General features: G+C 41.9%; 212 protein-coding genes, 1 tRNA gene and 2 pseudogenes (2 of these 215 only partly in view). 73 read left to right on the forward strand and 142 right to left on the reverse strand.

Annotated features, from left to right (window positions below):
• The 47 genes from SNE25_RS21035 to SNE25_RS21265 form a co-directional block, all read right to left on the reverse strand.
• Positions 1–713: the 5' portion of a hypothetical protein gene (locus tag SNE25_RS21035; protein ID WP_321560972.1), read on the reverse strand. Its footprint begins 316 nt before the window's first position; the window shows 713 of its 1,029 coding nt (coding positions 1–713); its start codon is at positions 711–713; the stop codon falls past the left edge of the window.
• A 6-nt stretch (positions 714–719) separates the two neighbouring features.
• Complete coding sequence (locus tag SNE25_RS21040; protein WP_321560973.1) at positions 720–1,382, reverse strand: hypothetical protein; 663 nt, start codon at positions 1,380–1,382, stop codon at positions 720–722.
• Positions 1,383–1,391: 9 nt separating this feature from the next.
• Positions 1,392–1,760 carry a nucleoside triphosphate pyrophosphohydrolase family protein gene (locus SNE25_RS21045; RefSeq protein ID WP_321560974.1) on the reverse strand — a complete coding sequence of 123 codons (369 nt, stop codon included), beginning with the start codon at positions 1,758–1,760 and terminating at the stop codon, positions 1,392–1,394.
• 208 nt (positions 1,761–1,968) lie between these two features.
• A complete protein-coding gene (locus SNE25_RS21050) occupies positions 1,969–2,142 on the reverse strand; it encodes a hypothetical protein (protein ID WP_321560975.1) in 174 nt (57 codons plus the stop codon).
• Positions 2,143–2,144: 2 nt separating this feature from the next.
• Complete coding sequence (locus SNE25_RS21055) at positions 2,145–2,309, reverse strand: hypothetical protein (RefSeq protein ID WP_321560976.1); 165 nt, start codon at positions 2,307–2,309, stop codon at positions 2,145–2,147.
• Between the two features lie 219 nt (positions 2,310–2,528).
• Positions 2,529–2,957 carry a YopX family protein gene (locus SNE25_RS21060; protein ID WP_321560977.1) on the reverse strand — a complete coding sequence of 143 codons (429 nt, stop codon included), beginning with the start codon at positions 2,955–2,957 and terminating at the stop codon, positions 2,529–2,531.
• Positions 2,958–2,979: 22 nt separating this feature from the next.
• On the reverse strand, positions 2,980–3,225 hold the full coding sequence (locus SNE25_RS21065) for a hypothetical protein (protein ID WP_321560978.1): 246 nt from the start codon (positions 3,223–3,225) through the stop codon (positions 2,980–2,982).
• 154 nt (positions 3,226–3,379) lie between these two features.
• Positions 3,380–3,709, reverse strand: a complete 330-nt coding sequence (locus SNE25_RS21070; RefSeq protein WP_321560979.1) for a hypothetical protein — start codon at positions 3,707–3,709, stop codon at positions 3,380–3,382.
• Positions 3,710–3,955: 246 nt separating this feature from the next.
• Positions 3,956–4,029, reverse strand: a tRNA-Met gene (locus SNE25_RS21075).
• A gap of 350 nt (positions 4,030–4,379) precedes the next feature.
• Complete coding sequence (locus SNE25_RS21080; protein WP_321560980.1) at positions 4,380–4,601, reverse strand: hypothetical protein; 222 nt, start codon at positions 4,599–4,601, stop codon at positions 4,380–4,382.
• Positions 4,602–4,826: 225 nt separating this feature from the next.
• Entirely contained in the window at positions 4,827–5,051 is a 225-nt protein-coding gene (locus SNE25_RS21085; protein WP_321560981.1) for a hypothetical protein, read from the reverse strand.
• Positions 5,044–6,498, reverse strand: a complete 1,455-nt coding sequence (locus tag SNE25_RS21090; RefSeq protein ID WP_321560982.1) for a phage portal protein — start codon at positions 6,496–6,498, stop codon at positions 5,044–5,046. The genes SNE25_RS21085 and SNE25_RS21090 overlap by 8 nt, the downstream gene beginning before the upstream one ends.
• 701 nt (positions 6,499–7,199) lie before the next feature.
• Positions 7,200–7,550, reverse strand: a complete 351-nt coding sequence (locus SNE25_RS21095; protein WP_321560983.1) for a hypothetical protein — start codon at positions 7,548–7,550, stop codon at positions 7,200–7,202.
• A 202-nt stretch (positions 7,551–7,752) separates the two neighbouring features.
• Positions 7,753–7,944, reverse strand: coding sequence for a hypothetical protein (locus SNE25_RS21100; protein ID WP_321560984.1), 192 nt, complete (start codon positions 7,942–7,944; stop codon positions 7,753–7,755).
• Complete coding sequence (locus SNE25_RS21105; protein WP_321560985.1) at positions 7,941–8,357, reverse strand: hypothetical protein; 417 nt, start codon at positions 8,355–8,357, stop codon at positions 7,941–7,943. Before SNE25_RS21105 ends, SNE25_RS21100 begins: the two co-directional genes overlap by 4 nt.
• A gap of 20 nt (positions 8,358–8,377) precedes the next feature.
• Complete coding sequence (locus tag SNE25_RS21110) at positions 8,378–8,536, reverse strand: hypothetical protein (protein WP_321560986.1); 159 nt, start codon at positions 8,534–8,536, stop codon at positions 8,378–8,380.
• A gap of 2 nt (positions 8,537–8,538) precedes the next feature.
• Entirely contained in the window at positions 8,539–8,871 is a 333-nt protein-coding gene (locus SNE25_RS21115; RefSeq protein WP_321560987.1) for a hypothetical protein, read from the reverse strand.
• Positions 8,872–8,873: 2 nt separating this feature from the next.
• A complete protein-coding gene (locus tag SNE25_RS21120; protein WP_321560988.1) occupies positions 8,874–9,359 on the reverse strand; it encodes a YopX family protein in 486 nt (161 codons plus the stop codon).
• Positions 9,360–9,583: 224 nt separating this feature from the next.
• Positions 9,584–10,258, reverse strand: coding sequence for a hypothetical protein (locus tag SNE25_RS21125; protein WP_321560989.1), 675 nt, complete (start codon positions 10,256–10,258; stop codon positions 9,584–9,586).
• 188 nt (positions 10,259–10,446) lie between these two features.
• A complete protein-coding gene (locus SNE25_RS21130; RefSeq protein ID WP_321560990.1) occupies positions 10,447–11,928 on the reverse strand; it encodes a PBSX family phage terminase large subunit in 1,482 nt (493 codons plus the stop codon).
• Positions 11,903–12,376, reverse strand: a complete 474-nt coding sequence (locus SNE25_RS21135; RefSeq protein ID WP_321560991.1) for a DNA-packaging protein — start codon at positions 12,374–12,376, stop codon at positions 11,903–11,905. Before SNE25_RS21135 ends, SNE25_RS21130 begins: the two co-directional genes overlap by 26 nt.
• 435 nt (positions 12,377–12,811) lie before the next feature.
• Entirely contained in the window at positions 12,812–13,234 is a 423-nt protein-coding gene (locus SNE25_RS21140) for a hypothetical protein (RefSeq protein WP_321560992.1), read from the reverse strand.
• Positions 13,235–13,488: 254 nt separating this feature from the next.
• Positions 13,489–13,962, reverse strand: coding sequence for a hypothetical protein (locus SNE25_RS21145; protein WP_321560993.1), 474 nt, complete (start codon positions 13,960–13,962; stop codon positions 13,489–13,491).
• A gap of 907 nt (positions 13,963–14,869) precedes the next feature.
• A complete protein-coding gene (locus SNE25_RS21150; RefSeq protein ID WP_321560994.1) occupies positions 14,870–14,995 on the reverse strand; it encodes a hypothetical protein in 126 nt (41 codons plus the stop codon).
• A 332-nt stretch (positions 14,996–15,327) separates the two neighbouring features.
• Positions 15,328–16,062: a hypothetical protein gene (locus SNE25_RS21155; RefSeq protein WP_321560995.1), complete on the reverse strand. Its 735-nt coding sequence runs from the start codon at positions 16,060–16,062 to the stop codon at positions 15,328–15,330.
• Positions 16,010–17,842 (reverse strand): bifunctional DNA primase/polymerase, encoded by a 1,833-nt coding sequence (locus tag SNE25_RS21160; RefSeq protein ID WP_321560996.1) that lies wholly within the window; start codon positions 17,840–17,842, stop codon positions 16,010–16,012. Before SNE25_RS21160 ends, SNE25_RS21155 begins: the two co-directional genes overlap by 53 nt.
• Before the next feature lie 6 nt (positions 17,843–17,848).
• A complete protein-coding gene (locus tag SNE25_RS21165) occupies positions 17,849–19,318 on the reverse strand; it encodes a DEAD/DEAH box helicase (RefSeq protein WP_321560997.1) in 1,470 nt (489 codons plus the stop codon).
• A 4-nt stretch (positions 19,319–19,322) separates the two neighbouring features.
• Complete coding sequence (locus SNE25_RS21170) at positions 19,323–20,498, reverse strand: ATP-dependent DNA helicase (RefSeq protein WP_321560998.1); 1,176 nt, start codon at positions 20,496–20,498, stop codon at positions 19,323–19,325.
• 197 nt (positions 20,499–20,695) lie between these two features.
• Positions 20,696–20,956, reverse strand: coding sequence for a hypothetical protein (locus SNE25_RS21175; RefSeq protein ID WP_321560999.1), 261 nt, complete (start codon positions 20,954–20,956; stop codon positions 20,696–20,698).
• A gap of 226 nt (positions 20,957–21,182) precedes the next feature.
• Positions 21,183–22,484, reverse strand: a complete 1,302-nt coding sequence (locus SNE25_RS21180; RefSeq protein WP_321561000.1) for a PcfJ domain-containing protein — start codon at positions 22,482–22,484, stop codon at positions 21,183–21,185.
• 2 nt (positions 22,485–22,486) lie between these two features.
• Positions 22,487–22,858: a PcfK-like family protein gene (locus tag SNE25_RS21185; RefSeq protein ID WP_321561001.1), complete on the reverse strand. Its 372-nt coding sequence runs from the start codon at positions 22,856–22,858 to the stop codon at positions 22,487–22,489.
• An 11-nt stretch (positions 22,859–22,869) separates the two neighbouring features.
• Entirely contained in the window at positions 22,870–23,094 is a 225-nt protein-coding gene (locus SNE25_RS21190; RefSeq protein WP_321561002.1) for a hypothetical protein, read from the reverse strand.
• Positions 23,081–23,899, reverse strand: a complete 819-nt coding sequence (locus SNE25_RS21195; protein WP_321561003.1) for an HNH endonuclease signature motif containing protein — start codon at positions 23,897–23,899, stop codon at positions 23,081–23,083. Before SNE25_RS21195 ends, SNE25_RS21190 begins: the two co-directional genes overlap by 14 nt.
• Positions 23,900–24,152: 253 nt before the next feature.
• Positions 24,153–24,785, reverse strand: coding sequence for a hypothetical protein (locus tag SNE25_RS21200; protein WP_321561004.1), 633 nt, complete (start codon positions 24,783–24,785; stop codon positions 24,153–24,155).
• Positions 24,786–24,821: 36 nt separating this feature from the next.
• Positions 24,822–25,361 carry a hypothetical protein gene (locus tag SNE25_RS21205; RefSeq protein WP_321561005.1) on the reverse strand — a complete coding sequence of 180 codons (540 nt, stop codon included), beginning with the start codon at positions 25,359–25,361 and terminating at the stop codon, positions 24,822–24,824.
• A gap of 76 nt (positions 25,362–25,437) precedes the next feature.
• The gene (locus SNE25_RS21210; protein WP_321561006.1) at positions 25,438–25,827 is read right to left on the reverse strand and encodes a hypothetical protein; all 390 of its coding nucleotides are present in this window, start codon (positions 25,825–25,827) and stop codon (positions 25,438–25,440) included.
• Between the two features lie 120 nt (positions 25,828–25,947).
• A complete protein-coding gene (locus tag SNE25_RS21215; protein WP_321561007.1) occupies positions 25,948–26,847 on the reverse strand; it encodes a pentapeptide repeat-containing protein in 900 nt (299 codons plus the stop codon).
• A complete protein-coding gene (locus SNE25_RS21220; RefSeq protein WP_321561008.1) occupies positions 26,844–27,035 on the reverse strand; it encodes a putative quorum-sensing-regulated virulence factor in 192 nt (63 codons plus the stop codon). The genes SNE25_RS21215 and SNE25_RS21220 overlap by 4 nt, the downstream gene beginning before the upstream one ends.
• Complete coding sequence (locus SNE25_RS21225) at positions 27,035–27,937, reverse strand: hypothetical protein (RefSeq protein WP_321561009.1); 903 nt, start codon at positions 27,935–27,937, stop codon at positions 27,035–27,037. Before SNE25_RS21225 ends, SNE25_RS21220 begins: the two co-directional genes overlap by 1 nt.
• Positions 27,912–28,070 (reverse strand): hypothetical protein, encoded by a 159-nt coding sequence (locus SNE25_RS21230; RefSeq protein WP_321561010.1) that lies wholly within the window; start codon positions 28,068–28,070, stop codon positions 27,912–27,914. The genes SNE25_RS21225 and SNE25_RS21230 overlap by 26 nt, the downstream gene beginning before the upstream one ends.
• A complete protein-coding gene (locus tag SNE25_RS21235) occupies positions 28,070–28,912 on the reverse strand; it encodes an AAA family ATPase (RefSeq protein ID WP_321561011.1) in 843 nt (280 codons plus the stop codon). The genes SNE25_RS21230 and SNE25_RS21235 overlap by 1 nt, the downstream gene beginning before the upstream one ends.
• An 11-nt stretch (positions 28,913–28,923) precedes the next feature.
• Positions 28,924–29,367, reverse strand: coding sequence for a hypothetical protein (locus SNE25_RS21240; RefSeq protein ID WP_321561012.1), 444 nt, complete (start codon positions 29,365–29,367; stop codon positions 28,924–28,926).
• A complete protein-coding gene (locus SNE25_RS21245; protein ID WP_321561013.1) occupies positions 29,364–29,651 on the reverse strand; it encodes a helix-turn-helix domain-containing protein in 288 nt (95 codons plus the stop codon). Before SNE25_RS21245 ends, SNE25_RS21240 begins: the two co-directional genes overlap by 4 nt.
• Positions 29,651–29,785: a hypothetical protein gene (locus SNE25_RS21250; RefSeq protein ID WP_321561014.1), complete on the reverse strand. Its 135-nt coding sequence runs from the start codon at positions 29,783–29,785 to the stop codon at positions 29,651–29,653. The genes SNE25_RS21245 and SNE25_RS21250 overlap by 1 nt, the downstream gene beginning before the upstream one ends.
• Positions 29,782–30,165, reverse strand: a complete 384-nt coding sequence (locus tag SNE25_RS21255) for a hypothetical protein (RefSeq protein WP_321561015.1) — start codon at positions 30,163–30,165, stop codon at positions 29,782–29,784. The genes SNE25_RS21250 and SNE25_RS21255 overlap by 4 nt, the downstream gene beginning before the upstream one ends.
• Positions 30,166–30,173: 8 nt before the next feature.
• Positions 30,174–30,395: a hypothetical protein gene (locus tag SNE25_RS21260; RefSeq protein WP_321561016.1), complete on the reverse strand. Its 222-nt coding sequence runs from the start codon at positions 30,393–30,395 to the stop codon at positions 30,174–30,176.
• Positions 30,396–30,405: 10 nt separating this feature from the next.
• Entirely contained in the window at positions 30,406–30,645 is a 240-nt protein-coding gene (locus SNE25_RS21265) for a response regulator transcription factor (RefSeq protein ID WP_321561017.1), read from the reverse strand.
• Positions 30,646–30,768: 123 nt separating this feature from the next.
• On the opposite strand from SNE25_RS21265, the gene SNE25_RS21270 reads away from it, so the two are divergent.
• From SNE25_RS21270 to SNE25_RS21315, 10 genes and pseudogenes are all read left to right on the forward strand, one after another.
• Entirely contained in the window at positions 30,769–31,437 is a 669-nt protein-coding gene (locus SNE25_RS21270) for a LexA family transcriptional regulator (protein WP_321561018.1), read from the forward strand.
• Between the two features lie 19 nt (positions 31,438–31,456).
• Positions 31,457–31,993: a DUF4468 domain-containing protein gene (locus SNE25_RS21275; RefSeq protein ID WP_321561019.1), complete on the forward strand. Its 537-nt coding sequence runs from the start codon at positions 31,457–31,459 to the stop codon at positions 31,991–31,993.
• Positions 31,994–31,995: 2 nt separating this feature from the next.
• A complete protein-coding gene (locus tag SNE25_RS21280; RefSeq protein ID WP_321561020.1) occupies positions 31,996–32,415 on the forward strand; it encodes a hypothetical protein in 420 nt (139 codons plus the stop codon).
• Positions 32,408–32,857 (forward strand): hypothetical protein, encoded by a 450-nt coding sequence (locus SNE25_RS21285; RefSeq protein ID WP_321561021.1) that lies wholly within the window; start codon positions 32,408–32,410, stop codon positions 32,855–32,857. The genes SNE25_RS21280 and SNE25_RS21285 overlap by 8 nt, the downstream gene beginning before the upstream one ends.
• Before the next feature lie 333 nt (positions 32,858–33,190).
• Positions 33,191–33,607, forward strand: a complete 417-nt coding sequence (locus tag SNE25_RS21290) for an Arm DNA-binding domain-containing protein (protein ID WP_321561022.1) — start codon at positions 33,191–33,193, stop codon at positions 33,605–33,607.
• Positions 33,553–34,200 (forward strand): site-specific integrase, encoded by a 648-nt coding sequence (locus SNE25_RS21295; protein ID WP_321561023.1) that lies wholly within the window; start codon positions 33,553–33,555, stop codon positions 34,198–34,200. The genes SNE25_RS21290 and SNE25_RS21295 overlap by 55 nt, the downstream gene beginning before the upstream one ends.
• 700 nt (positions 34,201–34,900) lie before the next feature.
• Positions 34,901–35,203: pseudogene (locus tag SNE25_RS21300) on the forward strand (tyrosine-type recombinase/integrase); the annotation flags it as partial.
• 85 nt (positions 35,204–35,288) lie between these two features.
• Positions 35,289–35,519 (forward strand): annotated as a pseudogene (locus SNE25_RS21305) (type II toxin-antitoxin system HigB family toxin); the annotation flags it as partial.
• Complete coding sequence (locus SNE25_RS21310) at positions 35,503–35,862, forward strand: helix-turn-helix domain-containing protein (protein WP_321561024.1); 360 nt, start codon at positions 35,503–35,505, stop codon at positions 35,860–35,862. The pseudogene SNE25_RS21305 and the gene SNE25_RS21310, both read left to right, overlap by 17 nt.
• A gap of 238 nt (positions 35,863–36,100) precedes the next feature.
• Entirely contained in the window at positions 36,101–36,538 is a 438-nt protein-coding gene (locus tag SNE25_RS21315) for a helix-turn-helix transcriptional regulator (protein WP_321561025.1), read from the forward strand.
• 57 nt (positions 36,539–36,595) lie between these two features.
• Here the strand turns inward: SNE25_RS21315 and SNE25_RS21320 are convergent, their stop codons facing one another.
• A complete protein-coding gene (locus SNE25_RS21320; protein ID WP_321561026.1) occupies positions 36,596–36,955 on the reverse strand; it encodes a hypothetical protein in 360 nt (119 codons plus the stop codon).
• On the opposite strand from SNE25_RS21320, the gene SNE25_RS21325 reads away from it, so the two are divergent.
• A complete protein-coding gene (locus SNE25_RS21325; RefSeq protein WP_321561027.1) occupies positions 36,929–37,858 on the forward strand; it encodes a DUF4209 domain-containing protein in 930 nt (309 codons plus the stop codon). The two genes, SNE25_RS21320 and SNE25_RS21325, sit on opposite strands and share 27 nt — an antisense overlap.
• A gap of 550 nt (positions 37,859–38,408) precedes the next feature.
• Here SNE25_RS21325 and SNE25_RS21330 read toward each other — a convergent pair.
• The 4 genes from SNE25_RS21330 to SNE25_RS21345 all read right to left on the reverse strand — a co-directional run bounded on the left by SNE25_RS21330 (position 38,409) and on the right by SNE25_RS21345 (position 42,279).
• The gene (locus SNE25_RS21330) at positions 38,409–39,959 is read right to left on the reverse strand and encodes a DUF4209 domain-containing protein (protein WP_321561028.1); all 1,551 of its coding nucleotides are present in this window, start codon (positions 39,957–39,959) and stop codon (positions 38,409–38,411) included.
• Positions 39,960–40,122: 163 nt separating this feature from the next.
• Positions 40,123–41,724 carry a hypothetical protein gene (locus SNE25_RS21335; protein WP_321561029.1) on the reverse strand — a complete coding sequence of 534 codons (1,602 nt, stop codon included), beginning with the start codon at positions 41,722–41,724 and terminating at the stop codon, positions 40,123–40,125.
• Positions 41,690–41,983, reverse strand: coding sequence for a hypothetical protein (locus tag SNE25_RS21340; protein WP_321561030.1), 294 nt, complete (start codon positions 41,981–41,983; stop codon positions 41,690–41,692). Before SNE25_RS21340 ends, SNE25_RS21335 begins: the two co-directional genes overlap by 35 nt.
• The gene (locus SNE25_RS21345; RefSeq protein ID WP_321561031.1) at positions 41,983–42,279 is read right to left on the reverse strand and encodes a hypothetical protein; all 297 of its coding nucleotides are present in this window, start codon (positions 42,277–42,279) and stop codon (positions 41,983–41,985) included. Before SNE25_RS21345 ends, SNE25_RS21340 begins: the two co-directional genes overlap by 1 nt.
• 733 nt (positions 42,280–43,012) lie before the next feature.
• On the opposite strand from SNE25_RS21345, the gene SNE25_RS21350 reads away from it, so the two are divergent.
• The 4 genes from SNE25_RS21350 to SNE25_RS21365 are packed head-to-tail and all read left to right on the forward strand — an operon-like array spanning position 43,013 to position 56,248.
• Positions 43,013–44,044: a hypothetical protein gene (locus tag SNE25_RS21350; RefSeq protein WP_321561032.1), complete on the forward strand. Its 1,032-nt coding sequence runs from the start codon at positions 43,013–43,015 to the stop codon at positions 44,042–44,044.
• Between the two features lie 51 nt (positions 44,045–44,095).
• A complete protein-coding gene (locus SNE25_RS21355) occupies positions 44,096–50,764 on the forward strand; it encodes a hypothetical protein (RefSeq protein WP_321561033.1) in 6,669 nt (2,222 codons plus the stop codon).
• Between the two features lie 6 nt (positions 50,765–50,770).
• Positions 50,771–55,822 (forward strand): hypothetical protein, encoded by a 5,052-nt coding sequence (locus SNE25_RS21360; protein ID WP_321561034.1) that lies wholly within the window; start codon positions 50,771–50,773, stop codon positions 55,820–55,822.
• Positions 55,823–55,825: 3 nt separating this feature from the next.
• Positions 55,826–56,248: a hypothetical protein gene (locus SNE25_RS21365; protein WP_321561035.1), complete on the forward strand. Its 423-nt coding sequence runs from the start codon at positions 55,826–55,828 to the stop codon at positions 56,246–56,248.
• Positions 56,249–56,273: 25 nt separating this feature from the next.
• Here SNE25_RS21365 and SNE25_RS21370 read toward each other — a convergent pair whose 3' ends face one another.
• From SNE25_RS21370 to SNE25_RS21390, 5 genes are all read right to left on the reverse strand, one after another.
• Positions 56,274–57,182, reverse strand: a complete 909-nt coding sequence (locus tag SNE25_RS21370) for a type 2 periplasmic-binding domain-containing protein (protein ID WP_321561036.1) — start codon at positions 57,180–57,182, stop codon at positions 56,274–56,276.
• An 18-nt stretch (positions 57,183–57,200) separates the two neighbouring features.
• The gene (locus tag SNE25_RS21375; protein WP_321561037.1) at positions 57,201–57,371 is read right to left on the reverse strand and encodes a hypothetical protein; all 171 of its coding nucleotides are present in this window, start codon (positions 57,369–57,371) and stop codon (positions 57,201–57,203) included.
• Complete coding sequence (locus SNE25_RS21380) at positions 57,352–58,041, reverse strand: hypothetical protein (protein WP_321561038.1); 690 nt, start codon at positions 58,039–58,041, stop codon at positions 57,352–57,354. Before SNE25_RS21380 ends, SNE25_RS21375 begins: the two co-directional genes overlap by 20 nt.
• Positions 58,042–58,060: 19 nt before the next feature.
• Entirely contained in the window at positions 58,061–58,510 is a 450-nt protein-coding gene (locus SNE25_RS21385) for a hypothetical protein (protein WP_321561039.1), read from the reverse strand.
• Positions 58,511–58,822: 312 nt separating this feature from the next.
• Positions 58,823–59,602: a hypothetical protein gene (locus tag SNE25_RS21390; protein WP_321561040.1), complete on the reverse strand. Its 780-nt coding sequence runs from the start codon at positions 59,600–59,602 to the stop codon at positions 58,823–58,825.
• 129 nt (positions 59,603–59,731) lie between these two features.
• On the opposite strand from SNE25_RS21390, the gene SNE25_RS21395 reads away from it, so the two are divergent.
• From SNE25_RS21395 to SNE25_RS21415, 5 genes are all read left to right on the forward strand, one after another.
• Positions 59,732–60,541, forward strand: a complete 810-nt coding sequence (locus tag SNE25_RS21395; protein WP_321561041.1) for a response regulator transcription factor — start codon at positions 59,732–59,734, stop codon at positions 60,539–60,541.
• A gap of 25 nt (positions 60,542–60,566) precedes the next feature.
• Positions 60,567–61,409: an alpha/beta fold hydrolase gene (locus tag SNE25_RS21400; protein WP_321561042.1), complete on the forward strand. Its 843-nt coding sequence runs from the start codon at positions 60,567–60,569 to the stop codon at positions 61,407–61,409.
• A gap of 778 nt (positions 61,410–62,187) precedes the next feature.
• A complete protein-coding gene (locus SNE25_RS21405; RefSeq protein WP_321561043.1) occupies positions 62,188–64,134 on the forward strand; it encodes a tellurite resistance TerB C-terminal domain-containing protein in 1,947 nt (648 codons plus the stop codon).
• The gene (locus SNE25_RS21410; protein ID WP_321561044.1) at positions 64,131–65,444 is read left to right on the forward strand and encodes an ATP-binding protein; all 1,314 of its coding nucleotides are present in this window, start codon (positions 64,131–64,133) and stop codon (positions 65,442–65,444) included. Before SNE25_RS21405 ends, SNE25_RS21410 begins: the two co-directional genes overlap by 4 nt.
• Before the next feature lies 1 nt (position 65,445).
• Complete coding sequence (locus SNE25_RS21415; protein WP_321561045.1) at positions 65,446–67,578, forward strand: DEAD/DEAH box helicase; 2,133 nt, start codon at positions 65,446–65,448, stop codon at positions 67,576–67,578.
• Between the two features lie 683 nt (positions 67,579–68,261).
• On the opposite strand, the gene SNE25_RS21420 is transcribed toward SNE25_RS21415, so the two are convergent.
• Together SNE25_RS21420 and SNE25_RS21425 are read right to left on the reverse strand one after the other, a co-directional pair.
• Positions 68,262–70,922, reverse strand: coding sequence for a TonB-dependent receptor (locus SNE25_RS21420; RefSeq protein WP_321561046.1), 2,661 nt, complete (start codon positions 70,920–70,922; stop codon positions 68,262–68,264).
• Positions 70,919–71,830, reverse strand: coding sequence for a GLPGLI family protein (locus SNE25_RS21425; protein ID WP_321561047.1), 912 nt, complete (start codon positions 71,828–71,830; stop codon positions 70,919–70,921). Before SNE25_RS21425 ends, SNE25_RS21420 begins: the two co-directional genes overlap by 4 nt.
• Positions 71,831–72,003: 173 nt before the next feature.
• Between SNE25_RS21425 and SNE25_RS21430 the strand changes: the two genes are divergently transcribed.
• From SNE25_RS21430 to SNE25_RS21440, 3 genes are all read left to right on the forward strand, one after another.
• On the forward strand, positions 72,004–73,215 hold the full coding sequence (locus tag SNE25_RS21430; RefSeq protein WP_321561048.1) for a sensor histidine kinase: 1,212 nt from the start codon (positions 72,004–72,006) through the stop codon (positions 73,213–73,215).
• Positions 73,212–73,901: a LytR/AlgR family response regulator transcription factor gene (locus SNE25_RS21435; protein ID WP_321561049.1), complete on the forward strand. Its 690-nt coding sequence runs from the start codon at positions 73,212–73,214 to the stop codon at positions 73,899–73,901. The genes SNE25_RS21430 and SNE25_RS21435 overlap by 4 nt, the downstream gene beginning before the upstream one ends.
• A gap of 205 nt (positions 73,902–74,106) precedes the next feature.
• Positions 74,107–74,433 carry an Imm32 family immunity protein gene (locus tag SNE25_RS21440; RefSeq protein WP_321561050.1) on the forward strand — a complete coding sequence of 109 codons (327 nt, stop codon included), beginning with the start codon at positions 74,107–74,109 and terminating at the stop codon, positions 74,431–74,433.
• A gap of 70 nt (positions 74,434–74,503) precedes the next feature.
• On the opposite strand, the gene SNE25_RS21445 is transcribed toward SNE25_RS21440, so the two are convergent.
• From SNE25_RS21445 to SNE25_RS21465, 5 genes are all read right to left on the reverse strand, one after another.
• On the reverse strand, positions 74,504–75,820 hold the full coding sequence (locus tag SNE25_RS21445; protein WP_321561051.1) for a bile acid:sodium symporter family protein: 1,317 nt from the start codon (positions 75,818–75,820) through the stop codon (positions 74,504–74,506).
• Entirely contained in the window at positions 75,820–76,482 is a 663-nt protein-coding gene (locus tag SNE25_RS21450; protein WP_321561052.1) for an aspartate/glutamate racemase family protein, read from the reverse strand. The genes SNE25_RS21445 and SNE25_RS21450 overlap by 1 nt, the downstream gene beginning before the upstream one ends.
• Positions 76,479–77,882: a four-carbon acid sugar kinase family protein gene (locus tag SNE25_RS21455; RefSeq protein WP_321561053.1), complete on the reverse strand. Its 1,404-nt coding sequence runs from the start codon at positions 77,880–77,882 to the stop codon at positions 76,479–76,481. The genes SNE25_RS21450 and SNE25_RS21455 overlap by 4 nt, the downstream gene beginning before the upstream one ends.
• Complete coding sequence (locus SNE25_RS21460; RefSeq protein WP_321561054.1) at positions 77,879–79,126, reverse strand: ribulose-bisphosphate carboxylase large subunit family protein; 1,248 nt, start codon at positions 79,124–79,126, stop codon at positions 77,879–77,881. The genes SNE25_RS21455 and SNE25_RS21460 overlap by 4 nt, the downstream gene beginning before the upstream one ends.
• A 195-nt stretch (positions 79,127–79,321) precedes the next feature.
• Positions 79,322–80,362, reverse strand: coding sequence for a right-handed parallel beta-helix repeat-containing protein (locus tag SNE25_RS21465; protein ID WP_321561055.1), 1,041 nt, complete (start codon positions 80,360–80,362; stop codon positions 79,322–79,324).
• A gap of 193 nt (positions 80,363–80,555) precedes the next feature.
• On the opposite strand from SNE25_RS21465, the gene SNE25_RS21470 reads away from it, so the two are divergent.
• Both SNE25_RS21470 and SNE25_RS21475 read left to right on the forward strand, forming a co-directional pair.
• Positions 80,556–81,056: a class I SAM-dependent methyltransferase gene (locus SNE25_RS21470; protein WP_321561056.1), complete on the forward strand. Its 501-nt coding sequence runs from the start codon at positions 80,556–80,558 to the stop codon at positions 81,054–81,056.
• Positions 81,057–81,273: 217 nt separating this feature from the next.
• Positions 81,274–83,154 carry a glycoside hydrolase family 127 protein gene (locus SNE25_RS21475; RefSeq protein WP_321561057.1) on the forward strand — a complete coding sequence of 627 codons (1,881 nt, stop codon included), beginning with the start codon at positions 81,274–81,276 and terminating at the stop codon, positions 83,152–83,154.
• 115 nt (positions 83,155–83,269) lie between these two features.
• On the opposite strand, the gene SNE25_RS21480 is transcribed toward SNE25_RS21475, so the two are convergent.
• Positions 83,270–83,878 (reverse strand): 3-keto-disaccharide hydrolase, encoded by a 609-nt coding sequence (locus SNE25_RS21480; RefSeq protein ID WP_321561058.1) that lies wholly within the window; start codon positions 83,876–83,878, stop codon positions 83,270–83,272.
• A 64-nt stretch (positions 83,879–83,942) separates the two neighbouring features.
• Complete coding sequence (locus tag SNE25_RS21485) at positions 83,943–84,998, reverse strand: DUF2652 domain-containing protein (RefSeq protein WP_321561059.1); 1,056 nt, start codon at positions 84,996–84,998, stop codon at positions 83,943–83,945.
• Positions 84,999–85,157: 159 nt separating this feature from the next.
• Here SNE25_RS21485 and SNE25_RS21490 point away from each other — a divergent pair, with 159 nt between their 5' ends.
• The 7 genes from SNE25_RS21490 to SNE25_RS21520 all read left to right on the forward strand — a co-directional run bounded on the left by SNE25_RS21490 (position 85,158) and on the right by SNE25_RS21520 (position 97,418).
• Positions 85,158–85,340, forward strand: coding sequence for a hypothetical protein (locus SNE25_RS21490; RefSeq protein ID WP_321561060.1), 183 nt, complete (start codon positions 85,158–85,160; stop codon positions 85,338–85,340).
• Positions 85,341–85,353: 13 nt separating this feature from the next.
• Positions 85,354–85,638, forward strand: coding sequence for a hypothetical protein (locus SNE25_RS21495; RefSeq protein WP_321561061.1), 285 nt, complete (start codon positions 85,354–85,356; stop codon positions 85,636–85,638).
• A 268-nt stretch (positions 85,639–85,906) separates the two neighbouring features.
• The gene (locus tag SNE25_RS21500; protein WP_321561062.1) at positions 85,907–91,081 is read left to right on the forward strand and encodes a hypothetical protein; all 5,175 of its coding nucleotides are present in this window, start codon (positions 85,907–85,909) and stop codon (positions 91,079–91,081) included.
• Between the two features lie 3 nt (positions 91,082–91,084).
• Positions 91,085–95,077, forward strand: a complete 3,993-nt coding sequence (locus tag SNE25_RS21505) for a hypothetical protein (protein WP_321561063.1) — start codon at positions 91,085–91,087, stop codon at positions 95,075–95,077.
• A 133-nt stretch (positions 95,078–95,210) separates the two neighbouring features.
• Positions 95,211–96,035, forward strand: a complete 825-nt coding sequence (locus SNE25_RS21510) for a hypothetical protein (protein WP_321561064.1) — start codon at positions 95,211–95,213, stop codon at positions 96,033–96,035.
• Positions 96,032–96,997, forward strand: coding sequence for a hypothetical protein (locus SNE25_RS21515; RefSeq protein ID WP_321561065.1), 966 nt, complete (start codon positions 96,032–96,034; stop codon positions 96,995–96,997). The genes SNE25_RS21510 and SNE25_RS21515 overlap by 4 nt, the downstream gene beginning before the upstream one ends.
• 22 nt (positions 96,998–97,019) lie before the next feature.
• Positions 97,020–97,418: a hypothetical protein gene (locus tag SNE25_RS21520; protein ID WP_321561066.1), complete on the forward strand. Its 399-nt coding sequence runs from the start codon at positions 97,020–97,022 to the stop codon at positions 97,416–97,418.
• A gap of 94 nt (positions 97,419–97,512) precedes the next feature.
• Here the strand turns inward: SNE25_RS21520 and SNE25_RS21525 are convergent, their stop codons facing one another.
• Positions 97,513–99,354, reverse strand: a complete 1,842-nt coding sequence (locus tag SNE25_RS21525; protein ID WP_321561067.1) for an alkaline phosphatase — start codon at positions 99,352–99,354, stop codon at positions 97,513–97,515.
• Between the two features lie 209 nt (positions 99,355–99,563).
• On the opposite strand from SNE25_RS21525, the gene SNE25_RS21530 reads away from it, so the two are divergent.
• From SNE25_RS21530 to SNE25_RS21540, 3 genes are all read left to right on the forward strand, one after another.
• The gene (locus SNE25_RS21530; RefSeq protein WP_321561068.1) at positions 99,564–100,088 is read left to right on the forward strand and encodes a hypothetical protein; all 525 of its coding nucleotides are present in this window, start codon (positions 99,564–99,566) and stop codon (positions 100,086–100,088) included.
• Positions 100,089–100,099: 11 nt separating this feature from the next.
• The gene (locus SNE25_RS21535) at positions 100,100–100,669 is read left to right on the forward strand and encodes a Crp/Fnr family transcriptional regulator (RefSeq protein WP_321561069.1); all 570 of its coding nucleotides are present in this window, start codon (positions 100,100–100,102) and stop codon (positions 100,667–100,669) included.
• A gap of 79 nt (positions 100,670–100,748) precedes the next feature.
• The gene (locus tag SNE25_RS21540) at positions 100,749–101,189 is read left to right on the forward strand and encodes a DoxX family protein (protein WP_321561070.1); all 441 of its coding nucleotides are present in this window, start codon (positions 100,749–100,751) and stop codon (positions 101,187–101,189) included.
• A gap of 51 nt (positions 101,190–101,240) precedes the next feature.
• On the opposite strand, the gene SNE25_RS21545 is transcribed toward SNE25_RS21540, so the two are convergent.
• Positions 101,241–102,932 (reverse strand): arylsulfatase, encoded by a 1,692-nt coding sequence (locus tag SNE25_RS21545; protein WP_321561071.1) that lies wholly within the window; start codon positions 102,930–102,932, stop codon positions 101,241–101,243.
• Positions 102,933–103,056: 124 nt separating this feature from the next.
• On the opposite strand from SNE25_RS21545, the gene SNE25_RS21550 reads away from it, so the two are divergent.
• Both SNE25_RS21550 and SNE25_RS21555 read left to right on the forward strand, forming a co-directional pair.
• Positions 103,057–103,653: a DUF2238 domain-containing protein gene (locus tag SNE25_RS21550; RefSeq protein WP_321561072.1), complete on the forward strand. Its 597-nt coding sequence runs from the start codon at positions 103,057–103,059 to the stop codon at positions 103,651–103,653.
• Positions 103,654–103,792: 139 nt separating this feature from the next.
• The gene (locus SNE25_RS21555; RefSeq protein ID WP_321561073.1) at positions 103,793–105,091 is read left to right on the forward strand and encodes an NAD(P)/FAD-dependent oxidoreductase; all 1,299 of its coding nucleotides are present in this window, start codon (positions 103,793–103,795) and stop codon (positions 105,089–105,091) included.
• A gap of 16 nt (positions 105,092–105,107) precedes the next feature.
• Here the strand turns inward: SNE25_RS21555 and SNE25_RS21560 are convergent, their stop codons facing one another.
• From SNE25_RS21560 to SNE25_RS21570, 3 genes are all read right to left on the reverse strand, one after another.
• On the reverse strand, positions 105,108–106,370 hold the full coding sequence (locus SNE25_RS21560) for a hypothetical protein (protein ID WP_321561074.1): 1,263 nt from the start codon (positions 106,368–106,370) through the stop codon (positions 105,108–105,110).
• A gap of 136 nt (positions 106,371–106,506) precedes the next feature.
• The gene (locus SNE25_RS21565) at positions 106,507–107,157 is read right to left on the reverse strand and encodes an HD domain-containing protein (RefSeq protein WP_321561075.1); all 651 of its coding nucleotides are present in this window, start codon (positions 107,155–107,157) and stop codon (positions 106,507–106,509) included.
• Between the two features lie 67 nt (positions 107,158–107,224).
• A complete protein-coding gene (locus SNE25_RS21570) occupies positions 107,225–108,136 on the reverse strand; it encodes a helix-turn-helix domain-containing protein (RefSeq protein ID WP_321561076.1) in 912 nt (303 codons plus the stop codon).
• A 117-nt stretch (positions 108,137–108,253) separates the two neighbouring features.
• Here SNE25_RS21570 and SNE25_RS21575 point away from each other — a divergent pair, with 117 nt between their 5' ends.
• From SNE25_RS21575 to SNE25_RS21590, 4 genes are all read left to right on the forward strand, one after another.
• A complete protein-coding gene (locus tag SNE25_RS21575) occupies positions 108,254–109,519 on the forward strand; it encodes an FAD-dependent monooxygenase (protein WP_321561077.1) in 1,266 nt (421 codons plus the stop codon).
• 45 nt (positions 109,520–109,564) lie between these two features.
• Positions 109,565–110,485: an AraC family transcriptional regulator gene (locus SNE25_RS21580; protein WP_321561078.1), complete on the forward strand. Its 921-nt coding sequence runs from the start codon at positions 109,565–109,567 to the stop codon at positions 110,483–110,485.
• A 131-nt stretch (positions 110,486–110,616) separates the two neighbouring features.
• Positions 110,617–111,474, forward strand: a complete 858-nt coding sequence (locus tag SNE25_RS21585; protein ID WP_321561079.1) for an oxidoreductase — start codon at positions 110,617–110,619, stop codon at positions 111,472–111,474.
• 126 nt (positions 111,475–111,600) lie between these two features.
• Positions 111,601–111,972, forward strand: a complete 372-nt coding sequence (locus tag SNE25_RS21590) for a DMT family protein (protein ID WP_321561080.1) — start codon at positions 111,601–111,603, stop codon at positions 111,970–111,972.
• Between the two features lie 13 nt (positions 111,973–111,985).
• Here SNE25_RS21590 and SNE25_RS21595 read toward each other — a convergent pair whose 3' ends face one another.
• The gene (locus SNE25_RS21595; protein WP_321561081.1) at positions 111,986–112,351 is read right to left on the reverse strand and encodes a response regulator transcription factor; all 366 of its coding nucleotides are present in this window, start codon (positions 112,349–112,351) and stop codon (positions 111,986–111,988) included.
• A gap of 215 nt (positions 112,352–112,566) precedes the next feature.
• On the opposite strand from SNE25_RS21595, the gene glgX reads away from it, so the two are divergent.
• From glgX to treY, 3 genes are read left to right on the forward strand one after another with little or no spacing between them, the layout of a single operon-like run.
• Entirely contained in the window at positions 112,567–114,717 is a 2,151-nt protein-coding gene (glgX, locus tag SNE25_RS21600; RefSeq protein ID WP_321561082.1) for a glycogen debranching protein GlgX, read from the forward strand.
• Positions 114,695–116,530 carry a malto-oligosyltrehalose trehalohydrolase gene (treZ, locus tag SNE25_RS21605; RefSeq protein ID WP_321561083.1) on the forward strand — a complete coding sequence of 612 codons (1,836 nt, stop codon included), beginning with the start codon at positions 114,695–114,697 and terminating at the stop codon, positions 116,528–116,530. The genes glgX and treZ overlap by 23 nt, the downstream gene beginning before the upstream one ends.
• A complete protein-coding gene (gene treY, locus SNE25_RS21610; RefSeq protein ID WP_321561084.1) occupies positions 116,523–119,210 on the forward strand; it encodes a malto-oligosyltrehalose synthase in 2,688 nt (895 codons plus the stop codon). The genes treZ and treY overlap by 8 nt, the downstream gene beginning before the upstream one ends.
• A 210-nt stretch (positions 119,211–119,420) precedes the next feature.
• On the opposite strand, the gene SNE25_RS21615 is transcribed toward treY, so the two are convergent.
• Positions 119,421–120,041: a TetR/AcrR family transcriptional regulator gene (locus SNE25_RS21615; RefSeq protein WP_321561085.1), complete on the reverse strand. Its 621-nt coding sequence runs from the start codon at positions 120,039–120,041 to the stop codon at positions 119,421–119,423.
• A gap of 174 nt (positions 120,042–120,215) precedes the next feature.
• Here SNE25_RS21615 and SNE25_RS21620 point away from each other — a divergent pair, with 174 nt between their 5' ends.
• The gene (locus tag SNE25_RS21620) at positions 120,216–121,325 is read left to right on the forward strand and encodes a mechanosensitive ion channel family protein (protein ID WP_321561086.1); all 1,110 of its coding nucleotides are present in this window, start codon (positions 120,216–120,218) and stop codon (positions 121,323–121,325) included.
• Here SNE25_RS21620 and SNE25_RS21625 read toward each other — a convergent pair.
• Entirely contained in the window at positions 121,322–121,807 is a 486-nt protein-coding gene (locus SNE25_RS21625) for a DUF4126 family protein (RefSeq protein WP_321561087.1), read from the reverse strand. The two genes, SNE25_RS21620 and SNE25_RS21625, sit on opposite strands and share 4 nt — an antisense overlap.
• Before the next feature lie 126 nt (positions 121,808–121,933).
• On the opposite strand from SNE25_RS21625, the gene SNE25_RS21630 reads away from it, so the two are divergent.
• Positions 121,934–122,479 (forward strand): hypothetical protein, encoded by a 546-nt coding sequence (locus SNE25_RS21630; RefSeq protein WP_321561088.1) that lies wholly within the window; start codon positions 121,934–121,936, stop codon positions 122,477–122,479.
• Positions 122,480–122,548: 69 nt separating this feature from the next.
• On the opposite strand, the gene SNE25_RS21635 is transcribed toward SNE25_RS21630, so the two are convergent.
• The 4 genes from SNE25_RS21635 to SNE25_RS21650 are packed head-to-tail and all read right to left on the reverse strand — an operon-like array spanning position 122,549 to position 129,174.
• On the reverse strand, positions 122,549–125,965 hold the full coding sequence (locus tag SNE25_RS21635; RefSeq protein ID WP_321561089.1) for an efflux RND transporter permease subunit: 3,417 nt from the start codon (positions 125,963–125,965) through the stop codon (positions 122,549–122,551).
• 24 nt (positions 125,966–125,989) lie between these two features.
• Positions 125,990–127,096 carry an efflux RND transporter periplasmic adaptor subunit gene (locus SNE25_RS21640; RefSeq protein ID WP_321561090.1) on the reverse strand — a complete coding sequence of 369 codons (1,107 nt, stop codon included), beginning with the start codon at positions 127,094–127,096 and terminating at the stop codon, positions 125,990–125,992.
• Between the two features lie 33 nt (positions 127,097–127,129).
• Positions 127,130–128,527, reverse strand: coding sequence for a TolC family protein (locus SNE25_RS21645; RefSeq protein WP_321561091.1), 1,398 nt, complete (start codon positions 128,525–128,527; stop codon positions 127,130–127,132).
• A gap of 35 nt (positions 128,528–128,562) precedes the next feature.
• On the reverse strand, positions 128,563–129,174 hold the full coding sequence (locus SNE25_RS21650; protein WP_321561092.1) for a TetR/AcrR family transcriptional regulator: 612 nt from the start codon (positions 129,172–129,174) through the stop codon (positions 128,563–128,565).
• Between the two features lie 237 nt (positions 129,175–129,411).
• Between SNE25_RS21650 and purB the strand changes: the two genes are divergently transcribed.
• Together purB and SNE25_RS21660 are read left to right on the forward strand one after the other, a co-directional pair.
• Positions 129,412–130,755, forward strand: coding sequence for an adenylosuccinate lyase (gene purB, locus SNE25_RS21655; protein ID WP_321561093.1), 1,344 nt, complete (start codon positions 129,412–129,414; stop codon positions 130,753–130,755).
• Between the two features lie 111 nt (positions 130,756–130,866).
• Entirely contained in the window at positions 130,867–131,418 is a 552-nt protein-coding gene (locus SNE25_RS21660; protein ID WP_321561094.1) for a NifU family protein, read from the forward strand.
• 137 nt (positions 131,419–131,555) lie between these two features.
• Here SNE25_RS21660 and SNE25_RS21665 read toward each other — a convergent pair whose 3' ends face one another.
• The 7 genes from SNE25_RS21665 to ppk1 all read right to left on the reverse strand — a co-directional run bounded on the left by SNE25_RS21665 (position 131,556) and on the right by ppk1 (position 139,259).
• Positions 131,556–132,347, reverse strand: coding sequence for an inositol monophosphatase family protein (locus tag SNE25_RS21665; RefSeq protein ID WP_321561095.1), 792 nt, complete (start codon positions 132,345–132,347; stop codon positions 131,556–131,558).
• Positions 132,313–132,801: a GtrA family protein gene (locus SNE25_RS21670; RefSeq protein ID WP_321561096.1), complete on the reverse strand. Its 489-nt coding sequence runs from the start codon at positions 132,799–132,801 to the stop codon at positions 132,313–132,315. The genes SNE25_RS21665 and SNE25_RS21670 overlap by 35 nt, the downstream gene beginning before the upstream one ends.
• Complete coding sequence (locus tag SNE25_RS21675; protein WP_321561097.1) at positions 132,794–133,963, reverse strand: prolipoprotein diacylglyceryl transferase; 1,170 nt, start codon at positions 133,961–133,963, stop codon at positions 132,794–132,796. Before SNE25_RS21675 ends, SNE25_RS21670 begins: the two co-directional genes overlap by 8 nt.
• Positions 133,964–133,992: 29 nt before the next feature.
• The gene (gene mtaB / locus SNE25_RS21680) at positions 133,993–135,312 is read right to left on the reverse strand and encodes a tRNA (N(6)-L-threonylcarbamoyladenosine(37)-C(2))-methylthiotransferase MtaB (RefSeq protein ID WP_321561098.1); all 1,320 of its coding nucleotides are present in this window, start codon (positions 135,310–135,312) and stop codon (positions 133,993–133,995) included.
• 283 nt (positions 135,313–135,595) lie between these two features.
• A complete protein-coding gene (locus SNE25_RS21685; RefSeq protein ID WP_321561099.1) occupies positions 135,596–136,159 on the reverse strand; it encodes a UbiX family flavin prenyltransferase in 564 nt (187 codons plus the stop codon).
• 174 nt (positions 136,160–136,333) lie between these two features.
• Entirely contained in the window at positions 136,334–137,212 is an 879-nt protein-coding gene (locus SNE25_RS21690; protein ID WP_321561100.1) for a Ppx/GppA phosphatase family protein, read from the reverse strand.
• A 1-nt stretch (position 137,213) separates the two neighbouring features.
• Positions 137,214–139,259, reverse strand: coding sequence for a polyphosphate kinase 1 (gene ppk1, locus SNE25_RS21695; protein ID WP_321561101.1), 2,046 nt, complete (start codon positions 139,257–139,259; stop codon positions 137,214–137,216).
• A gap of 291 nt (positions 139,260–139,550) precedes the next feature.
• Between ppk1 and SNE25_RS21700 the strand changes: the two genes are divergently transcribed.
• The gene (locus tag SNE25_RS21700) at positions 139,551–140,042 is read left to right on the forward strand and encodes a YajQ family cyclic di-GMP-binding protein (RefSeq protein WP_321561102.1); all 492 of its coding nucleotides are present in this window, start codon (positions 139,551–139,553) and stop codon (positions 140,040–140,042) included.
• A gap of 98 nt (positions 140,043–140,140) precedes the next feature.
• Here SNE25_RS21700 and SNE25_RS21705 read toward each other — a convergent pair whose 3' ends face one another.
• The 6 genes from SNE25_RS21705 to ribD all read right to left on the reverse strand — a co-directional run bounded on the left by SNE25_RS21705 (position 140,141) and on the right by ribD (position 147,020).
• Positions 140,141–141,439, reverse strand: coding sequence for an IS110 family RNA-guided transposase (locus tag SNE25_RS21705; protein WP_321561103.1), 1,299 nt, complete (start codon positions 141,437–141,439; stop codon positions 140,141–140,143).
• A 291-nt stretch (positions 141,440–141,730) separates the two neighbouring features.
• Entirely contained in the window at positions 141,731–142,732 is a 1,002-nt protein-coding gene (gene bioB / locus SNE25_RS21710) for a biotin synthase BioB (protein ID WP_321561104.1), read from the reverse strand.
• 304 nt (positions 142,733–143,036) lie between these two features.
• The gene (mgtE, locus tag SNE25_RS21715; protein WP_321561105.1) at positions 143,037–144,392 is read right to left on the reverse strand and encodes a magnesium transporter; all 1,356 of its coding nucleotides are present in this window, start codon (positions 144,390–144,392) and stop codon (positions 143,037–143,039) included.
• A gap of 70 nt (positions 144,393–144,462) precedes the next feature.
• Positions 144,463–145,077 (reverse strand): IMPACT family protein, encoded by a 615-nt coding sequence (locus tag SNE25_RS21720; RefSeq protein ID WP_321561106.1) that lies wholly within the window; start codon positions 145,075–145,077, stop codon positions 144,463–144,465.
• Positions 145,078–145,086: 9 nt separating this feature from the next.
• Positions 145,087–145,965: an EamA family transporter gene (locus SNE25_RS21725; RefSeq protein WP_321561107.1), complete on the reverse strand. Its 879-nt coding sequence runs from the start codon at positions 145,963–145,965 to the stop codon at positions 145,087–145,089.
• Positions 145,965–147,020: a bifunctional diaminohydroxyphosphoribosylaminopyrimidine deaminase/5-amino-6-(5-phosphoribosylamino)uracil reductase RibD gene (gene ribD, locus SNE25_RS21730; protein WP_321561108.1), complete on the reverse strand. Its 1,056-nt coding sequence runs from the start codon at positions 147,018–147,020 to the stop codon at positions 145,965–145,967. The genes SNE25_RS21725 and ribD overlap by 1 nt, the downstream gene beginning before the upstream one ends.
• Positions 147,021–147,053: 33 nt before the next feature.
• On the opposite strand from ribD, the gene prmC reads away from it, so the two are divergent.
• Positions 147,054–147,968, forward strand: coding sequence for a peptide chain release factor N(5)-glutamine methyltransferase (gene prmC / locus SNE25_RS21735; protein WP_321561109.1), 915 nt, complete (start codon positions 147,054–147,056; stop codon positions 147,966–147,968).
• A 28-nt stretch (positions 147,969–147,996) separates the two neighbouring features.
• On the opposite strand, the gene SNE25_RS21740 is transcribed toward prmC, so the two are convergent.
• Entirely contained in the window at positions 147,997–148,335 is a 339-nt protein-coding gene (locus tag SNE25_RS21740; protein WP_321561110.1) for a hypothetical protein, read from the reverse strand.
• A gap of 150 nt (positions 148,336–148,485) precedes the next feature.
• The gene (gene xerD, locus SNE25_RS21745) at positions 148,486–149,385 is read right to left on the reverse strand and encodes a site-specific tyrosine recombinase XerD (RefSeq protein WP_321561111.1); all 900 of its coding nucleotides are present in this window, start codon (positions 149,383–149,385) and stop codon (positions 148,486–148,488) included.
• Positions 149,386–149,425: 40 nt separating this feature from the next.
• On the opposite strand from xerD, the gene aroQ reads away from it, so the two are divergent.
• Both aroQ and SNE25_RS21755 read left to right on the forward strand, forming a co-directional pair.
• On the forward strand, positions 149,426–149,845 hold the full coding sequence (gene aroQ, locus SNE25_RS21750; RefSeq protein ID WP_321561112.1) for a type II 3-dehydroquinate dehydratase: 420 nt from the start codon (positions 149,426–149,428) through the stop codon (positions 149,843–149,845).
• An 81-nt stretch (positions 149,846–149,926) separates the two neighbouring features.
• Positions 149,927–152,479: a mechanosensitive ion channel family protein gene (locus SNE25_RS21755; protein WP_321561113.1), complete on the forward strand. Its 2,553-nt coding sequence runs from the start codon at positions 149,927–149,929 to the stop codon at positions 152,477–152,479.
• On the opposite strand, the gene SNE25_RS21760 is transcribed toward SNE25_RS21755, so the two are convergent.
• Positions 152,448–153,533 (reverse strand): glycosyltransferase family 2 protein, encoded by a 1,086-nt coding sequence (locus tag SNE25_RS21760; protein ID WP_321561114.1) that lies wholly within the window; start codon positions 153,531–153,533, stop codon positions 152,448–152,450. The genes SNE25_RS21755 and SNE25_RS21760 overlap by 32 nt on opposite strands.
• The gene (locus SNE25_RS21765) at positions 153,530–154,414 is read right to left on the reverse strand and encodes a lysophospholipid acyltransferase family protein (RefSeq protein ID WP_321561115.1); all 885 of its coding nucleotides are present in this window, start codon (positions 154,412–154,414) and stop codon (positions 153,530–153,532) included. The genes SNE25_RS21760 and SNE25_RS21765 overlap by 4 nt, the downstream gene beginning before the upstream one ends.
• A 35-nt stretch (positions 154,415–154,449) precedes the next feature.
• On the opposite strand from SNE25_RS21765, the gene SNE25_RS21770 reads away from it, so the two are divergent.
• Complete coding sequence (locus tag SNE25_RS21770; RefSeq protein ID WP_321561116.1) at positions 154,450–155,067, forward strand: WbqC family protein; 618 nt, start codon at positions 154,450–154,452, stop codon at positions 155,065–155,067.
• Positions 155,068–156,201 carry a magnesium/cobalt transporter CorA gene (corA, locus tag SNE25_RS21775; protein ID WP_321561117.1) on the forward strand — a complete coding sequence of 378 codons (1,134 nt, stop codon included), beginning with the start codon at positions 155,068–155,070 and terminating at the stop codon, positions 156,199–156,201.
• Positions 156,202–156,374: 173 nt separating this feature from the next.
• On the opposite strand, the gene msrA is transcribed toward corA, so the two are convergent.
• The 3 genes from msrA to SNE25_RS21790 form a co-directional block, all read right to left on the reverse strand.
• Positions 156,375–157,022 (reverse strand): peptide-methionine (S)-S-oxide reductase MsrA, encoded by a 648-nt coding sequence (gene msrA / locus SNE25_RS21780; protein ID WP_321561118.1) that lies wholly within the window; start codon positions 157,020–157,022, stop codon positions 156,375–156,377.
• Positions 157,023–157,122: 100 nt separating this feature from the next.
• A complete protein-coding gene (locus tag SNE25_RS21785; protein WP_321561119.1) occupies positions 157,123–157,362 on the reverse strand; it encodes a DUF3820 family protein in 240 nt (79 codons plus the stop codon).
• A 48-nt stretch (positions 157,363–157,410) separates the two neighbouring features.
• A complete protein-coding gene (locus SNE25_RS21790) occupies positions 157,411–158,367 on the reverse strand; it encodes an MBL fold metallo-hydrolase (protein WP_321561120.1) in 957 nt (318 codons plus the stop codon).
• Positions 158,368–158,530: 163 nt separating this feature from the next.
• On the opposite strand from SNE25_RS21790, the gene SNE25_RS21795 reads away from it, so the two are divergent.
• Positions 158,531–158,764: a hypothetical protein gene (locus tag SNE25_RS21795; protein ID WP_321561121.1), complete on the forward strand. Its 234-nt coding sequence runs from the start codon at positions 158,531–158,533 to the stop codon at positions 158,762–158,764.
• Positions 158,765–158,851: 87 nt separating this feature from the next.
• Here SNE25_RS21795 and SNE25_RS21800 read toward each other — a convergent pair whose 3' ends face one another.
• The 5 genes from SNE25_RS21800 to uxuA form a co-directional block, all read right to left on the reverse strand.
• The gene (locus tag SNE25_RS21800; RefSeq protein ID WP_321561122.1) at positions 158,852–160,141 is read right to left on the reverse strand and encodes an MFS transporter; all 1,290 of its coding nucleotides are present in this window, start codon (positions 160,139–160,141) and stop codon (positions 158,852–158,854) included.
• Positions 160,142–160,163: 22 nt separating this feature from the next.
• Positions 160,164–160,823 (reverse strand): bifunctional 4-hydroxy-2-oxoglutarate aldolase/2-dehydro-3-deoxy-phosphogluconate aldolase, encoded by a 660-nt coding sequence (locus SNE25_RS21805; RefSeq protein WP_321561123.1) that lies wholly within the window; start codon positions 160,821–160,823, stop codon positions 160,164–160,166.
• Entirely contained in the window at positions 160,820–161,860 is a 1,041-nt protein-coding gene (locus tag SNE25_RS21810; protein WP_321561124.1) for a sugar kinase, read from the reverse strand. Before SNE25_RS21810 ends, SNE25_RS21805 begins: the two co-directional genes overlap by 4 nt.
• The gene (gene uxaC, locus SNE25_RS21815) at positions 161,860–163,269 is read right to left on the reverse strand and encodes a glucuronate isomerase (protein ID WP_321561125.1); all 1,410 of its coding nucleotides are present in this window, start codon (positions 163,267–163,269) and stop codon (positions 161,860–161,862) included. The genes SNE25_RS21810 and uxaC overlap by 1 nt, the downstream gene beginning before the upstream one ends.
• A 125-nt stretch (positions 163,270–163,394) precedes the next feature.
• A complete protein-coding gene (gene uxuA, locus SNE25_RS21820; RefSeq protein WP_321561126.1) occupies positions 163,395–164,591 on the reverse strand; it encodes a mannonate dehydratase in 1,197 nt (398 codons plus the stop codon).
• Positions 164,592–164,648: 57 nt separating this feature from the next.
• On the opposite strand from uxuA, the gene SNE25_RS21825 reads away from it, so the two are divergent.
• On the forward strand, positions 164,649–164,888 hold the full coding sequence (locus SNE25_RS21825; RefSeq protein ID WP_321561127.1) for a hypothetical protein: 240 nt from the start codon (positions 164,649–164,651) through the stop codon (positions 164,886–164,888).
• Here SNE25_RS21825 and SNE25_RS21830 read toward each other — a convergent pair.
• From SNE25_RS21830 to SNE25_RS21840, 3 genes are all read right to left on the reverse strand, one after another.
• Positions 164,874–166,580 carry a sodium/sugar symporter gene (locus tag SNE25_RS21830; RefSeq protein WP_321561128.1) on the reverse strand — a complete coding sequence of 569 codons (1,707 nt, stop codon included), beginning with the start codon at positions 166,578–166,580 and terminating at the stop codon, positions 164,874–164,876. The genes SNE25_RS21825 and SNE25_RS21830 overlap by 15 nt on opposite strands.
• Before the next feature lie 45 nt (positions 166,581–166,625).
• Entirely contained in the window at positions 166,626–167,954 is a 1,329-nt protein-coding gene (xylA, locus tag SNE25_RS21835) for a xylose isomerase (RefSeq protein WP_321561129.1), read from the reverse strand.
• A 75-nt stretch (positions 167,955–168,029) separates the two neighbouring features.
• Complete coding sequence (locus SNE25_RS21840; protein ID WP_321561130.1) at positions 168,030–169,517, reverse strand: xylulokinase; 1,488 nt, start codon at positions 169,515–169,517, stop codon at positions 168,030–168,032.
• 130 nt (positions 169,518–169,647) lie between these two features.
• On the opposite strand from SNE25_RS21840, the gene SNE25_RS21845 reads away from it, so the two are divergent.
• The 3 genes from SNE25_RS21845 (at position 169,648) to SNE25_RS21855 (ending at position 173,235) form a co-directional block, all read left to right on the forward strand.
• A complete protein-coding gene (locus SNE25_RS21845) occupies positions 169,648–170,679 on the forward strand; it encodes a LacI family DNA-binding transcriptional regulator (protein ID WP_321561131.1) in 1,032 nt (343 codons plus the stop codon).
• 205 nt (positions 170,680–170,884) lie between these two features.
• A complete protein-coding gene (locus SNE25_RS21850) occupies positions 170,885–172,192 on the forward strand; it encodes a cytochrome ubiquinol oxidase subunit I (RefSeq protein ID WP_321561132.1) in 1,308 nt (435 codons plus the stop codon).
• A gap of 11 nt (positions 172,193–172,203) precedes the next feature.
• Positions 172,204–173,235 carry a cytochrome d ubiquinol oxidase subunit II gene (locus tag SNE25_RS21855; protein ID WP_321561133.1) on the forward strand — a complete coding sequence of 344 codons (1,032 nt, stop codon included), beginning with the start codon at positions 172,204–172,206 and terminating at the stop codon, positions 173,233–173,235.
• Positions 173,236–173,460: 225 nt separating this feature from the next.
• Here the strand turns inward: SNE25_RS21855 and SNE25_RS21860 are convergent, their stop codons facing one another.
• A complete protein-coding gene (locus SNE25_RS21860; RefSeq protein WP_321561134.1) occupies positions 173,461–175,119 on the reverse strand; it encodes an alpha-L-rhamnosidase-related protein in 1,659 nt (552 codons plus the stop codon).
• Positions 175,120–175,286: 167 nt separating this feature from the next.
• Between SNE25_RS21860 and SNE25_RS21865 the strand changes: the two genes are divergently transcribed.
• Entirely contained in the window at positions 175,287–176,315 is a 1,029-nt protein-coding gene (locus SNE25_RS21865; RefSeq protein WP_321561135.1) for a GntR family transcriptional regulator, read from the forward strand.
• Between the two features lie 113 nt (positions 176,316–176,428).
• On the opposite strand, the gene SNE25_RS21870 is transcribed toward SNE25_RS21865, so the two are convergent.
• From SNE25_RS21870 to SNE25_RS21885, 4 genes are all read right to left on the reverse strand, one after another.
• Entirely contained in the window at positions 176,429–177,796 is a 1,368-nt protein-coding gene (locus SNE25_RS21870; protein ID WP_321561136.1) for a 3-keto-disaccharide hydrolase, read from the reverse strand.
• A gap of 142 nt (positions 177,797–177,938) precedes the next feature.
• Positions 177,939–179,267 carry a Gfo/Idh/MocA family protein gene (locus SNE25_RS21875; RefSeq protein WP_321561137.1) on the reverse strand — a complete coding sequence of 443 codons (1,329 nt, stop codon included), beginning with the start codon at positions 179,265–179,267 and terminating at the stop codon, positions 177,939–177,941.
• A gap of 122 nt (positions 179,268–179,389) precedes the next feature.
• On the reverse strand, positions 179,390–179,743 hold the full coding sequence (locus tag SNE25_RS21880) for an MmcQ/YjbR family DNA-binding protein (RefSeq protein ID WP_321561138.1): 354 nt from the start codon (positions 179,741–179,743) through the stop codon (positions 179,390–179,392).
• Between the two features lie 105 nt (positions 179,744–179,848).
• On the reverse strand, positions 179,849–180,880 hold the full coding sequence (locus SNE25_RS21885; protein ID WP_321561139.1) for an aldo/keto reductase: 1,032 nt from the start codon (positions 180,878–180,880) through the stop codon (positions 179,849–179,851).
• A 163-nt stretch (positions 180,881–181,043) separates the two neighbouring features.
• Here SNE25_RS21885 and SNE25_RS21890 point away from each other — a divergent pair, with 163 nt between their 5' ends.
• Positions 181,044–181,271 (forward strand): hypothetical protein, encoded by a 228-nt coding sequence (locus SNE25_RS21890; protein ID WP_321561140.1) that lies wholly within the window; start codon positions 181,044–181,046, stop codon positions 181,269–181,271.
• Here SNE25_RS21890 and SNE25_RS21895 read toward each other — a convergent pair.
• Positions 181,264–183,249 carry a glycoside hydrolase family 97 protein gene (locus SNE25_RS21895; RefSeq protein WP_321561141.1) on the reverse strand — a complete coding sequence of 662 codons (1,986 nt, stop codon included), beginning with the start codon at positions 183,247–183,249 and terminating at the stop codon, positions 181,264–181,266. The two genes, SNE25_RS21890 and SNE25_RS21895, sit on opposite strands and share 8 nt — an antisense overlap.
• Before the next feature lie 143 nt (positions 183,250–183,392).
• On the opposite strand from SNE25_RS21895, the gene SNE25_RS21900 reads away from it, so the two are divergent.
• From SNE25_RS21900 to SNE25_RS21910, 3 genes are all read left to right on the forward strand, one after another.
• Positions 183,393–183,617, forward strand: coding sequence for a CDGSH iron-sulfur domain-containing protein (locus tag SNE25_RS21900; protein ID WP_321561142.1), 225 nt, complete (start codon positions 183,393–183,395; stop codon positions 183,615–183,617).
• A 106-nt stretch (positions 183,618–183,723) separates the two neighbouring features.
• Complete coding sequence (locus tag SNE25_RS21905) at positions 183,724–184,533, forward strand: tRNA pseudouridine synthase A (RefSeq protein WP_321561143.1); 810 nt, start codon at positions 183,724–183,726, stop codon at positions 184,531–184,533.
• An 80-nt stretch (positions 184,534–184,613) separates the two neighbouring features.
• The gene (locus SNE25_RS21910; protein WP_321561144.1) at positions 184,614–185,912 is read left to right on the forward strand and encodes a DEAD/DEAH box helicase; all 1,299 of its coding nucleotides are present in this window, start codon (positions 184,614–184,616) and stop codon (positions 185,910–185,912) included.
• On the opposite strand, the gene SNE25_RS21915 is transcribed toward SNE25_RS21910, so the two are convergent.
• Positions 185,913–186,134, reverse strand: coding sequence for a VF530 family protein (locus tag SNE25_RS21915; RefSeq protein ID WP_456085485.1), 222 nt, complete (start codon positions 186,132–186,134; stop codon positions 185,913–185,915).
• A 251-nt stretch (positions 186,135–186,385) separates the two neighbouring features.
• Here SNE25_RS21915 and SNE25_RS21920 point away from each other — a divergent pair, with 251 nt between their 5' ends.
• The gene (locus SNE25_RS21920) at positions 186,386–190,663 is read left to right on the forward strand and encodes a hybrid sensor histidine kinase/response regulator (protein ID WP_321561145.1); all 4,278 of its coding nucleotides are present in this window, start codon (positions 186,386–186,388) and stop codon (positions 190,661–190,663) included.
• A gap of 6 nt (positions 190,664–190,669) precedes the next feature.
• On the opposite strand, the gene SNE25_RS21925 is transcribed toward SNE25_RS21920, so the two are convergent.
• Complete coding sequence (locus tag SNE25_RS21925; RefSeq protein WP_321561146.1) at positions 190,670–191,323, reverse strand: YceH family protein; 654 nt, start codon at positions 191,321–191,323, stop codon at positions 190,670–190,672.
• 108 nt (positions 191,324–191,431) lie between these two features.
• Here SNE25_RS21925 and SNE25_RS21930 point away from each other — a divergent pair, with 108 nt between their 5' ends.
• Positions 191,432–192,250 carry an MBL fold metallo-hydrolase gene (locus SNE25_RS21930; RefSeq protein WP_321561147.1) on the forward strand — a complete coding sequence of 273 codons (819 nt, stop codon included), beginning with the start codon at positions 191,432–191,434 and terminating at the stop codon, positions 192,248–192,250.
• Between the two features lie 86 nt (positions 192,251–192,336).
• Here the strand turns inward: SNE25_RS21930 and SNE25_RS21935 are convergent, their stop codons facing one another.
• Together SNE25_RS21935 and SNE25_RS21940 are read right to left on the reverse strand one after the other, a co-directional pair.
• Entirely contained in the window at positions 192,337–193,113 is a 777-nt protein-coding gene (locus SNE25_RS21935) for a M90 family metallopeptidase (protein WP_321561148.1), read from the reverse strand.
• Positions 193,114–193,132: 19 nt separating this feature from the next.
• Entirely contained in the window at positions 193,133–193,843 is a 711-nt protein-coding gene (locus SNE25_RS21940; protein WP_321561149.1) for a DUF92 domain-containing protein, read from the reverse strand.
• A 70-nt stretch (positions 193,844–193,913) separates the two neighbouring features.
• Between SNE25_RS21940 and SNE25_RS21945 the strand changes: the two genes are divergently transcribed.
• Together SNE25_RS21945 and SNE25_RS21950 are read left to right on the forward strand one after the other, a co-directional pair.
• Entirely contained in the window at positions 193,914–194,603 is a 690-nt protein-coding gene (locus SNE25_RS21945; RefSeq protein ID WP_321561150.1) for a class I SAM-dependent methyltransferase, read from the forward strand.
• A gap of 6 nt (positions 194,604–194,609) precedes the next feature.
• Complete coding sequence (locus tag SNE25_RS21950; protein WP_321561151.1) at positions 194,610–195,464, forward strand: pirin family protein; 855 nt, start codon at positions 194,610–194,612, stop codon at positions 195,462–195,464.
• Between the two features lie 12 nt (positions 195,465–195,476).
• Here SNE25_RS21950 and SNE25_RS21955 read toward each other — a convergent pair whose 3' ends face one another.
• The 7 genes from SNE25_RS21955 to SNE25_RS21985 form a co-directional block, all read right to left on the reverse strand.
• Positions 195,477–196,313, reverse strand: coding sequence for a DUF4097 family beta strand repeat-containing protein (locus SNE25_RS21955; RefSeq protein WP_321561152.1), 837 nt, complete (start codon positions 196,311–196,313; stop codon positions 195,477–195,479).
• 13 nt (positions 196,314–196,326) lie between these two features.
• Entirely contained in the window at positions 196,327–197,175 is an 849-nt protein-coding gene (locus SNE25_RS21960) for a DUF4097 family beta strand repeat-containing protein (RefSeq protein WP_321561153.1), read from the reverse strand.
• Between the two features lie 10 nt (positions 197,176–197,185).
• Positions 197,186–198,004, reverse strand: coding sequence for a zf-HC2 domain-containing protein (locus SNE25_RS21965; RefSeq protein WP_321561154.1), 819 nt, complete (start codon positions 198,002–198,004; stop codon positions 197,186–197,188).
• Positions 198,005–198,012: 8 nt separating this feature from the next.
• Positions 198,013–198,564, reverse strand: coding sequence for an RNA polymerase sigma factor (locus tag SNE25_RS21970; protein ID WP_321561155.1), 552 nt, complete (start codon positions 198,562–198,564; stop codon positions 198,013–198,015).
• 241 nt (positions 198,565–198,805) lie between these two features.
• Positions 198,806–199,498, reverse strand: coding sequence for a TapB family protein (locus tag SNE25_RS21975; RefSeq protein WP_321561156.1), 693 nt, complete (start codon positions 199,496–199,498; stop codon positions 198,806–198,808).
• A gap of 127 nt (positions 199,499–199,625) precedes the next feature.
• Positions 199,626–200,720 (reverse strand): alginate lyase family protein, encoded by a 1,095-nt coding sequence (locus SNE25_RS21980; RefSeq protein WP_321561157.1) that lies wholly within the window; start codon positions 200,718–200,720, stop codon positions 199,626–199,628.
• 8 nt (positions 200,721–200,728) lie between these two features.
• Positions 200,729–201,943 carry a glycoside hydrolase family 88 protein gene (locus SNE25_RS21985; protein ID WP_321561158.1) on the reverse strand — a complete coding sequence of 405 codons (1,215 nt, stop codon included), beginning with the start codon at positions 201,941–201,943 and terminating at the stop codon, positions 200,729–200,731.
• A 308-nt stretch (positions 201,944–202,251) separates the two neighbouring features.
• On the opposite strand from SNE25_RS21985, the gene SNE25_RS21990 reads away from it, so the two are divergent.
• From SNE25_RS21990 to SNE25_RS22000, 3 genes are all read left to right on the forward strand, one after another.
• Positions 202,252–203,292: a LacI family DNA-binding transcriptional regulator gene (locus tag SNE25_RS21990; protein ID WP_321561159.1), complete on the forward strand. Its 1,041-nt coding sequence runs from the start codon at positions 202,252–202,254 to the stop codon at positions 203,290–203,292.
• 165 nt (positions 203,293–203,457) lie between these two features.
• Positions 203,458–205,917: a glycoside hydrolase family 2 TIM barrel-domain containing protein gene (locus SNE25_RS21995; RefSeq protein WP_321561160.1), complete on the forward strand. Its 2,460-nt coding sequence runs from the start codon at positions 203,458–203,460 to the stop codon at positions 205,915–205,917.
• A 2-nt stretch (positions 205,918–205,919) separates the two neighbouring features.
• Positions 205,920–207,095 (forward strand): alginate lyase family protein, encoded by a 1,176-nt coding sequence (locus tag SNE25_RS22000; RefSeq protein WP_321561161.1) that lies wholly within the window; start codon positions 205,920–205,922, stop codon positions 207,093–207,095.
• A 214-nt stretch (positions 207,096–207,309) separates the two neighbouring features.
• Here the strand turns inward: SNE25_RS22000 and SNE25_RS22005 are convergent, their stop codons facing one another.
• The 14 genes from SNE25_RS22005 to SNE25_RS22070 form a co-directional block, all read right to left on the reverse strand.
• Positions 207,310–208,761 (reverse strand): IS1182 family transposase, encoded by a 1,452-nt coding sequence (locus SNE25_RS22005; RefSeq protein ID WP_321561162.1) that lies wholly within the window; start codon positions 208,759–208,761, stop codon positions 207,310–207,312.
• Between the two features lie 155 nt (positions 208,762–208,916).
• A complete protein-coding gene (locus tag SNE25_RS22010; RefSeq protein WP_321561163.1) occupies positions 208,917–209,387 on the reverse strand; it encodes a hypothetical protein in 471 nt (156 codons plus the stop codon).
• A gap of 69 nt (positions 209,388–209,456) precedes the next feature.
• Positions 209,457–210,266, reverse strand: a complete 810-nt coding sequence (locus SNE25_RS22015) for an MBL fold metallo-hydrolase (RefSeq protein WP_321561164.1) — start codon at positions 210,264–210,266, stop codon at positions 209,457–209,459.
• A gap of 155 nt (positions 210,267–210,421) precedes the next feature.
• On the reverse strand, positions 210,422–211,540 hold the full coding sequence (locus tag SNE25_RS22020; protein ID WP_321561165.1) for an ABC transporter permease: 1,119 nt from the start codon (positions 211,538–211,540) through the stop codon (positions 210,422–210,424).
• Positions 211,537–212,643, reverse strand: a complete 1,107-nt coding sequence (locus SNE25_RS22025; protein WP_321561166.1) for an ABC transporter permease — start codon at positions 212,641–212,643, stop codon at positions 211,537–211,539. The genes SNE25_RS22020 and SNE25_RS22025 overlap by 4 nt, the downstream gene beginning before the upstream one ends.
• A 10-nt stretch (positions 212,644–212,653) precedes the next feature.
• A complete protein-coding gene (locus tag SNE25_RS22030; protein WP_321561167.1) occupies positions 212,654–213,394 on the reverse strand; it encodes an ABC transporter ATP-binding protein in 741 nt (246 codons plus the stop codon).
• Between the two features lie 2 nt (positions 213,395–213,396).
• The gene (locus SNE25_RS22035) at positions 213,397–214,308 is read right to left on the reverse strand and encodes an ABC transporter ATP-binding protein (RefSeq protein ID WP_321561168.1); all 912 of its coding nucleotides are present in this window, start codon (positions 214,306–214,308) and stop codon (positions 213,397–213,399) included.
• Between the two features lie 2 nt (positions 214,309–214,310).
• The gene (locus SNE25_RS22040; protein WP_321561169.1) at positions 214,311–215,201 is read right to left on the reverse strand and encodes an HlyD family secretion protein; all 891 of its coding nucleotides are present in this window, start codon (positions 215,199–215,201) and stop codon (positions 214,311–214,313) included.
• 14 nt (positions 215,202–215,215) lie between these two features.
• The gene (locus tag SNE25_RS22045; RefSeq protein WP_321561170.1) at positions 215,216–216,481 is read right to left on the reverse strand and encodes a TolC family protein; all 1,266 of its coding nucleotides are present in this window, start codon (positions 216,479–216,481) and stop codon (positions 215,216–215,218) included.
• Between the two features lie 64 nt (positions 216,482–216,545).
• The gene (locus tag SNE25_RS22050; protein ID WP_321561171.1) at positions 216,546–217,163 is read right to left on the reverse strand and encodes a TetR/AcrR family transcriptional regulator; all 618 of its coding nucleotides are present in this window, start codon (positions 217,161–217,163) and stop codon (positions 216,546–216,548) included.
• A 111-nt stretch (positions 217,164–217,274) separates the two neighbouring features.
• The gene (locus SNE25_RS22055) at positions 217,275–218,489 is read right to left on the reverse strand and encodes a DUF2264 domain-containing protein (RefSeq protein ID WP_321561172.1); all 1,215 of its coding nucleotides are present in this window, start codon (positions 218,487–218,489) and stop codon (positions 217,275–217,277) included.
• 53 nt (positions 218,490–218,542) lie between these two features.
• Positions 218,543–219,922, reverse strand: coding sequence for a sulfatase-like hydrolase/transferase (locus SNE25_RS22060; RefSeq protein ID WP_321561173.1), 1,380 nt, complete (start codon positions 219,920–219,922; stop codon positions 218,543–218,545).
• 157 nt (positions 219,923–220,079) lie between these two features.
• A complete protein-coding gene (locus tag SNE25_RS22065) occupies positions 220,080–220,409 on the reverse strand; it encodes a hypothetical protein (RefSeq protein WP_321561174.1) in 330 nt (109 codons plus the stop codon).
• An 8-nt stretch (positions 220,410–220,417) separates the two neighbouring features.
• Positions 220,418–220,861 (reverse strand): hypothetical protein, encoded by a 444-nt coding sequence (locus SNE25_RS22070; RefSeq protein WP_321561175.1) that lies wholly within the window; start codon positions 220,859–220,861, stop codon positions 220,418–220,420.
• Positions 220,862–221,014: 153 nt separating this feature from the next.
• Between SNE25_RS22070 and SNE25_RS22075 the strand changes: the two genes are divergently transcribed.
• A complete protein-coding gene (locus SNE25_RS22075; protein ID WP_321561176.1) occupies positions 221,015–221,617 on the forward strand; it encodes a class I SAM-dependent methyltransferase in 603 nt (200 codons plus the stop codon).
• Positions 221,618–221,750: 133 nt separating this feature from the next.
• Positions 221,751–222,524, forward strand: coding sequence for an HAD-IIA family hydrolase (locus tag SNE25_RS22080; protein ID WP_321561177.1), 774 nt, complete (start codon positions 221,751–221,753; stop codon positions 222,522–222,524).
• Positions 222,525–222,590: 66 nt separating this feature from the next.
• Here the strand turns inward: SNE25_RS22080 and SNE25_RS22085 are convergent, their stop codons facing one another.
• The 5 genes from SNE25_RS22085 to SNE25_RS22105 form a co-directional block, all read right to left on the reverse strand.
• Entirely contained in the window at positions 222,591–224,144 is a 1,554-nt protein-coding gene (locus SNE25_RS22085) for a DUF5689 domain-containing protein (RefSeq protein ID WP_321561178.1), read from the reverse strand.
• Positions 224,145–224,167: 23 nt separating this feature from the next.
• On the reverse strand, positions 224,168–225,616 hold the full coding sequence (locus SNE25_RS22090) for a SusD/RagB family nutrient-binding outer membrane lipoprotein (RefSeq protein ID WP_321561179.1): 1,449 nt from the start codon (positions 225,614–225,616) through the stop codon (positions 224,168–224,170).
• A 16-nt stretch (positions 225,617–225,632) separates the two neighbouring features.
• A complete protein-coding gene (locus SNE25_RS22095; RefSeq protein ID WP_321561180.1) occupies positions 225,633–229,064 on the reverse strand; it encodes a SusC/RagA family TonB-linked outer membrane protein in 3,432 nt (1,143 codons plus the stop codon).
• 7 nt (positions 229,065–229,071) lie between these two features.
• Positions 229,072–230,040 (reverse strand): FecR family protein, encoded by a 969-nt coding sequence (locus SNE25_RS22100; protein WP_321561181.1) that lies wholly within the window; start codon positions 230,038–230,040, stop codon positions 229,072–229,074.
• Between the two features lie 149 nt (positions 230,041–230,189).
• On the reverse strand, positions 230,190–230,686 hold the 3' portion of the coding sequence (locus SNE25_RS22105; RefSeq protein WP_321561182.1) for a sigma-70 family RNA polymerase sigma factor. The gene runs 82 nt beyond the window's last position; only the last 497 of its 579 coding nucleotides appear in the window; its start codon lies beyond the right edge, outside the window — the gene reads right to left on this strand; its stop codon occupies positions 230,190–230,192.

The raw sequence follows: 230,686 nt of genomic DNA on the forward strand, positions 1-230,686 counted from the left end.
AAGTTTTCATTTACAACCTCCTTTGAGTGGACTTTAATAATTGCAGATATTTGCATTTGATGCTTTCTACCATCTGAATCTTTAACAACGCATTCATGCTCGTTTATCCACTGTATAGTACCATTGCCTGTTACAACATCTGATTCGGTGTAATATTCGAAATGAACTGTATCACCTTCTTTTATTTCATTTACAGTAGGTTCTCTTTCCTTCTCAAGTTTATTAGTCCACAGCATGGAATAAAATGAAGCAACGTCATCCAATAGGGCAACCTTAATAGCATCCTTTTCATATTCCATCAATTCAAGGCAATCAATTTGATACCAGTCAGCATACCCATGTTTAAACGCAACTAAATCTTTAGCCTTAGATAACAGGTCTTTATCTTCATTTACAGTTGGTTTGAATTGATTGGCGTAGGCTTCCATAGCTTTCAGAATTTCTTCTTCATCCAATGGCATTATTCTTATAACGCCTTTATGATCAGGTAACCTTAATCTATTGGCATCAAGGATTTGCGCCGCCGTTTTTATACCGGCATTTTGGGTTGGTTTTAAACGATTACAGTTATTTAAAAACTCACAAACCTTTAGCGCTAAATCTTTATCATAGATTCTGCCTATTTCGGTTTCGCCGTTTACGGTTAGTATAACAGTGCCTAATTTTCTACCTACTCTGTATAGGTCGGCATTTTGGGTTGGTTGATCTTTCATGGTTAATTACTCTACAAGTTTTAATATTAAATCCAATTGGCTAACCTCTGTAATCACGCCGTTATAAACGGTTCGTGTATCTGCATCTTCACGTATGCAGCAGAATACTAAATTATCTTGCGGCACATAGGTACAATTGAAGTAAATAAACCTTTTACCATCACCTAAAAGCTGTGCAAAAGTCCTTCCGGCCCTATGCATTGCTTTTAATTTCCACGAAGATTGATATTTTAAATATCCGTTTTCATCTGAAATTAATTCATAACCTAAAGTTGCCAAGTGAGCAGGTTCAACCCAAAATGGTCGATATAACTTATCTGTCTTAATTGCTTCCCTTTCGTCAAGGGGGTTGTAGTGCATGAATTGGCGTAAATAATAACCACACCTTTTAGCTAATTCAATATCGCAATCGGGTGTATATTTCCATTCTTGGTTTGGCGTTTCCCTTGACTGCCAAACAGGTTCATCAAACAAACTGGCATCATAAATACCGTTCGGGGCATAGGTGGCTGGGTGGTTGGCGGGATTATTACGCCAAAGTTCCATATCTTCAAAATGAAAATTGAATCCGGTTTCGTAGGTGTTAAGGTGTTTTATATCTTCATACGGATTTTTCGCCACCATAACCCCTGCGGTTACTACCCAGGTTTTAACGTCTTGAATTTTCATAATAATTGACTAAAATTTTTTACCGTTTTCTTTTAATCTATTCTCTGGCTTATGATCATCCCGATGTTTGTTATATTCCATTTTCTCAGCCATAGCACCGGTTATATCATAACCCCACCTGCCAGCATAATCGAAAATTCTAATAACTGCATCTGCGAGCTCAACTTCTGCCATTGGCCTGTGTGGTAACTTATCGTCCATAAGGCTTTTTCGTTCTCCCTCCATGGCCTCGCTGATTTCTGAATGAATAAGGCAAAGCATTTCAGCCTTGTTTCTATCGAGAAGATCACCAGTTACAGGATCTGTGTGCCATCCTGCATTAAATGAATTTTGATAGCACAGTTGCACTACTTCAACTATAGGTGTATTTGAGTTCATAATAATTGACTTATGTTGATGTAAAAAATGATCATAACGATTATAAAAGCCATAAACCCACATATAAACATGCGTTTGGTATAAAACAGGGCATCATCAAACTGACCGAGTAATATCATTTGCCTTTCTTGCCTGTAATAGGATATAGCCTGGCAAAACGATAGAGTTAGTAAGAGGATAAGGAATAAATTTATCATGGTGAATATGGTTAATTGCAGTAAACTACAAGCTGCTGTTTTATCTCTTGAATGGTATCATCTGGTAAAATGAAAGTGCCGGACAACAATTCGCCTCGGCGCCGTTCCTCTGCCAGTTCGAGATCAAAAAGCAGATCGATGATAGGATAACGGCCTTGAAGTTTAGGATTTAGTGATGGTACCATGCCTATTCCTCCCCGATTATCTTTTCCTTCAAATCTTCCAGTACTCCCATAGCATAGGCATGCATCAATGATGATCCTTTACGGTTCTCATTATCAGCCTGGGCTTTTTCATCAGACTGAAAGTTGTATTCCTCGTTTATGAGGGTTAAAATTTGTTCTTTGTTCATTTCATCTTGTTTTTAATGTCCCGTAAATGATCTGCTATTACCCATAGTGGAATAGCAAGCAAACAAATGGATACGGATATCATGGCTCAACTATTGAATCGTGATCGTTATTACTTTCTGAAGGTGAAGGAGCATTGAACTCCTTGTATAATCGCCAAAACATGTATAGGAATACCCCAATGATGGCTATAAAGGTTATTAGTGCGATTGTTTTCATGATTATTTATCATTTAATAGTTCAGGATTTTGGTATATGTTACCGATGACTTCAAGCCACGAGGCATCACCATCATTAAATCCGTGATTTTGTACTGCCAAAGGCATACCTGATTCTGTGTTCTTACCGCCATACCAACAGCCGTTTTTGAAATAAACCAGGTATGGCCTTCCCTGTGCTGGCTCTGTTGTATATATATCCCCCTCATAAATATCAACCCCATGTATGTCTGTAAGGCCTGTACAGATGATCGGTATACAGTCGTGATATTTATAAGTTCCATCTTCAAAATTTTCCTTTATAGATATGCTTAACTTTGCGTTAACATCAAAACCTATAATAAGCTGAAATGGATGATTCATGATTGCACCAGACGATAGGTCAACCATACATTTGGCATCAGGCTGCCAAGCTTTAAGTTTTATATTCATGATTAATTGGTTTATTTATTAATTATTGTTCACCAGGGAGACGCTCATACGAGTATTCTATTGGATTGAAGTGGCCGCCTGTCATGGTTGCTAAATGAGAATTAATCTTTTCTCCGTTGTAAAGCCCTACCTCCTTCTCGCAATCTTTCAGCAATTGCACTGTCGCCTCTCGCTCCTGATCTATTCCGGCAACCGCTTTCAGTGCCGCCGTGACGCTGATAACCCCGTTAACAGCTGTGTTTTTTAGTATTTGTTGTATGGTTGTCATTGTTATAAATCTTCGTTAATGATTCTTTCAGCCTTTGAGTAAGTTATGCAGGGCTGAAACTGCATATTCGTCCAAAAGCAGAATAAGTATCTCTTTTGTGGCATGTAACCCCTGATTAATCCATTTTTATAAATGGTTTCAATGCGATACCGGTTCACGCTGATTTCCTCCTTTTAACCTTAGCATTATGTGAATACCTCAACCTGTTTGATCGTTTAGTACCACCACTGCCGTAACGCATGCCGTATTCTTTAGGAGTTAGGCCGAAGTCACGTACAGGCATTGACATATCAAGCCCACCAGTAACATCATTTACAGTAATATTTTGCTTAGCTTCTTTACGACGTGTTGTAGCTTTATATTCAACCGTACTGCTGTTCGTGACAGCTAATGATTTGTTAGCCTGAGCGATCTGTCCAGTGATTGCAAGGCCAGATATAGCTGCGGCTCCCATAATCAGGCCTTTTGTGAAATTTCTACGCATAAAATGAATGGTTTTATACCAACAAAAGCCGGTGTTACCCAGCTCATTTGTTATCCCGAATAGTTAGTCACGGGAATATGGATCATGCAACTTTAAAGCCTTTCCACGGTTCTTATTTATACACCTCACGTAGATTTTGGTGTTAGACTTTAATCGAGGGCCAGCCTTTACACCGGCCCAATTGTTTTGTCACTACCGATCGTGTAGCCGCGCAATCATCATATTGGTAATGCTTCCTTGATGTTGTTGCGGGAATCAGATTCGAACTGATGACCTTTAGGTTATGAGCCTAACGAGCTGACCAACTGCTCTACCCCACAATGTTGCCGGTCTTTCCCGGCTGTCATTACTCGATTTTCATTTCGGGTGTAACTCCCTGCACATGTATTCCACCCATGGGATGGTAGCTTTGCTGCCCTTTAGGGTTTTACGTTTCCATTGGCTACTAATGGCCTTGCCTTTCCAAGGTGTCATCGGTTACTCCTTTTTAGCCACCGAAAACTTGCTAAGTTGCTGGAGCTGCATCCCTATGATATCCGTCATCTCATAAGGCGTGATTGTTTCTCTTCAACCCCAAACCCAATAACTCGTAAAGGGTAATCCGTATCAGCTTCTACGGCGGAAACCAGCTTCTTTCAAACCGACTTACAAGGATTGCCCTACGCGGTTGTTATTGTTTAACACCTTCACGTCCATTACTCCACATGATGTAATCCGAAACGTGATCTTTTAATATATCAATAGCTGAAACATCAGATGAAAAGGTTTTAGTTTTCCAACCACCTCCCCAAGGTGTTCCTGGTTCATCACTCGAATAAAATATATTACAGTGAGTTAATTTATCCTCAATTATAAATTCCAATCGTTCAATTGTAGTGTGTGCTGTTGCCATATATATGATATTGTTGTTGTCAAATTAAGGTAGCCGGATGGTGTATCGCATGCTACCTTTCCATGTAAAAAATTAGTTTTAACTAAGTAAGATCAGTGCCCCTAAACACTGATCTTTACCAATTCCCTATTCACTAAATCAATTACAATACGAATATAAAACAAATATTCTTATTATTCTAATTTTAGAACAAAATAATTGAAATTAATTTTTCCCCACGTTTTCTTACTTAGTGAACTGATTGTTTTCAATTCCCATTTTAAGATTAAGATCTGGGCTCGGTGAAATTTCAATAGAATAATGATCGCTGCCGGATGCTGCCTGTGAAAGTTCATAAAGTATTCCAGTTGGCCTAATGGTAATAGCAACAACCATCCGCTGTAACTGATCAGGATCAGTTTTAAGGTAAACTATGTCACCCAGGTTATATTCTGTAAAGTGGTTATGCATTGCCTCCTCCTTTCGTCACTGGCACCGGCGCCAACTTAGCAGCCTCCGCAGCTTCTGCCTTGATGCGATCATACTCGGCCACCGGATCTGACGTGAACGCCAGCATGTTCACAGCCGTCTCCTTACTCATTAACCCTGCCCCCACCAGGCTAACGATATTTGCATACTCCTCGGTTAAGTTACGCGGGAGTTCTATTTTAAATTTAGGTTTAACAGGCATACTGACGGATGATTTTACACCTACATTAATCACTGCCATAGCGGCTTTCAATAAGTTTAAATGCCGCTGCCATTCCATGCCCAAATCGCCATCCTGATTAGATTTTGCTTTATTGGTTGCTGGCAGGAACATCAATTCAATTGCAACACCTGGTATATTTGAGCTCCCCTCAAGTTGCTCCATAGAAATTTGAGGCGTGGAAGTTTCGTCGTAAATATCTCTTCTTAGATTTTTCCGTTCATCGGTAGCAGATTGCTGGGCCCCTTTGGCCTCCACATACTTCAAGTCGCCGCCATCAGCCATCTCAAATACTTTGCGAGTATTCTGCTTGTCGCCGCCTGATTTTGCAGTAATTTGACCTGTTGCGGCCAATATTGGGAAGGAACTAATCTGATTTTCGTCAGCCGTATCACTATCGCCCTCTTCAACGCGTTCTATCTTTGGCAACACATCGGCATACTCTGGCCTTTTTTGACCATGGTAAATATAATTAGCCTTACCGTATGGGATTAGGGTTTCTTTCTCAACTTCCCAACCTGATGTGCCAGTAACGTAGGTGATATATTTATCGGATAAGAACAGATCCATCTTGTTGATGTCCTTTTCATCAATACGAACAGTATACTGCCTCGCGCAACTGATCATTTCCTTATACTGGTTGTAAATGGGGATGATAATATCACCATCCTCAGGAGAAAACACCGAGCATCTCATTTTAAACTTGCTGGTCGATGGCGCTATACCCTCCCAGAATCCATCTTCTGCCGGTACTGAATACCACACCACTAAACACTGAGTGTAGTTTTTCTTCAAACGATCGATCTTTTGGGCGGTATAGTTAAGTTTATTGTCCTCCCAGGTGCGCTTCAACATCGCTACCATTGTTTCATCGGTTGCTTTAAATCCTTCGCGAATAGTGGCATCAATCTCAATACCGCCACTCAGGTTCATTCTAACTGCCCAGTCAAGGATCTGCTTTTGGGTAGATGATGGTATCCGGTGAACATCCCTGTGCTCTGTTCTGTAAGTTGGCTTCCCCTCATTGTCGAGTACCCCAGTGGCAATGTCAATTTCTTTCCACGGCCTGTATGCCAGATCTTTCACGACCTTGTGATCTTCCGGCTCGATATCGTAAGCGTATTCAGGTATGACAGGTGCCAACGCCTGGATAGTAGATACAAGTTTTACAGGTTCAGATAAAAGTGAGGTGATTTCGGATAATTCCATTAAACAAAAATACCCTACGGTGTGCAGGGTATTTTTGGGATGGGCTTTCTATGTGGAATTGGTAAGTTGCAGCCTATATGCGTGGTACGTGTCAGTAAGCTGCCAACCTATCAAATAGAAATCCCAACTCTCGTAATAGCTTGATCTGTTGCCGTACATCCCCGTGGGTATCCTGGCTATCAAGCAATGTGTTTTCAATCTGGTAAACTAAATCTCTGGATTTTTCTGGTGCATAAAGAGAGATAACATTATCAATCTCTTCAAATGGTATGTGTATCAAAGCAGGGTAATTTAAAATAAAAGTAATGACGTGACATTTAATCTAAGCAGCTCCGAGGGGTACGAAACCCTGATGCCACGCAAAGACATAGCCACGCCATAGCTGGCGTACTTGTATTGCGTTGCGTGGCATCTTAATTTTCGTACTTTCGGAAAGCAGCAACGTGTTAAGTACAATATTTTAACTGTACAAAGTTATGGGTTTATCCTGATCTATTCATATCGTGTTATTTAAATTAATTGGTAGTTATTACTACGATATATAATTTAAGATGTTACGATAAAAATTAAATCATTTGTAAGTATTTGTTTAACAAATAATTAATTTTATGCCTTGGGATTACTTGGAAGGATTGGAGATATAAGAAAAGCCAGGCTATTGAAGCTGGCTTTCTGGGTGTTGATGTAGGGGTATATTAATGTTATATCATCGGCCACGGAATGATGTTAGACACTCGTTCGCCATTCCTTCGGATGTAGGTGCCAATTCCGGATTGGGTGAAAACATCGTATCCCGCCTTTGCAAACTTTGCCTTCGTAGGCTTGCCTTTGATAATACCATTTGAAATTGCATCGTCGTACACAATTTTAAATTGAGCCTCTAAGGCTTCATTAAATTGGCGTAATATTACCTCAGATTCCTCATACATCGATTCCATGAGCATTTTTACTTTTGCATCCAGTTCCGGATTTGGCTTAAGCATTTCATCTATTTGCTTCAACTCTTCATCGGTAAGTCGCTTCATTCTTGGTATATCTCCGAATTTTGTCATGGTTTGATTTATTTTGATATCTTCCAACAATCATAGAAGTGTAGCCCTGATTCCCAAAGGTCATTGAATCGCTTCATCCTGGATTTGTTGAATATTGGCCAGATGATGGTAAGGAACAGGGTATGTTTGATTCGGCATTGGATGAACATGTGATCATGCCTGCTTATCTCGTATAACACCTTGCGTCTCTCTTCTATCGTTTTCATAAGTCATAACCATTAAGAATATCCGATACCTTTTCATAAAGTAACACAGAATAATCATTTGGATTGTTTTCCTTTATTTCGCCAATATTGTTTACATGCCCGTCTCCCCACTCGCCTTCAATACGGCATGCAGCATCATTGATGTACTCTAATATTTCTTTCAATAATTCTTCTGAAATCTGTTTCATGCTATTAAAGTTAATTCTTCACCAGTCAAGGCAAAGTAAAGGTTTTGAAGTTGGTGGACGTATTCCAAGCCAATGCCATATGCTATATGCTGAATATTGTCATACTTTCTGACGGGGTAATACTTACCATCTTGAAAAGATAGGCTTAAGCGCCCAAATTTAATGCAATTTACGGGGCCCATATCAGCATACCTTTCGGGTAGTGAGTCGTCTTCAAAACCAAACTTAATTAACCAATCATCTGTTAATTCAATTGGTTGAATACCTTTACCCATGGTCCAAGTGCACCCAATAGCAGATCCTGATGATTGATATAGCCCTCTAATATCTTCATTAGATATTTCGATTATCTTAGCATACTCAGTAGTTATACCTTTAACATAATTTCCAATCCTTAATTCCCTTGCTTCCATCATTCAAATATAAAAATACATCACCCAAAAATAACTTCCAAAGTAATATTAAAAATAGCAGACCAGATGATGACCAATATGGTGAGTGCAATGAACTGGCGAGGTGACATATCATCCTCAATAACTGATTTAGTATGCTGTTTGATCTGTGTGCTGATCTTTCGTAATAGTGTTGCCATGGTTAGTTTATTATTGCTTTGTTAATTGCGTTACGTGCTTGTATTACTTCTTTTTCTTCTTCTGGATCCCAGTTGCCACAGTCACCAGAGTTGACTAATTCGGTGTATCTTGTGAGTAAGTCTTGCAGTACTGTTAATAATTCAGGGGCGGCGGCTATTAGTCTGGCGTTGGCTGCTGTCTGTGATATTGATACACCCAAAACTTTATTTGGTATGATTGTTCCAAATCTTTGGGCCATTCCACCGGTGTTTACTACCAACTCGAATGATTCCGGATATCCAGGTCCACATGATTGCACTTTCCACGGGCCCGGAGTTCCTTTGAATTGTTTCATGGTTATTTATTGGTTAATAATTCAGGTTGTTCGTAGATGTTGCCTATTACTTCAAATGATTTATCTGAGTGAAAAGAGAGATAGAAGTAACGCTTAGAAATGTCTTTTGCATTTTCATAGCCTTTTTTTAAACATTTAATGCTGAATGCACCTCTGTCAGTATATTCAACGTTACCTAAATCGGTGTATGTTTTCTCCCAAGAATATCCCTCGGTATGAACACACTTGACTATATCCCCCTCATAAATATCAACACCATTTCTGTCTTTTAATCCTGTGAACTGCATGATTTCAATTTGCTCGTCGGTTATGCAGTAATGTTCCGGACCTCCATCATCAACACCAATTTCATTTCGGTCATCAATCAATTCACCATAACCAAAATTAAAATTAACATCAAGCACAAGTATACTTGGTTGATATGGTACTATTTCGTCAAGCATGACATTGAACCTTTTATCAAAGGCTCTGAATTTGATTTCTCTCATATAATTGCTTTTTACCACCAAATCCCCGACTTTATCTCAGGCCGGGGTGATTTTTCTTAATAATCTTGCTAATACAACATGCTTAACACCGTCTTCAAACTCAACTAACATGGTTGATAATGGCGATCGCCTACACTTGCCATCAGGGCGCCGTACTGCTTTGCATGGCTGCCTTGTCAATAACGGGCAGGTTAGTTTATCGCCGAGGTAGATGTAATCCATAATCATATCCCGACAGACGCATCCCACGATATCAATAGCTCAGTTTTGCCATTAAATTGAGTTCTATCAGCATCAACTTCATTAACTGTTTTTATCTCAACACGGACACCATCGAGCAATATGCTTACGAACGACTCTCCGTTACCGGTATAATGATGTGTTCTTGTTTTCAGACCAGCTTCATTAAGAGCATTCAATAATGGCACTGCAGCTTTATTGGCCACAAATTCGCCATCACCGAAGTTCACTACTTCGTAATCAGGTGTCAGCTCATGGTGGTGATTGCAATATTTGTAGGTATCCACAACAGGCAGGGCTACACTCGCTAACCTTGCCGCCTTATCACTGGCAATATTTTTATCAACATGGTCAATAAACAACATAGGCCGCTTTATCATTTTACGCATATCTCTATGGCCTAATTTGTAGCTGTATTGGTAGATGAAAGTTTCTAAACTGTTGCCTATGCCTCCTATACTTATCGAATGGTGCATAATGTAACGCTGTACAGCTTTTTTAATACCAGCATTAGTCAAGAATCTTGAATGAACCTGCTCATCTTGTATAGCCTGCGTAGCCTTCCATTTTGAAACAGGGAATTGAAAGTAATCGGTACCATCAGGGCGTAATACCTGGTATTCGCCACGTGATACTTTTATAATTTTGTAGTCTGACATTTTATTTACAACAAACCCTCAACTATCCTTTCACGCCTTCGAACTCGCTACTCAGATAATTAAGGGTGTAAATGTTTTTGATATTAGGCTATAATTCGAAGGCTGCCTAAAGTGAATTAAAGGTAAGTATAATATTCTATTTATTCTAATTTTAGAATAAAATAATTTTACACTGCGGGGCGGGCATCCTACACCCCACTCAACGCCCTCACCCCCAGCCCCTTTTTCTTGTTGATGAAGGCTAGGTATTCCGTAGCAAAGTTGTGCGTGATCAGGTACCTTTTCGTGTCGCTCGCATGGCCAAACTCCTGGTAAGGTATTTTAGTTACCGGATGCTTAACCACCTTTTTAAAGATCGTACCATCTGAAGCCTCCTGGGTATACTGGTAATCGTAAATTGACTTCTTACATATATCCGAGATTCCAATGGTGATACCACTGGCCCCGGTCCGGGCATATATCTCATTGATAAAATTCCCAGATTGTACAACACTCGGGTTAACAGATTGGATGCGCAACACAGGGCGGTATTCCTTCAAGTTACTCATGATATCGGTAAAGTAATTCTCACCTTTTTCCTTTTTAGTATCCTCTTTAATCGACGTCCGGTCACCACCAACAAATAAACCGGCAACCTGATCGGCTGGGTATCGCTTCTTAAACTCAGCTGCAGCATGAATAACCCGGTTCTTAGGGTCCTCTAAAAATATTTCATCGATCTGCTGCGCATGTTTTTCTTTTAACTGCCATACAGTCCAGGGGATATATGGATTAACGTTTTCGTCACATGATAACCATATCGGCAATGATTTATCCCACCCGATTTTATTGACGTGCTCAGCAGCTTTAAATTGCTTCCAGAACTCTCCACCGGTACGAAGCTTACCCCAATCACCTAAACCATAAATCCGGTAATATTCATAATCGGAAAGTTTATCCTTTTCAAAATCATCAATGGTGTGCTGGTCTACGAACCCTCCAATCTGAACCAGCTCACCGGCCTCATTTACTCCCCACTTACCTACAATGAAAATATTGTCCAGGTAATTGGTTTTCATGATCACCAGGTTACCTTTTTCGTTAACCCACATACCGGCGATATCTGTTTCAACCTCGGTTAATATCTCCTGATCGAAAACTTTTGTTTTAATCCAATGCTCTTCTGATACCGGGTTAAATATGCCTATGATCTGTTGCCCGGCTCTACCACGCAAACGTTTTCTGATCTGCTTTAAATCGGTTTCATCAAACTGGCTGATCTCTTCCAATACTACCCTTTTAAAGTTGGCAAGTCCCTTGATCTTTTCGCTATCATCCAACCCACGGAATCGAACGTATGAGCCGGTAATTTTGCACTGGATGTAGTTTTGTTGGCAGATGAAATAATCATCCAATCCCCATGATTTAATTATGCCGGTAAAATCGCTGTAAATGGAGTCTTTGATGTCAACTGCATACTTACGCAGCACCATCGTGTTTTCATCAGTAGCCTCCAACATCCGAATGATGATCAGCTGAACAACACTGTAGGTTTTGCTTGCAGATGATCCGCCGTAAATCCAAATAAACCTGATGGCCAGGTTAAGAAAGGCAGCCTTCAGGTGCCAAAAGACATTATTGAAAATGTCGGGATTGAAATCGAATTTAAGCTCCCTGGTTGTTTTCGCCATATCCCACTTTGATCACAGTGTTTACGTTTGCGGTGACATCAACCTCTGTATTGTCTTTAATACCATTTATTCTTGCAACCAAGTTGGGATTAAAAGCTCCTACCATAGCCCCCTCAATTTGCTGAGTTAAAATAATTTCTTCCGCCCGCGTTATGACATCCGAAAAATCATCACTGCAAGTCTTTTTAAAATCATTAAAGTAATGCTTATTGCATCCTAAATACAAGCAGAGACCTGTCATTGTGTATGGCTTTGCTGTAGGTATTGAAATTATTTGCCCGGCAAATTCGCCGCCCTTAATAGCCTCTTTATTCATCCAGGGGCTATCATCACAATAAGCAAGATATTCCTCTACGGCCTGCATGAGTAACTCAGGAGAGGCAAACAACTTATCTCTCCCATGCTTACTTCTTTTCTTCCAGAATTGATTACCAGACGGTGCTGCCATTTTATAATTTATTTATTTCAAGATAGCCAGAGGCATATCCATTATATTTTTTTGTGTAAGTTTTTAGACTGCTACAGTTTCCATAGCCTGAGCAAATAATTTTCCCTTTTTTGTAAGCTATCCAATGGGCTGCAACTGATCTACGTAAACCACTGTCAATTGGCGGCCCATACCATCCAACTGCTATTAAACATAAATCTGGCAGTTTAGTATCGGCCGTAATCAACTGCATTCTTTGATCCGAGTGATACCCTAACTTTTTTAAAGCAGCTGCCACATCCTTTGTGCCTGTACCTGTCTTACGTTTGTTACCCCCCGGCTTTCCAAAAGCTATGATACTTTCCTCTGGTGAAATGCCTAATAGGTTTGCTATAGCGTACTGGCCGCATAATCCGGTATTTTCAGGTTGAATATGAACGGTGCGCCCGGGCATGGTCAGAATAATTCTATCTGTTGACTTTTAATGGAAAACTTCTCAAACCCCAGCAACACAGCGCTTATTTTTTCCTGATAACTTTTACCCTTTGAGTATGCCCTGGCTGCGTCTTGATAAAAATTACAAACTGTTTCGTTATTCCATCCCATTATCTGACACATAACCTTACGAATTCCGTTAGGGGCCCTATCCACGCCTTGCCCCAACAAAGTGGCGGGTGCGTACGCTTTGTAGGCAACAGCCATGAATAAAATTGATTCATCCGTACGATCTATATCTGGATAAATATCTTTTATGGCTTTATGGATTTCAGGTAGGAACTTACTGGGATTGTTAAGCATCGGCTCACAAACCTTAACCGCATTCCGATAAGCCTCCGGATCGTTCTTGGCAATTACTTTTGCCAGGGTTGAATATTTCATTGCCATACGCTGCTGATTGATATTTGGTTTTTAACAATTATTTCCATGGCTGCAATTTTTTTATTTCTGTGTAATCGTTATTAAATTCAAGTTGACCATTTGACAGCTCTGTGTGCTGCTCTATATACTCCCTTGCCGCCCAGATCAGATGTAACGGATATCTTGCCTTCCAAACATCTATGACCTCCCCTGCCTTCATTTTGTCGAAGTATTGGGTGTGGGTTGGGGTTAGGAATGTATAAACCGGTTCCATTTTAGGCGGCCCTCTTCTGCAACCTTTTAATTTTTAAAGCCTCCAACTCCTTACGGTACATCTCTACATTTTCAGCTATTGAGTAAGGCGATATAAATCGTTTAAAGCCATCCAATGATTTACCTTGAATAATGTACCTTACAAAATATATTATCTGCTCAGATGTACGGAAAATGTAGGTATCAAGTCCGTGAACCTTATGCTGGGCATGAATAACTTTTTGTTCAGCCGATACATAACCTTCATGTTCTTTAACTTCGATTAGGTATAGTTTTCCGAACCAAATAAAGTGAAGGTCTTGAATGCCTGGTACAACGCCCTGCCCTTTAAGAATTGAAGCTGTTTTTTTATCCCGGTAACCTCCGTTAGGCACGTGATAAAAGCATCCGTAAGTTTCAGGAAACTCGTTCCTGATCTCTGTTACAGCTATCTGTTGAATTTTAGCTTCCGAAAAATTAATTTCTAAACCTGGCATTGGCTTAATTGACTATAAACCAAAGATAAGAAATATTCTTCTTATTCTCAAAATAGAATTTTTCGTTCCAGAAAAACAAAGTTCGTTCCAGAAAAAAGTGGGGTTAAATATATAAAAAGGGCATTTTTGGTTTTTTGGAACGATGGAACGACAAATTTCCCTATTGTACCTTATATAAATGTAAATGTGATTACGTAAAATAAATTTTACAAAACACTATAAATTTTATTTTATAAAATATTTCTTACACATATATAAATAGAAAAAGTTCGTTCCATCGTTCCAGATATAAAAAAACAACGTTTAAACACAGTTAAAAGGTGTTTTTAGTGGAACGAATTTGTTAAAATTGTTCGTTCCAGGTTCGTTCCGTGGTGGCAGTTTCCGTTCCAGAAAAAAGTGGATTAAAAAAAGTTTGTATTTAATGTTATGATAAAAAATCGCATTTATATACATTTTAAGAAGGTTAAGATCAATACATTAAATACAAACACTTATCAATTTTCTAACATATGTTGGATAGTATGATGTAAGGAAGTACCTTTGCAAATTTTTTTGCAATTTTTTTCGTAAAATAGATATAACAATTTGTATGTTTGCTTCGTACAACGACAAACTAACCCTTAATCAAGTATTATGAAGACATACACCCATATAGCTAGGTTATACGGATTCAAGTGTTTTTTCAATGAAAACACCGGCGAGGTTGAAGGTACAAGTTGGGTGAACAATATGCTTATCGAATTATTTGTTTGGATAGACGTCACTTTTACTTCCAATGAAAATTTTGAAATTAAAATAATTCAAAAACTTTAGCGTTCTTAATCTGTAGTTAAAAAAAAAGCGGCTCCGAGCTAGACCAAATGCTCAGAAACCGCTCATAAACTGAAAAAAACCTCCGACGAAGTTAGTTTTTAATCAGTATTTTGAAGGGCTTACCATTTGGTCTCCTGATGACTGTTCCGTTTTTAAGCGTTATTGTCATCCTGAAGATGTAGGTCCCTTCTTCTTTTGGTTTATCCGATTTTTTCACGTTAACATTTTTACATGCATCCTTTAGTACATGATACCTAGTTTTTGCTTCTCCCTACTAGGAGGGATTACTTGACTTTCTTAGTCTTAAACCGCCATTCGCTATATCAAGAAGCCAGGCAATAATTTAGCAATAGGAGTCGTAATTGTGTGTTTAGGTAAAGGAGTTAACGCTGGACGGATACCCATTATAACTATTTCAAAGATAGGATTTTGTATCTATTTCAAAAATGTTTTCACAAAATATTTCACACTTTTTTCACACATTGCTAAAATTTCTGGCAAACTTGTTTAAAAGTTAAATTATATAAAGTATATGTTTAGGTATTTTAATTAAAACGGATCCCCATTACCACCTCTGATATCATCAATATCCACATCTCCAAATAGTCTACATTTAAACTCTCCATTCACGAACCTGATCTTCTTATCATATATATAACTCACATTATGGTGTTCGCAGTAAGCCTTAATAGCCTGGTTTAGTTTAGCCGATGACGGCCAGTAAGTTTTCTGAACATGGTTTTCATTATAAAACGATTCCATGGTCTTTTTAAATTCTTCATTGGTAATAAATCCAGTTGTAGTCCAGGACTCCCAGCTATTCAAAATAAAGGATGTAGCGTGACCGTAGGTCTGCTCCCACTGTTTCATCCACCCAGTTTCAGTTAATTCGGTAGCGGTCAGCTTTCGGCCAGCCTTTAACCATTCCTGTATGCTGGTAGCAATTAATGAATCAAAGCCTGCATAGTCCATATCATCCCAGCCTTTAGGAAAATGAGCATTGAAGTAAACATCAAGACCCCCGCAGGCAGTAAAGAAGTTGGTAAACTCTAATGGGATGATACGACGCATCAAACCACCGTCCGAATTTTCATAGCTGAAGTTTGTTTGAACCATAAACTTAGGTGCATATTTATTATCAACCTCTACCTCATCTTTAAACAATTTCTTCCAGATGAATGAACCGGTGGCCGGCTCTTTAAGGAAAGCGAAGTCAAAGTTTTTAGGAACATCACTTATACCGAAAATTCGCTGACCGTTCCAACTCTGGAAAAAGCTTTTCATCAAATTTAGCCTGAGCGCCTGGCTTACTGGTGTAGGTAGTGGTAAGCTTTAGTAAATTACAAAATACGTTCTTACCGCTACCACCGCCCTGTTTAGGATCCGGACATTGCTCCGTCAAAACGATGATAAAGCCAGTTGTTTCATCCTTATACTCATGCGAAAGGTAACCCAAAACTTTTTTAGCCTGCGGAAAATCGGTAACAGCCAGTTTTAGATATTCAATATACTTGCCACCATCACCATAAGCATAATTACGCTTCTGAATGCTATGATCCCAGACGAGTTTATCCATCAACTCATATCCGTTAAAAGTGATATCATTTGCAGTGATGACAAGGTAACCATTATTATAGCACTTGTATGCGGTATGCATATCATCACAAAGTACAGTAGTATCATCAAGCTCAGGAAGCCGCTCAATAGTGAACTTCCCTGATTTCTGTATAAAGCTTTCATACGAGTTACAGATATCTTCGTAAATATCTGCTTCCTCTTCTTTAATGTAAGATTTCAGGGTGTCATAATAATAACGTTCGGTTCTATGATAGACCACATTATCAATTATTTGAACCACTTTACCGTCAAATGTTTTAAATCCAAGCCCATTGGATACCTGATAAACACCCTCTCGGCTAATTGATATCTTTTCATCATCAGAATGTTCCCAAAAAATACCATAAGGATGATCCTGCTGAATAACTGATTTTAATTCCTCAAACTGCTCTTTAGCAGCTGGGCTAAAATTAACCGGTATAGGATCACCGGATAAGGAACGCTTTTTAATGATTGCTTTTTCAATGGATGGCTTAACTATGCCATATCCATTACTAACCAAGTGCTGGTATGTTTTACGTTTATCACCGGCAAACTTTAATTCAGATAATACAGTGGCAGGATGGTATCCTTTATTAGCATCCAGTTCAGTGGATGAGGTAAATATAAAAAATACACGTTTAGATATGTTCCATGATGCTGATACACCTTTATTTTTACCCGGACGCGTGAACCAAATGAAATGAGGGTTACTCTTAAATTCTTCCCATCCAAACTCTTTTAAAAACTCAACCGGATTACAATTGACGTTAAAGTGATCCCAGGGATTTTCAGTATAGTATTCACTTTCGGTTTTAGTAGGTTTGTAAGTGGGAGCCACTTTTATTACCTCATTATATGTTTCGCAAAGGGTTATAAGGCTGCATCGTTCCTCCCAGGTAAGTACAGGGATATCAGCATCCTTTTGAATCGAATAACCTAATGAAGGAGGGGCCAATATATAACCGCCCTCTCCACGCGTTTCAATGAAGTTATAGGTTTTATTTTTTGGGCTTGATATTAATTCTTCATTGGTAGCCTCACGGCCGGCAAGTTTAATATTGCCAGGTATTTCACCATCTGCAACACGGTATAGAATATGCCATCCACCTGATGGTGTTTTGTGAATACGTAGTTTGACAAATAATTCCGGATAGATGGCTTTTATATCCTTAAAAAGGATAGCATCGATACCGGTTTTATACTTAACATCGACATCAATAGCTTCCAGATTGCCGCTAATCTTGCCGCATACTATACCCACAGCTTCGGTGTTATGAAACTCCATAAGTGCCCATAGCTCGCTCTTATCAACGCGCTGTGACTGGTATTTTTTCCATGATCCGAACGGAGTTTTAGCAAGACGGACTGATGCTTCATCGTCCTTATCACGTACGGGGATTACAGAAATTCCATCTAATATAAGTTTCTCAACTTGGCTCCAAACTGCGGATAACGTAGCACCCATGTATAACTATCTTAAAATAATATCTGAAAATTCAATTCTCTCTTGTGGGATTGGCTGATGATCAAGCCATCCACTTTTATATCCCATCGATGCGGCGAAATCAATTAAAAAACCGGGGTTAAGCTGCTCCTGAGCTTTGGCTACGCGTATGGCGAACATCTTTTTATTACGCAGGTTAGCAAAAAGGGATAGTTCTTTTGGAGTAAGTTCACTTACACGTTTACCTGCCAATGCATCAAAACGCTTAGTAACATCCTCGGCAATACCGGGTTCAACCGGCCTCGGCTTCTCTGGCATGACAAAACCGCAAAACTTACATTTCTTAGCTGATGCAGCAATCATACTTTCACAGTGAGGGCAAGTGGTCATGGCGGCAGCATCTTCTTTGGAACGATTCTTTTCCTTTTTGTTCCACATTTCTTTCCAGTCATGATCAGCGAAGTAAGCACCGTGCCTGTCAAAATTTGAACCGTAGTCAAGGCACCTGAAAAACATTCCCTCTTTTTTACGATCGCCACGGAAAAGCATTTGAAGGTATATGATCAATGATGTTGTGGCCCGGTAAAGAACAATCAAATCCACTTCCGGATAATCATAACCGGTAGTCATACCGCCAACACTGATAATGATATTTGTTTCGTGAAGCTTATCAAACTTGGCAACCTGGTAAACAGAATCATCCCGCTTACTGTGATTGATAGAGCACGAAAATCCAGCGGACACCATCACCTCAAATACTTCCTCTGCATGCTCAATACTTGCGCAAAACAGCATGCACTTATTAAATGGATATTCGCGGAGATCATTAAACAATTCCTGATAATGAGTATCAGTACCAAAGAATTTTCGTTGACTGGTGGCTGTAAAATCACCGGCTTTCTTTTCCAGTTTATCCGTGCCTTTACCTGACTTTCGCTGAATGTGCTGATAGTCGCATAGGATATTCTTGTCAATGAACCACTGCACCGGATGCGTAGTAACACAATCATTATAAAATTCCGGTAGATGCTTAGCATACCTAAAATCAGGTGTAGCGGTGAAACCGAGGCGCTTGCCGGTGGTCAATCGTCGCAACACGTTGCTATACCGGCCTGAATGACATTCATCAATAATAATGTAAAAATTGCAGGTTAGTCGATTGAATTGCTCAATGATAAGGTTTCGACGCTCTAATGTCTGGGTCATGGCCACATAAAAACCACCTTCAGCTATATGAACAAACTTAGGCGATTCATCATTGATGCCAACTGCACCGGCCTCATTCAAGTTTTGATTAAAAACGTTTTTTCGTTCGGTAAGAATCAGAGTAACACCGCCCCTATTGCAAACCTGAGTGCCGATGTAAACAAAAGTTTTAGTTTTACCGGTACCGCCAGGTGATTGACCTATAACATGGGTATGCTGCTTCGACGCCACTGCTAAATCTTTAACAAGTGCCTGTTGGTAGTCATAAAGGGTATAGCTTAAATGTCTCATAAGCTTAACGATTTATGATCACAAGACCGGCAGGAGATTTACAACGGCTTAATGCAGTATATAACTGGCCTTTGCTAAAACAATCCCGCGATAAATCTATAGTAACCTCTTCAAACGTAAGGCCCTGACTTTTATGAATGGTTAGCGCGTACGCAAGCCTAATAGGAATTTGCGTAATGCTACCGATCTCCTTTAATTCAAGAGCATCCTCGGCATCATTGAGCACATATTCCTTTTTCGATAATTGAATAGGTTCAAGTGGATACTTAACGCCTTTAACATCAATGAAGAAATTATCATCAATGACCCGGAAAATGCCGATCTTACCATTTACCAAATTGTTATTTTTTGAGTTGATTAGGTACATTACGGTAGCGCCGTCTTTGACAGTTACTTTAGGCTCAAGGTTGAAATCAGCGAGCTTTACCTTGCCAGAAATCTGGGCATCAAAAACATACTCCTTACTGTCGATTTTGTTAAGGCCATCAATATTATATTTTGTAACGGTTGCTTTATGTGGTGCCAACACAACACCTCGGCTTTCAGTACCTATGAATTTTTTGAAATAATCACTTTTACCGCCTTCCCTTATTATATTTAGGTGAGATATAAACTCCTCATCAGTTTGGCGCAGAACTTCATCCAGTTCAATACTTTCAACGCCTAACTGTTTGTATACTTTTGCATCAAAGAACTCTGAACCATCATATTTAGTAAACAACATGCTGCGCATATTATCATCAATAACTGCAGGCAATTGTTTTAGATCGCCAACGAAAATAATTTGTATAGATTTAAGGCTTTTACAGCCGTTTTTCAATAATGTCCAGTTAATGGCATCAAGTATATCAGGGCGAAGCATTGAAACCTCATCGATAAAAATAACATCTATTTTTTCCATAACCCTTCGCTTTTCAGATTTAAAATATCTGCAGGTTTCATAAGTAAGCACACCAAACGGATCAAGTCCAAACATCGAGTGAATGGTTTGTCCGCCGATGTTATTCGCAGCGATACCGGTCGGCGCCAATGCGACAACGTTTTTACGAAGTTTTTTTAACTGCTCAATAGCCTGGCTAACCACAAATGATTTACCGGTACCTGCTTTACCAGTTAAAAACACATTTTTACCCGACAATACTGCCTTCAGAAATAAATCCTGATTTTTAGATAATTTCATGGTTATGAGCGGTTAATTTTAAATATCACCACCCCCGCAGCCTTACAAGGATTAGCGGTCATTGAACCAGCATTGAGATGCATGGCGGCTTGCGGAGGGGGTGATGGAATGTCTTTTGGTTGCTAATCCTATTAATTTCTTTCGCGGTTTAAAGATAATAAATATATTCTTATTATTCTAAAATTAGAATTAAAATGTTATGTTTTTAATTGATGAGTATTCAATATACGAATCCTTTCTTTGGCAGCCTCTACTGCCCAACCTTCCCCACGAACTGATATCAGGTTGATGAGGGCGTGAATTTCGTCTGTGGTAGAGATTGGTACCGATACCACATCAGCAGCAGTCAATGAAAGCCTTCTGCATTTAACAAATGTTTCGCTTACTCCAATCTCCTCCGCTAACTTTGCCGCAGGCCTACCAGGATGGTTGAAAATGTATTTGTCTATAACTGTCATATCGAAATTGTTAATTGTAAAGCGTAACCCATTTTAGACGGTGTCACTATGTCACCCATGTCATTGCTATAATCATACTGGAAGTAGTTATTAATAAACTTTTTCATGTAGCACTCCTTATTTATTTCTACTAGTCCTGAATTACACTCCCTACAATGGGTTTCAGATTTCATGCAGTTATGGGCAACTGAATCGCAATTCGGGTCTATACAAACTTTTAGAACGGTCATGCGGCCTGTCTCCTACTCTCATTATACACCTTTCTTATCTTTGGTAAATTCTTACGCACCAGGCTAATTATCTCGTCGTGATGAGGTGTCGGTAAATTTTGGAGGCCGCGTGATTGCTTAACTTTCATTTCATCCAATGATACTTCAATTGTCTCCACCGGCTTTCCATCTATACGCGCGGATAAGATGAGTGAATCCTGTTTTTTGAAATATTCATTAGTAAAAACGCAGTGGTGAAGCTTTAACCCTTCCTCTGCAAATTCTGGTACGCTTTCGAGGACTTTCACGGTGATTTTCCCATTGGTAAATAGCATACCGAAGAAAGCCTTTTTAGCGGCTTCATATTCTACCTGATTTTCGATAGCCACTCTTCTTTTACGCTCGGATTCCCTAGTCTTTTCTACCCTCTGTTTTTTAATAACCAATTCATCATGAGCTGCCTTCAAGTCTGCCGGGAAAAGATATTTGGGGCTGTTTAAGTCTTTATTGAAGAAAGCAAGGAGTTTGAGGTAATCCAACCATGTTATTGTATCATCAGGCTTAATAATTTGGTTGTTCCTGATAGCAATCTTAATACTATTCCAGTATCTGTAAATATCATTATCCCTGCTACCGACATAGGCTTCTAATAAACCTACCTGCCGCGATTTGATTAATGTTTCAGCTTTACTATTACAAAGTATCGCTCTCATTACCTTGTATTGAGAAACTTCTTTAATAGCATAGGTGTATCCATTGCGGGCATAGGCAGGCAATACTTTTATTTTAGGATAAGTGGCGTCTGCCCACAAATCGTATTTGTTGCCGTAATACCCTGCTGTATCCCTGCATTCCAGATCACCATTGAAACTATCAATGTTAAATGATGTAGTTCGGCAGCGGGCAATAACTTGCATTTCTTTTTCCGGGTTGAAAAATTGCCGTACAACCTCCATCATGTATCTCCGCGCTGGTTTGCCTACTTCCTGAATTTTAATTAACTCGAATAATCTAACCACCTGGTATTCGCCCCTTACATCTAACATAGAAAAGTACTTTTTCCCTGGATTGTGTTGTTTTTTGCGAGTGTCAACAACTGAAAGTTTGACATTGCAGGCGGGGCATTTGACAGAGGTATCCTTTTCTTCCATCTGCCATATATGGCCACATTCTAAACACCCCGTACCCTTTGTTTTGCTTCGGTAGGCTAACCGTTGAAAACAGTGCTGGTATGCGTATGCGCTCTGTATTTTGGTAATTTCAGGGAGAGTATCGCTCACATCTACTAGCGCCCTTTGTGCTTTTGTACGTGCTTTCATAATCAGAACATTGATACTTGATTTTCGATAACTGGTTTCTTAATAGCGGACTTTTTGACGATTGGTGCGGCAGATGTAGGTTGTGAGGTAGCTTTTGCCGGCCCCTCTACATGGTGGTTGACAACCACACGAGCATTAACAGCCTTGCCAACGTCAATCACATCTTCATCATAGTAATGAACGGCCATGCCGTATATTTCGGCATCTGCAAATCCCGACTGACCGGATTTTTGAACCTGATTAAGGATATAAGTCGTGCAATCATCAATGTTTTTGGTAGGCAGGTTAAGCCGTTCAGCGAACACTTGATCATTGATAGCCAGGTTAAGCAGATGATCACTGATAATGTTTTTAAATGAATCTGAAGCTTTCATGATTTATCCTCCTATTTGTTTAACTGCTTTGTGTTTTCAATAAAATCAGAGGTAGGGCTCAGCTTACCCATAACTTTCGCATAATCTACTTCTACCTTGGCTGACTGGACAATTACGCTTCCCACCTGTGCTACGGCGTTCGCGCGCTGGATATCCATAGGCGCCTCTTCATCCAATAGGCCTTCAAGTGTTGCGAAAAGATGATTTCTGAGGTCTGTTAATTTATTTTGTGCCATGATTCTTGATTGTTTTTTTAAGTTTCGATAATATTTTAATTGTTGAAATTAGTTCCGGAGGAAAGCGTTGTATAGTATTTCTTGCCATGTTCTCCTGTCTGGTTATAAGTTCCAAATTGGAAAGATCACAGTTCATTGAATCCAGATCCCTGAACCAAAGGCAATGGCCTTCGGGCAGAGGCCCGTTTACCTGCTCCCAAGTATGAGTGTGCAGCGGCTTCCAAACGCCAAGGCTCAAACGGACGTATTTGTAAGCGCGGCCACCGTTAGCGCGATCTGGATGATCATGCCTGATGGTAATAATGCCATCCTTATCAAAAGCTGTTGCCGGGATATCTCCTTTTTTGAATCTCGTTAAGGCCGTACGCTCAATAGCTTCGGCACTCATGTAATCTATTTGCTTTTTACCTTTGTTTGGAGGCGAAGCGCCTGGCTGAATCCTACTCGCTTGCTTGCGGGCTTCAATAAGTTCACGTGGGATGGTAAGGCCCAATCGCCTTAATGCATATTGCACACCGGTATGACTTCGGTTTAAAGCTGATGCCATTGTTTTAACCGGCATAGTTAAGTAGTTAGCTTTAATGAACCTATCTTCCTTTTTTGTGAAACTGGTTTTGCCACGCTGTTTAGCTGATCGGAACTTTTGACTTACCTCAGCAGGAACTATCAATCCATTTTCTTTTAAGAAACGCCTTATAACCTGCCCTGTACATCCACAAGCTTTACCCATATCATTGCTACTGATCAATAAGTAATTTCTCCTTATATACCTTTCCTGTATGCTTAAAAATCGATGTGGTTTCATATTAATTTATTTTACTTACCCACCGGGGCAACCCTTATCACCATCCTATCCCAAATCCAACATCCTTCATCCATATGCAGCAGCCAATCATCATGACGCCGAACGGTGGCGAAGGTGAAATCCCTGCGGGTGACAGTGTAAACTTGTCCACCTGGGACATATTGGTATGATTCGCCCTCCCTTAATGTGTTGAATGCCACACGGACCGCGGTATCGGGTAATTGTGTTTCTTCTATGAGATGGTTGTGGAACATTATTTAATTGTGTGAACGGATTCCTTTTCAAGTACCGGCATGATTAGCAGGGATATATCATCTTTTGAGAATAATGAGGGTGAATCCTCTGATCGTTGGCTAATCAAGTCAATTTCGGCCAAGTCAAAAAATTGGCACAATTGATATAGCTTCTTAATGTATTTAGGCGCGAAGCTTGCCATACCTATAGTAATACATTTATCCGGATCAGGGATCATTTTGCCATCTTCATCAGGGAATGACCCTTCACCATCGGATAATGGGCACTCGAAATCCTCTCTGTATCGCTCCCCATCGTGAATGAACTCCCACTCAACCTCTCCATCACCTTTGCAGGCTTTGCACTCTTGGTCTTCCCTGATAGTGGGTACCGACTTTAAGGCAGTTAGAATGTCTTTGGCAGTGATGGTTTTGATTACTGGCCCTAGTTCTGGAATGACTTTCAAGACGTTTTCAGGTTTATAATCCTTCAAATCTTCTACCTCAGGCGCAAGTTCCGCCGGGATAATAACCAACACATGCCTATCAGTAGCATATACTTTATCAATAATACGGAATGGTGTTTTGCTCCAATCCTGCCAAGCATCCGGGTCACTCACGAATAATTGCAATAGTTCTTTTATATCTTTCATAAAACTTATTTATTTTATTCTAATACGAGAATATTATTATGCCGCCTTTACATTTTGAGCTTGTTTCAACTCTTCAAAATATGCCAGGTGCATTTCTTTTGTAGCAAGCAACTCCATCGTGTCAGACCTGCGATACATAAAGTAATCATGATCATAGATTATGTGTCTGTGAAGGAAAGCGTGATCCGCAATTGACAACTCAATGATATCTTTTGCATACTGGAAGCTATAGCACCAATGGTGGCGTTCATTGCCTTTGGCGCATGTAACGTGTTGACACAGATTTTTTGCAGCTATTTTTTCAGGGAATGATTCAGCGTACCTTTGCATTGCGGCCTTTTTATCCTCAGGTGATGGCTTATGGATATCTTTGTATCCAAGTCTGTGATATTTATCTCTATGGCGCTCTTTTTCTCTTTCTCGCCATTCAGGATCATCATTTAATCCGTATGCGCGCTCAGCTACATCTTTTTTAGCGCAATCCTTGCACTTGTTTAAATGCCCATCGCCCATCTGTTTGTGCTTGTAGTATTCCGACAACGGTTTTTCTACATTACATTTAAAACATCTTTTCATAAAACATTGATTTTTTGCACCTCAAAACCCCACATGTTTCCATGTAGGGCGAGATAAATAACACCTTTAGATAAGGTCAGAAGGGTAAATCCAAGTCGTCATCTGCATTCACCACACCAGTCGCAGCGGCACCAGCAGTATCATTCGCAGTGGCACCGCTCCAATCCTTAATATTTCCCAGAATAGGAGATAAATCCTGGGCGGATTTTTTCCCTGCTTCGTCAAGGCCTTTCCAGATTTTGCTATCAGTGGTTTTGCTGATAAATCCGTTTTGTCCGTATTGATCCTGCTCCGGTTTGAAGTTTACATTTACAGACATGTAAACGGCGCCGTCCTTTTCGGTTAACAGGTTGGCATCAATAGGGATGAATAATCCTTTGATCATACCTGACTTACCTTTTTTCTCCATGATAACATGCTGCAGCTTTGTAAGCGCGATGCTACCAGATAGCTTTCTTTCACTCATTGTAGTTTGAATTTGATTTGATTATTTGCCCATATGGGCGGGTTTATATTAATTCGATTGTTGTTACTACCACGGGCCAATCACCGGCAGTAGTTATTTCGTAGGTGGTGATTAGCGTCACTATGCGGCGGTTAGGATCAGGAATTCATCAACCCACTCTAATGTGAGTTTAGAAACTTCATTATTATCTGGCGTATCACCGCTTCTTATTCCAGTAAACCATCTTTCTGCTGGTCGATCAGCATCAGGTTTAATACCAGGTATTTGCTCATAGCTGCAATTCCTAACATTTGCCAGTGTACCGACCAAACAAGCGCATTCGCCGGTATAGGTTGAACCATCAACTTTGCCATCAATAAGCGCTTGCCTAAGGCCCTGAACTTCATTTCGTGCATAGAGTAGGATCATAAAAAAGTCGGCCTTTATTGGGTTATTAACGGCACCACTCAGGTTGGCACCACTCAGGTTGGCTATGCTCAGGTTGGCACCACTCAGGTTGGCACCACTCAGGTTGGCTATGCTCAGGTTGGCACCACTCAGGTTGGCACCACTCAGGTTGGCTATGCTCAGGTTGGCACCACTCAGGTCGGCACCACTCAGGTCGGCACCACTCAGGTTGGCACCACTCAGGTTGGCACCACTCAGGTCGGCTATGCTCAGGTTGGCACCACTCAGGTTGGCTATGCTCAGGTTGGCTATGCTCAGGTTGGCACTTCTCAGGTTGGCACTTCTCAGGTTGGCACCACTCAGGTTGGCACCACTCAGGTCGGCACTTCTCAGGTCGGCACCACTCAGGTTGGCACCACTCAGGTTGGCACCACTCAGGTCGGCACCACTCAGGTTGGCTAAGCTCAGGTTGGCACCACTCAGGTTGGCACCACTCAGGTTGGCTAAGCTCTCTTTTTCTCTCGCCTGCCTGATGCACTCAGCCACTGTTTTAGCTATGGTATTGCCTTCTGTCTCAAATTCAAACAGAACTTTGCCTGTCCACCAGTTTTTAATTTCTAATTTAATTTTCATATTGATTTACGTTGTAATTGTTTACTGATATTGGTATTGATTGCTGCAAGGTTACCCTCAATGTATCTTTTCAGATCACCATGAGCCTTACCTTCTGCGTATAGCCACTTCAAATAATCATCGGGCACATTTGCCAATGCTACCCCTTTATGTTTGCCCCAGGGCATTAGGGTGTTGTCGGTGTACATTATGCGGCAGCTAATAAGTATTTCCTGTTTTCTATTAATTGAGAAATGTATGCCCGGCACATTTGAACCCTTACCTTTAATTCCTCAATAACCGAAGGCTCACGCTTAACATTGAAGGTTTTTAAACGAAGTTCCGGGCCCAGATCAGAATAAGTCATTTCACGGTGAACCTTTTGACGTATCTCATCAGTAATAAATCCGCGCTGGCCTTCCTCCCACGATAGTGACCTCATCTCTTTTTCCATAACATTTAGGGGAGCATCCATAAGGGCGTATGTTAAAATGGCATCGTTAAACTCTATGCCATATGCCTCACTTACCAAATGCATGTAAACTTGAAGCTGGGTTTTGTAACCGTCCGTGGGAATAACCTCATCAAATAAAGGAAGGGTGAAACAATCCCAAACGTTTTTCATGTCGATAACGGTTGGTATAAATGTTTCAATCATATCATCCTCAGCATTGCTAAGTAACTCACAAATAATATCCGGAGTTCCCTCCATCCACTCATCACTAAACCACTCTTCATTTTTAGCTACATCACCCCAGCCCAATGACTCAGCCGCGAATTTTATACTTTCATCCTCGCAAGAAATACCCTTTTCCAAATACTTATTGGCGAAGTTTTTACGGCGGTCGTAAAGCTTCTCCTTTAACCATTTTTCGCAATAAGTTTTTGCACCGGTAGGTAACTCTGGATTTTCAAACTTGTAGTTGAGGGCCGCCAATTCAGCTTCCATATTAGGAGTTAAAGGTTTTACACCCTTCTCACCAGCTTCAAATGCTTTTTTTCGCTCAGAAAGCTCAGTACGTTTGGCAGTTTGTGCATCTGATAACCCTATTGTGCCGGCCAATATTTCGCTTGCGGCACTGGCCCTAATTTTGAACTTTGGTATTTCCATTTCCTTTAGGTTTAGCTACCTGCTGCTTGATTGGTGCAGCAGGCATGGTTAAGTGTTTCTTAAGTTGATATACTTCACTGGCGTAGTAATCGGCTTCCTGGAAGTCGGTAAACATTTCTTTTGATGAAAGCATTAGGCGGCAACTGGATCAGATACAGGAGGTGAAAGTTTTGCCTTTAGTTCATCTTTTAACTTCATGCATGCTTTTTGTTCTGCTACCGGTAATGATTTGTAAACATTTGCCAATTCGGTAATTGAAGTAGCTTCTTTCAATTTTTCAGAAGCAGACTTTTGAACTGCACCATCCTCGCACCAGTTTTTAATAGCCTCACCAGTTTCCTCAGTAATCAGGAAAGGATTTTGACCCTCAAATAAGTTGGTACGATCTTTTGACGGAATAGCCAGGTGAGTATCGCGATCAATGTTCAGGGAAACGGTTAATTCATATTCCCAACCTTCGCGCTGCTGGTCTTTCATACCAACCTTTTTCACTTTTTTATCATCGCCCATAACGGTCTCCATTTTTGAGCGGGTGCAGGTAATGATATGAGCAGTTGATTGCAAGACCTTATTTACAAACCTATCATGCCGCGGTGTAGTAACAGACCATGCCGACCATGTGTTACCGCGAAACTTAGCTTGTGCAAGCAGTTCGTTTTCTTCAAGGATACAGGACCATTCGTGAGAGGTGCTATCTAATATGATTACTTCAATGCCGGCCTTTTCACAAATCTCAATGGCCTCAATGTATTTCTCAGGTGTGTAAGGGGCAGTTAATCCTATGGTGTTAAAATCACCAAGATTAGAGTAAAGGCTGGCTGATTCATTCTCAGTGTCGACAACAGCTATCTTTTCCCAGCTTCCACATAACCCTTTTGCCATACGTAAAGCTGAATATGTCTTACCCGCACCGCTTGGAGCTGATATGTTTAAGCGAAGCTTAACCTTACTTCTGGTTGCTTTTTTTAATTCCATGATATAGTGTGTTATTGGTTTAAAATTTCTAATGCTGATTTATATGTTTGCTCCATGGCCAATTCGTCTTCAATCCTCTGGATCCGTCCGAAACGATCATCGAAGATGTTTTCTGCCCATGGAACGCCTTCAAGGCAATCGAACAGGTTGATCATCCGGATGTGATCTGTGGTACGTTTTAACTCCTTTCGAACATCTGATATCCATTCGGCAAGTATGTATGGCGTAACTACTCCGTTTTTATTATAGGACAGTGGGTATACGGTGCTCGAAACCCGGGCACCAGACAAACATGATCTGTTCTTAACTCTCTTAACGCGTCTAACTATGCGCCCAATAGTCAGGTAAGCAGCTTTAAACGTGCTCCTTACTGCCCTCCTGAACTCGGAGAAGTCTGGGTTAGTTGCCAGCCAGGCTTCGTATTCCTCAATGGTGGTTTCGTGAGTAATGATCATTTGTATGTCCTCCTTGGTGATTTGGTTTTGAAATAGTTGGCTTCCATGTAGGCAATCAGGTCAGATCTCTTGAATCTTACTATTTTACCTATTGATGTGTAACCTATGTCCTGCTTTATTTTGCACATCCATGCCTCTGAAACTCCGATTACCTTTGCAGCTTCCTGACTATTTAAGTACCTATCAGTTTCAGTGTTAGATTTTGCTACTGAATCCTTTAAAGACTTTATTTCTAAAATCAGGTCCTGTAATGTTTTGGTTTCTACTAGTGATATGCCTTCCATTATTTGTCCTCCAATAAGAAAAAGAATAATTGGATCGGTATTAATGCTACATAGGTTATGACAGCTGCAGCCATGAACACGGCGCCTACTGTGATGGCCAGCGCATGTTCTGCGATGAATATTAGTGCTCTCATGGCTTTATTAATAATGAGTTTTTAACTACTTCAATGGCCTGTTTTAGTTCATCCGGTGTTGCGTCATGTTTGAACCATTTGATAGGTTCGTTTATCACAACCATGCCATCATATGTCCGTCCGCTTTCACTGTAAAGCGTTCCTTCATAGCAATTCAACTCGTTGGATGTGATGATCTGGGCAAATCGAGATACCGGTAGTTTGAATAGTACACACTCTGAAAGGTCTGTCACCGGTTGTTTAATATCTTCCAGAAATAATGTCAGGAAGTTTTCGCTAAGCTCCCAGTCCGCAACGGAAATCCGATTCTTATCAAAATTTGCTGAGCAGAATAATGATAACAGGTCGATGTTAGTTTTTTGAAGTGTTAATGTGGCCATGGTGGTGATTAGTTAATGCATTTGATGATTAGATGGTCAGGGTCAGATTTGCTGTCAGTCTCGAATTTCCTATCAGGATCTTTTAGCCTCACATCCTTGCTGATTATTGGTGTGACCGTTTTCGAATACTTTTTTTTGATCACCACCTCTTCTCCTTTTTTAATAGCCAATATTTCGTTTGACCATACAAACTTTTCCTGTGGTGGATCTATTAAGCGCCTTTCTGCCATAGTTTTATTTTTAATTAATTAGTCCCTTTTTCATGCTGCAGCATACGATCTGCCTGATATCCATTAGCCTGGTCTTATTTCTGATGTTCACCATGTGTGAGTTAAGGGTATTCTCACTGATGTTTAAATCATAGGCGATCTCTTTGCCAGGAAGGATAACCCTACGCATAACTTCAATCTCTCTTTGTGTAAGAATATTCAGATCGAAGTCCGGTATCTGTATGCCATAAGAATTGATTAGATAATTCATTGTAGTAGATATTTGCTATGTGCGTGATTGTTGTTTATGTTTATCTTTGTTTTATTGTACAATACAAATGTAAATAGATTTTTCTATTAAACAATAGAATTATAGATTTTTCTTTAAATATTTATGAAATTAACTGAAAATCAGAGACTTAAAATTTTAAGGCAACATTTAAACATGACCCAAAGTCAGTTTGGAATGATAGTTAATCTTAAGCAGGGTAGCTATGCAGATGTAGAGCGAGGCAAAGTAAATGTGTCTGGCGACATAAAAAATGCACTTTTTAAAGAATTTTCTATAAACGTTAATTGGTTAGAAACTGGAGATGGAAATATGTTTTTAGAAGATGCGGTTAGGGAAAAGATAAAAATTGATGGGATTCCAATGTTTAATTTTCCTGGTTCCGCGTCTAACGTAGAAATGTACGGTGACCCTACAGATGTTAAAATAATTGGTTATTTAAATATACCAGGGGCGACAAAATCAAGCTTTGCGTTACCAGTACATGGCAACTCTATGTATCCTACTTTAGAAAATGGGTCATGGTGTGTGCTCAGGCCTATTGAAGACCGGCAAGACATACAATGGGGCGAGATATATTACATAGAATACGGTGACTACAGAGTCTTCAAACGACTTTTGGCATCAGACAACGAAGACAGTGTAATACTATGGAGCGACAATCAAAGCGAAACAATTGGATCAAGGCCGAAGTATGCCCCAAAAACAATTAAGACAGAGAGGATAAAAAAACTTTGTTTGCTGACAGATATATTAAAGAAGCCAAACTATTAATTTATAACCTAATTACGATATGAAAATCACTCTTGCTTTCTTATTACTATTAATACCCTTTATTTCGAAAAGCCAGGCATCGTTGGACAGCGCATTAAATCGATTCAAATACAACGAATCTAACAAAGTATTCTTTGAAAAAATTTTGGTAACTCAAAATTCAAAGAATGAAATGTTTAAAAACGCTCAAAAATGGATAGCTATTAATTATAGAGATTATAAAAGCGTAACCAAAATAGCGGATGAAGTGCAGGGGGTTATTATTTACAAAGGTATATCCGGTATTAAGGATGAAATATCGGTACAAAAATTCGAATATACTGTTGAATTGACATTCAAAGACAATAAGGCCAGACTCAGGCTATATGATATTGGCAATTTGTATTATGCAGGGCCTGGAACCAATACCCCCATAGAGGAAACACTGGCAATACAGAAAAACAGGAATGATAATGATAGGGATCAAGCGGCACCTAACATAAATCAGCAATATCACCTATTTAATGATTTATTAGTGGATATTTCAAAAGCTATTGTTCGTAAAGACGATTTTTAACCATGCCCAAACGACTCCCCATCCCAGAAACCGAACGCCAGGCAAAGCAAAACATATCAATTGAAGTGTGCGATGCTGCTATGCATGTTTTACATAATAGCTACTTAAATGGAAGTGACCTCTGGCCAACAGGCGGCTTCAAGCCATCTGGGCGCGGGATGGACTATAGCGAACCAGACACGATATGGTACGGAGTTAATCCTTACGGCTGGGAGTTGACCCCAATTATTGGAAGGTTTGCATTCGATATTTACAATACTCCACAGCGCATAGAAATCGCGCAAGTGGAGCATCTTAGAACTATATTCGATAACACAATTTTTAATGGTATATTTTTCGAAGATGAATTTAAAAACACAAGTCCCATAGATAGGATCTGGTTCACTTTCACCCTCACCCCAACAAATAACAACAATGCCTAAAATACAAAAAAGCACAGACGAAATTCACCCAGTAAAATTTGATTTAACACTTGCTAACAGGTTAACATTTTTTAGGGAGAAACACATAAACAAGGTACGGAATACTGCAGCCGAAATGCTAGAGTTGGCAGCCAGCAATCTACTTTATATGGAAAAAGGGAAAGCGCCGATCAAATTTGAATTTGTAGCGAAGTTGGTAAAGGAGTACAATTTGAATCAAGTGTGGTTTAACACAGGCAAGGGTAGAGAGATAAGTACTAAGCCAGAGAAGACTAATTTAATAACCGACCTTAACACCATTAATTCAGAGTTAGGCATTCTAAAAAAGTTCCTTAAGATGATGGAGGCTAACCAAAATTATCTAATGAAACAGGTAGAAAGACAGGCAAAGGAAATGGATAAATTACAGGCAGAATTAGAAAATATTAAACAAAAAAGCTAACCCTGTTTACACCAAAACGCCACAACACACACAATTAACTGATAATAAATAACTTACAAAAGATCGATTAGTCCCTCCGGCTCCACGAAAACGGTATCAAACACCACTAAAACCCTTCAAACGCTACATTTGAGGGGTTTTTTGTTCCATTTTGGTGCCATTTACTCACCAATGAACGGCCATTTTGGTGAGCATTCTGGTGAGCATCTAATCTTTGAAGCAGTGCTCACCAGCATACTTATAACCAATTGACAAACAAGGTGTTCAACGATTAAACATCTTGTGGAAATTATGCTGTAAAGGTAATTTTGTTTAACTTTTTAACAGCTTTTTATGATCAAAAATGTAGCTGTTCTCTTTTATCTAAAAAAGAGGGCAAATTCAAAAGAAGAAAAAGTCCCGGTTTATGTCCGGATCACCTGTGATGGACAGCGTGCCGAATTGGCAACCGGGAAAAAAATTCAGTCGAAGCTCTGGAATCCAAACGAAGGAAGAGCCAAAGGCAAAGCTGAGGCGGTTTATAAATTAAACTTGGCTCTTAATGATGTCGCACTAAGGATTAATGATACGATTCGCTATTTAAAGGACTGTGGAGAAGAACAGTCGAAAAAATCAAAAATCGGTTCTTGGGTAAAACTGAAAAACCAATTATGTTGGTTGACGTGTTTAAGGAACATAATCGTAAAGTTGCAGCCTTGGCAAATCAGGAGTTTGCTCCCGCTACAGTTACCCGTTATGAAACGACGTTAAAGCACACGCAAGATTTTATGCAATGGAAATACAAGATCAATGACATCCGTGTCAAGCAAATTGATCACCAGTTCATCAGTGAATTTGAATTCTATCTCCGTACAGTTCGTAAATGCAACAACAATTCAGCTTTAAAGTATATCAAGAACTTTGGGAAGATTGTTCGCATCTGCCTGGCAAGCGGCTGGATAATTGTTAATCCGTTTCTTAACTACAAAATCAAAATCAAGAAAATCGACCGGCCCTTTCTTTCCAAAGAAGAATTGGAAACGATGGCGTCAAAAACCTTTGTCAGTGCTCGTCTTGAGCAGGTCAGGGATATATTTTTATTCAGCTGTTATACAGGCCTGGCTTACATTGATGTCCAAAAGCTTAAACGCTCTGAAATTGTAAAGGGCTTCGACGGTGAGCAATGGGTTTTTACCAACCGTCAAAAAACAGATACTCCATCTCGCATTCCGCTGTTACCTTATGCACTAGGTGTAATCGAAAAATATAGAAATCACCCACAATGTGAAGTCGAGGATAAGTTACTACCAATATTAAGCAATCAAAAAATGAACAGCTATTGTGCGCCCGTAAAGGTTGCGTAATGAATGTCTCTTTGGCAAGAGACTAGACTAGGTTCTAAGTCTACTCCTAACCGACTTATCCGGAGGGGAAACCCAATGGGGAGTGTCGCATGTCGGTTGCAGCATGGCCGCTTTAATTGCCAAAGGCGAGTGCATCGCTGGGGAGAAAGACAGACACGAGGATGAAGCCTATACTGGTTGAATGATAGTTCAGTGGGGCATGTTGGACCTGTGACGAAAGGCAGTTGTATTGTCACACCGTAGCACTCTGATTTGTCAGGTAGCCTTTGAGAGCATAGAACACCGCTACGGCACAACCGCAATAAGCGGAGAAAAGAACGAAAGTCGCATCCGACAGTCTGTCGCGCTAACAGTCATTACGAAACTAAACGGGGATTTCCTAAGTCGGGATGCCCATGGAAACAAGGGCTATGTATAAAGATACTGAATACCCGATATGGAAACGGAGCTTCCGTAGTAGTCCGAGCAGGATAACACCCTGTACATGGCGAAGGGAAGCAGTTGTCAACTTAATACAAACTAAGGAAAACGTGTGAGACGTATGAGAAATCCACAGCAAGTATTAAACGCTTTATGCATGAGAAGTAAAGTTATGTTGACAATGGAGAGCCGTATACATGGAGACATGTACGTACGGTTCGGGGGCGGGTTAACGGAAACTTACCACTGCAAAGTGGCAAAGCGCTGTTGGCCTAGCCTACTGAAAGAGATTGCTGATTTGTGCGGCATAGACAAGGATTTGACCTTTCACATTGCCAGGCACACATTTGCGACTACGATAACTTTATTAAATGGTGTGCCTATTGAAAGTGTTTCGAAAATGCTCGGCCATACTAATATCAAAACAACCCAACACTACGCGAGAATCTTAGATTTAAAAGTCGGTGAAGACATGGGGGCTTTAAGAAAAAAGCTAGAATTTCACAAGTGTTCAGCGCACGACCTGGACATAAAAATCGTAGCAGATAATAATTTTGATTTCATGATTGATTGGATAATTTAAATTTCAATAACAAATGTTACCAATTTGGTAACATTTGTTATATTTGTATAAACGATGCGAGTAATAGCAGTAAAAAAGTTGGTATGAAGAAGCCTCAACGGCATCTTGGAATAATCCTAATGAATTAAAGGCGCAGTATCGGAATGCGTCCATACTTACGAACAAACGAGTCGTTTTCAATATTCACGGTAATAGCTACCGCTTAATTGTAGATATTGAATATAAACTAAAAATCGTGTTTATAGTATGGTTCGGGACACACAAACAATACGATCAAATAGATGCAAAAACGGTAAGTTATGTTAAAGCCAATTAAAACAGAGGAACAATATAGTGATGCTTTAGCTCGTGTTTATGAGCTGATGCAAACTGATATAAAGGAAGGATCAGCTACATCCGACGAATTAGAAGTGCTCAGTATTCTTATTAAAGAATATGAGTTGGTGCATCATCCAATCCCATCTCCAAATCCATTGGAGGCTATCAAATTCAGACTTGATCAAATAGGAATTTCCGAAAAAGAGTTAGGCATTATTTTGGGCTATCGCTCCCGGAAGTCGGAGATTCTGTCCGGAAAGAGGAAATTGAGTTTGGCAATGATTCGCAAGCTTAATGAAATTTTACATATTCCCGCCGAGGTATTGATTCAGGCTTATTGACATATTAAATATTTATTGTTTCAACACATACGACACCATCATGTCGTTGCGATTTTTCTCAACAAGACATCAACATTGACCGGCAGAACAAATTCGGTACGTCAAAAAATTCTAAACTATTCTGTGATTTTCTATCCGATACTTCAAAAAGCATATTCTACTGGGTAATATTTCTATATTAGATGGAGCCAAGCTTTTTATTATTTTTATTAATTTTGAGACAACTATAATACTACCTATGAGCACTACTACCGATAAACCCAATCAAATACACCACGGGCACAACCTGAAACGCTTCAGAGAAATGCTTTCTTGGAAACAAGAAGCTCTTGCGCTAGCTTTGGGAGAAGATTGGAATCAAAAGAAAGTGTCACTGCTAGAACAAAAAGAGATCATAGAAGAGGATATACTTCAGCAAGTAGCTAAAGTACTCGGTGTTCCGGTTGAAGCCATTAAAAACTTTGACGAAGAAAAGGCAATCTATAATATTCAAAACAATTATGAGGGCTCAAATTCAGGGGCTACCAACGTGGGTCCTGCCAACTATATGAACTATCAGTGTACATTTAATCCGATTGAGAAAATAGTTGAACTCTATGATGAAAAAGTTGCATTACTTGAGCGTCTTTTACAGGCTGAGAAAGAAAAAAACGAACTACTTAAAAATAGCAAATAGGGTGAAATCGCCAGCTTCAATGTTACTCCCGTTTTCTGATCTTTTTTAAGTAATACCTTATTTGCCTGACTTCACCTTTTCCAAGTTATCCTTTGCCGCTTTTTGTTCTTTATCCGCCTGCTCTGCCTCGGCTTGAGCTGCGATAATCGCGTCCTGCTTTTCCATTTCTTTTTCTGCCTGTTGGTTTAAGCTCTTTGGATCGTCCGCTAACTTTTTTTCAATGGTTTTGGATACTTCAGGATACAGCGCTTTAACCAGCCAGAAATTATAGGCGTCCTCGTTTAGCCAGTCATTTTGGTGATTCAGGTATAAAGCCGTACCAACGGATAAGGATGTAACCACAAAGCATACTACTACACCGATAATCAGGCTTTTTGACCAGGCCCCGAAATGGTGGCTGGTTTTTACCCCTATCACTTTAGGCACGGTTGCTACCAGTCTTTTTACCTCGTCAATCTGCTAAATGAGGAAACCGGCAAATTACTTTATCAATATATAGATAGCAGGATCAAAAGTTATCTGTCCATTCCTTTCGACGATCTCTTGTATGTACTCGCCACCGATCTTACTTTATTGCCATGGGATGAGGGGCCGAACGAACAGGGACTTTATGATCAAATTGCCGGACAAATGAAATTGGTAAATTTCGACATCAATCAAAACCCGAAAACTTTGTCGGAATCGGGGGCCAACAGGCTTAGCAAAGCCTGGAATTATAAAATAAAGTACCAACTGTTTACACAACAATATATTAGCGGCATTATGCATGAACTAATTGAAAAAGGCGAATTATCGATAGCGGTTATGGACACATTCTTTGAAAAGACGTGGATACGGAAAACCGTACTCAGCACTAACAGTGAAAATAGTGACGACAATGTTAACCTATATGATGCCTTGCGCCCGGCATTTATTTATTATTTCGAACAAGCTGGACGGAGCCTCCGTGGGGAAGAAGCAGACTTTATGCTCTGCATTGACACACTGGTATTGAAGTATGAAATGCTGATGCGGTATTTCCTGCAAAACTGCGGTATTTCCACTACCGTTATCGATGGTGTCAGCCGGGATCCGCGGGAGAATTATTTGCCGGAACTGCTCGAAAAGATTCCTGCGAACATGTTTGACGAAAAAGATATAGCGCTGATGCGGCGCGTTTATACCAAACCAGGCTTTGATCTGCGCAATAATGTTGCCCACGGGTTTCTTGCGCCCAAGAGTTATACATTAGAACTGGCAGATACAGTCGTTTGGTCAATTATCCGGCTTGGCCAATACTCAGCGACTGTGCTACCTAGAAATGATTCTGAAAACGAATAAGCAGGCTTTCCTTTGTATTATTTTATGCGAATTTTTCATCGGGTTAAAAAAACTTGGCTTATCAGTCGTTCTTATTTGCAACTCTTTTAGAAGAAGAGATCATGGTAGTAAGCATATATACTATGGCCACTAATACTCTCACGCCCATCAACTGCCCGAGACACAAGACTGGGCGTATACCGGTTTAGCATTTTATGCCTAGAGCCTTTAATTTTTCATTAACATCTCCGCAAAGGAACAAACCCTAATCAATTAACAGCTCAAGCGGCGGGCAATATACCTGCCACTCCCGCTGTTCATATTTATAATAAAGGACCATCACTACTCACTTACTTCATGCAACCGGGCAAGGATCGCAATTTTAGTAGCCATATAAGATTAGATTCTGTTCCAAACTTAAACCTTTGAGGAAAGTTTCCCCCGATAATTCGGCCTTATAAATAAAATCCATCTAAGTCTTAGAAAACTTTTTAATTCCTAACCCTACTATCATCCCCTCCCATCCCCAATTTAGATTTTTGACACTAATTGGCCTTTAGAGAACTCAGGATTATTCCAGGTCAAAATGACTTTTTGTCTCAAATACGAGTTTCAGCATCAGCCACCAGAAGTATTTTGAATAATGCTGCACCAAGACAGTATTCATCAGACCATGTAGGAGTTCATTCCGAAAGTTAACACTGCTGGTATCGATCAAGAAATTTTTCAATTCCCCGAGTACATCGGGTTTGGCGAGACCTTCGATTTTCTCAAGGATGCCTCCCAGCATATTTTCATGCTGATCTTTCTTTTCATAGGTAGTGGTGTTAATTCCAGCCTTAACGGCGAGGTTCCTTAAACTATTCTCCAGTTGCGGCAGCAATAAATGCGCCGCCACAATGAAATTATTATTGAAGCCCTCATAAATGCCCATGGAGAATATGTATGTTCTGTCTTCAGGGATAAATGGACTTTGGACAGTCTCGACCATACCAAAGACAAATTGCTTATCAAGGGTTTCGTAAATATCCATCTGGTTTTTCAGTAGTTGGATAAAGATGATCATACGTTCCCGGTAGAATTCCCGCGCGAGGTTGAGCGAGGCGTCTTCCACTCCTGCATGCCCGATCTGCGCACCTTTTTCATTGACTTTCACCTGGGCAGGAAAGAACCGGGCCAAAGGCCCATCCGCTTTCCGATATCCCTCCGCAGTTTTATTAATCGTATCAAGGGGAACGACCGGCAATGAAACAAAGATCCGCCAGGCCGATTCGAAGCTGTCGATCCCGAACACCGCGATTTTCTTATGGCAATCCCGAATTTCCGTTTTAGGCAATATTACAGCACCGGCAGCCCGGACCATTTTATAATCATCGCGCTGCGCCTCCCGTAACTTCATTTCCAATCTTGATTTCAATACTTTAGCCTCCTGTACGCTGGCGATTTCCTTCAACCCATCAAGGTAATTCCGGGAAATGCTCGGGTAAAAAGTATTAAGCTTCCTGTTCGCGACTATATCATCGCTTTCAGCTTCAAAACTCTCCGCTGTTTTGATATGCCATTCGTTGACGGTCAAACTTTCAATCTCCAGTAGCGCTTTCAAGCAAATCCTGACGGCATTGAACTCAGCCTTGCCCTGATAGACCTCAACCTGTTTGTGAAGAAATCCCTCAAATTCATCGCGACATTTTTGAGCCCCGTATAAAAACTTCAATTCGGCCAACAAAGGTGTTTGCCAAAACGGGTGTGGCAAGGAAAGTATGACCTCCTTAGACTCCAGGAATATCGTATCCATTCTATTCGCAAAAAACTGGCGTGCAAGTTTAATTACGGCTATGCGCCTGACCAGGAACTTGTGACTGCCAGTTTCCAAATAAACATGGTAGTAGTCATCACTGACCTTAACTAGTTTATCTCGCAACTGCTTCTTGCTGAACAGGAACGAAGCATCATACCATAACGCCAGCAACTCCCTGTTATAGGTAACGTCTTCGATAATGGTGTTGGTAAAGAGGGCTATGTCCTGCTCGCTGAATACTTTATCTTCTTTTTGTGCTTTCTCATGAATACTGCCGGGATCGATATTCAATAACTTTAGCAGCAGCGAAACTAGCTCTGCCATTTCGGGCTTTTCAAACTGCAGGTCCCATATGGTTGCATGAAGCTTATTTCCGTAGATACCATCCAGTATAAATAATTTCGGGGAGTTCATTAGTTATTAAATTTGGATAAGTCAAGGTTTAAATGGAGTACCATATTGGCTTGGTTGATAACTTCGCGATTGTCTATTTGCCTTTTCTTAACCAGTTATCAAAAAACTTCACCATTTCTTTATCAATACGATGCGGATAAACCATTAGGAAAACAGGAATAAACAGTGGATTCTTTTTCATAAAATTCGGAAGGCTGCCATCGTCGACGACCTGTGCACCTTTGCTGATGACACTCCAGCTTTGCGGCGTGGGTTGCACAGTGGACACCTCATGTCCACGGGAAGTCCGCCACTGATATCGGTCACCCGGCCTGTCATACCGAAAGGACTTGATTAATATCCGCGAATAAGGTTTCCACAATTGCTGCAGGTGCCATTTCTGGTCTTCCCTGATCAGGAGCTCTATTAAAGATTCCGCGTAATGGCTCTCGAATTTTGAATTCTCAATCTTGCGGTGCTCGCTGAAGCGGTTGATAAGGCATTCTTCAACACCTTGGTAGGGGTCGGGCAAAAAAACGGAACTATCCGCGTTCTCGTCCCTCATCGGCGCGATAGCTGTATTAAACAATATTTTTAGCGATTCCAGTGGTTTTGGCCCTTTATCATTTTTCCGGCAAAACCAGTAATAACTGAGCATGGGGGCGAACGCGGCTTCTCCATAAATATGAATGACTTGCTCAAACTGCCGAAGAAATGAGGCAAGTCCAGATACGCGTCCTTCGTTACCAGAAATCGAATAATGGGTACCAAGAAAAGCCAGGAACCCGAGGATCCAAGTCATTTTTGAACTGTAAATCAAATTTTCCGCGGGCCCAGAAGGTTGGAGCAAATGCGGATCATCGAGTACCTCATCCGTCAGATCTTCGAGTTCATTGAGGATCGTATCGAAAGCGATCTGGATTTCTTGTTCATAAAACTTCGCCGCAATATCATTTGCCTCAATAAACTCATACGTATAACTAAGAAACATCGTCCAAGCCTCGACTAATGCCAGGTGGTTTGCTTCATTGGTGTGGTTCGCTGTGATCAAAGCGATGATGATAGCGACACTGGAAATAAGTTCCCTTTTTTCTTTCGCTTTAAATTCGTCCTTATGATAAAGGGATTCCAGCAGAGTGGCAATTTTGTGCTTATTGATCATGCCGGTCCCATCCTCCAGATACAATTCCAGAAGCACGTTAAAATCCCTTAAGTCGGATGGTAAAAATTCCAGTTTGATCTTGGCAGCCTTCGCCAACATTTCGCCGCGCAGAATAGTTTCGACAACCATATGGGGCAAGCCATTCCTAACATGGCCAGCATTCGCGGTCGCAATAGCAATGCCTACCTCCTCTTCCAAATACCCATTCGTCACGAAATATGATTTGTGATATTTTCCGTCATTTTGGATTGATGGGTGGGTTACGGGAATACTGGTCAAAGTCATTAATTGGGGCAATATTTCTGAACGATATTTCTCGTAGCCAATCCGTCCTCCTGGTGCTCCCTTGAGTTGAAAAGCACATATGTTGCCATCAGGATCACGGGGTATGATGTCTTTCCCAAATTCGGTCAGGGTGTGCCTAGTCAGATGAATAATCGTATGACCTTCCTGGATCAGCATATAGCAAAAAGGAACCTGGAATGACTTCTCGGAGGCTTTATCCAACCAGTTTTCTATTACTCTCTCTAACATTCCACTGTTTGCGTTTAAGGTCTATGATTTCGGCAAATTCTTTTTTCAATTCCGGCTCGGCGGCTATGCGTTCCATGATACGATGATATGCTTCCGTCATTTGCGGACCGGAAAACATCGCGAGCTCGTGAGGTTGTCCATCATGGTAAAAGTCGAGGGTAATCCTCCGGTACAGATCAAAAACATGTTGTGATGTCAGCTCGCCTTTAAAAGAAAGGCTGTTTCCTGCGTCCTCGGCGCCGCCGCCTACTTTATCCATCAATAGTTTTTGCTGCTGTCCCCAATCTGAATAGCTAAGTCTTCCAACATCTTATAAACTTGCTGGGGATCCGGATCAACAAAGTTTTCCAGGGTCCTGGTGGCAGACGCCTCCATTTTCCTCAGTTCTACGTCGGCCTCCTTTCCGTCCTGCAAAACCGTCAATACAAATTCGCCTTCAGAGACAACTCTTTCCGGCATTTTAGGAAGCGCAGCGTAATGCCGAATTGCGCCATTCAAGTAGTCTGACACATGCTTATTCACAACCTTCAAAACTGCATTGAACCTTAAAACCATTACGCAAGATAATCATTCTGCCGATCGTAAAAAATAGTTACCAACGCTTATCAGATCGGTATTTCTTCTACTCCCAGGCAAGTAATCCAATCATTTACAGGCACAGTATTCATTTAGGATTAAGTTATGACTAATATTCGAAATCATTTATATCTTTGTTAAGTAAGCATAAGCGATTTGATTATTTAAAGGTGATCTATTAGGTGACCTCTAATTGAATAAAAATACAAAGCATTGATTTACAGCGGAAGTTAAATACATTATTGTTCCCTAACTCTCCGCTAATAGTATAAAGCCCTGTAAGTAAATTATTTACAGGGCTTTATTAATAAGTGTGAATCTCCCGAACCTAGCTTTCTAAAAATGAAAAACCCTCTAATTTCGCTAATTAGAGGGTTTTTCATTTAAGAGTTTATCGAAAAATAACAAAACTCGTATTAAATCGCAATATTCATCAGCGTCTTTATATAACTGCCGATCAAATGTTTCACTTGGCAACCCCGGTCTGGTAGATGGCTGCAGGAATCCGATAGCTATGGATAAAATGGCAGCTGCAAGAATAATAGTACTTACTAAGCGGTTGGAATTAACAGGTATAGCTCCAGACGCCATGTACATACAGCAACTGTATACCAGTCCATTACATGAAATACACTACAATAAATGACAAGAAATTGCTATTTATTAAGCTGCTGAAATAATATACTTTCATAAATATAATACGTCTTTAAAAATGGATGGTCTGGAGGAGTTTGTACTTATATCCGGATTTCCCTCAGGCCAGTTTTTTATACTAAAACTCATCGATATGCACATCACTAATTTAAAGTGTTTCCGACAGGACAACAAGCCTTTTTTCGGACTATCTCGATTAGCAACTGTTCTTTGCCTCCTGTTGCTGTTCGCGGCTTCCCCCATGATGAACCAGGCCAGGGCACAAGCCAACGACACGACGAAACTAACAAAAGCGCAACAGGAGAAATTGGCGAAAGAAGAAAAAGACAAGAAAGATAAAGCCGCGCAAGCCGCGTTAACCAGAACAGCGAACGAAGCCAAAGCGCAGCTGGATGCCGCGATCTCCAAAGGCGTACAAGCCAAAGTGGATTCCATTTTAAAAGCAGTTAGCCCCTGTGCTAATGGACAATGCACCATAACGATCGTTGCCGTCATTGTCATCGCGCTGGTCAGTTTGGGCGTAAGCGCTTTTTTGATCCTGAGTGCCATCAATGGACCAAAAGATAACCAATTTGCGCTCGGGCTACCGGACGGTTCGATCAGGGCAATCATCGCCTTGCTCGTTATTGTCTTTTATATCCTGGTTTCCGTGACACTCTCCATGTTCAGTCCATCTGCCTCGCCGATCGCGACAGATCTGACCAAAACATTAGGTACCCTCGTGGTAGCCGTATCCGCGTTCTATTTTGGGTCGAAAACCGCTGAGCAAAGCGCCAAAACAGCTACAGAAAACGTGACCAAGGCAGTCAACAGTGCCACTAATAATAATACCGACCCCACAGTTGTACCGAAAGCCATCATTAACGCTGCTATCGAGACGAATAAGACTGCCTGGCTCGCCTTATACCATGCCAATGATATCATCGCCGGAAAGAAGCAGTCTGCCGGCGTAGTCAACAATCTGGACTGCATTGTATTTATCGTAGCCGACAAAGTCGATGTTCCGGGTGGCGCTAAAGTAATCCCGCCTTTCATTGTTTACAACGATCAAGGAAAAACTTACAATATTCCAACTGATGTAAGGACATAGAAATGATGAACTATCATAATTCGAAAGGAATAGCCAGCAAATCTTTTTCTCATGAGTAATATTACAGACCTTCTCAGGATAAATCAGACCTTTAAAGATTTAAAACTGCTTGCGACAATTGCTGGTAACGACAAGATAATTAACTGGGGGATATTTTTTTCTAAAAATCGTGGGGTGGAAAGATTGTGGTTGCTCCCGGTTTCCGAAACAGCGAACACCCAGGCCGCAAAATGTGCTTCAGGAAATCAGGTGCTCCTGGATTTAACTTGTTCCGGGATCGTGATCAGGAACGATACGGGACGAAAATTCTGGTATGATGAGGAGGAGCAATGGGAAAAAGACCTGGCATTGGTTTTAGAAAAAGACACGAAACTGAGACGCCTTGACCATGGAAAATGGAATAATGTCAATTTGTCGGACGGTTCGATCTGGAACTATTGGCTCACGGAACCACCTCTTGCAACCAGTGATGCCATCTTGGTTTTTCCGGCGCCCAAATGTTACATTATCAACGAAAACGGGGCGTATGACGATTACGAAATATGGTTTGGCGTAAGAGACCGGCAAATACCATTTATCGCGATAGACAAGCAATACAATTATCAAGGAAAAGATTGCCCGATCACCTGGCTCGCTAACAATGGTATCGGGAAAAGAAATGAAGACCTGCTTGTTCATAAAACAGGCGAGGCGTTCGGCGCAGCAAACTTCATTGACGACCCGCTCGAACAATACAGGGACGGCGATAATGCCAATGGGCCGCGGTGTGCTGAATTTCTGAAAGTCTTCAAAAATTCGACCACCGATGTCAATGCGTGGATGATCATTGATGGCAAAAACGGTATAAATTTTTCAGTTTGTTATGCGCGTCAGATCTCATTTCAGAGATTCAGTAAATTATTTGCCATCATCTTTCAAAATTGTTCGGATCAACAAACACAATTATTCACCAAACTTTATCACCTCGCCTCACTTTTTGAGCAGTCTTATGAGTTACTAAAGCGTACAAAAGTCGGAATCAACAATGTCCTGGATGCAAATCCGATAGGTATAGTGCCGCAGGTAGGAATTCAACCGGATTTCGATGTTCCGGATACGATCACCTGCGTTAACGAATGGAGTATCGATAACGCTGCCAAATGCAATGTTGAAAACTCCTTTTCCCTGGTAAACTCTCTGTTTTTTAAAGGCAGGGCAATTTTGAAAGATGAAAATATCAGCCAGCCATCCGTTACGATAAACATAAGCAACGCGAGTACTTCCGGGTCTCAGATCACTATAAAAAAGGCCGGCCTCCAATCAAACATAAATAATGTAGAAGTCAATGATAACGGGACTATTTTGAGGTTCCTGCTCGCCAGCTATGAGATTGACCCGCAAAAAATTATCGATGGCGCTTTTGAATTTGATATAGGCTTTAACACCATTAAACCATCAAACCTTCCTGTCCGAAAATATGGGGAAATTAAATTTACGCTGCAGGATAAAAAAACGCAGCAGCCTTTTTTCCTTTGGCAATACCCGGGAAGGAACAAAGCGGAAAATATTGTGCTGCAATACGCGATAACGGATTTCTCATTGCCTGTCAAAAGTGTCAGCGCTGCGGGTCAGGATCTGCTGAACAGCGAACGCTATATAGCTCCGGGTAGCCTTGGCGCTATTGTAGAAGGCGCCGGTGAAAGAGAAGAAGCGCCCCTGGTTATTCCCATTCCCACGCAAGGGGATCCCAAGGAACAAAAGTACTTTCTTACCTTTTCAGAGAGTGTGAACCTGGGACAAAATTACAGGCTTGACATCAAATTGCAGGAAACAGACCCGGGATCAGGAACGGATAACAGCTCATCGATAAAAGCGATTGTCATTGATACTTTTCCTCAGTTCATCGGCTTGGTGGACGCGCGCTTTTTGCAGCAGCCTGCCTATGACGACGGTGCCTGGATTTTAGCAAGGCGCTCCCAGCTTTCACTTGAAAGCGGCGCATGGGAAATCCTGGACGATGGCGCTAATACCGAAGGTTTCCGGTTAATTCTGCCGGCGCAGGCTATCGGCGAAGCCTATACAAAAAAAGACCTTGGCGATCCGGATTCAGCGGGTGAACCTAAAGAACATGAGCCGGTCGCCTATAAATTCGGCGCACCCGGAATTTTCAAACTGGCTAATGAGCGCCTGGAAAGAAGATATGTATCCCCGCCCTGGAACCTAAGGCATATATGGGGACAAGCCGGAAATGAATTGCCCGGTGTACCTTTTCTGGAGGGTCAGTTCGAACTGCTTTATGGATTAACCGGCTATCTTAAACCAGAGGCTACATCCATCGCAGAATTAGGTTCCAGGCTTGGTGAGGTTCCCGTTCCGCCCAGTAATACTGTCTTTTGGGAACCAACACCGGTTCAGTCAGAAGTATTTGCCAGGGCCTGGCAAAATTACCTTCGGTTCTACCGAGTCTGGAAATCAAGACTGGCAATTTTAGAAACCGCTAAAGATAATCCGGCTGGCAATAACAAATTTACCGAAAACCTGAAATACACACCCAGGATCGGTTTTAAAGCTGAACCACCTGCAGTTCCAGACAATCAACCGTCAGGGATCTTTAAAAGGATCGGGGCAAGTTTAAAATATCCGGTCACCGCTCCTCCCGACGCAATTCCGGTTGACGGAAAAATCTCTGCGCAAGACATGGAGAAGCTGGAAAAGAAAATATATGCTGCGCACGATTTAAGCGGGCTTGCCGGCGGGTTCCACTACGGTTTTGAATCCCAGGCTATCTACAGCGAATTCTGGCGGGAAGCATTTAAGGAAGGTTCATCCTCCGCGGAACTTATTGCCCCCTCCTTCTCTGCTATGGGCGGCTGGGGAAAGCAAACGGCGAGATTCGCCGGCGATAAAACGGTCATAAGATCAAGCACCTCGATGGGGCGCGCGAATTTCTACGCGGTCGAACGGATCGGAAGAATTGCCGTATTGTGGCACAAAGCAAAACATGTTATTGAATACGAAAGAACCGTAGTGCCTCCTGTGTATTTCAAGGATCAGCCGCCACTGTTAGGGAGACCTATTGTAAGAAAAGTTAGAGAATACATTGAAATATTAGAACCCAATAAAAAATATCCGGATTTTGAAGGGCATAGCGATGACGCGCCGGGAAGTATCAAGGCCTGTCATTTTAAATCTATAATAATACCCGTTAGAAGTTCCTGGGGGAAAGACGTATCTTTTAACATCAATAACGACATTCAAAATTTCGGCTGGGAAATCCCGCTTTGGAATCCGGACGCGGATCCTGATTTGTTCCCCAAACCTCAGGTTGTTTTTGAACTTATTGCGCCGGCAGATGCCAACCTGGAATCCGTAGTGGTTAACCTGTCGGAACCGCAGAATTTACGGTTCTATACAGATACGAGGGAAAAAGTGGATTTGAGTGAGACCGCACCCGGCGTACCATTAACAGCGGACACCACCCAATGGCCTTCTGTAAAATATGTAGACTATACGGATCTACCACTGCCTATTGAAAACGCTTTGGCCCCGGCATTAGACCCCGGTTCAGGCGAAGGCATGCAGCAAATGATGCCTGAGATTCTGGACGTCTCGCCAGGTTTCGCACGTTTTACATTCAGGGTAGACAAAAGCGAGTTACCTTCGGGTGTTGCCAACCGGTACAATCCCAAAAGCGGCATTTCCGGCAAGCTGAAAACAGTAACGATGATGCGGAAGCCCGTTAACAGCAAGCTTTCCGATAACCAGGCATTTGCATTACTGGCAGGAAATCCCGGCTCCCTGATCAACCAGATCTATAATGGCGATTTGTTAAAAGTTAGCAGTGTAGAAACGATTTCAGAAAAAATAGCAAAAGCATTTGAACCGAACGGCCAACTGGCTGCATCGGTGAAACCATTATTAAATGCGGATATAGGCAATTTAAGGCATTTCCAAAAAGTGTATAAAGCCGATGGGACAGTTTTAATGACCCCGCTAAATTACATATGGAAAGAATCCGTCATTTCAGCTGAGGGCCTGCTCAACAGGACCATTTCAGGTTATCAGGAACAATCTCGTGTTTTCAATAAGGAAATCGACGCGCTGGTCAACCAGGGCGGAGAAGCCAAACAGACAGCCCTTGAGTCTCTGCGCAGGTTCAAGGACCGAATCGCAATGTTTCATCTTCAAGCGGATTATGGTATTGAATTTATTGCATCAATACGGGGTCTGCTCCAAAACGGCTTGCAAACAGCTGTGACCAAACTTGAAAAAGAGCAACAGAACATCACGGATTTCATAGTGCAGGAAACCGCAAATCTACAGGAATTAATAAACTCGGTCCTGACCGACCTCCAGCAATATAAAGATCAGGCCACCGGAATTCTTGACTCGATTAGCCAACAGTTGGAGACCTTAATTAAAGCGATCCAAAGTATTAAATTGCCCCGCATATACTTAACTGAACAGAAGGCAGCAATAAAATACCTGGAAGACCTGAAAGCCCAAGCAGAAACCGTAAAAAATGAAATCCAGGGTTATACCGAAATAGAGCAATTAAAGCGTGGCCTTGATGGGTTAAAAACCAACGCCGTAACTTTTATTGACGATTGCAAAACACAGCTGGTCACTTTAATTAAAGCCGCCCGGGACTTTGTCGATCAGCAATTTCAGACGATCCAAGCTACATTAGATGCTTTCAAAACGGAAGTTGCAGGCCTTGAGAAGACAATTACCAGTCAAATAGATCAGAAAATAAAGGACATTGACGATAATTGGGAAGCAGGAAAGCAAGTCCTCATATCAGATGTCGTTGAACTGACCGATGAAGTCGAAAAACTAATCGATGGGGACCCCGATTCATTTAAGTCATTCTTAGCTCGAATCTTGTATAAAGATCCGATCGCCATGGATTCGATTTTTGGGATCTTAAAAAATGTAGAGTCGTTTTTAAAGAGCCTGTTTCCGGAATTCAAAAATAGCCTGTTCGACAACATATCAGATTTCGATAACATTGATGATAACGTAAAAGAGTGGCTCAAAGGTCTGGAGGCTTACAAGGAATTGCAGGAGGTCCTTGGCAATGACCCTACGCCGGAGAAGATCGCGGAAAAGGCCATGGCCTTCACCAATGTACTCAGCGCTGAATTTGGCGGCCTTACCGAGCAGCTGGCCGAAAAAATAAAAGAGGTGGATCAGGCAGGGGCCTCTTTTAAAGATTTGCAAAACAGCGGAAAGCAGGTTTTAGATAACTACAGGAGCGTATGGAACGAATTTACGGCTCCCGGCATGGGGCTCAATCGTAAAACGATCGCCATGATTGTCAACAAAGATTGGGACGGTGATATACAAAAACGTTTATCCATTACACCATGCATTGCCCGGGTCAAACAGTTTGAAAACGATCTGGAGGGGCTGGGAATGCGGCTCCCCGTTACCAATGTGTTCGAAGGCTTGTTGCCACCGAAGCCAGAATGGGTAAAAGATGCAGGTGAATATGGCCAATCACTTCTTAATAAATTCAATTTTTCGGATGTACTTTCGGACATCGGGGCCATGCGCCTGGATAAACTCTTCCCCGATTTCAAAATGCCGGACAATTTGCGCGATAATATCAAACTGACCCAGGGCTTTGATAAGCAAAATTTATTTGCATGGGCTAACGCCGAAATTGACTTTAATCTTAACGCGCCACAATCCATCCTTGCCATTGGCCCTATCGACGTCAAGCTCAACAGCGGACGGTTTGTGGCCAAGGTGCGGATGGAAATGGATATCGAAGGCAAAACGAGAAAACAAAATACCGGCATGTTGGCCGGCAACTGGGAGATCAATATCAGCAGTGTGCCGATCATGACCTTCCGGGATGCCAAAGCGATCTTTGAAAACGAGAAACTCACCTTTGATCTGGATCCGGCCCGGATGGAAATGCCCGGTTTGTTGAAACTGTTGACAGATGCCAGCAAAAACATCCCCGTGAGTGGCACCGCCAGCCCCGAAGGGACCAGCCAGTCTCCTTTCAGTATCGGCCTGCTGGAAGTTAGCAGCGAAGAGATCAGCCCAGTGCTTGCGGGCCGGAAATTACCCATTGGTGTAAAAGCCAGCCTTGATCTGCCGCCCGTAAGCGTCGGCGGAGGCCCCACTTCCATGACAAACCTATCTTTTGGGGGACACTTCATCCTACAGTTTTGGGATATTGAAAGGAAAACTTTCGATTTCATGACCGGTTTAGGCTTTTATCTGGGTAAGCAGGAAGCCCCATTCAATTTCACAGCGTTTATCCTGGGTGGTGGCGGCTTTGTCAATTGTAATATTATTTTCAAGCCTCAGCAGGGCCTTGCGGTTTCGTTTGTGCTGAGCGTACATGCCAGCGTTGGTTTTGCATTGACCGTTGGCTGGATGAACGGCAGTATCCTGATCGCTTTAGGATTAGAGGGAGAATACTTGAAAAAGCCAGGCGCCGGAGCGAGTGTTTTTGTATCCATTTTCGTGCAAATAGTCGGTACCGTAGACATTCTCGGGTTAGTAAGCGTGTATTTAGGTCTGCGTCTCGCGGCTACTTACACAGGTACGCAATTGATTGGTAAGGGCCAGGTTGTATTGAGGATCAAGATATGCTGGTGCCTGACGATCTCTGTTGATAAGGAATACGAAAAAACTTTCGTCGGTGGAGGAAACACTGCCAATGCAAATAGGGAATCAAATGATTCAAAAGCATCAAAAATTTCAAACACCTTAAGTTAAAAGCTTATGTTACAAATACTCATAGATCCGTCCATGTTGACTGGCGTCATCCAACAATCCCCGCAGGAAACTAACGAAACTGGGGTTGAAAAACCCTGGAATTGTGAAGTTTCAATCACCATTGCAGGATGTGCCTGGTTTAATAAAGAAGACCCTACGACAATCAGGGATTTTGCAAGCGCGGAGGAGTTTCAGGATTTCTTTTATCCATGGCGCTGGGCCGGAGAAAAACCAACCCATATCCGTGTCAATTGGCTGAATAATGAAAATGATCCCTTCTTGCCCGTAACAGACCTGGAATTGATAGACAATTCATTTGATAGTTTTAATGCTGATGCTGCCACAGTTTCCAAATCTTATGAGGATTGTTTGACGACCAAAATTATACAAGGCACAGGTCAGGGTACGATAGCAGTAAGTAAAGATGATGTCATTCTGAATTATGAGGAAGTTACCCGTTTTGACCCTGGCGCCCCCAGTAAAGAGCATATCAACAGCGAGATAGTGATCACCGGGCAAGGATCCGAACTCCACCAGAGCCATATGCAAACGGGCTATTCCGGTTTCTTGTCCAGCAGGATGGCTCAGTTTGCCCAAAAAAACTGCCCAATAAATGCGGCCCTCAACTTAGTCTTCTTCGCTAAAGGGGAAAACCTCTCTAAATTGGAAACCCTGCCCACCGGCTTTATTGCCTATCCGGTGAATTTAGGTAACGTTCACAGACGCTGGAAAAACCCCTCAGCGCAAAAAATAGACGATATAAAATACAGGATCACCTATGATGCCGGCCCCAATATGCAATTGGTTTGCCCTATAACACCATTGCCGCAAAAAAGCGCCGCGGATACGCCGATCCGGCTTAGGGACGATAACGGTGATTATCTCGGTTATACGGATGTCAGCGTTTATGACGCAGAGGATTTGCTTAACAAACTGGTTTTTAAAGAAAAACTTATCAGAAAGGCGATCTCCATTTTTGATTCTCCTTCGTTATTTTACGATTATTTAAGTCATAACGCCCCGGCTGTAAGCAACATCGGTAATATCGCTGATTTACAAGTATTTTATGAAAACGTGAATAAAATATTGCTGGGTTTGATGCGTGACCGGTACAACTTGGAAAACCCGCTTAATCAGAACAATACCGGTCTGATTTTAGATGGACTTACACCCGGGCAGGCATCCGGGAATCTAAAAGATACGGACTTTTCGAAGGGCCTCATCAAGTTGTATAACGAGAAGGCCCGGGAATTAAATTTGAATCTCATCGCTCCCGGCAGCATCGATGCGGTTATGGTAAATTCAGCCGGCCTGATCAGATCTGAGGGGTGGGAAGCTATTTTGAAAGGCTATGAGGCTGTAGAAAAGGCGCCGCCCAAGTTTACCGATGGCGCAGTAGAACCAGATTCAGTTCAGAAATGGTTGAGTTGCTGGAAAACATTGGTAGTAATGCGGGATTTGGAAGCGAACAAGCAAACCATGACGGCGCAATTCAGGTCGCGGATTTTAAATGTTTTCAACAGCCTCTTCACAGGTGAAACTCAGCAGGCCGCCAGGAGCTTATTTGAAGGAATAACCCTTGAATTTTTCAAATATTACAGCGCCGGGAACCTGTTAATCGAATCCATATTGCTTGATAGCAATAAAAATGATGCCGAAAGCCAGTTTAACAGCGATGATACCGCCGATATCAAAAATACACTCATTAATACCTGTTTGACAGCTTACCTGTTGAACAGGAAAGACAAAAGTATTTTCTCTTCGATCAACGATGAATTACAGCTGATAGACCCATTGAATATAGTACCATGGAATGGGCTGAAGGGCTTCCTGTTTACTTACGATTTTAATAGTGCCACAAGCGCTGTCCGCTTAGACTTAGATGAATTGACCGGCAGCCTGCTCAAGCATCCAGCCGACCTTCCGCCCAATGTTTTGATCAAGGTAGATTCACTCGATACAGTTCCGTCCGGCGGTGCCATCCAGGATGACCTGAGCAATGAGATCGCGGGACATCTGCTCTTGATGCGGAGGTCAAAAAACCTTCATGTCAACGTGGATGAACTCGAGGAATGGAGAGCACTCAACTGGAGCAGGATCAATTTAAATGATATGGTCAACAAGAAAACTTTGCCACTAATCAACGACTACCTGGTACCCAGCTTTTTACCGGAGGCGGACAATCTTAAGACTACACACTTGACGCTCTCGAATGAACGGCTTTCATTAATCGCCGGACATGATACTTTTGATGAAAACGGCGCTAACGCCGACCACACGGCAAATTTTACATTTTCCTACTTATTCGAAAACAAGATCGGAAATAACGGGAGTACCCATACGGCAACTATTCCCCCGGCTTATGCCTTGTGGTACGGTTACAACTATAACTTCGCGGGTTTTGTGGCGCTTAACAGCGGAGTGATCCCCAAGGTGCTGAGGGGGCCAAATGCTGGCAACTGGGTCATGCCCTCCATCGGCAAAAACGAGGTAACCAGCTTTAAAACATACAAGCACCTGCGGAGAGTGGCGGTGACCCAGCCTTCAACCATTGTCCAGGCTGCAAATGATAACAAGCTGGCGCCCCTACCTCTGGGCCTGTTACCGCTGGCCTGTGAGTTACCGGAATGGTTTGCCGGTAACGATGATAAGGGGGCCGGGACAGAAAAAAACCTCCCGATTTACCTGCTATACGATAACAATAAAGGCGGAACACAGAGATTTCTGGAAATTAAAGTGGGCAAGCCAATGACCAACTTCTGGAACTGGTATGCCTGGAACGGCTGCAACTTGATATCTGACCAGGGGAAAACCCAATTAAAGACGGTTTTAAGCCGGGAGATCACCGTCCGCGGAAGCAACAACTTAGTAAATGAATACTTGCACGATCCTGCCCTGTCAAACGACCTGGTAATTGTTGTAGAGCAACTTTTTCCATTCAAAGCCGACAAAAAACCAGAGTATTTTAAGCTCACATTAGATCAGGGCATTCCCCCTGCGCCGCCAGGAGAAATAAATATCACACCGATACCACCTGGGCTGATCAGAATAGAAATGGTAGCCAATATTCAAGATTCAACCGCAGTAAAATTTATAACCACAGATAATATAACCGGAAATAAAAAGATCGAAATTCCTGAAGGCTACGTAGTGCGGGTAAGTATCCATGGCCTGACCAGGCGAGAATATTTCGCTGTAGATACAAGCCGCTTCCATCCCTGGATGAAAACGATAGTGAATGCCCTTTCATCGCTTGGCGATGAACTCCCCGGCGACTACCTCACCCAGCCCACTCAGCTCATCTTTGAAGCGGCGATGAAACCTTTTAAAAAGCAGGATGCGGATACAGTGCCCTTGATTGAATATGATAATATCTGGAAAGATATAATACCGGCCGAAAACCCGGATCACCAGGTTATACTGGATATGGAAAAAAAATCTATTGAGTACGCCTATTTCAGCCGCTACAAAGTAAGTCACCAGGTTTGGCACTGGAACGGGCGGCTTGCAGGGGATCTCTTAAAATATTATGCAGAAATGCCTCCGGCCATTGTAACCAGCCCTCCGAATTTACTTGCTGACCTGAACCCGGTTCATGGAGGCCAGACAAACTTCGCGATGAAATGGGAGGCCTGGGAGTTTTCCGACAGACCGGATTTTTCCGCTTTGGAAAATACCGGGAATTTAAAAGCGGCCAGGATCAACCGGCCGGCACCCTCTTACGAAAAACAAACGCTGTTTACCGACAACAGGCCGGCCGACGACAAAGCATTATATTATCGGTTTAAGTTCGAATTATTCAGCAGATATGAATTGTTGGGAGGAGATTACATCGGCTCGCTTATATCAGAAATTAAAATATCGGATCGCATTGCGAATAAGGACATCATCAGACCAAATCAATGGAAGAGATATATCAGGCCCAGCAGGAAACCTGCCGATTCAATTTTGACGAAACCCGTAATTCGTTTTGTTATCCCATTAACTGCTTCAATTGATGAGTGTTCACCTTTAAACGAAATTGGCGGCGCTCCGCTGATGATCGTCGTAAACGACCGGTGGTTTTCTGAATTGGGGCTGGCTGAAAAACTGGAGGTCGGGATCGAACTGCAAAAGTATGACGCAAAGGACCAGCCTTCCGAATATTACTTAAATGGTGGCCCGGATCCGATACTTTCCGGAAGTGGGCTCGCGCAGGTTACCTTAACTGCAAACACCTCGATAGAATATCCTATACCTCCGCAAGGTAGCGAAACAAATCCATATAGCAGGAAAAACCCGGTAGCTGTATTTCTGCCTGAAGGCCCGGCCGGGCTCACCTTTGACATGGCAACAGCCACGCCAAAGCTTCTCGGCGCTACGTTTATTCTGAAAGCCGAGCATATCAATAAATTTCTTTCCGAAAACGCGGAGGTTAAAATGGGGGCCTGGTCAATGGTACAAATATCAGCCAGGCGAAGTATCAACAAGGCTTTTTGGGACACGCCTTCCGCGGACGCCCCGGAGATCAAAAGTGAATGGACGGCGGGGGAATGGGTACAGCTACTCCCGGATACCAATTCCCTTATCCCGTCGCAGTGGAAAAAAGAGCATGCGAACTATGGTTTTGTCAAATTAAAAGCCGAAGGAAGTAATTTAAGAGCCATTCAGGATTTTATAATGCCCGTATTAAAGGCAGATGTTTTTACCGATCAAAACAAACAGGTTGTTCTGGAGTCAAAAACGGAAAAATACCTCATTATCTCCGAAAACGTAACCAACGCCGGAGGGCTTCCCACAGAAGTGTACAGGGCAACTTACCACTACAAAGGCGGCAATATTTTCATCTTGAACGACCCTCACAAAGATGGCTTCAGTCCGGATGATCTCAGCGAGTGTTTCGCCCGGATCATTGTCGTCCGTGTAACAGGTAAAACAACCGATGAAAGTAAAAGCCTTTGGGAAATGCTTTTTGGAGAAAACATAAAGCGGACTATTCCATTTGGCGAGATCCAGGAAGATCCGGCGGCAGCATTGCCTCTGATCAGCAAACGTATATCAGTAACAATAACACATTAAAACATGGGAATTACATTTAAAATCACGCGAAAAAACGGAGGAAAAGCAGAAGGCGTATTGAGCTGGCCGGAAAAAAATTTAAGTTCACCGGCTGTATCCGGACCCTATGGAGCCGGATTTATCGAATCAGGAGCTTATCGCGCAAGACGGAATGTTTTGTTGGACAAAGACGGGATCCCGGCCTATTGCGACCCGAACAGTAAATGCTGGTTTCAATTGCTGGATCCCCAATTTCAGACAGCAAGAACTGATATCGGGATCCATCCGGATGGCAATGTACCAGGAACAGAAGGCTGTATTGGAATTACAGTAAACGATACCAAACCCTGGTATGACGCGCTTTACAGTGTTGCCTCCGGTTCGTATACTACGGTAGATGTCACTGAAGAGATACTCATTGCTGACAACGGTAATGGGGACGTTTAACATACCGTGCTCAGTTTGATACGATTTAAAACCAATCCCTTTTGAAGATTTTTTTTCTGGAGTTCCAGATTGGCGCTTGAGCGACCAGTTTTCGCTCATCATAAACTGCCAAAAGCTCAGCGCCAAACTGACTGATGAACGGTACAAGCACATCTTCACATTGAAAATGCCACCACTCCGCACACAGGTATGTTTCCGGGAAACAAGCCCTGGATCCAATACCGGAAAATCCGTTTTGCCTGGCTATGTCGGTAAAGTCTATTACCTGGGCTGTTTGCTGATTAACGGAGATTGATTTTGTAGCCGGATGATAAACAACTTCATCAGCCCTCGAACTCCCCATCGGCGATACCACCTTATTCCAGACATTCCAATGTTTCGTTCCTGCTTTTTCGATAAGGTAAACCCCGGATGCAGCACCCGTCATTCCGGAGTTGGTATCAAGATCAAGTGCGATACCTGTATAATGCATAGACGTAGCTGATCTGCCCGCAGAAACCGTTGCATTTATTGGTCTCAGCGATCCCGTGGATGTCACCATGCCGCCGTTTTCATGGACCGTATGATACAATTTCTCATAGAAAGGAAGCACATCAGATCGCAGGACAAACGGAATTGTTGAGCCTTGGAAGGCATCATTAGGAATCCCGGTCGAAACCAGTTTAAGTTTTCTGTCAATCGTCCATTGTTTCTGGAGCTCCCACAAAGTTTCTTCACCGGGAATGCCATCGGGCTGCTGAATATCCATCTTATTTCGTTGGAATTCTTTGACCAAGTCGCTGATATTAGTCCGGTCGACCGGATCGGTCGGTGTAATGATGCCATTAAAAACCAGGAGTTCCTTTAGCCGCGCAAAATACTGGGTTTCTACCGGCGTAAAACTGTCCAGGGATATCCTAAGATAAGTAAGGAGTGATTGTAGTTCTTCTGACATGTCGATAATATTAAATTGTTATTTAACAAGTAAACCCGCGATCAAACCACCGGCTAAACCACCAACTAAAGCCCTCCACCACCAATTCTTCCGGCTATCACGAAGTACCTCGTTGGCTGCACCCTTTATTTTGTCGTTCGGATCTATAGTTGTCTCCAGGTAATATGGTTTAAATGGCGTAGTAAGCATAGTATTGTTTGCCTCGTGATCGTTTGAATATCCCCGATTCCGCTGTTAATACCCTTAGTAGAGTCCAGCAATTCCGCTGTTTTTTTAATGATGTCCTTCGAATTGCTATCCAATTGAAAGTACCGCTCCAGGCTCCTGATCCCTGAAACCAACAGCAGCTTGCATTGTGCCATAGGATAATAGGCGTCAGGAAATTAGAATCATCAAAGACATTAAGGGTATTGTCGGCTTTGTTGTTGATACTAAATAAAAATCGCACCTCTGGTTCAAGAAGTTCCAAGCTGTTCAAGTAGGCTTCTATTTCTGCGTTTAAATAGAAATATAAAAAAGAAGTTGGCACAGGCTTACCATGTACTAGGGGATTTACACCATACATTCTAGAGTTTCTTATCTCTTTCCGTACCTCATCCATTAGCTTAGGCAAGCTTTCGGTTTGCGATCGCAGTTTATTCCTTGAATCCGGTTTTCCCTCCCGCCTGCATTCATCGAACAATGTCTTAAAATCGGCGAGCGGCACGTCGACTTTCCGGATCGAGTTTTGGAGTGTATCACCCTCACCGGGAAAATTGGCGAGCAAACCCTCCTTTTTCCAGTCCTCAAGATCTTTATTCCGTACTTGCGCTTCACTCTGGATACTGAAGCCGGTCGCGATCAAAAGCAGAATTGACATTATTTTTTTCATAAACTTTTTAATTGGTCGCATTTTCTATATGGGAGACTTTCCGTTTGATTTCCTTTACATTGGTGTTAATAGTGTCGATCTTCGCCGCCGACAACGTATCTTTTCTTAGCATCAAAGTAGTATCATGCCGGGTGATAATGAAAATACTGGTATCGCTTTTACCATGCCCCTCATTATCCGTGCCTCCCTCCCCAGCCCCTCCCGATAAAATATTTTTAACATCGCCTGCAGTTGTCGCGGATATAAACGGGGCGCTCACATTGATCTCTGCGTCTATGACCGGTTTGAATATAGGGATCAGCAGCCAGGCGATCACCGTTAAAAAAAGCCATAACCGGTTGCTGATAAAAGCAGTCGCCTTCATTTCCGCTTCCACCGGTTTTTCAAATAATTGCTGAACTTTGCTGATCGTATTGACATACAGGTAGAGCGATAACGTAGTGAAGAATATACTCATCAACATCAGCATTCCTTTTGCCTGTACACTTCTCAGCTGGATCCCTAAAATTTTTTAGCCGATTTATCCAGTTCTTGCCTGATATTTAAAAGGCTTGCTTTAAGCATTTTCAGAAACTGAATATCTCCCCTGCTCAATTGCGTCGAATCGCTGAATCTAAGGGAAGAATGGTAACGCTTAGCATTTTGAAAGTTAGGTTGCCGGCTCAAATCCCGCTTTGATATTAAAACCGAAAGGTTATTATGAAAGCCAAACACTTCTTGTCCCCAAGCCTCTAGCAAGCAGTCATCAATAATATATGACTTTGAATCCTTAGCAGTTTGCCTGGTGAATTCCCCCGCTTTGCGCGAAAACTTCAAGAGCATGCCAGTTCCTGATGGTAGAATCGGTCTTAACCAAGCTATCTATGTAATGGATCTGGGGCGTGACGGTATCATTAATTTGCTGTAACCCGAAGCCAAACCGTCCGGCCTCAGTGCCAGCAAGCTTATTCTCTCCGTCACTGCGACGCTTTAACCAATTGGCCAGAAAAAGGTAAGCCACAACGAACAGCAAAAGACCGGCGAGCAACGAAAACACATACGATTGATAAAAACCACTTTTGGCCTTATCTAAACGCTCCTTTTTCAGACCGGAGCCTTCAATAAAACTTGACGCGAATTGATAACAAAGCCGTAGCAAGACCGTGTTAATGACAAAATATAACGCCAGGATTGTCCAAAGAATGAAATCCTCCCAATGCAGGTAAAATCCCCAGACCGTTACAGCAATCTGGCACAAAATAAAAGCTGGAAAAACCCATATAAAAACCCGGCTGCACTTTTCAAGTTTGCCAACTTCATTAAAAGGCGGCATGTATTTAATCAGCAATTTATGATGTATGAAAAACCAGGTTAAAAGCGAAACAGGCGCCAAAAGAAAATAAACAAGGGTGAAGGATCTATAAGCCGTCAGATAACCGATCCTCAGTAAATTATGAAGATAGCTCCAGATCTGCGGCGCCAGCAGCTGGAAGGACACCACACTGATAAATGCAGTCCAGACCAGGCTCTTCAAACTGCCTAAGAAATTATCGTCGGTGGTTTCTTTCATAGCTTCACATTGCACACTTATTATACAATATGAAATTATATTATGCTACGTATAAAATAAATAGCAATTTCTTGTCATTTTCCATATTAAATTATTGTAAATTGCTGATACCTAACACTAACTTACGACATGAACAACAGACCTAACCCCACCTGGCTTCATTATTTACACATCTCAAAAAACAAAACCAGCGATTTAATACTGGAAGACCCCGGTCCAATAGAGACCATGATCGGCAACCTGAGCGGCAATTCCTTTGACCTGCTTGCGCATAACGCTCCGGTTGTATACCTGAACGATTACCGCAGCAACAGTTACGTTTTCATGTCTAAAACGATCAAATCGCTTTGCGGACATGATGCCGAAGCCTTTATCAGGGGCGGCATCGGGCATGCCGTTAGTCTCTTCCACAAAGATGACCTGCGCCTGTTCAATGAGCAGATCTTCCCTGACCGCCTGAAATTTCTCAAATCCATACCCGCTTCGGAACATAAGAATTATTTATTCAGCTATAACTTCAGAATAAAAACAAAAGCGGGGCATTATATCAGTATTTTGCAGAAAAATACTTTCATACAATCTGATCTTAGGGGAAACCCGCTCATGAGCCTGGGCATGATCTATGATATTTCCGCCTATGCCGACCCTGCAAAGACCGTGCACACCATCGATAAATTCAGCACTGACGCGCCATGCAGTAAGATCCAGACCTTAGAGCAGACAAATTATTACCTGGATGACCGGTATAAACAGTTCTCCAACCGGGAAAGAGAAGTGCTCTTATGGATGGCCGACGGCCTAACTAGCAAGGAGATCGCCGACAAGCTCTCTCTCAGTGAACACACCGTGATAAACCACCGCAGGAACATGCAGGAAAAGACCAACACCCCCAACGCCATCAGCCTGGTCGCCTACTCCATCAAAAAGAACCTGATTTAATGACCGTATCTCCCCCTAACCTACTATGAAACCCATTCATGCCGAAAAACAATACCTGTCCGTCGAAGGCATCACCATCGCCTACCAAGAACGAAATCCCGACCAACTCAACACCATATTTTTTATTCACGGCAACTCCGGTTCCGGGCGCACCTGGATCAGGCAGCTCGATGACCCCTTATTCGACGCTTTCAGAATGGTCGCCTTCGATCTGCCGGGACATGGCGAATCGGCCGTACCACATCCCAGCACTGTCTATTATGCGGTCACGGGACTCGCCAGGATCTTGGCTGCGGCTATCAAAAAGCTGGCTGCGAATAAGCCCTATATTTTAGTTGGGGTATCTCTCGGGACCAATATTTCCTGCGAATGCCTGCCTGAACTTGGCGCTAAAGGGATCGTATTGATCAGCCCCTGCATCATAGGCGAGGATTACCCTGTTCATGAAATCTTTAAGCCGGATGCCGACCTGCGTACGGTTTTCACGGATGATCCGGATGAAGCTCTTATCCGACAGACGCTGGAAGCCTGTCTTTATAAGACTTCAAGAGATCTTATCGCCGACATGATATCCGATTACAAAAAAGTAAAAGGAAATTTCAGGAGCCTACTCTATCAAAGCGTCCAGGATCAGCGGTACCAGGATGAAGTCAAACTTCTGGAACAAAGCGGGCTTCGGCCTCTGGTGATCTTCGGCAGAACGGACCCCATCAGCAACATCAATTATTTGGACCACTGGCAGGAAAATGTATGGTCAAAGGAGATTCACAAATTGAACAGCGCCAGTCATTTCGCACACCTCGACCAAAACGATTCAATTAACCAGCTTTTATACCATTATGTAACGGATTCACTTACTGATCAATAACACATTTATCTCAGCATCTCCAGTCTACCAACTCCGATTCCCAATCCAGAAAAGCTTGATCGGCCTGTTGGTGACTGTATAGTCCGCTGTATTCTCTCCGAAATAATTGCCAATATAATCAATCTCCTACTCTCTCGACACACATATATATCAACATTGCGTACCCCTGCATTTTTCTTAAATGAAACCTAAACCCGCTCTCAGTTTTAGTTGAGTGAGCATTAAGTGAGCGAAGCAAAAACATACAATACCACTTTGATAATAAATTACTTAAGTAAGGATTAGACTCTTCCGGACAAATCCATTGTCACTTTCGTTCAGAACGATTATAAAAAGTGCGCTAATTCCATAATAAATTTATAAGCATAACACTCATCTTACGAGATGAGCCAATAATATTTGTCATAAGGGTACTATTTTCTAAATTCCTCTAAAATTGTCTATTGGTTCATAAAACTGTAATACAATAAGCTTAATTTTTGCCTTCCATATTAAGAATTATGAATATACTCAAACTTAATTTTGACCGGCACAGATCAAAACCAATAAAGAAGGAATATAGAATCAAATTAGTTACTATAGTTGAAATAATAATAGATTTAAATAATATCAACTTTCACGCTTTGAAAAGATTTGCCGATTTTCTACTTTTATTATCCTAAACATTATCATGGCGGGAATACTTATTTTTTTTATTCTAATCTCTCTGTTTTTTCTCCGAACAAAGAACAAGAATAAACGACCAAAAAATTCTGGGTTTAATCCTATCAGGCCGCAAATGAAGCCTATAATCAATCAACTACAAAAAAGAGATGGTATTACCGTTAGTAGATATCAGCAAAAAACACTGCCTGTAAAAATAGCCGCTGTCTTTCAGACTGAAGCAAACCAGCACTTTGGAATCGAATGGCAAAAATTCCTTGTGCGCTGGTCTTCAAAGCTCACCATTTCCAATCAGCGCATACGCGAAGAAATAGCATCGGCTTATGAAAAACTACAGTCTAAGGAACGCTGGGAGTTCTTTGATAAACTACAATCACAAGAAAACAATTACGAGGATCTGCATACAGGGGTGTATCGCCTTCTCCTGGATAAAAGATTTAACCAGGCTAACTTACTTGAGCTTTTCCGGAACCTGCCCAAACAAACAAAATCCAAACCTATGAATGCTCCTGAGATCAGTGCTACGGCAGTAATTCGGTCCATACTTGATGCCGTTAATAATACCAAAACAGCGGTACAAACCGATGACGCGTCAATAGTGGAAATAAGCGGACCAGCAATAAAGATCAACTATGAAACACCGGCGCAACTCGCCGCCCCTATAATCGAAAGCGCACAATCAATAATCAACTATAACGATAATCAACAGCCTTACATCCAGCCGCAATCCGCCGGTATTTATAATTACGATCCCGATCAGTTTAAACTCGGGAATCTCTACCGTGAAAAACTCAACCTTAGCGCACAGGAGATCCTATGGCTGAATAAGTTCTCTTATTATAGCAATACATTCACCGGAATAGAAAGCGCCGTAATTACCGTCATAAAACTATATCTCCTGTCTCTCAAAAAGATCGTGAGACGCTTTGCAAACGAAACCTATACCCTTTCGGCCATCAGCGAAGACATTGGCAATGCCTTTTTTAAATACTGTAAGAAAAATTATAACAACACTTACGGAGATTTTGAGCTTTACTATAAAGGACAGGCTGAAGCAGAGCTTTACAACACATTCTTTAAAAAGGCAGAACAAGCCGTAAGGGAAGCATGGGATCATAAAAGAAAGATCTCTACCGAATTTATGGTTAACGTTCCTGAGGCCTCAACCATCTTCAAAACGTATCTTGAACCGGTTATGGACGCGATCGTTGAAGCGCTGATTCCGACCATCAGCATGCCGGATGAAGAAACCGAAGTACAACTCAATATAGCCACCACTACGCGCTGGAAAGGAAAGTTCGAAGATATCTTCCGAACAAAAACCGGGGATGAATTAATTCATGCTCTTTACGAACTCGGCAGGCTTAATCGTAAAAACCCTGCTGTAGAAAATGTCTACTATGAAGCCTCCAAATTCTTGGCTGATATTAACAAGCCGGAATCGCTGCGCTTTTATCTTCGCTATATCCACGCCGACCTGAAATCAGCTAAAATCGACAATAAAGCACTCAATAAGACTGTACAGAAAAAGCTTTTTGCAACCGAAGCCCAACTTGAAGATTTCCAGGCGATAGTTGCCGAGCTCAGCATTACACAGAGTCTTGGTCCTGCGCTTGATCGCGTCACCAACCTATACAAACCCAAACGCAAAAAGATCGTACTGGATACCGAGCAGATTTCATCAGTACGAAGGCAGCACAGCGGTACTGTAGAGATCCTGAACACCTACTTACAAGATGACGAAGAAGAACTGGTAACTGTATTAACGGAGATCATACCGGTCACCGGAGCTCCGCAAAATACCGAAATAAACGTAGTGACGACAACTGTACAGCTCAACCAATTGCAAATAGATTGCCTGCAGCTTTTCAAAGAAAATGGCAATGCACTGGAAAGTTCCGCGCTGGAAGCTTTTTCGATCAGCAGGTCGGTATTTAAAAATCAGCTCATCGACAGCATTAACGACAGTTGCTATGAGTTGCTGGACGACATATTAATTGAAGAAGATGGCGATCAATATATAATCACTGCCATGTACCTTAACCGAATATTCATATCATGATCACCAATATTAAACCAAAAGAAGCAACCGCCATTGTCAATTCGCTGATCGGCGGCGTGGTACCCAAAATCGGCGTACAACATATCACCGTAGGCCGTTCGGCAGAGGTCGATGCTTTTATTCAGGCCCTCGAAGACGTAAAGAACGGGCATAGCATCGTTAAATTCTGGATAGGAGAATTTGGCTCCGGTAAATCCTTCATGCTTCACCTGCTGAATACGGTAGCGCTTAAACAAAAATTTGTGGTGGCCAATGCGGATTTTACACCGGATAACCGACTTTATGCTAATGACGGGAAAGGATTGGCGCTTTACGCTGCGATCATGGACAACGTCGCTATACAAACCAAACCGGAAGGCGGCGCACTACCTACCCTGTTGGATAAATGGATCGAGCAGATCATGATGGAAACCGCGCAATCCAACCAGATCAGTCTGGCGGACATACGCGACCAAAAACATGCTGACCTGATCAAGTCAAATATCATGAAGACCGTAAACGAGATCACTGAAGTTGGCGGTTTTGACTTTGGCTGGGTGATTATGAAATACTTTGAAGGATTCTCCATCGGTAACGAGCAATTAAAACGTAACGCCCTGAAATGGCTTAAAGGTGAATACCATACGAAAACAGAAGCCCGCCAGGACCTGGATGTTCGCGATATCATCAATGACCTGAACTACTACGATATGCTCAAAAACTTTACAAAGCTTTTTGTAAGTATCGGTTACAGCGGTTTTATGATCAATCTGGATGAGGCTATCAATCTGTATAAAATCTCCACTGCTGCTATGCGTGAGAAGAATTATGAGAAGATCCTGAGTATCTACAATGATTGTTTTCAAGGAAAAGTGGAGCATCTTTTCATCAATTTTGCTGGCACAAAAGAAGTTTTGGAGAACCCCAGGCGCGGATTATTCAGCTATCATGCTTTAAAATCACGTTTGGAGACCAATAAATTCGAGACTGCTGAAATCCGCGATTTTGCCCAACCGGTCATACGCCTGATGCCATTGAACCACAACGAAATATTTGTTTTGCTGCAGAAATTGCGCGAAGTGTTTGATTTCAATTACCAGATCAGCGTAAACGTCAGCGATGACGAGATACAGCAATTCATGGAAGAGTTATTTAATAAACCCGGTGCAAATGAATTCCTCACACCGCGCGAGGTGATCCGTGACTTTTTAAACATCCTGAACATCATCCGCCAAAATCCGGGCGTTGACAAACAGCGCTTATTCGGATCTATAACTATTAAAGACGAACGTCCTAACGAAAGCCTCCTGGCTGACATAGAAGAATTGTAAAGTGTTTGAACTATTAGCTGAACCCATCAGGAAATATGTGCGCGACCAGCGCTGGGAAAGTCTGCGCCCCATCCAGGAAGCAGCGATCAGGCACATTACGGAATCAGACAAACACCTGATCCTGGCATCCAGAACGGCCTCAGGTAAAACGGAAGCAGCCTTTCTACCTGTATTATCTAAAGCGAACTTCGCTGTTCCTGGTGTAAAAGTGCTTTACATATCGCCGCTTATTGCACTGATCAACGACCAGTTTGTCCGTGTGGAACAACTCTGCGATTATCTGGCTATACCGGTAACCAAATGGCATGGCGAAGCCAACCGCAGCGCCAAAGAGCGATTGGTACGCTCGCCTGAAGGAGTTGTGCTGATCACTCCGGAGTCCATTGAAGCCATGCTTGCCAATTCGCCTTATAAAGCAAAGGCACTTTTTGAAACGCTCGATTTTGTCATCATTGACGAAATTCATTCCTTCCTGGGAACAGACAGAGGCCTGCAATTAAAATCGCTTTTATCAAGACTACAGACGCTGAACAAAAGTCAATTCAGAATCGTCGGGCTATCGGCAACCATTGGCAGGGATAACTATATCTATGCAAAGCGCCTGACCGGCCAAGAAGATAAGGCCGTTGTACTTGCTGACACTACTGCAAAGAAAAGCGAAGCTTCCATACGTTATTTTAGCGGAACCGTAACCGAGCTCCCCTTAGCGTTAATGAAAGATCTTTACCTGAGTGTAAGCGATCAAAAAGTATTGATCTTTCCCAATAGCCGTGGTCGTGCCGAAGAAGTAGCTGTTAAGTTAAAAAAAATAGCGGAACGGGTCAAAGGGCATACTTATCATTTCTCTCACCATTCTTCCATCGATAAAGAGATTCGGGAATACGTTGAACATTTCGCTAAAAATAACGAGCGCAATCCATTCACTATTGCCTGTACTTCTACACTTGAGTTAGGTATTGATATTGGCAGCGTCGAGAAGGTCGTACAGATAGATGCCGCGCATTCCATTGCCTCCCTGATTCAGCGTATAGGCAGAAGTGGCAGGCGCGATGGAGAGATCAGTAAATTGCTTTTTTATGCCACGAACGAATGGAGCCTCTTGCAAACGCTTGCCTGTCTCTCACTTTACGGCGAAGGATATATTGAGCCCATCAGCGACCAGCAGGCGGTCTACGATATTTTGTTGCACCAGATCTTGTCAGTGGTTCGGCAATTTAATGAGCTTAGTGAAAAGCAACTTACGCAGCTAATGCTTGCTAACGCGGCATTTGCCGCTGTCCCAGTTCAAACTATCGGGGAAATCATCAGCCACCTGATCAGGAAAGGCATGCTCGAAGAGATCGGCGGCAAACTTATTATTGGTGTCGATGCGGAACCAGTTGTTAATAACAAAGATTTCTATAGCGTTTTTATCACAGAGCCCGCTTACAAAGTGCAATTCCAGGACAAAACGATTGGTGAAGTACCGCTGTCCGTTCAATTGGTAGAAGACCAGAACATACTACTCGCCTCAAGGATTTGGAAAATTATCCTGGTCGAACATGGCTTTAAAAAAGTAGTGGTCATCCCGGCGACAGATGGTAAAAAACCGCTATTTTTTGGTACTGGTGGTGACATACATTATAAAATCCGGGAACGTATGCTGCAATTGCTCATGGAAAATACGGCGTTTTCAGAAATGGATAAGACCGCGGTGCCGCCACTTGAAGAGCTGCGTGCTACTTTTCACCAATACCCGATTGAAAGCCTGGAAGATGACCGTCCTGTAAAGCAAAACCCAAAAGACCTGCATTGGTATACATTTCAATCCGGCAAGGTGAACCGGAGTCTCGCCTATTTATTTGACCTTGCCGGGTTAAAAACCATATCAGACGAACAGGAAAGCAAACTGATTCTTGATTGCTCCTTAGTCGATCTGGATCTATACCTTCAAAAGATCAAAAACTTAATGAGCGATCTCGATTTCCATTTAGAAAACACAATAGTTGCCGAACCTCAGGCAATGTCTTTCAGCAAATGGGCCGGCTGTTTACCGCTCAAGTATCAGGTTGAACTTTTGAAAGAGAAACGATATGACTTCAATTCAACGGTTTCATTTCTTAATCAAGTTAAATTCGTTGTACCAATGACTTAATGAAATCTAGTAAAAAGCTGTTTTTGATTTAAATAATTACCGCGTTGATACACTGCGTTCGCTGTACACAATAATTAAGTTAAATAGTTGCTTAGCACATCTAAAAATCCGATATTTATGCAGAAAACTAAGTAGCATAATAAGATCAATTAGTGACCATTGGTGAGGATGCGGTGAGCAGTGTCAAAAACCAACATAATGATATTGAAAGCGAGTTGGTTACGCGATTTTTCGCGTTCCCTCCGGCTCCACTTAAGGAGATGAACAAGTTTGTTTATCTCCTTTTTTATTATACATAATTCACTAACAATCAGAATATTACAAAGGGATTTTACCCCATCTAAAGTGGTTCGAAAAATCCTATCTGAAATAAAATGATTTTAAGTTCTCTTTTTAGAAACCGCATTTTGATATGATTTAAAGCGAATATGGGTTCGAATCCCCTTTCGTATCTAACATCCGTTCTATCTCGAAATTGTTTCGATCGATGTTATGCACCGGATTAAAAAGCAAAGCGCTCTTCGCCTTCCCTTTAAAAAACTTTAAATAAAGTTATTGATTATTGAAGTTTTGAAAAAATAGACATATGGCCGTTTTAGGGAAGCTACACCCTTTGCTTTTTAGTGTAAAAACATCTTTTGATAATATCTTTTACATCTTTAGAGGAGACTGTTTATTGGAAATCAAAGATTAAACAAAACCTTGATGAGTATAATCCTCCCCGGCAGGGAATAGGAACTGGCCATCAGCGTATTGGCCGATAGGTAAAGTGCATTATAGGTTTTTACGTTCAGGAAATTCAGAGTTCTGAGTTCGAAGTCGGTTTTCCATGGAGACACCCTGAATTTTACGGACGCGTCTGCAAAAAAATATTTCAGATCGGGATTACCCTTTTGCCAGGTGAAATAATGTTCACCTGAAAGATTAAGTTGCACTGCATCAACGGGATCATAGTTGACTGAGGCTTTCTGCACCACCTGATCGACCCGATAAACCGATGCCTCCACCCGCGAGCGGCTGACGGTTTGCATGAATAAAACATTATAGCTAAAATTTACCGCATTACTTACTTTGGTGGCAGCGCTCGCGTTAACAGTTTCGGATATGGTGCTGAACGGCAGCAGTGCATTATTCTGCAGCTGTACCGAGCGGCTGCTTTGCCAGCTTATGCCCCCGCTAAAGGTGGTGCGTAGTGCAAACGAATATTTGCTGATGGCGCCGTTGACCGTCCATGAATCGGTGCTGTTGGAATAGGGGAGCACGATTCCTTTTTGCAAATTATTGGTGATCACGCTCGATGTGATGTTATTGGCTCCGGTATGGCTATAAAACGCCCCTACGCTCCAGAAAAACAGGGTAAGGGCCTTCCGGTAGCTAAAACCGCCGCCTGCCTGCTGTATATGCTGCTCGGTGAGGTCGGCATTATTGGCATAAAGGGTGCGGTAATTGGTGAGGATGTATCCGGGGTAAACATTCTCTATCCCTCCTACCTGTTTTTGGTAACTGTAGCTAAAATTCAGGTAATTCTCCGCGCTCACCTGGTATTTTGCGCGAAATTGCGGACTAAAATACAAGTGCGTAAGGCTTTTGTTCAACGCGTAAAAATTATCGGAATAACTGATTTGCTGGAGTGCAAGGGGCAGGGAAAGGTTTGCTTTCAGTACCGTTCCGGGCAGATCGAAGTCTGCTTGGCCATACAGCTTTTTCCTGGTCCAGTTTACATGGTTCAATGCACTGTCCAACTGCACGTTAGTACTGCCATTATTTTGCACGACATTTAATCTGGATGCAAGTGTTTGTGATTGAACGCTAAAACCTGTTCTGTAGCTCTGCGTAAACAGGTTCCGCGGTATCCTGAACGCGAAATAGTTGTTGGTGTACCAGCTGGGTATATTCACCGTTTGTACTAGTCGGGCGTACGGTACATTGTTATTGAATACGGATGCATTATACCCAGGGCCGATCACCATATTCTCCGGCTCCGCAGAGTGGCTCATATATGAATATGCCTGAATGATATTATTTGACTTTAACGATCTGATCATATTGAATTCATTCGAAAAGTTGAGCATGTTATCCTTCAATGCCTGGTTAACTGTCGAACTATTGGTTTTCAATTCCGAATAATTGGCGGTATTTTTTTGATCGATCAGCAAGGCATCGCTCAGGTAATAATTAGCCCGGTTAATATTCAGCGTAAACTGGGTATGAAAGATATTGGGTATTGAACGGTTATGCTGCGTTTCGTTGTATTTTACGGTGTCTCCGGGTAAAAATATAGTGGTCTGCTGGCTGTAATCCTGTTTTTGCGTGTCGTGTACGTAATAAGCGTTCATTCTTAACTGCACATTATTTTTCAGGTTTACGAGGTTATTTATGTTGAGAATGCCCGACTGGTCGAACAAATACCTGTTTTCCGCCAGTTGCGGTGTATTTACCGTCCCCAATGAAAGCAACGCCTGAGGTGCAGCGTTTTCTGTCGGTTGGGCATGCGATACCATGTCCTGCTGTACATTGTAGCCTGTATTATTGCCTGCCAGGTAATTGATAGCCTTGTAACTATCCTTAAACATCATAGCGTTTAAATTTACGTCGTAATTGCCTGGCAATCCGGCGCCGACACTTTCCATGCCTATCAAATGCAGTTTTGCCCCCTTTTTAAAGGTCAGGTTCAGGGCTACGTCTTCGCTCATTACCTTGTTTTGCAATACCTTTATGGGTTGGCTATTCTGAATCACCTGTACATTGTTCACGGCTCCCTGCGGAATGGTGTTAGTAGCAATGCCATATTTATCGTCGAGCAGGTTATCGCCGCCGATAAACAAAGCAGAGATAGGCTTGTTGTTATAGCTGATGGTGCCGTTAGCGGCCACCGATATGCCCGGTAGTTTTTTGAGCACATCACCTATTGTCCTGTCCTGCGGGTTAGCGAATTCGGATAGCTTATAACTCAGCGTATCGCCGTTGACACGTAATATCGGCCGGCTGTTTTTGATCACTACTTCCTGCAACCGATTTAACTGCACGGCAAGTGTAAAATCAACCGGCACATCAAAGCTTACAACGTTTTTGGCTGCGCTTTTGTAACCCAGGCAGCGCACCTCTATGCTCAGGCTGTCCGCAGCAGTACCGGCCGGTACTTGCAAGGCAAAGCTGCCCCTGCTATCGGTTATCGTATAAGCTACAATGGCATTACCGGTACTTTTCTTCAGGTTAACGGTCGCATAAGGTACCGCCCTACCGGTGGTATCTTTTACCATTCCCTTTACTTTTTGGGCATAGCCCGCGGCAACGGATAAAGTGCATAAGAGCATCAACGCCAAAACCTTTATCAAGGGCTTCATTTTTTTTCCGGTAATTCTATCGGATTATTATTATGTTGTACATGGTCGGAAATCGCTTTAATAGCATGATCGCCTCCCTGCCCACCTACGCCATCGGCCGCTACCACGCCTTGTGCAAGGGCACCGGGGTTCTTCGCCATGCCCGCTTTCAGTTTATCATATTCCTTTTGTGTGGCTTTGATCGCCCTCGCCGGCGGCACTATGATATTTGGGTTATCGTCTAAGCCCCGCAATATCGGGGGAACATCCTTTTCAGCTACGCCGGCGCCGGTTATGGGCTTTATTTCCGCAAAAACCGCTCTCTCCACACCGTCAAACTGAAATATTACTTCGTTTTTTGTATCACGGGCATCTACGATCACGCCGGGCAAGCCGTTTAATTTCCATGGGCCTGTATGCACCGGCAAATCAGGACAAAACCATACGATGTAATCCCGACCTTTAAAATAGCCTGTGGCTTTCTGGCAATGCAGACCACCGAAAGTTGTGGTGTCACTGCTTATTTTCCAGTCGATGGCAGGCATCGGGCCATCTATCAGGTACTCATCGACCATCACATAATCCTTCGTCAAAAATTTTTTCGCATTCGGGTACTGGAAATATTGAGGGCGCAAACCCGCGCCACTCCTATCCACCGTCACCCGCCCATCCGGGCCGTTGGCTGCCGCCTTGAGGTATGCTGCCCGGAACTGTGCATCGGCCACCATCCCGTCGTAGCTCTTATAAACGCTCGTGCTTTTGCCTACCAGCAACACCATGTTTTCTGTGTAGGGATGCGCCCGGTCGGTAGTATCCCTTACATGGCTGAACTTATAATGCACCAATACCCGTGCCGTATCCGTTTTTTGAGCCTTAACTGTTAAAGCCAACAGGGTGAACACTGCGGCCGAAAAGATAAATCGTTTCATAATTTTATTGTTTTTCAGGCAATAGTAGGGGCACATTTCCAACTGTTCAAATTTTTGTGATGAACGGTACGGATTGTTTATCCGGCAAAATGACAGGGCTCCTTCATCACAAAAATCGGCCGTTCATCACATTATTTACCGGTGACTTGTTATAAGGATTACCTTTGTTTTATATGATTGCTGTTAAGAAAAACGATTGGATAGAGATAGCGCTTCATATCGCTTTCTGGCCAGCTGTTTTCTATACATTACTGTTGCTAACGGTCCCGCACATCAGTATGCGGCTTGATCACAACGGCACTATTGTGGACAAGGACATCAGGCATGTCTTGTCGCCCGGTGTTTTTTTTACGCTTGGTATGCTCGTCGTATTGTTCTACGGCAATGCACTTTGGTTATTAAAAAAAACGCTTCATTATAAAAACATATTGATAAGGGTGATGCTGCCGCTTGTTTGGCTTGCTATCATCCTGCTGGCAAATAACTACCTTCATAACCAGCTTCCCTCCCACATTGAAAGGGATGACCCTGTTGTAAACATTGTGCAACAGTTGCCCAACCAAAAACAGCTCACCATCCGTGGGTTCGCACCTGATTCGGTAGCCCGTATACCGGATCGTCTGGGCCACATACAAAAAGACGGGGATGTCCGCCCTATTGTATTACCCGATGGTGGTTTCTCAAATATGGTATTGTTTATATTCATTATTATTTTCGGCCTTTCTATAGCTTATTTCTTTTTAAAAGAATGGGCCAGGGCCGAAAAACTTCGCTCGCAGCTGGAGGCTGTACAGCTGGATACAGAGATCAAATTTCTCAAGGCGCAAGTGAACCCGCATTTTCTGTTCAATACACTCAATAACCTCTTCTCTATGGCTTTAACAGAGGGAAAAGGTGAACTGGCGGGTAGGATCGCCAAATTATCGGGCATGATGCGCTATATGCTTTATGAAAGCAACACAGACCAGGTTTCTCTGGAGAAAGAGATCGGCTGTTTGCAGGACTATCTGGCCCTTCAGAGGATGCGCTATGCCACTAACGAGCTCGAAGTTAGTTTTCACTATCCGGAGTCTTCCACCGTTGCCGCGGTGCAAATTGCTCCCATGCTATTCATCCCTTTCTTAGAAAACGCCTTTAAGCATGGTGTTGCCATTGGCAGGCAATCCTATATCGAATTGGCAATCTCTGTTAGTGCGCAAAAGCTGGTTTTTACCTGCGAAAACATCGATCACAGTGCGGTGAAAAAACTACAGGAAGAAAAAGGCGGCATTGGCCTGGCAAATGTCAAACGCCGGCTGGACCTACTCTATCCCGGCAGGTATTCGCTGCAGACTGGGCCGCAAAACGAAAACTATATGGTAACCCTTCAAATTAACCTTTTATGATCACTTGTGTCGCCATAGATGATGAGCCGATGGCCCTGGAAGTGCTCGAGCTTTATTGTGCGGACTGCGATCTCGTTGAGCTGAAAGCCGTCTTTCGCGAGCCCTTAAAAGCCATGGCCTGGCTGAGCCATGAAAAAGTCGATCTGATCTTCCTGGACATCAATATGCCCGAGATCAGCGGGATGCAACTGGCACAGTCACTGTCACCCGGGCCGATGATCATCTTTACAACCGCCTACAGCCATTACGCTGTGGAAAGTTACAACCTCAATGCTGTTGATTACCTACTCAAGCCGATCATTTTCGAGCGTTTCCTCACGGCTGTGCAAAAAGCGGCAAAAGTTCGCTCCTCCGAAAACATAGACAACAGTAATGAATTGACCGTTTACTTGAAAAGCGGCCCACAAACTTACCCGGTGAAGCTATGCGACATTCTTTACCTGGAAAAAGATGGAAATTATATAACCGTTCACCTCAAAGACAGAAATATCCTTATCCGTGAGAATATGAGCGCTGTATTCGACCTGGTGCCCGTCTCTGATTTTATCCGTGTACACAAGTCTTTTGTCGTAGCTATTAAGCATGTTACGATGATCGAGACTCACCAATTGACGGTTAACGGTGAAAAAATACCTATTGGTAACACCTATCGCGAAGCAGTGCGCGATATATTGGGTCTACGCTGAGACATACCCCTACGCATTTTAGAAATAGAAAGATCTCGGTAAAGCGGGTTATTGCCGTATTGGCTAAGAATAATATTGAGGTTAACGACGATGAGGCAGCTTCAAAAAGTCTGCAATTAATAATTGCAGGCTTTCTATTTTTAGAGAAAAGGATAGATTAGAAACAACTTCTCTTAGTTTTATGATTACATTATTTACCAACTATATGAGAAAGTACAAATCACCAATCACCGGACATTTGGATATAATAGTAACTCAAAATGAAGATGAATTAGAAGGTATCAAAGAGCATTGGAATGAGGTTTTAATTCATGGTGATCCGGAAGGATTAAGATCCCTTGCCAACATTCTTCTAAAATTGGCGGACCTTGATCAAGAGAGCATTGCAGATCTTCCAATTGGCGCCGGGGAACATGAGCATCTGCAACCTAAGTTTGATCTTTCAAATAGTTCGGAGGCTGTTATTATAGGTCGCTTGGATGCCAAAGGTACAGGCGTCTTTTATGATCGTTATGTTCCAAAAGAACGTTAGGTCTTACGGATTGAACTTTAGTGTTTCATTCATGCTTATTTCTATTGATCTCACCATATATCCAAAAAACTCACTGAAGATATTCTTTTGACTTAAGGACTTTCATTTTGGGTAAATCGTCATAGACGGGTCGCTTACGCCAATAATTGGCTAAAACAGATCCGGAGATATTCATCCACGGGCTAAAAACTGCGGCCGCCAAACCAACTGTGGCCAGCTTGCCCATTGTACCTGCCAGCCCAGATGCCATACCGCCATTTTGTAAACCTACTTCAAATGCTACCGTACGGGATGAATTTTTATCTAACCCAAATACTCTGCTTAGCCAGTATCCAAAAAAATAACCGGCACTGTTATGAAACACAGAAGCCAGAAAAAGCAGTAAGCCTACATGCAATAAATTTTCGCGTCCGGCAGCTGTAGTAACGGCGGTAAAATAAATAATGCCGAACATAGATAAATAGGGTATATAACTATCTATTTTAGGTTTCATGCGATATAATTGGTGGTAGCCTGTACCTACTACAAATGCGCCGACCAAAAATCCAAATACCCCTGCCGATTGCATCCCGGCCTCCGAAAAACGGCTCTCCATGTTGTGGTATAAACCCAATGGTAACATAAGCAGGTAAATTGCGCAGCCTATAGCTATTCCATATATAATATTCTGCTGCTTACGGGATGCACGTTTCAAATAATCGTGCAACAACGCTGCCCCAATAGGTACCAGCACAATATTAATGATCTCCATCATCATGGTTATAAATTTGATCTGGATAAGCGTACCTGCTAAAAGTTTCATCAATAGCGGGGTAAGAAAAGGTGCTGCCATCGTAGCCATGGCCGTAACCGTAACAGAAAGCACCAGGTTTGCCCTGGCCAGATATACCATTACGTTTGACGCCAGCCCACTTGAACAGGAGCCAATAAGGATTACGCCCGCTGCTATTTCAGGATCAAAGTGAAACAATTTGGTAAGCAATAAGCCGGTAAGCGGCATAATGGTAAAGTGGCATGTTAAACCAATAAGTACGCCTTTACCAGTGCTGCCTAAGCCATTAAAATCCTTCAGGCTCATTTGTATGCCCATGCCAAACATCACCATTTGTACAACACCCAATATGAGCCATTTATTACGCAGGTCAAAAGTGCCCCATTTTAAAAACGCTGCCGGGTATATAAGCGCCGATACAACTGCGGTGATGATCCAGGCAGTATATTGATAGTTCTTTAAGGCCTGCACTCCTCCTATACCTACCGACCCCAGTACACAAAAACTCACGGCCGCAGCCTGCCACATGGTTATGTTTGATGTTAGCAGCCCATAGATAAGCGGTAAAACCATTATCAGGCTTAGTATCAGGCATATTTTTCTGGCAGCTCTCATCAATTGATTATGGAAGCCAGGTATTTAATAGCATTGGGCGGACTGGCCACTATAGGTACTTTTTTGTCGGCTTCATCAAGATTGTCAACTACGCGTGCCATTGAAGCCTGTGCCAGCAGTATTACATCAACATCCGCTGATAGCTCACGCAAAGCATTGGTTACTATAGCATCATGTTCGGCGGTATTGCCACTCATGAGTGCATCGAAAGCGCCTTCACATAGCTTTGATACCAGTTCTACTTGTTTCCCAGCCAGTGCCGCTCTTCGTTTAACTAGATCTGCGGTCGGGCCGAGGGTCGTTTGCAGCGTAGCAATTACGCCGATACGCGTTCCAATTTGTACTGCTTCATCGGCCATCGGTTGATCAACCCTTAAAACAGGGAGGCCGCTATGCTCTGCAGCCGCTTCAACTGCCGCGCCTATTGAGGAGCAGGTAACCAGGATATAATCAGCACCCGAATCTTCGGCAGATGATATATAGTCGGCCACACGCTTACTAATAGAGGCGGTAAGTTCGCCACGCGAAATGATATTTTTTACCAAACTATCATCTACAATATTAAATGTATTTACACCCGGCAGATACACAGCACATAACTGCTGAAATACCGGAATAAGTGTTGCCGATGTGTGTATAAGGCCTAATGTTTTTGGTTTCATAGTTCGTAGTGTTTTCCTTTTAATACAGTTAAAAAATAATTGTCGTCGCCTACTTGCCCGCCTTTAATGTTCACTTCAAGATTATGTGCCGGTTTGCCTGGCGCATGGACCTTACATAGCGGAGCTCCCGGCCATAGGGGCGCTATCATTTCAACAGCTTCTATTTCCAGCGCCCTTGCTGCAAAGCTTGATGTATCTCCGCCGGCAATCACCATTCGCCTTACCGGTGTTTTCATAAGAATGCCGTTTGCGATAAGGCCCAGTGTGTTACCGTAAAGTTGGGCTGTGTAACTAAGCATAGCCTGTTTATCTAAACCTTTTTTGGCAAGTACCTGCTGGGTATCATTAATCCGTACATCATCTGCTCCAAGGCTGGTATGGATAATTACACTTTTACCTTGTTTTATACAAGCAGATGCCTCATTTATATATTGTTCTATCAGTTCTTTAATATTATTGCATGATGCAAGTGTGGCGGTATCAATCGCAATGCTTGCAAAATCGTTATTAATAGCAGTATTTATTTGTTTGGAGGTTACGGGTGAGCAACTTCCCGAAATCACTAAAATAGATTCAACGGCATCTACATCTGGCCATTCAACTTCACCCGCTAACTTCTGTTGGTTTTTCCAGTAATTACCTAAGGCCATCTCTATACCCGACGACCCTACTGAAAACAGGGGATTATCAGAGCTGGCATAGCTGTCTATTAACTGTCCTGCCTGGGTTAAATGAGCCTCATCCATACCGTCAATCAAAACCACTTCGTTGCCGTCCTCAATTATATGTCGCAATTCGAGTTGTGCTTGTTCAAAAGACTGATTGAGCTTCAGCACATCAAGAAGCCCGGTTTTTTTATTAGTTTGTTTGGATAAATGTACCCGTAAATCACTTTCATCTGCCGGGGTAACCGGATGACGGCTCATGGATGGGTGGCGATCAAGCCTGTACACCTGCCCTTGGCTGCCGATGCCAAGTTTGGCGAACAAATTACCAAAAAGACAATAACGACCAAGAGCCGGAGCTGCTACCAATAGCGGAATAAAAGGTTTGTTAAAGACTTTCCAGCCCACATCAATAGCCTTGCCTATACTGCCTATAGTTGCCGATGAATCAAAAGTTGAACATACCTTATAGTGTACGTGCGGCGCCCCTAATGATTTTAAAATATTAAAGGCCGGTAATAATATTGCTTCCATATCACCGGGCGGCATTGAACGGGTAAACCCTGCTATGCCTATAGCTTGTAAGCCTTTATAATTGTTCAACTGTTCAGCTGTTGGCGGCTTCAGGAACAATACGGTTTTTATGCCGTAACGGTTCAGAAACTCCAGCGCGTCAGTCGATCCGGTAAAATCGTCGCCATAATAAGCCAGTAAAAGCTGATTTTTCTGCGTCATGCTTTTGAACCAAATTTTTTCACCGAATTGGCAAACTCCGAATAACGCTGAACGGCCTGATCTTGTGAAAGGCCATCAACTGCACCCTTCCAGGCCTGTTGCAAAGCAACAACACCACCTCCGGGGCCATCTGGATGGGCCATAATGCCGCCACCGGCCATGTATAATAAATCCGTTGTGTTTGTACGGCGATAAGTTTCAAAAGCCTGTCCACCCCATTGCCCCGAAGACACCACAGGCAAAGCTGTAGTGCCATTAGCCAATGGTTTCAGGCATGCTTCGATAGACCGCACTACCGAATCATCTGATTCCCAGAATTTGTTTTGTATACCGTTTACATGAATCTGGTCAACACCGGCCAATCGCCAAAGTTTTTGATAAGCCGGGAACTCAATACCAAGCAGTGGATGGCGGTTAAGCATACCCCAACCATTCCGGTGACCGTGAATAGCTAATTCCCGTTGATCACATATTTTTTTTACTCCTGCTAAACCAACACTATTGAGGCTTAACATTGCACAGGTGCCGCCAGCATTTATCACATACTCATACCGCCGAAGCATGGTATCAATTTCATCACTGATGTTAAAAGCGTACATTACCTTTTTGCCGGTTTTATCCGCATGGTTATTAATAACCTTCATTACGGCGTCAACGCGGTCGTTAAATGAAGAGTTGGCCGATTTGGAAAGAAGTTCATCATCCTTAATAAAATCGATACCGGCTTCGGCAAGCACTTGAACAAGCTGTGCCGTTTGAGCAGGCGTCATGCCTATGCTTGGTTTAATAATGGTACCAATAAGCGGTCGTTTATATACCTGCGTAAGTTGCCTGCAACCTTCAATACCAAACCGGGGCCCCCGGAAATGGTTACTGTAACTCTCGGGCAATTCAATATCCATTAATTTTAAACCAGTAAACTGGGTAAGTTCGTACAAGTTGCCTTGCAGTGTTGATATAAGCACAGGCAGGTTATAACCAAAATTTTCAACCGACCAGGAAACTTCAATATTTGCGCGGTGGTATAAATTATGTTTGGACGATGCGCCGGGAATTGCCGGACTGTTTACCGTTTCCAGATGGGTAATCGATTCAACGCGGGCTGCAAACCGCGCTTTTAACTCCTCCGTTTCGCCCGGAACAGCTATAAAGGTGCCGCTTGATTGCTCACCTGCTAAAACCTGTGCTGCGTTTTCTACATCAAATGGCGTTTCAATAAAGTATTTACCGGTAATTCTCTCCATAATATCGTCTGTATGTTACCGAGCATTTGGGCTAAGGCCATTAATGAGCTTAGTAAGTATGTTGTTTAAATTGGATTGGTGTAAGAGCAAATATATAAGCCTCGTGTGAGATGTATTTGTACGATATACGCCAGGTATTATAATATGTTAGCAATGGAATTTAGTTAGTTTTTTGTAATAATCTACCCGTTTTCCCTAATGCAGGCCCTGTTTGAAAATACCGGCATCAATGTCCCGGCCAGCAGACGTTGGGCTAAGATTGAGATAATCTTTGGGCTGACCTTTGATTGTTATTTCATTCAGAATTACTTTTCCTGATTTTCTGACCTGTTTTTCGATTGGCTTATTAAGCAGGTCCGGCACGATTTCTTCCTCATTAAAACCCATATAAGCGACGTTTCCAGAAATAAGGGAATGGCTGAATTTATAATTGCGATGAATGCCCCGATAACCTACCCAAAAATAGTTTCCGTCTGCTATAATATTATCGGTAAAAGTAAAAGGCATCAGCGAACTCTGCCCGTAACCATACCAAACAGCACCTTCATAAGCACCATAAATGATCGAATGGGTTAGTGAAAAATCCGCGAGTCCGAGGAACGCCAAAACAGCATTTTTAGCGCCCCAAAATATACAATGATCAATATGAATTCCAGCACCTTGCGCAAAAACGCCGCCTTGCATAGGTGCGCAGTTCTTTTCCCCTATAAAATAACACTGGGAAATTTCCAGGCCGGTCAAAGTGCTGTCCCTCCTTTCTACGACATAATAATATTGAGATGCAGGGTTAGGGTTACCAATAAACTTTAGTCCTTTAATCACCACCTGGTTACGCTCAATTTGAAAAGCAATGCTGGCGTGCTTTAAATTACCTTTCCTGTTGGAATCCGCTACACATTGAATAACAGGCATTTTAGATGGTGTCCAACCGGTATCATCGGGCATAACAGCTGCTTGAAAGGTATATTTTGTAGCAACAGGCCTGGCGCTTTCCTGATGGATTAGCAACGGTTCTGTAATGGTGTATAAGCCTGGCGCTATCCTGATGGTGATTGGCTCATTGCCACTGAACTTATTGGCACGGCTTACCGCTTGCTCCAGGCTGGTCAATGGTGCATAAAGTGTCCCAGGGGCATCATCACGGCCTTTGGATATATCTACATATAAGGTTTGCGCGCTTACTGGAATACTCAGTATTAATAAAATGACAAACGTTAAATATTTTACCGAATTCATAATTGAATGGACCCGTTGATTTTAAGGTAAATCTAAAAAAGGAAACCGGGTTTGGTTGTTCACAATACATTCAAATTCGTTCAAATTTTATCATATTGATAATCAATAACTTTAATTCCAAGTATCAAACTACATTTTTCTTCCCTTAATAGGCTAAACCGGCTATTTTTGATACAGACGAATTTTTAAAAAAATGAAACAAAGCGATGCCATAGCCCTCATCTCCAAAGGAATTACGAGCCATTTACCCCAGCACTGGGCAGATTTGGGCTGTGGAAATGGCACATTCACCAATGCGCTTTTTCACCTGTTGCCCGTGGGTAGTCAAATCGAAGCTATTGACCGTCAAACCCAGCGCCTGGATATTCCGGTAAATTTTGCTATAGCTAATTTTGAAACAGATGAACTAAAACTAACTGATCTTGATGGCATAATAATGGCTAATTCGTTCCACTTTGTACAAAACAAGAAAAAACTCATCGCTAAGATGAAGCCTTGTTTTTCAGGAAATCCAACATTCCTAATCGTTGAATATGATACAGATAAGGCTAATTCCTGGGTACCCTATCCCCTTTCTTTCCTAAGCCTTTGTACTTTGTTTACCTCGCTTGGCTATCATCAGGCTATTAAATTGGCTGAGCGCCCATCGGTATATAACCGGGCAAAGATATATGCCGCGCTTATTCAAAAATGATATTTGGAGCATTGTTTATTATCTGCAGGTGCGTCTGTTCCTCATAATTTATTGATTACAAAAAAAATAAGTGTTATAATCACAATAATTAAAAACTTTGTTTATCTTAGTAATCATAACCAATTTCCGAACCTTTACTACCGTTATTTTAAATATGAACACGAAGAAAATAATCCGCCCTCTTTTATGGCTTTGCTTAATCGCTTTATATTTTTCCATGCCATTGCAAGCGAGGGCGCAATCTTCATTGCAGGAATTTAAACTGCAGCAGGTTACTTTATTACCCAGTGTGTTTAAAAACGCACAACAAACAGATATGACTTATATGCTTGCCTTAGATCCCGACCGTTTGCTCGCTCCCTATCTTAGAGAAGCTGGTTTAATACCAAAGAAGAAAAGTTATGGCAACTGGGAAAATACAGGTTTGGACGGTCATATTGGAGGGCATTACCTGTCAGCATTATCCAACATGTACGCTTCTACCCATAATGCGGAGTTAAACAGACGTCTGGATTATATGCTGGCGCAACTGAAACGTTGCCAGGATAAAACGGGAAGCGGTTATTTAGGCGGCATACCGGGCGGAACAGCGATGTGGAAGGATATCGCTGCAGGCAAAATTGAAGCTGAACCTTTTGCTCTGAACAAAAAATGGGTACCGCTTTATAATATTCACAAGCTTTTTGCCGGTTTAAGAGACGCGTATCTGATTGCCGGAAAAACACAGGCAAAAGAAATACTGGTACGATTAACAGACTATATTTATGATGTTTCCACCAAATTGACCGACGAACAGATACAAACTATGCTTATTTCGGAGCATGGCGGATTGAACGAGGTATTTGCGGATGTGTCAGTGATAACCGGTCAAGATAAATACCTTACTCTGGCGCGTCGGTTTTCGCATAAAGCGATTTTAAACCCATTAATACAAGGACAAGATGAACTAAACGGGCTGCATGCCAACATGCAGATACCCAAGGCGGTTGGTTTTCAACGCATATCAGAAGTTGGAGGCGATAAAGATTATGGTAAGGCTGCTGAATTTTTTTGGGAAACCGTGGTAAATAACCGTACGGTAGTAATTGGTGGCAACAGTGTAAATGAGCATTTTAACCCAACCGGTAATTTTACTAAGATGATTACCGACGTTGCAGGCCCCGAAACCTGTAATTCGTATAATATGCTTAAGCTAACCCGCCACCTTTTTGAAAAAGAGGGCAACGTGAAGTACATGGATTTTTACGAGCGTGTTTTATATAATCATATATTATCAAGTCAGCACCCTACACATGGTGGATTCGTGTATTACACTTCTATGCGCCCACGTCATTACCGTGTTTATTCGCAACCACAGGAAGCCATGTGGTGCTGCGTTGGATCGGGCATGGAAAATCATGGTAAATATGCCGAGCTTATTTACAGCTATCACCAAAAAGATCTATACGTGAATTTGTTTATCCCCTCTCGCCTCAATTGGGCATCAAAGGGATTCGTCCTTTCGCAGCAAACCAAGTTTCCGGATCAGGAAACTACCCAGCTTTTAGTTGAAGCAGTAAAGCCTGGTGCGTTTACGATAAACATTCGTTACCCGCATTGGGTGAAACCTGGCGCGTTGCAAATAAAAATAAATGGGGCTAAAGTGGCTGTTGACACACAACCAGGCACCTATGTAAAATTAAACCGGGCATGGAAAAAGGGCGATGAAATAGAAGTGCGTTTACCAATGGGTTTAAGTACGGAAGCACTGCCCGATAGCTCAGGTTATGTGGCATTTTTGCACGGTCCTATTGTATTGGCAGCAAAGACCGGCACGTCAGACCTGGATAATTTAATTGGAGACTCGGATCAATTTGGTGGCTTTCGTGCCAGAGGGAAAATGTATCCTTTAGATTCGGCACCGGTATTAGCCGCTAATGACCCTGATCTTACCAAATACCTGAAACCAGTAAACGGAAAAGATCAAACCTTTACAGCTCCGGACTTGATCAGTCCTGCCAGTTACAAAAACCTGGAATTGATTCCTTTTTATAAGTTACATGATGCCCGGTACATGATTTACTGGCATAAAGGGCAATTGCAGGCTTCTGCAAAATAGAATTCCCTGATTCCATCGGAAAATTAAGATACAATTGATATAACAGACAAAAAAGAATTAGTACCCCACGAGAGCAAAAGCTTCTTGGGCCGAAATTAATTTAATATTAAAAGCATTATAACTCTTTTATTTGGATATGACGGTATTCCATCTGTCCGCGATCACCTTCCAATCCCATGGGGCCGGTTGAAGGCAATACCAAAGCATCCTCCAGTACTTCACCGTTGCACTCACAGTGAGCTACGTTGTCTTTCACAGTTACGATAATAGTGTTCCAGTCTTGTGGCTTATAATTTTTCAAATCCTTATAGGGACCAGCTATAAGATAATCACGGCATTGGAGCTGCTGCTTACGCAAGAATATGCCACTATCCGCATTTTTTGAAGCGCGGAATTCTATCTTCAGAATAAAGTTTTTGGGAAACTCCCGCAGCGTCCAGGACTGCTGTACTTTCCGTTCTACCCCCACCGGGTAGTTTACTGTGAGGATCCCATTCGCGGTTGAATAACGTCCATCAGACGACTTGGCTTTTCCATCAAACTTCTCGGTTACTTCACCATTTGTGCCCCGGTAACACCAGCCTGTAAGTGTTGTTCCATCAAAAAGGCTTTCGAAGCCTTCGTCAGGTTTCCAACCGTCTTTGTTAGTAATATTGCTAACTGCCGTCGCCTTTGCCTGAGCATTTACCTGTAGACTAATTGACATGAATCCAGCTGCGATCATAAAAATGGATGTAACAATCCTCAGTTTTACTTTTTTCATTTGTAGGTATTTATAATTGATCATTTTATTTCTCACAAAACAGCTTAAGTTTTTCAGCCATCCGCTGCATATTCTCTAAAAGAATACCACGCGTTTCTTCAGGTATGGGAAGTTCTGCGGCATTCATAAAACGAACAGAAAAATGGCAGGATTTTTCATCTACTTTTTTAAAAACAAATTCATAAACCAATGAAATATTCATTTCTTCTATCCGACAGCTTTCCGCATAATTGATCTCTTCATCTGACGATATCATTAGTAATGGCGATATCGTGGATTGATGATTCTCGAATAAACAATGGTGAAGGCTCCCAATACAAATATCAGGCATGTCTTGCTCAACTTTTTGCAAACCGGGCATCCACTCTGCACGGCCGGGAATATTCATTATCACCATATAAACATCAAGAAAATTAGCTGCTATTGTTGTTTGCAGATAAGGAGTGCTATCCTTCCGGTAATAACTTTGTGGTGCCTGGGGTGCCGGAACATTTTTTCGTGCTTCATTGAGTAACGCAAAATGGTACCCGACTTTCCCAATAGAAGCATATTCTTCAAATGCGTTCCCCCACACCATATCTGCCGTTTCCGTCGAATCATTAACTTGTTTCAATAGCTTCTCCGACATGAGCAGGTATTCGTGGCTATCAATACTATTTTTAAGCAACCTGTGCGCAACAATCATTTCCATGCCAGATTGCTTTACAAAGCGCCCTACTTTTAATTCTACTAACGGTCCATAATGTACTATAAATTTCAACGTGAGATTTATAATAGCTTTACAAGCTCCACAAGGACATATAGTATATTGCTGCATCCACATGCGCTGCGAATGGAAAGCATTAAAAATTTTAAGGCAAATACCTAATATTTCCTTCTTAGAAGGTGCCGGCCCTTTTTTGATCAATAAAACAGCATCACCTTCAATTTCTGAAACTTCATACTCTTCTCCAATAGCGTTTAACATAGCATCAATGAGCATATGAATGGCACGTGAAGAATGACTCAGTTCAGTAGTAGTCATGAACTCTGTAAACCCACTGATATCCGGAATCAGGATTGTTGCGTTAGTTTCGGCCATGATGCGAAGAATATATATCTAAGATAGTTAAAATTCTAACTCCTAATCGCTTATAACTTATTGAGAATAATTTTGTGTAGTTTTTTGACATAGTTGTACAATAGTAAAAGATACTAATAAGGCACAGTATTTGACATATGATAATCAAATACTTAAACTATGGGATTCGAAAAATTACTAAAAGTCACAAAAGCACAATTTGAAAAACTCCTGCGGGATATTATTGCACGAGAAAATTATAACGTTCATTACAGTTATACCAAAATGGATTACTATATCTCAGGAGACGAAGATGCCCTGGATAAATTAAAGCTTGCAAGCGAGGGATTAACAATGTCCTAATTAAACAACAAGAATGGCAGAGAAGGCATACATAATTGAAATACCGGAAGGCGAACATAATGACTTCTTTATCAGATTTGCTATAGAAACCTGCGGTATATCTCTATGTCCAATTCCTATTGCTAATCATGAATTTGTTTTCACTACAAATAGCCTGCTTGAACTTATCGATTGTCTGGATTGGAATTTTTATAGATTTTTCAATTCCGATGATTCCATAACTTCGCCAAGACTGGCAGGCCTTAATGAGCTCCTTATTTATTTGAATGATCAGCTTGCTAAAAACCTGATATCGTGATATACTACTTATATTATGCCTACCCGCACTACCGCTAATTACTCAGGTTCGTAAAATCAGTCATGCGCATTTTTGTGCAAAAAATGTGCTTGTATTTCCCACCATGCATTATCTATCTTTAAATATTAATTAACGTCTTTAATTAAAAAATAAGGACTATACACCTTTCTTTCTGATTCTAAGCTATCCTAATAAACCAATAGTTACATCTTTCTGAGTTTACTTATATTTTGTTAAGCAGGTTAAATTAAATTTTAATACCCTTTTTATGAGCTTACAAGAAATTAATGATTTTCTTTTAAAGCTGCTTGGACCGTTAAAGCAACATAAGCAAGCAGAAGGCATGCTTGAAAAACTTACAGACCTATTAAAAACAGCATTAACACAAGATAAACTTTATACAGAATGGCAGTTTAGCCTGCTTCCGGAACCTGCAGCGCCTGGGCCTGAAATAACTAAAGAACTTAATGATCTTGCCAATGATATTTTTGCAACGATTCCGCAAAGACCGGCTGATGAAAAATCATATTGGATAAGGGAGCGAGATTTCCCATTTAGTAATGGCCCTGAGGGTAATCTGGGCAATGCGTTGGAGCCTGAATATTCCATCGGACCTTTTATCATCAATGATTATACAGAGCTTTATTATGATCTTTTTCTAATCACTCGTCAGTTTGTATTTTATTCACCCGGCAGGATAAATCCGCTTATGGTGATTTCCCTGCATCAGGATATGGCTCTACCCAATCCTGTTGAGCCATTATTATTGGAAAGTTGTTCGCTATGGATAGATAGTCAGGTTTTAACAGATACAACTGCTCCTGATAAAAGCTACGTTTGTATACATGCCAAAAACTGTACAATAACGTTCCCGGCAGGTGTAGGTATTGCCGGACCCGAAAATATCAGCATTCCGTCTATACTACCCCTCACATTTGAATTTGCACCCGAATCGCCGGTTACGGGCGATGCAGCAGCTGGTAATGATGCAAGTGATATAACATGCACATTACCGGACAAGGTAAGCATAACCATTCTTAACAACAATGCTATTATTAATCATGCCGGCAGCAGTAGCATGACCGTCTTTGGAACAACCTCTGCTTTTGACGAAGCTGCAAGCGTAAAAGCAGTTTACAATAAAGATCTTAACCAGGTCAGGATCCCGCTACAAAATGCAGAAGAAAGCTGGACAGCAGGGTCATCTAAATCCAATATCATGAAAGTGGCTGGTACAGGACCTATTCAAAATTCTGGCTGGTACAATTATCCTTTGCGACCTGTGGATACGCTGGGTTTATCGCAATTAGGTAAATGTAATTCTTCAGGGCAGCTGGGTTTAGAGATAGGCGCCGGAATAAAATTGGAATGGGAAGGACTTGAAAATGGTCCCTTAATAGCTCAGTCATTTTTTTTAAGAGGAGGCAATGGTAGTTTAGGTATCATTTATACTTTTAAAGAAAGTGCCGTTTTAGAACAGCATTACCGCCTGTGGCTCAATAAAACTGACAGCACTTATTACTCTGACATCCGTTGCCGGCCGTTGACGTTATTGCCCGGATTTTTCGCCGCTGATGCGGTAGGTTATGAATATCATCGTCAATTCGCCGAGGTTAAAACAAAAATCGATCGACCGGTAACTGGTAATGGTAAAAGATTTGATTTTCAATTTCCGGGAATAACAGAATTGACTAAAACCGATAGCGGTTGCTGGTTGACTGCAATTGCCTCCAATAATACTCCTGTTAATCAAAATGAACCGCTTGATGATAAACTCAATAAAACATCGAGCATTGTATTAGAGAATGCCTTACTAACCGTTCAGACACCGCTTATTTTAACTATTAAAGCAAAAGGTGAGCAAAGCGATTTGATGACTCATGGTATTTTTATGGAGTATCTCCCCGTATTCCGGATCATCCATACCTTACCCGACCCTTATATCAGCAACCAAAAAAGCAAGGAAGACATTTTTGATGAAGCCAATCAGTTTAACACCTTCCCGCCAAGATCGGCTTTATTGGCTGTAACCATAAAATGGAACAGCGACGACGTAAAGATGGATATGCAACTTGCCGAAGAGTTTAGAACGGTGTTCAAGCAAAAAGCACTACCCGATGATGATCTTAGAAATTATTTCCCTAATAATTTCATGAATCCATGCCAAACAGCCTATAATGATGCACTTACTTCGCCACTTCAAAATCATCCAGTTATAAGGCAGTTCATGAATCCGGAAAACTCCGATTATGATGCCGGCAACCTCATAGGCGCCTTTGGTTTTTTGCAATGGATGCCCGGTGATATTTGCCTGGTAGACGTATCGGGCAGGGCATCTCAAATGGGGGTTGCTTTTTCATCGCCATGGATTAATAACGCGCTTGGAGGAGGTAACTTCCCTTTAAACACTACAGGCTATGGCGGCCGGTTCACTTACCAGATTAACAACATGGAATTGGTAAGCTCCGGGCGTTTGGTGCGTGCCTTTACGTTGCCCCATATTCAGTGGGAACCGGTTACTAATATTGAAAACCCTAATCTCACCGAGGCTGAGGTGCCATTTCCCTTATATTTCAATTCAAACGGAGCACCAACACGCATAGCGAGCAGCAATAAAGAAAATATCTCGTTATCACCTAAAAAGGTTTTGCAGTTTATTTGCGAATCTTATAATAGCCAGGATAAACATGCGGCTTCGGCATACTTTAATTTACCTTTTGGTATGTGTGCGGTTGCCTATTTCAATCCAGAAAAAAGTGCGGCCACCGCCTTGCCGGTTGCATCGTTAAACTTTAATCAGCCCGATTTCAACACCAAAAAACTGGGGCAGTTAAACGGTGCCATTCAGCTTAACGCGGCAGCTTATTATAAAGATAGAGGCGATGGTAATTCTAAAATCACACCCGATGCATATTTCCATGGGTCAACTTTACAAGTTGCCATTACTGATCGCGAAAATAAAGAGGTTAAGATCGATGCCGGGCTTTTTGATATTGAATATTCATTTGTACAAGAAAATTCAATATTGGGCATCCCTATTACAAGGCAATTTAACGCCGAGTTTTTCGGGGCATATCCTAATAATGAAACCATTATAAGAGAATACTCTGTAAACGCCAAAGTACCTCTAAAACGCATTGATTTTTCAGGATACGGCGCCAGTATTTTTAGCAACTGGTTAAATGATAAAGCCAACTTTGGCCGGGTGAGCCAAACCCAGTTTACCGTAATGATGGGCCGTACCGCTCATGAAGTGATACAAATAAAAAGTTTCATTATTGGTTTTTGTATTCCGGTGGTACGTTCTATCATCATGCAAAGGCAAAATCACGGCCTTGTAACCCGCTATGACACCGGCTGGCAACCTACGGGGCCTGGTATATTTAATTATATCCTCACTCCCGGCGAAGGCCCTCAGGAAAACCCTTATGCTTTTCATCCTGGTACCGTAAGAGGTATCTATAACGTGCGCTCCATCCGCGACACTACCATAACACTTAAACAAGGAAGCAATGAGTTTGCCGGTGTTTATTTCGATGGCGATATTTTAATGGAGAATATCGAAAAGGGGTTTATAGCAAATAAACCAAATAGTAATGAAAGTTTTGTACCATCGAAAGGCCAGTTCGGATATGTTTTACTTTGTGACCCGTCTAAAGTTACTGATAAAAATACGCTTGATCAGATTTTTCCGGATAAGGATTTTCAGGATTTCCTTAATCGCCCGGACGTAGGCTCCCTGGGTGGGCCGGTTGATTGTATGATGAATATAGCAGGCTCTAACCAGCGTATGCACGTTACCCGGGTTGATATTTCTGCCACTGCCGATATGAGCCCGTTATACCCTGTTGCAGCACAGGGCACGCTGGAGCTGCCAAAGGAAGGCTCATGGTCGGTTGTAAAATGTTTATCGTCTAAAAACGTTGTACAATTAGGTGCAGGCGAAACCGTATCGTTGATCAGGCATGGAAAGCTCTCTTTTATAAACAACAATTCAACGTTAATGCCAGTTGTTGATTATCAAAATTCGAGATATATAATTGGCAACCCTGAAGAAATTGGCAAATACATTGTTGATGAACCGGCTAATCTGAATTTACAATATGGCTTATTACAAACCACACCTACTCAAAAAATACTGTTTAACCGGCCAATGTTCGTGCCGGGGAACGGGCCGGTTGTAAATGGTGTGGCAGGCGGGGTAAATCAGTTATTCACCGACGTTCCACGCCTCGGAGATGTATTTAAACTACTAAGTACGAATAGCATTTTCCCTGAACTGGGCAATGCTTTTTCGTTACCCAGCGTAGTAAAATCATTAGATATTGGTGCCGACCTTAATGGTTATAATTTCCCTGAAGCCATTGCCGAACAGTTAACCAACTTCGAATCCCCCAATTTCGCATCGCTAAAAGTGCTTAAAATAATTAACGAGGAAGCATTTAAAATCCATATTGACTATGATAACGACCCCGCGAATCCGGGAAAAAGCCCATTCTCGCTTGATCTTAGTTCTGGCATACCAGGGCGAAAAAGCTGGGAAATGATTAATGCCAAGGTTTCCATTGTTGTAGAAGTCGGTCCCCTTGTACCATTACTTACTGTGCAGGGAAATTTCCATGCCGAATATGGTAAAACTCCTATCATAGAAGATGTCAAATTATTATGGGGACCTGACGGGGCGCTGCGGAGCATGGTTGAAATTCTGGAAGTATTAGCCAAACTGGATAATTTAGGTAAAGAAAAACCAAACGCTTTTGAAAAAGGTATCGAACTGATCCCGGCTAATTCAACTGATAGCTGGAATTACAAATGCAGCATTGAAAAATCCATCCCGGTTATACAGTTCCCAAGTACACAGGATATCACGTTAACAGGTCCGCCTCCTGTAATCATTGAAGCTGCTTTGGATGTAGGGGTATTTTTCAATCTTTCTTTAAGTCCGGATCCAAAAGAACTTGCCAAATCGGGCGCCGGAGTAACGTTCGGTTTTCAGGGTATGATCCAAATTATGCTGGTAACACTGGAATTTGCTACTGCTTACGGTGTTGGTACCGCTAAGATCAGGATTTATATAGATGTGCAGAACCCAACACCACAATTTGATTATACCTGCGGATTTGGCGCTTCAGTGGCTGTGCAGCTGCCTGTTGTTGGTGTGGTATCGGTAACGCGGTCGGTAAGTCTTACCGGCAATATTTCTGAAAAGAAATTACTCTTAATGGCCAGTACGCTTCTGCGTGGGGTGCTTTCATTAGCCGGCGGTTTACTCAGCACATCTATACAAATTGAGGGCGGCGCCGGCGTAATTAGAGAAGGTGGAGATGAGATTAAGGCCCGTATTGAGCTTACCTTTTCACTAAATGTAAGCCTTGCTTTTGTTATCAGCTATGATTTTACGGAGAAGTTTATGGATGAAATCCCTTTCAATAAAATAATTTGACCTATGATACCGGAACCAATTATTTTTGTTTTGCCCTTTCCCCAGTTTTTACAAATTGGCGAAACAGCCGTATTAAGCTGCAACGTGTTGCTTACACCCAAATTTAGCCCGCTTGAGCCTTTGGCGGTAGATGGGGGGACTACCTTTGATCCGTTTGCCTCGGCAAAGCTGCAAATGAATGCATGGCTGGTAAAAGGAGGTACAGAGGTAGTGCCTAACCTGGACAGAAATAATGGCGAATATACGCTCAAAAACAACCTTATATCATTAACTACCGACCGATCAGAACTCTTCACTAAAGTAGGAAGTTTTTTCACTATTGATGATGCAAAGAAAAGAACATTATCTATTACTCAGATTAATAAATATTTACCAGAGGCTTATCGTAATTCATTTGATTTTAATAACCCTCGCACGGCAAATGCCAAAACAGATGACAGCTATTTCTGTGCTTTAAAACAAACGAACTCTGCACCCGCCAATATAGTCCCCGATCATACGGTTAACTGGGCGCAGGTTTATGGCTTTTGCCTGCAGCAACCGTTAATGGCCGAAAAATTGGGCCTGTTACACCGGCAGATCAATCTCGACGCAATACCTGCTGATTTTTTTAAGGAAGGCGGTTGGATCTACTTTGAATTTAGTGCCCAGGATAGCACCACTTCTTATGACAAACTTAATAGCAGTCAGGTTCAGCTATATGCTGCCCGTATACCGGCCATAACCGAATCCCGCCATCTGTTTGCACCGGTATTGTTTCCGGTTGTGGCAGACCTGGCGCCTACCCAACCCTTTGACGAGGCATTCAGGGATCTGATCCGCTATGATGATGGTTACGCCAAAATTGTGCATGCCAGTCAGTCAGTTAGCATAAATAATCTGGTCGAGGCACCTGATGGCAACCCGCCTGTCACAGACCAGGGCATACGGTTAGGCTGGGATGATGAACAGATATTAATATGGTATAATAACAGCATTAATGCCAAAAGAAATCCGGCCGATCCTCCTTCCAGCATTCTTAGTTTAAGCCGCTATCGTATTGATGTGGCCAAGGCAAACGATATCGACAAAAAAGACCTGCAGGAAAATGCTTTAAACTGGGAATCGCAGGTAATTGTTCATGCTGATAACCTGCAAACAGCGGGTATTGATCTGGGTGAATTTTATGAAGAGCTGGGACTTGAAGTATCGCCGGTAAAACACAATGGTAGCCCTGATTTTTGGCTTCCGGTATTTTTTACCAATTGGAACGGAAATTCACTTTGCTTGCCCGACCCGGTAGCTGAAGAGATTTTCCTGCTGAAAGAACAATTGGATAAAAAAGCAGCAGATCTGGAAGCACTTACCGGCAAACCGGCCTTAAGGGCAGATGGTGCGGGTATTTATCACCAAAAAGAAACAGACTATACAGTTCAGTTAAAATATGGCAATACTTATGCTTTTAGGGTAAGGCTAACAGATTTGACTGGCGGTGGCCCCGCTGCATCTACATTTTCCGTTCATCCTGGCGAAAGCAAAATAGCATGGTGCCCTTTTAAAAGACATGTAGCACCACAGGTGCCTGTAATAAAGAAAGTGGATATTGAAAACATTACTGTTACCCGTCCACGCTTAAACTATCCGGCTATATTGTATACCGGCCAGGATAACTCCGTTATCATTAATGAACTAAAAGCCGATCGCATAAGATTAAGCGATTTGCATAAAAACTCCATCACCCCTGCTACTCCCGATTCGCCAGCTGTGGTCACTGACCCAGCAGCGTTGAAGGAGTCATCAAGAGAGGTAAGCTTGCCCGATCCGGACGCTGATACTATATCAATTATTATCGAGGTAAAAACATTGAATATGGATCGTGAAGGTTCATATCATGCCTTACATCAGATCGACACAAAAGAGCCTTATATATTTTTATATGAAACCACCCGCCCTTTCCCGGCTTATCAGCTGGATCATAACTCGGCAGGAGATCAGATTGACCTGAAATTCGACTTCCAGGATATTCCCGCAATTAATTTTGGTGCAGATGCTAATGACCTTGGGTTTGAGGGCGATCTCACTGTAAATAATGGCCCCCTGATACTACCTTCAGCTCGTGACGTGCGCCTTACCATACGAACTTATTGTAAAGCGGCTGCTGAAAATTACTTTGCACCCGGCGATTTTCGGTATAGTCTACCTATTACTTTAACCATTAGAAAAGATCCAGCGAAACTGGAAACAAAACCCCTACTATTAGCACCTGTAAACGGGAACGATGATATGGTTAGTATTTTCTTTCGCCCGCCTCAAAAAGATACGCCGGATTTGCGTAAAGCGGCAAGCGTATCAGGCCGGCAAAATCAAACAGATAGCGATGTTATTGAACGCTTAGCCAACGAAACAAAGCTGGTATCCAAAGCCCTTACATTAATGGGAGCCGATAACGTGCGTACACAGTTTGGCTGCAGCCGTATCATAGGGCATTCTTTATCGCCAGACTATTCGTCAATAACCTTTGCCAGCAGGGATGATCTGGCCCATAAATGGATCAACGTGCTGCAGCTTGACCTGAACCGGGACTGGACCTGGGATATACTGCAGCCAGTAGCTTTTAAAATTAAACGGCAATGGCGTTTTGAAACAGAAGCTGATATGCTGGAACTGGAGGTTGGCGAGATATCCTTGTCAAAAGGCTTAAACTGGCAACAAATGGATGAGCCGGACCGCTCGAAAACCCGTTTGGTGTTTATTGATGCGCTCGACCCCAAACCCGGCGGCGACCAGTTACCTGAACCTATAGAAGTGCACTACCAGGTTATACCACAATTTAAAGATATATTCGCTCCCGATGGAACACCTGCTTTTGAATGGAACGAGGCCGAGGTAGATATTATAGTTGATAACTACTTGCCTATTGCCACAAATCCTGTTCAGATACCCGAAATTGTTTCTGTAGGTATAGCAGTTACCCCCGAGGATGCAGAGTTACAACTTTTTGAAAATCAGTACTCCGAAACATCCTACCGGCGTAAATACCTGTGGGTTGAATTTGCCGAACCTGTAAAAGATTATAAGGATACCTATTTTGCAAGGATATTACAGTACTCAGCCGATCCGATGCTTGCAGTAATGCCAAATATTCCCCATCCTGAAATTGAAATGCCGGAGCCGGCTATAAATCTGGAACCCGAAAACATCAGAGTGATCAGAAACCATCAGCAAATCGATTTTTCAGGATTAGAAGCTATGCAGCAGATGATACCAACAACAGACGGTAATCTCAAATCGCGGCACTTTTTATTGCCACTGCCCAAAGGCTTAACTCCGGAATCAAAAGAGTTGTTCGGCTTTTTTACTTACGAATTCAGGATAGGCCATTGTTTAAAATGGAGCATGGCCCAAGCAAGGCACAGCCGTTCCATCCGCGTTACAGGCGTTCAGCACCCTGCCCCACCGATGCAACTGAGTATCAGACGCGAAAACGATGTAATACTTGTTAGCTCCGTCTATGCACAATCGTATGCTGATGGAAAAGATTGTACACCAGCTATGCCACGCACAGAAATTTATGCATTGTTATACGCACAGGTTATACAGGCCGATGGCGTACAATACCGCAATGTGCTGATTGACGAGTTGCCCTTACTTAAACCTGTTTATGAATCCGATGAAGTAAAGCGTGAGGAGCTTATTAAAATTCAAATGCAATCATACCGTACTTTTTATACTAACGCAGCGCCTTATGCCCTGGCACCGCCAGAACCGCCGGTAGGGTTTTCTTTCTGGAGGATGAATAAAATTAGAAATAAGCTCAGGCATATAGGCATTGATGTTAACGCCCCGTTAAGCGTATTAACTATAGAGCTATTTCCGCCCAACAACCATGTTGATTTTATTAATATGCGTTTCAAAGCGGTGCATTTTCAGGGTTTGCAATCTATAGATCTGGACAAGATCAGGATCCTGCGAACGTCCAGGCTATGCAAGATAACCGACACCTGTACCGTATCGTAATTTCACTTTAATTTAAAGTAAAAAGCGCAATCATAAACACGTAAAAATACTGATAATTAATATTTTACAAGTTAAATCATTGCTTAAAGGTTTTTTTTAAATTAACTTTATTATATCAAATCCTCGTAAAGCAATGGCTGCCAGTTCCGAAAAACGAATATCGCAATTGACATGGGTTATTCTTTCGGCCCTGGGGTTTGTGCTATTTGTTGCCGCTGCTATTGTGCTGATAAGTTTCAGTAACCAAACCGGCAACATAAAACCACAGGTATTTTATTTCTTACTGGTAATGATTGGTTTAATCGCCTCCGGCTTTTTGTTTGGCGCATTAAAATCACATGCTAAATACTCAGGTAAAGTATACAATGGAACACTTGAGCTTGGGGGGCCAACGGTATTATTCATTATAGTTATTTATTTAGGTATCAAATTTTCCTCAACGCCCCAAAACTTCACACTCAAATTCACGGTGTTTGGATCGGCCGGCAAAAATGAACTTGTTAACAAGGGCATGATGAAGGTACTATTCAACAAACCCGACTCCAGCCTCATTGAAAACGGAACGGCCAGTTTTACCGACGTATCAACCGATATGCAGGGAAAATCCGTCACCGTAATTCCTATTGTGGCCGGTTACTATACCTCGGGTCAGGATGTCGTAGTGCCAAACAATGGTTCTGCGATTGAAATCCATCTCACCAGAAAACCCGATTCCACGTTAGTCAGTGGCATTGTGGTCAATATGAATGGCCAGCCTGTTCCTGAAGCAGTTGTTACCATGGCCGATGGTTTGTTCAGATGTGTATCTGATGAATTTGGAAACTTCAGATTAGCCCTGCCTTATAAAGACGGGACGGAATTACCGGTAAGAGTATATCGAAAAAGTAAATTATGTTATAATAACACCCAGCTCATGTCGGCCAAAGTGCCGCTAACGTTACAGCTTCATTCGCCATGAAAACTATATTTATCCTGCTCATAGCACTGTACGCGGATATAGTTATCTGCAGGGCCCAAACCAGCTCCTTTAAAGGACAAGTTTGGAGTAGTAATAGTGCTGTAAGAAATTTCACGGTGCTTGTTGATACCAAATCAGCTACAACAAACGACGCCGGTGTTTTCAATACTCCTATAAATACCAGTACTACGCAAGTAACTGTTCAGTTATCAAGCAAAAACTACATTATCGTATACCCTATTGGTGGCAAGGTGTTAATTCCCAAAGACCCTGCTTTAGTTACCCAAATTGTTATTGAGCCATTTCAGTCAAACAAATACATCCAAAAATATATGGCTGAATTTAAACAGCTTAAAGAATCTGCCGGTAAAAGCAGCACCGAAGTAAAGGCGATACAAACCCAATTAGATTCTATCACCCAAATACTTTACAAGTTTAACTACACCGCAACAGATCTTAAAAATGCGCAGGAACGACAAGATGGAATGGACCTGTTTTATCCTGAGATCACATCAACCCTGCAAAATTATATTATCCAGGCCCGAACCGTAAATGCAGCCTTTAAATTTACTGCTGAATACGCCTTTGAAAAGCCCACTGCATTGGAGAAGCTTGTTCAGGCAATCAATAATTATAACCCTGCCTATAATAAACTCGCGATGAACTACCCTACCTATTCCAGAAAAATACAAGACTATTGGCAAGATGAAAGCTTAAAAACGGCTTTTGATGGCATAGTCGATACCCTTATCAACACTATTCATAAAAAAACGATCTTTCCTTTAAATGAACTAAAGACCCGTATAAACGAATATTTTATAGGAAGTACTAATCAAGATAAAGCAAAAGCTAAAAAAGATATACAGGATCAGATAGCGACCATAGTACCGGTATTAACTGAACAGATAAATGGTATGGAGCTAAGGATCCTTCAATTTCAAAACCAATTAAAAAATTATTAACCTTATTTAAATCCCCTGTAAAATGAAAACAATTTTTAGAAGTACGATGGCCGGTGCAGCTTTGATTGTATTGGTCCTAGTTTGGTCATGCGGTAAGGATGGCGGCGGTATAGTAGATATTTTTATTCCAGATATTGAAGGAAACTGGTTCAATAATGCCAATGACAAGGATAAATTTTCATTTTTTGATGTTCCGCCCAAAGGTTCGGCAACAGGTACTTTTTCCGGAAATGAATTTGATGACGATATTCAAATCGGATCCCTTACAGGTTCATTTGATCATTCGAAAATTAATTTTACGGTGACTTTTAATGATGTAAACATCAAACCGATTACCTACACCGGAACCATTGCCGGATCACCAACAAGGACAATGACACTTGCTGCGCCCGGAAAAAAACTTAACCTGACCAAGCAATAAAACAAACACATAATAATAAAAGCTCCGTGAAATATAAATTTCACGGAGCTTTTATTATTTAAGAGCAATCATCGGGACGATGTAAACGCTGTCATTATTTTGCTTTGATGAGCGCGAGTAATTTGTTAAAAATATCTGTATTAGGATAAACACCTTTAAAATCGCCGGAGTGAGGTCCGTAAGCAAAAACCGGTACCGGGGTACCTGTATGGTCATTGGTGCTAAAATTGCCCCAAACATAACCGTTAGCTATACTACCATCAAGCAGTGTTAAGCCGCCAGTTTCATGATCGGCAGTAACAATAACCAGTGTTTCACCGTCTTCATCGGCAAAGCGCAAGGCATCACCTACCATGCGATCAAAATCTGCATTTTCGGTAACCACCTGCTTCAGGTTGTTGTTATGGCCGCCATTATCTATCTGCGAACCTTCAATCATCATAAAAAAGCCCTGTGGATTGCTTTTAAAAGTAGTTGTTACCTTTTTTAAAGCCTTTGCTAAATAGTCTCCCCTGCCTTCCATTTTTGGCCGGGTTACGCTATCGTCAACCAATGCAACGATCTTTTGAGCCGGCGAATTTAAAAATTCATCAAAATTGCGAATAATGGTATATCCCTTTTGTTTCAACTTATCTAATGGTGTTTCGCCATTGACTTTTTGAGTGAAATATTGAGAACCAGAACCTAACAAAATATCAATCGGGGTTGACACCATATCGTTAGCAATTGCTGTCATATTGCTACGTTCTGATTGATGTGCATAAAAAACAGCCGGTGTAGCGTCAGTTAATTCACAAGCAGCAATGTCTGCAGTTTTTTTTCCTGCCTCAGCACTGTAAACTGCCAACGATTTTAACGGTTTGCCTGATGCATCAACTCCTACTGCCCGATCGTTTGTTTTTTGGCCGGTGGCAAAGGCTGTACCCCCTGCGGCCGAATCTGTAATATAAGCATCAGCAGCGTTGGTTACAGAGAAACCTATATTCTGCATCTGGAATATATTCAACTGTCCGCGGTTAGCCGTATAGGTTGAATAGATCTGCGATAATCCCATACCGTCGCCAATACATAAAATGACATTTTTAACCTTTTTGGCCGCCCCATCTGAGTTGTAGGTTGGATGGTAAACCGGGTAAGGCGCAGCTGCATGATATTCATCTTTTTGTTTGTTGTTCAGGAAATCACCAAGCTCTTCAATCTTATCGGTACCTATCACATCAACACCCAACCTGATCAAAGCCAGCCAGCTGCTTTTTGTATCGGGCGTTTCCCAGAAACGGACTTTTTTGCCTGTGTTGTGTACACTGTCAATACCGGCTTTTATCTTGCTGATCTCTTCATGATTTAATACCCCTTTACCATTCCATTTCATGTATTTACCAAACGGGAAGCTCACCAAACCTATTCTTTTCCACTGTTCAGGATTAAAACCATCCAGGTGATCAACATCAAACGAAATCCAATCGGGATAGTTGCTAAATTCAGCCGGCGGAGGCACCGCGCCCGTCATCACAATAGATAACCGGCCAGGGTGGCCAGGATATGAAAAATACTGTTCCAGTGGTTTCAATTCTTTTATAACCAGGGGCAATATGGCTTTATGATCTTCTTTTATCTCAATAAGCAAACGCAGCTGCCTTTGGGTATCACGCTTAAACTTTTCAATTAAAGGATTGATATATAAGTTTTTTAATGATCTGCTGGCGGTTATATCCTTTTTATCATGAGCTACCATAAGTTGTCCGTTAACCGCAAACACGTCGGCCTCAATTGAGCCAAACCCTTTTTCGTAGGCTCTTAAAAAGGGGATACTGTTTTTATAATCGTTATGAGAGTGCGCGTCGGCAACGGTATATGATTGTTTTTGTGCATATGAGGTTATGCTAATACCTAACAATAGCCCCAATACGGTAGTTCCTTTTATAAGTTTATTCATTTTGATTTTCTAATGTAAAACGGTTACGCAATATAGCCCGGTTTTAATTTGCGCCAAAGAAACCGTTATGTTATTAATACAAATTAAAGTAAATATTAACGTGATCCTTTTTTTGACGGCACCAGTTCATTCTTTTGAATAATTTACCATAGTTTGTTTAATGTTATTTATTATATTTAAATTATCATTAACCCCTAAAAATCAACACTATGCCTAATCACCTTTCCATTCTTGGAATTATTCACACTATTATCAGTGTACTTGCCATCATGGTGGCCGTTGTAGCATTATTTCGCTATGGTAAAATAAGTCCGGGAAACGTGCCTGGCAAATCTTATATCATACTCACAATCATCACATGTTTAACAGGTTTCCCAATCATGCGAACAGGGCAACCAACAGCAGGGCACGCACTCGGAATAATTATACTTGTAATACTCCCTATCGCAGTTTATGCCCGGTCGATCCGCTTTTTTGGAAAAAGCGCCGATTATGTACAGATCATCCTGATGTCGTTAACCCTTTTCTTCTCCATGATCCCCGCCACGGTAGAGTCATTGACACGCCTCCCGATTGCGAAGCCATTAGCAGGCGGTCCTGATGATCCTCTTGTAAAAATGTGGCTCGGCATTTGGTTCGCAGTGTATTTAGCGGGCACAACATATCAGATTATCAAATTAAGAAACCAAAGAAAAGCGGTGGGCCCATCTGACGGTACCGTTAATCTTGGTTAAGCCGTCATATTATGAATTTGCTGTTACAGCACATTCATCAGCATTCCAAACTTACAGCTGATGAAGACACTCTTGTGCTTTCAAATTTTAAAACAAAAAAACTTAAAAAGAACGAATACTTATTAAGGGCGAATGAGGTTTGCAGGTATGAGAGCTTTATTATCAAAGGATGCTTAAAGGCTTATACGCTTGATGAACAAGGCGCGGAACATATAGCCCTTTTTGGCGTGGAAAACTGGTATGTCGGTGATCTGTATAGTTTTTTAACGGCCCAACCCTCTACACTTTATATAGCAGCACTGGAAGACACCGAGATTTTACAAATAGATAAAAGCACCCTCGACAAATTACTAACAGATGTGCCCACAATGGAGCGGTACTTCCGGATACTTTTCCAAAACGCATTTGTTGCCACGCAGGCGCGCGCTATAGAAGCCATTAGCCTAACAGCCGAGCAGCGTTATGAAATTTTCCTGAAACGTTACCCCAACATTAACCAGCGCATCCCGCAATATCTCATAGCTTCATACCTGGGTATAACACCGCAGTTTTTAAGTAAAATACGCAAGAAAAAAACATGATATTTTCATTAATTTATTAATGTAGTTTCATAAACGGCACCTTCGGCTTCCCGAATTTTGTTTCATTAAAACAAATATCATGAGCAAAATTTTTGAAACATCGGGCAGTTGGTCTGCAGCGATTACACGTTTAACTATCTCACTTATATTACTACCTCATGGGGCGCAAAAACTACTTGGTATTTTTGGCGGCATGGGCTTTACCAACACCATGCAATACTTTACCCAGGTAGTTCATTTACCATGGCTTATTGGCTTTATAGTTATCATAACTGAGTTTGCCGGTTCTATTATGCTTTTATTGGGTTTGGCTACCCGAATAATTGCAGGGCTTGTAATTATATTGTTTATAGGCATCATTATTACCCATCACTGGCAGGCCGGTTTTTTTATGGATTGGTTTGGTGCCAACCCTAAAGGTTTTGAAGGAATTGAATTTGATTTACTGATGATTGGTTTAGCAATATCCCTTGTAATAAGCGGTGGAGGTAAACTTTCCGTAGATCAGACTTTCATATAAAATTACCCAATGCTTAAGTATTTGTACTTTAAGCATTGGGCATTTATCACCTTATTTTGAATGAGGCTTTGGATAAACATTATTTTCCGCAGCCCACTGATGCCACATAAATGCCATTTGTTTTACCCTATCGGGATATTTGGCAGAAACTTCTTTAGTCTCTGTTTCATCGTCTGCAATGTGGAACAGATTCCATGTGGTATCTTTGGCCAGTGAAACCAGTTTCCAGTCCTGATACCGAACGTAACGGGCGCCAAAGTGCTCGTTAAACAGCGGTTCGTCAGTAGTAATATGGCCTTTGAATGAACCGGCAAGGCTTTGCCCCTGAGTAGGTATAACTGCAAGCCCTTTATATTGGGTGGGATACTTTGCTTTTGCAACAGCTACAAACGTTGCCATAAAATCTTTAACATGGCCAAGCTGGTTTGACAAACTTCCACCTTTAACAGTTATGCCTTCGGGCCAAAACGCTATCATAGGCGTATGTATCCCTCCCTCAAATGATTCTGCTTTCCAGTACCGATAAGGCGTGTTGGCTACGTTGGCCCACCTTTGACCTATAGAGGCGTAAGAGGTTTCCTTACCGGAGATAACTTGTTTTTTCAGATCATAAACAATCTTCTCCCCTGTCCGTGTTTGATCCGGTCGGTCAAAGCCTGGGCCGTAAGCTGTACAGTTTTCATTACTGGCGCCGTTATCACTTAAAAAAACAATCAATGTATTATCAAGCCGGCCGGTTTCTTTTAATGCTTTTATGATGCGTCCTATCCCCTGATCCATCCGGTCAATCATCGCAGCATGCACAGCCATGGCAGCTGCGTCCCAGTCTTTATCAGGGTTATCTTCCCATCTCAAATTATCTCCCCATCGTGGTGAAAGCGGGGTTTTAATCGGATCGATCAATCCTGCTTTTACCTGTTTATTGTAACGACGTGCGCGGATGCTATCCCATCCAACTTTATAGGTGTCTTTATATTTGGCTATGTCCTCGGGTAATGCCATCAACGGCCAGTGAGGCGCGTTTTCTGCCACATACAAAAAGAAGGGTTTATCTTCTTTGCTAAACTGCTTTATATAAGCAGCAGCAGTATCATTTATAGCATCGGTATGATAATAGTTTTTAGGAACATTTCTTATGGGCGTTGTTCCGCTTACCAAACTAAACGGGTCAAAATAATCAATTACGCCCCATATGGTTCCGAAGAACTTTTCAAATCCGCGACTGGTTGGATATTGAGCCAGCGGTGAAAAGGTGTCATAATAAGCCTGATGATTAAGCCATTTCAATTGCTCTTTGGCATCCTTCTGGCCAATAGTATTTGAGACATGCCATTTTCCGGACATGGCAGTATGATAACCCGCGCTTTTTAAAACTTCTGCTATGGTAACGGAATTTTCGGATAAATGACCAAGATAACCCGGCTCATCTTCCTGATCGGTCATATTGCCTATTCCGGCCCGCTGGTTATATAAACCCGTTAGCAGCGAGGCCCGTGTTGGGCAGCAACGAGAAGTATTATAGAAACGTGTGTATCGCAAACCATGAGCTGCCAGATAATCAATATTGGGCGTGTGTATTTCAGAACCGTAACAACCAATATCAGAAAAGCCAAGGTCATCGGCCATAATTATCACAATACTAGGCCTGCTGTCTTTAGGGTTATTATTAACCGGCTTTTTAAAGAACATAAACAGGCATCCGATCAATAATGCCACGGCATATAAGCTGATCCTTTTTATCATATTTCTCAGATAGGTGCGGCATAAAAATAAAAACAATATGCATTAAAGTAAAATATGCGAGTTGTTACACAATAAACTTTATGAGGTTGGCTTTAAATTCTACTTTTAATATCCATATTAGGCTATGAAAAAATATTACATATTAATTTTTCTATTCATTGTCGGTCTAATTATATCCGGAATAAATCCTCATGATTATTTTACCTGGATATTGGAAGTCTTTCCGGCTATTTTAGGTTTTATGGTTCTGATAATTACGTTTAAGCGTTTCCGCTTCAGTTATTTTACCTACGTGATGATATTATTTCATTGCTATGTATTGTTTGTTGGCGGGCATTATACTTATGCCGAAGTCCCTTTATTTAACTGGATAAAGGAGGCGTTTAACCAAGGCCGAAATAATTATGATAAACTTGGTCATTTTACCCAGGGTTTTGTACCGGCAATGATTGTACGGGAGCTATTTATCCGCTTGCATGTTATACAGAAAAAGACCTGGATATCGTTTTTAACTGTATGCGTTTGCTTAAGCATTAGCGCATGTTATGAGTTTTTAGAATGGCTCGTAGTCATCGTATCCGGACAATCTGGCGATGCATTTTTAGGGACCCAGGGGTATATATGGGATACCCAGTCGGACATGTTTTACGCCATGATAGGCGCCATTTGCATGGTGGTATTTGTACCTAAATTTCAGGATAAAGCTATCGCTAATCTCTAAGTTAGTGTAATTTATACACCATTAATCATCTCATTGTAAATACTTAACCTCAGCCTTCTATTGGGAGTTCCAAAACATTGATAAATACCAGAATATAGGTATATTTGTGTACAAAGTACACTATCAAATACTTTACAAAATGAGCACTCCTAAAACTATACCGACAGCTACTGGCAATGTCCAAAATGCTGTTAAAAAAATTGTTATTGTTGGAGGTGGATTTGCAGGGATTAACCTTGCCGAACAAGTAGCCAAAAACAAAAACTACCAGGTTATTTTGCTTGATAAAAACAACTATAATTACTTCCCTCCTCTGCTTTACCAGGTGGCTACCAGCTTTCTTGATGCATCAGATATCAGCTATCCGTTCCGCAAATTATTCCGGAATAAAAGGATCAGCTATCGCATGGCCGAAGTAGTAAAGATAGACCCAGCGTCACAGACAGTACATTTAACAGACGAAGAGCTTAAATATGATTACCTGGTATTTGCATCAGGTGCCCGCATAAACTTTTTTGGGATGGAAAATGTTCAGCGCAACGCCATCCCTATGAAAACCATTGACGATGCCCTGCATATGCGTAATACGCTGCTTCAAACTATGGAAGAAGCTGCTATGACGCAAGACCGCGAAGAACGGAAAAAACTCCTTACCATTGTTGTTGCCGGCGGCGGCCCAACAGGTGTGGAAATAGCAGGTATGCTGGCCGAAATGAAGAAAAACATCTTCCTGAAAGATTATCCGGAACTGAAGGGTACTCCGGGTGGAATTTATATTGTTGATGGCGGTAAAAACCTGTTAGGCCCCATGAGCGAAAAAACGCATCAGGAAGCTTACAAGGTTTTAACCGAACTGGGTGTAAAAGTAAAATTAAATACCCAGGTAAAGGATTTCGATCAACACAAAGTTACCCTGTCAACCGGCGAAACTATTGAAGCAAAAACGTTGATATGGGCTGCAGGCATTACCGCCAATACTTTTGATGGCATCCCGGAAACCAGTCTGGGCATTGGCCGCAGAATGATAACCGACGAATTTAATAAGGTTACAGGCCTGGACAACGTTTATGCCATTGGCGATGCCAGCGTGCAGATAACCGATGAACGCTATCCTAAAGGACACCCGCAATTAGCACAGGTGGCTATACAGCAGGGCCGGAACCTGGCGAAAAACTTTATTGCCATGATTAAATATAAACCGCTAAGCCCTTTTCATTATTTCGACAAAGGCGATATGGCTATTATCGGCCGTAATAAAGCGGTAGTCGACTTGTTTAAAAACAAGTTGCATATTGGCGGTATCATGGCTTTGTTCATGTGGTTGTTTATCCACTTAATTTCGCTGGTAAATTACCGCAATAAGCTAAAAACCCTTTATAACTGGGCAACGGCCTACCTGTCAAAAGACCAGTCGTTGCGAATGATATTCAGATCATAAAGCCTGTTTTGCCCCGTTATTTGTTTGTTGAAGCGGATGCCCAAATGTTGCGGATGGTATCTTCATCACCGTGACCTTCGGGCACCGCAGCGCTGGCGTTGTTCGCATAATACCAGCGCTTGTTGTCAAGTGGTGATGTAGTTTGCCGGCCGCCGGGCATTTCCAGGTGCCCGTTCGGGTCGGTTTTCTTTATCCAGTCATAGGCATAACGTAGCCATTGCGTGCGGTATGGTTTATCCTGATGTGCAAACCAGCTTATCTCATCATAACCCCAAACCCAAAAGGGTATATCGCCGGCATTTTCCTGTCCGGGCCTTTTACTCACACCATAATTATCAAATTCAACCAGGTAAGGCAGATGCTCACAGCTCCAGCCGCTTGGTGTTATTCCGCCTTTGCTGCGTAAATAAAGGGCATCGGTATGGCCAACCTGCAGAGTTGCGTCTTCAGGTTTCCCCGGCGTTTCCACGATCCGGAGTGGAAAGGCATGAACATCCATCAATAATTTCCCGTTGCGTACAAAACCACCGCCGGGTACATGCGAATCGCAAATGACCATATGCCTGCGGGCATGTTTGGCTGCGTAAGTTCTTATCAGGGTTAATATCTGCGCGTAATGATCCAGATTAGGATCGTTTTTATTCATGAGTTCCACCTGTCCAAAATGAATACCCTCTATACCAGCATCGATATAGGATTTTGCCAGGTAATAGAAAAATAATTTAGTTTCAGGTCTGCTTACATCCGGCACCGAACCCCTGCCCCACTGGCCCTTGAATTTCCCATCGGCATACAGCATATCGTCATAACTAAAATTGCGTTTTTGTATGGGCATATCTAATGCTGCAAAAGCCCAGTTGGGTACGGGAAGCTGCTCTACCTCTTTGGTTACTATTTCAAATATGCATGCTTGTAATATAATATCGGGATCGCTGGCATGTGCCTTAGCGGCGAGTTCCTTTTCCTGTTGCAGATTTCCGGGGATAGCTGCTTCTTCTCCCCATTGACACACAGCACGACCGATAAACTTGGCTCCTATATTTTTGATCATCCTCAGGTTATCATCAAAGTTACCCTTGCCAATAAGCAGGCTTTGCATTGTGATTGATCTATCCAGATAGTTTTCCAATACTTCACGGGATATGTTCTTATCAAATCGGTAATCTCCTGGGGGTGCAAATTTGATGTTTCGGCTAAAGCCTGAAAAGCCAGGCACGAGGAAAAGGATAGCAGCGCTTAAAGCAATCCGTTCCAAAAATTTCAGTGCAGATAAACTCATTATACAGGTTTTATTAATTGGATGTACTCAAAAATATCAACCCGTATAAATATTTTATTAATATATCATTAATAAGTATAAAATCAATGCAAAACCCCACCTTGTTCGCGCATTTCGCATTGATTAGCCATATAAATTATTCACTCCAGGGCGAATGCAGGATACAATCGCAAAAGTTTTTACGATGAAAGTTCGGGATCATAAAAGCGCACACATCGGCTTTAATATTACCAAAAGTAGTTTCGGTTTTATGCTCAAATCCGCTAAAGAAAGTGGGGATAATGTTTTTCTTAAAATCGTTACGCGGAAATGCATATATAATTTCCTCCCGATGCTCTGCGTTCAAATTTTCGTAACCTTCACCCATTACGTCCAGCCCAACACCCGAGTACATGAGCGCAACTTCCGGCTCCTTATGCTCGGCAATACCAATAGTGGTATGCAGCGCTATAGTATCCCACACCAGTTGTAATGACTCTTTTGGCAAGCCGTGGCTTTTCAGGAAATCACGGGCGGCATTGGCACCATCTACTTCAAAACGCAGATCGGGGCTGCTGTAATGTTTAGTTAAACCCAGGTCATGAAATACCGAGCTCACATAAAGCAGTTCAGGATCATATTGTAAGTTATCTCGTTTTCCGTTTAGTGAAGCAAAAAGGAATACGCGCAAAGAGTGGTTATAAATAAACTCTGTGCCGTGCTCCAGCAAAAGTTCTGTGGCCTGGCTGGCAATGGCGCTATCGGGAATGCTGATCCCAGCTAATGATTTTACTTTGTTTACTGACATATTTGTTGATTTTATATCAACAAAATTAGTGGCAGTATAGCACCTGTGGAATGTTAAAAACCGTCAATCACATGCCAATATTTACAAAATGGCCGCGGTAATCATTGGGCGATACCTGAGTATTTTTCTTGAAAAAATGACTGAACTGATCGGGTGTAGAAAAATTGAGATGAAAGGCTATCTCTTTTACCGGCTTGGACGAGAATTGCAATGAGCGCTTGGCCTCAGCAATTACCTGTCCGTTAATTATATCCTTAGCTCCTTTACCACTACAGCGCCGGCACAGATCAGACAATTTACGAGCCGAAACACCTAATTGCAGGGCGAAATCGGCCACCTCATGAGTAGTTTGATATTGCTGACTAACCAACTCCACAAACCTGCGATAAAGCTGATTTTCGTAACTATCATACCCATTTACCAGAGATGCATTAACATTGGCTATCTTGATCATTATAATCTTTAGGTAAGCAGCCAGCGCATCCAGCTTATTAGAGTAATCATCTTTTATAAATTCCAGATGTAACAGCTTAAATAAACCATTTACTTCAGTGTAATCAGTATCACTTAACGGTAATTGCTGATTGGCAGCTGCGTTATTAAACAATACTGCTTTGCAGTTACTGGCGCTGCCGGGAGCTTTTTCCCAAAAGCAATCCCCAAAAGAAAGCTCGTAGCCTGTTATCTCTGTACCCGGGCCAAAGGCATATAACTGTGCTTTAGCCACTAAAAACAACTCGCTACCATTAACCTTGTAAATAACATCATCAACCTGAAGTGTGCCGTTACCCGTCTCCAATATAAAAACACGGTTATAATTGGCGCGGCAAACAAGCAGGTTATCAAAATACTGTTTTGACAAGTGAGTTATGGAGAAGGAATCTTTTAACTCCCTATCCATACGTGTTTGCAAAAAATCGTGCTTTTCCATACCGTTAACAAAGCTATAAATCATGAACCACTGAAGCGTCATACTCATTTAAATAAATTATAATTCATTTAGCCCTTCGTTCACCGAGAATTTAAGGCACTTCGCCGAAATTCATTAACTGCGTTTGCCGGCTATGGCCATCTTTGATTTATTATTTGATAACCTATGGCAAACGACAACATAAATAACCGGAATATTTTAATATCGGGAGCAAGCATAGCCGGACCGGCATTAGCTTATTGGTTAAATCAATACGGATTTAATGTTACCATTGTTGAAAAGTCGCCCGAGCTCCGAAAAGGAGGATACAGGATCGATATTCGGGGAGCGGCTACTGAAGTGGCAAGTCGTATGGGCATTTTAAATAAAGTAAAAGAATTAAATACCGCAATGCGTGGTTCGTCATTTATACATGCAAATGGCAAGCGCTATGCAAACCTGAAAGATCCCAACTTATTTGGTATGCGGCAGAGTACCGACATAGAGATTATGCGCGGTGAATTATCGGGCATCTTGTATGCCGAAACTAACGATCAAACCGAATATATTTTCGATGATTCCATTACAGATATTACCCAAACTGATGAACTGGTAACTGTCACTTTTAAGAACGGAGGGCAGCGCGATTTTGATTTGGTAGTAGCAGCTGATGGCTTACGGTCAAATGTGCGGACGCTGGCGTTTGACAAGGAAAATATTAACGTTGATCATTTAGGATATTATGTGTCTATTTTCACTACTCCCAACTTTTTTGATCTCGATCACTGGGAATTGAGTTATCCGGGCCTTGATAAAACTGTAAATGTATACAGCACAGGCAACAATCAGGAGGCCAAGGCTTTTTTCATGTTTGCTGCCCCCGAAGCCAATTATGATCATCGTGACATAGCGCAACAAAAACAAATGGTAATTGACCAGTTTAAAAATGAAGGTTCAGCCATTTCGCGAATATTAAATGCTATTCATGATACGCCCGATTTTTATTTTGATTCGATAAGTCAGGTAAAAACGGATAGTTTATCAAATGGCAGGGTTGTTTTGCTTGGCGACGCGGGCTATTGCCCCTCGCCTGCTTCTGGCCAGGGCAGCAGTCTCGCGTTAGTTGGCGCTTATGTTTTGGCCGGTGAACTCGCCGCCGCCGGGGATTATCAAATAGCCTTTAAAACTTACGAAAGCCAGATGAGGTGGTTTGTTAAAGCTAACCAAAAGCTTGGTGCCACCGTTTTAAAAGAAATGGTAGCCAAATCAAAAACACAACTCTGGTTACAAACTACTATGATGAGCATTTTACTTAAACTGCCCGGGAAAGAGCGCATATTGCGCGGTTTTATGAAAGAAATGCAGCTTGCCGTTGATGAAGCTGCAAATGCCATTGAGTTACGGGACTATGCCCGTTATCATTTGCAGGCAATAAAAAGTGATCATTTTTAATAAATGTGGTTTCATTAGTTAATTTTGATAATCAAAATTAAAAAGATGCAAACCACATTAGACAGCAAACTCATTGATACTCTGCGTGACCTGCCCGATATGATACCGGTTATGCGTGAGTTTTATGAAAGCTGGACTATTAAGGTGTTTAACCGCGAACAGCATGAATGCCGTAATTACCTGTCGCCCAACAGACGAGAGTTTTATAAAGTTTTAATGATAACTAAAGGCGCTGGAGTATTTACTATGGGCCTTAATACCTACTATATTGAAGAGCCAACCCTCTTGTTTATTCATCCCAATGATATTATTTCCTGGAAAAACCTTTCAGACCAGTCAGGCGGATATTACGTACTTTTCAAAAAATCATTTATCAGCGAACACCCGCAGCTAAAAGCCACAATTGATAAATTCGGCTTATTTACCGAAAAGCATAAAAGTGTGATCCGCCTGGCAGAACATGAAATTCCTGTGCTTAATCAACTGTTCATCAGCATGAAAAATGAAGAACTGTCTGACAGTGAATTTAAGGAAGATGCCATGCAGGCCTATTTACAGCTATTGATGGTAGAAAGTATGAAAGTAGCCCGCTACCCGAAACCCGATGCGGTGAATGAAGAGTATAACCACATACACCAGTTTTTTAACCTGCTCGAAAAGGAAACATCAGGCATTAACTATGAAAACCCGATACGTTTAAAAACTGCCAAAGAATTTGCGTCCGATTTAGCGGTACATCCCAATCATTTAAACGCGTTATTAAAAAAACATACCGGGCAAAATGTAAGTACCCATATCCGCAACCGGCTGCTTGAAGAAGCCAAGGTGCTCCTGTTACAAACCGACTGGACCTTGCAAAATATAAGCTACAGTATAGGCTTTGCCGAACAGCCCAGCTTCAACCTGTTCTTTAAAAAAAACACCGGAGTTACCCCAACCGAGTTCAGGAAAGCGTATCAATCCTGATCTAAGACCTATATTTTATCTGATTACAACAAATCTTTGAAATTCATAATAAACGCTTTGTTATTGTTATAAGCTACCCTCGGTTTTGTCAGCAACTTTGGTATATCAAAAAACAATAAAAAATTAAAGCAATGAAAACTCAAAAAACATGGTTCATTACCGGCGCCTCAAGAGGTTTCGGCCTTAACATTACTAAAGCAGTATTAGCATCTGGCGATAAAGTGGTAGCAACCGTTCGCAGTAAAGCCGAAGAACTGGTAGCACAATTCAATAATAACGAAAACCTGTTTGTTGTAACCCTTGATATTACCAATGAAGATCAAGCCAAACAAGCAGCAGCACAAGCCGCCGATCATTTTGGCCGTATTGATGTATTAGTAAACAATGCCGGTTATGGCTTGCTGGCCGCTGTTGAAGAAGCAACCGCCCGCGAAGTAAAGCAAAACTACGAGGTGAATGTATTTGGTACGCTGAATGTGATCCGCGCCATATTGCCATACATGCGTAAACAACGCGCTGGTCATGTGATTAATATATCATCTGTCGGCGGCTTAAGCAGTTACTATGGCTGGGGAGTATATGGATCAACCAAATTTGCCATGGAAGGTATTACTGAAGGTTTGGCGTTGGAACTTGCCCCATTAGGTATACACGCTACCGTAGTTGCTCCCGGTTTTTTCCGTACCAATTTCTTAGACGAATCATCACTAAGCAATACAACAAATATTATTGATGACTATGATGAAACTGTTGGAACAATGCGCAAATTTGCAATTGAAGCTAACAACAAACAGCCCGGCGATCCTGAAAAGCTGGCTCAGGCCTTTGTTAAACTTGCCGCATCAGAAAATCCTCCGGTGCACTTACCGTTGGGCAATGACACCCTTACCAGATTCAGAGAAAAAACTGCTGCTTTTGAAAAAGATATAGCCGATTGGTATGAAGTAGTTACCGGTACCGACCATGATGATGTAGTTGCAAAAGCTTAAACAAATTTGTTAAAAACTAAAAAAGCTGTACAAAATGATATCATTTGTGCAGCTTTTTTAGTTAAAAATGAATATTATTTGATGTGTAACAATCCTCGCCGTAATTTGCCTTACTTTATAACAAATATGAAAGGCTTAAGAACAATTCTATTTTTAACTATCTCCAATACATTTATGACGTTTGCCTGGTATGGGCACCTAAAATTCAAAGAATTCTCCTGGGGCAAAAACCTGGGCATCTTCTCTATCATTGTGATTAGTTGGGGGCTTGCGTTTTTTGAATATCTTTTTCAGGTACCGGCCAATGAGGGTGGCTTTAAGGCAAACGGAGGCCCTTTTTCTTTGGTTCAGCTTAAAACTATACAGGAAGCCATAACCCTTATTGTTTTTATGCTGTTCACCTTAACATTTTTTAAAGATGAAAAACTGGGCTGGAACCATTTGCTTGGTTTTGCGCTTATTGTGCTGGCGGTATTTGTAATATTTAAGAAATGGTGATTTACATACCGCGTTAAACAAGATTCTTTAACTGTCTGTCTATAAGTTCAATAAGCTCAATCATATCAAAAGGTTTGCTTAAATATGCATCAGCGCCGCATCCATCGGCAATATCAGCCAAACCATCGCATCCTGATATCATTATAACAGGTACATTCATGGTTAAGGGATGTTGTTTTATGGCCTTACAAAGCTCGCTTCCCAAACCATCCTTTAACCTGTTGTCAACGAGCACCAGATCAGGCATGTGCAGAATTACTCCCTTTATCGAATTTTTATCAGCATACGCAGTGGTGTAATAACCCTCGGCTTTTAAAAACAACTGTATCGCTTCAGACAAGTCATTGTCGTCTTCAACAATAAATATTTTCTTATTCATAGGTTTTGATGTGTGTAGACAAGCAAATTTACTTAGTAAATAATTAACAATCAATTTCTAATTAAATTACTTACACATAAAGAAACTATTTTAAACATTCTATAGCTTGTAGCAAAAAAAATGAAAAAATGATAAATGTTCAATAACACCAAACAATTCCCCTCAATTTCGATTTGAAAATAGGTAACAAAACATAAACAACTACCTGATCACTTATGAAAATAGTAACATATCCGGGCAAATCGTTTCCCCTTGGCGCTACCTGGGATGGTAATGGAGTAAACTTCACGCTTTATGCCGAAAATGCAACCGGTGTTGATCTTTGTCTGTTCAATACCATACATGATGAGGTTGAATCATCAAAAATTCAGATCACCGAGTTTTCCGATCTGATATGGCACGTATATATTCCGGGCCTAAAACCCGGACAGTTATACGGTTACCGGGTACACGGGCCATATGAACCCGAGAACGGGAACCGGTTTAACCCGAACAAACTATTGCTTGACCCTTACGCAAAAGCTATTGCCGGAACAATTAACTGGGACGATTCCCTGTTTGGTTATGAAGTGGGTAATCCTGAAGAAGATTTGAGTTTCAGCAAAACCGATAGCGCTCCGTTTATACCAAAGTCGGTTGTTATTGACCATAATTTTGACTGGGAAAATGATGAGGGCCCTAACGTAGCCTACTATAACTCTATAATTTATGAAGCACATGTAAAGGGTTTCACAAAACTTCATCCCGAAATACCGGAAGAGATAAGAGGCACTTACGCGGGGATAGCGCACCCGGTAACTATCAAGTATTTAAAAAATCTGGGGATAACCGCTATTGAACTTATGCCGGTTCATCATTTCCTTGCCGACAGGCACCTGGTGGATAAAGGACTTACTAACTACTGGGGGTATAATACAATTGGCTTCTTCGCCCCCGATTCGCGTTACGCGTCGTGTAACGTGCTTGGAGAGCAGGTTGTTGAGTTTAAGAACATGGTTAAGGAACTGCATAAGGCAGGTATAGAGGTAATTCTGGACGTGGTTTATAACCATACCGGCGAAGGTAGCCAGCTAGGTCCTACCCTATCGTTCAGGGGTATTGACAACTCATCCTATTACCGCCTGGTTGATGATAACAAAAGGTTCTATATGGACTATACCGGTACCGGCAACACGCTAAATGCTAATTTACCCAATGTATTACGCCTGATGATGGATAGCCTGCGTTATTGGATAATTGATATGCATATTGATGGGTTTCGTTTCGATCTTGCCGCTACACTGGCCCGTGAGCTGCATGAAGTGAATCGACTGAGCGCCTTTTTTGATATCATTCACCAGGACCCTATCATATCGCAGGTAAAACTCATTGCCGAGCCATGGGATTTGGGCGAAGGAGGCTACCAGGTGGGTAAGTTCCCATCAGGCTGGGCCGAGTGGAACGGCAAATACCGCGATAGTATACGTGACTACTGGAGTGGTACCGAAAGCATGCTGGCCGAATTTGCCGACCGTATAACAGGCAGCTCCGATCTGTTTAAATCATATCGCCGCCCTACAGCCAGCATTAATTTTGTTACCGCTCATGATGGTTTTACGCTGAATGACCTGGTAACTTATAACGAAAAACATAACGAAGCCAATGGCGAAGATAATAATGACGGTGAAAGCCACAACCGCTCATGGAACTGCGGCGTAGAAGGACCAACTGATGATGAAACCATTAATCTGCTTCGTTGTAAACAAAAAAGGAATTTTTTAACCACACTTTTTCTTTCGCAGGGTGTACCTATGATGATTGCCGGCGACGAAATGGGTCGCACACAGCAAGGTAATAATAACTCCTATTGTCAGGACAATGAAATTTCATGGATAAACTGGGAAACCATGGATAAAAACTTACAGGCTTTTACCAGCATGTTAATTAAACTGAGAAAAGAGCATGCTGCATTTTCACGCAACAATTGGTTTAAAGGAGAAGCTGTAAAAGAAGAGGGCCCTGCAGATATAGCCTGGTTTTTACCCAATGGAAATGAAATGAATGATGACAACTGGAGCCATGATTTTGCCAAATCGGTAGCGGTATTTTTAAACGGGCTTGGCTTACACAGCGTTAACGCCGAGGGTAATAAAGTGGTAGATGATAGCTTTTACATTATTTTCAATGCGCATGACGAAGCCCTAAGCTATAAATTGCCAAAAGCTGTTTACGCTAAAGACTGGGATTTGTTAATTGATACCAGTAAAGAACAAATGGAAAATGCTACCGGCAAATTTAACGCGGAAGATACCATACAAGTAGCTGGGCGCTCCGTTGTATTACTTCAACATCAATTAGTACACAATGGAGGCACCAAGCATCAATAAACGTAACATAGGCATTAACTTTAACGGTTTAGGTCTTGCCGAAATCTTGCTTTGGGCGCCCTATGCCAATAAAGTTTCCATTAAGCTTGACATGAAAACGCTTTCTTTAATTAAACAAGAACGTGGTTATTGGACATTAAGCACTGATGAAGTTAAACCAGGCGATACCTATTGGTTTGATGTTGACGGCAAACAACTGTCAGATCCGGCATCCCTTTTCCAATCCGAAGGTGTACACGGCCCATCACTTGCCTTTGATTTGAATGCCTATAAGTGGACAGATGCCCCATGGCAAAACCCGCCGCTGGAAGACTATATATTCTACGAACTGCACACAGGTACTTTTACATCCATAGGCACTTTTAAAGGCATTGAAGACCGGCTTGATTACCTGGTTAGCCTTGGTATCACCGCCATTGAAATTATGCCCGTGGCCCAATTTCCGGGCGAAAGGAACTGGGGTTATGACGGAGTATTCCCATTCGCAGTACAAAACAGCTATGGAGGGCCACAAAGTTTACAGCATTTAATTGATACCTGCCACAATAAGGGCCTGGCAGTAGTTTTGGATGTAGTGTATAACCATATAGGCCCTGAGGGAAATTACCTTCATGAATTTGGACCGTACTTTACCGACAAATACCATACACCCTGGGGCAGCGCCATTAACTTTGATGATGCCGGTTGCGATGAGGTACGGCAGTATTTCATAGATAACGCATTGATGTGGTTCCATGATTTTCATGTAGATGCCCTGCGCATGGATGCCGTGCACGCCATTAAAGATTTTAGTCCCAAACACATTTTGCAGGAAATTAGTGAACAAGTAGTTCAACTGACGCAAACAACAGGTAGAACATATTATCTCATTGCAGAGTGCGACCTGAATGATACCCGTTTTATTAACCCGGTAAACAAAGGTGGCTTCGGCCTGGATGCTCAATGGATCGACGAATTTCATCATGCCCTGCGCGTAGCAGCAGGCGGTGAAAGAAATGGTTATTACACCGATTTTAATGGAATTGAGGATCTCGCCCTCGCTTATCAAAACGCCTATGTATACCATGGACAGTATTCCGAACAAAGGCAAAAAACATTCGGCACAAATACCGCCGGTATAAACGGCAGGCAATTCGTAGCGTTTTCACAAAATCATGACCAGGTGGGTAACCGCATGCTTGGCGAACGTTCAGGTCAGCTATTTGGTTTTGAAATGCAAAAGTTAATGGCGGCCGCGGTTATGATTAGCCCGTTTTTGCCGCTCTTATTTATGGGTGAGGAAAGAAGTGAGCCCAACCCCTTCCTGTTTTTTGTAAGCCATACAGATAAAAGGCTGATTGAGGCTGTAAGAAAAGGCCGTAAAACCGAATTTGCTGATTTTCATGCACGTGGCGAAGCACCTGATCCTCAAGCTTTAGAAACTTTTGAGCGCTCTAAACTAAGCTGGGATATACTGGAGCAACAGCCCTACCAAACCATGCTGCATTATTACAAAACCCTCATTGGGTTGCGTAAGCACCAACCCGCATTAAAAACCCTCAACCGCGACAACATGACCGTTGAAACAAATGCGGCGAATAATACATTGATGATACAAAGATGGACGACTGATCAACAGCTTATCTGCCTGCTCAACTTTTCAGGTAAGGATCAGCCAGTGGCTATACCCGAGGGTATCAACCAATGGCAAAAACTATTTGATTCGGCTCATCCAAAATGGAACGGCCCGGTATCATCACCCGAAATACTTAATACAGGTTTAATAGCAATACCTCCGGCAACCATCCTGATATATACACAATATCATGCATAACCCCGTTGCTACCTACCGGATACAGTTTAACAAAGACTTTACTTTTAAAGACTTAAAAAACATTATTCCTTACCTGCATCAGTTAGGCGTAGGTACTATATATGCTTCTCCGATATTCGAAGCCACACCCGGCAGCACCCATGGTTACGATGTAGTTAACCCTTTGCGTATCAACCCGGAGATAGGGACTTTAAAAGAACTGGAAACTATCAGTAAAACTCTTAAGAAGCTCAATATCGGCTGGCTGCAGGATATTGTGCCCAATCACATGGCATTCCATAAAAATAACACATGGTTAATGGATGTGCTGGAGAAAGGCCGGCGATCTGAATTTGCCGATTTTTTTGATATTATCTGGTCAGTCCCGGTATATAATAGTCGGCTGATGGTTCCTTTTTTAGGCTTACCTTTTGAAGATGCGTTAAAAGAAAAACAGATTAAAATTGATTTCAGAGATAACCGCTTTGTGTTCACCTATGCAGATCAGCGTTATCCTTTAAACCTACATGCTTACATAACTATCCTCCAGGCGCCTAAAACAAACATTCCAATAACAGTCAGCCAATTAATTGATGAAGCGAAAGAATTACACCAAAGCGATAATAACAAAGCATACGGTATCCGATTTGAAGAATTAAAGTTACAACTGGCCGCCCTGTTCAAGCAACCTACAATTAAGAAATATATAAGGGCTTGTATTGGTCTAATAAACAATCAAACCCATTTACTGAGGCAAATATCTGATAGTCAATATTATCAATTATGTTACTGGCAGGAAACAGAAAAGCAGATTAACTATCGTCGTTTTTTTACAGTTAATGGGCTCATCTGTCTCAATATGCAAATATCCAAGGTATTTGACAGGTGTCATGAACTGCTTAAAACGCTTTTAGATAAGAATATTATTCAGGGTATCCGTTTAGATCATATTGATGGATTGTATGACCCAACTGCTTACCTTGAACGTTTACGCAAGCTTACCGGCCCGGAAACTTATATTATAGTTGAAAAAATTCTGGAGGATGGTGAGGATTTCCCCGAAAACTGGCCCATACAAGGTAATACCGGGTATGACTTTCTGGCCACGGGCAATAACTTATTTACACAAACCGAAAGCAAAAAGCTGTTTGCCGATTTTTATAAAACCATTAATACTGATAAACTGTCTGTATCTCAGGCTATATTAAAAAATAAATCGCTCATATTATATGAGCACATGGCCGGAGAATTAGAAAACCTCTACCAACTCTTCGTTGATCTGGAACTGGCTGACAACGCAGCTATAAAAACCACTGATATTAAAACAGTGATCGCTGAATTTCTGATTCGGTGTCCCGTTTACCGCTATTATAGCAACAAGTTTCCTTTGCCCGATGTTGAACAAAAAGCTGTAAAAAACATATTAAACAATATTAGTGAAGCAAAACCCGATTTGAAAGAGGCTGTTGCCCTGTTCGAAAACGTTCTGGTTGACGGTCAATCCGATATTGATTCATCCCGGATATTACGCTTCTATCTGCGTTGTATGCAATTCACAGGCCCATTGATGGCTAAGGGTGTAGAAGACACCCTGATGTATACCTACGACCGTTTTATAGGCCATAATGAGGTTGGAGATACACCAAAAACTTTTGGAATCGTGCCAAATGAGTTTCACAATTATATGATGGCCCGTCAGCAACGTTGGCCTTTATCTCTTAACGCTACCGCCACTCATGATACCAAACGCGGGGAAGGCGTTCGGGCTCGGCTTAATGTGTTAACTGATTTTGCCTCTGATTGGATAGCGGTGGTTAAACGCTGGCAAGAAGATAACAGCAAGTATAAAACAAATGGAATACCAGATGCAAACGACGAATACCTGATTTACCAAAGTATAGCAGGCAGTTATCCCATGCCCGGTGAGGATGATGATTTTAATAAACGGCTGGAAGAATACCTGATAAAAGGTTTACGTGAAGCCAAATTACATACGCAATGGGCCGAACCAAATAACAAATATGAAGAAAGCTGCTTGAAATTTGTACAAGCCATCCTAAAACCTGAAAGTGATTTTATGCAAAGCTTTCAGAAGCTGCGAATTAAAATTACAGACTTTGGAATTATTAATTCCCTTTCGCAAACAATGTTAAAATTTACATGTCCCGGTATTCCTGACGTTTACCAGGGATGCGAGTTTTGGGACCTGAGCATGGTTGATCCGGATAATAGGCGCCCGGTTGATTTCCCAATAAGGGCTCACAAATTAGAGTCTCTAATAGCTAATACTAATTCAATTGGTGAACTATGGACAGATCGTAACAATGCAAACATTAAACTTTGGCTTACGCAATTGCTGTTCAATGAGCGAAAAAATAGTAGTATAACCTTTGAAAAAGGCACGTACGTCCCGCTGGAGATAAAAGGAAAATACAGGGACAATGTTTTAGCATATGCCCGTCGACATCAGGATAATTGGTATATCGTTGCCATTCCGCTGCATTTAGGGCAGTTAGGTTGGGATTATGGTAATCCCGATAAAATGAATTGGAAAAATACCCGCATCGTATTGCCAGCTGAAGCACCAGTGACCTGGAACAATGTATTGAGTAGTAAACCAATTGCCCATATAAAGCATTTAACTATTGATGATATTTTTAAGGAGTTTCCTATGGCAGTGCTTAAATCAGTTCTTAAATAAAAAAGCAGAATGGAGTATATCCATTCTGCTAAATCACTCTAAAACAATCACCTCTTATTAAATAGGAAGTTTCTTTAATAATAAAGATCGATACTAAGAAGTACCGAATTTTATTGAAGAAACAAAGATATTTAATATAATACTCTTTCGGGATTCACTAACTATATTTTGACCAATAACTGACAGTAAATCAGGCTTCAATATCTCGAATTAACAATACATCAACCCCTTAATAAATATATCTGTCAGCAAAAGTTTTTTAGTCCGTATTTCTTCAAGATGCTCTTTGCGAGGGAAACTCGATTTCTTTTGTGATACAGCGCCAACCCTGATACCATGCAATGCGTCAAGCAAAAGATCTACAATTTCTTCAGGTTTATCTATTGGTTTAATAGCACCACGCTCAATTTCTGTTTTAATGGCATTACTCAGCAAATTGAGCTCTGATAAATGAACCTGGCCAACAATTTCCCATATCGTATCAGGAAGGTTTTGTTCGTTAAGCCTGAAAAAATCAAAGAAATTATAATTGCTTACAATAAAATCGTGATGTATGTTGATCTGGAAAACAAAGGCTTCCTTAAGGTTTGTAAATGTATTTATATGATCCTCTAAAACTTTTAAGTAGTCGTTAGCCAGCTTACGCATTACAGCTATATATAGCTGGCTTTTATCCGGAAAATAATAATACAATAAAGCTTTGGACATAGATAAATCGCCGGCAATTTCGTTCATGGTGGTTTTTGAATAACCATAATGTAAAAACCGTTGATGAGAGGCTTCTAAAATTTTCTCTCTTTTTATATCCTGATGGTCATTCCCTGCAGCCATTGCTAATAATTATATAAAATGTATAAGTCAAAACTAAATTCCTGACTTTTTTAACAAAATTATCAAAAATTCTATAAATATATGTAACAACGCCAATCCATTCACAATTGGCAAAACAATTTTACATTCCTACTATTTAAAGATTAGATTTATATAACATATCAGTATTATAATATGGAAAATAGGTTACCTCCTGATCTTCTTGAATTTTCTCAACGTGTCCCGTCCTTTGCCTGGAACCTTATAATTGGCGCAATTGCTATTTTGGTTGGGCTTATTATTAAATTTATAGTTACCCGGTTGTTTAAACTTTATGCTAAAAAAGAAACATCCTACTCATTTTTCAGGTCGATAATTGTTAACCTGGGAAGGGCCATTACCTATTTTATACCCTTATTTTTGCTTAACCTTTTTATACCGTTTATGCGATTGAGTAAAGCATATGTAGGCCCGATTGATAAGGCTGTCGAGATTTTACTAACCATTTCATTTGCCAGTATCCTTGTGCGGTCCATCAGAATACTGGAAGACTATGTTTGCCATGCCTACGATCTTAACAAAATAGATAACCTGAAGGAGCGGAAAATACGCACACAACTGCAGTTTATGCGAAAGCTTTTAGTGGTCATCATTGTTTTTGTAACCATTGCCATTATCCTGCTAAGTTTTGAAAGCATGCGTAAAATTGGAACCGGCCTGCTAACCGGAGTTGGTATAGGTGGTATAATTGTTGGCTTCGCCGCTCAAAATTCACTTGGTAATTTGCTTGCCGGTTTCCAGATAGCATTTACACAACCTATACGTATCGACGACGTTTTGGTAGTTGAGGGCGAATGGGGCCGGGTTGAGGAAATCACCTTAACCTATGTAGTTTTAAAGATATGGGACGAGCGCAGACTTATATTACCTATCAATTATTTTATACAGAAACCTTTCCAGAACTGGACCCGCACATCAGCCGATATATTGGGCACTGTATTTTTATACATGGATCATACTATACCGGTTGATGAGATCAGGAATGAATTTGAAAAGCTGATCATAAAATCGCCTTTATGGGATAAGCGTGTAAAGGTTGTCCAGGTAACCGATGTAAAAGAACATACCATTGAAATCAGAGTGCTCATGAGCGCGAGTACCTCTTCAAAAGCATTCGATCTGCGCTGTTACATTCGTGAAAACTTAATCACTTACATACAGCAAAATTACCCAGGCAGTTTACCAAGAACAAGAAATGAGGTTAGCAACCTTGAAAAATATTTGCAGCCCAAAACCGATGGTTAAGCCAGACGCGCCAGGCCTACACTGCCACCAATCACCAGGGCATCTTCAATAGCTCCAATAATTGGGTCTACTATATGACTGCTTTTAACTACGCTTTTACGCAGATGAAAAGTACCAAAGGTTGACGCAAATGCTGCTGTACCACCCAGCAAGGCTCCCACAATAAGATTGTTGCCCGTTGCTTTGTAAATAACTGCCCCGGCAAGTGCGCCGGATAATACGCGTGCTCCAATTGCAGCTGGTTTAGTACGGTTTGGTGCCGATGGCAACTTATCGCCTACAATTTCGCCCAAGGCCAATACTTTTAATGTAGCAGCCACTGTTTTTGACTGCATAAATTTCAAAGGTGAATGCTCCAGATTTTTTGATTGATGATGACTTAATATATGACTGGTAATAACAGGTGCCGATGTTGACCGCATACCGGCTAATGTTCCCAAACTAAGTACCTGCCAAAATGGTTTTGATATTTTTACTAACATGGATTGGTATGAACTAATGTAGTTAATAATCAAATAACCACAGGTGACATGATTATGTTCTAATAAAAAATTATAAATCAATAACTAAACTGCTTTGTTACCAATAGTACATCAAAACCCAAAACTATGAAACTACACGAAAACAATGCCTTGGGCGAGCTGGCAGGCGCAATTGGCAAAGGATTACTCGCGGGCCTGGCGGCAACGGCTGCCATAACCGTGTCGCAAATGATAGAGATGCGGATCACGAAACGTGAGCCAAGCGAAGCACCGCTTAAAGTGGCAGAACGGGCAGCTGGATTAAAACCTGCGAGCAAGGATGATAAACAAAGGCTTTCACAAGAAATACATTGGTCGTACGGAACCATATGGGGCATAACGCGTGGTTTAATTTCCTTGACCGGATTAAAAGGCGTACCTGCTACCCTTATTCATTTTGGTGCAATATGGGGAACCGCGATGGTTATGCTACCCAAATTTAAAGCCGCTCCTCCTGTTTATAAAGAAGATGCTAAAGCCATAGTAATCGATGGTTTTCACCATGCCGTTTATGCCGTCACCGCAGGAATTGTATATGATACCCTCGACGGAGCCGGCAAACACGATAGAAGATTAAACCGGCTGATTGATAAACTCCACCTAAAAGGATTGATCAGTAAGCTTAAGTTTTAAACAGGTATCATCACAAAAAAGCCATATTCCTTTTGGAATATGGCTTTTTTGTGTATCTTATTTTATTAATTACACGGCTTCTGCCTCTAAAACATGTTTGTGCTCCACCGCTTTTTTACCAAACAGCTTTGCTTTTATGTTGTAACGGATGATATACATACAAGGTACCAGTATCAATGTAATAATGGTGGCAAAACCTAAACCAAAGATCATTGTCCATGCCAAGGGGCCCCAGAATGCAACGTTATCGCCGCCAAAGTGTATGTGTGGCTCAAAGTGGGTAAACAAACCAACAAAGTCGATATTAAAACCTACAGCTAACGGAATTAAGCCTAATATAGCCGCCGTAGCTGTTAATAATACCGGCGTCATACGGGTATGGCCGGCTTCCACCACTGCATCATGCAGGTTAGCCCCCTGTTCAATCAGCATATCGGTAAACTCAACCAGTAATATACCATTACGTACCACCACACCTGCAAGGGCTATGATACCTACCCCCGTCATTACGATAGACATCGTCATACCGAAGATACTTACCCCAAGCAATACGCCAATGATACTGAAGAAGATCTCGCTGATGATGATGAACGTTTTACCTATGGAGTTAAATTGTATCATCAGGATAATTAATATTAAACCAAACGATGTAGCTAATGCACCTAACAGAAAGTTCATGGCTTCCATCTGGTCTTCCTGACCGCCACCTTGACGGATGATTACATTATCAGGCTTTTTAAAGTTGTTTATGGCCTGCAAAATATTAGCATTTACTTCATTTGCATTAAATGGCTTAATAACGTTTGAACCTAAAGTTAATACCCTGCGCTGCTGTTTACGTTTAATATTGCTGTAGGTGTTGGTATAACGAACATCGGTGAAGGCGGAAATTGGCACCTGGCGTATAGCCCCACCTGTAGCAAGGTCACGATAAGTAATTTTGATGTTTTTCAGCTCATCAAGATTACTGCGCTGACTTTCCAATGCACGTACTTTAATCTGGTAATCATCTTCTTTGGTGTTCCTAAAATCTCCGGCTTTAGCACCAAATACAGCAGTTCCCAAAGCCTGACTTATCTGAAAAGTATTGATTCCCTCCCTATTAGCTCTTTCACGGTTGATGTCAAAAACTATTTCAGGTTTATCGCTTTGGACGTCTGCTATAAGACCTTCAATGCCCGCAATATTTTGTTTGGCTATATAATTCTTTAAACGATTACCAGTTGCTACCAGTGTATCAATGTTATCGCCTATAATCTCAATACTGATATCTTTTTGCACCGGAGGCCCGCTGTTTTCCTGTGCTACGGCAATTTTAGCACCGGGTATACCTTGTACGGCTTTTCGGATATTAGCCAAAACAGCTTTGGTATCCTTTCCATTACGCTTACCAAACTCTACAAATGCTACAGTCACTTTACCTTTGTTTTCATAGTCACCCTGGTCTTCATCGGTTGGGTCAGTTACGCCTTTAGTTACGTTTGATATTACGGATGATACAATATCTTTATCTGGCTCTACCACCTCTGCAACACGCTTTTCAACCCTTTTTGTAATTTCATTGGTATAAGCCTGGTCGGTACCTATAGGCATGGTTAAATACACGTATACAAAGTTTGGATCGCCCGATGGAAAGAACTCCACCTTGGGCGACCTGGCAATCATAAACATTATAGTTAAGATAAACAGGACAATAGTACCCAATAATATCGTTACGGGCCTGCGTACTGCTTTTTCAAGTAGCCCTGCATACCATCTTTGAAAACGTGGCCATGCATTTTTTTGGAACCTGTCTATCACTCTCAGTAAAAAGAAGTGATTGAGTAGGTAAAGGAACGTCAGGAATACAAATAAGTTACCAACACCTACATTTATTAAATAGCCAATAACCGTTGCGATAGCCAAAAATAACAATCCCTTTTTGGTCGACCGGTCGAACCTCGGATTGTCATGCTCACCGTCATGATGCGGCCTCATAAAATCGACTGCGAAAACAGGGTTGATAATGTAAGCAACCACTAATGAAGCCAACAAAGTAATGATGAGTGTTATAGGCAGAAAGAACATGAAGTGTCCTATCAAACTATTCCAAAATGCCAGCGGAACAAACGGTGCTAAAGTAGTCATTGTACCCGAAAATACCGGAAGAAACACCTCACCAGCCGCTATTTTAGCCGCTTCTTTAATAGGCACTTTACCATTGGCAAAAATACGGTGCGTGTTTTCAATAACCACAATGGCATCATCTACCACAATACCCAGCGCCAGCAGGAACGAGAACAGTACGATCATGTTGAGTGTAAACCCAATAGCCGGCATCACTAAAAACGCTATAAAACATGACAGTGGTACAGACAAAGCCACAAATATGGCATTGGTTGTACCCATAAAAAACATCAGGATAACGGTTACCAATATAAAGCCGATAACAATAGTATTAATGAGGTCATTCAGCGTTGTACGGGTTTTATCAGACTGATCGCCAGTTACAACAATGTCAAGCCCTTTCGGGAACACTGTTTTCTGTTTCAGTTTTATTAGTTCATTGATTTTGTCCGACGCTTCAATAAGGTTCTCTCCCGCTCTCTTACTTACGTTAAGCGTAATTACGTTTTTAAAATTGGGGTTATCGTTCGTTTTTAAACGGGCATAACTTTCCTGTTCTAAAAATGAGTCTTTAATCTCAGCAATATCCCTTAGATACACAGCTTGTCCTTTGGGGTTTCGGACAGCCATTGCAGCTACTTCATCAGCATTTTTAAAATCCTTTTTTATGTCTATACTTCTGCGTACTCCGTCGGTTTTCACCGTGCCGGCCGAGGTAAGGATGTTTTCATTCCCAATAGCCTGAATTATATCGTTAAAGCTAACTTGTGTTGCCGCCATTTTGTTCAGATCTACATTTACTTGTATTTCTGGAGTTAAAGCACCTACCTCATCAACTTTTGATATCTCCTTATAACTTTCAATCTCATCCTTTAAAATATCTGCATATTCTTTCAGTTTCTTTAGGTCATAATTACCCGATATATTGATATAAAGAATAGGTAGATCCGCAACATTAATATCAGATATTACAGACTCCTTTAAGTTATCGTCGTTCTGGGGTAAATCTTGTTTTGCCTTATCAACCGCATCTTTTACATCAATCTTAGCATCTTTAATATCAATATTTGCATTAAATTCTGCCGTGATTATCGATACGTTTTGCACTGAGTTGGATGTAACTTTTTTAAGTCCTTTCAATGACTTCAGCTGTTTCTCTATTTGCCTGGTAACCAGATTTTCTATATTCTGCGGAGACTGGCCGGCAAAGGTTGTAGTAACAAACACCTTTGACTGTGCTATATCCGGGAAATTTTCCTTTGGCAGATTATTGTAACTAATTAGTCCCAATACGGTCACCAGAAATATGAGAACATAAACGGCGGTTTTATTATCAATGGCCCAACTTGAGGGCCCAAATTCTTTTTTAAGATCTTTCATAATCAACAGATCAAACGTTTATAATTAATTGGCAGACTGTAATACTTTTATCTTGTCGCCGTCCTCTATCTCGGTAGCCCCTTCCGTTACCAACTCATCGCCATTTTTTAACCCTGATAATATTTCAGTATTACCACTATAGGTAGTTCCTGCTTTCACATTTACTTTTTTAGCGGTTCCGTTTTGATTAAGATACACATAATCACCGGTTTCTGATTTTAAAATTGCTTTTACTGGTACAACAAACGTATTTGCCTTTGTATAATTAGCTATTTGAATAATAGCGGTCATGTTAGGTCGCAGGGTTTTACGTTCGGGTAATTTTACCTCTACTCCAAAACTGCGCGATGTTGGGTCAATAACCTTGGCGGCAAAAGTTACTTTGGTAATCAATGAATCATTAGCATCTGGCACCAGTATTTTTACCTGGTTACCGGTATTTACACTGCCCGCGTATGATTCAGGTACATCTGCTTTAACTTTCAAAACATCGGCGTTAACAACCCGTATACCTGTTTGCCCAGGCATAGCAACCTGACCCAGTTTAAGGTCCATTTGGTCAACTGTACCACTAATTGGTGATACAATGCGGTACAGGTCTGCCTGTTGCTTTAAAGAGGCCAAAGCTTTTTTACTGGCCTGCAAATTGGTTTGAGCCTGTAAAAATTGAACCTCGGTACCTATTTTTTGATCCCAAAGGTTTTTCTGACGCTGAAACAACTGATCGTTTAAATTAACCTGGGCCTCACTTTGTGCTATATTTTGCAGTAATACTTTATTGTCTAACTGGGCAAGTGTTTGTCCTTTGCTTACATGCTGACCTACTTTAGCGTAAAGACTAGTAATGGTGGCCTGTGCCTGCGGATAAGCAACTACGTTATCCTGTGCATCAATTTTGCCTTGTATCTGCACATAATTGGTAAACTGCGCTGGTTTTATGGCAACAGTACTTACATCCGTAGTTTTAGATGAATCGTTTGAACCAATTTCGGCCTGCAGTTTAGTGATCTTTGAATTTAAATCAGCCTGTTGTTTCTTTAGTTGAGCAAGTTGGGCGGCTTTATCCTTAGGTTGCTTACTTGAACACGCAGCTAAAAAAATGAAAGCCGGTATGTATAATATTTTTTTCATGTCTTTTTTTAATATAGTGGGTTTAGTAAATGTTTATTTAATGCGGCCATATGCCTTATCCAGGTCAACCTTGCTCACCAAAGCATCATACAGACCTTGTATATATTTATTGTCAGCATCTTCCAGTGATGTTTGAGCTTGTGTTACCTCAATACTTGAGCCAACGCCTTGCTGATATTTAACTTTGGCTACGCGTAGAACCTCCTGTGCCAAAATTTGATTACGCTTTTGATTTTCAAGTGATTGTAAGCCATTAATATAAGATACCGCTGCCGTTTTTGCATCCAGATTTAGCGAATTTTTTAAATTGATCAAGTTATTCTGTGATTGCATAACGGAGATCTTAGCTTCCTTTACCTGGTTGCTTCTTTGACCACTGCTAAAAATCGGAACGTTTAAGGATAGGCCGATATAGCTTGAAGGAAAGGAGTTTTTATATAAATTTCCAAAACTATTATCCTGATATGATGCAGCATAATTACCATTAAAGTTCAAAGTGGGTAAATACGCGGCCTTCTTATTTTGAAGAAGAAGTTCATTAACTTTTTTGTCCGTCTCTTGCAGAGCATACTCTATTCTATTATGATAAAAAGTAGTATCCGAACTTAATTCGGCAACGTTATTTTCAAGCTTCACATCTACCAATTTATCTTTTAGCGTCAAATTATATTCAATAGGCATTCCCATCTGAAACTTTAACATCTGATAATTTAATGCGAGGGACCTTACTACGTTTTCACGATCCGTTATCAGGTTGTTGTATTGAACAGTAATGCGATCCACATCAATCTTTTCAACAAAACCTTGTTTATTTTGAGCTGTGGTTTGATCTACTTGCTGTTTTAACTGGGCAATATTGGCATCCAATAATTTTATTTGCTCATCGCTCACCAAAACCTGATAATAGGCCTTTGTTACATTGATGTTTGCATCAATCTTAGTTCGTGTGTAGCTACGCTGGGATAATTCTTTATAAGTTTTTGAAGCCTTTAAACCAACAAAATAACTACCATCAAATATCTTTTGTGTTAAATTAAGTCCCAGATTTGAATTATACTTTACACCAAATTTTATCGGAATAAAAGTACCAGGAGCATTAAAAAACTCCCCTGGCAGCAAAGTTGTCGGAATCTTTAAATAATCGGTAAATGATGCTGTACCACTTATCTGAGGCAAGCCGGTACCTGTTGTTTCTTTAACTTTATATTCAGCAGATTTAACGTCTAAACCAGCATTCAACACTGTGTTTTGATGTTCATAGGCATAATCGACACAATCCTGTACACTAAAGTTATACGTTTGATTATTAGGTGGCGCTTCCTGCGCATAGCTTTTAAATGCTATGGCGCAAAATACAGTTGCCATAAAAAGTAGATGTTTCATTTTATATATTATAGTTGAGTTATTTCTTGTTGCCGATATAAAGTTCAATCTTGTAAATGACAGCCTTATGTCAGCAGTATGTGTTAATCTTCGTGTATATTTTTATATTGATTTAAAAGCTTATATCCTTTAAGCGTACATATTCCATAATTAAAATGGTCTAAAAACTGAACCTGCACCTTCCAGGTATTAAATTCCGATACCGGGAAAATTTCGGTATTAAAGCCAAGCTCCACCTGGTTTACCCGCATGCGTGCAATTATCTTTACGTCAATATCTTTCCGAATGTAACCCTGCTTCATGCCTTTTGTTAAAAGTTCTTCAAGCGTGCTGATCAATATCTCAGCCTTAAACTTCTGAAACTCGGCCCAGGCCTCCGGATGGTACCTTTGCATATCATGAACCACTATTGGGTTTATTCTTGAAAATATATCTTCCGAGCATTTCATCATATTAATCATCTCTTCTATTACATTTTCCGATTTACTAATGATATCGGCCATCTGGTCTTCATCTTCCTTCAGTTTTCTCCTAACTACCGCTGTTACCAAATCATTCTTATCTTTAAAAAACTGGTAGATTGTTTTTTTCGACATACCCAGATGCCTGGCTATATCGTCCATGGTAATGCTCTTAATACCTGCTCTTAAAAACAGGTCTTCGCTGCCGTGTATAATTCTTTCTAACTGACTCATTGACTTTCCGGGTCAAAACTAAGGAAACATTTTTCGATTTCAAAGTTTCCTTTAGAAATTACTTTTACAAGACAAAAGATTCAGAGATATAATTATTGCTTCACAAGTGAGTGGTACTTAATTGTGTTTTGTATATAACAATTAATAATCCTGAAATAGGACATCAATCACTCTGCTTGCTTGAAATATGTGCATCTGCACGTCTAAATCATTACCTTTGCCAAAATTTATAAGAACATGACGCTTACTCCTCTTTCAGCAATTTCACCAATTGATGGACGCTATCGTAATACAACTGCCGACCTTGCTAACTATTTTTCTGAATATGCACTTATTAAATACCGTGTATTTGTAGAAATTGAATATTTCATTGCCTTAGTAGAATATCCTTTGCCACAATTACAGCATTTTGATAAAAATCTGTCAGAAAAGTTACGGGACATTTACAAAAACTTTACCGAAGCTGATGCCGAAAGCATAAAAGAGATTGAGAAAACAACTAATCATGATGTTAAAGCAGTTGAATATTTTATAAAAAAGGAGTTTGATAAATTAGGTCTTGAACCATATAAAGAGTTTATCCATTTCGGGCTTACCTCACAGGATATCAACAACACAGCTATACCATACACTTTTAAGCTGGCTATCAACAATACCTACTATCCGGCCATTGAGGAACTGATTGGTGCATTAAAAAACTACGCCCGTGATTGGGATCAGGTACCCATGCTGGCACATACACACGGACAGCCTGCCTCACCTACGCGTTTGGGAAAAGAGATACAGGTTTACATAGAACGACTGGAAGGTCAGTTGCAATTGTTAAAATCGGTTGCTTACTCTGCAAAATTTGGCGGCGCTACCGGTAATTTCAACGCGCATCACATCGCTTATCCTGGTAAGGATTGGAAAGCTTTTGGGAACCACTTTGTGAATGACATATTAGGCCTGAGCCGTTCGCAGTTTACTACACAGATTGAACATTACGACAACTTTGCCGCACAGTGCGATGCACTGAAAAGGATCAATAATATATTGATTGACCTTGACCGTGATATGTGGACTTACATATCCATGAATTACTTTAAACAAAAGATAAAAGCCGGCGAAGTAGGTTCATCGGCCATGCCGCATAAGGTTAACCCTATTGATTTCGAAAACTCAGAAGGTAACCTTGGGATAGCGAATGCACTGTTTGAACACCTGGCCGCTAAACTTCCTGTATCACGTTTACAGCGCGATTTGACCGACTCTACCGTTTTAAGGAATATTGGTGTGCCAGTAGCTCATACGCTGATTGCTATCAAATCGACGATAAAAGGTTTGAATAAGCTATTATTAAACCAGGATGCTATTAATGCTGATCTGGAAGCTAACTGGCCCGTTGTGGCCGAGGCCATCCAAACCATATTAAGACGTGAGGGTTATCCTAATCCATATGAGGCCCTTAAAGACCTTACGCGCACCAATCAGCAGATTAACGGGCAAACAATAGCAGCCTTTGTTGATACGTTAAATGTAAGCGACACTACAAAACAAGAATTGAAACAAATAACGCCATTAAATTATACGGGGATTTAATTTTTATGCGTAAATTGTTATTCTATCATTTCCCCGTCATAACATTTTAACTATGACTTTTAAATCAAAAAGGTGATTAAATTTGTTTAATTAATCTAAATAGAATTTCCGATGAATATCAACGTATATACAGAATTAACGCCCAACCCGGCAACTATGAAGTTCATAGTGAACAAGTTGCTGATTAATGGCAGTGCGGACTATCCTACAAAGGAAAGCGCCGAAAAATCGCCATTTGCAAAGGAATTATACAAGTTTTCTTTTGTTAACGGTGTTTTCTTTGCCAGCAATTTTGTAACCATCACCAAAACAGAGGGCAGCGAATGGGCAGATGTTGAGCCTATTATGAAAGAGTTTGTAAAAGGCGCGGTTGAATCTGAACTTAAAATACAGCTGGAAGAAGAAGCCACAGAAGCAAACTTTGAAGGTTCGGAAACTGAAGTAAAAATACAGCAGATACTGCATGATTATGTTCGCCCTGCTGTTGAGCAGGATGGCGGTGCTATTTCTTATCGTTCATTTAATGAGGGTGTAGTTACCGTTGAACTACGCGGTTCATGCAGCGGTTGCCCGTCATCAACCGTTACCTTAAAAGCTGGTATAGAAAACCTGCTTAAACGTATGGTGCCGGAAGTTACCGAAGTGGTATCAGAAGCCCTATAAAATATTGACACGAATGCCACGAATCTATTCGAATGGCACGAATGTGAGCTCATAAAAAAGGCCTTAATTTATTCAATATGAATAAATTAAGGCCTTTTTAAACTAGTGCCATTCGAATAAATTCGTGGCATTAGTGCCTACCTGAAATATTTCTGTATAGTAGTAAGTAGTTCCTCAGTTATACTACCGTTAGTTGCCAACAGTTCTCTTGTTTCCAACACTTCATCTCCGCCTTTAAAATTAACTACCTGCCCGCCTGCTTGTTTTACAATAACAATTCCTGCGGCTACATCCCAGGCATTTAAGTTATACTCATAAAAAGCGTCGAACCTGCCGCATGCTGTATAAACCAGGTCAACAGCGGCAGAACCTAAACGCCTGAGACCGTGGCAACTTTTCATCAAATCGGCAAATAGTTCAATATAGACTGCCTGCTTGCCAAAATCATAGTAAGGAAAACCCGTAGCCAGCAAACTGTCGGCCACCTTCTGATTTTTGCTTACCCTGATTTCACGGCCATTTAAATATGCGGGCGTGTCTTTCGAGGCATAAAAGCACTCATCGAGATTTATTTCATAAACCACGCCAGATACCAGCTCGTTATATTCTTTAAGCGCTATACTTACAGAAAATGAAGGTACGCCATGTATAAAATTAGTAGTACCATCCAGCGGGTCAATAATCCAGTTGTACCTTTCACCTACCGTTGTGGTTGTTTTTTCTTCGGTAATAAAGCCCGCTTCCGGCAGTATTTTACGGAGTCCTTCAACAATTCTTTTTTCGGCTGTTTTATCTACGTAAGATACCAGGTCGTTCAGTCCTTTGTATTCTATTTTATCAGGATCAAAAGTTTTCCGTTCCTGCCTGATAAAGTCGCCTGTTTGTTTTGCGACCTCAGTTACCTGACTCGTTATTTTTATGAGTTCCATAGCTTCGTAATGCTAACTTAAATGAAAACACCTTATGTATAAAATAGCTTGCGAAAAACAAACTTAATATAGCCCCTATCCGAGCTACAGGAGGATATATACCAAAATATTGTATAAGTATTTTAATTATAGCCAGATTTGCAAAAAAACCAACTATCGCCACTGAAGTAAAACGCAGAAATTGTTTATAGGGTGACAGGGTTGATTCGGTGAAAACAATATACCGGGTCATCAGAAAATTAACCACCACCCCCATACTAAAGGAAAGAGCTAACGATGCGGTAGAGTTACGCATTGTTAAAGAAAATATCTGATAGGTTGGCTTTGTTAAAAGATTATGATAAAAAAGATAATAAGCAGATACATCAACTAAAAAACCAGCTCCGGCAGATATCAGGAACCTAACCATGTGGTTATTTAACAGTTTATTGTTTTGTACTTTTTTATTAACCATGCTGTAAGCTTGCTGTTTTTTTGTTCCTGTTAAGTCCGTTCACAATTAAAACAGTTCCGCCAACAACCATTAATAACGAAATAAACTCGGCCTGGGTAAAGCTAATGCCAGCAACATGGTATTTTGTATTTACGCGTATCAATTCAATAAAGAAACGTTCAACACCGGCTAATATCATGTAAACACCAAACATTATACCGGCTCCTTTAATACGGTCACGGATACTCCATAATAACCAGAACAACAGCAAACAAACCACAAGCTCATAAAAAGAAGTAGGAAAAACCGGGTATTGCAATTCATGGCAAAATTTACCAACGCAGTTTGGTATAGCGACACCTTCGTCATTTACATTATGAGGAAATTTAAAGGCCCACATCCAATCAGGCGCCCAGCTTAACCATCCCGGTTTTGGAGCGGTATTGGTTATTCCCCAATCTCCGTCGCCCGACATTTGGCAGCCAATACGACCAAGTGCATAAGCCAGCATCATACCAGGGCCGCCAATATCAAGCATATCAAGCGGTTTAATGCCATGCTTATTGGCTATATAAAGTACAGCCCCGCCGCCACAAATTAAACCACCATAAAAAGTTAGTCCGCTAAAGCCTATCAGCATCCCCACCGGATCTTTCATAAACTCGCCCCAGTTCTCCAATGCATTAAATAATTTAGCACCGGCGAAACCAAATACGGCTGCCCATAGCAAAATATTACCCATCAGTTCGTGCGGGTGCACAGTTACTTCTTTAGTGACTGGTTTGGCTTGTTTTTGTTTTTCGCCCTCATGATAAGCCCAGTAGGCTATAGCTATGGCACCTATAATGCCGCCTATCCAGTTGCCGCGCAGGGATAACAAAAAATCCTGTGGACTATCTAAAAGCGCATGATAATTCAGTGCGCAATCAACAAGTTTATAGCCCAAAACAAAGCCGAAAATACCATTGCCAACCAGCTCATTTACTGAAGCTGGATTACCAACAGTTACCGTTTTTTTAAAGGGATGTATTATACCTAACTTCTCTTTCCGCTTAAACTCCTGCGCAAACGCCCAATAGGCCCCCATAAAGGCTATTGCCACAAAAAAACCGAATGTTTGTATAGGTAAAGGGATATTTATACCAAAAAGATATTGCAGAAGCGATGTTATAGTTGGAAACATAGGTTATAGTTTGAAGCGAATATAATGTTTTAATGAACTAATATTTCTTCGCTTTCTGTTATTTCGACGTCACCATCAGGTGAAATATTTGTTAAGTGCACCGTTTTTAGCTCGTTGATCAAAACCGGGTCATACTTGGTTCTTACTTTCACATAATTACGTGTAAACCCATGCATAAAGCCATCTTTAATATCCCCTTCAAATAACACCACTTCGGCTTTATTTAACTGGCCTTCATAAAATGCCCTGCGTTTCTTATCAGACAGGATATGCAGCATTTTGCTCCTCTCGCCGCGGGCCGAACCCGGAACCGCGCCGGTCATCTGGCTGGCCAGTGTATTTTCCCTTTCCGAGTAGGTAAATACGTGCAGGTATGAAACGTTCAGGTCGTTTAAGAAATTATAGGTTTCTATAAAATCTTCTCTTGTTTCACCGGGGAAGCCTACTATAACATCAACACCGATACAGCAATCGGGCATGAGCTCTTTTATCTTGGCCACACGGTTAACGTACAAATCGCGTTTATAACGACGGCGCATTAAACCTAATATTTTATCGGAACCTGACTGTAGCGGAATATGAAAATGCGGCACAAAACGTTTAGAACCAGCCACAAACGCAATAATTTCGTCGGTAAGCAGGTTGGGTTCTATTGATGATATCCTGAAACGATCAATGCCTTCCACTTCGTCAAGAGCTTTAACCAGGTCAAAGAATTTATCTTCACGCTTGCCATTCCTGATGCCAAAATCGCCCAGATTAACACCTGTTAATACAATTTCTTTTACTCCTGAGGCTGCAATTTGCTTAGCCTGTTCCAGTACATTTTCAATGGTATCGCTGCGGCTGCTGCCACGTGCCAGGGGTATGGTACAAAACGTACAGGAATAATCGCAACCATCCTGAACTTTTAAAAAGGTGCGGGTGCGATCGCCAAAGGAATAGGCCGGAACAAACTCATTTGCCTCAGAAACAGGCTGATTATAAACTACGGCCTTCGGTTTTTTAGCAAGATCGGTAATATGATCAATGATCTGGAACTTTTCGGCAGCTCCTAAAACCATGTCAACACCCGGAATCTCGGCTATCTCCTGTGGTTTTAGTTGTGCATAACAACCTACTATGGTAACGTAGGCATTCGGCGATATTTTAAGCGCCTCTTTTACAATCTTTTTGCACTTTTTATCCGCGTTTTCGGTAACTGAACAGGTATTGATCACAAAAACATCGGGGGTATTGGTAAACTCCACCGTATCATAACCCGCCTGGTTAAACAGGCGACCAATAGATGAGGTCTCCGAATAATTAAGCTTACAGCCCAGCGTATAAAAAGCGACTTTCTTATTCATCTTTAAGGGCGCAAAGATAACAATTTTAGATTTATGGATTTAATGGGTTATTGAATTGTGACAATCTCTTCATTTTAACTATAAGCAAGAACTTCCCGCCGAAACTTTTTAAAGTTTTATTTTAACAAAAAACAGACTTTATTGCACTCAAAACCGGTACAAATCGAGCACAAAAATTAAAAAACCGATCAAAAAATTTTCATTTTAACACTTTTAAAAAGCTTTTTCCGAACTTAAAAAAGTATAAACAAAAAAGACGCGAAATGCGTCTCTAATCTATATTTTACTCTTCGTTCCAGCGGTAGCTTTCATGCTCCAACCCTATCAGGTCAATCACACGGTTCACTACGGTCATGGCCAGTTCTTCTATGGTTTTGGGTTTGCTATAGTATGATGGTATAGCCGGACAAATAATACCTCCGGCCGCGGTCACGGTTTCCATGTTGCGGATGTGGATCAGATTGAGCGGCGTGTCTCGCGCTACCAGTATCAGTTTACGGCGTTCTTTTAGTATAACGTCGGCGGCGCGGATTATCAGGTCGTCAGATATGCCGCCGGCTATGCGGCCCAGGGTACCCATGGAGCAAGGTACGATCACCATAGTATCAAACCTGGCTGAGCCGGACGCAAAAGGCGCCATGAAATCATTTTTGGCGTAGAATTTATAATCGTAATTATTAAAATCTTCATTATCAAGCTCAAACCGCCAAACATCTTTGGCATTGTCTGACATTACAACGGCCACTTCGGCTATCTGATCTTGTAACCGGTTTAGTGTTTTTAATAACAGATTGGCATAAATAGCACCGCTGGCACCCGTAATTGCAACTACAATTTTCTTCTTCATGATTACTTCTCCAACAACCCAAACAGGCAAAAGTTACGGGCACAAAAAAGGGTCGAATAACTTGTACCCGACCCTACATCTACCTATGAAAAACATGCCCTTGAGAGGGCAATACAAATGTAATAACAGTTTTTCAATTATTAAACAAATTTGTAAAAATAATTTTACGTTATATTATTGTGAATTTTTCTCTATTAATGTTTGAATAATACCGTCTACCATACCTACACGGGGCACATATATGTATTTAATACCTGCATTTTTCATAACTGTAAGATATATTTCGCATGCGGGGATGATTACGTCGGCACGGTCCTGGTTTAAACCCAGCACATTTATACGGTCTTTCAATGAAAATGAGGTAAGGTAGGTGTATAATGACCGTAATTTGGCAAATGCCAGCGGAGCATCGTTCTCCTCTTCAGACAGTTTGTATAATTTGTTGATATTTCCACCGGTACCTATCCCGGCCAGTTGTTTAAACCCGCGGGTATGCTCGCGTATAAAGTCTTTCATTTCGTTCCAGGTTTCTTCCGTATCCTGGTTGTCGAGTATCCTGATGGTGCCTACGTTGAAAGATTTAGAAGCCATCAACTCGCCGGCTAAAAAAAGAGAAAGCTCTGTGCTGCCGCCGCCTACATCAATATAGAGGTAATTTTTGCTTTTATCAATGTTTTGATCTACATGGCTCGCGTAAATAACTTTTGCCTCCTTTGAGCCATGAATGATTTCCAGGTCAATCCCGGCTTCTTCCTTTATCAGTTTAACTACCTCCTGCCCATTTGTTGCTTCGCGCATGGCCGATGTAGCATAAGCCAGGTAATCGGTCACTTTATAAACATCCATCAGGTTGCGGAAAGCCTGCATTGATTTTACAAGATCGTTGGTTTTTCTTTCGGAAATGTGATGTTGAATAAACGCATCGTCGCCCAGGCGCAACGGCACCCTGATCAGCGTATTTTTTTTAAAGGAAACCGAACCGTTGTTCTCAATAATATCAGCAATAAGGAGCCTTACCGCATTTGAACCTATATCTATAGCCGCGTATCTCAATTTATTTAGTTTTAGTTTTCAGGTAGTTATATATTTCTATTTGCGCACGGTGCGATTCGGCGGAATTAGTTTTGTGATACTTATTGCTATTAAGGCCATTTATTTCGCGGGCCTTGGTATTATCCTGTAGCTGTATATCGATAATGTCTTTTATTTCCTTACGTAATTGTTCGTCATATACCGGAAAACCAACCTCAATACGGTTATCAATATTGCGGGTCATAAAATCAGCCGAGGTAAGATACAGCAATTCGTTACCTCCGTTACAATAAATATGTACCCTGGCATGCTCCAGGTATTTGTCAACTATACTTATTACCTCAATATTTTCACTAAAGCCTTTTTCGCCGGGTATAAGACAGCACATCCCCCTTACAATCATTTTTATTTTAACACCGGCGTTGCTGGCCTGGTATAATTTAGTGATCAGGCTTTCATCGGCAAGGCTGTTCATCTTCAGTATCATATAAGCCTCTTTGCCTGCTTTCGCATTCTTAATTTCGTTATCAATAAGCCTGTAAATGGCCGGCCTTGAATCAATTGGCGATACAATAAGGTTTTTTAAACCTTTAGGCAGCGTGTTTTTATACAGCGCCTTAAAAACAACTACCAAATCATCGGTGATCTTTTTATTTGCTGTAAACAATGTATGATCGGCGTATATTTTGGCGGTTTTCTCGTTAAAATTACCGGTAGATAGGCAGGCATAATGTACCTGCTGACGTTTTTCGATACGGGTAACCAAACATATTTTAGAGTGCACTTTGTAGCCAGCAACACCATATAGCACGTTTACCCCCTCTTCCTCCAGCCTGTTGCTCCAGAAAATATTATTTTGCTCGTCGAAACGCGCCCTCAACTCAACCAGGCAGTTTACTTTTTTGCCGTTTTTAGCGGCGTTGATGAGTGCGTGTATCACCATTGAATTTTCGGCAAGCCGGTAAACCGCAATACTGATTTCTCTTACTTTGGGATCGATAGCGGCTTCGCGTAAAAAATGGATCACATAATCAAACGACTGGTATGGCGTACTTACCATATAATCGCGCTTAGCTATCAGGCCAATTAAACTTTTACCAAACGAAAGATCGTCAACAGGCAATGCAGCGTATTTGCTATACTCCAGTTCGGCCCGGCCAACGTTAGGGAACGATATAAAATTCTTGAAATTATGATACCTGTTGCCGGGGATAAGGCTTTCGCCATGCAAGCCCATCTTGTTTACCAGGTACTTTAGCATATCCATAGGCATATCGGTATCATAAAGCAAACGCATAGGTTTACCTTTTTTCCGCTTTTGCAAACTTTTGGCTAATGAATCAATAAACTTATCGCTCACCTCCTTGTCCAGGTCAAGCTCCGCGTCGCGGGTAAGCTGCAGGGAATAAGCTTCGATACTGTCGTGATTAAAAATGAAGAATATATCTTCCAAACTGTACCGGATAATATCGTCAAGCAAGATAATAAACTTCAGGTTATTGGTTTCGGGCAGTACGATGAACCGCGACAGGTTGTCGGGAAATTCAATAAGCGCGAACCTGGATTTATTATTTTTGGTGAGCTTTACAAAAAAGTAAATGGCGCGGTCGCGCAGCTCCGGCAAAGGCAGCGTGTCGTCGAGCATAATAGGCACCAGGGTTGCCAAAAGCTTTTCCCTGAAATAGCTTTTAACAAACGCCCCACGTGTTACGTTTAGCTGCTTATCGTTTAGCAAAAATATCTTCTCTTCGGCAAGCTGCTTAACAATGATATTCTCGTACAGGTTATTGAACTTACGCTCCTGCCTTACTACTATATTTTTTATTTGGTTCAGGATCTTTTTGGGGTTGTATCCCAGTATCTCCTTTGATTTTTCGTTCAGGGCGGCCAAACGACTTAGCGTTGCTACTCTTACACGATAAAACTCATCCAGGTTGGATGAAAATATAGCCAAAAAACGCACCCGTTCAATTAGCGGAACAGTTGGGTCGGCAGCTTCCTGTAAAACTCTGTCGTTAAAATATAACCAACTAATCTCTCTGTTTATTAAGGGGACCTGTTTATCCATATATATTGGCCGGCTCGGGCTCACTTTTACAAAACTGCTTATTTATTTGTTAACTTAATATTAACTCATTGGTATTTATACAGTTTTTATTCACCATTAATTATTACAATATACGGATAGTTCATGGATCATTATTGATATTGGTAGTTCATGGTTCATAGACCAAAATATAGTGTATATAGCCGTGCATCAATCATAACCTATGAACCATATACTATGATCCATGAACGTTATGCTATGAACTCTGTTTCTAATACATTAGTTTTGTAAACATTATAAACTCATTTACTTATGCCAACATTTGATATAGTAAGCAAGATAGACGGGCAAACCCTTGACAATGCTATCAATACTGCAAAAAAGGAAATACTGAACCGGTACGACTTTAACGACTCCAAAAGCACTATTGACCTGGATAAAAAAACCAACCTGATTACCATTGTTACCGAAAACGACATGCGTTTAAAGGCTATTCAGGACTCCATTATCAGCCGTATGGTAAAACAGCACCTTGACCCCAAAGCACTGGATGATGGCAAGGAGCAATATGCATCTGGCAATATGATACGCAAGGAAATAAAAATTAAGGAAGGCGTTGATAAAGAAGCTGCCAAAAAAATAGTTAAAAAGATAAAAGATAGCGGCCTCAAAGTACAGGCTTCTATTATGGACGACCAGGTACGTGTTCAGGGTAAAAAGATTGACGACCTGCAAGCTGTGATTGCCCTTTGCCGCAGCGAAGACTTTGGCCAGCCGCTGCAGTATATTAATATGAGGGATTAACATACCGCATAATAAAGGGTCTGTCATGGAGCTTGTCGAAGGATTGCACGGAAAGGCCTGTTTCCTATGCTTCGACAAGCTACCCATGACATAATAATTTAAGCAGGCACAAGTTCCATATTTAATTCAAGGGCGAGTCTTTCTAATCGCCTTTGTTTCTGTTCTTTAAGAATGTTCTCATACGAGTGAAGGCCCTTCTCTACAAAGTCGGCGCCTTTTACGATTAAACGCCAGTATTGAGCAGCCAGTTTTCTGGCTGTAGCTTTAATAGCTATCGCGGGGCCTTTTCTACCCCTTAATCTTCTTGCAAATGAACCCCAGCCGATATACTTGCTGTTCAATAATCCATGGGCCATCTGTTTGAATATTTGCCCAACGGTCGGCTTACCCTTGCTTTTACTTTTGTTTTTCTTTCCTGAACGGTCATGCCCCGGCGATAAACCAAGCCAACTGGTGAAATGTTTTTCACTTGGCCATCGGCTAAGATCCGAACCTACCTCTGTGTATAACTGTAACCAGTTGTAATCTGTAATACCCGGGAGTTTGGTCGCGTCTTTACCATCAAATATTTTCAACAAGTGATCCCCCAGATTATCGATATTAGGTTTGTTGTGACGGATCGCTTTGCGTTTCCCGCCGCTTATTCCCGGCGGTAGGCTCTTGTCCCTGTTGATCCGCTGTAAAACACTATCAATCTGACTGTCGCATTCCTGTATCTGACCCTGATAAAAACCATAGCCCTTATAGGCCTGACCCAAGGCAAAAAGCCCCTGGGCTGTATAATGGCCCTGCAAGGCCTTCAATAGTTCTTCTCCTTTATTCTCCCTGATCTTTTTATGGCACAGTGAAAACAACTTAGCAGGATCACGCTCACCCTGCAGTATCGCATCGATCAACGCCATGCCGCTTACTCCATGGACCTGGCTTAATACCTCCGGCAAACGGATATTCATTTCTATCAGTGCCTTCTGCATGTGTTGAACATGCATGGCCGCACTCCGAAGGTGATCCTCCCGAAGACGCTGATAACTACGCAATTCTTTGATATGCCCCTCTGAAACATAACAGCGGTTCAGTAAACCATAGCTATGCAACTGCTGTATCCACTGGCAATCCTTTACATCTGTTTTTCTGCCTGGTAACTGCCGTGTCTGCCGACCGTCAACAAGCCACACATCTAATCCCGCATCCAAAAGAATATCATAAAGCACATACCAGTAAACTCCTGTCGCTTCCATGGCTACCGTACTTACTTTATGCTCCAATAAATAATGCTTAAGTGATTCCAGATCACTGGTGAAAGTTTCAAACGAACGAACCGGCTGACCTTCAAGCCCCACGAATAGCTTACGGGCGCCTATATCTATGCCCGCTGCATGAAAATGCATCTTTTTCATCCTTATATCCTTTTTTAAGAAGCCGTGCCTGAAGGAGTTTAAAGAAAAGACAGGCTACCCATCGGACAAATCACTCTTGTAAGGATCGTACCATACCTTCAGACTCTATGCTTCAGAACCATACTCAGCAACAGGCAATAAGCACTATAACTTGATCGGACACACTGCACGGCTCAGCAAAGCTATGTCATTTCTCCTTCAGAGGCCAAGGATTTAATCACTCAGCATGACAGCCATACAAAAAGAGACGCATGTAATGTGTCTCTTTTATTTTGATATTTTAAATAGGTTTTACCCCGCTACTTCAACTTCTTTAACTTCATTAGGGCGACCATTTTTGAAAGCCTTGCGCGGTGATAGTCCCAGCAATTCAAACATAGCCATATCGGTATCAAATGATGGGTTTGGTGTGGTAAGCAATTTTTCACCTGCGAAGATGGAATTAGCCCCTGCCATAAAGCAGAATGCCTGTTCTACCACACTCATTTCGGTGCGGCCGGCTGATAAACGCACTACGGTTTTTGGCATAATGATACGGGTGGTAGCAATCATGCGCACCATATCCCAAACAGATACTCTTGGCTGATCGGCCAGCGGGGTTCCCTGCACAGGTACCAGCGCGTTAATTGGCACCGATTCCGGGTGTTTAGGCAGATTTGACAGCGTTTTAAGCATAGAAATGCGATCTTCTACTGTTTCGCCTAAACCGATAATACCACCGCTGCATACTGTAATTTTTGCCTTACGCACATGCTCCAGTGTTTTAAGGCGTTCATCGTACGTACGGGTGGTGATAATACGCTTATAGTCTTCTTCTGAGGTATCAAGATTGTGGTTATAAGCATACAGCCCTGCATCGGCCAAACGTTGCGCCTGGCCCTCGGTAAGCATGCCCAGTGTGCAACAAACTTCCATATCAAGCTCATTAACCGCTTTAACCATATCAATTACCTTGTCAAAATCGCGGTTATCACGTACTTCGCGCCATGCTGCACCCATACACAACCTTGAAGCGCCACCTGCCTTTGCCTTTTCAGCCGCGGCAATAACCTCGTCTTTAGGCATCATGGCATGCACATTAACACCGGTGTTGTAACGGGCAGCTTGCGGACAATACGCACAGTCTTCAGAGCAGCCACCGGTTTTTATGGAGATCAGCGAACTGATCTGCACTTCGGCATAATCCTTATTTTCACGGTGTATGGTTGCCGCCTTGTAAACAAGATCAAGCAGTGGTGTATGATATATTTCAGCTATTTCTTCTTTCGTCCAGTTGTATCTTACCTCAGTCATTCTGTTCTAATTTTGATGGTTCAAATTTATAATAAAACCTTGATTGCAAAAGAGTGCAATTCAAAATGCTGTTTTGGGGCGAAGTTTAGCATATCGGAGTAGACTCACCCCGCCTGCGCTCCGCTGGGCGGCCCTCTCTCCGCCTGCGGCGCAAAGAGGGTTGTAAATCTCGAAACGCGTCATTGCTTCGTACCTCAATGACGCGTTTTTATTTATTTTAATCCTCCCACTCTCTTTGCGGCGAAACCGTAGAGAGTGGTCGAGCGCAGCGATTACCGGGTGAGCCAATACCGCGCTACTCTTATCATTGATGCAGCAACAGCTTTGTCGCCAGCCAAAGCGGTAGTAAAAACCCAATACAATCTGTAAAGGTGGTAATAATTATAGACGATGCCACAGCCGGGTCAACCCCGATCCGTTTTAATATTAATGGGATAGACGCGCCGGTTAATCCCGCGATGATGAGGTTGCCGGTCATTGCTAAAAACAACACCAAACCCAGCATGGGGTTAGCATCATAAAAAAAAGCGACTATAAAAACTATCAAACCATTGGCGCCTCCGTTAATCATACCTACCAAAAACTCTTTCAGCACGGTATTGTAAGCCTGCTTATCGGTAAGGTCGCTTAGCGATATACGCCTTACAGTTACAGCCAGGGCCTGTGTAGCAGCGTTTCCGCCCATGCCGGCAATGATAGTCATATAAGCCGAAATAATGGAAAGCTTGGCTACAGTGGAGTCGAAATTACGGATGATGGATGCCGCTAAAAACGCCGTGCCCAAATTGATCACCAGCCAGGGTAAACGGCTTTTTACCGCATCCTGCCAGTTACCGCTCAGTTCCTCATCTTCAGATACACCTGATATTTTCAATATATCCTCGGTGTTCTCCTCCTCCATTACGTCGATGATGTCATCTACTGTAACCCGGCCCAACAGCTTCATATCATCATTCACCACCGGGATACTGGTGAGGTTGTACTGGGATATTAACCGGGCAACTTCTTCCTGGTCAACATCGGCCTTTACGTATACAAAATTGGTTTGCACCAGGTCGTTCACCCGGGCATCGGCCCTTGCCTTGATAACCGTTTTTATAGATAGTATGCCCATCAGTGTGTCGAGGTCATCAACTACATAAATGGTATAAAGCTCCTCCATCTCTTCAGACTGGTGGATGATCTCATCTAACGCTCCTTTTTTATTAAGATTGATGTTAACCTTAATAATGTCGGAGTTCATCAAACCACCCGCAGTATCTTCATCATAGCTCAAAAGTGCACGGATACTGCTGGCATCCTCCTGGTCAATGTCCTTTAATATTTCATGCTGCTGTTCTTCGTCAAGCTGCGAAATAATATCGGTCGCGTCATCATAGTCAAGCTCTTCAACAATCTCCGAACGTTTTTCGGGATGCAAGTTCACCAGCAATTCTTCGGGGTGATGCTCCTCTGCCATTTCAGAAATCACTTCAGACGCGACATCGGTAGGCAGGATATTGATGATGCGTTCTTTGGCTTCCTGCGGAAGTTTTTCAAACAATATGGCAATCTCAGAGGCGTGATACCCCTGCAGAACTTTCTCTAACTCAGCATCATCGCCCTCAAGTGCAGTTTTTATACGGAGCAGGTCGGTTTTATTTATTTCAAAAGATTGCATACCCGACTAAAATAATGATTTATGCCGCAAATATGGAATTAAAAAGGCATTATTAACCTATTATAAACGATTATAAACTATAATCATATTTAACGCTAACGCCGTCCACCTTGTTCATTTTCATGATGGTTTGTTCTACCTGGGTTTTGCGGACAGATACCTGTATTGTACAGCTATTATCAAACTGCTGATGCAAAATGACGAGGTTATCGTCCTTTACGATGCGCATTACATCGTTCATTTGCAGGTAATCAAATGTGATAGTATAAATATCGTTAACTGTTTTACTGATAACAGCTGCCTGGTTAAGAGCTTCCTCTGTAGCCGCTTTATAGGCGTTAATTAAACCGGGGACACCCAATAGTGTACCGCCAAAATAACGCACTACAACTACCAGGATATTGGTTAAATCGCTGGAGAGTAATGTGTTAAGTATCGGCCGGCCTGCTGTGCCAGAAGGTTCGCCATCATCATTAACCCTAAATACTGAACGGTCAATACTTAAACGCATGGCCCAGCAATGATGATTGGCCTTGGGGTGTTCTGCCTTTAGCCTGGCTATAATAGCCTTGATATCATTTTCAGAGTTTATGGGATAAGCATACCCGAGGAATTTGCTGCCGCGGTCTCGAAATATGCTTTCGGTTGGTTTTTCAATAGTTCTGTAAGTATCGTCGAAAAGCATTAAAACAGATTAAAAATGAAGGAATCCAAACGTTTTCGGAAAGTATATGACAACTATGGCCAATACAGCCACCGCAATGCCTACTTTATTAAGCGTACTTAATTTCTCTTTAAATATAAACACCCCGATAAATGTCCCTACTATAATTACCCCAATGTTCATAGACGAGAATACCGCCGACGGACTATCGGCCAGCTTTTGGTGGGCCTTTAAATAAAACAGTATGTTACCAAAGTTAGCTACACCCAATATCCAGCCGATAAGGATATGCGGCCAGGAGAATTTTGTTTTCTTGGTAACTATCTGGTATATCAGCGTAATCATGCACAGCACGAAAGCCAGTATAAAAATCACAAAGATAGCCGCCGTAAATGGCACATTGCTAACCCTGGTTATTTGTTTTAAAAGCACATCTATAACGCCGAAACCCAAAAACACCGCCAGCAAATAAACCCATGAGTTTCTTGCAACACGGCTGCGGGCCGCGTTTTGCCACTGGACAGAGCATATAATTGCAACAAACGCCAGCGCCACACCGATAATCTTGATCAGATCTTTTGATTCATCAAATAAAAAGAACGCTGCCAAAATGGGAATAAACAACGACAGGCGCTGGGCTACATCAGTACGTACTATACCCGCCACTCTTACTGATACAGCCATAATTACAAATAGCAACGGAAACAGTATGCCAAGTGCAAGGTAATTATAAACAGGCGCATCATTAAGATTGGTGAGCTGAGGCCTGAAGAAAACCCACGTAAGCAATATAGCCATAGAGTAATTCCAGGTAATGGCCTGAAAAATATCAATATGGTAACGCTTGGCCAGTTTCAGCAAAACAGAAACTACAACACTGCAGCAAATACTTAAAAAAACATATAGCATTATATAATTGGCTTGTTATATACAATTTGCAGGCGGTCATCGCCCGACGGAATTTCTTCGGCAATTATACCTGTTATTTGTGGGGCTTTTATACCCTTTTCTAAAACATTTTTTCCTGTAAAAACTCGGGCCTCGTCCCAAAGGTTTGCTTCAATAAAAGCTTGCAGGGTGCGGGCTCCGCCTTCAATAATAACGGATTGTATGTCTTGAAGATATAACTGGTATAAAATATATTGGGGTACGTAGCGGTCAAAGTCTTCCAGGGCTATGTACCTGTTTTTACCGTCCACATCAAACTTTACCTCATTAAATATAAGTGTTTCAACCGATTGATCAAATATATTTAAGTCTTTATTTAACTCCAAACGTCTGTCAATCACAACCCTCCGGGGGGATTTGCCTTCCCAATATCGTACATTTAATTGCGGATTATCAATAGCTGCAGTGTTTTTGCCAACCAGTATGGCGTCCTCTTCGCTGCGCCATTTATGCACCAGCCTGCGCGATTGTTCCCCGGTAATCCAAAGCTGGCTGCCATCAGCGGGGGCAAAAAAGCCATCGTTGGTTTGCGCCCATTTTAATATAATATATGGCCTGTGTTTTTGCACACGGGTAAAAAACCGGCGGTTGAGCCATTGGCATTCCTCTTCCAATACCCCGGTAATTACCTCAATGCCAGCAGCTTTTAGTTTCTCGATGCCTTTGCCATCAACCTGCTCAAACGGGTCGCGGCAACCTACAACCACTAAAGGTATCTGGTGCTTGATGATGAGATCGGCACAGGGCGGTGTTTTACCATAGTGTGCACAGGGCTCTAACGAAACATATATTGCAGCCTGCTTTAACAGTTCGGCAGCGTTATCAAATTTGCTGATAACCTGGTTTATGGCGTTCACTTCGGCATGCGCCTGGCCATACTGCTGATGATAGCCCTCACCTATTATCCTGCCATCATGCACTACCACTGCGCCCACCATCGGGTTTGGGCTTACCTGCCCGGCACCCAACTGAGCAAGCTCAATACAGCGCTGCATATATTTTTCATGTTTAACCATGCTGCAAAAGTAGCTTTTATGTTACTTTGTTGCATGATTACCATTAAGGATGTTTTTGAAGATTACAAACTACTGAACAAAGTTTATGAAGCCAACGAGGTAGAAGCCATCACCCTACTGGCCATCAGCGAAATAAGCAATTTATCAAAAGCATACATTAAAGCATTTCCGGAAAAGGAGCTTAATAACGATCAGGCTTTAAAATTAAAGGACACCCTCAACAGACTGCAAACCGGTGAGCCTATCCAGTATATTTTAGGACGGACTGAATTTTACGGACTGCCCTTTTTGGTAAACTCATCCGTGCTTATTCCCCGGCCCGAGACAGAAGAATTGGTTGAGTGGATACTTTATTCTTTAGGCGAAAGGCAAAAGGAAGACGAAAGGCAAAAGGCGAAAGGCGAAAGGTTTGGGAAACAAGCTGAAAACAACATTCTTGATATTGGTACCGGCAGCGGTTGTATAGCCATCAGTTTGAAGAAGAACTTGCCTGGTGCCCGGGTTTCGGCTATTGATATTTCTGAAAGCGCATTGCAAACCGCTAAGGCAAATGCTGAATTGAATGAAGTTGATGTAAATTTTATAAATGTCGATATTTTAGATCCACAACTCAAAACTCAAAACTCAAAACTCTCCATTTACAACATCATTGTAAGCAACCCGCCTTACGTTACATTAGACGATAAAAAGCAAATGCACAGCAACGTGACTGATTTCGAGCCGCATACAGCCCTGTTTGTTCCTGAGCATGACCCGCTTGTGTTTTATAAAGCCATTACCGACTTCGCTTTGCTGAACCTGGTACCTGGCGGCCTGTTGTTTTTTGAGATCAATGAAAATTTTGGCAATGAAACAATGGAGATGTTAAATACCAGGGGGTTTAGGGATGTAATGGTAAGAAAAGACATGAGCGGCCGGGACCGTATGATTAAAGCTCAAAGACCATAGATAACCTCAGTAGTAAACTGTTTGTTAATTAGTTATATATGATTTGCTCAATGATTTTATAGTGCTGATACCTGCTTATATCGTTATTCACCGCGATCTTTAATTTCAGCTTGTTTTTTTCAAAAAGCATTTTCTTTTTAATTGAGGGCAGATTATCTTCCATTATTAAACCTAAATCGTTTTCAGCCTCTGATATGGTTTCAACCGAGGGTTGGAATATCTTATCACTGATGCAAAACAGCTGTTCAACCACGCCATCGTAACGCTCCAGAAGAATTTGAAGCATATAGGCATTGCTTATGGAATAATTGCCCAAATCGTTAAATAAAACCTTCAATTCATTTAATTCTGTTAGATAATCTGCCATGATATATTAGTCTTTGGCCTAATATACCAATGCTAATGCCACAACTTTGTTACACTAAAAACACGTGTTTGTTAATTAAATTTTTGAAATCTGAGCAAATTTCGCCTCAATAAGGGGAAATTAAAATGCCCGATATCCCTGTATCTGAACCTAATGCCGGGGGTGGAACTGGCTAATGGTGCTTTTGAGGTATTCCCTGTCAAGGTGGGTATAAATTTCGGTGGTGGTGATGCTTTCATGCCCCAGCATTTCCTGTACGGCTCTTAAATCGGCGCCACCCTCAACCAAATGCGTTGCAAATGAATGCCTGAAAGTGTGCGGGCTTACGGTTTTCTTTAAACCGGTAATTTCAACCAGCTCCTTTATCATCAGAAATATATAAACACGGCTTAGCCTTGTCCCTCTCCTGTTTAAAAAAACAATATCCTCCTCACCCTTTTTTATGTCAACATGTACGCGCACATTTTCAATCCATATTTTGAGGGCCTTGATCGCTTCGGCACCTATAGGCACCAGCCGTTCTTTATTTCCTTTACCTGTTACTTTTATGAATTCAATATCAAGGTAAAGGTTTGAGAGTTTAAGTTCCGTAAGTTCCGATACCCGCAAACCACTGCCATAAAGGGTTTCCAGGATGGCTTTATTGCGTGCCCCCTCTGGTTTGGATAAATCAATAGCGGCTATCAGTTTATTAATATCCTGGTAGCTCAATGTATCCGGGAGCTTGCGTTGTATCTTGGGCGATTCCAATAATTCGGAAGGATCTGCCTTTATAATATCCTCCATGAGCAGGTATTTATAAAAAGCTTTTATGCCCGATAGTATCCGCGCCTGCGATGAGGGGATCATGCCCAGTTCGTTTATCCAGCCGATAAACTGGCGCAAATTACTTAAAGTAATTGTTTCAGGTTTTAACTTAATTATTTGAAAATTAGAAAATTGACATAATTTTTCTATATCCCTACCGTAAGATTCAATGGAGTTATCGGCAAGCGATTTCTCTAACTTCAAATAGGCCTGAAAACCTTTTATTGCCGAACGCCACTCCAATTGATTTTACTTTTAATGATTTATAGTTAAGTTTGAACTAATGAATATACAAATTATAAACGGCCCTAATTTAAACCTGCTTGGCGTACGCGAAAAATCAATTTATGGTAATACCAGCTTTGATACTTTCCTGGAAGAATTACGTAAGCGCTATCCAGCCATTACCCTCAGCTATTACCAAAGTAATGTGGAAGGCGAAATTATAAATAAACTGCATGAAATTGGTTTTAGTTACGATGGAATTGTAATGAACGCGGGCGCATACACCCACACTTCCATTGCCATTGCCGATGCTATTGCCGCTATAAATACTCCCGTTATTGAGGTGCATATTTCAAATGTGCACAAACGCGAGGAGTTCAGGCACAAATCGATGCTGGCTGCTAACTGCAAGGGAGTGATAGCCGGTTTTGGTATGGACTCCTACCGCCTGGCTATTGAAAACTTTTTGACCGCATAATTTGCATATATTTATTGGCTGGTACATAAAACACTTCTTAAAATAAAGTGTTTGCCCATTGCGTTTAGCGTATTTACCCCTATGCAAAAATTACATAAAGTTACCGCCTGCTGTTTATTGTTTATTATGCTTTTTTCGTGTGCCGGTGTGCTGGCACAAACCAAAAAGAAAAAATCACGCTCAGTAAGGGATTCGCTCCGGGCGGCAATCCTATCGCGCGACTCCATGATGCGGTCGCTTAAACGGTCAGACACATCGGTAAATAACTTGCTGCAAAAGGTTGAATACTATACATCTTCCTTTAACCAGATCAAAACAAATCTCGCTAAACAACTCGATACGGTTGATATCAGTACGCAACTGCCCAGGTATGAAAAACGTATCGGCCTTATCAAATCATTAATTGACAATGATAAATCGAGCACACTGCGTTATTTATATGCCATACGTGATATATTAACACGCAGCGATGACCAACTCGACCTATGGCAGGAAGAACTTGCTGATATCAATTCCAAGCTGATCCAGAACCAAACAGACCTTAATGCCATATCGCAAGACAGTGTTTTAAAGATCCTGCCGGCCGACAGTTCGCTGGCCACTACCTTCCTGATACAGAAAATAGCTATCGACAGCAAGTACCACCGGTTGGATACGGTTAATAAAAAGCTGATGGTAAAAATAGGTCTGCTGCAAAACCGTACATCATCGGTATACATATCTATACTTGACTTAAAAGATCAGATTGACCTTAAAATACGCGATTTCAGTATCAGGGCATTATCTGCCGAATACAGCGATATATGGGATATGAAAGCCGATGAAGGCAGTAATTTTGGAGAGGCGTTTTCAAAAACGGTCAATATGAACTCCAAGCTTTTCAGCTTTTTTGTTGGGCGCGACATATTGATACACCTTTCCGGGTTATTGGTTTTATTAGGATTTTTGACATGGGTATATGCCAGTCGCAATAAAATACGCAAAACCAATGAGGCTTATGAAAATGTGTTTAGCCAGGCCAGTTATGTTATACATTACCCGCTTATCTCGTCGGTAATTATTGCTTTTACACTTGTACCCAATTTTTACGACCATCCGCCGGTAGTAGTGCTGGAAACGTTTTTTGTGGTGCTGATAACAGCTTTACTTTACCTGGCCAGGAAAACCTGCACCAAACCGTTATTCAATTACCTTTTACTATTATTTATCATCACTAATATTTACTGTGTAAGCAACCTGTTTATACAGGTAACCAACGCCGATAGGATAGTTATTTTGTTACTCGGCCTCGCTTCTATTTTTATCAGTGTAAGGCTTCTGCCGGCTGTCCGGAAATCACCGGGTGATTTTTTACCTCATACCGGCATTGTACTTAAGTTTTTTATTCTGCTGCAGGTAATATCATTTATATGTAATGTGTTCGGGCGGTTTAGTATGGCCAAAATAATTGGTGTAACTGCCGTGCATAACCTGTGGCTGGCCATGGCCATGTATTACATAGTGCAAATGATTATGGAAGCCTTGTTTTTGCAGCTGGAAGCCAGCAAAAACAGCAGCAACCTGAGCTCTTATATCGATTTTCAGTTACTTAAAAATAAGTTCAGAAGCATACTTACCGTATTAACCAGTGTACTGTGGCTGGTTATGCTTACCCAAAACCTGAGTATTGAAGATGCGGTATTTACGCATATTGAAGACTTTTTAACAACCAACCGCAGCATTGGAGGCACCAACACCCAGTTCACTTTTCAAAGTGTGATCATATTTATAGCTGTGATCTGGCTTTCGTCTATAACCTCTAAAATCATCAGTTACCTGTATGATGTATCGGCCAGGCACAAACATGATATGGATGTGTTGAAAAAGAAAAACCGAACTTCTACCCTGTTGATCCGTATTGGCGTTATAGCCATTGGTTTTTTTCTGGCGGTGGCCGCATCTGGTGTACCTCTTGATAAAATTACCATCATCATCAGCGCGTTTGGTATAGGCATAGGCTTCGGTTTACAAAACATTGTGAACAACCTGGTTTCAGGTTTAATACTGGCCTTTGAAAAACCGGTTCAAGTGGGTGATATTATTGAAGTCGACAGCCGTTCGGGCACCATATTGGATATTGGCATACGCGCCAGCAAAATTGCCACCAGCGATGGCGCTGAAGTTATAATCCCCAACGGCGACCTGATTTCGCACCACGTAATTAACTGGACTCTAAGCAATAACAACCGCCGGGTTGAACTGATTGTTGGTGTGGCCTATGGCACCAATATTGAAAAGGTTAAAGGCTTGCTCAATGGCGTGCTAAATGCCCATAACGACATTATGACCACACCAGAACCATCTGTACTGCTGCATAACCTGAGTGAAAGCTCTGTAGATTTCCGCGTGCTTTTCTGGGCTGCTGATATTAATACCTGGTTAGGTCTTAAAAGCAGTGTACTGACAGATATTTATGATGTATTCAATAACGAGGGTATCGAAATACCATTCCCTCAGCAGGATGTGCATGTGCTGATGCCGCCAGATAGTCAGCTTACAGCCACACAGATTAAAGAGAAAGATCAGCAGGTAAAGAAGGTGAAAAGCACCGATACGGATGATACTAAATCAAATCCGCCGGATCAAGATCAGTAAACCTGGTTTTCTTTTTAACAAAAAAGTTCCACACAATGCTGCCTTTGAACATGCCTTTCAGATTGTGCGTTATCCGTTTGGAGCTGTGCGTTTTTGGTGAAGCCTTTTTATCGCCGTTGCGCAGGTCCTTAACGCCATATCCTGATACCCGGATGCCGAAAATGCTCAGTACAAAGTTTTGATGCGCACGGCTCACCGCCCAGGCATCTTTACGTTTACCTTCGGCCAAAAACCTCACAATGGCCAGCAGGTCCATCCAGAAACGGATCATGATCACAAAAAAAGCTTTCAGAAAAGGCAGGTTCTTTTTTAACAGCAGCAGGTTATTCCTGAAATTCAAGTAGGTTTTAAACGGGTTTTCGGCATTGAGTGTGCCTCCACCCACATGATATATGGTTGATTGCGCACAATACATAACCTTGCAGCCCATATTTTTTAAGCGCCAGCAAAGGTCAATTTCTTCCATGTGTGCAAAAAAGTATTCATCAAAGCCACCGGCTTCGTCCCAGTATTTCTTTTTAATAAATAAGGATGCACCCGATGCCCAGAATATTTCGCCCGATTGTTCGTATTGCCCCAAATCGTGCTCAACCTCATAAAACATACGGCCCCTGCAAAACGGATAACCGAAGCTGTCAATAAACCCGCCGGCAGCCCCGGCGTGTTCAAACTGGTCTTTTTGCGCGTATGACAATATTTTGGGCGCGGCGGCAGCAACTAGTGCATCGCTTTCCATTAAAGCAATTACAGGCTCAATCCAGCCCGGCACTACTTCAACATCAGAGTTGAGCAAAATATAGTAATCGGCATCTACCTGGCTGAGTACACGATTATAACCACCGGTAAAGCCATAATTGCGGTCGTTTTGTATAACCTTTATACACGGATAGTTCTCCTTTATAAAAGCGACAGAATCATCGGACGAAGCATTGTCCCCGATAACTATTTCCAGCCCCGGCCATGTTGATGCCAAAACAGAAGGAAGAAATTGCTTGAGGTATTTAACGCCGTTCCAGTTTAATATAACTACAGCAACTTTTGGTGTATCAATCATTTATGTGTGTCCTCCGGCTTAAACTTCCACCTCCGGTGAGACCATAGCCAATATTGCGGCTCCCTCCTAATCATCCCTTCCAGGTATTGCACATGCACGTCTGTTATCTCATGCTCGGCGGTTTGTTTGGGGGTTTCAGTTAAGGGAATCAAAGTATAATTATAATAGCCTCTTTTTACGCGTTTCATATCGTAAAACACCACGGCAGCGTCAATAGCTTTTGATATTTTTTCGATGCCCAAAAATACGGCAGTTGGTTGATTTAAAAAATTAGTAAAGTAATTTACTTCGTGCATCACCGGGGTTTGGTCGCCAACCAATACACTCACGGTTAGTTCATTCCTGTACTCAACCATTTTACGCATGGTTTGTTTCATAGCCACCGGCTGCCCGCCAAAACGCGAACGCACCTTGATAAAAAAATCATTAAATATGGCATTTGATAATGGTTTATACACGATCATGAACCGTTTATCAGTAACAAAATTGAAATTAAGGGCGGCCATTTCCCAGTTGCAATAATGCCCGGCAACTGCTATAATGCTTTTTCCTTTGGCAAAATACTCATGCACCAGCTCGGAGTTGGTTGCTACCACACGGCGCTGGATCTGTTTCTCAGATATGGTGATCATTTTTACCGTTTCCACTATCAGGTCGGCAAGATAGCGGTAATATTTAAATTCAATATCGTGGCGCTCTTTTGCTGTTTTTTCGGGGAAGGCATTGGCTAGGTTCTGCTGTACAACATCCCTGCGATAACGCACCAAATAATAAATAATAACGAATAAAATATCAGCGATAAGGTACAGAAACCAAAAGGGAAGTAGCGATATCAGGTATAAAAAAAATATCCCTAACCTTAAAAACCCTTTTTTTATCATTATTTTAACCAATTTTGAGCACAAACATAAAATATATGATTGAAAAAGGTGCTGTGTTCCCTATGTTTTATCTTCCGCCGGTTGAGTATTTTGTACAATTAAATACTTATAAACCTGATATTCTGATAGAAAGAGAAGAACACTTTCCAAAACAAACTTACCGCAACCGCGCCAATATTTACTCGCCCGATGGCTCGTTGGCATTGGTGGTGCCGGTTATTAAAGGTTCAAAAAATCACACGAAAGTTAAAGATGTTAAAATAAGCTACGATTTTGAGTGGCAGCGTTTACACTGGCAAAGCCTGGGCGCCTGCTACCGCAGATCGGCATATTTTGAATATTATGAAGACGATTTCGCGGCGTTTTACCAAAAACAAAAACAAACCACTTATCTTTTTGATTATAACGATGAGCTTTTAAAACTCCTGCTAAAACTGCTCAAAATTAAAACAGAAATAAATTACAGCGAAGAATATCACGCTGACTATACATCGGTGCCTGATTTCAGAACATCAATACATCCTAAAAAAGAAACTCAATTGCAGCAAAAACCTTATTTTCAGGTTTTTGAAGACCGAAACGGGTTCCTGAAAAATTTGAGTATTGTTGATCTGTTATTTAACCAGGGGCCTCAAAGTATTAATTATTTATAAATGGACGGCAGGATAAAACGCGTACGTTATAAGGTTCGCAAACGTCAGGGTAACGTTGGCGACCAGCCGGGGTTAGTAATAATTCCCGAAGGAGCGCTTAAACCCCATATCGCAATATTTTCCTACAATAAAGATGAACTCCTGACATCGGAGGGCAAGGATATTAAGGTTATACTTGATCAGTTCAAAAAATGTGACAGGCGCATTAAATGGTCGCATTGGATAAAGATCAATGGCCTGGGAGACGCCAAGCTGATAGATGAAATAGGTACGCATTTAAACATAAATCCTCTAGTGCTGGAAGATATAGCCAATACGCACCAGCGCCCTAAGTTTGATGAGTATGAAGACTATGCCTTCTGTACAAGCCGCATGGTTCACTTTAACAATGATGATGAACTGATAAACAATCAGTTTTCGGCTATAATTAAAGACAACCTGATCATCAGTTTTGAGGAAGATCATGAAGAGTATTTTGAAGCGGTAAAAACACGCCTTAAAGCAGGAAAAGGAGCCATACGTACCGCAGGGCCCGGCTACATGTGCTATGCGCTTACAGACACCATTATTGATAATTACTTTATGCTGCTGGCCCAGATTGGTGATAAGCTGGACGCCATTGAGGATAAAGTTTATAGCGATGCTGATAAAAGCATCATGTTTAACTCACAGCAGATTAAGCGTACACTCATCATTGTACGCCGGGCAAGCTGGCCCGAGCGGGACAAGATCAATGATATGATCCGTTCGGAAAGCCCGCTGATAACCTCCGAGGTAAAAATCTTTTTGCGCGATGCTTATGATCATTGTATACAGGCCATGGACCTGATTGAAAATTATAAAGAGGTAACTTCCAGCATTATTGACCTGTACTTGTCAATGGTAAGCAACCGTATGAACGAGATCATGAAGGTGCTCACCATTATATCGGTAATATTTATTCCGCTGACTTTTATTGCCGGAATTTACGGGATGAACTTTTCCCGCCAGGACGATCACGGGCATACCCTGCCTGATAACATGCCCGAACTTTACTGGCACCACGGCTATGTTTACGCGCTAATATTTATGTTTTTAATAGCCATTATACAGGTAATAGTATTCTGGCGAAAAGGCTGGTTTAATAAGTTATAAGTTAATATAGAATTATGACGTGGTTTTTGCGCACGCCTCCTCAGCAGGTCCGGGATAACAAGGCCCGTAAAGATGTCATTGCGAGGAGGTACGACGAAGCAATCGCGAACGCCATTTCTCTTAGCGCAAGGTCTGCGATTGCCACGCTACGCCCGCAATGATATTTTTGTAAATTAATTCTTAAACTCCGGCTTCAAATCTCTAGCCATTGCTTTTCTGAATTTCATCACTTTGGGTTCCGATACGTGCTCAATGTAGGGATTGTCGCCATGTGTTCTGTAATAACCCTGATGATAGGTTTCCGCAGGGTAAAAGGCATTAAACGGAACTATTTGGGTCACTATAGGGTTATGGTAATGCTTTGATTCATTAACCCTTTTAACAGTGGCCTGTAAAATGTTCTTTTCTTGCGGTGTGCGGTAAAAGGCAATGGAGCGATAATCTGTACCTTCATCGGGACCCTGGCGATTTAGGGTAGTAGGATCATGCGCGAAGAAAAAACCTTCGGCCAGTTTTTCATAGGTCACAATTTTGGGGTCGTAATAAACCTGCACTGTTTCGGCGTGATTTGTATTTTGCGAGCTTACTTCCTGGTAGGTTGGGTTTTTAGTATTGCCACCGGCATATCCTGAAACTACCTTATTTACTCCCTTCAGTTCGGCCAGGGCCTCGCTCATGCTCCAGAAACAGCCGCCCCCGAAAGTGGCTACGGCCTCCCCTGCTTTAGGTTTAGGCAATGCAGCAAACTTATCAGATGACTGTCCATCGGCGCAGCCGACAAATAAAAAGGCGGCTACGACATATAAGATCAACTTTTTCATAATTATAATGATTTGTACTTTTAGTCGTATTTACGCAATAAACCTTTCAGCCGGATGGTCATTAATAAGTAATCTTAAAGTCTCTCCCCTCGGGCTGGCGCTAACCTTGTTTGAGCGACCTTTTTACCATAACCAATATTTCACTGAGCCCATTGGTTTTGATCTCGAACGTGGTTGATAGCAGCATGCCCATTTTATCCTTCGTAAAACCTTTACCCGACATCCATTCCAGGTAATAAACAGGTAAATCGGCTATAATGGTGCCTTTATATTTGCCATAAGGCATTCTGGTTTGTACAATATCTATCAGTATTTTAGAATCGGGCTGTAAGTTTTCCACCCTGTAAAGGTAAAATTTACCATTGACCAATAAAGCCGAATTTTAATATTAATCAGTTGTGACAACGGATAACTTTTGCAACTGACGCATGATCAGGAAACCGGCCAATACAGACGCAGTGGCAATAATGGCTTTAAACCCAATACTGCTTATAAAAGGAGGCACATAAGTTACGCCGGTTTCATTAGCCACAGCAGGGTGTTCCACATATCTTCCATGATGTGGTACAGCTGCACTTTCAAAAGTATCGGCAAGTTCGGTCATCGCATCTTGCAGTTCACGACCGCGCATGGCCGGGCCATGACCGGATGCTAATGCCTTTGGATTAAGTTTGGCTATTTTACGTACCGAGGCAGCAGCGGCAGTCCAATCCGTGGTAAAATATTGTGGCGGACCTGTTAGCTTTTTGATATAATTTAGTTCACAAAAGACTGATTCTGTTTGGGTGGTAGCCACCGCGTCGCCCGCTATAATGGTGGCGTTTACAGGTAAAAATAAAGATATATGACCAGGCGAATGCCCGGGGGTTTCTATTATTTTCCATTCGGGCAACTCAGGTATCCCTTCATCCACATTAATAACCCGGATTTTGCGACGGATATTGATTGGTTTCACCGGGAAAAACACCGATGTCAAACTCATCAGCCCTCCTCCCACAAACGGATCAGTTGGCGGATAAGAAGAGCGGCCGGTTAAATAAGGTAATTCAAGCGGGTGGGCATAAACCGGCACATCCCAATACCGCAAAAGCTCCTGTAAGCCCCCGGCATGATCTGCATGACCATGGGTAAGTATAATAGCCGATGGCTTGGTACCTGGGCCAAAAAGGGCTTCGGCCATAGCTATAATTTTCTTTGAAGATCCCTTTAGCCCGGCATCAACCAATACCCAGCCTTTTGCCGAACCGGGGCGGTTAGCAATCATATATACATTCACAAATAACAATCTTGTACCCCACACCCGTTGTGCTACCTGGAAATACTTTGAGCTAAGAAGTCTGTTCATTCGGTTTACTAATTATTAACAGAACAACAAGGCAATGTTAAAAGTTTTATCGTCAGTTAGTTTACTATAAATTAAAAAAAAGCGACCGATTGTTATCGTTACGCTTACAAACAAATAAAACACAAACGCCCTAAACCTGTTAGGTACTAAAAGATTAGAGACAATGGAAGAATTATTGAATGCAAAACTTACCGGTACCGACAGCGCGATTGACGGCACCATCCAGGCCATAACCTATCCAAATTTTAATAATGCTTATGAATTTAAGTCGACCGATGGAACACTGCACCTGATCATTGCTAAAGAAGCCGACGGCCAGTGGATCAGGCTCACCGGTACGGAACCTTACCTATCAAGCTGGATTGATGAGCTGGCAGAGCAGGTAAAAATGAAATAAACACGCCGGCAAAATAAAGGGGTATTAAAACAAAACAGCCAGGATGATAAACACCCTGGCTGTTTTGTTTTAATATTAATAAGCTGATTATAATTTAACCGGTTTCATTTTAGGCGAAAGCAGGTGCATGATAAACCAGGCGAGTAAATAAGCACAACCACATATCAGGAAAATGATATTATATCCGGTAGTAAGATGCCCCGATTCTTTATAAAATTCCAGCACATGTCCTACTAAAATAGGGAAAAGTATCCCGCCAACAGAGCCGGCCATTCCACCTATGCCAACAACCGAGCTAAGCGCCCTTTTCGGAAACATGTCTGACGCGGTAGTGAATATGTTTGCACTCCAGGCCTGATGGGCCGCTGCTGCCAGGCTGATTAAAGCCACCGCCTGCCATATATCAGTAGCATATTTGGCTGCTATAATTGGCAATACGCACAAAGCAAATATAAACATGGCCGTTTTACGAGCCCTGAATACCGGCCAGCCTTTTTTGATGAAGTATGAGGATAAATAACCGCCGCCGATGCTGCCAATTGAAGTAGCGGTGTACACTACTATGAGGGGCAAACTTGGCTTGGTGAGGTCGAGATGGAATGTGCTCGAAAAATAAGATGGTAACCAGAACAGGAAAAACCACCATATTGGGTCGGTAAGAAACTTACCGATCACGAATGTCCAGGTTTGCCTGATGCCAAACAATTCTACCCATTTTATTTTACTTTCCTCTTCACCAGCAACAACAAGCGCTTCATCGCTATGAATATGGGCAAACTCTTCAGGTGTTATCTTTTTATGTTTTGATGGTATTTCATAAAATATCCACCAGAATATTAACCATATAAAGCCGATGGCGCCGGTAATCAAAAATGCCATTTGCCAGCCATAAATACCCAATATCCACGGAACCATGATTGGGGCCACCACAGCGCCAATATTAGCGCCCGAGTTAAATATTCCCGTAGCCAGCGCCCTTTCTTTTTTAGGGAACCACTCGGCAACCACCTTTATGGCAGCCGGAAAGTTTCCAGATTCTCCCAAACCTAATACTGCACGTACAACCCCAAAGCCAAAAGTGCTTTTAACCACGGCGTGCAGCATAGCTGCGATACTCCACACAATTAATGATATGGTGTAACCTAATTTAGTGCCTATCTTATCAATAAAACCACCAAAAAGAAGCAACCCTAAAGCATAAGCAGTTGAAAACGCGATAACTATATAGCTATAATCAGTTTCTGTCCATTTAAACTGAACTTCCAGCACCGGCTTTAATAGGCCAATTACTTGTCTGTCCAGGTAATTTATTGTAGTGGCAAAAAATAACAGTGTAACTACTACCCATCTGTAGTTTCCAACTTTGGTTTCTTTCATTATAATTGGTTTTTAGATTGATTTATTTACTGGTTTGCACCATTTCCATTAATTTAATAGTATCAGAATATAACTGTTCATACAAACGGTTCTCCAATACTTTTTTGCTGATAAGCTTGCTGCCCATGCCCACCGCGCAAACCCCGGCCCTGAACCAGGTGCTGATACTGTCGATATTCAAATCGACCCCGCCGGTTGGCATAAATAACTGCCCGGCAAACAGTTCCCTTATCGACGACATAAACTCCGGACCCAGGATGTTGGCCGGGAATAGTTTTATCAATGCCGCCCCATGCTGCTGGGCAGTACTGATTTCTGTTGGCGTCATACAGCCGGGTATCCACAATAAATTGTGTTGTTTGGCTACTGCCCCAACTTCCGGATTTATAGTTGGCGCTACAATAAAATCGGCTCCGGCTTCAATAAAGGACGTGGCCTCGGCAGCGGTTTTGATGGTGCCTATTCCTAACTGCAACTCGGGCATTTCTTCCTTTTGCGCTTTCTTTAATACTTTAAAGTTAGCCAGGGCAGCCGCGCCGCGGTTGGTATATTCAAATACCCTAATACCTGCTTTGTACAGCGTACGGGTTATCTCCAGGCTCACCTCCGCATCTTCATAAAAAAAGAGGGGTAACGATCCCTGGGTTAGTATGGCATCAAGCACTATATCTTTTTTACTCATGGTTTTATCGCTTTTGTAATTTCCTCAACCGTTTTAGTGGTTGCATCTCCTTCAATAAATAGTTTCTGATAAGCCGCCGACGTAGCAAACTCCAATGTTTCCAGCGGGTCAAGGTCATTATAAAACCCGTAGATCAGGCCGGCCATAAAACAGTCGCCGCTGCCCACTTTATCCACCACTTTATCGGTATCATATTGTTTTGAGCTATGTAGCCTATCTCCTGTGTACAATGCAGTGTAATATTCAATACCCTCTCCCGCGTCAAAACGGAAGGTGTTGGCTACTGCTTTGCACTTAGAGAATTGCTTAATAATACTTTCTGACGAATTCTGCGCTTCCTTCAGGTAAATGCTTTTCTGTCCCGATTCGGTAACATTTGGCTCTACAGGTATGCCCAGCATCCTTTCGGCTGCCCATATATTACCCATGATCAGGTCGGCATATTTTACCAGTTGCGGCATCACCTCAAGCGGGCTTTTTCCGTACTGCCAAAGTCTTGCCCTGTAATTCAGGTCGACCGATATGGTGATATTTTTTGCCGAGGCTACTTTCAACACTTCCAGGCAAACGTCGGCCACGTTTTGATTGATGGCAGGGCATATCGCGCTAAAGTGAAACCAGCTTACCCCGTCGAGCACCTCATCCCAGTTAACCTGGCCTGGCTTTAAATCGGCAAAGGCAGAGTAGGCACGGTCATATATGAGCGCATTATTCTTAATATCCTTACCACGGGTTAAATAGTACAGCCCTATCCTATCCCCGTGCATAAAAACAGGCGTCGTATCAACTTTTTTGCCTTGCAGGTGAGTTAATATCTGGGCCGACATGGCATTATCTGGCAGCGCGGAAAAATAGGCCGATGGTAAACCCCATAGCGCCAAGGCAGTAGCCACATTTAATTCGGCTCCGCCTACAAAAAATGGCAGCTGGTTATCGCTTAACCATTGCCCCCCCGCATCAGGACAAATCCGCAGCAGCAGTTCGCCAAATGAAAGTACGCTGCCTTTCGATAATCCGTTTTCAAAAGGACTGCTCATTATTGCTTATCGAAATTAAAGTAATTCTTAGCGTTATAATAGCATATATCCTGCACAATCTTGCCTGTCCATTCTATATCATTCGGCAGCTCGCCATTTTCAATATCCTCGGCAAACAGGTTACATACCAGCCTGCGGAAATACTCATGTCTTGGGAATGATAAAAAGCTGCGCGAATCGGTAAGCATGCCTACCAGTCGGCTCAGCAAACCAATGTTCGAGAGGGCGTTTAACTGCTTGGTCATGCCGTCCTTCTGATCAAGGAACCACCAGGCCGAACCAAACTGAACCTTACCAGCTACAGAACCGTCGTTAAAATTGCCGGTCATGGAAGCCATCAGCTCATTATCAGCAGGGTTCAGGTTATATAAAATGGTTTTCGCCAGTTTATTATCCAGATCAAGCTTGTTCAGGAAACGCGATAAAGCTACTCCCTGGGTAAAATCGCCAATAGAATCCCAGCCAGTATCCGGACCTGAATTGGTTAAACCGCGGGTATTATTATTGCGCAATGCACCAAGGTGATACTGCTGTACCCAGCCTTTTTCATGATCCCAAAGTGCAAACTGAAACAGCATGGCCGATTTAAACTTCAATATTTCCAGCGGTAATAGCGCCTGTTTATTCCTTATTTTTAAAAATATGGCGGTTATCTCGCTATCGGTATAATCTTCCGCATAAATCTGCTCCAAGCCATGATCAGATACCTGGCAGCCATTCGCCGCGAAATAGTCATGACGGGCCTTTAGAGCTTTCAAATAATCATCGTAGCTGGAAACGGATACATTGGCTACTGCCTCCAGCTGATCAATATAGGCGTTCAACGCATTCAGATCATCTGCATTCATGGCTTTGTCTGGCCTGAAAGCCGGTAATACTTTTACGCTGAAACCATCCTGTTTAATTTTTTGATGATGCGCGAGGTTATCCAACGGATCATCAGTAGTGCAAACAACCTCTACGTTTTTTCCTTTCAGGATATTGCGTACGCTAAATTCGGGCGTTTGTAGTTTAGCGTTACAATCGGCATATGTTTTCTGCGCAGTTGCCGGCGAAAGCAAGTCTGTTACACCAAAATAGCGTTGCAGTTCCAGGTGTGTCCAGTGATACAGCGGATTACGCAGCGTATATGGAACGGTGGCAGCCCATTTTTCAAACTTCTCCTGGTCGGTTTTGCTTCCGGTAATAAATTCCTCATTAACGCCGTTGGCGCGCATGGCCCGCCACTTATAATGATCGCCATAGAGCCATATTTTGGTCAGGTTCTCAAAACTTACGTCTCCGGCTATCTGATCAGGCGGCAAATGGCAATGGTAGTCAATAATGGGTAATTCGCTGGCGTGCTCGTGGTACAGGCGCTGTGCTGTTTTGCTTACAAGTAAAAAATCCTGATCTAAAAAATTCTTCATTAGTGTATGAGGCAAGTAATCTGCCTTTTTAAGTTTCTTAATATTATGTTTATTAAACCTCATCCTACCCTCTCCAAAGGAGAGAATTATTACATGAGGACTTCGCCGTTTAGGTGAGGCTGTTATTATTTATCAAACAACGAGCGTTTAATACCCATTTCCAACCCTCTTAGTTCGGCCAAACCTTTCAGCCTTCCAATTGCCGAATACCCGTGGTAAGTTTTATAGTTAAAATCATCGAGCAGTTTATGACCATGATCCGGGCGCATCGGTATCGCGATATCTGTACGACCATTTTGCTCCCGTTTTTGCTGTTCAAGGACGATGTTTTTCATCACGGCATACATATCTGTACTGCCATTCAGGTGCTCGGCTTCGTAAAAACTGCCATCATCTTCGCGCTGTACATTACGCAGGTGTAAAAAGTGGATGTGCTCCCCTAACCTTTTTACAATACCGGGCAAATCGTTATCGGCCCTTGCACCTAATGAACCACTGCAAAAAGTAAGGCCATTACTTGGCGACGGGCTGAAATTAACCACATCAGCCAGGTCCTGCTCTGTTGACACCACGCGCGGTAAACCCAGTATCGGGAACGGGGGATCATCCGGGTGGATACACATTTTCACCCCGGCAGCTTCTGCTCCCGGTATAATACCTTTAAGAAAATAACCGAGGTTATTTTTTAAAGCCACGGCATCAGTATCAGCATATCGTTTTAAATGTTCCTTAAACTCCGGAATGGTTAGTACCTTGTTGGTACCGGGTAAACCAGCCATCAGGTTATTGATCAGCTGGGCCTTTTCATCGGCACTGATATTATCCAGATAGTTTTTAGCTGCCTGCTGTTGCTCAGTGGTAAAGTCATTGGCGGCTCCCTCACGTTCCAGTATGTACAGGTCAAAAGCCGCCAGGGCAACAGCGTCATACCTTAAAGCGGTTCCTTTATTAGGCAACAGGAAATCCAGATCAGTACGTGTCCAGTCGAGCACAGGCATAAAATTATAGCAAACCGTATATATGCCCGCCGCGGCCAGGTTTTGAAGTGTGCTTACATAATTTTCAATGTATTTGTCCCTGTCGGGTGATGCCGTTTTGATGCTCTCATGGATATTCACACTCTCCACAACCGACCAGGTAAGGCCGGCATCCTCAATAATCTTTTTACGCTCATTGATCTCGTCAAGGCTCCATACCTCCCCGCTCGGGATGTGATAAAGCGACGTAACTATACCTGTGGCGCCCGTTTGCCTGATTGCAGTAAGCGTAACCGGATCGGTAGGCCCAAACCAGCGAAATGTTTGTTCTAAATTATTCACCATGGATCAATGGTATCGTATATAATAGGTTTGTTGTGACCGGCAAATTACACATCATTCATGCAAGTTGGAAGGGATATTAAAAAACAATCCACGCAAACGTTTGCGGATATTCTGAAATGCCCGGTGACAGAAAACGCCATGCGCAATAAGTTAACTACCTTTTATAATATTTACCAAGTGAGCATATATAACGTTTTAGCAAACGGCCACCATTATCCAAACAAAAAGGGCGACAGATCTTATAACCTATCGCCCTTTTATGTACTTGCTTTTAAATATCTGCTACCAGAAAATTGAATAAAGCGCAACTACTATACCAGTAACGATAAGCGCTCCGGCAGTAAATGCTCTTGATGGTTTAAACATAGCTGCATCTATTTCTAAACCATTGGTGGTAACACCTCTTGCAGCGTCAATTTTTGAAATAATGTACATACCTACAACACAAATTACAAATACAAAGCCCATACGGTCAAGGAATGGTATTTCGTAAAGCTGGGTTACCTTATCGTCCTGCAATGCCAATTTTGAAAAGCCATAAGGAGAAAGGAAGCTCAAATCGGCAAAACGAGGCAATAGTTTGAAGAAGCATGACATGATAAAACCACCTACTGTAGCAAATAAAGCCGCGTTTGAAGTCGCTTTTTTCCAGAAGAAACCCAAAATAAACATGGCAAAAATACCCGGCGAAACAAAGCCGGTATACTCCTGTATGTATTGGAACCCTTGTTTACCTTCGCCCATTAATGCGTTACCAATTACTTCAGATAATAAGATACCTAATACCATGGCTACTACCACACTCCATTTACCCAGGCTTACCAGTTTTTTATCGGTAGCTTCCGGGTTGATGGCTTTTTTGTAAATATCTAAAGTAAATATGGTAGCAATACTGTTTGCTTTACCAGCTAAGGAAGCAACAATTGCTGCTGTTAAAGCTGCAAATGAAAGTCCTTTTAAGCCGCCAGGCAATAGGTTTAATAACGAAGGATAAGCCTTATTAGGGTCTGTTACGCCGGTTGAGCTCATCATTTCCTGATGGAACATACCTTTTTGGTAAAGTACGTAAGCTGCTATACCAGGCAATACCACAATAACAGGCATCAATAATTTTAGGAAAGCTGCAAATAAGATACCGCCGCGGGCAGTTTTAAGGTTTGCACCTAACGCCCTTTGCGTAATGTACTGGTTACAGCCCCAATAGTTCAAATTGGTGATCCACATACCACCTATTAAAACCGTTAAGCCCGGCAAATCCATGTAATTGGCATTATCCTTTTTAAAGATCATGTGGAAATGATCATTGGCTTCGCTGTACATCGATTTAAAGCCGCTCATGATACCAGGCGTGTTGGTAAATGTACTCAGCTTGTCAAGTGCAAGATAGGTAGCTACCAAGCCACCTAATATTAACACAGCAACCTGTATAACATCGGTGTATCCGATAACCTTCATACCACCCAGGGTAATAATCACCGCAAATATTGCCAGCAACCATATACATAAGTGAATATCAAGACCTGATATACCGCTGATAGCCAATGCTCCAAGGTACAGGATAGACATCAAGTTAACCACAATGTACAACAGCAGCCAGAAAATAGCCATGATCATGGCCACCGTGCCGTTGTACCGCTGATGCAGAAACTGCGGCATGGTGAATATCTTGTTTTTAAGATACACCGGTATAAAAAATACCGCCACAATAATGAGCGTAATCGCGGCCATCCACTCGTAAGTAGATATGGCCAAACCCATCTTGAATGCCGATCCGCTGGTTCCGATAAATTGTTCAGCCGATATATTGGAGGCGATAAGTGACGCCCCGATTGCCCACCAGGTTAATGACCCTTCGGCCAAAAAGTAATCTTTTGAGGTGGCATCGGCGTTATGTTTTCGCTTATATACCCACCAACCGTAGCTGGCAACTAATACAAAGTAGATCAAAAATACAGCATAATCGCCATACGAGAGGGTTTTTAGATTCATTGTTTGGTTCTGTTGGTTTTAATATGTTAGTTTGACAATTATAAACTATATATAGCGATTTATCAAATTTTCTAAATATTCTTGCTTACCGCTAATGGCTTTAGGTTCGCCATTGGCAATTGCATAGTTACGTAAATCTTCCAACGAAAGCTTGCCTGTTTCAAAATCTTTACCTGAACCCGAGTCAAATGACGCATAACGCTCAGCGCGTATTTTTTTGTATTCTGATTTTTGAAGGATGTTATCAGCAGTTACCAAAGCGCGGGCAAAAACGTCCACACCGCCAATGTGTGCGTAGAATAAGTCGGCCGGATCTGTTGAGTTACGACGGATCTTGGCATCAAAGTTAATACCACCACCCTGGAAACCGCCTGCTTCCAATATAATCAGCATTGATTCGGTGATCTCGTTAATATCATTCGGAAACTGGTCAGTATCCCAGCCGTTCTGTACATCACCACGGTTGGCATCTATCGAACCTAATAAACCTGAGTCGGCAGCTACCTGCAGCTCATGCTGGAAGGTATGACCAGCCAGCGTGGCGTGGTTAACTTCAAGGTTCAGTTTAAAATCGTTCATCAGATCATACTTCTGCAAAAAGCCCAGTACGGTAGCTGCATCATAATCATATTGGTGCTTGGTTGGCTCGCATGGTTTTGGCTCAATAAAGAATGTACCTTTAAAGCCTTGCTTACGGGCATAATCTTTAGCAGTGTGTAAAAAGCGTGCAAAATGCTCCTGTTCACGTTTCATATCGGTGTTAAGCAAACTCATATAGCCTTCACGGCCACCCCAGAAAACATAGTTTTCGCCACCTAATGCAATGGTTGCGTCAATAGCAGCTTTAACTTGTGCGCCTGCATGGGCCAGCACATGAAAATCGGGATTGGTAGAGGCGCCATTCATATATCTTTTATGGCTGAACAGGTTTGACGTACCCCAAAGCAACTTAACACCGCTGGCAGCTTGCTTTTGTTTGGCATACTCAACCAGGGCTTGCAAACGTCTGTCGTTCTCGTTTACATCGTTACCATAATCAACTACATCCACATCATGGAAACAATAGTATGGCAGGTTCATTTTGGTGATGAACTCAAAAGCCGCGTCCATTTTATCTTTAGCGCGCTCAACAGCGTCTGCCTTTTCATCCCATGGGAATACATGTGTAGCCCCGCCAAATGGGTCAGCTCCGTTGCCGCAGAATGAGTGCCAATAAGCGCAGGCAAAGCGCAAGTGGTCTTTCATTGTTTTACCAGCCACTACCCTGTCCGCGTCATACCACCTGAAAGCAAGTGGATTGTCCGACTGCGGTCCTTCATATTTAACCTGTCCTATTTCTTTGAAAAATTCCTTTTCTCCTGTTATGATGCTCATATTTTTAATTATTGAGTTATTGAATTATTTTAATTACTGATTTATTGAGTTATTGAATTGCTTTCCTTTTATCTTTCACCCTTTACCTTCTTTTAACCTTTCTTGTAAAAGTTCCTTCCATTCCTGGTAAACTGGTTCAAATTGCTGGGTTGATGGTTCAATTAATTGGATGGCTTTAGCATTGCTGAAAGCCTGGGCGGGTGATTTGAATATCCCAGCACCTATGCCGGCGCCAAGGGCCGCCCCTACACTGCCATCATTATTATACAGCTCCACCGGTACGCCTGTAGCATTTACAAAAGTTTCGGTAAACAGTTCGCTCAGGAACAGGTTACTCTTGCCTGCACGGATCACTGTTGGATTCATGCCATTGCTGCGCATAATATCCAATCCATAGCGGAACGCGCTCGCTATCCCCTCTTGAACTGCCCTGAAAATATGTGCGTGGGTGTGCAGGTTCAGGTCGATATTCTGAATATGTGCGCCTACCTGTTTATTATTAAGCATGCGCTCCGCGCCATTACCAAAAGGTAATATCTGCAGACCGTCGCTCCCTAACGGGGCTTTTTTAGCCTCATTATTCATTTGGGTATAACTTAAGCCTGCGCCAAAATTATATTTTGCCCACCGATACAGGCTACCTGTGCCATTAATACATAGAAGCACGCCAAGGCGTTTTTGCTGTTCGGTATAGTTAACGTGGGCGAAGGTATTGATTCGCGATTGCTGATCATAAGCCAGTTGATCACTTACACCATAAATTACGCCGGATGTGCCCGCCGTGGCAGCAACCTCACCAGGATTAAGTACATTTAAAGACAACGCGTTATTGGGCTGATCGCCGGATTTATAAGCCACCGGGATACCGGGTTTCAAATTAAGTTTTTCGGCAACTGAGGCCAACAAGGTTCCGTGCGATGAAAACACCGGGTTGATAACAGGGAACAAACTTTCATCAAAACCAAAGTAATCAATGATCTCTTTGGAGATACCGTTTGTTTTAAAATCAAAGAATACGCCTTCTGACAGGGCCGATACCGAAGTAGTGATCTCGCCGGTAAGTTTCATGGCAATATAATCGCCGGGCAGCATGATCTTGCTAATCTTACTGTAAATCTCCGGTTCGTTCTCTTTAACCCAGGCCAGCTTGGAGGCGGTAAAGTTACCAGGCGAATTGAGCAGGTGCGACAGACAATTTTCTTCACCAATGGCAACAAAGGCCTTATCGCCAATTTCAACAGCACGGCTATCGCACCATATAATACTATCACGCAGTACGTTTTGATCTTTATCAACCAAAACCAGTCCGTGCATCTGGTAGGCTATGCCTATGGCGGCTATATCTGCGGAATTATAGACTTTTTTTGCATGGCAACGAGCCAGGGCCTGCTGTGCCTGCTCCCACCACATATCCGGAGTTTGCTCGGCCCAGCCGGGGTGTAGCGCTTTAATCGGCGATTCTTCATCGGGGTATTGCGCCGAGGCTACTATTTGCTGGGTAGCTGCGTCAACAATGCTAACTTTAACTGAGGAGGTACCTATATCAATGCCTAATAACAGCATATTTCTTTGGGGGTTAGTACGTGAATATTAAGATGTGTTTATTTTTTGGTAACTTAACGAGACGAAATTAAATAAATATTTGAAATTGCAATCGATTGCGTAAAATATTTTTTCCAACTTGCATTTTATAATGAAGAAAGTAAAACGTACCACCATTTATGATATCGCTGATAAGCTGGGCATAACCGCTTCTTCCGTATCAAGGGCGCTCAATAACAGCAGCCAGGTAAATGAAAAAACAAAGGAGCTCATCATCAAAACTGCCGATGAGCTAAATTATAAACGTAATATACTGGCCTCTAATCTGCGCAAGGGCCAATCAAAAACCATTGGTGTGGTTGTACCACGTATCAACCAGAACTTTTTTTCGAACGTGATTGCCGGCATTGAAGAAACCACCTATCAAAAAGGGTATAACCTCATTATTTGTCAATCGGGCGAAGATCATGATAAGGAAATCCAATGTGTAAATACGCTCATCAATCAGCATGTGGATTGTATTGTGATATCTGTATCGGCCGATAGTTATGACTATCAGCACCTGCAAAATGTAATTGATCACGGCATACAACTCATTCAGTTTGACCGTGTTGCCGAAGAACTGGAAACCTTAAAAGTAATTAATGATAATGTGCAGGCCTCATTTGAGGCGGTATCGCATTTAATTGAGGGCGGTTACAAACGCATAGCCCTCCTGGAAGGCCCTCAAAACCTGAATATTTTTAAACAACGTAAGGAAGGTTATTTAAAAGCCTTTAAAATGTATAACGTACCCGTTATTGATGAACTGATAGTTGAAAATGCCTGGACAAAGGAGCTCGGCGCCGAAGGTACACGTAAATTGCTGAGCCTGCCCAATCCTCCCGATGCCATATTTGCTTCTACATCAGATTTTTCTGCCCTGGGCGTTTTAGATGTTGCTAATGCTATGGGTATTAAGGTACCCTCAGAATTGGGCATTTGCGGTTATGCCAATGAAAGTTTTTCGGAAATCACCAGTCCGTCAATTACCACTATTGATCAATTTAGCGTTTATATGGGTAATACGATAGCTAATTTATTCTTTCAGGAGATCGGTAATACCGACACTACCGCCAAGCCCAAGATCATCAGTATTAAGCCGGAATTGATTATCAGAGGATCGACAAAACGGAATAAGTGAACACCTCTCCAAATTTCCCCCTTGGGGGAGACTTTCTAACAAAGCCCTCTCCTTTGGAGAGGGTTGGATGAGGCCTACTAAATTTTATCCACTAATACAACACATTACACTTAAAAAGTATATTTTATATTTAATATCAATTAGTAAATCTTATCATTTTTGTTACATTAAGCCTTAAATTCAACCATTATTAATTACAAGAAATATGGATGATTTTATTGCAGCAAGGTCGCAGATGGCCTTATCATTAGGTTTTCATATCATCTACTCCTGTATTGGCATGGTAATGCCTGTTTTTATGGCCATATCGCATTATAAATGGATAAAAACCAAAGACCCGGTTTATAAAAATATAACCATAGCCTGGAGTAAAGGTGTAGCTATATTTTTTGCCACAGGCGCGGTTTCGGGCACTATGCTGTCATTTGAACTGGGTTTACTCTGGCCGGGTTTTATGAAACACGCCGGTCCTATTTTCGGGATGCCATTTTCTTTAGAAGGCGTAGCCTTTTTTATTGAGGCTATTGCCCTGGGCTTTTTTCTGTATGGCTGGAACAGGCTTAACACCTGGTTTCATTGGGTTACAGGCATTGTGGTAGGTGTGAGTGGTATAGCATCAGGTATTTTAGTGGTATCGGCCAATGCATGGATGAACAGCCCATCGGGTTTTGATTTTGTAAATGGTAAATACCTCAATATCGACCCGGTAAAAGCTATGCTTAACGAGGCCTGGTTTTCCGAATCGCTGCACATGACCATTGCCGCGTTCTCGGCTACAGGTTTCGCGGTGGCTGGCATTCATGCGCTGATGATCTACCGCAAACGGAACGTTCACTTTCACAGTAAGGCATTCAAGATCGCCATTATATTTGGAGCAGCGGCAGCGATTTTGCAACCTTTAAGCGGCGATATCTCTGCCAAGGGAGCGGCCAAAAGGCAGCCTGCCAAGTTAGCTGCTATGGAAGCTTATTTTCATACCCAAACTTATGCCCCGTTACTTATCGGCGGCATACCAGATACTGTGGCTAAAAAAGTAAATTATGGTATTGAGATACCCGGCCTTTTAAGTTTCCTGGTGCATGATAACTTTAAACAAGAAGTTAATGGGTTAGATAAGATACCCTTTAAAGACCAGCCACCGGTAGCAGTTACCCACTATGCCTTTCAAATTATGGTGGGCTTTGGTGTGCTGATGATGCTGATTGGGATATTATACTTTATAGCACTGTGGCGAAAGAAAAGCTGGTTTAACAAGGGCTGGTTCCTGAAGATGTTTATATGGGCCACCCCAGCAGGTTTTATTGCCCTTGAAGCCGGGTGGACGGTTACCGAAGTTGGCCGCCAGCCCTGGATAATACAAGGCGTTATGCGCACCAGCGAGGCTGTAACGCCAATGCCAGGTATACAGTACTCCTTTTACCTGTTTACCTTTATTTATTTCACCCTGAGCATATTTGTTATTTTCCTGCTGAAACGACAGATACAAATGGTGCCCGAATTGTATGACCGTTAACCCGTAAAATTATGTTATACGTAGTTATCCTCTTTTTATTTGCTGCTATTACGTTGTACTTCCTTTTAGGCGGTGCAGATTTTGGCGCGGGTATCATTGAACTTTTTACATCAACCGATAATAAACACCGAACCCGAAAAACCAGCTACCAAGCTATTGGCCCTATATGGGAGGCCAACCACATGTGGCTTATTATTACCGTGGTAATTTTATTTGTGGGTTTCCCGGTTATTTACAGCGAGATGTGCATTTACCTGCATATCCCTTTACTCATTATGCTTTTGGGTATTATAGCCCGTGGCACAGCTTTCGCGTTCAGAAATTATGATGCTATCAAGGACGAAAAAACGCAGGGTTTTTATAACCACATGTTTGTTTATTCGAGCTTTGTTACCCCCTTGTTCCTGGGTATCATTGCCGGGAGTGCGCTGTCGGGCCAGATTGACCCAACTGCAAAAACTTTCGCCGGGGCTTATATATTCAGCTGGCTCAACTGGTTCTCGGTTTCTGTGGGCCTCTTTACGGTAGCGCTTTGCGGTTTCCTTGCCGCAATTTACCTCATTGGGGAATGCCCGGAAGTGTATGACGTAAAGCGTTTTATAAAAAAGGCAAAAGCCATGAACATTGCGGCTGTAATATTGGGCGCGCTGGTGTTTTTAGCATCGCATTTTGAGCAGGTTCACCTGGCCGACTGGATATTTGGCAACGCCTTAAGTTTGATAGCCGTAATTGCTGCTACCCTATCGCTCATTTTATTATGGTTCATCATCTCTGATAACAAGAATAAACAATGGATCAGGGTGCTGGCAGCTTTCCAGGTAAGTATGATCCTGATTTCCGTTGGGCACACCCGTTTTCCCCGTTTTGTGATATTTAAGGATGGCAGCTCCATGTCATTACTTACCGATCATGCCACCGGAAAAACTATTGATGACCTGGGCATAGGCCTGCTGGTTGGCAGCTTATTTATACTGCCGGCCCTGGGCTACTTATATTACAGTTTCAAGAAAAAAAACAATGGACAAGTTGCGGATGAACATTGACCGTTGATTAATGGATTGCGTTGATTTCGCTAATTTTTATCGGCTTGTCATCACGAGCGTAGCGAAGAATCGCGCGGAGAGGCCGCCCACCATGCTTCGACGGGCTTAGCATGACGCTCCTTTTTATTGTCATCCTGAGCTCAGCGAAGGATCTTTTCGCAGATAGGCTGGTAACAGAAAAGATTCTTCGCTGAGCTCAGAATGGCACTGGGAGGTTAAGAAGATTTATCGTTGAAATATCTCCGGGTATTTCCTGATAAAATATACCGGGGTGCAGCTCCAGGCGTGGCAATAGCTATTTACCGGGTAAAAGTTATACGGCGATTTCAACTCATCATTAGGATCATAAACTTCCCAAAAGGTATCAGCGCCTTTTTTTATCATTCCCCCCCAGTAGTTTTCTACCGCTTCCTTGGCCTCGGTTTTTAGCCCGCTTTCGATAAGTGCGGCTACATAATAGTGATACATGTAAGGTGCACCGGGCCGTACCGCATCTTTTACTGATGCAAGTGCTTTCAAAGCGCCCTGTGCTTCTGTTTTAGAAGCTACCCCACTCAATATCATCCAGGCCTGGCCACCGTATGATATTTGCTTATTTGTTCCGCTAACAAACAGTCCTGATGTTTTGTCATAAAGGTTTTTATATGCCGCGTTCTTTAATTTCCGGGCTAAAGCAGGCACGTCAGATACTTCATCTTCTTTACCAAGCATTTTGGCCAGTGCGTAGGTTTGGTTCAGGGTATAAATGGTTAAACCCTGTAAGCAAGCCTGTTTATCAAGGCCGTCTTTCCAGTCAAAAAACACCCACCATTCCTTTCCGGCTTTTACGTAATCCATCATACCATCCTTGCCGGCATATTTACGGGCAATATCCAGTTGTTTTTTGGCTACCGGCCACAGGTCAAGCCCTGTTTGTTTATCATCTGTAGCTGCCACATACTCTTTTAGGGCAACGTTGAATAAAAAGCAATAATCAAGCAGCCTGTTACCCACCTGAGCATGAGGTTCCGGTGTTTCGAATACGTTAGATATCAACATACCGTCATCAGCAGAAAGGCCTGCCAGCAGGTAAAAGCAACGCTTGGTGAGGTTATTGTTTTGATAGGAATACAAGTTGGCCAGCGATTCAAGGTACAAGTCGCCTATCCAAAGCCTGCGATCCCGTTTCGGGCCATCCTCATATACCGTTTGCATACATTCCTTTAAGGTGGTAAGGCCAACACGATCAATATCGGCAATAAGCGGCGAGGTAGCAGGACCTAAAAGCGGCGGTTTAAATGCAACTGCGGTTGTAGCCTTAAATTGAATATCTGCTATCTGAAAATCAAAATAAGGAGAAGCACCGAGCAGTTCCATTTTTACGAACCGACAGGCCAGCCGGCGCGGTATAGTAATGGTAGCAGGCATTTCGGTAACGGTAACGGTTTCATCCTGCAGCCAGGCCCGGCTGATGGTACCCTTATATGGATCAAAGGGAACCGTCAATTCAGATGGCACCTCGCCAAATGTAAATTTTATTCTTACGGGTGCGTCCGGCGTTCCTTTCAGGGATTTGATAGTAAAAGAAAAATACCCGGTAAGGTGTTCGCCAAAATCGGCTACCGCGCCGCTCTGCGTTTTAAATGATTTGCTGTAGAAGGAACTCACGCTATCCGTATTTACAGCCTTCCACCCCTGAAACGCGGCGGGATCTTTTTCGAGCTTTACCATGCTTACCGGTTGCTTTTCTATTTCGGTTAAGCGGGGTTTGTTTTCTTCGGCTTTCTTTAGCCAGTCCTGCCGGTAAGCCTGATAAGGGTCCTGGGCTTTTACGCTACTGCTGATTAGCGCGGTGAAGGTTAACAATAAGAGGGCAATTTTTGGGGTGTGTAAATTTAATACCATAGGGGAATAGTTTAAGGTTTAATTGGTGGTAACTAATTGTACCCAAGATTTATAATTGGTTAAAACAATATAAATATATACATTTTCCGAAACCATCCCCTACTATCTTTTTAAGTAATAAATACAATTGTGTAATATTACATTTGTGATTACTCCAATTGTAGCGTGTGAAGAATTATCTTAAAATATTATCTATTGATGAATACTCCATCACCCCGAAGTACCTTCAGTTATCAAATGCTATAATCAGGGCCATTGAAAGCGGTGATATTGTTAAGGATGATATGCTCCCTTCTATCAACGACCTGAGCTTTGCCCTGGATACATCCCGCAACACCATTGAGCGTGTTTACAAGGAATTAAAGGATAAAGGCATAGTAAGTTCGGTGCCTGGCAAGGGTTTCTTTATCTCGAACACCGATTTTCAAAAGCCGCTTAAAATATTCCTGTTGTTTAATAAGCTCAGTGCACACAAAAAACTCATTTATGATGCTTTTGTGGCTACTATAGGTGAGCAGGCCACTATAGATTTTTACATCTACAATAATGATTTTTACTTTTTTAAAAAAATCATAGCCGAGAGTTCGCAAAGCGACTATGCCAAGTATATCATCATCCCCCATTTTTTGGATAATGAAACCAAAGCGCATGAAATCCTTAATACCATCCCTAAAGACAAGCTGATACTGCTTGACAACCTGGTGCCGGGCGTGAACGGCAAGTTTGCCGCCATTTATGAAAACTTCGCGTTTGACGTGTATGAAGCCTTAAAAAAGCTATTGGATAAATTAAGTAAGTATAATACCATTAAATTGATATTCCCGGGTAAAACCTACCACTCTAAAGAAATATTAAAAGGGTTTTTAAATTTTTGCAGGCAGTATGCCTTTGAATACGCGGTGGTTGACTCCCTGGCTGCCGAAGTAATTCAGCCGCAAACAGTTTACATTAGTTTGGTGGAGGATGGTCTTGTGGAGTTAATTAAAAAGATCATAGCCTCTGACCTAAAAGTAGCTAAGGATGTGGGTGTAATATCTTATAACGAAACCGCGCTTAAGGAGATTATATTAGATGGCATCACTACCATATCAACCGACTTTAAGCTGATGGGCAGCAAAGCGGCCGAATTTGCCTTAAACAACTGCACCGAGCATTTTGCAGTGCCATTTCATGTAAGGCTGAGGAGTTCGTTGTAAGCCCTAAAAAAGATTGTCATCCTGAACGAAGTGAAGGATCTATTAATGAACTTTGTATATTTAAAGAATAGATTCTTGGCTGCCGCTCAGAATGACAATTATTTATTAGCTCTTTATTTCAGGTTCCTAACCTTTATATTTCTGAAGAAAGCCTCGTTACCATGATCCTGCAATAGCAGGTGCCCTTGTGGTGCTTCGCCAAAGTTTTTCCAGACTTTGTATTTACTGATAGCAACCAGGTCGCGATAGGCTTTTGAGCCCCTATCATATTCCAACACTTTAACGCCGTTTAGGTAATGCTCTACGTGATTATTAGGATAAACTACTACCCTGCCTATATTCCATGAACCTATTGGATGTACGAAGCGCTCTTGCTTATTTGCCTTAATTAAATCATAAAGCGAAGCCAGCGTGCGGTCGCCGTCGCGGCCGAGTTTGGCGTCTGGGTGCAGCTTGTCGTCAAGCACCTGGTACTCCAGGCCAATGGCCGAACCATCTGTAATTTCTTTCAGGGTTACAAAGTATTTTACTCCGCTATTGGCTCCGGGAGTGAGCTTAAACTCAAACGAAAGATCAAAAGCAGCATAATTATCGTTAGTGACGATATCACCACCGCCAGACTCTTCTTTACCGGCCGAAGGTAATACATGCATGGTGCCTTGTGTATATTCCCATCCTTTGGTTGGGAAGGCTTTAAGCGTTGCGCCGCGCCAGCCTGTATTGGTTTTACCATCATACAACAATTTCCATCCGGCGGCTTTCTCGGCCGGTGTAATGCTGTTTGGCTGCAGGTTTACCACATACACATCTTTTGGAAATGGTTTTGGCTTTAAATTAGTGGTTTGCAGGTTAAAGTTTTTAAAATATACTTTTTTACCGGCTTGCTCTTGTTTGCTCACCGCATGAACCTGCAGTGCTATAAATCCCTTACGGTCAATAGTATCAACCACATCTGCAGCTGGAACGCCATTAACCCAGGTTTTCATTTCATTGCCTATGCATTCAATCCGGATATGGTTAAATACCCCTACTTTGAAAGCATCTTTTGCTTTGGCATTCAAATCAAGCGGATAAAGCCAATCGCGGCGGCCTTCATCATAAATACCGCCGGCCCATTTACGGTCTGAAGGATCTATTTCAAACTGTCGGCCGTAAACCTTGCCTTTGCCTTCGTGACCTGCGGGGTCATAGTGACTGCGGGTTTGCACGCCAGAATTACTGAGGTTACTTTCTATTTTAGCATCGAGCTCTAATATAAAATCGCCATACTCTTTTTCGGTTACCAAAAACGTGTTGCCCGAATTTAATACAGTTGTGCCTACAATTTGCCCGTCTTCTACTTTATAATCGGCAGTACCGGCAAGACGTTTCCATCCTTTAAGGGTTTTGCCGTCAAACAGGGCATTTTGTGCATGGGTTTTGGCAGGTAATAAAGCAGCCGCAGCAAACAGAACTATGGCAGGGAATACAATTTTCTTCATGTGTGGTGTTAATGTTGTTTTATGTAGATATTAAAATTGGTTTAAAAATCTCCGGCTTTATTGGCAATAAAGCATATTTACCGCAATATGCTATTTATTGCAATACACTTACAAAAAAACCTGTAACAAGACAGATACTTTATTACACTTTCACTTCCCAGCCCTTTTCATATTCCCGGCTCCAGAGTTTGGCAGCATCAGCATCGTTTAAAATATGGCCGTTTGATGGATCGATTTGCAGCACCCTGTCTACGCGATACGATATGTTGCCCAACTGCGGCAATAATGTCGATTTAAATCCGGTTTCGATAGAACAATTTAAACGTTCCGATCCCCTAATGGCCTCAATAAAATTTTTCAAATGAAGCTCATCGAGCAGTTCGGTTGGGCTTACTTTATTGGTAGCATCTACTTTAGTATTGTCGTTTACGCTTTTAACAGGTTTGTTGCCACCATCATAAACCTGGTATCCGTTCCCTCCATCATAAACCAAAGTGCCCTTATCTCCGTAAAATATTACTCCACGACCTAATTTCTCCATTTCAAATCCATTACAGCTACGGCTTTCCCATTGTGCGGCGGTATTATTCGGGAAATTATACATGATATTTTGCGTATCGGGGGTTTGCCAGTCATCATTAAAATGAAAACGGCCGCCTGTTGATACGACCTTGTTCGGAAAGTCAACACCCAAGCCCCAGCGCATTACGTCAAGTTCATGGGTTCCGTTGTTCAGAGCCTCCCCTGCACCCCAGTTCCAGAGCCAGTGCCAGTTATAATGAATGAGGTTGTCCCGATACGCCATTCGTGGCGCGGGCCCCTGCCATAAATCATAATTCAGGGTTTCGGGCACAGCCACCTCCTTGCCATAACCAATAGTTTGGCGATGATTGGTGTACCAGCCCTTAGCATAATAAGTTCTGCCAATAACGCCATTATGAAGCTCTTTTATCATGTTTTGAACATTGGCAAATGATCGTCGCTGGATGCCCATTTGCACAAGGCGCTTATATTTTTTTGACGCGGCAACGGCCATTTCGCCCTCATGGGGGTTATGACTGCCCGGTTTTTCTACATACACATGCTTCCCGGCCTGGCAAGCCATAATGGTTGCGGGGGCATGCCAATGATCGGGAGCGGCTATAACAACAGCGTCAATCTCCTTTATTTCAAGCATTTTCCGGATATCGGTAATGCCCTTAGGTTTTTTGCCCGTTATTTTAAATATCTCGTTTATTGTATTTTCAACCACTTTGGAATCTACATCGCATATATATCCAATTTCAACATTAGGCATGCCGGCAAAACGTTGGGCAAGGTACAGCCCCCGGCTGTTTGTTCCCATCATACCTAATACTACTTTGTTGTTTGGCGACCCGCTAAAAAATCCGGCTTTGGATATTTCTGGTGTGAGCAGAAAACAGGTGCCCGCTAATGAAGTTGTTTGAATAAACTTTCTACGGCTAATCATATCTGAATTGTTAATTGGTGATGTCCTGTTGTTCTGCGAGCAGGTATGGCAAATTAGTTAAGTTTTATAAAGCATCGAAGAAAAACAGATGATTTTTTTAATAAGCAAATGTAATTTAACTGTTACTTAAATAGCCTCTCGTATTCACCGATCAGCTTTTTGGTTGCCCTGCAATACCACGCCGTGATCAGAAGCGTTTTCAGATCATCCGGCGATACGGTTTCAAGACGTACCAGCATGTACTTATAATTGAGATAATGGTTGGTTATAAAAAACGTATCTGGATCAGCTGCCATCCACTTATCGCGCTCAAGTGTGTGTACAGCAAGCAGTTGATCTTTTAGTTTAACGTTGGCAACTATCTTTTTGTTCACATAAAAAGCCGGATCATTAACGTGCATTTTTTCGGTTACGCCTGGCAATGGTAACAATGTGCTGCGCAGAAACTGCATAAAAGCAAACATATCAGTCGCCATAATTAAGCTTTAAAGTATCTGAACCGGGATTTTGTAATCAAATGGGGGGCAATATAAAACTACACCTTATTCTTAAATTTAAAAATCCCGGTTTCAAAATATTTTCTAATAGTTAATTGGCAACGGGTTCAGTTTTATATTCTGACGCTGGTGCCAGTATGGGTAAATGGGATCAACCTCACTTGCGGCATCCAGTTTTTTAACCTGTTCTGTCGTTAAATTCCAGCCAACAGCATCCAGATTTTGTTTTAATTGCTCTTCGTTACGGGCACCTATTATGATGTTGGCAACGGTTGGCCTTTGCAACAACCAGTTTATTGCAACCTGTGCCACCGATTTACCCGTTTCTTCGGCTACCTCATCCATTGCGTCAACAATGTTGTACAGGTGATCAAAATTTGTTGCCGGCCCATGGCTCCCCCCCTGTACCGTTCTTGAATTTTCAGGAATTGGCTGGCCCCTTCTGAACTTACCGCTTAACTGGCCCGAAGCCAAAGGACTCCAAATTATGGTGCCCACCTTTTGATCGATACCCAAAGGCATCAGCTCCCATTCAAATTCGCGGTTTAATAATGAGTAATATGCCTGATGAGCTATATACCTGCTCCAGCCATATCGTTCAGATGCCGACAATGATTTCATTAAATGCCAGCCCGAAAAGTTTGAACAGGCAATATATCTGATCTTTCCGCTGGTTACCAGGTCATCAAGTGCGCGCAGGGTTTCTTCAACCGGTGTGGTGCCGTCAAAGCCGTGCATGTGATATACATCAATATGATCGGTATTTAAGCGTTTCAAACTGGCCTCGCATTGCTGAATAAGGTGATAACGCGATGAACCATAATCATTAGAACCATCGCCCATAGTAAAAGTTGCCTTCGATGAAATAAGCACCCTGTTGCGTAAGCCTTCCAGTGCCTGGCCCAGGATCTCTTCAGACAAGCCGCGGGAATAAACGTTGGCTGTATCGAAAAAGTCGACCCCGGCATCCAGGCATAAATTAATAAGCTTTCTGGCTTCATCAACCTGTGTATTCCCCCAGGCTTTAAAAAACTCGTTGCCGCCCCCAAAAGTGGCCGTTCCAAAACTTAACACCGGCACTTTTAGCCCCGATGCTCCTAACTGTCTGTATTCCATTGTGGTATTTTTGATGTAAATGATTATACATGGCCTACTACGACCCATGTATAACAAAGCTAAAACATATGGATTTTAACATGTGGTTTAGCATATCATAAGTTTGTCATTTATAGAAGCCACGCTCCCGTTGTAAAGGAAATTAATTGCTAATTTTGAACCAATGATAGCAGACCCGTTACGTGTATCACTTTTTGAAATGCGGCTGGAAGAAATTCACCGGCGCGATCCCTTTTTGAGGTATGAGATCACCATACGTGACTTTATAGCATTGTTCCCACTGAAATATAAAAACGGCGCTCCGGTAAAGCCAGAACAACCTACTTCTTTCGGGCTCGACAGGCATGTGTTTTTACAAGTGCTTGTAGCCTTTAGCCAATCGTTTAATTAACCGGTTGTTTCTTTTTAAGCCGGATCATAAATCCCCCTCCCGGAGCCATGTGAACAGGTATTTGCTGATTTTTAGTTATAAGCTGATTGGTAATAATATAGTCTGCCGCGTAGCGATCTGCATTTACGCCGTCTTTACAAATTACAGCATCATAGTTGGTATCATCCAAAAAGTCAAACCGGAGATTCACATCATGGGCATTTTCGCCGGTCATTCCGGCTATAAACCAGTCATCACCCTTTTTACGGGCGGTTACAATATACCCGGCAACTTTTGCATCAAGTATCAATGTATTATCCCAGGTGGTTGGAATACTGCCCAGCAGCTGCATAAACTCCGGCTCAAGCAATCCCTGCGACGGATTACCCGAAAACATTTGCAACGGACTATCATAAACCACAAACATAGCCAGCTGCTGGCACCGTGTACCGTCACTCATTACCTTGCCTTTTATGGGTGTATGCTGCGCATGAGTGGCGTTATCAAGTAACCCGGGTTCATAATCCATAGGGCCGGCAAGCATGCGGGTGAAGGGTAGCGTTAAATTATGTCCAGGCGTTGGCTTATTGCTCCAGGCATTATATTCGCTGCCTAAAACACCCTCGCGGGTGAGGTTGTTGGGATATGTACGGTTGAACCCTTTGGGTGGGTAGGCCCCATGAAACATAATCATGATATGCGCGTCGGCACAGGCCTGCGCAATTCGTTTATAAAAATTAACGGTTTTCTGATCATCGCGGTCAATAAAATCGGTCATGATAAAATCGGCGCCCCAGCGGTTAAATTGCTTTAAGGCACTGTCGAGCTGCTTGTCGAGTGTCATGGCCAGCGTCCACATACTTATTTTTACCCCTTTTGAACGCGCATAGTCGGCAATGGAATCAATATTCATATTCGGGCTGATCTTGAACAGGTCGTTGGCGTCGCTCCAGCCGGCATCCATCATGATCCGGTCGAAACCGAAACGTTTGGCAAAATCTATATAATATTTATACGTAGCGGTATTTACACCTGTTTTAAAAGGAACGTTAAACAGGTTGATGTCAATTATCCACTCCTCGGTACTTTTACCGGGATGTATCCAGGAAGCATCTTTTAATTTGCACGGTTCGGCCAGTTTATAAACAAGATCGTTTCCCGGCAAATCCTTGTCCACTCTCGAAATAAGCAGCGCCCGCCACGGAAACACGCGGGTACCTTTTGTCTGGGCTATGTAGTTAGCACGCCTGCTTACCACCCGCTGCGGAAAATCGCCGGGCTCAACTCTTTCTTCCAGTGGGTAAGCAGCATAAGTTGCTTGTAATGACGATTTTCCTGTACCCCTTAAAAACATGCCCGGGTAATCGTCCAGATCAGATTCGGTTACCCCCGCTTTGATGCCGCCGTTAAGTTCAACCAGCACCGGCGAATACATGTAAACCGTATCAGTCAAACTATCAAGTTGCTTGTAAGGGTACAATTCTTCAAAACTGGTATGATAAATATCCTGCCCGGGGCGCTTGTGTATTATCGGCGTCCAGGCATGGCTGCCTTGCGGAAAGTTAAATTGTGCAGTTTCATTCTTTACCGTGATATCGTTTTTAAATTGTGTGCTGATACGATACGCAAAGCCATCGTTGTATAACCTGAATATTACACCGAACTTATTTTTGAAAGTTATGCTTAGTTCATTATAAACATCGGGTATCAGCTTTCTTTTATCTGGAACAGCAGCGGTTATAACCGTATTTACTGTATGGCTTTTTACGGATGATATTTTAAGGCCGGTGCTTAGTTTTAAACCTGCTGAAAGTTCAAGATCAATTACCGAGGGTAAAACAACAGGCTTATCATCAACAAACACTGAATATGACAAATTATTACTGGTGCTGATCTCGACCCTTACTTTTTTATCGGGCGAATACAGAACCGGTACATCCGTGCAAAAACATTTTATGGGTATAATTAAAACGAGTAATGATAATAATACTTTATTCATAATTATAGGTAATGGCGGTATTGGTTGGCGAGGTCGGAATGCTTAAAATTATAAAATAATACCATAATCAGGAACAGGTCTAAATTAGAAATAGCTCCTCCTCGGATGCCGTCTTTGGTTAACTTTGCGCAAAATATTATCAAATGGAGAAAACTAAACTTACTATTAATAACAACGGTTCTGTAAAAATTGAAGGCGATTTTGAAATTGTAGATGCGCAAGGCAATCAATATGGTTTACAGGGCAGAACTGTGCTATCTATTTGCCGTTGCGGCATGTCGGCTAACAAGCCATTCTGCGACGGTTCGCATAAAGGGCATTTTGAGCACAACGCCATTGCCTTTGATTTGCCCCCTAAAAAAGTTTAACATTTAGCATATCCGCGATTTATTATAAAGCCTTCTGTATATTACAGGAGGCTTTTGCTTATAGCTGCTTTATCAGGTTTTTTATTGACTTTTGACACCTGACATTATGCGTTACTTTTTTCATATAGGTTATCATGGCACACGTTACAGCGGCTGGCAAAGGCATGTCGGTGTTACAAGTGTTCAGGAAGTTTTAGAAACCGCGCTTAGCCGCCTTTTTAAACACCCAGTTGCCATTGTGGGCTGTGGCCGTACAGATGCCTATGTACACGCATGCCAGTTCTTTTTTCATGTAGATATTGAGCAGGAATGGGATTTTGACTTGTTTTTCAGGCTTAATAAAATATTGCCCGATGATATAGCCATATTTGACATTATCCCGATGCAGGGCCAGCCGCATGCCCGGTTTGATGCCATACAACGCACTTATGATTATTTTATTCATAGCTATAAAGACCCATTTTTAAGCGATTTCAGCTCTCTCTATCCTGAAACAAATCTTAACATTGATGCCATGGGCAAAGCGGTGGTGCTATTGCCGCTCTACAACGATTACCGCGCATTTTGCAAAATGCCCGACCGTATTGATCATACCATCTGCACAGTAACCTCAGCCGGCTTATTTGTTGATAAAAGCGGCGACAGGTTGCGCTTCCACATATCGGCTAACCGCTTTTTAAGCAAAATGATCAGGATCATCGTTGGCCGCCTGCTTGATATCGGTCGCGGTGATATGAACGTTGATGAGTTTGAACATTACCTGGCCAATAAACAAACGCCGGCCATCATTATTCCGGCTTATCCGCAAGGTTTGTATCTTTCAAAAGTTACCTACCCCTATCTTGACATACCGCCGCGAACCACTTTTACAGGACCGCTTGAAAATGGTAATGAAGCGGGCTGGCAGGCGGTATAACAGCTATATATTTAATCTTTATAAATATGAGCTCGTAAATTGGTAATTTCGCCCTCTTACATTAACTTAATAAGATCCTGATGGTGTGGTTTGAAAAATTGAAGCTGAATAAGCAGTTGGTTAGATCGGTAAATGAAGCTGGTTTTACAAACCCGAAAGAATTGCAGCAAAAAACGCTGACCAGAATTATCGGCGGTCAGGATATTATAGTTATTGGCCCCGAAGGCAGCGGCAAAACAACCACCTATGTTTTAGGTGTTTTAAACCGGTTTAATTACGCCCCCGAAGGTGTTCCGCGTGTGCTGATCCTGGTTCCGGAAAAAGAACAGGTGGAAGCTGTGATGCAACAGTTTGAACTGCTTAACAAAAACAGATCCATCTCCATAGTTGGCCTGTACGTTACCCCAGGCATTGAAGCCCAGATGGACGCACTTGCCGATGGCGCCGATATTGTGGTAGCCACTCCCGACAGGGCCAGGGCTATTTATCTTAAACTTGGCCTCAACCTTAATAAAATTGACCTTTTTATTATTGACGACGCCGACCTCATGATTAAGAAGGGTATGCAACTACCTGTAACCGAGCTGGCAAACAGTATTACTAAATGCCAGCACCTGGTATTTACCGAGGTAATGCACAACAAACTCGAAAAAATGATAGCCCCTTTCATGAAGCTACCTGCAACTATTGAGGTAGAGGAATTGGAAGAAACCCCGATACAAACACATCAGCAATTATTATATCATGTGCCCAACTTCGGCACCAAGCTAAACCTGCTCAATTTATTTATGTATGATGATGAGCTGTTTACCAAAACCGTTGTATTTGTAAACACCAATGCCACAGCCGATAAATTGTACAAAGGCTTGCAAAGCCGCCTGCGCGACGCGGTAGCTGTTTTAAACCCGCGTTTTTTTGACACCCATGGCTTTAAAACTATTGAGGATTTTAAAGCAGCGTCCCATTCCAGAATATTGATCGCAGCTAACGAGAATAATGAAAGTATCGACCTGGTTGGTATTCCCTTTCTTATACATTTTGACCTGCCTGTCGAAAAGGAGCTGTACATAGCGCGCGTCACCAATCATCAACCAGACAGCGAAGATGAAACCATGGCCATTACCTTTGCCACCGACCTTGAATTAAGCCAGGTGAAGAAAATTGAACAGGCCACCGGCAAAAAAATCCCAACAGCCTCCCTACCCGATGAACTGGTGATTGAAAAAGAAGTAAAAGCAAAAAAAGAAGAAGAAAAACCCACCAAACCAAGCGCTGATGCTCCCGGCGCAGCCTTCCATGAAAAGAAGGCAGCCAACGCCAAAACCTACAATTACAGTTCGGGCCAAAAGGCTAAAATGAACAACAAGCGCAAACACTAATTATCTGGCACAATAAGCTATATATAAGTCTTCCACCTTTTTACGTGCCCAGGGCGTTTTGCGTAAAAATTTAAGGCTTGATTGTATACTCGGATTATCATTAAAACAATTGATACGGATGCGTGCGCCCAGTTGTTCCCAACCGAAATGGGTAACAAGTTCATTCAAAATTGCTTCTAAAGTTTTGCCATGAAGGGGGTCTTTGCTCTGTTGCTGCATCATGTAAAAGTACAGCTTGATTTAACAGATTGCTTAAAATTTAAACCACAATGCCAATAACTTTTCAAACACGTTGTTTTACAATTAGTTAAATTCAATTTAACCGAATCATAACCAAATTTCTTATTAATACGTTTAAATAACTATTCGGAATTATGTAAATTTTTAAGAGTTATTTGCTAAATTTAGTAATTAACATATTAACCTGATAATGTACTATTACTGAACTACCATTTTGTAATTTATCTGATATAATGAACGGCGCTAAGTTTTATTTTCTTCTATTTTTTCAAGCTTTATCATTATATGTATCTGCACAAGATTATCCCCTTCATTTTCAGCGCATAGGCAGCAGGGCCAACTTATCAGAGCTTAATGTAAACACCATTATGCAGGATAATCGTGGGTTTATATGGGTAGGCACACGTGATGGTTTAAACCGCTTTGATGGCAATAAGTTTAAAATTTTCAGAAATGACATTACCGATAGTACAAGCATTGGCAACAACTATGTTAACCATATTATTGAAGATAAAAACGGCGACCTCTGGATAGCTACTATTGGCGGTGGTTTAAATAGATATGATCGTAAAAAAAATCGTTTTCATAAGTATTTGCACAGTAACAGTAACCCAAATAGTATTTCCAGTAATTTTATAATAAAGTTAGCTTTTGATAAAAACGGCAACTTATGGATAGCTAATCAGAAAGAGGGTCTTGACGAATTTATTATCAGCGAAAACAGGTTTATACACTATAAATACGATCTCAATAATCCGCAAAGCATCAGCGATAATTATTTAAGGGCACTTTGTGTAGACAGGCAAAATAATTTATGGATTGGCACTACTGATGGCGGTTTAGACAAGTTTAATATTAAAACCAAAAAATTCACCATTTTCAGGCGTAACGAAAAGGATGATACTTCTATATCATCTGATAAGATAAATACCATTTTTGAAGATAGCAGTTATCGCTTATGGATAGGGACCGAAGGCGGTGGGGTTAACTTATACAACAGTAACAACGATACTTTTAAGCATTTTAAAAACGACCCAAACAACAGCAATTCACTTTGTTACAACGACATACAATGCATAACAGAAGACAGCAGCAATAATTTATGGATAGGTACCGAAAATGGCGGCTTAAGTGTTTTTAATGTTGCCCGAGGCAAGTTCAACACTTTCCACCAGGATGATGTTGACAACAGCAGTATTGCCAGCAATTCAATTGATGTTATATACAGGGATAATGTTGGTAATATGTGGATCGGTGCTTTTGCATCGGGTATTAGCTTATATAAAAAGATAAAAGAAAACTTTGTTCATTACAAACACAGCTCAGATCCTAATAGTTTATCGAGCAATTATGTTTTGGGCTTTTATGAGGACAAAAACAACAATATATGGGTAGGAACCGATGGCGGCGGGTTAAATCTTTTTGATCCTGTAAAAGGCAGCTTTATTACTTATAAACACAAACAAAATGATAAAACCAGTATTGCCGGCAATTATATATTATCGATAAAGGAAGACCATCAGGATAATTTGTGGATTGGAACGTGGGGTGATGGCTTAAGTGTTATGGATGCTAATACTCATAAATTCAAGTCATATAAACATGACCCAAAAGACAGCACCAGCCTAAGCGGTAATAATATATATGCCATAACCACTACGCCTGATCATAAAATATGGATAGGCTCTTTAGGCAACGGACTTAATTTGTACAATCCCGGGACAAATAATTTTACACGTTTTAAGCATAGCGCCAAAGATCCTAATAGCCTGAGCAGCGATAATATCAACTCCTTACTATGCGACTCGAAAGGAAATCTTTGGGTAGGTACAAATGATGGCGGACTTAACCTTTTCAACCCAAAAACCAATTCATTCACCAGTTATAAGCATAATGATTCGGAGAACAGCATAAGTAACAATACCACCCTTGATCTGCTTGAAGATAAAACGGGCAATATATGGATATGCACTTTTGATGGTTTAAACTGCTTTAATCCTCAAACAGGTAAGTTTACCAGTTATAAAACCCGGGATGGATTACCTAATAACTATACTTATGCTATTAAACAAGATAGCAAAGGTAACCTGTGGATAAGTACCAACAACGGCATATCAAAATTTAACCCGGTTACAAAATCCTTTAAAAACTTTACGGTTGATGATGGTTTGCAGGCCGATGAATTTAAGCCACACGCCGCTTTAAAAAGCAGTGATGGCAAATTATACTTTGGGGGGGTTAACGGCTTTAATGTATTTGATCCGGATAAAATAACGGAAACAATTTATAATCCGCCTTTAGTTTTAACCGACTTTCAAATTTTCACCAAAACCGTTCCGGTTGCAAATAGTAATGATGATTCATCGCCATTAAAGCAGGATATTACAGTTACTAAATCTATCACCTTAACACATGACCAGTCGGTAATTTCATTTGAGTTTGTTTCGTTAGATTATGCCTTAACAAACAGAACAGTTTACGCTTATCAGCTGATTGGTTTTGATAAAGGGTGGAATTATGTAGGGCGTAAAAATACTGCTACCTACACCAACCTGCCGCCAGGCTATTACATATTTAAGGTTAAAAGCCAAAATAGCGACGGTAAATGGTCAAACCATGAATTGAGTGTAGAACTCACTATTTTGCCTCCCTTTTGGCTTACATGGTGGTTTATGGCGCTATCAATTGTATTTATTTTGGGCGTTGTTTATGGCTTGTATCGCTTAAAGGTAAATTCCATCATCGCTCAAAAAGCCCTGTTAGAAAAACAGGTATCAGAGCGCACTGAAAAAGTTTTACAGCAAACAGAAGAGCTAAAAAAACAAGCTGCCGATCTTCAGCAATTAAACTCCGACTTAAAATCGCTCAACGAAGAGCTGCTATCACAATCAGAAGAGTTAGAGCTGCAACGCTTGCAGGAACAGCAAGCCCGCGAAGAGGCAGATAAAGCTAATCAGGCCAAAAGCATATTTTTGGCTACCATGAGCCATGAAATAAGGACTCCAATGAATGGTGTGATAGGTATGGCTTCGCTTTTAGGTGAAACCGATCTGAACAACGAACAGCGCGAGTATACCGATACTATTATAGCCTGCGGCGATAGCCTGGTGAACGTGATTAATGACATCCTTGATTTTTCAAAAATTGAATCAGGAAAAATGGAAGTGGAACAGGAAGATTTTGACCTGCGCCATTGCATTGAGGAGGTAATGGACCTTTTTGCGCCAAAAGCAGCCCAGCAGGACCTTGAGCTGGTTTACCAGATTGACACTGCCCTCCCCCAGCAAATTGTTGGTGATAGCTTACGCCTTAAACAAGTAATAACAAACTTAACCGGCAACGCCTTAAAATTTACACTTAAAGGCGAAGTATTTATCAAGGTATTTCTGTCTAAAAGTTTTGATAACGGTGAAATTGAAATAGGCTTTAGTGTAATGGATACCGGTATAGGTATACCAGAAGAAAAAGTGCCCGAACTATTTAATGCTTTTTCGCAAGTTGATTCATCAACTACGCGCAAATATGGCGGTACCGGATTAGGACTTGTGATAAGCCAGCGATTGGTAAACCTGATGGGTGGGCATATTTGGGTAGAAAGTGTTTTTAACGAGGGATCTGTCTTTGTATTTACCATAAGGGCGGCCATCAGCAAAAAACAATCGAAACATGTACCGGTAGAGTTTAATCCGACCGAAATGGAAGGCAAGAAAATACTGATAGTTGATGACAACCAAACCAACAGATTTATACTCCAAATACAATTGGAACTTTGGGGCTTATTACCGGTAACAGCATCTTCGGCTATAGAAGCACTACACCTGCTCGAGATTGATTCGAGAATCAATTTGGTTATAACAGATATGGAGATGCCCGATATGAACGGCATTGAGCTGGCAAGGGCAATTAAAAATAATTACAAGGGGCTTCCGGTTATTATGCTGAGCTCCGTAGGCGACGGCTCAAAGAAAAAGTATCCGGGCCTTTTTTCGGCCATTTTAACTAAACCGGTTAAACAAAATCAGCTGGGCAAAAGTATCCAGACCGAATTACAAAATCTCAAACCGGTATCCTTTAATGAAGATAAGTCATCGGGCGTATTTGATGAGAAATTCTCCATCCAATATCCGCTGCGTATTTTAGTGGCCGAAGATAACCAGGTAAATCAAAAATTGATTGACCGGATGCTGACCAAACTTGGTTATGATTTTAAAATGGCACAAAATGGCCATGAAGCACTGGACAGGTTAAAGCTGATTCCGTTTGATGTAATTTTCATGGATATTCAAATGCCAGAAATGGACGGGTTCGAAGCCACGCGCCATATACGTAAATACGCCTTTAAACAACCTTACATTATCGCCATGACCGCCAACGCCGGCCCTGACGACCGTGATTTGTGCCTTAGTGAAGGTATGGACGATTATATTGCCAAACCTATGAAAACGGATACGCTGGTTGAAATACTAAAAAAAGCATTCGAATCTATAAACAAAGGAAAAGAAGTTGTCTAACAACTCCTATCCCATCAGTTCCTTCATCAGTTTATCAAAAGCTTCCTTCATTTCGGCAAGGTCCTGCTCCAGTTTGGCCACCCGGGTTTCCAGTCCACTGCCCGAGCGGGTTCCGGTTTCTTCCGTCTCGTCATCCTCAGGTATTTCGGGTGTCCCGCCTAATAAATGGGCGTACCTTACCTCCTTTTGCCCCGGGCGTTTTGGTAATTGTACAAGATATGGCATAGCCGGATCAGCCAGTTTTTCGAGCATCTCCTGTACTTCCTCTATCGATTCAAACTCATACAACCTGCCAGAGTTGGTATTAAGTTCGCCTGGGGTTTGTGGCCCTCGTAGTATCAGCAAACACAGCAAAGCTACTTCGGCCGGTATCACCGGGAAAACAATAGCAAAATTGTGTTTATATTTTATGTTACGGATAGATCCGCCGGTTACGGTAGATATTAGTCCGCGTCTCTTCAGGGTATTTAATGCCTCAGTAACTGTCCCGTCGTCATAATTCACAACAGGTTTACGCGATGTTTTTTGATTACAGGCCGCAGTTAAACCATTAAGTGTCATTGGGTAATAATCGGGCGTGGTTTTACTTTTCTCCATCAGCGAGCCCAGTACACGCAGTTCAACGGCGTCAAGTACAGGTAAAGTTTTAGGTGAATCCATGGCTAAATATAAGCAGGTTTTTATAGCCTCAAAATAATAGCAGTTATTTTTAAACACTTCATGTTAATGAATGGTAAAATTTAGCTTAAATGTGTTACTTTGTATTACATGTCTTTATTCATAACATCACTAAATTCGGGAAGTAATGGCAATTGCTATTACGTGGGTAACGAGCGGGAGGCTATATTGGTTGATGCCGGCATATCATGCCGGGAAACTGAAAAACGGATGGCCCGGCTTGGTTTATCCATGCAAAAAGTAAAGGCCATTTTTGTATCGCATGAACATTCCGACCATATCAGGGGCATACCTGTGCTGGCCAAAAAATTCAATTTACCGGTATATATTACTCCGGGAACGCTGCTCCATTTAGGTAGTAGTCTGGATATGCAATATGTTCATCACCTGCGTGAGTTTGAAACGGTAAACATCGGTGAATTGCAGGTAACCTCCTTTCCTAAGGAGCATGATGCATCGGAGCCGCACAGTTTTATCATCAGCTGTCGTGATATTAACGTGGGCGTCTTTACTGATATAGGTATTGTATGCGACAGGCTTATCCGCTACTTTAGCCAATGTCATGCCGCATTTCTGGAAGCTAATTATGATGATGAAATGCTAGATAACGGCGGTTACCCTTATCACTTAAAAAGACGTATCCGTGGTGGAAAAGGTCACTTATCAAACAAACAGGCGTTAACCCTTTTTACAACACACAGGCCGGCGCACATGACCCACCTGCTACTCTCCCACTTGTCGCATAACAATAATAACCCGCAATTGGTCGAAGAGCTTTTTACAGCCTGCGCCGATGGTATAAATATAGTGGTAGCCTCGCGCTTTCAGGAAACCCCGGTTTTCCATATTGGCCACTCCGGACAAACCAGTACTTTAGTGGGTCAACTTGACCTTGGTTTTAATTTATAGTTTAGTATCAAGTAGTTAGTATCAGGTATCAAGACTAAAATCTTTGGTTAGGTGACTAACATCCAAAAAATACTTAATACCTGACACTAAAAAGCCTTACCCTGCATAAATATCCTATTGAGCATCGTGTATAACTCCGGATGCTTATGTTTAAACTCATCGGGTTTCTGAAAAAAGTATTCGGCTGCTACGGCAAAAAATTCAGCCTCACTGGTAGCGGCGTATGGGTTAATGTCCGAGTGACCTTCCTCAATTTTTCTGATCTCCTGGTGAATCATTTTTAACCAGGGAATTACATACTCGTGCGCCAGTAGGTTTTCGGGGATCCCGTCCGTTGCCCCATCTGATTTATCAAGCAGGTGAACAAACTCATGTATAGCGGTATTTTCTTTACCTGGCGACTGTGAGAACCCTTTAATTAGTGCCGCACGCGACAATATCATTTGGCCGTTCATATAACCATTACCCACCATACCCAATATATTCCGGTTTTCACCCTCAAACTGGAACTCACTATCAAAAGTATCCGGATATAAAATCACATTTGTTAAATTCGTGTATTTCCAATTCTTAAATCCAAATACCGGTATAACAGCGCTCGCAGCTATCATGACCCGGTCTGTATCTTCAACCACAGTGCCCACTCCTTCTATCGTGATACCAGCCAAAAAACTTGCGGTCTTTTGCTCAAACAGAAATTTTGCTTCAGTATCCAGATTTTGGTAAAACGGAATATGTTGCGCCAAAAGTGATTTATAAATATTGCCGGAGGCAGTGGTGCGGACCTTTGCTTTACGCCGGAGTAGCCAAAAATAGTAGGCGGATACGATGAATATGATACCAAGAATAAGGATTAAAGCCATAGCAGTTCAAATATCGGCATTAAGTAAAGTAAATCAACAGTGCGGTTAGGGCAGCTATTAGTGTATTTAAAAAGTTCACCATGTTGTTGCCGATGATCATTTGTCGCTCCAGCGTCGCACCTAACACCGAATCGGCTAAATTCCCCACTGTGCCGGCTATCACAATAACCATTATACTCGTGTCCCACCCAAAACCTATGGCATAAATCACGGCTATGATCAAACTCCCGCCAATGCCAATCAATGTACCTTCGAGGCTAATCACACCATCGAGCCCGCGCTGATCGGGTTTCCAGCTGATGATATTAAAAAAACGGCGCCCGTATACAGTCCCCAATTCTGACGACAACGTATCGGCAGTAGCCGAAGCAAAACCGGCAGCCATCATCAGTTGCCATAAATGAGTTGAGTTTGGTATTAGTAAAACCATTATGCCAATTATAGCCGCGATACCGGCATTGGCTAAAACCTGTCCGGGTGTGCGCCCCTTTTTGTGTTCTTCGGCGGTAGCAAAATTTTGTTTTTTGCTTTTTTGCCATGATGTGGCAGATGAACCCAATATAAAAAAGGTAGTCATCATAGCTACCCCGGTATATCCCGCCCCTGCAAAAACCAGGCAGGCCACCGCGGCACCAGTCAATGCGGCCAAAAATGTAAGCTTGCGGGCCAATAAACTATAGGCGATACCAGAAACCAAAATAAGGGCCAATAAGCCATAATGTGCAAGCATAATAACCAAAGGTATTTATTGCCGGGATAATAATTAAATTAAGCAGTCAATTCATACTTTTGAAGCTACTATGAAAGATATATTAGGACAGGCCATACACGATCATTATTACAAAAAGCCAAAGCATAAGTTATGGATCAATAATCAATACGGCCCCAAAGAAGAAATGCCCATTGACATTTATTTTCGGGATGAAGATGATATGCCCGATATAGAATGGCTGGCATTAAACGAGTGCCGCGGCGAGGTTCTTGATATTGGCGCAGGCGCGGGAAGCCATGCGTTGCTGTTGCAGGAACGGGGCTTTGATGTTACCGCGCTGGATATATCAGTCTTAGCTTCGGAAGTGTTGAAAGCCCGCGGAGTTAATAAAATAATCACTGCCGACATATTTGAATATCAGGAGCAAAAGTTTGATACCTTACTATTGCTCATGAACGGCATTGGCCTTACAGGTACTTTACTTAACCTGAAAACCTTTTTACAGCATGCCAAACTGTTGCTCCATAAAGGTGGCCAGCTTTTGTTCGACTCGTCAGACATAGCTTATTTGTATGAAGGCAAGCTACCTGATAACGGCCGGTATTATGGCGAAATCCAATATCAGTATCAATATCATCAGCAAAAAACAGATTGGTTCCCCTGGCTTTATGCAGATGAGAATACGCTTGCTGCCATTGCCGATGAAATGGGTTACAACATGGAGGTTTTACTGGAAGATGAATACAAACAATACCTGGTACGCCTAACGCTTAAATAAACTGTCATGAAAAAAACCATTGAATATATACTGGAAGGTCGTGAGAAAAAGATAACTGAAGATGATGTGGTAAGGCAGCCTTTACCGCATCAAAAGTTCAGGTTTGCCAATCCTTTTATTGTTTTGCACCACATGGGTCCGGTAGTTATTCAACCAGGACAATTGTCAAGGATACATCCGCACCCGCATCGTGGTTTTAGTCCCTACACCTTTATGCTGCAGGGTGAAGGTTACCATCGCGATAATGCAGGCAATGATAAAGTACTTAAAGCCGGTGGCGTACAATGGATGTTTGCCGGCCGCGGTATTTTACATAGTGAAGGCCCAACCGATGAGCTATTAAAACATGGCGGCACACAGGAAATTATACAACTTTGGATAAACGCGCCCAAGGCCCATAAATGGGACGAACCATTTTACCAGGCCGCAACACGCGAACAATTACCATTGGTGCTACAGGGAGATGGCTTGAATTTCAGGCTCGCCAGCGGCGATTACGAAGACAAAACAGGACCTATTAAAAACTTCACTCCTGTTATTTCCATTATAGGCGAAATTACCACCGGAAAAACCGCCAGTTTCACGGCTACTCCGGGCTACTGGACCTTATTATATATTACACGTGGCGATGTGGTAGTAAACGGTGAAACTATTGCAGCTCATAACCTTATTGTGTTCAGTAAGGAAAATGAAGATATTGCCGTGACAGCTACAACGGATGCCCAGGTACTTTATCTCTCGGCCCAACCACTTGAAGAACCGGTTGCCGCTAAAGATAATTTTGTAATGAATACCCCCGAAGAGAATGAACAGGCCATTTCTGATTATAAAAATGGCCTGTTCGGGAGTTTGAGTTTTTAAAATAACGAAGTGTTACTTTGTTTTGCGGATGTAAATATTTCCGTTCATATTCTTCATCATCATCTCGGGGCCGCCGCCTTCAATTTTGCCGTATACCCAGTCATCAATTTTCAGGCTGTACATACCGGCTTTATTGTTGCGCGAAACCGCGGGTTTTTGCTGGGTGTTGGTAACCACATCAAAATCGGTATAAATATCACCACGGTCTGATTTTAGCTTCACGTTAGCTTTTAATGTAGCCGGGAAGGTTACATCAACATTTCCGTTCAGAGTAGAGAAAGCCATGGCGGCTTTGGGGTCGATGGCCTTAAATTTCACATTAACCTCCCCATTAACGGTGTTGGCTACAACCGAACCTGAAACATTGTTCAGTTTTATGGAGCCATTCACATTGGTTACTTCCAGTTCGCCGCTCACATTGCTCACATTAATGTCGCCATTGTTCACCGTATTGAGTTTTAATTTAACATCGTTTCGCGGAACCTTAATGGTCAAATTGATATTCTTATTGCCCATGCTGCTGTGGATATTAACCTGGTTGTTATTTTCTTCGGCAGTTACATCCAGACTATTAGCCGGACTTAAACGTCGCATGCCGATAGCAGCCTCCTTAACACGTCCACTCTTTTCATCTCCCGATTGTGCGTCAATAAGTATATCTTTCCCCTCATAGCTTACCAATGTAATAGATCCGCTTACTAAATGGGCATTCAATTTATATGGCTTACCCGGATCGCTTAATGGTACCACCAATTGTTCTGAATTGCTACTTTGCGCCCAAATACGCGTACTGAGCAACAGAATAAGTATTAATACACCTCCAATTTTTATGGTTTTTGTCCTTTTCATATCGTAACCTTTATTATTGTTTTTTTATGTAAATATCCCCGTTAAGGGTTTCAAATTTGAATATTTTGCCACCCGCCCCAATCCGCACATCCGAGTTTTTACTGAGTTTGTAAACGGTGCCACTATTATTTTTTGATTGTGTTTTAACCACTTTGCCAGGCATTACCTCAGCATTAGGGAAATCGGTATAGAACTGGCCGTTCATGCTTTTAAATTCCAGGTCGGCAGCTAAACTTGCCGGGTAAGTTACCTTCACTTCTCCGTTGATAGTTTTGTAAGATGAGGCATCAGCTGGGATTTTTAGATAATTAGCGGTTACCGCGCCATTAACAGTATGCGCCTCGGTAGTACTCTTGGCATTCACAATATCTATCGGACCGTTCACATTATTTACTTTTAGCACACCATAAACATCCTTAACCGTAATGCGCCCATTGTTGACTGTTGATACGCGCAAATCCAAACCAAAAGGCACTTTCACGTTAAACTCCAGGTTGTATCCGTAGTGAATGCGCCTGTCATCATCTCTGTTACGCCAGCTATGTGGCCTTGAATCATAAGGTTCGGCAATATAAGCCATCACGGTGTCCTGTTTCTGATCAAAGGCAAGCTTAAATTCCTTTTTACCCTGCTCCAATGTGGCCTGATCATCTGCAGAAATGGTTTCGTCAATTTCCATGATCACCTTGTCGCCGGCATAACCCTGTACATTAATGGAACCGCTGATATTATAAATAGCCACCACACCTTTTTGCAGGGTAAATTGCTTACTGATATGTTGCTTAAACTCCTGTGCTGAGGCCGAAATCTGGACAAAGCACAGCCCCACGCCCGCCAAAACGGGTATTAATGATCTTTTCATATTTTGTTTTTTAAATTAGCTGGGTTATGGTTTCGTTGATCTTTTCACGTACACCGTGATCAAGATTTTTTTGTTTCAATAGTTCTTTAAATGACTTCACTGATCGTTTTTCCTGTAGTTTCAACATAACATCGGCGATGGCCGATTGCATTAAAGGCGAATCCTGCTGTACAATTGACTCAATTAGCCCTGCCCTCACCTCCGGATGACTGGCTAAATGAGCTAAGGCATCAAGCGTACTCAGGCGCACATTTACATTAGGGTCGTTATTTAGCGTAGCCAGCAACGCATCAATAACCTGTTTGTCTGCATGTTTTATTTCGCTGGTATAACTTACCCCCCTCATCCGCTCTGATGCCGATGGGTTCTCCAATAAGGCCAGCATCATGGTTTGCCGTAGTTCATGCACCTGCGTGGTAAGTGCCTGTAGTTGTTGCTCCTGGTTATCACTCCGGCTATTGTGAAAAACCCAATATCCGCAACCAAAACTCATTAGTATTATTATAATAGTATAAGCCAGAGGCCATCTTGGCTGTAACTGCCAGAGCTTGTTCCAGCTATCATGAATGTTATTCAAAAAACTTTTTTTGTCATTAACTGATGCAGTGTAAGTATCCAGCATAGTATAAAACCTGACCTTTACATTTACTGAAGGCTCCGGCGTTTCCATCTCACCCATCTTATCCCATAATGTTTTCATAATAACCACATCTTCCCGGCAGTTATTACAACCTTCTATATGCTTTTCCAGTTCTTCCTGCGTGGCAGGCGGCAACTGTTTGTTCATATAATCTGTAAACAGATCCTGGTATTGCTCACATTTCATCATATTTCTGTTTAACGTTTCCTTTTTAAATACACATTTTTCAACTCCTGCATAGCCCTGTGTACCCTAACCTTTACCGCCCCTTCGGTAACCTGCAGTATTTGTGCTATTTCCTGGTGCTTAAGCTCCTGAAACCTGCTCATAATTAAAACCTCCCGGTAATCACTGCTTAAATTTTCCATTGCTCCATGAAGTTCTGACCGGGTTTGCTTTATTTCAAGTTGCTCATCTGCTGCTGTACCTCCATCAAGTCTGTCGGCAAACTCTTCTACATCATAGTGCCTGGCTTGCTGCGCTATTTTTTTATAGCTGTCTTTTAATATGTTGCGCGCAATCTGGTACATCCATGCTGTAAATTCACCGTCTCCGGTAAAGGTGTTCCGGTATTTAAGCATCTTATAAAAAGTGGTTTGTACCATATCTTCGCTGCCCTCCCTGTTATACGTCATGTGAAACAAAAAGCCATACAAAGACCGGTGATGCCGCTCAAAAAGCAACCCCATTTTTTCCAGGTCCCCGGCCTTTATCCGGAGCATGATGGCATTATCAGTTAGTGTATTCAAACAGGTTTGGTTATCTTATTTATACTGGAGACTTCAGCAAAATAAAATGGTTACAGAAAATTTAAGAAATAATTCAATTTGTTTAGCAGCTATTTGAAATTACCTCATCGTTGGTATTCCCTGCATAAAGGTATTATAAAAAAGAAGGCCCTCATTGTTAAATGCTGGCCTTGCTCTTTCATGATAAGGTGTGTTAATATTTGTTGGGGTTAGGTTAGGTTTGATTTTATATAAAGGGGTATTAATTTATAGCATCAAGTATCATAGTGCCCATTAGCTTTGACTTTTTATCATAGGTTTCTGACTTTACAAAACGGCCCAGCTTTGGGGCAAACCATTCGGCTGCTTTGATGTGCACCGGAATACCTATGCCCATCATTTTTATTTTCATTGTAGCATCGTACGTAATGCGATAACAGTCAAAACTACCGGCGTTGGTATTTACGGTTTCAGCCTTATCAACCATGCGGTTGGTAATATCCATTTGTATTTGCGACATCGGCTGCCCGTTATTGCTCATGTCAATAGTTACCGCCCCATCATCCAATTTTTGCCCGGCGCTCAAATTAAGCGGGTAAGCCAGGTATTTGGCTTCACCCGTCATTTGCATATTACTGAACTGTTTCATGGAAGATGCGGGCACAAAGGCTTTCATATCAATTTTAATAGCATCGCCACTGCATATCATTTCAGAATCACCCCCTCCTACTGATTTTCCATTTTTATCGAAAACCTCACTATGAACACTTACGGTTGAGGCATCTTTTTTTGTAGCGGTATATATCAGCTTGCCTTGTGCGTTGCCTTTAGCATCCTGGTTTAAATAAATCAGCTTTTTCCCATTTACGGTACCTACAAACTGATTGCAGTTTTGAGCATTAACAAACTGATTACAAAAAATAAACAGAACAACTAATATAAATAGCTTTTTCATCCAGAGGTTATTTATACAAGTAAAAGTAAACTTGTAATTAACTGTTTACAATAGTATGAACACGCGTTCAACCTTCGGGTTTTACGCATTTTACCACGTCATTCGCCCGATGAAAACAATATATTACTTATTTATCTGGAGGAGATATCATTACCTGATTAAGCGCCAGCTGTAAGTTAAAATTTGGCTGCTCGGTATTACTTGTTACGTTATTTATATAAGTATGATTAAAATAAGCTGCAAGCGAGAGGGTGTATATGCCTTGAACCGGAGAGAACAAAGTACCCGCCTCATAACCTTTTTCATGATTTGCAGCCCGGGCTTTATCAAAACCCACCTTACTGTTTACAAATTCCGGATGAGTTTTAGCCCCGGTTACAAAAGGCACTAAAAAATCAACTGATTTTTGAATAGATGCTCCGTTTTCAGATTGATATACAAAATAGTTTTTCCCGGTTGCCCGGTAAATAACCATACAGGTTCTCAACAATGGTTCAAGCGTATAGGTATGGTAATGCAATGCATCCCTTTCTAAAAAGTCAAAACTTGTTCCGTCGGGATTAAGATCTTTGGCAATCTGTTTCTCCAGTGCATGGTAAATCGGTTGTACATAACTGGTATCATGCAATGTAAAAGTAGCCAGCGTAATAATCTTAATGCGGTGTGAATTCCAGTTGTTGAAACATGTTGTTTTACCGGGTTTCGCCGATGTGCTGTTAAGTTCGGCTTTGACAATACTTAATAACCAACTATCAATCTCAGTTCTGGCATCAGCAGCAACATCATTTCTTAGCAAATCGTACCCGGTAATCATATCCTCTAACTTGGTTTCATTAATAGGATCGCCGTTGGGTTTGTTGGTTCGCGCCCAGGCTAACAGATATTCCTGTGCTTTTTCCAAATATTGCTTTTGCCCATACAGCCTGTAGCATATAGCTAACGCATAAGCTTTGTTGCCATCCTTCAGTGATTTAAGACTGGCTGTTTTTGCAGGGTTTCCGGCAAGTACCCCCTGCGACACAATTGTTTCAATAGGATTTGGCTGTTCATCCATTGCCTTTGCAGCAGTTTGTCGATAAAGGTCAAAAACCTTCCGAACAGCTGCATTGGTTTCAATATTTCCCTTCAGCGCCTTAATTTCTGCAGCAGTTGAACTTACGTACTGTGCTTGTACATGCAACGCTGCAATATGGAAGGCGGCCAACAATAACATCCTTTTCATTGCAAACGTTAAAAGTGGCTAATTACCTGTTGACCTTTATTTAGACGTTGTTTACGTAACAGCGCTTCCAGGAAATAATAATCGGCGTAAATGATCGGTACGTCTATCTCGCTGTGGTTTGGTTTATGACCGGTACTATGCAATAATAAAAACCCCATATTGCTCCCGGCCGGCGCTTCATAACGCGTGCTTAGTATATTGATGATCTTATCGGCCTTTGACCTGTAATCTTTACCATTTTTGCTATAAGTGCTCAACTCATACAATGCTGACGCAGTTATTGCCGCCGCCGAAACATCGCGGGGTACATTGGGTATAGCCGGATCATTATAATCCCAGTATGGCACCAGGTCGGCAGGTAAATTAGGATTGCTAAAAATGAACCGTGCAATATGCTCGGCCTGTTGCAAATAAACTTTGTTATGTGTTTCCCTATAACACATAGTATAACCATATAATCCCCAGGCCTGCCCCCGGGCCCATGCCGATTCATCTGCATAACCCTGATGGGTTTGCTTATGCAGCACCTTGCCTGTTTCCGGATCATAATCCACCACATGATAAGAACTATAATCGGCCCTGAAATGATTTTTCATGGCTGTATTGGCATGTGCTACCGCAATTTTAAAATAGCTTGAATCGCCGGTTAAGCGGGTAGCTTCAAATAATAGTTCGAGGTTGAGCATATTATCAATAATAACCGGAAACTTCCATTGCGGACGGTTGTCCCATGATTTAATGGAACCAACAACAGGGTTAAACCTGGTTGAAAGTGTTTTGGCAGCCTCAATAATAACCTCCTTATAATGAGAGTCATTTGTTAAACGATAGCCATTGCCTATGCTATTATATACCTTAAAACCCATGTCATGGGTAATACCATTGGTTTTTTCCTTTTCAATATTGGCGCTGAACTTTTTGGCAAGCTCCATCCAGGTTTTGTCTTTTGAATATTCATACAAAAACCACAGTTCGCCCGGGAAAAAACCACTGCACCAGTCTTTAGAAGCTACCATCACCAATTTACCATCAGCACTCAAGGTACGTGGAGATACCAGCATAGATTTATCGGGATCGGCTTTTTTAATACTATCAACTTCTTTAAGCATTAGCGCCATCTGTTTTTGAGCAAAGGAAAAGGCCTGAGCCACATCGGTTTGCGAAAAGGCATTAAAAGCCAATAAATTCAGCACAAAAAAGGTAATAAAATATTTGGTTCTCATATAGGTTATACAAAGGTTCATAATCGGTTTATCGTCTAAAACCCGGGGTTGGTTATGGGCGATGATGGTCGGCTCAATATTACAACGTATTCCTGCTAAATTGAAAGCATAGTGAGTTAATTTTTACGCAAACGTTTTAGTTGACTTATTTATTTACAAAGTATAGTGTTATAAAATCAACTGAAAAGTCCATTTGAATTTCAAAATGCGTTTAAACACACCCCGGTTTAAAGTTTTTTATCTATTTTTATGAAAAAGCCGGCTGTGTTGTTATTTATTTTTGTTGATTTGTCGGTGAAAAGCCAATTATGAATTTTGATGCCATCACTATAAGAGATATTGCCAGAGAATTACAACTATCGGTATCAACAGTATCCAAAGCGTTGAGAGACAGTTATGAGATTAGTGAAAAAACAAAAAAACTGGTACTTGAATATGCAAAAGAAAATAATTATCGGCCAAACCCGATGGCGCAAAGCCTCAAAAAAGGCCATAGCAAATCTATAGGCATTGTAGTTTCAAGTATTGATAACCAATTTTTCTCGCAGGTGATTAATGGAATGGAGTCTGAAGCTTATAGCCAGGGTTATAATGTGATTATTACCCAAAGCCATGAATCGTATGATCTTGAGGTACAAAATGTAAGTCACCTTATTCACCGCGCCATTGACGGGCTTTTAATTTCCATCGCTACCGAAACCGCCGATGTAGAGCACCTCAGAAGGCTACAGCAACAAGGTTTACCTATTGTTTTTTTTGATCGGGTTAGCAGTGAAATAGATACGCACAAAGTGATAGTTGACAACCTTGGTGGCTCTTACCAGGCTACTATACATCTGATCGACTCAGGCTATAAAAACATTGCCCATATCACAAGTTCGGTAACATCATCAGTTACTACCCAACGGCTATCAGGTTATGTGCAGGCACTGGTTGAACGGGGCATAGAAGTAAATGACCAATATATCAAATACTGCGCCCATGGCGGCCTTAACCTGGAGGAGCTTGAACAGGCAGTAGATGAATTGTTGCAATCATCTACCCCACCAGATGCCATACTAACGGCGTCTGACCGGATCACGACATCAACTATGACCCTGCTTCATAAAAAAAATATAAGGATACCACAAGATGTGGCTCTTGTTGGTTTTTCAAACACGGTACTGGCCGATGTACTAAATCCCTCGCTTACATCGGTGCACCAGCCGGCCTTTGAAATTGGCAAAAAAGCAACCGAAATGTTGTTGAGCATCATTAACAGCAAACGTCCTGTTACCGAGTTTGAAAATGTGATATTGCCAACAGAACTGTTTATTCGTAATTCTTCATTAAAAGTAGCTCCTGAATAGCATCTTCTCAACTCCGCCCGCATCGAAAACGATTGCGTAAATAAAGCTGCCTTAATTTTCAAGACGATTACATTTAGTATATATTTTTGAAGCGTACCCCTTTGGTAGCAAACTGCTACTTATAAACCAAAACATTGCGGCAGCTTAGCGGATTTTGATATACCTATGAAAAGATCAGTACTATTATTATCAGTTTTTATTTGCACCTCTGTTGGCTTTAGCTATGCTCAGCAAAAAACGAGGCTCACAAACAATTGGGAATTTTTAAAACAAGATATCGGCGGCATATGGGAAGCAGTACGCCCGGTTACTCCGGGCAATCCTGAAAGTGTACCGGTATGGCAAAAGGTAAATCTGCCCCATTGTTTTAATGCCCGCGACGCGGTTGACCCCGATGTAAACTACTATCAAGGCCCCGGCTGGTACCGTACCCAACTGGATATTCAAAACCCTTATGCTGGTGGCCATACATTATTGCATTTTGAGGGGGCCGGGCAAAAAACGGATGTATATGTATATACTACCAAAGTAGGCTCACACTTAGGTGGCTATGATGAATGGACAGTTGATATAACCCAGGCTGTTGAAGATTTTAAAAAGACAGATATATATCAGAAACGCTTTAAAGGTCATATACCCATCGAAATTAGGTGTGACAACTCACGCGACCTGGAAACCATCCCTTCGCAACTGTCAGACTTTAATGTTTATGGTGGACTTTATCGCTACCTGAACCTGGTTTATGCGCCCGCACTTTCTTTAGACAAGATATTTGCGTCCGCACAGGTTGATAAAGACGATAAACAGGGTGATCTACAGATTAAGGCCCGCTTTTACAACCCAGCCGGTAAAACCGCTGCCGAAGGTACAGTGAGGCTTATCGATCCTCAGGGTAAATTGATCATGCAAAAAAACTATAGCGTGAATGATTTGAAAAGTGATGCGGCGATTGGCACATTCCAGATTAAAAAGCCAAAAGCATGGTCGCCGCTTAGTCCGGCTTTGTATACGGTAGAGGTCTCTGTTAAATCGGATGACCAGGTTTATGTTCAAATCGAAAAAGTGGGTTTCCGCAATTTTGAATTTGCCGATAACGGCCCGTTTTATTTAAATGGCAAACGATTACTGCTGCGTGGCACCCATCGCCATGAAGATCAAGCCGGTGTAGCTGAAGCTATGACTGATAATATGATGCGGCAGGAAATGCAAATGATGAAAGACATGGGCGTCAATTTTATCAGACTCGGCCATTACCAGCAATCGCGAACTATCCTTAATCTGTGCGATAGCCTGGGTATACTGGTTTGGGAAGAAGAGCCGTGGTGCCGCGGTGGTTTGGGTGGCGAAGGCTATCAAGCCCAGGCTAAACAAATGATGACCAATATGATTGAGCAGCATTATAATCATCCGGCTATTATTTTATGGGGATTGGGTAATGAAAATGACTGGGAGGGCGATTTTCCGGTGTATGATAAGGAAAAGATCAGGACATTTATGAAGACGCAGAACGATCTGGCGCACAGTCTTGATCCGTCACGTAAAACCACTATCAGACGCTGCGATTTTTGTAAAGATATACCGGATGTGTACTCCCCTTCTATTTGGGCCGGCTGGTACAGGGGCCTGTTCACCGAATATAGAGCTACCTCCGAGGAGGAATTTAAAAAAGTAAAGCACTTTTTCCATGCCGAATGGGGCGGCGACAGCCATGCCCTGCGCCATTCTGAAAACCCAGACAAGGCACTAAGCAACATCAAAAGCGGTAGCGGTACCGATGAACGTTTGGGCGATGCTTCGTTATACGGGGGCGCGGCCCGTGCATCCAAAGATGGCGACTGGAGTGAAAGCTATATCTGTAACCTGTTCGACTGGCACCTGAAAGAGCAGGAAACCATGCCATGGCTTACCGGTGCGGCTTTTTGGATATTTAAAGATTTTTCGACACCTATTCGCCCTGATAATCCTATTCCGTATATGAACCAAAAGGGTGTTGTGGAGCGCGATCTTACGCCAAAGGAATCGTACTATGTTTTCCAATCGTACTGGACAGATAAGCCGATGGCCCACATCTATGGCCATACCTGGCCGGTACGCTGGGGCGATGCCGGCGAACAAAAAATGATTAAGGTATACTCCAACTGCGATAATGCCGAGCTTTTTGTGAACGGCAAAAGCTATGGTATAAAAAAACGTAACAGCCAGGATTTTCCTGCGGCCGGCCTCCGCTGGATGGTTGTTTTCCAGGCCGGGAATAATGATATTAAAGTAATTGCCCACAAAGGTAAACAAACTGTTACCGATCAGATCAGTCAGCAATACCAGACCGAAAAGTGGGATAAACCAGCTAAGCTACAAATAGAAAAAATTAAGGATGAAAACGGCGAATCCACTGTACAGGTAAAACTGGTTGACAGCAAGGGCGTACCCTGCCTTGATGCCGTTAACTGGATCAACTTCTCATTAAGCGGTGACGGTACACTAATTGACGACCTCGGCACCTCTCGCGGATCACGTAAGGTACAGGCTTATAACGGCAGGGCTTTAATCAGCGTAAAAAACAATAAAGGTAAAAGTGTAGTTGGCGTGCAATCGCCTGGTTTAGAAACGATATTTATAAACCTATGATCATGAAGTTCAAAATACGTTATATTTTATTCTTTTTACCCTTGCTGCTCATCAGCTGGCAAACCGGTACCCCTCCCGATGTTAAACAGGTGGTGACCTTAACCTTAAAGCAGGACATTCTTAAAGAAGCAGCCTGGGCCATGCAGCAAAAGCCCGTTACGGTTACCGCCGAAACGTGCCCGCGCAGCAACGGGGGCAAACATGATTTTTATTCTGAAGGTGATTATTGGTGGCCCAACCCACAGGACCCAGACGGTCCTTATATTCAAAAGGACGGTTTAACAAATCCGCAGAATTTTGTAGCCCACCGGCTGGCCATGGTCCGTTTTAGCCGTATAATGGGCGCACTCGCATCAGCCTATAAAATTACCGGCGATAGCAAATATGTTAAGCAGGCGGTGTGGCACCTTAAAGCATGGTTCATAAACCCCGAAACCTTGATGAACCCCAACCTGCAATACGCCCAGGCTATTAAAGGTGTGGCTACTGGCCGGGGCATCGGTATAATTGATACCATACAATTAATGGAGGTTGTGCAGGGATTGGAAGCTATGCAAAACTCACCATTGATAGATAAGCAAACTATTGAGGCTGTAAAGAGCTGGTTTAGCCAATACCTTACCTGGCTTACAACGCACCAATATGGTAAAGATGAAATGAATGCCAAAAACAATCATGGCACCTGCTGGGTAATGCAGGCTGCCTGCTTTGCAAAGTTTACCGAAAATAAAGAGATATTGGATTTTTGCCGTAATCGTTTCAAAGAGGTTTTACTGCCCAGTCAAATTGCTGCAGATGGCAGTTTCCCGCTGGAGTTAAAACGGACAAAACCCTATGGTTATTCTATATTTAACCTGGATGCCATGACTACCATATGCCAGCTGCTGAGCAACAAACAGGATAACTTATGGACCTATGAAACTCCAGATGGCCGTTCGATAAAAAAAGGGATTGCGTTTTTGTTTCCGTACCTAAAGGATAAAAACACATGGCCCTACCCGCATGATGTCATGCACTGGGAAAGCTGGCCGGTTGCCCAACCCTCGCTGGTTTTTGGTGCAGCGGCATACAACAATGCCGATTGGCTAAACACATGGAAAAGCCTGGAACATTATCCTAAAGATGAGGAGGTCATCAGGAATTTGCCTGTAAGGCACCCGCTGATCTGGTTAAATTAAAGATCACATAAAAAAGATCCGTTAATATTAAGAGGGCACTGAAAAAGTAGTGCAATAAAACGAATTACGAAAAGCGATCAAGAGAAAAGGCAACTTTTACTTGGTCGCTTTTTTGTTCTGATTGCTTTTGTGTGGGTGATTTAATGTGGATAATACGGGCCTATAGGAGTTTGGGGAGTGCAAAAAACGGCTAAATACCTCTTTTTATTGTTTTTTAGGCGATCAGTTTGATGATCCTTTTCAGATTGACAGTAAAGATGGCCAATGCGCCCTGCATCTGCATGTTTTCGATACCATAAGCTATCGCCCGGTCATAACCATGAACGTTTTTTAGTTCACTGTTTTTGGCTTCGATCTTATACCTGTGTTTGATGCTTTCCTTATATTGTGTCGTTTCCTGAAAAGCCATCTGTTGTTGGTGCAGGTCTGACTTTATGCTTACAGAATAGGTCTTGGTTTTTGCCCCAGGTTTGTAGCAACCCTCCCTAAATGGGCAGATTTTGCATTTTTCAACATCAAAGTAATACGTGTCTGTCTGATTTGTTCCAACGTTCTTTTTTCCCTGTCTTGATTTTCGTATCGACAAATGCCCTGCAGGGCAAACGAACATATCAGCGTCTTTGTTATAATTGAACTTATCTTCTTCTTTTCTAAACCCCTGGGTAATGGTTGGGTTTAGTTTGGCTACCACCTTAATATCCTGTCCGTTCATTAACGCAAGGTTCTCTTTTCCTGAATAAGCCGAATCGCCGATGATCCTTTCTACTTCAATGCCGTTGTTCTGACTGATCTCCAGAAGCTTGGGAAGTTCCGGCCCATCGCCTTTTTCTCCCGAAGTGACCACCGCAGCGGTAATAATCCGTTCCTCCGTCATCGCCAAATGCGTCTTATAACCAAAGAAGGAACTATCTGCAGATTTATGGCCTGTTTTAGCATCCTTGTCTTTGGATAGCGTATAGTGCTCCTGAGTATCTGCTACTGTCTCTTTCAATAGATTCAGTTTTTCTTTTACCGCAGGTATCTGGCTTAACGTTTGATCAGCTTCGATGTGCTTTTCCAGCGCGCTGCAATAAGCCAGTTCCTTTTCCAGTTCGTCAGTTGTGTTCTTTTCAGGCATACCGGCCTTCATGTCTTCATCGATAGCATATACCGCTTTGCGGAGCAGTTTCGAGCGTTCCCGCAATACTTCCAATGCTGAATATGGGTTTGACCGTGACAGGGAATGCGTAGCATCAACAATGATGGATCTGGACCGGATGACCCCTTTTTCAATAGCGATAGCGACCGTTTTACCAATGAGCAGGTTTAACAGATCATTATCCTTTAGCCGCAGCTTTCTGAACTTTGTTAATGAACTGGGATCAATAACTTCTTCTTCAGGCGACATATCAAGGAAATATTTGAAAGACATATCATACTGCGAACGCTCAACCACATCAACGTCTGAAACCGTATAAACCGTTTTCAACAACAGATACTTGAACATCCGTACAGGGCTTTCTGCTGCCCGGCCGTTAGTAATGCTGTATTTGCTGATCAGTTCATCATAGATAAAGGTAAAATCTACCAGGTCATTGATCTTCCGCAGAAGATTGTCTTTAGGAACGATCAGGTCATATAAGCCCGAAAACGCGCTAAAATGGATCTTTTGTTGTTGAACGAGCATCTTGTAGTGGCTTTCTTTTGACACTTCAAGATACAAAAAACGGGGTTGAAAAACTGATTTTTCAACCCCGTTTAGCCTATTTAGACTTTTTCAGTGCCCTCAATATTAACGGGTCTTTTTTATGTTCCCTCAATCTTTTTAATTAAAATAGCTATTCAGTCGGGTAATTCCCTGGTAAATTTGATTTGGGTTAACACAGGGCCATCAGCGGGGTAAGTGATGTAATTTAACATTAAAAAAGAGCCGTTAATACTATAGGTTGCTTTCTCATATAATTGAATATTGCTTTGCGTTTTAACTGCCGGGCTATTTCCGTGCTGTTCAGATGTTTCTTTGATAGTAACCTTTAAGCTATCGCCCTTAATGAAATAAGTACCTGAAAACGAAGTTATTGATACATCACCATTATTGTGATATGTAAATGCCGTCATAAACGAGCCGTCGCTTCCAAAATATAAACGCCGCTCATAATTTGCTTCGACAGGAACAGCATTCCAGCCACCTAACAAGGTTTTAACAGGATCGGTTACTTGTCTCTTTTCTTTTTTGCATGCCGTGGTGATTAACGTGGCACCGATAAGCACGGTAAGTGATAAGCTGATAAAGTTTGATTTTAGTGATATCATAAAAATGCAGGTTTTATAAACATTACGGCTTACCAATATATTTTGCTACAATCAATTACAACTTAATAATTATTTAATAAGTGAATGATTATAGCGTTCGACGGATGAATAAAAAACGTCCTTCGCAATGTTTTTTAAATTTTGCCATTCAAACCCACCATATATCGTGTCGAAATCAATTTTATCCACCCGCCGAATTACCTCTTTCAGCACCTTTGCCGGTAGCGGAATACAATTTGGATAGCTATACATAAATGCCAGGTGTTTTTTACTTTTCGCCACGTAAATACTATCTCCTGTTAACAGTGCTGCACCTGCCGACAAGCCCTGCACCCTCAGCACACTGCTGCCCGGAAAATGCCCTCCGGTATTGATGATAGAAATACCATCCCACAGTATTTGTTCAGCGCCTTCCCAAAACCTTATCATTTGCCCTTTATTAAACATCCATTGCTCATCGGCCTGGTGAATATAAACCGGGCAGTTAAAAGCAGTTGCCCATTCGTTTACGTTGCTGTAGAAATGCGGATGCGAAAAGGCTATTGCCTTTATCCCACCTTTCGACCGGATGAAATCGACTACATCCTGGTTAAGCAACGGTATACAATCCCATAAAATGTTACCTCCCGGCGAAAGCACCAACAAGGCTCGCTGGCCGAGGGCAAATGCCGGTGTTACCTGCAATGCATAAAGCCAGGGAGTTAATTCAGTAATACTTACCCCATGACTGGCTGCAACTTCGCTTGAATTGGTCCACACCTGCCCATCCTCGGTAAAGTATTGGCGGTCATCATTGCAAACGGGGCAGATATCAGCTGATAGTCTATTAGCTGGATATTGCGTGCCGCAGGTACGGCAGGTGTTTTTTATTTGTTCCATTTAAATTACTGTTTAAGTGATCTGATTAAATTTCTTTAATGAGCATCTAATTTCAGCCATTATTGGACCATTTGATTAGTCCAGCTTTAACAAAGCAATTAGTCCAGATTTATTTGAAAGCATGGACTTTATTCAACAATGGAACAGGATTTACATCAGCTGGTTTTCTTATAGTTAAAAATAGCCCAGCTATTGAGCACAACGGCAAACAAGGCGATAATGCCTAATTGCCTCGTTATATCTTTAAAACCACTCCCCTTCAGAATTATCATCCGCATTACTTCAATAAGATAGCTGACCGGGTTAAATTTGGTAACCTCCTTTGCCCAATCGGGCATGCTATCGATAGAGGTAAACAGGCCGCCCATCAGTATGAAAACCATCATAAAGAAAAACATAATGAACATGGCTTGTTGCTGGGTATCACAAAAGGTTGAAATCAGCAATCCAAAACCCAAAACAGCCAGCAGGTAAACAGATACAAAGCTATACAGCAAAAAAATATTCCCTGCCGGTATAATGCCATAAATAAACCAGGCTACAATAAGCCCGAGCGTAAATACTACATTACCCAATACCCAGAACGGAATAAGTTTACCCAGTATAAAGTGATGCTTTTTAATGGGTGTTACATTGATTTGTTCAATGGTGCCAACCTCCTTCTCTTTTACAATATTAAGTGCAGTTAAAAAGCCCCCGATCATGGTTACCAGTATGGCCAAAATACCGGGAACCATAAATACATGGTAATTCAGGAATGGATTGAACCAGTTAGACGATGCGATATCAATTGCCGGTGCACGGTTAAACTTTGTGGGCGATATTAATTGCAGCCGTACTTCGCCGTTGTAATCTTTTATAATGCTGGTGAGATAAACGCCGCCCAAATTGGCCTTAGTGCCATTGATGGCATTTACAGCGATGAACAGTTTTTGTTCGTTCTCCCGCACCAGGTTGCGCTCAAAATCGTGCGGTATTTCCAGAATCAGATCGGCATCATCTGTTTCAATCAACCGGAATGCTTCTTTAAATGAAAAGTTGTAACCGGTGAGTTTAAAATAACCTGATGAGGTGATCTTGGAAATCAGTTTTTGCGAATATGACGAATGATCGTTATCAATTACCGCGATGTTGATATTCTTCACCTCATAATTGGCAGCGAGCGGCAATATTAGCAGCTGTATTACCGGCATCACAATAACCATGGCCAGGATGGCCCTGTTACGGAATATTTGCCTGAATTCCTTTTGCAGTAAAAATCTGACAGTTCTCATGATAAACGTATCTTAAAGCTTTTTAAACTTATTATCAGCAGAAAAACGGTTATGCCCGATAGTATGAGCGTTTCTTTCCATATCGCGCTAAAACCTAACCCTTTAATCATGATGGCTTTTACAATAATGTAATACCATTTTGCAGGGATAATATTGGAAAACACCTGCAGGGCTACCGGCATATTTTCAATAGGGAACATAAACCCGCTGAACAGGATGGTTGGCAACAGCATACCCATTAGGGAAATGAGCATGGCCACTTGCTGTGAACTCGTTTTAACCGAAATGAAAATACCCAGCGTAAGGCAGGTTATAATAAACAATGTGCTCTCTGCAAAGAGCAGAAAAACATTTCCGTTTACCGGCACATCGAGTACAAAAACGCTCAGCAATAAAATGGATGCCACATTAACGAGTGACAGTATAAGATATGGTACCGCCTTTGATGTTATTACCAGTAACGGTTTAAAGGGTGAAACCAGTAAAATTTCCATGGTACCGGTTTCTTTTTCTTTAACTATAGAAACAGCGGTCATCATCACACAAACCAGCATGAGCACTAACGCCATTACCCCCGGGACAAAACTGGGCGCCCCCTTGAGCTGGGGATTATACAACATCCGGATTTCGGGTACGATACGGTAAGGTGCACTGGTAGTTTTATTAACTGCGGCAAGATAATCCTGAATTATGGATGTTACATAACTGGTTAACGTAGTTGCATTATTGGGGTCAGACGCGTCAGCAATTACCTGTATTTTTACGCCGTTCTGGTGCAGCAGCTCATTATTAAAATTGGCCGGAAAAATAACAGCTAGCCGTATGCTTCCTTGCTTGAAGGCCTCCTCCATTTGTTTGGGGTTCATCACCGCTATCTCCGTTTCAAAATATTTGCTGGCCTCTATTTGGGTAATAAGCTGGTGCGAAGCAGGGTCATTAGCTTGGTCTAAAATAGCAATCCGGGCATTCTTCACCTCATTGGTGAGCGCAAATCCAAATATCAATATCTGTACAACAGGCATCCCGAACAGGATGAGCAATGTTTTACGGTCTCGCAACACATGCGCAAACTCCTTTTTTATAAATATTAAAAATTGTTTCATCGCCAAATGTTTAATCGCTTCGTTTTGCGCCGCGGGCCAGTTCATAAAATACTTCGTCCATAGAGCCAACGCCAAAGCTGCTTTTTAGGTTAGCCGGGCTATCCAGTGCTTTAATTTTACCATCTACCATGATAGATATACGGTTACAATATTCGGCCTCGTCCATGTAGTGAGTGGTTACAAAAATGGTTACCCCATCATCAGCGGCGTTATATATCAAATCCCAGAACTGCCTGCGGGTTACCGGATCAACACCGCCTGTAGGTTCATCCAAAAAAACAATTTTGGGCCCGTGCAGAATAGCCACCGAGAACGAGAGCTTTTGTTTCCAACCCAAAGGAAGTGAAGCAACCAGTTTCTTTGCCTCGCTTTGCAACCCAAGTTTGTCTATCAATTCTTCGCTCTTAGTTTTCAGCTGTTGGTCAGACAAGCCATAAATGCCTCCAAAAAACCTGATGTTTTCCAGCACGGTTAAGTCCTCATAAAGCGAGAACTTCTGGCTCATATAACCTATGTTCTTTTTAATCTGCTCAGTTTGTTTATACACATCAAAGCCTGCAATGGTAGCCTGCCCCGATGATGGAATGGACAAACCGCATAGCATGCGCATGGCGGTAGTTTTACCAGCACCGTTAGCCCCTAGGAAACCAAATATTTCGCCCTGATCTACCGTGAAGGTGATCTCGTTGGTTGCGATAAAATCGCCGAAACGTTTGGTTAACTTATCTGTTTTTATAACCGGCTCGCTCATGGTTAATTTTTTAATAGTTTAATAAAACTGTCCTCAATGGTTACCTCGGTCTTTTTCAGGTCTATAGCGGTAAGGCCCTGTTGTTTCAGATGACTTTTAATTTTTTTAAAATCGGGTTGTTTGTCCTTAAAAGCCACATGTGCATATTCGCCGAAGGCATAACTGTCAAGCACCTGGTCGTATTGGCGCAATGTTTTTAAAAGCGCATGCATGTTTTCGGCCTTTATCGCGTAGAGTTCTTCGGGATAAGACCTTACAATATTAGCCGGGGTATCGACAGACAATATTTTACCCGACTGGATCAGGGCGATATGGTCGCACAAATTGGCCTCGTCCATATATGGGGTAGATACTACTATGCTGATGTTTTGAGCCTTTAGTTGTTTCAGCATCTCCCAAAACTCCTTACGCGAAACCGGGTCGACCCCAGTGGTGGGTTCATCCAAAAACAACACCGATGGTTTATGGATCAGGGCGCAGCATAATGCCAGTTTCTGTTTCATGCCGCCCGATAGTTTACCGGCGCGGCGGGTTTTAAAGGGTTCCAGCTGGATATAAATATCTTTGATCAGGTGATAATTTGCTTCAACAGTAGTATTAAAAATGGTAGCGAAGAAATTGAGGTTTTCTTCAACGCTCAGGTCCTGATACAGAGAAAATTTGCCGGGCATATAACCTACCCTATCCCTGATCTGTTTGTAATCTTTCACCACATCAAAACCATCCACCGCAGCCGAGCCCCCATCCGGAAGCAATAAAGTGGTGAGCATACGAAAAATGCTGGTTTTCCCGGCGCCATCCGGTCCTATTAAACCAAATATCTCGCCCTGGTTTACCGAAAATGAAACTGCGTCAACAGCCGTTTTATCCTTGTCATAAACCTTGCTTAAACCCTTTACAACTACAGCTTCCATGATTATAATTTTACTTCTCCGTACATACCTATTTTCAGATAGCCATCATTCTTTACCCTGATCTTAACGGCGTAAACCAGGTTGGCGCGTTCATCTTTGGTTTGAATGGTTTTTGGGGTAAATTCCGCTTTGTCACTCACCCACTCTACTGTACCTGCATAGGTTTTATAGGTATCTTTAGTATCATCAACCAATACTTTTACTTGCTGACCAACCTTTACATGCGATATCTGGTCGCCGGTGATGTAGGCCCTTAGCTTTATAAAATCAAGCGCGGCTATCTTGTATATGGGTTTACCATCGGTGGTAACTTCATTTACCTCAGCATATTTGGTTAGTACCATACCATTTACCTCATTTACGATCCTGCATTTTTCAAGCTGATCGTTGATCTGTTGTATCTGCACATTCAAAGGTGCGGTTTGCTCATTCAGGTTGGCCGACGTAATACCTAATGATGATTGCGTTGCCGCGATTTGTTTTTTTACAACCACTACCTGCGTATTGGCATCATCCAGCTGTTTTTGTGTGGCGGCATCAGCTTTTAACAGGTTGGTAATACGCCTTTGTTCCCGCTCGGCCTGGCGCAGTTGCTCCTGTAACGAGGCTGTTTGCACGGCTATATCAGGTTTACTGCTCAATACTGTTGTTATCTGCGCCTGTAGTTGCTTCTTTTTTAAGTACAGCTGCACGCTATCGATATAACCTACTACATGGCCAGCCTCTAACACCTGCCCTTCTTCCAAATTAAGTGCTTTGATGGTGCCTGATGCTTCTGCAGAAACAATGGTTTCTACCGCCTCAAACGTTCCCGATGCGTCATATTTTTCTTTATTGTTATTACATGCCGTTAAAGCTGTCAAAATCAAAACTGATAGTGATAATGTTTTCATGATATACCTTTATTTTAATTACCTGTTGTTGTTTTTTGATTGTATTGTGCCATTAATAATTGTATCTCGTGCAGTATCTTGTTCTGCCTTGCCTGGTCTTCTGCATTTACCTCGCTTAAAAAGTCGTTGCCGTTTATTACGCCGTTTTCCAGTTGTGCCATGGCGCTTGTCTTTACCTTATCGCGCAGGTCAATTATCTCATTATCTGAGGCCAGCAGTTGCTGATATTTATCAATCTCGCCATCCTGCTGCTTTACCGTTAAGCTGGTGTTGAACAGAAAAGTTTCCTTTTGCACGCCTAAATTTTTACGAGAGATATTGATAATGGCCCTTTCTTTTTTGACGGTATAAAAAGCAGAAGGTGACCATGTCAGCTTAATTCCTCCAATATAATAAGCATCGGCGCCACCGCTGAGCATATTGAGCGCCGGCCTGCCCATCCCACCCTGAAAAAACGCGTTAAGTTTTGGCAGAGCTTTTGCCGTGATCATTTTATTCTGCACATCAAGGTTTTTGGCTTGCTCGTCATAAACCTGCAACTCAGGCCGGTTAATCTGTTTGGAGGCTATCACCCCATCTGGTTTAGCCAGGATGGTTTGACTGTCAATAGTTTTCCCGGTGAAAAGGCCCAGCATATCGGTATAGGCTTTGCGCGAGGCCTGCAACTCAATAGTATGCTGTTTTGTTTTTAAAAGATCGGCCCTGATCACATCCCCATTACTTTTAAAGGCGGTACCGTTTTTTATAGAAGCCTGCACCTTATTAAGCCCTAATTGCAGGTTTTTTATCAGTAATTCATTTTGCTTTACCTGCTCATCAATAAGCAACACACCAAAATACAGCTGATTAATGCGCTCTTTTAACTGATATAATGTTGTTTCTAATTGCTGTTGCTCAATAGCGGCATTACCTTTCTCCAGTTGTTTTTGCTGGCCCAGTACGCCACCATCATATACCACCTGGTTAATTTCCCCGTAAAACTTATACTGATCTTTACTGATAACAGGGATATTGGCATTTGGTAATTTGATAGGTATCTCGGTAACCGCTGATTGATAAGTAGCCTGACCATTGATATTCAGTTGAGGCAGGTAGCCTTTCTGTATATTGTCAATGGTGTAGTCGGCAGTTTTGGCAATCAGTTCCCTTTGCTGTATTAAGGGATAATTTTGCTTTGCCAGTGTATAACAATCATTTAAGCTAAGCTGACTGACTGATTGTGCCCGGCTATAAGAAATAGCCAGCAGCTGAAATACACATAAAAAGAATAGCTTGTTCATGGTTAATCAATTTATTTATTATTTTGATTTAGTCATTTGATTAAATTACAGTCAAAAAAAATGCTTATTCAAGCATCATTTTTATCCATTTGGGAATCAATAGTTTACGTTCATTCATTAAATGTTTAAATGCAGCCTCATTAACAGCTCCAGTGGTTTCAAATACGGGTTTGGTGATAAATGGAAATACCATCATACCTAAAAAACTCAGAAACAATTGTATAGGGTTAACATTTTTATTCTTTTCGGCCAGTTGTCTTATAAAATGCGATTTTAAAACATAGGTGTCTAATTGTACTGTTTTTCCAAAACGCTCCGGGTTATTTCTGATCTCACTCAGAACAAAAATAGGCAGATCTGGATTTTTCAGCAACATATCAATATAGTTTGTGGCTATCCAATCAATTTTTTCCTCAAGTGTGTTATCAGGGTTATTAAGAGCGGGCGCTATAAATGAAAAAAGTTGCTGCACCTTCTCCATCATAATTATTTCAAAAAGCTTTTCCTTGCTGCGAAAATAATAATGAAAAAGCGCAAGGTTTAAACCCGCTTCTTCGGCAATATCCCTGGTTTTTGTGGCGGCATAGCCTTTTTTTGTAAATACTATACGCGCCGCCTCTTTTAGTTTTTCTTCGGTCGAAAGATTATTTTCTTCAGCCAACTGCTCTTTTGCGTCTGTCATTTTTGTTAAATAATGTGCAAACGTAAAACAATTTTTAATTTAATCAAAATATTTAATCATTTGACTAAATTTATATTTCAACAATTATCCTCCTAAATATCTTGTCAAATATTAATCTATTGCATGATCTGTCTCGATATCCTGCCCTTTCCATATCTTTTTGGACGTCCAGTCTTCGTCGGGCTTTTGCCACAGCTCATCAGATGACGGCAAACCCAAAATCAAAAACGCTTCAGAACAAAGGTAAAGGCTGCCTGTAGATATATATCCTTCGCCAATGCCGGGCTGATGCCCATAAAGCCCTATTTGCAGCCAACCTTTGTCATCAAAAGTCCCCGGAGCTTCCAATTGTCTTTTAATAATGGTATACAAAGCTGCCCTCACCTGTTGTGGTTTTATTTGTGCAGGAAGCGCCTTCATTAACGCTATCTTTGATAACAACTGAAAAGCGCCAAAACGATAAGCCAGCGAGCGGCCAACTGGCGGGTACGTGCCCTCCGGCGATATCAGCCTTTCCTGAACCGCCGCATAACGTTGCGCATGTTTAAGTGCTGTTTCGTAGGTTATGCTTGTTTTTTTATCAGCATCCTGCAGGGTTTGCAATACCTCCAACAACATGGGCTGAATAACAAAACTGTTGTAAAAATCCCAGTGAAAATTCGGGCCGTCGCCATATATCCCATCTCCTTTATACCATAGCTGATGCTGTTTTATGGCATAGTCAATACGCATCCTGTCGCCATAATTATCAAATTTTAGCAAGGCAGCTTCTATAGAGGCGCTAAACAACAGCCAATTAGAATAGCCAGGGGTTATAACCCTTGATGATTTGAGCGCGACTATAACATTAGCTTTGGTAGCTGCATCCAAAGGATCCCATAGCTGGTGCGGTGCGCGCAATAATGCCTGCGCCAGAAAGGCGGCATCAACCACCGGCTGACCGCCCTTATTAAAATTCATAAAATCGGGACTATTAGGGTCTGTAGCATTGTGGAGCCCTATCCTGGCCAGTTCAATATATTTTTGCCTCAACTGCCCTTCGGGAGTTTGGTCAGGCCCTAATTCAAGCCAGGGTGCCATGCCGGCCAGCAAACGTCCGAAAGCCTCCAGGTAAGTATAATTTCCGCGATCATTGGTTTTAGCCTCAATCGGCATTAATTGTTTTAACTGATTTTTACTGAGCGATGTCAATACCGGATCGGCGATGCGCGACAATGATTTAACCAGGTAAGCCCGTTCTTTCAGGCCGGCATCGTTTTGTGATTGAGCCATTGCCATTGTCGACAATGGCAATACGAGTATTAAACCAAGGATCTTTTTTCGCATTACAGGGATAACTATTTTTTACTAATTAGATTCTATTACCAGTTTGTATGATCTTAATTCTCCGTTTTACCGGGGAATTTATCAAACAGGGTCTTCATTTGCTTAGCCATATCAGGATAATCGTTAATTACATTGGTTCGTTCACTCGGGTCATAAGCCAGGTTAAATAACTCTGTCTTCGAGTCCTGGGCGTGATTGGTTACTCCCCTATCGCTATTACTTGCTTTTACTTCCCGGTACTTCCAGTCGCCCAGCCGTACCGCTTCACAAATGCCATTATTTACATAATATATTTCCCGGTGCGCGGGATGTGCCGGAGCTTTTCCTAATAATACATCCGAGATCGATTGCCCGTCGAGCGTGCGCCCTTTTGGCAGCGGGGCATTTGTCCATTGGGCAAGGGTTGGTAATATATCAAGGTTACTTACCATACTGGTTACCGAAGCACCTACAGGTGTATGATTTTTCCAGTAAACAATAAACGGTTCGCGTACGCCACCTTCATAGCTTTGCCCCTTGCTGCCACGAAACATCCCCGCTGTACCTGCATCCCAGTGTTTTGTAGCGCCATCACCCGACATACGCGACGGAAATTCTATCCATGGGCCATTATCGCTCGAAAACATGAATATGGTATTATCTGCCAAACCTTGTTTTTCAACGGCATTCCAAACCTCCGCTAAACTCGCGTCCAGTTGTTCCACAACATCGCCAAGGTGCCCGCCATCTGACCGGCCTTTATTTTTTTGTGACGAAGCAAATGCCACCGGTAAATGCGGCACATTATGTGCCAGGTACAAGAAAAACGGCTGGCCTTTCTTCTGCCCCTTTATATATTTTATCGCTTCGTTCTTATACAGATCAATAAGTGATGAATCTGCCGGTTTAATAACTTCCGGTTTATGCCCTCTGAATATTTTTAAGGTAGTATCTGTTTGTACATAGGGAGCCCGGTAATCATGACTGTACAACAACCCGTAATAAGAATCAAACCCTTGTGCCATCGGGTGGTTGTAAGGCTTATGGTCGCCCAAATGCCATTTCCCTATCATAGCTGTTTTATAACCGACGGCCTTTAGCATTTCGGCAATGGTCACTTCCTGATCAGGCAAACCCAGTTCTGATCCCGGTCCAATTGGATAAGGCAAATTCATGCGGGAGGCGTAACGGCCGGTTAATAATGAAGCCCTTGATGGCGTGCAAGTTGGGCTGGCCACCACGTAATTTGTTTCTCGAATACCTTTTTGCGCCATTTTATCTAAAAAAGGCGTTTTAATAACCGGGTTTCCATAACAACTCAAATCTGAATATCCCAAATCATCGGCTAAAACAAAAATAATATTGGGGCGTTGCTGCGCACGGGCACTAAAAGAGATCAATAGCAAAGCCAGGAATACAAGCTTAACCGAGCGCTTATCCGTAAAAAAGGTCATATTGACAGGTTTATATTTCTGTTAAAGTAACCGATTGGTAGTTTACTTTGCAAGAAATATACGGTTATAATTTTGTTACAAAATTATAAGTCGCTATAAATACATTAGCAGTCAGCGCTATGCGGAAGAATTATCGGGAAATAAAGGTGGTAAACAATTACGGAACGAGCCCTGTAACAGTATTGGTTATGAGGTCAAAAACTCCATTTTTAAACTTTTCAGCCTGTATCTCGGCTATTCCTGCCTGTTTCAAAGCCATCATTTCTATCAGGTCTTTCTGTCCCAATACCAAAAACTCGAAATCTTTTTTAGTTATTTCTCCGTTCGCCAACTGCTGCGTCCATCTTTCCAGATCATTCTGAAGTGAGTCAATAATAGCCTGGCCATCAGCTGTTGCTGAAGCGATAAAATCTTTCAAGGTACTTTGGGCTAAGTCTTTAACACCGCTCTTAAGCGTTGCGAGTATATTTTTAAAATCTAAGGCCATGATCTTGCTTATTGATTTATTGTTACGTCAGATGGTTTTATTTTTTTGCTTTCGAGCTCGGCTATCTGATCAAAAGCTTTTCCTACCAATTGCTTTTCTTCCTGAATAAAGGTAGCACCACAGGTGCCATCTTTTTTCCACCTTGCCAGAAATCCGCCAAGCAAATTCCCCTGTGGATTATTCAAAATAGTCCATAGCTTATTTGTAACTTGATTATTAGGGCGGTGCGTATCATATTCAATAGCTTTATCTATTTTCAACTGCAGAGTTTTCACTTCCGCTTCATGTGTCGTGTAATTTTCGGTAGCTTTATCCATCACATCAAGTGCATCTACCTTTAAGGATGTAACCTGCGTGTATGCAGTTTGATCAAATGTTGCTGTGAGTGAATTGCAACCCAGCAGCAGGCATGGGAGCAATATAAGACCGAGGTAAAACCGTGCTTTTTTCATGACTAATGTTTAATTAAAGCTAAATAACTATTTTGATATACCACTCACAATCAGATCATTATTTGAAAATTGAGTATTTTTACGCAAAAAAATCACGTATTTTATACATAATTTATCATTTAACGACTTTGGTTTAATCAATAAGCAAAATTCTTGAACACTTTAACAGATTCAGACGCCATATTTCAGTATCACCGGTACATGATCATGTTGCATGGAAACCACGGAACCGCTGCTTTGGGCTGGAGAGATATACAAAGTCAGGCAATCCGTTTTGAGGCCATCAAAGCTCTGGCAGATATGAATAAGCATACCGTATTGGACGCAGGCTGTGGCCATGGCGACCTATTTCCATTTCTGCGTAGTTACTACCCGGAAATTTCCTATTGTGGGATAGAACAAATACCCGAACTTTTAAATGAAGCCAGACGGCGCTACAGCAAGTGGCCGCAGACATCGTTCATGTGCGGAGATTTTATAAATGGTGTCCTGCCAATTGCAGACTATGTTATAGCTTGCGGCTCACTTAACTACCATAATAATGATCCGGAGTTTATATTTAAGGCTATTGCTAAATTATATAGACATAGTAAACTTGGTTTTGCCTTTAACCTGCTAAGCCACGTAATAACTAATGGTCTTATTGTTGCCTACAATCAGGATGAGATTATGAAGTATTGCCTTTCCCTGAGCAAACAGGTAATTTTGAAGAACGATTACAGTGATGAAGATTTTACCATTTTCATGTACCGTTGAACAGACCTCACACTTTTGGGAATTTATTTACCTTTCCTGAAATTACATGATTTGATAACATCATTTAATTTTAGCTGATAAAATTATATTTACTTTGTTTAAAAAACTACTACACCTTATAAGCTTTTAACAAATGAAACAAGGATTATTAATTGATATGGACGGCGTTGTATACAGTGGCGAAGAACTGATATACGGGGCCGATAAGTTCATCAATCATTTATTGAGTAACGACATTCCGTTTGCCTTTATGACCAACAATAGCCAGCGAACAAGTTTGGAAGTTGTTAGAAAACTGAAGCGCTTAGGTATAACTGTCGAACCCAAACATATATATACAAGCGCCATGGCAACCGGTAAGTTCCTGGGCGATCAAAGCCCCAACGGAACGGCTTATGTACTTGGCGAAGGCGGTTTATTAACGAGTTTGCACGAAAATGGTATTACCCTGGTTGATACTGATCCTGAATTTGTGGTTTTGGGCGAAGGCCGGAACTTTACACTGGAAATGGTTCAGCGGGCGGTTGATATGATTTTGGCTGGCGCTAAGTTTATTACCACCAACAGAGACCCCTCCCCTAAAAAACCGAGATGGAACAATTTGGGTATCGCTGCCACAACCGCTATGATTGAGGAAGCTACCGGCAGAAAAGCGTTTGTAACGGGTAAACCCAGCCCGGTAATGATGAGGTCGGCCAGGAAATTCCTGGGATTGGAAACCGCGGAAACAACAGTGGTTGGCGATACTATGGAAACCGATATACAGGGTGGCGTACAAATGGGCTACAAAACCATATTGGTGCTATCAGGTATATCTACCAAAGACCAGCTCAGCCATTATGCATTTAAACCGGATATGGTTGTTGGCTCGGTTGATAAAATAGAATTTCCATTAAAATGGTGGTAAATAAAAACCCCTCTCCTGTAAACATTAACAGTTACAGGAGAGGGATTTAACAGCCGTTGGGCTTACTTAGTTTGACAGCGTTGTTGCATCTGCACCTTTTTCAATCTCATCTATTAATGACGAGGCTGACAGCGTGTAATACACATGTGCTCTTGGAGTAATCCATTTTTTATTTGCTACGTCAAAACTACCGCCCAGCTTTATAAATATTCCTGCATCGGCGGGGGTACTATGAGGGAAGATATAGTTATTTGAACCTTGGAACATAAACGACTGAGCCGCGCCGGTTGAATCAACAGGATTATAATGATCATTTTCCGGAATGCGGTAACCTTTATTGGTGGTAGCATTGTATATGGTAGTTTTACCGGTACCTCCAAAAAATACCACATCAAGCGGCACCGAGGTTTCAACCACGTCGGTACCTTCAAATATAGCTATACCACCAGCATTCCCACTATTTGGCAATAAGCCTGCGCTCATGCTGCCAAAGCCATCCCCATCATTTGTTACATAGGCAATTGCACGTATCCATTTTGAGGTACTGATATCTGTAGAATTTGGCCCGTTGATTTTCTTGTTACTGCCACCTACATAAAAGAAATCGCCTTTGTTAACAACACCCGATGTAAGGTTGAATTTATAAGTGCGGCCACCGCCGGTAGCCCATCCGGCTCCCGGTGCATCGCCTGCATTTGGTGCCGCGGTACCCGCATTAGTACAGGTTACTACAGCCATTGGCGTTTTTTCAAAATCAATAGTTTGGGTTGCCATAAACTGAAAATACTCATAGTTACCGTCGGCTCCCTTTGTATCATTTATATAACCGGTAATAATAACAGCGCCATTACCCAGGCCAGGTCCGGTTGGGTCAACAGGTTTGGTTGTTTCACTAATATCTGAACCATACCGGGGCCAGATGGATAGCGCGGGTTGCCCGTCATGCTGTCCAACAATTAATATCCCCGCTACAGTGGCGCTTCCCGGCAGTTTTGTATCAGCATAATTCGCCGTTGCCTCGGTATGCATAATAATACTATCGGCGCCATTAACCAGGTACCGTTCTCCTGCAAATGTTTCATCTGGCTTTGGGGCCGGAGAAATAGTTGCTGATTTAATTTGCACTAATGTGCTCTCATAAGCCCCGGGGTTGGTTTTTATAGCGTAACTGGAAGCCTGCTGCATCTTAACCGGATTATCTGACGATACTTTTTGAATATCAGATTCAGTTAATCCGCTGATCTGTAACGCACCATCAACCTTTTTCAGCATAGCGCCCTCTACCTTAACTACCAGCGAGTCGCCCGAATGGTAATTTGCGGCCGCGTCGCCCAAAGGGAGCAAAACACCCCTTGTTACCGAACGCCTGAAATTCTGAAGTACTATCATGTTTTTAGGCACATTTCCGGAGTCGGGATTGGAAATTACTATACCTACAATTTGGCTCGCGCCAACCATGTTATCTTTAGTTAAAGTTACATCGCTGCCCTTATAAAGGTCACGCAAATCGCTTACCGCTATAATAGGGCTTAAAGTACCTGCGGCAAAATCATGTTTTTTACATGCCGTCCACAGCAAAGTGATGCTGCAAAGGGTAATATATATCCATATCTTTTTCATAATATCTTTTAGCATTTAAATGTTTACTGTTTTTGCCACCAAACCTGTGTGCTTATTACATCGGGGCCTTGTGTAGCTACAGCCGCGTTATAATTTTGCCCGTTGGTTGATTGCAGGTACACCGGGTAATTTAACCGGGCCGGCATAATCCCGCCGTTTTCTAAACCTGCTCCTTTTGGTAAAACCGGGTGACCTGTACGGCGATATTCAAACCACGACTCCAGATCGGTAAAAAACAACGCATAATACTTTTGCTTGTGAATGAGTTCCATCTTTTTATCCAGATCGTAACTTTCATTCCATTTTACCAGATCAAAATTCAGGTAATTGGCCGGTAAGGCATATCCCCACATTGATATGGCACTGGTTACACCAGTTTCATAGTAGGTTTGGGCCGGTTTGTTTGTTATCCATCCTTTTGCTGCCGCTTCGGCCAGTATAAACTGCAATTCGGCATAGTTCATGATATTGCCCAACAGCGGTTCTTTTTGTAAAGGAGTGGTTAATGTAGATTTACCCTGAGGGGCCTGACCAATTGCATAACCGCTCGGAACCCCTGCATACTCACCATCGAACTGGGTAGCCCATTTACCAATGCGCGGATCGCTCCAGGCATTCAGGTTATCAACAAAAAAGCTGGCCAGTCTGGGGGTGTACCAGTCGGCGGGCCGCCAGGTTGCAAATGGCGAAACATAAGGCGCCGTGCCCGACCACTTTAATATAGCCGAATCATCATTACTTGCCATTATAGGATAGCCTGTAGAGTTGGTGTCAACAATCTCCTTTATCTTGGCAGTCGCGTTCATCTCAGTTTTTGCAGATACCCTTAGCAATAACCTTAAATAAAGCGAATTGCCAAACTTACGCCAGTTGGCTACATTCCCACCGAAGATGGGGTCGCTTGTACCGGTTACATTGGCAGCAGTCGCCAGTAACTTATTTGCATTTTCTAACTTGGCAAACAGATCGGTATAAATAGCCTGCTGCTTGTCAAATGCAGGAGTAAATAAATTTTCGTCTTTTGCCTTAAGTGCGTTGAAATAAGGTATATCGCCATAAGTATCGGTAAGCATAGAGAATACCCAAGCCTGGCATATTAGTGCTATACCTTGATAAGCAGGGCTATTGGTAGCAACCCCGCCTTCATAAACATCTTTAAAATTAGCCAGTTGCAGGTACCAGTTGTTCCATAAATAATCGGCCTCCGATTTAACAATATCATACCTGAATATTTTGCCGTCAGAATCGCCCATGTTTACGGTAACCTGCATCAGTTCGTTGGTAACCCGCTGGCTGCGGCTCATGTTGGCTTCAACCACATTGGCTATAGCGGGAGCCAGTAAGGCCTGCGGCAATGCGTGATCACTGGTGTTCGGATTGGTGTTAAGCTCTTTAAAGTCTTTTTTGCAAGAACTTACAGATACCAATGTTAACAGCAACACCGTGTTTAAACTATATATAAACTTTTTCATTTTAAATATCTTTTGATTAAATGCCAATGGTTAAGTTGACTCCGTATGTTCTGGTTGATGGAAATTGCCCCAGTTCAAAACCCTGACTAATGTAATTGTCATTAAGGGTGCCGAACTCCGGATCAAAGCCCGGCCATTTGGTTATGGTGATCAGGTCGCGGCCATAAACACCAATAGTTACACGGGTTAAGCCTAAGCGGCGCAGTAACGTTTGGGGTAAGGTATAATCAAATCTGGCTTCCCTAAGCTTTAGAAAATCGGTTGAGTAGGTTGTACCCTCCACATTATCCTTTCCGTAATGAGCGGTATAATAGGTAGTTAAATCCTGCGCTATCACTGTATTTGGGCTATAAGTACCATCCGCGTTTTTGACTACGCCATTACCTATAATGCCGTTATAGCGCCCTGGTAAGGTATTTACGCTTTTACCCTGCTCGGCCAATATGGCCGATGTTAACGAATAGGCAACCGCGCCATGCTGCGCATCAACTAAAAAGCTTAACGAAAAGTTTTTATAGTTAAACTGGTTACCTAAACTGGCTTTCCACTTAGGGGTGGTACTGCCAATGTATTTCATATCGTTTGTAATAACGGGATAGCCATTTTCATAAACAATTTGCCCGTCTGGTGAACGCTCATATCCCCTGCCATACAGATCGCCCATGCCGCCGCCTATGTAAGCTATAATAGCCCCGCGGCTTCCCGGGCCGGTTTGAATGGTTAAATTTTGAAGACTATCAGTTAGTGATAATACTTTATTCTTGTTTGCGGAAAAAGTGGCATTTATGCTCCAGTTAAAACCATTTTTCACTTTTATAGGCGATCCATTGACGGCAATTTCAATGCCCTGGTTCCGCACAGCTCCCGCGTTAATGATAGCCGCGCTTACACCCGATGCCCTGTCGACTGTTGCTGTTAATATCTGATCTTTTGTTTTACTTGTATATAATGTTAAGTCAAAACCTAAGCGGCTGTTAAACAGGCGCCATTCGGTACCCAATTCATAACTTGTAGTGTATAATGGCTTAAGATTAATATTGGCCAATTTTGTAGGATTTGCCAAACCGCCCGGAAAATCGGTAACCGGAGCATAACTGTATGAGGTAAGGTAGGGATCTGTTCTGCCGCTTCCTACACCGGCATAAGAACCCCGTACTTTAGCATAGGATATAGCCTCTGGCATTTTAAATATTTCAGATAAGATGGCGCTTCCGTTAACTGACGGATAAAAGAATGATACATTGCTGGTTGATGTGGGAGAAGCCAGAATACTACTCCAGTCATTTCGTCCAGTAACATCCAGGAACAAATAGTTTTTATAGCTTGCCGCGAACACACCATAAAAACTGTTGATGGCATACTTACTTCTTAAAGGAATGGCTGATAATATACCTGCTTTATTGGCTAATGTATAAACACCTGGGTACAGCAAAGAATCGGCCCGCAGTTCGTCTCTGTTGTAAGTGTTTTTTAACATACTACCGCCGCCGGTCAGGTTCAATTCAATATCCTTACCTATATTTTGTTTGTAATGAATTAAAAAGTCGTTGGTTATTTCCTGCGAAAACACACTTTGTGTACGGTACATCCCCTTCAAAAACTTCTCGGTATCATACGGGCGCTGTTCTGATCGTTGATCATTGGCAAAATCTAAAGCGGTACGTACCATTAAACTCAGGTTTTTCGTAAAGTTATAAGTAACCTGTATGTTACCTGTTAAACCATTCCGGTTAAGCTTGTTATTCATTTCGTTGGCTATCAGATAAGGATTATCCGGGTAGCTACTAAAAGGAAAACTTTGCTTAATATTGGTTTGGCCAGGCAGCCAGTAGTCTTTTAACCAGCTTGCGGGCGCATTTGGCTCCCAAAACATGTTCCAGTACATAACCGACTGGTTGTTATACCCGGTAGCCGGCAGGTTATCACTGGTTTTGTTAGTATAGTTTATCCGGGTTGAGATCTGTAATTTATCCGATACTTTTTGGTCAACCGCGAGCGCTACCGTGTTACGCTTATACCCGGTATTGGGTATTATCCAGGTATTATCAACATTAGTTGCCGAAAAACGGGCCGAGGTTTTATCGGTACCGCCATTTAAGGATACGGAATTGGTGAATGTTTTACCGCTGGTAAAAAAATCTTTACGCGCATTTGGATAAGCTACCCATGGCGTACGCACTGTTGCGCCGGTATGCGTAACCGGGTCATACTGAAAATATGACTGCCCATCAAACTTAGGGCCCCAAGCAGAGCTTGTACTGCGCGTGCTTGCACCGTCGGCTGTAGCGCCGAAAGAATAATAGTTGGCGCCACCTACACCCTGCCCGTACTCGTACTGAAAATCAGGCCAGCGTGAAATATCTTCTATAGCCGCGTTCGAGTTAATGGTGACGTTGATCTTCCCATCTTTGGTTTTGCCCGATTTAGTAGTGATAATGATGGCGCCGTTAGCGCCACGCTGTCCATACAATGCCGCAGCACCGGGACCTTTTAGTACCGTAATATTTTCAATATCGCTCGGATTGATATCATTAAGCCCGCTGCCAAAATCAACCGGCGAATCGCCATCAAGATAAGAACTGCTGCCGCTGCCTGTGGTACGGCCACTGCCGTTATTAATAACTACTCCATCGACAACAATTAATGCTTCGTTGTCACCGGAGAGGTTGCTTTCGCCACGCAAAACTATCCTGTTTGAACCAGTTGGCCCAGCGTTAGAACGGATAAGGTTTAACCCTGCTACTTTACCAGATAACGCGTCTGTCCAGTTATTGGAAAGATTTTGGGTTAATTGTTCTCCTTTTACAACAGTTGCAGCATACCCCAGCGCCTTTTCATCGCGTTTAATACCTAAGGCTGTAACTACTACTTCGTTTAAAGTAGAGTTTGACATACTTAAGGTAATGGTAACGCCTGTAGTAGTTTTATTAAATACTTGATTTTGTGCGGCATAACCTACGGTAGAAAAATTAATCGCGGTGCCGCTTGCTACCTGTACAGAAAACTTACCTTCATTTGTGGTAAAAGCCAAAAGCTTTTTGGCGTTGTCGCTTACAGAAACCCCGGGAAGTGGTGATTTATCATCGGCTGACATTACGGTACCGCTAACCAGAATCATATCGAGCTTTTTAATTACCAGGTTGCCGTTGATGTTTTTGATACCAATACCGGCCTGCTGCTGCAATACCTGGGCAAGCCCGTCAAACGAAAGCGATTCCTGGGGTAATGTGACCAGGCTACTCATTTTCACATCAGCTTCAAAAGAAACCTTGTAACCGTATTTGCTTTTCAAGGTGTTTACTATTTCCTGAACACTTGTACGCTTTTTTTCAAAGCTATACTGATCAGACGGATTAACCTGCGCCTTTACCATTACAGAAAAAAGCAACAGGAGTAAAACCGGAAACAATTTTTTCCGGGTAAAAAGTAAGCGTTTGAGTTGTTTCATGTTTTAATTAAAATATTATAACAGTATGTGGGTTTTTATATCGGTAATGCAGACCTGTGGCGTAGCTTAAGCCATGCAGCAAATTATCAATGCCGGTATCCTTCATTTCGCCGCTGAAACGCGCCCTTTTCCTGGCCGATTCCTGTACTTCAATTTTAATATTGTACCAGCGCTGTAGTTTTTCGGCTATAGTATCGGCACTGTCATCCTTGAAAAACAGGGTTTCATTTTGCAGGGATGAAGCATCACGCGGATTTACTTCTTTAATGATTGTTTTGTGCGTATTTGGCTGATAAATGAGTTGCTGACCAGCCTTTACATAATGGGTATGATTATTTTCGGTGATACCTACCAATCCCGTAGCCACTTTAACTTCGGTGTTTGTTTTTGGCCGCGAGTAAACATTGAATGAAGTACCTAATACCGTTACCGCTAAACGGTTGTCTGTGCGTATAATAAAAGGTTTATGCGGATCATGCTTAACATCAAAAAAGGCCTCCCCTGTTAACTGCACCTCGCGTTTGCCGGTACCAAACGAGTTGCTATAGCTAATTTTGGAATCGGGCGCCATAAATACCTGGGTACCATCGGGCAGGGTAAGCCGCCCGCCCAAATTTTGCGCGCTTTTTAAAACCTGTGTGGAATTATCGCTCCGGTACCTGGCATTCTGAACGAAAAGCCAGCCTAAAAAACAAAACAACAATAAACTGGCAGCAATACCGGTAAGCCAATACGATGTTTTAGTGCCATCTTTGCTTTTTGATTTTGGCAATTCAAAAATCCTGTCGAGCAAACGCAGCCATTGTTCGTCAATATCAGTTTGCTTTAAGGGTTGTTCAAGCTGCTTTTTTTTCCTTTCGAGATAGGTAAGCAAATAACGGTGTTCGGTTTGCTCGTTGATCCATTCTAAAACCTCATAGGTTTCTTCAGGTCCGCTTTCGCCGTTAACATAATTTAGTATTGTTTCCCAGTTCACGCTTTTTAATTTTACTTAAAGAGCATTAAAGGGCAACTTTCCACCTAAAGAAATTATTAATTTTATGTTAATTTAATGTTAAGTTTCAAGAAGTTAAAAGCTTCATGACTTAACATTTAACTATGCATATTAAAAAATTGAAAAGGCGATTATATAGTAGTAAAAATAAGATTGATTAGCATTAACCCGCCTGCAATTGTAGCCTGATCAAGATTGCTGTTACGTACAGCATGGCCCAACTGCTCAATTGCCTCACGCATATTGTATTCTACTTTTTTCTCGGTAATATCAAGAACCTGGGCTATTTCGGCATTTTTTAAACCTAACAGCCTCAGTTCAATCATTTCCTTACGGTGTAATGGCAGTCTGCTGATGAGCTCTTCAACAATTTTAATAGACTGTTTTGCCACAAATTTTTCAAATGGATTGTACGTATTCTCGGGGATATCAAAAGCATCGTTGGGTAACTGCGCTGTTTGATAACGGGACGAGATTGCTTTTAACGCGCCATTTTTTGCTGCCCGGAATAAATATGGCCTTAACTCATTGATCTGCAGTTTATCTTTTTGCTGCCATAAGTTCAAAAACAGGTCGGAAAGTATATCTTTTGCCAGGTCTTCATCATTTACAATAGACTTTACATAAC

It is taken from the genome of Mucilaginibacter sabulilitoris (assembly GCF_034262375.1).
GTDB lineage: Bacteria > Bacteroidota > Bacteroidia > Sphingobacteriales > Sphingobacteriaceae > Mucilaginibacter > Mucilaginibacter sabulilitoris.

Excerpts from the sequence above, each read along its gene's own strand:
- SNE25_RS21060 (WP_321560977.1), bottom strand. The coding sequence starts at position 2,957 with ATGAATATAAAACTTAAAGCTTGGCAGCCTGATGCCAAATGTATGGTT.
- uxaC (WP_321561125.1), bottom strand. The coding sequence starts at position 163,269 with ATGAAGAATTTTTTAGATCAGGATTTTTTACTTGTAAGCAAAACAGCA.
- SNE25_RS21260 (WP_321561016.1), bottom strand. The coding sequence starts at position 30,395 with ATGGCAGAAAGGCGCTTAATAGATCCACCACAGGAAAAGTTTGTATGG.
- SNE25_RS21290 (WP_321561022.1), top strand. The coding sequence starts at position 33,191 with ATGATCAAAAATGTAGCTGTTCTCTTTTATCTAAAAAAGAGGGCAAAT.
- SNE25_RS21255 (WP_321561015.1), bottom strand. The coding sequence starts at position 30,165 with ATGGCCACATTAACACTTCAAAAAACTAACATCGACCTGTTATCATTA.
- SNE25_RS21790 (WP_321561120.1), bottom strand. The coding sequence starts at position 158,367 with ATGAACAGACTTCTTAGCTCAAAGTATTTCCAGGTAGCACAACGGGTG.
- SNE25_RS21985 (WP_321561158.1), bottom strand. The coding sequence starts at position 201,943 with ATGAGAACCAAATATTTTATTACCTTTTTTGTGCTGAATTTATTGGCT.
- SNE25_RS21840 (WP_321561130.1), bottom strand. The coding sequence starts at position 169,517 with ATGCTGTTATTAGGCATTGATATAGGTACCTCCTCAGTTAAAGTTAGC.
- mgtE (WP_321561105.1), bottom strand. The coding sequence starts at position 144,392 with ATGCAATCTTTTGAAATAAATAAAACCGACCTGCTCCGTATAAAAACT.
- SNE25_RS21085 (WP_321560981.1), bottom strand. The coding sequence starts at position 5,051 with ATGCATAACCACTTTACAGAATATAACCTGGGTGACATAGTTTACCTT.
- SNE25_RS21915 (WP_456085485.1), bottom strand. The coding sequence starts at position 186,134 with ATGATGCAGCAACAGAGCAAAGACCCCCTTCATGGCAAAACTTTAGAA.
- SNE25_RS21920 (WP_321561145.1), top strand. The coding sequence starts at position 186,386 with ATGAACGGCGCTAAGTTTTATTTTCTTCTATTTTTTCAAGCTTTATCA.
- SNE25_RS21375 (WP_321561037.1), bottom strand. The coding sequence starts at position 57,371 with ATGCTTACTACGCCATTTAAACCATATTACCTGGAGACAACTATAGAT.
- SNE25_RS21065 (WP_321560978.1), bottom strand. The coding sequence starts at position 3,225 with ATGACAACCATACAACAAATACTAAAAAACACAGCTGTTAACGGGGTT.
- SNE25_RS21265 (WP_321561017.1), bottom strand. The coding sequence starts at position 30,645 with ATGAATTATCTAATCAATTCTTATGGCATACAGATACCGGACTTCGAT.
- SNE25_RS21810 (WP_321561124.1), bottom strand. The coding sequence starts at position 161,860 with ATGAGCAGTCCTTTTGAAAACGGATTATCGAAAGGCAGCGTACTTTCA.
- SNE25_RS21250 (WP_321561014.1), bottom strand. The coding sequence starts at position 29,785 with ATGAGAGCACTAATATTCATCGCAGAACATGCGCTGGCCATCACAGTA.
- SNE25_RS21880 (WP_321561138.1), bottom strand. The coding sequence starts at position 179,743 with ATGGCGACTGATATGTTTGCTTTTATGCAGTTTCTGCGCAGCACATTG.
- SNE25_RS21475 (WP_321561057.1), top strand. The coding sequence starts at position 81,274 with ATGCCATTGCAAGCGAGGGCGCAATCTTCATTGCAGGAATTTAAACTG.
- SNE25_RS21425 (WP_321561047.1), bottom strand. The coding sequence starts at position 71,830 with ATGAAACGATTTATCTTTTCGGCCGCAGTGTTCACCCTGTTGGCTTTA.
- SNE25_RS21220 (WP_321561008.1), bottom strand. The coding sequence starts at position 27,035 with ATGTACACCGACAACACCCTAATGCCCTGGGGCAAACATAAAGGGGTA.
- SNE25_RS21800 (WP_321561122.1), bottom strand. The coding sequence starts at position 160,141 with ATGAAAGAAACCAAAGTTGGAAACTACAGATGGGTAGTAGTTACACTG.
- SNE25_RS21740 (WP_321561110.1), bottom strand. The coding sequence starts at position 148,335 with ATGGCAGATTATCTAACAGAATTAAATGAATTGAAGGTTTTATTTAAC.
- SNE25_RS21330 (WP_321561028.1), bottom strand. The coding sequence starts at position 39,959 with ATGGCAGAGCTAGTTTCGCTGCTGCTAAAGTTATTGAATATCGATCCC.
- SNE25_RS21510 (WP_321561064.1), top strand. The coding sequence starts at position 95,211 with ATGGCTGCCAGTTCCGAAAAACGAATATCGCAATTGACATGGGTTATT.
- SNE25_RS21570 (WP_321561076.1), bottom strand. The coding sequence starts at position 108,136 with ATGAGTATGACGCTTCAGTGGTTCATGATTTATAGCTTTGTTAACGGT.
- SNE25_RS21170 (WP_321560998.1), bottom strand. The coding sequence starts at position 20,498 with ATGAAATTATCTAAAAATCAGGATTTATTTCTGAAGGCAGTATTGTCG.
- SNE25_RS21725 (WP_321561107.1), bottom strand. The coding sequence starts at position 145,965 with ATGCTATATGTTTTTTTAAGTATTTGCTGCAGTGTTGTAGTTTCTGTT.
- glgX (WP_321561082.1), top strand. The coding sequence starts at position 112,567 with ATGAAAATAGTAACATATCCGGGCAAATCGTTTCCCCTTGGCGCTACC.
- SNE25_RS21190 (WP_321561002.1), bottom strand. The coding sequence starts at position 23,094 with ATGGCACAAAATAAATTAACAGACCTCAGAAATCATCTTTTCGCAACA.
- SNE25_RS21210 (WP_321561006.1), bottom strand. The coding sequence starts at position 25,827 with ATGAGTGAAAGAAAGCTATCTGGTAGCATCGCGCTTACAAAGCTGCAG.
- SNE25_RS21650 (WP_321561092.1), bottom strand. The coding sequence starts at position 129,174 with ATGAGTCAGTTAGAAAGAATTATACACGGCAGCGAAGACCTGTTTTTA.
- SNE25_RS21240 (WP_321561012.1), bottom strand. The coding sequence starts at position 29,367 with ATGATCATTACTCACGAAACCACCATTGAGGAATACGAAGCCTGGCTG.
- SNE25_RS21670 (WP_321561096.1), bottom strand. The coding sequence starts at position 132,801 with ATGGTTAATAAAAAAGTACAAAACAATAAACTGTTAAATAACCACATG.
- SNE25_RS21950 (WP_321561151.1), top strand. The coding sequence starts at position 194,610 with ATGAAAAAAACCATTGAATATATACTGGAAGGTCGTGAGAAAAAGATA.
- SNE25_RS22095 (WP_321561180.1), bottom strand. The coding sequence starts at position 229,064 with ATGAAACAACTCAAACGCTTACTTTTTACCCGGAAAAAATTGTTTCCG.
- SNE25_RS22035 (WP_321561168.1), bottom strand. The coding sequence starts at position 214,308 with ATGGAAGCTGTAGTTGTAAAGGGTTTAAGCAAGGTTTATGACAAGGAT.
- SNE25_RS21900 (WP_321561142.1), top strand. The coding sequence starts at position 183,393 with ATGGAGAAAACTAAACTTACTATTAATAACAACGGTTCTGTAAAAATT.
- prmC (WP_321561109.1), top strand. The coding sequence starts at position 147,054 with ATGATTACCATTAAGGATGTTTTTGAAGATTACAAACTACTGAACAAA.
- SNE25_RS21975 (WP_321561156.1), bottom strand. The coding sequence starts at position 199,498 with ATGAAAAAGCTATTTATATTAGTTGTTCTGTTTATTTTTTGTAATCAG.
- SNE25_RS21660 (WP_321561094.1), top strand. The coding sequence starts at position 130,867 with ATGAATATCAACGTATATACAGAATTAACGCCCAACCCGGCAACTATG.
- SNE25_RS21325 (WP_321561027.1), top strand. The coding sequence starts at position 36,929 with ATGGTGGCTGGTTTTTACCCCTATCACTTTAGGCACGGTTGCTACCAG.
- SNE25_RS21135 (WP_321560991.1), bottom strand. The coding sequence starts at position 12,376 with ATGGCAGCACCGTCTGGTAATCAATTCTGGAAGAAAAGAAGTAAGCAT.
- SNE25_RS21360 (WP_321561034.1), top strand. The coding sequence starts at position 50,771 with ATGTTACAAATACTCATAGATCCGTCCATGTTGACTGGCGTCATCCAA.
- SNE25_RS21995 (WP_321561160.1), top strand. The coding sequence starts at position 203,458 with ATGAAAAGATCAGTACTATTATTATCAGTTTTTATTTGCACCTCTGTT.
- SNE25_RS22070 (WP_321561175.1), bottom strand. The coding sequence starts at position 220,861 with ATGAAAAAAGCACGGTTTTACCTCGGTCTTATATTGCTCCCATGCCTG.
- SNE25_RS21940 (WP_321561149.1), bottom strand. The coding sequence starts at position 193,843 with ATGCTTGCACATTATGGCTTATTGGCCCTTATTTTGGTTTCTGGTATC.
- SNE25_RS21470 (WP_321561056.1), top strand. The coding sequence starts at position 80,556 with ATGAAACAAAGCGATGCCATAGCCCTCATCTCCAAAGGAATTACGAGC.
- SNE25_RS21420 (WP_321561046.1), bottom strand. The coding sequence starts at position 70,922 with ATGAAGCCCTTGATAAAGGTTTTGGCGTTGATGCTCTTATGCACTTTA.
- SNE25_RS21755 (WP_321561113.1), top strand. The coding sequence starts at position 149,927 with ATGCAAAAATTACATAAAGTTACCGCCTGCTGTTTATTGTTTATTATG.
- msrA (WP_321561118.1), bottom strand. The coding sequence starts at position 157,022 with ATGAAAAAGTTGATCTTATATGTCGTAGCCGCCTTTTTATTTGTCGGC.
- SNE25_RS21100 (WP_321560984.1), bottom strand. The coding sequence starts at position 7,944 with ATGAAACAGATTTCAGAAGAATTATTGAAAGAAATATTAGAGTACATC.
- SNE25_RS21050 (WP_321560975.1), bottom strand. The coding sequence starts at position 2,142 with ATGGTACCATCACTAAATCCTAAACTTCAAGGCCGTTATCCTATCATC.
- SNE25_RS21340 (WP_321561030.1), bottom strand. The coding sequence starts at position 41,983 with ATGGATAAAGTAGGCGGCGGCGCCGAGGACGCAGGAAACAGCCTTTCT.
- SNE25_RS21555 (WP_321561073.1), top strand. The coding sequence starts at position 103,793 with ATGAGCACTCCTAAAACTATACCGACAGCTACTGGCAATGTCCAAAAT.
- SNE25_RS21405 (WP_321561043.1), top strand. The coding sequence starts at position 62,188 with ATGAAGCCTATAATCAATCAACTACAAAAAAGAGATGGTATTACCGTT.
- bioB (WP_321561104.1), bottom strand. The coding sequence starts at position 142,732 with ATGACTGAGGTAAGATACAACTGGACGAAAGAAGAAATAGCTGAAATA.
- SNE25_RS21960 (WP_321561153.1), bottom strand. The coding sequence starts at position 197,175 with ATGAAAAGATCATTAATACCCGTTTTGGCGGGCGTGGGGCTGTGCTTT.
- SNE25_RS21895 (WP_321561141.1), bottom strand. The coding sequence starts at position 183,249 with ATGAATAAAGTATTATTATCATTACTCGTTTTAATTATACCCATAAAA.
- SNE25_RS21875 (WP_321561137.1), bottom strand. The coding sequence starts at position 179,267 with ATGATTAGCCGTAGAAAGTTTATTCAAACAACTTCATTAGCGGGCACC.
- treZ (WP_321561083.1), top strand. The coding sequence starts at position 114,695 with ATGGAGGCACCAAGCATCAATAAACGTAACATAGGCATTAACTTTAAC.
- SNE25_RS21460 (WP_321561054.1), bottom strand. The coding sequence starts at position 79,126 with ATGGAGAGAATTACCGGTAAATACTTTATTGAAACGCCATTTGATGTA.
- SNE25_RS21825 (WP_321561127.1), top strand. The coding sequence starts at position 164,649 with ATGCAAGTTGGAAGGGATATTAAAAAACAATCCACGCAAACGTTTGCG.
- treY (WP_321561084.1), top strand. The coding sequence starts at position 116,523 with ATGCATAACCCCGTTGCTACCTACCGGATACAGTTTAACAAAGACTTT.
- SNE25_RS21045 (WP_321560974.1), bottom strand. The coding sequence starts at position 1,760 with ATGAACTCAAATACACCTATAGTTGAAGTAGTGCAACTGTGCTATCAA.
- SNE25_RS21905 (WP_321561143.1), top strand. The coding sequence starts at position 183,724 with ATGCGTTACTTTTTTCATATAGGTTATCATGGCACACGTTACAGCGGC.
- SNE25_RS21180 (WP_321561000.1), bottom strand. The coding sequence starts at position 22,484 with ATGAAAGCACGTACAAAAGCACAAAGGGCGCTAGTAGATGTGAGCGAT.
- SNE25_RS21925 (WP_321561146.1), bottom strand. The coding sequence starts at position 191,323 with ATGGATTCACCTAAAACTTTACCTGTACTTGACGCCGTTGAACTGCGT.
- SNE25_RS21315 (WP_321561025.1), top strand. The coding sequence starts at position 36,101 with ATGAGCACTACTACCGATAAACCCAATCAAATACACCACGGGCACAAC.
- SNE25_RS21365 (WP_321561035.1), top strand. The coding sequence starts at position 55,826 with ATGGGAATTACATTTAAAATCACGCGAAAAAACGGAGGAAAAGCAGAA.
- SNE25_RS21700 (WP_321561102.1), top strand. The coding sequence starts at position 139,551 with ATGCCAACATTTGATATAGTAAGCAAGATAGACGGGCAAACCCTTGAC.
- SNE25_RS21395 (WP_321561041.1), top strand. The coding sequence starts at position 59,732 with ATGAACAACAGACCTAACCCCACCTGGCTTCATTATTTACACATCTCA.
- SNE25_RS22045 (WP_321561170.1), bottom strand. The coding sequence starts at position 216,481 with ATGAACAAGCTATTCTTTTTATGTGTATTTCAGCTGCTGGCTATTTCT.
- SNE25_RS21270 (WP_321561018.1), top strand. The coding sequence starts at position 30,769 with ATGAAATTAACTGAAAATCAGAGACTTAAAATTTTAAGGCAACATTTA.
- SNE25_RS21595 (WP_321561081.1), bottom strand. The coding sequence starts at position 112,351 with ATGAATAAGAAAATATTTATTGTTGAAGACGACAATGACTTGTCTGAA.
- SNE25_RS21385 (WP_321561039.1), bottom strand. The coding sequence starts at position 58,510 with ATGAGTATATTCTTCACTACGTTATCGCTCTACCTGTATGTCAATACG.
- SNE25_RS21545 (WP_321561071.1), bottom strand. The coding sequence starts at position 102,932 with ATGATAAAAAGGATCAGCTTATATGCCGTGGCATTATTGATCGGATGC.
- SNE25_RS21245 (WP_321561013.1), bottom strand. The coding sequence starts at position 29,651 with ATGGAAGGCATATCACTAGTAGAAACCAAAACATTACAGGACCTGATT.
- SNE25_RS21280 (WP_321561020.1), top strand. The coding sequence starts at position 31,996 with ATGCCCAAACGACTCCCCATCCCAGAAACCGAACGCCAGGCAAAGCAA.
- SNE25_RS21805 (WP_321561123.1), bottom strand. The coding sequence starts at position 160,823 with ATGAGTAAAAAAGATATAGTGCTTGATGCCATACTAACCCAGGGATCG.
- SNE25_RS21620 (WP_321561086.1), top strand. The coding sequence starts at position 120,216 with ATGGAAAATAGGTTACCTCCTGATCTTCTTGAATTTTCTCAACGTGTC.
- SNE25_RS21830 (WP_321561128.1), bottom strand. The coding sequence starts at position 166,580 with ATGAATCTAAAAACCCTCTCGTATGGCGATTATGCTGTATTTTTGATC.
- SNE25_RS21440 (WP_321561050.1), top strand. The coding sequence starts at position 74,107 with ATGAGAAAGTACAAATCACCAATCACCGGACATTTGGATATAATAGTA.
- SNE25_RS21175 (WP_321560999.1), bottom strand. The coding sequence starts at position 20,956 with ATGACAGTTATAGACAAATACATTTTCAACCATCCTGGTAGGCCTGCG.
- SNE25_RS21145 (WP_321560993.1), bottom strand. The coding sequence starts at position 13,962 with ATGCCAGGTTTAGAAATTAATTTTTCGGAAGCTAAAATTCAACAGATA.
- SNE25_RS21120 (WP_321560988.1), bottom strand. The coding sequence starts at position 9,359 with ATGAGAGAAATCAAATTCAGAGCCTTTGATAAAAGGTTCAATGTCATG.
- SNE25_RS21615 (WP_321561085.1), bottom strand. The coding sequence starts at position 120,041 with ATGGCTGCAGGGAATGACCATCAGGATATAAAAAGAGAGAAAATTTTA.
- SNE25_RS21955 (WP_321561152.1), bottom strand. The coding sequence starts at position 196,313 with ATGAAAAGGACAAAAACCATAAAAATTGGAGGTGTATTAATACTTATT.
- SNE25_RS21165 (WP_321560997.1), bottom strand. The coding sequence starts at position 19,318 with ATGAGACATTTAAGCTATACCCTTTATGACTACCAACAGGCACTTGTT.
- SNE25_RS21635 (WP_321561089.1), bottom strand. The coding sequence starts at position 125,965 with ATGAAAGATCTTAAAAAAGAATTTGGGCCCTCAAGTTGGGCCATTGAT.
- SNE25_RS21860 (WP_321561134.1), bottom strand. The coding sequence starts at position 175,119 with ATGGTATTAAATTTACACACCCCAAAAATTGCCCTCTTATTGTTAACC.
- SNE25_RS21430 (WP_321561048.1), top strand. The coding sequence starts at position 72,004 with ATGATTGCTGTTAAGAAAAACGATTGGATAGAGATAGCGCTTCATATC.
- SNE25_RS21455 (WP_321561053.1), bottom strand. The coding sequence starts at position 77,882 with ATGACGCAGAAAAATCAGCTTTTACTGGCTTATTATGGCGACGATTTT.
- SNE25_RS21705 (WP_321561103.1), bottom strand. The coding sequence starts at position 141,439 with ATGAAAAAGATGCATTTTCATGCAGCGGGCATAGATATAGGCGCCCGT.
- SNE25_RS21965 (WP_321561154.1), bottom strand. The coding sequence starts at position 198,004 with ATGATGAAATGTGAGCAATACCAGGATCTGTTTACAGATTATATGAAC.
- SNE25_RS21370 (WP_321561036.1), bottom strand. The coding sequence starts at position 57,182 with ATGTCAGAAGAACTACAATCACTCCTTACTTATCTTAGGATATCCCTG.
- SNE25_RS21980 (WP_321561157.1), bottom strand. The coding sequence starts at position 200,720 with ATGAAAAGGATGTTATTGTTGGCCGCCTTCCATATTGCAGCGTTGCAT.
- SNE25_RS21675 (WP_321561097.1), bottom strand. The coding sequence starts at position 133,963 with ATGTTTCCAACTATAACATCGCTTCTGCAATATCTTTTTGGTATAAAT.
- SNE25_RS22065 (WP_321561174.1), bottom strand. The coding sequence starts at position 220,409 with ATGGCCTTAGATTTTAAAAATATACTCGCAACGCTTAAGAGCGGTGTT.
- SNE25_RS21285 (WP_321561021.1), top strand. The coding sequence starts at position 32,408 with ATGCCTAAAATACAAAAAAGCACAGACGAAATTCACCCAGTAAAATTT.
- SNE25_RS22025 (WP_321561166.1), bottom strand. The coding sequence starts at position 212,643 with ATGAAACAATTTTTAATATTTATAAAAAAGGAGTTTGCGCATGTGTTG.
- SNE25_RS21625 (WP_321561087.1), bottom strand. The coding sequence starts at position 121,807 with ATGTTAGTAAAAATATCAAAACCATTTTGGCAGGTACTTAGTTTGGGA.
- SNE25_RS21090 (WP_321560982.1), bottom strand. The coding sequence starts at position 6,498 with ATGGAATTATCCGAAATCACCTCACTTTTATCTGAACCTGTAAAACTT.
- SNE25_RS21205 (WP_321561005.1), bottom strand. The coding sequence starts at position 25,361 with ATGAAAAGATGTTTTAAATGTAATGTAGAAAAACCGTTGTCGGAATAC.
- SNE25_RS21200 (WP_321561004.1), bottom strand. The coding sequence starts at position 24,785 with ATGAAAGATATAAAAGAACTATTGCAATTATTCGTGAGTGACCCGGAT.
- SNE25_RS21140 (WP_321560992.1), bottom strand. The coding sequence starts at position 13,234 with ATGAAATATTCAACCCTGGCAAAAGTAATTGCCAAGAACGATCCGGAG.
- SNE25_RS21490 (WP_321561060.1), top strand. The coding sequence starts at position 85,158 with ATGGGATTCGAAAAATTACTAAAAGTCACAAAAGCACAATTTGAAAAA.
- SNE25_RS21335 (WP_321561029.1), bottom strand. The coding sequence starts at position 41,724 with ATGTTAGAGAGAGTAATAGAAAACTGGTTGGATAAAGCCTCCGAGAAG.
- SNE25_RS21590 (WP_321561080.1), top strand. The coding sequence starts at position 111,601 with ATGAAAGGCTTAAGAACAATTCTATTTTTAACTATCTCCAATACATTT.
- SNE25_RS21110 (WP_321560986.1), bottom strand. The coding sequence starts at position 8,536 with ATGGCAACACTATTACGAAAGATCAGCACACAGATCAAACAGCATACT.
- SNE25_RS21525 (WP_321561067.1), bottom strand. The coding sequence starts at position 99,354 with ATGAATAAACTTATAAAAGGAACTACCGTATTGGGGCTATTGTTAGGT.
- SNE25_RS22080 (WP_321561177.1), top strand. The coding sequence starts at position 221,751 with ATGAAACAAGGATTATTAATTGATATGGACGGCGTTGTATACAGTGGC.
- SNE25_RS21530 (WP_321561068.1), top strand. The coding sequence starts at position 99,564 with ATGCCTAATCACCTTTCCATTCTTGGAATTATTCACACTATTATCAGT.
- SNE25_RS21350 (WP_321561032.1), top strand. The coding sequence starts at position 43,013 with ATGGATGGTCTGGAGGAGTTTGTACTTATATCCGGATTTCCCTCAGGC.
- SNE25_RS21080 (WP_321560980.1), bottom strand. The coding sequence starts at position 4,601 with ATGGCAACAGCACACACTACAATTGAACGATTGGAATTTATAATTGAG.
- SNE25_RS21630 (WP_321561088.1), top strand. The coding sequence starts at position 121,934 with ATGAAACTACACGAAAACAATGCCTTGGGCGAGCTGGCAGGCGCAATT.
- SNE25_RS21450 (WP_321561052.1), bottom strand. The coding sequence starts at position 76,482 with ATGAAACCAAAAACATTAGGCCTTATACACACATCGGCAACACTTATT.
- SNE25_RS21575 (WP_321561077.1), top strand. The coding sequence starts at position 108,254 with ATGGCAAACGACAACATAAATAACCGGAATATTTTAATATCGGGAGCA.
- SNE25_RS21505 (WP_321561063.1), top strand. The coding sequence starts at position 91,085 with ATGATACCGGAACCAATTATTTTTGTTTTGCCCTTTCCCCAGTTTTTA.
- SNE25_RS21665 (WP_321561095.1), bottom strand. The coding sequence starts at position 132,347 with ATGGAACTCATAAAAATAACGAGTCAGGTAACTGAGGTCGCAAAACAA.
- SNE25_RS21275 (WP_321561019.1), top strand. The coding sequence starts at position 31,457 with ATGAAAATCACTCTTGCTTTCTTATTACTATTAATACCCTTTATTTCG.
- xylA (WP_321561129.1), bottom strand. The coding sequence starts at position 167,954 with ATGAGCATCATAACAGGAGAAAAGGAATTTTTCAAAGAAATAGGACAG.
- SNE25_RS21560 (WP_321561074.1), bottom strand. The coding sequence starts at position 106,370 with ATGAGTTTATCTGCACTGAAATTTTTGGAACGGATTGCTTTAAGCGCT.
- SNE25_RS21640 (WP_321561090.1), bottom strand. The coding sequence starts at position 127,096 with ATGAAAAAAATATTATACATACCGGCTTTCATTTTTTTAGCTGCGTGT.
- SNE25_RS21345 (WP_321561031.1), bottom strand. The coding sequence starts at position 42,279 with ATGGTTTTAAGGTTCAATGCAGTTTTGAAGGTTGTGAATAAGCATGTG.
- SNE25_RS21580 (WP_321561078.1), top strand. The coding sequence starts at position 109,565 with ATGCAAACCACATTAGACAGCAAACTCATTGATACTCTGCGTGACCTG.
- SNE25_RS21160 (WP_321560996.1), bottom strand. The coding sequence starts at position 17,842 with ATGGGTGCTACGTTATCCGCAGTTTGGAGCCAAGTTGAGAAACTTATA.
- SNE25_RS21410 (WP_321561044.1), top strand. The coding sequence starts at position 64,131 with ATGATCACCAATATTAAACCAAAAGAAGCAACCGCCATTGTCAATTCG.
- SNE25_RS21130 (WP_321560990.1), bottom strand. The coding sequence starts at position 11,928 with ATGGCGAAAACAACCAGGGAGCTTAAATTCGATTTCAATCCCGACATT.
- SNE25_RS21855 (WP_321561133.1), top strand. The coding sequence starts at position 172,204 with ATGTTATACGTAGTTATCCTCTTTTTATTTGCTGCTATTACGTTGTAC.
- SNE25_RS21565 (WP_321561075.1), bottom strand. The coding sequence starts at position 107,157 with ATGTCAGTAAACAAAGTAAAATCATTAGCTGGGATCAGCATTCCCGAT.
- SNE25_RS22085 (WP_321561178.1), bottom strand. The coding sequence starts at position 224,144 with ATGAAAAAGATATGGATATATATTACCCTTTGCAGCATCACTTTGCTG.
- SNE25_RS21550 (WP_321561072.1), top strand. The coding sequence starts at position 103,057 with ATGAAAAAATATTACATATTAATTTTTCTATTCATTGTCGGTCTAATT.
- SNE25_RS21930 (WP_321561147.1), top strand. The coding sequence starts at position 191,432 with ATGTCTTTATTCATAACATCACTAAATTCGGGAAGTAATGGCAATTGC.
- SNE25_RS21585 (WP_321561079.1), top strand. The coding sequence starts at position 110,617 with ATGAAAACTCAAAAAACATGGTTCATTACCGGCGCCTCAAGAGGTTTC.
- SNE25_RS22020 (WP_321561165.1), bottom strand. The coding sequence starts at position 211,540 with ATGAGAACTGTCAGATTTTTACTGCAAAAGGAATTCAGGCAAATATTC.
- SNE25_RS21355 (WP_321561033.1), top strand. The coding sequence starts at position 44,096 with ATGAGTAATATTACAGACCTTCTCAGGATAAATCAGACCTTTAAAGAT.
- SNE25_RS21195 (WP_321561003.1), bottom strand. The coding sequence starts at position 23,899 with ATGAAACCACATCGATTTTTAAGCATACAGGAAAGGTATATAAGGAGA.
- SNE25_RS21040 (WP_321560973.1), bottom strand. The coding sequence starts at position 1,382 with ATGAAAATTCAAGACGTTAAAACCTGGGTAGTAACCGCAGGGGTTATG.
- SNE25_RS21310 (WP_321561024.1), top strand. The coding sequence starts at position 35,503 with ATGTTAAAGCCAATTAAAACAGAGGAACAATATAGTGATGCTTTAGCT.
- SNE25_RS22090 (WP_321561179.1), bottom strand. The coding sequence starts at position 225,616 with ATGAAAAAGTTTATATATAGTTTAAACACGGTGTTGCTGTTAACATTG.
- SNE25_RS21770 (WP_321561116.1), top strand. The coding sequence starts at position 154,450 with ATGATTGAAAAAGGTGCTGTGTTCCCTATGTTTTATCTTCCGCCGGTT.
- SNE25_RS21095 (WP_321560983.1), bottom strand. The coding sequence starts at position 7,550 with ATGACAAAATTCGGAGATATACCAAGAATGAAGCGACTTACCGATGAA.
- SNE25_RS21105 (WP_321560985.1), bottom strand. The coding sequence starts at position 8,357 with ATGGAAGCAAGGGAATTAAGGATTGGAAATTATGTTAAAGGTATAACT.
- SNE25_RS21885 (WP_321561139.1), bottom strand. The coding sequence starts at position 180,880 with ATGGAATACAGACAGTTAGGAGCATCGGGGCTAAAAGTGCCGGTGTTA.
- SNE25_RS22060 (WP_321561173.1), bottom strand. The coding sequence starts at position 219,922 with ATGACCTTTTTTACGGATAAGCGCTCGGTTAAGCTTGTATTCCTGGCT.
- ppk1 (WP_321561101.1), bottom strand. The coding sequence starts at position 139,259 with ATGGATAAACAGGTCCCCTTAATAAACAGAGAGATTAGTTGGTTATAT.
- SNE25_RS21945 (WP_321561150.1), top strand. The coding sequence starts at position 193,914 with ATGAAAGATATATTAGGACAGGCCATACACGATCATTATTACAAAAAG.
- SNE25_RS22040 (WP_321561169.1), bottom strand. The coding sequence starts at position 215,201 with ATGAAAACATTATCACTATCAGTTTTGATTTTGACAGCTTTAACGGCA.
- uxuA (WP_321561126.1), bottom strand. The coding sequence starts at position 164,591 with ATGGTGAATAATTTAGAACAAACATTTCGCTGGTTTGGGCCTACCGAT.
- SNE25_RS21795 (WP_321561121.1), top strand. The coding sequence starts at position 158,531 with ATGGAAGAATTATTGAATGCAAAACTTACCGGTACCGACAGCGCGATT.
- SNE25_RS21230 (WP_321561010.1), bottom strand. The coding sequence starts at position 28,070 with ATGCTTTCATCAAAAGAAATGTTTACCGACTTCCAGGAAGCCGATTAC.
- SNE25_RS22010 (WP_321561163.1), bottom strand. The coding sequence starts at position 209,387 with ATGATATCACTAAAATCAAACTTTATCAGCTTATCACTTACCGTGCTT.
- SNE25_RS21685 (WP_321561099.1), bottom strand. The coding sequence starts at position 136,159 with ATGAAGAAGAAAATTGTAGTTGCAATTACGGGTGCCAGCGGTGCTATT.
- SNE25_RS21125 (WP_321560989.1), bottom strand. The coding sequence starts at position 10,258 with ATGTCAGACTACAAAATTATAAAAGTATCACGTGGCGAATACCAGGTA.
- SNE25_RS21390 (WP_321561040.1), bottom strand. The coding sequence starts at position 59,602 with ATGAAAGAAACCACCGACGATAATTTCTTAGGCAGTTTGAAGAGCCTG.
- SNE25_RS21890 (WP_321561140.1), top strand. The coding sequence starts at position 181,044 with ATGATAGCAGACCCGTTACGTGTATCACTTTTTGAAATGCGGCTGGAA.
- SNE25_RS22030 (WP_321561167.1), bottom strand. The coding sequence starts at position 213,394 with ATGAGCGAGCCGGTTATAAAAACAGATAAGTTAACCAAACGTTTCGGC.
- SNE25_RS21380 (WP_321561038.1), bottom strand. The coding sequence starts at position 58,041 with ATGTCAATTCTGCTTTTGATCGCGACCGGCTTCAGTATCCAGAGTGAA.
- SNE25_RS22000 (WP_321561161.1), top strand. The coding sequence starts at position 205,920 with ATGAAGTTCAAAATACGTTATATTTTATTCTTTTTACCCTTGCTGCTC.
- SNE25_RS21215 (WP_321561007.1), bottom strand. The coding sequence starts at position 26,847 with ATGAAAATTAAATTAGAAATTAAAAACTGGTGGACAGGCAAAGTTCTG.
- SNE25_RS21185 (WP_321561001.1), bottom strand. The coding sequence starts at position 22,858 with ATGAAAGCTTCAGATTCATTTAAAAACATTATCAGTGATCATCTGCTT.
- SNE25_RS21115 (WP_321560987.1), bottom strand. The coding sequence starts at position 8,871 with ATGAAACAATTCAAAGGAACTCCGGGCCCGTGGAAAGTGCAATCATGT.
- SNE25_RS22050 (WP_321561171.1), bottom strand. The coding sequence starts at position 217,163 with ATGACAGACGCAAAAGAGCAGTTGGCTGAAGAAAATAATCTTTCGACC.
- SNE25_RS21400 (WP_321561042.1), top strand. The coding sequence starts at position 60,567 with ATGAAACCCATTCATGCCGAAAAACAATACCTGTCCGTCGAAGGCATC.
- SNE25_RS21225 (WP_321561009.1), bottom strand. The coding sequence starts at position 27,937 with ATGGAAATACCAAAGTTCAAAATTAGGGCCAGTGCCGCAAGCGAAATA.
- SNE25_RS21535 (WP_321561069.1), top strand. The coding sequence starts at position 100,100 with ATGAATTTGCTGTTACAGCACATTCATCAGCATTCCAAACTTACAGCT.
- SNE25_RS21910 (WP_321561144.1), top strand. The coding sequence starts at position 184,614 with ATGGTGTGGTTTGAAAAATTGAAGCTGAATAAGCAGTTGGTTAGATCG.
- SNE25_RS22015 (WP_321561164.1), bottom strand. The coding sequence starts at position 210,266 with ATGGAACAAATAAAAAACACCTGCCGTACCTGCGGCACGCAATATCCA.
- SNE25_RS21070 (WP_321560979.1), bottom strand. The coding sequence starts at position 3,709 with ATGCGTAGAAATTTCACAAAAGGCCTGATTATGGGAGCCGCAGCTATA.
- SNE25_RS21720 (WP_321561106.1), bottom strand. The coding sequence starts at position 145,077 with ATGCTTTTCGACGATACTTACAGAACTATTGAAAAACCAACCGAAAGC.
- SNE25_RS22055 (WP_321561172.1), bottom strand. The coding sequence starts at position 218,489 with ATGCGAAAAAAGATCCTTGGTTTAATACTCGTATTGCCATTGTCGACA.
- SNE25_RS21760 (WP_321561114.1), bottom strand. The coding sequence starts at position 153,533 with ATGATTGATACACCAAAAGTTGCTGTAGTTATATTAAACTGGAACGGC.
- SNE25_RS22005 (WP_321561162.1), bottom strand. The coding sequence starts at position 208,761 with ATGCTCGTTCAACAACAAAAGATCCATTTTAGCGCGTTTTCGGGCTTA.
- SNE25_RS21520 (WP_321561066.1), top strand. The coding sequence starts at position 97,020 with ATGAAAACAATTTTTAGAAGTACGATGGCCGGTGCAGCTTTGATTGTA.
- SNE25_RS21480 (WP_321561058.1), bottom strand. The coding sequence starts at position 83,878 with ATGATCGCAGCTGGATTCATGTCAATTAGTCTACAGGTAAATGCTCAG.
- SNE25_RS21870 (WP_321561136.1), bottom strand. The coding sequence starts at position 177,796 with ATGAAGAAAATTGTATTCCCTGCCATAGTTCTGTTTGCTGCGGCTGCT.
- SNE25_RS21445 (WP_321561051.1), bottom strand. The coding sequence starts at position 75,820 with ATGAGAGCTGCCAGAAAAATATGCCTGATACTAAGCCTGATAATGGTT.
- corA (WP_321561117.1), top strand. The coding sequence starts at position 155,068 with ATGGACGGCAGGATAAAACGCGTACGTTATAAGGTTCGCAAACGTCAG.
- SNE25_RS21435 (WP_321561049.1), top strand. The coding sequence starts at position 73,212 with ATGATCACTTGTGTCGCCATAGATGATGAGCCGATGGCCCTGGAAGTG.
- SNE25_RS21765 (WP_321561115.1), bottom strand. The coding sequence starts at position 154,414 with ATGATAAAAAAAGGGTTTTTAAGGTTAGGGATATTTTTTTTATACCTG.
- SNE25_RS21990 (WP_321561159.1), top strand. The coding sequence starts at position 202,252 with ATGAATTTTGATGCCATCACTATAAGAGATATTGCCAGAGAATTACAA.
- SNE25_RS21055 (WP_321560976.1), bottom strand. The coding sequence starts at position 2,309 with ATGAACAAAGAACAAATTTTAACCCTCATAAACGAGGAATACAACTTT.
- SNE25_RS21850 (WP_321561132.1), top strand. The coding sequence starts at position 170,885 with ATGGATGATTTTATTGCAGCAAGGTCGCAGATGGCCTTATCATTAGGT.
- SNE25_RS21845 (WP_321561131.1), top strand. The coding sequence starts at position 169,648 with ATGAAGAAAGTAAAACGTACCACCATTTATGATATCGCTGATAAGCTG.
- purB (WP_321561093.1), top strand. The coding sequence starts at position 129,412 with ATGACGCTTACTCCTCTTTCAGCAATTTCACCAATTGATGGACGCTAT.
- ribD (WP_321561108.1), bottom strand. The coding sequence starts at position 147,020 with ATGGTTAAACATGAAAAATATATGCAGCGCTGTATTGAGCTTGCTCAG.
- aroQ (WP_321561112.1), top strand. The coding sequence starts at position 149,426 with ATGAATATACAAATTATAAACGGCCCTAATTTAAACCTGCTTGGCGTA.
- SNE25_RS21235 (WP_321561011.1), bottom strand. The coding sequence starts at position 28,912 with ATGGAATTAAAAAAAGCAACCAGAAGTAAGGTTAAGCTTCGCTTAAAC.
- SNE25_RS21465 (WP_321561055.1), bottom strand. The coding sequence starts at position 80,362 with ATGAATTCGGTAAAATATTTAACGTTTGTCATTTTATTAATACTGAGT.
- SNE25_RS21515 (WP_321561065.1), top strand. The coding sequence starts at position 96,032 with ATGAAAACTATATTTATCCTGCTCATAGCACTGTACGCGGATATAGTT.
- SNE25_RS21540 (WP_321561070.1), top strand. The coding sequence starts at position 100,749 with ATGAGCAAAATTTTTGAAACATCGGGCAGTTGGTCTGCAGCGATTACA.
- SNE25_RS21155 (WP_321560995.1), bottom strand. The coding sequence starts at position 16,062 with ATGAAAAGCTTTTTCCAGAGTTGGAACGGTCAGCGAATTTTCGGTATA.
- SNE25_RS21935 (WP_321561148.1), bottom strand. The coding sequence starts at position 193,113 with ATGGCTTTAATCCTTATTCTTGGTATCATATTCATCGTATCCGCCTAC.
- mtaB (WP_321561098.1), bottom strand. The coding sequence starts at position 135,312 with ATGAATAAGAAAGTCGCTTTTTATACGCTGGGCTGTAAGCTTAATTAT.
- SNE25_RS21495 (WP_321561061.1), top strand. The coding sequence starts at position 85,354 with ATGGCAGAGAAGGCATACATAATTGAAATACCGGAAGGCGAACATAAT.
- SNE25_RS21500 (WP_321561062.1), top strand. The coding sequence starts at position 85,907 with ATGAGCTTACAAGAAATTAATGATTTTCTTTTAAAGCTGCTTGGACCG.
- SNE25_RS21485 (WP_321561059.1), bottom strand. The coding sequence starts at position 84,998 with ATGGCCGAAACTAACGCAACAATCCTGATTCCGGATATCAGTGGGTTT.